The following is a 230,686-nucleotide window of genomic DNA, read 5'->3' as shown; positions in this document are numbered from 1 at the left end:
TTGCAGAGATATATGATATTTATGGGCCAGGACCAACCGTTGTAATGCTGGACGATATTAAAAGGCTGGGTTACAAATACGCTACAATATTTGCACCAACCATCTCGATAGAAGATATTCGAGTGTCTCCTCAAAAGCCGATTCTGGTATCCGAAGCAAATAAAGAAGTGGAAAAGGCGGATATGGAGTACAGAAGAGGGATTATCACAAATGAAGAAAGAAAGAAAAAGGTAATCGAAATCTGGACTAAAGCAAACGATCATATCACAGATAGTATGTTTAAAGAATTAGAAAAAGACAAGGGAGGGTTTAATCCGGTTTATGTTATGGCTGCATCCGGTGCAAGGGGTTCTAAGGCTCAAATTCGTCAGCTTGCCGGGATGAGGGGGCTTATGGCAAAACCATCAGGGGAGATTATAGAGCTTGCAATTCGATCCAATTTCCGTGAAGGTCTTGGTATCTTAGAATTTTTTATTTCTACACACGGTGCAAGAAAAGGTCTTGCAGATACTGCTTTAAAAACTGCCGATGCTGGTTATTTGACAAGAAGACTTGTGGATATTTCTCAAGATGTGATTATCAACGAAATAGATTGCGGTACGTCTGACTTCATTACACTTGGAACTGTAAAAGAAGGTGAAAATGTAATTGTATCTCTTGCTGATAGGGTGTTTGGAAGATACACAGCAGAAGAGATTATCGATCCTGTTACGGAAACAGTTGTATTTCCAAAAAACACTTTGATCTCTCGAACTGTCGGGCAGAAAATAGAAAATTTAGGCTATACAAAAATCAATGTAAGGTCTCCATTAACATGTGAGTCCAGACAAGGAATTTGTACAACTTGCTATGGAATGGATATGGCAAGATTGGTTCCGGCAGAGATAGGGGAAGCCGTAGGGACTATTGCAGCTCAATCAATCGGACAACCCGGAACTCAGTTGACAATGCGTACATTCCATATCGGTGGAGCTGCATCTGCAAAAATTCAGGAAAAAGACCACAAGGTGTCCTTTAGAAGTGTTGTTCGATCTATTAATGGAAGAACAATAAATAACTCGTCCGGTCAAAAAGTATTTAGCAGAAGAGGTTCTATCGTAATTCAACATTTGATTTCTGATTATGCTCTTAGTGAACTTCAAAATCTAAGAGTTCAACCAGACCAAGAAGTTGACAAGGGAGAAGTTTTTGCTACTTCCTTGAAAGGCGACATGGTTACTGCTGAAATGAGTGGTAAAATTGAGATAGATTCTTCCAGATTAAGAATTTTAGGGCAAGAAATTGTAATCCCTATAAAAGTGGGAACAATAGTAAACGTAAACAGTGGAGATATAGTTGAAGCAAATAAGTCGTTAGCGGAATTTGATCCATTCAATGAATTGTGTATTTCTGACATAGACGGAACTGTGTCTTGGGTTGATCTTGAAGTCGGAAAAAATTTGCGTAGAGATGAAGACGCTAAAACTCTAAATATTACTTACAAGGTAATTGAGCAAAAAAGAGAGAAATTAAAACCAAGATTGATAGTTGGAAGCGAAGAATACATTGTTCCTGTAGATGCAATTTTAGTCTTAAAAAATGGAGACAAAGTTAAAAAAGGAGACACTCTTTACAAAATCCCATCTGTTGCGGAAAAGACAAGGGACATTACCGGAGGTCTTCCAAGGGTTGACGAGCTTTTTGAAGCAAGAAGACCAAAAGATGCAACTACACTCGCAGAAGTGGACGGTAAAATTGAAGATAGGGGGGATATAGTAAAAGAGAAACGAGTATTCTACATCATTCCTGACAACCCTGAAATGGAAAAAATCAAAGTACAAATTCCAGTAGGGAAACAGCTTAGAGTTCAAAACGGTGAATATGTCAAGCAAGGGGATCAGTTAGACGACGGGAGCTTGGACCCGCACGATATATTAAAAATCAAGGGACCGGATGCTTTGTATGCGTATTTAGTAAAAGAAGTACAGGAAGTTTATCGTCTTCAGGGAGTTCATATAAACGATAAGCATATAGAAGTAGTTGTTCGTCAAATGCTTAGAAAGGTTATTATTTCCGATAGCGGAGATACTTCATTTGTTACCCAGCAACAGGTTGACAAATTTGCATTCAAAGAAGAAAACCAAAGAGTTGAAAAGGAAGGGGGAAGTTCTGCACAGTCACAACCGGTATTATTGGGGTTGACTAAAGCATCTTTGAATACCGAGTCCTTCTTCTCTGCTGCTTCTTTTCAGGAAACTACAAAGGTTTTAACAGACGCTGCAATTAAAGGAAAAACAGACAAACTCATCGGCTTAAAAGAAAATGTGATCATAGGACACATGATCCCGGCTGGTACTGGTATGAAAAAGTATCAGGAAATAGACGTTTATAAAGATTATTACGGAGACTTGGAGAAAATTCAAAATCCAGTTCCTGATGATTCAGGAGCAGTGAATATTATCCCAGCTTCAACGAAACCTATTATAGACGAGGAAGAAGAAGATGAATAGACTTTACTTTTTTTGTGAGTTTTTCAATTTGACAATTACGAAGAAAATATCCGGAAATTGCCGGAGGAAAAAGGGTTTACATGCCAACAATTAATCAACTTATAAGATTTGGAAGAAAAGGGCAAAAGAAAAAAACAAAATCTCCCGCTTTAAAAGCCTGCCCCCAGAAAAGAGGAGTATGTACAAGAGTAATGACTTTTACTCCTAAAAAACCAAACTCTGCCTTACGAAAAGTAGCAAGGGTTAGGCTATCTACAGGAGTCGAAGTGACTGCTTATATTCCGGGCGAAGGACACAACTTGCAAGAGCATAATGTTGTAATGATTCGTGGTGGAAGGGTAAAGGATTTACCGGGGGTGCGTTATCATATAATTCGAGGAACGTTAGACACCTTAGGTGTTGATAAGAGAAGAAGAGGAAGATCTAAATACGGAGCGAAAAAGCCAAAGGCTTAGGAGTTATACATGTCAAGAAGAAGAGGAAAATCAGAACCAAGGGAAATTAAACCCGATCCAAGGTATAACGATAAAATTGTAGCTAAATTCATCAATTGCCTTATGTATTCTGGGGAAAGAAATGTAGCAGAAAAAATATTTTATGATGCTATGGATACAATCCAGACCAAGACAGGAAGTAACCCTTACGAAGTTTTTAATCAAGCATTAGAAAATGTAAAACCAGAAGTAGAAGTAAAATCGAGAAGAGTCGGTGGTGCAACTTATCAAGTTCCCATTGAAGTTCGTCCTGAAAGAAGACTTTCGCTTGGAATCAAATGGCTAATTCGTTATTCCAGAGAGAGAAATGAAAAATCTATGAGTTCTAAACTTGCAGGTGAGTTTATGGAAGCACAAAAAGGAACGGGAGCTTCTATTAAAAAGAAAGAAGATATTAGGAAAATGGCAGAAGCAAACAAGGCTTTCAGTCACTATCGTTGGTAGTATTTTAAAAACCTTTAAAAATATATTTTCTCGTAAAATTTGATTTTAATTGCCATTTATGGAGTGTCAATAAAAACTCTAAACCGAGTTTTTAGCCGCTTGTAAATGGCGATTCTGTTTATATGTTGAATACCTTTTATCCACAAAAAGTAATGTGGCTCATTATAAAATGAATATTTAAAATAGAATATCAACCTTGGCTTATTCGATACATGTCGAGGTTGTAGTATTTGCAATTATGAAATACAGGCAAATCATAAATTTTGGAATTTTCGCCCATATCGATGCAGGCAAGACTACTCTTACCGAAAGAATCTTATTCCAAGAAAAAGTAATTTCTTCATTAGGGGATGTTGAAAGCGGTACAACGGAAACTGATTTTTTGGAAGAGGAAATCTCCAGAGGAATTTCTATTCAATCTGTTGTAGTTAGATTTGAAAAAAAATTCCAAAACACAAAAATTCTATGCAATTTAATAGATACTCCGGGTCATTTAGATTTTGATGAGCAAGTAGAAGAAGCCTTAGAGGTTATAGACATTGCCATTCTTGTAGTAGATGTAAACAATACGATTCAATCGCAAACAGAAGTTTTATGGGAAAAATTAAATCGAAAAAATATCCCGATTATTATTTTTATCAACAAAATAGATTCTACAGAATTTGATTTATTAAAAAAAATATCGGAAATAAAAAAAGGGCTAAGTAAAAAAATCTATCCTGCGTTCTTTCTGAAACAAAACTCCAACCAAAAAATGGAATCAATACTAAAAGCCAAAAAGGCAGACGAGAATATTCTGATTCCATTTATTGAGTGGAATGAGAAACTATCTGAAAAATATTTACAATCACCGGAGAATATACAGTCAATTGCATTGGAAGGGCTTCAAAAAGGTTTTCATATAAGAGAAGTTTTTCCTTTGTTAATAGGTAGCGCAAAAACCGGAAATGGAGTGGGCGATCTGATTGATTTAGTGTGTTTTCTTGGAGAAGTATTTCACAGAGCCAAAAAAAATGAAGATGAGTCGGCTATAATTTTTAAAAAACAAATTCATCCGGAATTTGGAAAAATCTATTATTTAAAAGCTATTAAGGAAATTCACAGAAACGATGTTCTGTATTCCTCGTATGGAGAAATTGGCTTTAATCAGATTTTTTTTATTCAATCTCTTTCTATTGAAGAGGAAAGTGAAGTGGAGGAGGGAGATATTTTTTTAGCTATCCTTTCTATTGATGTTCCGAAAAATATAATTCTCTACAACAAAGAAAAAAAGAATCTCGAAAACAAACAGAAAGATAGGGAATCTGCGGGGCAATTTGGAATTGTGGTCGAGCCGAAATCTACAAATAACTCTTTCGATCTAAACAATTCATTAAAAGAGCTTACATGGGAAGACGACTCTTTCTCATTGAAATTTCAAAGAATTACAAGTCAAATCGAGTTGTGGGGACAGGGAGAATTGCACCTTGAAATTGGTTTGTCTAGACTCCGTAAAAGAATTGGTGAAATTTTCTCTACAGGTGAATTAAAAGTTGCAAGATATGAGATATGGAAAAATGTGGCAGAAAAGCACGTTTTTTTTCATTCCATAAAAGAAGGGATGGAAAGTAGCGGAGAAATAACAGTTTTTTTAGAAAAGTCAAACGATCTGATTCGTTCTGTTTTTTTTGAAGAAAATGTTCCTGAAGAAATCCGTGAGCCTATTCGGGACGGATTTGAAGAGATTATGTCTCACGGGAATTTTGGAGAAGAGATACTTGGAGTGAAACTTCGAGTTATTTCTTACGACAAGCCGAGTGAATTCAACAATCCTATACTTTCACTTTTGAAAGTAGCCGTTATTAGCGGGTTGAAATCTTGTATCAAAGGAAAAACTGAGCTTATAGGCTCTTTGTCTTCATTTGAGATTGTTGTGCCAGATTTTAGCCTTGGAAAAGTGTTGGCTGAATTGGGCTCAAGGTCGGCTAAGATTCTAAAAATCTGTGAGGAAGATTTTCAGGTGTGTCGTGTGACTGGAGAGGTAAGTACTGAAAACTTACTTGGCTTTACAGCCTCTCTTAGAAATATGACAAAAGGGAAAGGAATTTTTCATTCGAAAGTGAATTTCTCCATTTCTCAATATAGTGTTATTGAAATAAAATAATCGGGTAAAACCCGCAAAAAGTATTAGGAGTTAGGAAATGGCTAAAGAAAAATTTGATCGGAGTAAGCCGCACTTAAACGTTGGAACAATTGGTCACGTTGACCACGGTAAAACAACTCTTACTGCGGCGATTACTACTACACTTGCAAGAAAATTCGGCGGAAAAAATAAGGCCGTGCGTTATGACGAAATCGATAACGCTCCTGAAGAAAAAGCCAGGGGTATTACTATTGCAACTTCTCATCAAGAATATGAAACTGCAAACAGACATTATGCTCACGTCGATTGTCCAGGTCACGCTGACTATGTGAAGAACATGATTACAGGTGCCGCACAGATGGACGCAGCGATTCTAGTGGTGTCTGCTACAGATGGTGCTATGCCTCAAACAAAAGAGCACATCTTGCTTGCAAGACAGGTTGGTGTTCCTTATATTGTAGTCTATTTGAATAAAGCAGATCAGTTAAAGGAAGACGAAAGAGCTGAAATGATCGCAATGGTCGAAGAAGAAATTCGCGATCTTTTGAAAAAATACAATTTCCCCAAAGAAGGACAAGGTGAAATCCCTATCGTTTACGGCTCTGCATTAAAAGCCCTTGAAGGTGACGAGAGTGAACTTGGAATGAAATCCATTGAAAAATTAATGGAAGCGTTAGACACTTACGTTCCGAACCCTAAGCGTATTACTGACAAGCCTTTCCTTATGCCTGTAGAAGACGTATTCTCCATTACTGGGCGAGGAACTGTTGCCACCGGTAGAGTAGAGCAAGGTGTCCTAAAAATTAACGAAGAATTGGAAATCATCGGTATTAGAGATACGCAGAAAACTGTTGTTACTGGTATCGAAATGTTCAGAAAGTTATTGGATCAGGCAGAAGCCGGAGACAATATCGGTGCACTTCTTCGTGGTACTAAAAAAGAAGACATTGAGAGAGGTCAAGTTCTCGCTAAGCCGGGTTCCATTACCCCTCACAAGAAGTTTGCTGCTGAGGTTTATGTACTAACAAAAGATGAGGGAGGCCGTCATAAGCCATTCTTCAATAATTATCGTCCTCAGTTCTATTTCAGAACTACAGATATAACAGGGGTATGTATGCTTCCTGCTGGAATGGAAATGGTGATGCCGGGAGATAACGTTTCTGTTACGATAGAATTGATTCACCCAATTGCTATGGATAAGGGTTTGAACTTCGCGATTCGTGAAGGTGGTAAAACAATCGGGTCTGGTGTAGTTGCAGACATCATTGAGTAGTTTTAGAAAATGACAAACGGGCAAAGAATACGAGTTAAGTTACGTGCATTCGACCATAGGTTGATTGATCAATCAACCTATGAGATTGTTGCAACAGCAAAAAGAACAGGTGCAGTAGTGTCTGGTCCAATTCCTTTACCAACCAGAATTGAGAGATACACTGTGCTGCGTTCTCCTCATGTGAATAAGAAATCGAGAGAGCAATTTGAAATGAGAACTCATAAAAGGCTAATTGATATTCTGAATACGAATGAAGATACAGTAGAAGCTCTCATGAAGCTTCAATTGCCCGCCGGTGTTTCAGTGGATATTAAATCTTAGGGGTTTTTGGCATGGCAAAGGGATTGATAGGAAAAAAAATCGGAATGACACAAATCTTTACTGAGGCAGGTGACATGCTCCCTGTTACAGCTTTAGAATTGGGTCCTTGTAGCGTATCACAAGTGAAAACTCTTGAAAAAGATGGTTATTCTGCGATTCAGTTGAGTTACGGAGAAGTAAAGCCTGAGCAGATTTCTTCACCGGAGTTAAAGCATTTAAGTAAAAATCAGATTGAACCAAAGAGATTTTTAAAAGAATTTCGATTTGGAGAGGAAGGACCTAAAGCTGGAGATACTCTTCAAGTAGCTGATATTTTTGCAATTTCTGATAAGGTAAAAGTTACCGGAGTCAGCAAAGGAAAGGGATTCCAAGGGGTAGTAAAAAGACACGGACACCATGGTGGTCCAATGGCTCACGGTTCTAGAAATCATAGACTTCCAGGTTCGATCGGTGCTTGTGCGACTCCTTCCAGGGTGTTTAAGGGGCTAAAGCTTCCGGGTAGAGCCGGTGGCTTAAAAACTGCTGTATCTAATTTGAAGATAGTGAAGATTATTCCTGAAAGCAATCTTATTTTTGTTTCTGGGTGCATTCCCGGCCCATCAAAGTCTCTTGTTACAGTGGAGAAAATATAGTATGAAAGCACAGAAATTTTCAAATTCAGGAAAATTTTTAAAAGATGTAGAGCTACCTGAATTCTTATTCAAAGAAAAACTCAGTAAAGGTGCTATCTTTGATGCGATTAAAGCTGAAAACGCTAATATGAGATCGGGAAACCATTCTACAAAAGATAGAGGAGAAGTTCGTGGTGGTGGTAAGAAGCCTTGGTCCCAAAAAGGTACTGGTCGCGCAAGACAAGGATCTTCCAGAGCACCTCATTGGGTTGGTGGAGGTGTAATCCATGGACCTAAGAAAAGAGATTACTCTATTCGGCTTTCACGAAATGTTAAGAATCGAGCAGTAGTTTCTATCTTACAGAAAAAAGCCTATGAAGAAAAGTTGAAATTGTTAGAAGACATTAGTTTGAATGAATTTAACACGAAAGCAGTTTTTCAAATATTTAAAAATATGAATATTGAAGACAAGGGTAGATTTAGTCTGATTGTTGCAAACGATAGTCTTCACTTAAAAAATTCTGCCAGAAATATTAAAAATCTACAGTTTATCAATGCAAAAAGAATCGCTTGTCGCGAGTTGTTATACAACAACAATTTGGTGATTACTGATAGTGCAATGAAAGAGTTAGAAGCTAAGTACGGGGCATAAAAGAAGATTATGAATATTGAAAATGTAGTTATTGCTCCTTTGCTTACAGAAAAAGCACAGGATTTAGAAAAAATCGGAACTAAGACCGGTAAAAGAACAATAAAGTATTCTTTTAAAGTTCATCCTCGTGCGAATAAAACTTTGATTAAAGAATTTATTAAAAAAACCTATAATGTTTCTCCTTCTTCAATAAGCATTATGGTATATAAAGGTAAAAATAAAAAATTTAGAAATTCTATTTCTGTTCGCCCTCATTGGAAAAAGGCCATCGTAACTTTTTCCAATGGTTCAGTTTTGGATTTTACTAAGGGTGGTTGATAATGGGGATAAGAAAATACAAACCGGTGACTTCATCTACCCGATACAAATCTGTTCTTGATTTTGCAGAGGTAACTGAATCTAAACCGTATAAATCTCTAACTACTATGCTAAATTATAAGGCAGGACGTGGGGATGGCGGTAAAATTTCTGTCCGAAGAAAGGGTGGAAGAGTAAAGAGAAAATATAGAGAAATTGATTTTAAAAGAAGCAAAAGAAATATTCCAGCAATTGTTAAATCAATCGAATACGATCCAAACAGAACTTGCTTTATTGCATTGATTTGCTATCAGGACGGAGTCTATTCTTATATATTGGCACCTGAAGGTTTACAAGTCGGAGACAAGATTTCCTCTGGAGAAACTGCAGAAATCAAATTAGGGAATTCTCTACCTCTCGATAAAATCCCACCCGGAACAATCGTTCATAATATAGAAATGAGCTATGGAAAGGGTGGACAGATTGCGAGAACCGCAGGTGGATTTGCTACTATTGCTGCAAAAGATGGAGATTTTGTAACTTTGAAACTACCTTCTTCTGAAGTAAGAAAAATTAGAAAAGAATGCTACGCTACAATTGGTGCCATTGGCAATAAGGATCGGATTCTAATCTCTATCGGTAAGGCCGGTAGATCTAGATGGCTTGGTAAAAGACCAAAGGTAAGAGGGGTGGTGATGAATCCGGTCGATCACCCGCATGGTGGTGGAGAAGGAAAAACTTCCGGTGGAAGACACCCTGTTTCACCATGGGGTCAGCCTACTAAGGGTTATAAAACAAGGAAGAAGGCAAAGACCAGTTCCAAGTTTATAGTTCAGGGCAGAAAAAGAAATCGAAATAGAGGTAATTGATTACTATGTCTAGAAGCTTAAAAAAAGGGCCATTTATCGACGATCATCTGATGCAAAAAATCACAAAGATGAACGCAGATAATGTAAAAAAACCATTTAAAACATGGTCAAGAAGAAGTACGATTTTTCCTGACATGGTAGGACATACTGTAATGATTCATAATGGGAATAAATTTATTCCTGTATATATTAATGATAATATGGTTGGTCACAAATTAGGAGAATTTTCACCTACAAGAACCTATAGAGGGCATAGCAATCAAGATAAGAAGGTTAAGAAATAATGGAAGCCAAGGCAGTCGCTCGTTTTGTAAGAATATCAGCAAGAAAAGCAAGGCTTGTAGCCGATGAGGTGAGGGGATTTGATTATCTTGAGGCCGTTGATATATTAAAATTTACAAATAAAAAGGCAGCGGACTTAGTTTTAAATGTAATGAATTCTGCAAAGGCAAATGCTATACACGCAGACAAGAAATTAAACGAAGCAAGCCTGTATGTAAAAAAAATATATGTTGATGAAGGGCCTATTATGAAAAGATTTCGTGCAAGAGCAAGGGGTCGAGCTGCAAGAATCAGAAAGAAATTAAGTCATATAACTGTAGTTTTATCGGATTAGGTTAAAGGAAAAAAGATGGGACAAAAAGTAAATCCAAACGGTTTAAGATTAGGAATAACAAGAACTTGGGATTCTATATGGTTTTCTAAGGAAAGTTATACTAAGAATCTCCACGAAGATATAAAAATCCGAAAATTTTTAATCAATAGAATTAAGCAAGCTGCGCTTGTAAAGATTATCATCGAAAGGTTTCCTGAAAAAATTAATGTAAATATTCATACAGCTAAACCCGGTGTAGTGATTGGACAAAAGGGCGCAAATATTGATAGCATAAAAAATGAGATCAAAAAACTTTCTGATAAGCCAATCCACCTAAATATAGTAGAGGTAAAAAAACCGGAAACTGTAGCTCAAGCAGTAGCAGAAACAATAGCTCAACAAATTGAACAACGTATGCCTTTTAGAAGAGTAATGAAAGCAGAACTTCGTAGAGCCATGCGAGGTGGAGTAGAAGGAATCAAGATTTCAATTTCCGGACGACTTAATGGTGCGGATATGGCTCGAACAGAAAAATATATGGATGGAAGAATTCCACTTCATACATTGAGAGCGAAAATTGATTTAGGGTTTAAAGAAGCTCTAACTACATTTGGTCAAATCGGAGTCAAGGTTTGGACTTATAGTGGTGATTTCATAGGTAACAAAGAAGAAGAAGTTGAAGATAAATATACAGTAAAAAGAAGAACAAATTGATTGTTTTTACAAACGTGAGATAAAGTTATGTTAGCCCCAAAAAGAGTTAAATTTAGAAAACGCCAGAGAGGAAGACTCAAAGGCAATGATGAAAGAGGGAACAAGGTCTCCTTTGGAGATTTTGGTCTTATGGCAGTAGATTCAGGTAGAATAACTGCAAGACAAATCGAAGCAGCCCGTGTATCTATTAACCGTAGAGTAAAACGAGGCGGCAAATTATGGATTAGGGTATTTCCTCAAACTCCGGTTACAAAAAAACCAGCAGAAACTCGTATGGGAAAAGGAAAGGGAAATCCAGAATATTGGATCAGCGAAATTCGCCCTGGAAGAGTATTATTTGAAATGAGTGGGATTGATGAAGAATCAGCTAAAAAGGCTCTAACTATGGCAGCGTATAAATTGCCTATCGCTACCGAATTTGTAAAAAGGACTCTCGTATGAAAACAAAACTAAGAGAAATGAAAGATAATGACATCAAAACTGAAATTCTCAAGGCAAGAAAAGAAGTAAAAAATTTTCGATTTCAATACGTTACCGCAAGGTCTCTGGAAAATCCTAAAATCATCAGAAATTTGAAAAAGAAAATAGCAAGACTTCTTACAATTGCAAGAGAAAGAGAATTGGGCATAAATACAAATTTGGATAAAAAGAAGAAATAATTTAGAGGGATAAATGAAAGATACTAAGCCCAAAAATCAAAAGACAGTGCAAGGAAAGGTTGTTTCTGCAAAAATGGACAAAACGGTTGTAATAGAGATCGAAACCATGCAAACTCACCCTCTCTTTAAAAAAATTACTAGAAAAACACATCGTTTAAAAGTGCACGATGAAAAAAGAGAATGCAGGGAAGGCGATAGGATCATCGCACAAGAAACAATACCGCTCTCTAAAGAGAAAAGACATAAACTCTTAAAAATTGTAGAAAAGGCAAAATAATATGATTCAAGTAGCGACAGAACTGCAAGTTGCAGATAACTCCGGAATTAAATGGGTAGAATGTATCAAAGTTCTTGGCGGTTCCAAGAGAAGATACGCTTCCGTTGGGGATGAAATCATTGTAGCGGTCAAGGACTCTCAACCAGGTTATGGTCTTAGAGATGCAACTGGGAAAAAAGTTCATGCAAAGGCTGTACAAAGAGCAGTTGTAGTCAGAACAAAAAAAGAAATACGCAGAGTTGACGGGACTTACATTCGGTTTGATGATAATGCAGTAGCTATTATTGATGAGAAAGGAAATCCGAGAGGAACAAGGATTTTTGGGCCTGTAGCTCGTGAGCTTAGAGATAAGAAATACATGAAAATAATATCGCTTGCACCGGAGGTACTCTAATGGGAAAAAAATTACCTTATAGAGGATCAGAAAATACAAAGTTCAAAAAAATCAAATTAAGAAAAGATGATGAAGTGATTTGTATTGCAGGGAAAGACAACGGAAAAAAAGGAAAAATTCTATCTGTAGATAAACGTAGAGATCGAGTTTATGTGGAAGGATTGAATAAGAGAGTAAGATTTATGCGACCTACTCAAGAAAATCCTCAGGGTGGGGTTGTAGAAGTTGAAGCATCTATTCATATTTCCAATGTGATGCTATACGATACAAAAAAGAAAAAAGGTGTTCGTATCGGTTTTACTGAAAATAAAGGGAAAAAGATTAGAGTGACACGTCCAGAAGGTAAAGAAATCTAATTATGGCAAAAGCAAGATTAAAAACGAAATACGAAAAAGAAATTAGACAGAATCTCTTGAAAAAATACAATTTCAAGTCTATCATGCAGGTTCCAAGGTTAGAAAAAATTGTTCTAAACGTTGGAATGGGGGATGCCCACCAAAATCCTAAAGCAATGGAATCTGCCTTAGAAACTCTTGGACTGATTACTGGACAAAAAGCAGTAAAAACAAAAGCGAGAATTTCTATTGCTGGGTTTAAACTTAGAGAAGGTATGAATATCGGTTGCATGGTTACTTTACGAGGGACAAGAATGTATGAGTTTTTAGATAGACTTATAAACGTGGCTCTCCCTCGTGTAAGGGACTTTAAGGGTGTTAATCCTAAGGGGTTTGATGGAAGGGGAAATTATAATATCAGCGTAAAAGAACAGATCATTTTTCCTGAAATACAATTCGATAAAATCAATAAAATTCACGGAATTAATATTTCGTTTGTTACAAGTACTACAAACGATGAAGAAGCGTATGAAATGTTTGCGGCTTTTGGAATGCCGTATAGAACTAAATAGAGATCAGGAGCTAAATAGAATAAATGGCTAAAAATTCACTTGTAGCACGGCATGCAAAAGAAAAAAAATTTAAGGTAAGAGAATACAACAGATGTCCTCTATGTGGAAGACCAAGAGCTTATGTTCGTAGATTTGGAATGTGCAGAATGTGTTTCAGGAAATTGGCGAGTGCTGGTCAACTTCCTGGTGTAAGAAAAGCATCTTGGTAGGCGGAAAAATATGAATATATCAGATCCAATAGCAGATATGTTGACTCGAATTAGAAATGCAGGTCGTGCGGGTCACGAAAAGTGTATAGTCACTAGTAGCAAAATTAAAAAATCTATTTTAGAGATCTTGAAAGAAGAGGGTTTTATTTCAAACTTTCAGGTTATTAAAAATGGAGAATTTTCGGACTATGAAATTCAATTGAAGTATAGTGCTTTGAGAGTTCCTGTAATCAATAAGATTGAAAGGGTTTCTAAGCCAGGTCGAAGGATTTATATCGACCATGAAAGCATAAAACCAATCCGAAGCAATCTTGGGATTTCTATTCTTTCTACTTCAAAAGGCATCATGACTGGAAAAAAGGCAAAAAAGCTAAACATTGGCGGAGAATTTCTCTGCTTAATTTACTAAGGAAATATTGGAGACCGGATAATGTCTAGAATAGGTAAAAATCTTGTTACTCTCCCGGATAAGGTAGAAGTAAAACAGATGGGAGAGGAATTGGTAGTGAAGGGGCCTCTTGGTGAATTAAAAACTCCTTTGTATAAAGGGATTAGTTTGTCTGTTGATGGCAAAAACGTATCTTTCCTTAGAAATAGTGAAGATCAAAATATTGTAGCATTGCACGGTTTAGTTCGAGCGCTTTTTAATAATTGTGTGAAAGGTGTCAGTACAGGTTGGGAAAAAAATCTCGAAATTTTTGGAGTGGGTTTTAGAGCACAAAAAAAAGGGAATAGCTTAGTTATGAACTTAGGTTTTTCTCATGAAGTTGTGTTTCCTGAGCCAAAAGGTATTAAAATTGATGTAGTAGATCAGTTAAAAATAAAGGTGAGCGGAATTGATCGTCAGTTGGTAGGGCAAGTTGCTGCCAATATTCGAGCAAAAAGAGAACCTGAACCATACAAAGGAAAGGGCATTAAGTATTCTACCGAATATATAAAACGCAAAGCCGGAAAAACAGGTAAAAAATAAAAATAGCCATGATAAATAAAGAGAAAAAAACCTTAAGAAGTATTAAACGAACAAAAAGAATTCGTTATAAAATTAAAGCAAATTCGGACAGACCGAGGCTTGTTTTTAATAAATCAAATAAATTTTTGATTGCTCAGATAATTGATGATAAAATTGGAAAGACACTTGCGTTTGCAATCTCATCCGAAAAAGATTTTCCTTTGAAGGGTGATGTCAGAAAGAATAAAAAATCAGCATCCGAGCTTGGTAAAATTATTGCTAAGCGTGCAATTTCAAATGGTGTCAAGCAGGTAGTGTTAGATCGATCAGGAATGATTTATCATGGTAAGGTAGCCGCTTTTGCGGATTCCGCAAGAGAAGAAGGATTGGAGTTTTAACTGTTATGAATTTTGAAGAAGAAGCAAAAGAATTTACCGAGAAAGTCGTCAAAATAGATAGAGTTGCTAAAGTAGTTAAGGGTGGAAGAAGATTTTCATTTAACGCCTTGACTGTCGTAGGAGATTCTAAGCGAAGAGTAGGGATTGGGTTTGGAAAAGCCAATGAAGTCCCTGATGCAATAAGAAAATCTATTGATGCTGCAAAAAAACATTTAGTCCAGATTCATATTATTGGTCACACAATTCCACATGAAGTGAAGGGGCAGTTTAAATCTGCAAAAGTTATTTTAAAGCCCGGTGCCCCAGGTACAGGAATTATTGCCGGAGAGGCAGTGCGCTCTGTTGTAGAAAAAATCGGAATTCAAGATTTACTTTCTAAATCTTATGGATCAGGAAATTCACTCAATATCGTAAAAGCTACTTTTGACGCATTAAAAAAATTAGAAACTCCTGTTATGGCTGCAAGCAAAAGGGGAATCAGTTTAAAAAAATTATTCGGAAATGATTGATTATGGAAGAGATTAAAATAACTCAAGTAAAAAGTTCAATAGGCACTATTCCTGAGCACAGAAAAACACTGAAAGCTTTAGGTTTAAAAAAAATAGGTCAAGTAAGGGTTCATAAACAAAATCCTGCTGTCTTAGGAATGATTAAAGCTGTTGAGTATCTCTTAAAAGTGGAGAAAGTGTGATATGCCTGGTATTAAAGATAGAATAAAGCAATCTTTTGCATTTGGAAAAAAAAGAGGAGAAGTAGAAAAAAAGTTAAATACTTCTAATCTAATTCCTGTTCCAAAGGGTGCAAAAAGAGAAAGAAAGAGAATTGGGCAGGGGCCCGGATCCGGGATGGGCAAGACTTCTACCAGAGGGCAGAAAGGGCAAAAAGCTCGTGCTTCAAGTATGAAAAGAGGATTTGAGGGTGGGCAGATGCCAATCCACAAGAGACTACCTAAGCGAGGCTTTACTTCTATATTTCATAATTCTTATCAAGCAATAAATTTGCGTGATATAGCACGATTGAACTTGACCGGTGAGGTTGATCCCAAAATCATGGTAAAACAAGGATTGATAAAAGAAGAAAGCGGTTTAGTCAAGCTATTAGGCACGGGTAGTATTACTTCACCTGTAAAAATAACTGTGGATAAATGCTCTAAGTCAGCTCTTGAAAAAGTTCAAAAATCGGGTGGCTCTGTACAGTTTCGCAAGAAACTTACATTCCCAAAAAAGGCTAAAAAATAAATAGCATACTATGATTTCTACAATTATAAATATTTTTAAGATACCAGAATTAAGGAATAAAATTGCTTATACTTTGGCTATGCTCCTTATATTCAGAATGGGAACTCATGTTACCATTCCCGGTATCAATAGCTTAGTAGTTTCCGGTATTTCTTCTGACCCAACTGAAGGATTTCTAGGTATGGTAGATTTGTTTGCGGGTGGAGCTTTATTAAAATTTTCTATTTTTGCTTTAGGAATTATGCCATATATTTCATCTTCAATCATTATGCAGCTTGTAATGGTGCTAATTCCTCAATTACAAAAACTTCAAAAAGAAGGCGAGGAAGGAAGAAAAAAGATTAACCAATACACTAAATATGGAACTATTGTTTTGTGCTCTGTTCAAAGTCTTGCGGTTATTTATCTTGCAAAAAGCTGGTCAACCGGAACAGGTGTCAGCCCTGCGAGGTATCCTGGTCTTATTAGTCCTGCGGTTGATTCTTTTTTTATCCCACTCGGGATTCTTACAATCACCTCCGGTACGATTTTACTTATGTGGATGGGGGAGCAAATTACTGAAAGAGGAATCGGAAACGGTATATCCTTAATAATTTTTGCGGGTATTATAGGTCGTATGCCGGAAGCGGTCGTGCAATTATTGACTACAGATTCTTCGGATGCACTATCTATTTTAATATTGTTTATAATTTTTATTTTACTTATAGCGTTTACTGTTATATTGACCCAAGGAGTTCGGAAAGTCCCACTTCAATACGGAAAGCAGATGGTGGGAAGAAGAATGGTTCAGGCAAAAAGCCAAAGCATTCCATTTAAGGTGAATGGTGCAAACGTAATGCCTATTATCTTTGCTTCTTCTTTGATTTTATTTCCTCAAACTGTAGTTCAATGGTTGTCTTCCAATAGTGGACAATGGGCTGGCTGGGCGATCATTATGGATTTTTTCAATCCATTTTCTCAAATTTGGTATCGATCTATTGTGTATTATATTTTATACACTGGTTTAATTATATTTTTTGCTTATTTTTATACTGCAATCCAGTTTAACCCAGCAGAATTGGCAGAAAACTTAAAAAAATACGGCGGTTTTGTTCCTGGAATTCGTCCCGGAACTCAAACTAAAGAATATATAGAAAAGGTATTGAATCGGATTACACTACCTGGTGCAATTTTTCTCGCTGGTCTTGCACTTTCCCCTTATATTTTAATTAAGTTTTTAAATTTAGGAAGTAACACCGGAGGTGGTGCCTTAGTTTATACTTTTGGGGGCACTTCTCTACTTATTATGGTGGGTGTAGCTCTTGAGACACTAAAGCAAATAGAATCTCAACTTCTAATGAGAAATTATGAAGGATTTATGAAAAAATCCAAGATCAAGGGTCGAAATTAAACGATGAAGCGTTTAGTATTTATGGGACCGCCCGGTGCCGGAAAAGGAACACAGGCAAAGACTATCTGTGCAAATTTTAAAATTCCTCAGATTTCTACAGGCGATATTTTACGTGAATCTGTTAAAAAAGGGACCGAGATGGGGCTTTTAGCAAAAAAATTTATGGAAGCCGGAGATTTAGTACCGGATGAAGTTGTAGTAGGAATTATTAAAGATAGGCTAAGAGAGGAAGATTGCACTACCGGATTCCTGTTAGATGGTTTTCCCAGAACTATAGAGCAAGCCGATTCTCTTGGAAAAATTTTGGGTGAGCTTGGTTTGAAATTAGACTCAGCTATTAATCTATCCGTGCCAGACTCAGAGCTTATTACTCGCCTTTTAGAACGAGCGAAAAAAGAAGGTCGTTCAGACGATAACGAGGAAACTATCAAAAATCGTCTTGAAAATTATAATTCAAAAACCTTTCCACTTTTGGATTATTATCGCAAAAAAGGTATTTTAAGCGAAGTGAATGGACTTGGAACTGTGGAAGAGATTGCAGATAGGATCAAAAAGGAGTTAGGGTAAAAGATTGGCAAAAGAAGAAGCGATTGTAGTGGACGGTACTGTTACAGAGCCTCTTCCAAATGCTATGTTTCGTGTTGAGTTAGAAAATGGGCATAAGATTTTAGCCCATATCTCTGGAAAAATGCGGATGCATTATATCAGGATTTTACCTGGGGACAAGGTGACGGTTGAGCTTTCACCTTATGATTTAACCAAGGGTAGAATTACTTATCGTAAGAAGTAGGGAAATATGAAAGTTAGAACATCAGTTAAAAAAATATGTAGCAGTTGTAAAGTTATCAGACGAAAAGGTGTGATTCGTGTGATTTGTGCAAATCCTAAACACAAACAGAGGCAGAGATAATGGCGAGGATTGCTGGAATTGATCTTCCTAAAGATAAAAGAATAGTAGTTGGGCTGACCTATATATTTGGAATAGGCAGGTCTTCATCTGAAAAGATTTTGAATAAGGCAGGTGTTGATTTTAGTGTTCGAGTAAAAGACTTGAACGATCAACAAGAAGCTGCAATTAGAAAAGTTATTGAAGAAGAAAAAACTGTTGAAGGTGATCTTCGCTCTGAAACTAACCTAAATATCAAAAGGCTTATGGATATAGGTTGTTATCGTGGGCTTCGTCATAGAAGAGGTTTACCTGTTCGAGGACAAAGAACGAAAACCAACGCCCGAACCAGAAAGGGCGGAAAGAAAACTGTAGCAAATAAAAAGAAAGTGACTAAGTAAAATACGGACTAATCATGGAAAAAAATCAGAAAAATAAAAAAGAAAAAAAAGTTAAGAAAAAAGAAAAGAAAAATATCCCTAAAGGCAAGGTATATATACAAGCTTCTTTTAATAACACAATTGTATCTGTTACTGATATGGCCGGAAATGTAATATCTTGGTCAACATCTGGAGCTATGGCATTTAGAGGGTCTAAGAAATCTACTCCTTATGCAGCTCAAATTGCTGCTGGAAATGCTGCAGATAAGGCAATTGAAGCATCAGGAATTCGTGAAGTTGATGTATTGGTTTCGGGGCCCGGAATTGGACGAGAGTCAGCAATTCGATCTCTTGCAGCAAAAGGATTAGCAATAAAAATTATAAAAGATATTACTCCTCTGCCTCATAACGGATGCAGACCGAGAAAAAGAAGAAGAGTGTGAGTTAGAATATGGCGAGATATACAGGACCAGCTTGTAAACTATGCAGAAGAGAAGGTTTAAAACTTTATTTAAAAGGTAGTCGGTGCTTAAATAAGGATAAATGTAGTTTTGAAGACAGAAAAAATCCACCTGGACTTCCTCCTAAGAAAAAAGGAAAGGTATCGGAATATTCTTTACAATTACGTGAAAAGCAAAAAGTAAAAAGAATATATGGAGTGCTTGAAAAGCAGTTCAGAGAATATTTTGCGAAAGCCCATAAATCTCAAACAGGGATTACAGGTGATATACTTCTGCAATTGTTAGAAAGAAGGCTAGACAACGTAGTTTATAGGTTAGGTCTTGCAACATCAAGAGCACAATCTAGATCTTTTATTTCTCAGGGACATATCAATGTAAATGGAAATAGGGTCGATATTGCAAGCTATCAGATTAAAATAGGCGATAAGATAGAAATTCGAGAAAAATTCAAAAAGTCCAGTTTACTGGATCAAAATATAAAATATGCACAATCTCTGAATCGTCATCCTTCTTGGCTTACACCTGATTATGTGAATTTATCGGGTGAGATTATTGCTCTACCTACAAGAGAGCATATTGATATGCCGATTAAAGAGCAAGTGATCATAGAATTGTATTCTAAATAGATTTTATTTTACGGAAAGGTAAGAATGGCACCAAAGAATTTGTTAAAAGGTTTTAAGAGACCGAAAAAGATTGAATTTGTAACTGAAACAAATACTCCAAATTATGGAAAATTTATCGCAGAGCCTTTTGAAAGAGGATTTGGCACAACAATTGGAAATTCAATTCGTAGGACACTCATGTCTTCAATTGAAGGTGCTGCAATTTCTGCTATTCGTATAGAGGGCATCACTCATGAATTTTCTTATATTGAAGGGATCACAGAGGACGTTAGTCGTATTATTTTGAATCTTAAGCAAGTTCGAATCAAATACGAACCTGAAGATAGAGATATGAGTAAGATAATTCACCTCGAATTGAAAGGGGCAGGGTATTTTAAGGCTGGAGATTTGGCGGTAGATTCTTCAATAGAAATCATGAACCCTGATCTATTAATTGCTACTTTAAACGAAGATGCAAATTTAATACTCGATCTAGAAATTATGCGAGGGAAAGGGTATATTCCGGCAGAAGAAAAAAGAAAAGACATTGAAGTTCTTGGGACTCTTCCTATAGACTCACTTTTTTCTCCTATTCAAAAAGTTTTGTTTGAAATAGGAGAAACTCGTGTTGCTCAAAGATCTGACTATGAAAAATTAACCCTTGATGTTTGGACTGATGGGTCTATTGCACCTGAGGACGCAGTTGCCCAGGCAGCTAAAATTTTAAAAGATCATTTATCAGTATTTATTAATTTTGAGGAAGAAACAGAAGAAGAATCTGATGAAATGGATGAATCAGACCAAAAGTTCAAAGCGTCCTTATCTAAGCACGTAGAAGAGTTAGAACTCTCTGTTAGAGCTTTAAATATTTTAAGAAGTTTGGAGATTGATTTTGTAGGTGATTTAGTAAAACGCAATGAAGAAGAGCTTACCAAGTCTCGTCATTATAGCGATGCCTGCTTGAATGAAATGAAATCTAAACTTGCACAGAGTGGATTATCGTTTGGTATGAGGGATTTCTAATATGATAAAAGCAAATAAAGTAAAACATTTAAATAAAAATTCTAAGCATAGGAAAGCAATGTTAGACAACATGCTAACTAGTTTGTTTTTACATGAAAGAATTGAATCAACTTTAGCAAAGGTAAAAGTTGCCAGAGGCTTCGCTGATAAATTGATTACCAAAGCAAAGAACTCTCTCGGAGATGTTAAGCCAGAAGTAATTTTGCATAATAAGAGAGAGGTAATGAAGTCTATTAAAAATCGTGATGTAGTTGCAAAATTATTTAGCGATATAGCCCCAAGATACCAAACACGTCCCGGTGGTTACACAAGAATTTTAAAGATTGTAAATAGAAAATCTGATAATTCTGAAATGGCTTTATTGGAGTTAGTAGATCGAAAAAATAGAGATCAGTTAATTGAAGAAAAAACTCAGACTAAACCAAAGAAATCAAAAAGTGTTGAGACTAAAGCTGCAGATAAAGAAACTAAGAAAAAAAGGTCTTTTTTCTCTAGAAACAAAGAAAAAAAAGAATAGTAGTTTTCTAATTATTTTTAGTGCAAATGACCTCGACTTTTATCCAAGTGAAGTCGGGGTTTTTTATTTTTGAAATTTCCATCTTATCTTTGTAGAAAAAATTCAAGACCCAATATAAGCCCACCTATACAAAATTTATTTTCAAATAAATGTAGAAAATAATAAAAAAAAATTATATGCCGGAAAAAAAATCGGTACCGAAGATTTTAGTAAGAGACACAAAAATTTAAAAAATTGACAGAAAACCTAACTGTCATTTTCTGTCATCATCACATCTAATTGCCTGGATGGTGGAATTGGTAGACACACAGGACTTAAAATCCTGTGTCCGTAAGGACGTGCGGGTTCGACCCCCGCTCCAGGTAATGAGGTCGAACATTAAATCATATTAAAAATCACTTTCATTTATTTCAATCTATGTCGCAAATAGAATTTTTTTAATTTGAACTCACGTTAAAGATGAAGTTTTTCAATGTCGAAAATTATATTACTATGGAAAACTTACCAAAACCCGTATTAAAAACTGATCAAAAAGTAGTCAATCTTGGAATGTATAAAATAAAGAAATCATTATTGAACGAGGGTTTTGAAGTGGTAGAAAATCCTGATGGCAAAATCACTCTGGTCATCCGTGTTGCAAAGTAGGATCAAAAATTTTGTGATAAATTTTCTTTGCAGTTCAAATTTACAGAATGAAATATATTATCCCTGTCTTTGAATCTTGGAGTCAGTCTGAAAAATATCCTAAAATTTCGGATCGCTTTTTTACAGTTTTTTCTTGCAAGATAATAATTTCCAAGATTGAGCCTCGCATAAGGGTAGGCTGGCTCAATTTCTAAAATTTCTTCTAATGTCTGTATCAACCTATGTTCATTTTTTGAGTAAAAATATTTTTTTGCAAGTGAAGTTTTTTCGATTAAGGTTTGCTTAAAAAAATTATAACTCTCTCTATTCCCAAAACCAAAAACACGAAATTCAATTGTATCAAAAGTCTTGTCCGAACAAATTCCTGTCCAGACATCAATTCTATTATCTACAACTTTTGAGTTAGTGATTTTAACTAAACTACTTCCGTGGATACAACCAGATTGAAAAAAGATTTCTTTCATAGAATAGGGAGAGCCGGACAATACAAATCTCCTATCTTTTTGAATTGCAACGATTGTGCTTTCTGGGAGTGAATCGTTTGGGTTTATTTTTTTTTGTATAGAGATTATTGGAACTGTAATTTCTCGTAAATTTTCTGAATCGGTCATTACCCATGAGGGTAGTTCTAAAGCCAAAGCAGAAGATTTTTTTTTAATTTCCTTATTGCAAAAAGTAAAACTGAAAGCCGATAATAGAATAAGAAGGAATGGGCAAAATACTTTTAAGGTTGTCATTTTAGACACAATGGAAAATCTATCAATGTTGTCAAAAATTTCGTGCCCGCTTAGCTCAGTTGGTAGAGCGTTTCCCTCGTAACGAAAAGGTCGCCAGTTCGATTCTGGCAGTGGGCTAAAAGGAAATATGGGATATATAGAAATTACGGGCAGTTTAAATGCAAATGGGCAAAAACCGGCAATCATCGTATCTAGGTTTAATGAGTTTATTACAGAGAGCCTTCTGAAAGGTGCAGTAGATGCTTTTATTCGGCATGGTGTGTCAGAAAAAGACATTACGGTAATAAAAATTCCCGGCGCCTATGAATTTCCTTTTATCGCATCTCTACTTGCGAAAACAAAAAAATACGATTCTATTGTTTGCCTTGGGGCAGTGATTCGAGGTTCAACAGCGCATTTTGATTATGTAGCGGGAGAGGCAGCCAAGGTCGGTCAAATCGGCAAAGAATTCAACCTCCCGGTTATATTTGGAGTCCTGACAACAAATACAATCGAAGAGGCTATTGAAAGATCCGGAACGAAAGCCGGAAACAAGGGAGCTGAAGCTGCTATTACAGCAATTGAAATGTCTAATATTGTAAAACAAATATAGATGCCAGCTAGACACACAGGCAGAATACTCGCTCTTCAAGCGCTTTATCAATTGGATTTAGTAAAATCTCCTTTGCAGGAAGTTTTGTCATTTCAGTGGTATGACAAAAAAACAGAAGAGTCTGAAAGAAAATTCGCAAAAGAAATCATAAATGGTGTTGTAGAAAATTGGGAAACACTCGACAATATAATAAAAGCGTATTCCAAAAACTGGGAGTTTTCCAGAATTTCTGTCGTGAACCGATGTATTTTGCGATTGTCAATTTATAGTCTTATCAATCAAAAAAATATTTCGGCTAAGGTTGTAATAAACGAGGCAATAGAGCTTACGAGAGAATTTGAAAAAGAAGAATCTGTCCCGTTTATAAACGGAATACTCGACACTATTTATAGAGACGAGATTTCAAAAGAAAATGCCTGAGAATAATCTAAAAGATTCTAATGTAGTTAAAAATCGGTTAAGATTCGATGATCCGTTACCTAATGCAGAAACGAATAGCCCTTCTTTTGAAAGTTGGCAGAATGGGGAGTCTTTTGAAACCCATAGGGTTTACAATAAATTTCCTGTAACTTTTTATCTTTGGATCGGGTTTTTCTTTTTGCTTATCGGTGCGATTTCTTTTGGTGTATGGTACCAATTTTATTACAATAATAAAAATAAGCCTGAATTCAATTATAAAAATGATCTATTGCTTGATAAAAAAAATTTAGATAAGATAATTGAAAACCCCTACCTTCCAGACTCATCTTTAAATCCCGGACTTGCAAAATGTATAAACCTCTACAGAGATACCTATATCAAAAGAGCCTTTGTTCATTGTGAAGAATTTCTAAATACACCGGCAACCGATGAAGAAAAATCTGTTGCTCTCACTGTAATGGGAGTTATGTTTGATGACGCAGGACGTTATCCGCTATCTATAGAGAGATTTAAAAAAGCGATTCAGTATGATCCAAAAAATTTTCACGCATACTATAATCTTACCTTAGCGTATAGGCACTCTGGGATGTTCAATGAAGCAAGACAATCCGTAATGAAGGCAAAAGAGTTGGCTCCAAATGATCCAAGGGTTAGCTTACTTGCCGGAAATATATTGAATGATGCGAATGATCCAAGGCTTGCTATGAAAATGTATGAAGAGGGAATCGCAGCCAATCCAAATGACCCGTATTTAATCTACAATCTTGCAGTGAGTCAATTTCGACAAGGGAGTATTCCTGAGGCAATTGAAAATTTCAGAAAAGCTGTAATAGCCAGTGGAACAGGGCAGGTGGCAGTTCTTTCTCATGGTCATCTTGGTTCAATTTATTTTAATAGAGGGGACTTTGAAGGTGCAGAGCACCATTTTCGTGAGGCGTTGAGGTTGAAACCAAGCGATGCAAAATATCTATATAATTTAGGGACTATACTTTTAAAGCAGAAAAAGAATGAAGAAGCAATTTCTCTATTTCAAAAAGCGTTAGACGCTGGCGCAAATGAACCTGAGGTGTATAGGTATATAGCCGAGGCTTTTTATGACTTGAGACAATCCTCTCTTGCTATTCGAGCTTTGGAAAAAGCATTGCAGATTAAGCCTAATGATTTAGACTCCATGTTTCAATTGGCAGATATTTATTATTCAACCGGAGATATGGGGCAAGCAGAGGAAATGTTTAGGAGAATTATAAAAAATAGTCCTGGAGATTCTAACACTGAAACTGCACTAATTAACCTTGGAATTATTCTTGACGATATGGATAGGCACTCAGAGGCAATTAGTGCATTGGAGCAGGCGATTTCACTGAATCCAAAAAATGAAAACGCTTACTACAATCTCGGTCTTGCATATAAAAATTCTGGTGAGCCAACAAAAGCAATCGAGAATTGGAGAAAAGCCAATTCTTTAAATCCTGAGGTTAGCAGAAACAGAGAAGCGATTGCAGACTATTATCTTGAAAATAGATTTTATCAAGAAGCTGTAAAAGAATATTCTGATATTTTAAGGACTAACAATTCCGAATATAAAATAAAGTTGAAGTTGTCGGATGCGTACATGAATTTAAAAAGTTTTGAATCTGCCGAAAAAGAACTTCTAGATGTTTTGAATAATTCCAAAGACGCAAACGATTTAAAAATTGCGCATAGAAAATTGGCTCTTGTATATGCGTCAGGCGACACCCGATTTAAGGCTAAGGCAAAGGACGAGGCGTATAGAGGAGCACACATTGACCCGGATGATATGGAGAGTAAGCTAATACTCGCAAAAGTACTCATAGATTCCGGCTCTCTCATGGATAGAGAAAAGGCAATTGATGAGCTTTCCATTATTGTTCGATCTGAAGTGAAACCGAAAATTGCAGCCCTTGCTTACAACTACTTAGGTCTATGCTATTATAAAAATGGCGAATACAAAAGAGCTTTGAGAGAGTTTCAGAATTCTATTGACTTGGACCCTTCTCTTACAGAGGCTTATGAAAATAAACGCGCAGCTCGTGCTTCTTATGAGGATAGTATAGATCGTAGCTCAAGCTTTTAGAAAATAATTTTATTTAAGAGAATTTATCTTTTCTATTTTTCTAAAAAAATCTAAGGTCGTATCTTGAAATTGGCTAGTGCCTTCCTTTGAATAGAAAGTCAATTTTGTTAACTTATTTTTTGGAAAAACTAAATTTGTAATTACAACTTCACCATTGAGAAAAAATACTTCAATACTTGACTTGTCAAAAATGATTTTAAAATCAAATTCTTCATTATTTCTTGAGAAATTGAATTTTGAGTGATTTAGTTTTTGATAATTTGAATACATTGGGTTTTGAATTGTGCTTCTATCAAAAGAAATGGAGTGATTTACAAAATCTATGTCTATAACAAAGGATTCATTTTCATTTTCGATTTTTACTCCAGATTTTTTAGATGAATGTTTAGTAAGTGTAAATTTTAGTTCAAAGCTATCGTCTACTAATGGGATGGACTTTGAGTTATTATTTAACTGAATTGGGTTCAATTTTTTTCTACTCGTTTTATAGTTTTCTATTTCCTCTCTTGGAACTTGGGCTAAAATATACTCATTATGTATTTTTCTTAAAATTAATTTTCTGGGTAGCGACATTGCTCCCTTCCAAGGAAAAGTTGGCAAGTGGTTTGCATACTCCCAATTATTCATCCAGCCTATAATTGTTCTTTCATTATTAGGTAGGTTTTCCCAAGAAATTGCTGCGTAAAAATCAAAACCATGATCTAATATTTTTGACTTTGAAAAATTTTTGTCTTTCTCGAATTTTTTACCGTCAAAGTTTCCTAATAAATATTTCATATAGGATCCCCTTTTTGTTTCTGCAACTGAAATTAGTAATACCCACTTTCCTATTTCTGAGTTTTTTTCTTCAGTTAAGAAAAATAAGTCAGGGCATTCCCAAATTCCATCTCTAAAATCGACTTCTGTAATTTCGCTTTCTTTATTCCAAGACTTTAAATTTTTAGAAGTATAAATTTCTAACTTTTGTTTTGAGGGTCTTGATACTACCATAACAAATCGAGACATTGCTTCGTGCCAAAATACTTTTGGGTCACGAAAGGAAAAAGAACGTTCTTGTATGATCGGATTTTTTTCATATTCTTGAAAACTGAGTCCACTGTCATTGCTAATTGATATATTTTGTGTTTGATTGAGTAGTGTCCACTCTGTGAAAATCGCAATCATGCATTCCTTAGAATTATGGCAGAGACCGCTTGAATTATTTTTATCTAAAACAATACTCCCTGAAAATTTCATTTTTGGATAGAAAAAAAATCCATCTTCTTTCATTGCAACAGGTAACTCTTTCCATTGAAACAAATCTTTACTTATTGCATGTCCCCAGCTCATACTACCCCAGTTGTTTCCAAAAGGATTATGCTGAAAGTAAAGGTGAAAAATTCCATCAACAAAAATTAACCCATTTGGGTCGTTAATCCAGTTTTTTAAACTTGTAAAATGAATATTGGGTCGATAGTGCTCAGTTGGAGTTTCTATTCTATAGCATTGAATAGAAAGAATAGCTATGAATAGGATGTGAGTGAATTTTACAAAGTTTCCAAGATACATATAACCTCATCAAAATCAGTTGAAAACTCTTCTATAAAAAAGTTGAAACAAAATAATAAAACTAATTCAAGTTTCAACTTCTTCTTTTAAGGGACGAAATTTTGCCCAATAGAAAGCAAGTGCAATTCCTGCAATATACATCCAAAGACTGAAAAGGGCAGGTGGCATGGCTACAATTTCATCGAAGAAGTTTACTGCAAGAGTTAGAGAAAGTGTAGTGTTTTGTATCCCCATTTCAATAGAAATAGTCCGACTTTGTTTTTTAGGTACCCGCAAACCTCTGGAAGCAAAATACCCGAACATCAAACCAAAAGTATTGTGAAGTACAACTGCTACCCCTACTGTAGCTACTATATTTAAAAAGTTTAATCTGTTTTGGTAGATTACATATACTATAATAAAAATTAATACGAGTAGTCCGAATATTTTAAAAGGCTTTTCCATTTTGTTTGCCAACTTTGGAAATTTCCAACGTAGAAACATTCCCGTAAGGACGGGCAGGGCAATAATCACAATTACAAATTTCAACATATCGAGAAAAGGTATAACGATTTCTTTTTCGTATCCTAAAAACCCGCCGAATACTTTTACTGCGAGTGGGGTCAGAAATGGACAAAGTAGAGTAGAGAGTGCTGTGATTACAATGGCTAAGGCTACGTCAGTTTTGGCAAGTGCGTTGACTAAATTGGAAGTTGCACCGCTTGGAGAGGCTCCTACTAATATGATTCCAATCGCAATTTTAGGGTCTTCTATTTTAAGTAGTTTAATTACAACTATGGCTGCAATAGGCATGATTACAAAATGACCAAAGCTCCCAATCGCAACCTGCCAAGGAGTAACAAGCACTCGTTTAAAGTCACGAACTTGCAGTCCGAGACCCATACCAAACATTACTAAAAATAGCATTACCGGTAGAAGTAATTTCCCAACATCTGTCAATTGCATGGGCATAAGTTTTCACACCCATGAAAAAACTGCAAGTAAAAAAATCAGCTTAAACTTTTTATTCTTTCGATTGCCTCTATTGTAGATTCTCTATTTCCGAAAGCGCTCAGTCTAAAATATCCTTCACCGGATGGACCAAACCCGGATCCCGGCGTTCCGACTACCTGAATTTCGTTTAAAAGTTTATCGAAAAAATCCCAAGAAGTTGTTCCTGGGGTTTTCATCCAAATATAAGGAGCGTTCACTCCTCCAAATACCTCATAACCGAAAGACTTCAATCCTTCTCGGATGAGTTTTGCATTTTCCATATAATAGGTGATATTTTCTCGAACCTCTTTTTTACCGACTTCGCTGTAGCAAGCCGCAGCTGCTTTTTGAATCGGATAGGAAACTCCATTGAATTTTGTAGTGTGTCTTCTATTCCAAAGAGAATTGAAACTTACTTTTTCCCCTGTGCTCGATGTACCTTGTAATTCTTTTGGAATCACTAAGAACGCACACCTTGTTCCGGTAAATCCGGCGGTTTTTGAGAAGGATCGAAATTCCATAGCCACTTCTTTTGCGCCATCAATTTCATAAATAGAATGGGGGATGGATTCTTCTGTAATAAATGCTTCATAAGCTGCATCAAATAAAATCAGTGAGTCGTTCTGTTTCGCATAACGCACAAATTTTTCGAGGTCAGCTTTTTGTGCTACCATTCCGGTAGGGTTATTCGGAAAACAGAGATAGATTACATCTACTTTTTCTTTTGGTAATTCTGGAATAAAATTATTTTCTTTTGTAGCAGGAAGATAAACGAAATTGGAATACCTGCCGTTTTCTAAAATATTTCCAGACCTACCAGCCATTACATTTGTGTCAACATAAACAGGATAAACCGGATCTACGATTGCAATTTTTGAATCTTGTGAAAAAATTTCTTGAATATTTCCGGTGTCGCATTTTGAGCCATCTGAAATGAAAACCTCATCTTCAGAAATATTCACACCCCTAGTAGCATAGTCGTTTTTTATGATTTCCTGAATAAGGAAAGAGTAACCTTGCTCCGGTCCATACCCTCTAAAGCCATCTACAGTTCCCATTTCTATAGATGCGTCTGTCATTGCCTTCACAATACTTTTTGGAAGTGGAAGAGTGACATCTCCTATTCCGAGACGGATAATTTTTTTATTAGGGTTTTTCTCGCTAAATGTTTTTACCCTTCTAGAAATTTCAGGAAAAAGGTAACCAGCTTTTAGTTTTAAATAGTTGTCGTTGATTTTTGCCATTTTTGTAATCCTTATATTGTTTAAATTTCCGGTATCTTAACACCCAAAGAAAGACAAAGTAGTACCATTCTGACAATGACCCCATTTTTTACCTGCCTGAAATAGGCTGCGTTTGGCAGATCATCCACATCGGTCGATAATTCATTTACTCTGGGTAGAGGGTGCAACACTGTAGTATGTTTTTTAGAAGCTAAGATAAGCTCTTTATTTACCTTGTAAGTTTCTTTTAGTCTGTCGTATTCCCTATAGTCTGCGAATCTTTCTTCTTGAATACGAGTTACATAGGCAATGTCACAATTCCAAATTGATTTGATATTATCTGTTTCTTCGTAAGTGATCGGGTAACCAGAAAGGTCTTTTTTATAGCTTTCTGGAAGTTTTAATTCATTTGGAGAAATTAAAAATAAGTGTACCTTGTAGTGTCTGAGTAGATTGATGAGTGAGTGTATCGTTCTACCGTATTTTAAGTCGCCTATAAATGCAATGGTCAGGTTGTCTAAATTCCCTTTCTCACAAATAATTGTGTACATGTCGAGTAGTGCTTGGGTGGGGTGCTGGCCTGCACCGTCTCCTGCATTGATTACAGGAATAGAAACTGCACCTGCGGCAATTCTGGAAGAGCCTTCTACAGGGTGGCGTATAACGGCTATGTCTGCGTAAGCCTCGATCATTTTCATTGTATCGAACAAGGTCTCTCCTTTGGATATAGAAGAGAATTGAAACCCGACTGTAGAAATCACCCTTCCACCGAGCCTTTCCATTGCTGATTCAAAAGAGAGTTTTGTTCTGGTGGAGGCTTCAAAAAATAGAGACGCAAGTAACCTCCCGTGAAGAATTCCGTAAGCCTTTCCTCTTTCTTGGAGTTTCATCATATTGTTGGTTTGGGAGACGATAAAATCTAAGTCTGGTTTGGTAAACTGATCGGTATCCAAGATATGTTTGTGTGGGAATGAATTCATACTGACAGATTTTTTTTTATATATTTAATTACAATTAAATTGCCAGATTGAGAAAGATTATCTTTGTAATTGGGTCACTCTATTTTTGTATCTTTCTGTAAATAAGTTGCCGGGTGTGGGAGGCGAGATTTTTGCGGCTTGGATTCTTTTTTGATTTCTTCTTAATCTGTCTTCAGGGAGAGGGTGGGTGGAGAGTAGCTTTTCCAAAGGTCTTCCCATTCCTAATTTCCCTTTTTTGGAACTTTCGATTTTTTCAAAAAAGAAGGTCATTGCACCTTGGTAGTAGGGAGTTGACCGCATATACAGAAATCCCATTTCGTCTGCCTCCATCTCATCTCCCCGACTATTGGTTAAAATGGCGAGGTCTCCCGCAAGCCTCCCACCAAATTCTGCAAGACTTGAACCACTAAAATAGCTTATAATGAAGATTACGATAAGTTGAATTCCTGTGGAAGAAAGCATTCTCTGTCTTGCGTGTCTTTTTTCAGCGTGGGCTATTTCGTGGGCTAAAATAGATGCTAGGCTTGCCTCGTTTTCTAAAAATTTCAAAAGACCGGTATATACATAAATAAACCCACCGGGTGTACAAAATGCGTTCACTACATTGTCGTCATCAAGAATTGTAACTTTGTATGGGTAAATATTTTTTCGTTTTATGAGTGGGGAGCGTAAGATTTGTTTTACGATATTCTGAACATAGGTTTGTAACTCTTCGTTTCGTAAAATTTTGAATTGCCTTTTATTTGTGTGGATTTCTCTATCCATAGAGAGACCCATAGAAACATCGTCTCTATCCGAAAAAATAGAATCCACCATCCTTTCGCAATTGGAAAATACGATTAGAAATAAAAACAGAATTGATTTCAAAATAAAATCCAACTATTCACGTCAGTGGTTTTTTCATTTTCAAGATCGAATAAAAAATTAATCACTTTTATTTCTTAAAAGTTTGTACACACAGAATAGACTAAGAGAGATCACCAAAAAAAGAGAAAACACCATTATTAAAAAGCCTTCTCCGTTTAAGGACTCTGAGTGATTGAAAGAGTTTCCTAAAATAGAAATCAATTGTCTAAACCTTCTTCTTTTCTGTGTATGTTTCTAAGGCTTCTGTCAACTAAAAAATATGTGAATATAAAAATTCCAAAAATCGAAAGGAATACCCCAAGAGCTACTTTGGCTTTATTCTCTGCATCGACCACTGACTTACCTGTTTGAATTGCCTCTTCTACCATAGAACTCACATTCATTTTTCTAATATAATCGGGGGCGTTTTGAAATAAGAAAAATACAAAAATACAAATCAAAAAAGTCGGTGTTATAAATTTTACTACAAAGTTAAAAATTTTTGGAAGTTTGAGTAAAGAGCCTTCGTGTCCTGATTCATAGCCTTTTTCTACTCCTATTACCCAGCCGTAAATGATTACTTGAAAAGTAGCCAATACATAGATTAAAAATGTACCTACCCAAAAATCGGTTTGATCGAGTGCGGTAAAATCTTTATTAAAGTAAACAATAAGCAGGGTCAAACAAAATGTTACAAAAAAAAGAACAGGTACAGATTTTCTTCTTTTGAATCCAAACCCCTCTTCTAAAAAAGTGATCCCGGGTTGAATCATGGTTACACTCGATGTAACAGCGGCTATAAATAATACAAAAAACCAAGTTGCACCGAATATTTGACCGAGAGGCATTAAAGAAAAGACTACAGGCATCGCCACAAATCCCATACCGAATGTACTAAAGGAAGCGACGCTTGCACCAAGAAAAATAAATGCAATAGGGATGGTAATCATTCCACCAAATCCAATCTCCACAAATTCGTTCAGTGATGCAGCCGATAGTCCAGATAGTGTAACGTCGTCTTTTTTTGATAGGTAGCTCGAAAATATTAGTACAATCCCAAACCCTACAGATAAAGAAAAAAAGATTTGTCCAGCGGCTGCAATCCAAACCTCTGCACGAAGAAGGCTCGACCAGTCAGGATTCCACATTTTTCCTAAACCTTTCTCGATTCCGTCTAACGTAAGAACCCTGCCTAAAATAATTAAAGACAATACGAGTAAAACAGGTACTGCAATTTTTGCGAATGCTTCGAGTCCCTTGGATATTCCTCTATAAACAAGATAAAAATTCAACATAAAACAAATTGTTGTAAATAGTAAAATATTTCCAGAAAAAGAATCTCCGTTCCCTGTAGAGCCTGTAAGAGTGGAAAAATGGATGTTGGCGTTTTTCACTACAGCCTCTGTGTATTCTGGAGTGCCTTTTATCAGTCCTGCCGGATGCAAGTTGATTGCCCCTCTAAGAAAATCTATTGCATAAGCCAGACACCACGCTTCCACAAAAACATAATATACATAAATTAAAATAGGAACAAGAATACCTATTGAGCTTACAAACCGTAGAGGCACTCCTGTTAAAAAATTTCTAAAAATATTTGGAGAGCTGTGTCCATGAACCCCACCCATTCTACCCATGATCCATTCTGAAAGACAAACAGGGATTCCAAGTAGAATGAAGCTTATAATATAGGGAACCATAAATGCTCCACCACCATTTTGAACTGCTTGCCCGGGAAACCTAAGAAAATTTCCAAGACCTATGGCGCTACTCGCTACCGCTAAGATGATCCCTAACTTGGATGTCCATCTTTCTTTCTCTTGATCTTGCATAATGGGTAGGGTTTTTGAATGAAATAGATTGGTCAATTCTGTTTTTTTATATTTTACTTAGTGTGGATTTTGAAACAAATTTTTATTAAAAGAAAATATAGAATACAAACCAAAACGATTTTTGGGATCCTCTTTTTACGAGTTTCCTATTTTGAATGCTATGAAGAAAATAAATATTGTATTGACGATTTAGTTCTTTATAAAAGTGCTTTGAATCATAGAATTTTTAGATGACAAAAGAAAAACAAATAGAAGATAGTTTGATTGCCAAATTGACTGACCTGAAATACACTCACAGGGCAGACATTCTGGACAAGGCTTCACTTGAAAAGAATTTCCGTGAGAAGTTTCAAGCCTTGAATAGAGTGAACCTGACTGATACAGAATTTGATAGACTTTTTAAGGAAATCATCAATCCGGACGTTTTTGCATCGTCAAAACGACTTAGAGAAATAAACACCTTTACACGTGAAGACGGAACGCCGTTGCATTACAGTTTGGTAAATATCAGGTTAGCCTTTGATTACGGGTGGACAATTAAAAAATCTCGAGTTGTTTTTTCCTTCATCCCTTGAAGAACAACAAAAAATCGCCTCCTGTCTTTCTTCTTTAGATGAAATAATACAGGCACAGGCAGAAAAAATAGAATTATTAAAACAACATAAAAAAGGATTGTTGCAAGGTTTGTTTCCAAATATCAATGAAGAAAATGGATAAATTTCAAAATAAATACCGCATACCGTCTGCCCGCCTGCAACATTGGGATTACCGTTGGGCAGGGGCGTATTTTATTACGATATGCACCCAGCACCGTATCCATTATTTTGGGGACATTGAAAACGGGAAAATGATTTTATCGAATGTTGGGGTTTTGGCAGATGTATTTTGGTATGAAATTAAAAACCATGCACAAAATGTGGAATTGGGGGCGTTTGTGGTAATGCCCAATCATGTGCATGGGGTTTTGATTTTGACGGGGAATGATGTGGAGACAGGGCATGCCCTGTCTCCACGGCAACAACGATTTCAAAATATCGGCAAAAATTCTGTTTCGTCTATTATTGGTTCCTACAAATCTGCCGTTACCAAACACGCCCATCGTTTGGGGTTTGAATTTGAATGGCAAACCCGTTTTCGCGACCATATCATTCGCGATGGGGCATCGTTTCAAAAAATATCCAATTATATCATCAACAATCCTGTGAATTGGCAGGAAGTTAAATTTTTTAATGAATAGAACATGACAGAAAATAATCAGTACAGACTAGGCATGCCCGGTCACAACAATTTAGGCAACACCCTTTGGAAAATTGCAGACGAATTGCGAGGTGCAATGAACGCTGACCAGTTCCGTGATTATATGCTTTCGTTTTTGTTCTTGCGTTATCTAAGCGATAACTACGAAACAGCAGCCATAAAGGAATTGGGTAAAGATTACCCTGTTTTAAAAGACAATGACAAAAGAACTCCGCTTTCCGTTTGGTATGAGCAAAACAAAGACGATGTAACGGAATTTGAAAAGCAAATGCGTAGAAAAGTTCACTATGTGATTGAGCCATCGCATTTATGGAACAGCATTGCAGAGTTGGCTAAAACCCAAAGTAAAGAGTTACTGAGAACACTTCAAGATGGTTTTAAATACATAGTAAACGAATCTTTTGAAAGCACCTTTCAGCCTGAGAACATTGACAAGATAGTTAGCACCTACAAAAACCGAACAGAAGAAACTCGTTACGCTCGTAGAGTATCAATGGACGAAATTGAGAAGAACGAATTCAACCTGAATATTTCACGGTATGTGAGTACATCCTTGGACGAAGAGCTAATTGACTTGAAAGAAGTAAACAAAAAACTCGTTGACCTTGACAAAGACATTAACAAAGTCAGGGAGACGCATAATAAATTTTTGAAAGAATTGGGGCTTCCGCCAATATAATAAAACGAAATACCAGAGCTACTTGTAGGCACATTGTTAAATTAGCTATAAACTAGTAACTGTTCAAAGAGTTTAAAAATGCCTCTTTTTACTTAACTGTCAAACCCCCTGTCTTAGAAAATTTTTTTATGATTTTGCACACTGTGTGCAAAATTTGAAATTAATACGTTAGTTGGAACCCTAAAAAAATTTTATTAAAAAATTATTAACTAAAAAGGTGTTAGTTTTAGAGGAGCTTTTTTTGTATATAGAAAAATAAATTTCTTTATTGAAAAAATATTGCCTGAAAGGCTTTGAAGAAATTGGGGATTATAGGGTTGGGGTAATAGATTTTTGTATTTCTATTTTTTTGGAATGAAAAAAAAGTGGTAATGAAATATTGTTAGTATAATAGCAAAATAGGGAATAACTCGTCTAAACTATATTATGAAATTAGATAAATTAACTCAAAAAATGACAGAAGCCTACACGGACGCTTTGGATATGGCTTCTAAGCAAAACTATTCTGAAGCAACTGAAGAGCACTTAATTTTGGCGATTCTTTCTCAGCCGGATGGGCTTGCGCCTATTTTATTTTCAAAGCTAAATTTAAAAATTTCTAATTTTTTACAAAGAGCAGAAGAAGTTTTGTCTAAATTTCCCAGAGTAAGTGGTGGGTCAGATGAAAAATACCCTTCTCGTGCTTTTGTAGAATTGTTAAAAAAATCCGAATCGCTTAGAGTGGAAATGAAAGACGAGTACCTTTCCACAGATCACGTCTTAGTCTCTTTTGTGAAGGACAGTAAAAGCCAATTAAGAGACGAATTTTTAAAATTAGGGTTAACTCATCCGAATTTATTAAAAGCAGTATTAGATTTAAGAAAAGGAAAACCAATTATGGACGATGCACCAGAAGGAAAAGCAGAAGCATTAAAAAAATACGCCAAAGATTTAAACGCATTAGCCAAGCAAGGGAAGTTAGACCCGGTGATTGGAAGAGACGAAGAGATCAGAAGAATCGTACAAGTTCTCACAAGAAGGACTAAAAATAACCCTCTCTTAATAGGTGAGCCTGGTGTTGGAAAAACTGCAATCGTAGAAGGTCTTGCCGGAAAAATTGTTTCGGGGGATGTGCCTGAGGGAATAAAAAATAAATCTATTTTTGCTTTAGACCTTGGCTCAATGATTGCGGGCGCTAAGTACAGGGGTGAATTTGAAGATCGTCTAAAGGCACTTTTAGATGAAGTGAAGAGTAGTGAAGGAAATATAATTTTATTTATTGACGAGATTCATACTTTAGTGGGTGCGGGTGCGACTGAGGGAGCGTTAGATGCATCCAATATGTTGAAGCCTGCGCTTGCTAGAGGGGAACTTCGTTGTATTGGAGCAACTACTCTAAAAGAATACCAAAAATATATCGAAAAAGACGCTGCCCTCGAAAGAAGATTTCAGCCTGTCTATGCAAAAGAGCCGAGTATTGAAGAGACAATTACAATTTTGAGGGGCTTAAAAGACAACTACGAGCTACACCACGGTATTAGGATTCAAGATGCGGCTTTAATTGCGGCTGCCAATTTATCTAATCGGTATATTACTGATCGATTTTTGCCCGACAAGGCAGTTGACTTAATTGATGAAGCATCGAGTAAGCTAAGGATTGAGATGGATAGTATGCCAGAAGAAATGGATAGATTATTTAAAAAAATCCATTCTTTAAAAGTAGAAAGAGAGGCTTTAAAAAAAGAGAAAGACTCGATTTCTGAGTCAAGATTGAAAGAGCTCGAAAAAGAGTTAAAAGGATTTGAAGAAAAGTTTACACTACTTAAAGGAAAGTGGGATAACGAAAAAGAAAAAATTTCTAAGATTAAAGAAATAAAAGAAGAAGTCGAAAAATTCAAAAACTTAGAGAAAGAAGCCGAACGAAACGGGAATTTGAATTTAGTAGCAGAGATACGTTATGGGAAATTGGTTGACTTGGATAAAAAATTGCAATCGGCAAATGAAGAGTTAAAAAAAATCAGTGGAGAGTCAAGACTTTTAAAAGAAGAAGTATCCGAAGAGGACATTGCAAATATCGTATCTCGTTGGACCGGTATCCCTGTATCAAAAATGCTTCAAGGAGAAAAAGCAAAACTTTTAATGATGGAAGATGCGCTAAAGTCCAGAGTCATTGGACAAGACCACGCAATCACTTTACTCGCTGAGTCAGTTAGAAGATCTAGGGCAGGGATGAGCGATCCGAATAGACCTACAGGTGTATTTTTATTTTTAGGTCCGACAGGTGTAGGTAAAACCGAAACTGCAAAAGCGCTTGCAGAGTTTTTATTCGATGACGATTCTGCGATGGAAAGAATAGACATGAGTGAATACATGGAGCCTCATTCTGTGGCAAGACTAATTGGAGCCCCTCCCGGCTATGTTGGTTACGAAGAAGGCGGGCAGTTAACCGAGGCAGTGAGAAGAAGACCTTACAGTATTATCCTGTTTGATGAAATAGAAAAGGCTCACAGAGAAGTATTTAATGTATTTCTACAGTTATTCGATGAAGGAAGGTTAACGGATAGTAAGGGAAGATCTGTGGATTTTAAAAATACTGTAGTGATTCTTACCTCTAATCTTGGAACGTCTATTTTGGGAAATAGCGAAATTTCTCTCGAAGAAAAAGAAAGATTGGTAGAAAGAGAATTAAAAAATCATTTCAAACCAGAGTTTTTAAATAGGTTAGATGAGATTATTTTATTTAACTCTATTACCAAAGAAGCACTTACTAAAATCGTAAATTTGCAGCTCGAGAATGTTGCTAAAAAAGCGAAGGATAGCGGAGTGGTTGCAAGTTTTACGGAAAAGGTAAAGTCTCACTTAGTGGATGTCGGGTTTGACCCTGAGTTTGGTGCAAGACCTCTAAAAAGACAAATCCAAAGAGAGATCGGCAATGCACTGAGTGAGTTTATTTTGAAGGGTGATTTTACACTCGGCACAAAAGTTTTAGTTGGTTACGAAAATGGAAAAACTGTAATTAAAAAAATCGATTGAAATATTTTTTTAGTGAATTACAGTAGAGAAATGCTCTTAGTAATTTTTCTTGCTCAAGAAAGAACAGGACTCCAGTGGCCTGAAGTATCCGGCTCTACCGTATTTACAATAATCGCTTCTGTCTCTATTGTAGCTTTGCTGATTTATTTTATCAACTCGGTAAAGGGAAAATTTCAAAAAGGAGATTCTGATTGGGAGCGTATTCATATACACGCTTTGAACAAAGGATTTTCTCAAAAAGAGATCTCAATCTTGCAAGGATTTTACCAAAGGCTAAACATCGTAGAAAAAGAATCTTTCGATTTAGAAAAAAATAAAAAGGGAAGTTACTATTTACTCTACACATTTTTCTTGAATAAAGATCTGATCCCAATAGAAGAAAGAGTGAAGATATTGGGAAGTTTGTTTTTTGAAAGAAAGACAGACTCATTGCCTCATTCTACGCTCGACTTAAAAATAGGGGAAGTCTGCTCTTTGGAAATCTCATCAAAAAAATATTTAACCTTTGTAATAAAAAAAAGTGAAACTGAAATATTGTTAAAAAATCATAAATGGCTAAGCGATGGAAAAGGTTTATCTTTACCTGCAAGTGTGTTTTGTTTTAGAAGTGGCTTTGGAGGGATTGTATTTACAGGACAAGTAGTTTCAGTTTCACCTGAAGGAATACTTTTTCATTATTCAGGCAATATGAGAAGAAAGGGAGGAGAAAAGTCAGCCTCAACTATTGAGCTTTCGATTGAATTAAAAACAAAGTCTTTTGTAAAAAGAGAAAAAGGAAGAGAGGAGGATTCGATTCTCTTGGACGATATTGTAAATAAAAGTTTAGACGAGATTGATGAGATTCTTGGAAATAAACCTTCAAAGGACAAAAAAGAAAAATCCGAATCTAAAAGGATCGAAACTGTAGTAGAAGAAATTTACAAAAAAGCTGTGACTGAAAAAATTTCAGATAAATTCATTCAATTTAGACTCGAAGGCAATATAACGGATGAAATACTCAGGCGTAACGAGGTCTGGGAAGTGAAAATGATATTTCCTACAGGTGTTCTTTTTCAAGCCAAAGGAAACATTGTTCCTGTCCCTAATTCAGACGATATATTTATTTTTAAATACCTCTCCTTAGACGAAAAATCAAGAAAAGAGCTGATATCAGAGGTTCAAAGACTTGGTGCAAATCAGGATTAGCGCTTGCTATTTAACTCATTTGTTTTTTTTGTTTTCTTCTTCTTTCTACACCTAGTTTATTGGAATATTGATTCTAAAAAGAAAAAATATCTTCTAATCTTTTCTTCTATTTTTTTCTACGGGTTTTGGAGTATAAGTTTTCTATTTCATTTTTTGTTTATCGTATGTGTAAATTATTTTTTTTATAGATTCACATATTTAAAACTTACAAAAACAAAATTATTTTTTGGTATTTTGATTAACCTTTTCAATTTAGTAATCTTTAAATATTGGAATTTCTTACACTCGGTATTATTTGATATATTGGGGTTATTAAACTTTATAGGCATAGTAGGATTAGAAAATAAACCCACGACTGAAATTATTTTGCCTCTTGCAATCAGTTTTTATACATTTCAGATTATCGGTTTCCATATTGATAATTATAGAAAAGAAATTTCTGACAAGATTTCTCTGTTGGAATTTTCTACTTTTATTTTGTTTTTTCCTCAATTGGTTGCGGGTCCGATTATGAGGTTTCAGGAATTTATTTCAAGGTTTAGAAAAAAAAAATATATTTCTGAAAAGTCCAACTATGTAGCTTTGTTTTTTATTTTGTCGGGGCTTGTAAAAAAAGTGATAATCGCAGATAGTATAGCGAGTGCAATCGATCCAATTTTTGCAAATCCGGCAGACTACAATTGGAAGAGTTTGGTACTTGGAGTCTATGGTTTTTCGATTCAAATTTATTGCGACTTTGCGGGGTATTCAGATATCGCAAGAGGACTTAGCTTGTCTTTAGGTATAAAAATTCCTGCTAATTTTAAATCTCCCTATTTCTCTTTTTCGTTTAGTGAATTTTGGACAAGGTGGCATATTACTTTATCCAGGTGGTTAAAGGATTACCTTTATATCCCGCTTGGAGGAAATAAGATTTCAAAATATAGAACTCTTTGGAATTTATTTTTTACGATGGTGATCGGAGGAGTCTGGCACGGAGCAAATTATACTTTTTTGATCTGGGGATTTTTACACTCTTTGTATTTAATTTTTGAAAGAATATTTTTCCGTAAAAGGAATTTTTATCCACTATGGGAAAAAATTATTCGAGGAGTCGTAGTATTTCATTTAGTTGCATTGGCTTGGATCTTTTTTCGTTCAGACTCTGTTTCTAAGGCTTTCACGATAACCAAGGGAATTCTATCAAAGAGTCATGGGCTCAATTCCAATATGCCAAACGCTCCTCTTCTCATTCTGCTATTTTTTCTTTTGCACTATTTTGAGTATTCTCCAAAAAGTTTTGGATTTGTTAGAAGAAACTTTCGAGTCTCACTCCCTGTGTTTGGATTTTTGGTCGCTGTAGTAATCGTAACAATTACTTCTAATTCTATGAGTTTTATATATTTCCAGTTTTAATTATGAAAAAATTTCAAATCCAAATATTTATTATTCTTTTTATCATACTAGAGAAACTGATTTTAATTCCTGTTATAAAATACAATATCACTCTGGCAAATAAAAATAACCCGTACATAGAAACTCTCGAAAATTTAGAGAGTCCCTATTTTGAAATGATGAAAAAAACAAATCGAAAAATACTTTGGTCTTTCGGGACTTCGAGGTCGTTTCCATTTTATTTTTTGCCTGTGGATAAGACGAGTGATGTAGATAAATATTTGCTGCCCAAAGAGAAGTTCGAATTAAAAAAGTGGGAGTTCTTTACTTTTTCGGCTCTCGGCTCTAACCCTGCAATCTACTATACTAGATTTTTGCAATTGTTGGAAAGAGGGCTTTTGCCAGAAAAGATAGTATTGGAAGTTTCCCCTTTTTCCTTTAATAAAAACAACCTATATAATAAAACTACCCAAACTGAAGGGATTCCTTTGGACTTGGCGATGAAAAATTTTTTGGATTTTCCTTTGAGCTATACTTCTGAAATTATATACTCAAGAGTTTTTGCAACGGCTCGGTATAAAATTTCAATAAAAAAGATGAAAAATATTTGGGATAAAAAAAATACAGAAATTGATTTAGACTATTTTTTTAAAATCGCTCTCCAAAAAAAAGAAAAAACAAATAAGTTATACTCTGACTTAGACTATGAAGATATAAATTTAGAAAATAAAAAACCTCCAACAGAAGATATCCGTTTTACCAAAATGGTTGATCTAATAGATGAATATTTTTATAAAAACTGGAAGTTAGACGAATCCCAAATATATTTTTTAGAGAAAATTATCGAGAGATCTAAACAAAGAAATATACCTGTCATTTTGTGGAGACCAAAAGTTTACGAAGAAGGAAAAAATTCGTACAAGAAATTTAAAGTTGAAAACGTATTCCAAGAAGAAATGAAAAGAATTTCAAAAAAGTTTTCAATTCCTTATATGGACTTTAATGAATCTAATTTATCAAAATGCAATTATTTTAGAGACGCAAGCCATCTCTCTCCAAGGTGCTATACTGAGCTTGGGTATCAACTGACAAAACTCAGCCAGTGAAAGATTTATGGAATAGGGGTTGAATTTACAATTATGTCTCATAATTAGCAGACTACCGCTTTGTGTGTTATTGTATTTCAATAATTTAGGTAGAAAACAAAAAAATATCATTTTTTTTTAATTAAAATCATAAATTTTAATTTTTTCTTGACTGAAAATCCAAAAAAAATAAACTTTTTCTATGGATTGTCACTCTAACATCAAGAGTGCTAAAGTGCAATGGATATATCGCCAAGACATAGAATGATATTAAAGGCTTTGATTGAGGATTTTGTGTCCGGGAATAAGCCTGTAGGCTCCAAGACTCTTTCTACTAATTATGATTTTGGATTGTCTCCGGCAACTATCCGAAGTGTTTTTCGAGATCTGGAAGGAATGGGCTATATCCATTCTTTACACCATTCCGGGGGCAGGGTGCCAACAGAGTATGGGTATAGGTTTTATGTAGATAGTTTACTCTCATTGTATGAATTAACTGTAAAAGAAAAGCAAAGAATTCAAGAGGAGTATTTAAAAAACCAATTGAAGTTGGATCAGATATTGATCGCAACTTGCAGGGTGCTATCTACTCTTTCCAATACTGCGGCTGTAGTTTTTGCTCCTGAAAAAGAATACGTTACTTTAAAACACATTGAATTGGTTCATGTTACAGGTGAAGAGATTCTTATGATCTTGGTTATGAGGACTGGAACTGTAGTGAATCGGAATCTTTTTGTGAGGAGAAATTTTTCACAGGAGTCACTGTATCGAGTATCTAAATTTTTGAACGATCATTTGAAAGGCTTTGATTTGAACGAGATTAAGTTGAGGGTTCTTTCTGATTTGCAAAAAACGAGTTATGGCCCAAGCGAATTTTATGAGATTGCCGAAATTTTACAAAGAGCCTTTGAGCCGGATCAATCGGATGAAAATCTTTATATAGATGGGTTGAAAAACCTTTGGAATAACTTCAGAGATGACGAGAAGGATACTTTAGAGAATGTTCTATTGTTATTGGATACAAAGGGGACTTTAAAAGAATACTTTGCCCAGTATATAAACACAGATGGAGTGCACACCTATATCGGAGAGAGAGAGGACGAGCAGATGTGTGGGGTTTCTATAGTTGCCTCAAGTTATAGGATGGGTGAAAAAAAAATTGGTTCAATGGGAATCATCGGACCTCAGAGAATGGATTATACTCGGGCTTTACCTCTTGTAGAATTCACTTCTAAATTAGTTTCGGAAATGTTGACTAAGTTAAGTAAGTAAGGAGAAGAAATGTCGGAAAAAGTGGAAGAAAAAATTTCAGGAGAGTTGAACGAAGAAAACACTCAAAATGAAACAACGGCAGAAAATAAAAATTTAGAAGAAGAGTTAAAAAAAGCGAAAATCGAAATTGAATCTTTAATGGATTCTTGGGCAAGAGAAAGAGCTGAATTTCAGAATTTTAAAAGAAGAGCTTCTATGGATTATATCAATAGCAAGAAGGAAGCCATTAAGAATTTTGTAGTCAAGTTACTCACACCTTTGGATGATCTTGAAAGAGTAGGGATGGGCGAAAGTATCGTAGAGGAAGCAAAACCTTTTGTAGAAGGAGTAAACCTCATCAAAAGAGAATTGTTTTCAGTATTGGAGAGAGAAAATATTCGGAAAGTAGAACCAAAGGGAGAGGTTTTTGACCCTATGTGTATGGAAGCAATTGCTTTAGAAGAGTCCGGAGATTTTACAGAAGAAAGAGTTTTGGAAGTCTATCAAAGCGGATATGAAATGACTTTAGAGAATAATGAGAAAGTAACACTAAGGCCTTCACGAGTAAAAGTCGGAAGACCAATAAATTAAAGAATAGGAGAAAAGAAATGGCAAAAGAAAAAATCATCGGTATTGATCTTGGAACAACAAATTCCTGTGTCTCTGTAATGGAGGGAGGAGATGTTGTTGTAATACAAAATGCGGAAGGCTCAAGAACTACCCCGTCTATAGTAGCGTTTACTCAAAAAGGGGAAACTCTTGTAGGACAATTTGCGAAGAATCAAGCGATTACGAATGGTCAAAATACAATTCGTTCTGCAAAAAGATTTATTGGTCGCAGATTCAACGAAGTTTCAGGAGAAGCAAAAAATATTTCTTACAAAGTTGTTCGTGCCGGTAACGATGGAGTAAAATTTGAAACGAGTCAGGGTGAGTTTACCCCTCAAGAGATTTCAGCAAAAATTCTTCAGAAGATGAAAGCTACCGCAGAGGACTACCTGAACACAAAAATTACCAAAGCAGTAATTACAGTTCCAGCGTATTTTAATGACGAGCAAAGACAGGCGACTAAGGATGCGGGCAGGATTGCCGGATTAGAAGTAGAAAGAATTATCAACGAGCCAACCGCAGCAGCATTGGCTTATGGATTTGATAAGAAAAAACAAAATGCAAAGATCGTAGTGTATGACCTTGGAGGTGGAACATTCGATGTGAGTGTTTTGGAACTTGGCGATGGTGTATTCGAGGTGAAGTCAACCAATGGAGACACAAATCTTGGTGGAGATGATTTTGACCAAGTAGTGATTGATTGGCTTGTAGAAGAATTTAAAAAGCAAACGGGTATTGATATTTCTAAAGATAAAAACACCCAGCAGAGATTGAAAGAAGCTGCAGAAAAAGCAAAAATTGAATTGTCTGGAACTCAATCAACTCAAATCAATCTACCGTTTATCACTGCAGATGCAAGTGGACCAAAACATTTAGACATGACTTTGACAAGGGCAAAATTTGAGCAATTGACTAAGCACTTAGTAGATAAGACCCGAATCCCATGCAATAATGCTCTAAAAGATGCTGGTCTTTCTGCAAATGAGATTGATGAAGTAATCTTGGTTGGAGGCTCTACCAGAATTCCAGCCGTACAGGACTTGGTAAAAGAGATTTTCGGGAAGGAGCCGAATAGATCTGTAAATCCGGATGAGGTTGTGGCTATGGGTGCTGCAATTCAAGGTGGGGTATTAGCCGGTGAAGTAACAGATGTGTTGCTACTCGATGTGACTCCACTCTCTCTTGGAATTGAAACTTTAGGTGGGGTTATGACTAAGCTCATCGAAAGAAATACTACGATTCCTACCAAGAAATCTCAAGTGTTTTCTACTGCTGCGGATAGCCAGACTACTGTAAGCGTACACGTTCTTCAAGGTGAAAGGGAAATGGCAAAGGACAATAGAACACTCGGTAGGTTTGATCTTGTAGGGATTAATCCGGCTCCGAGAGGTGTTCCTCAAATAGAAGTGTCTTTTGATATAGATGCAAATGGGATTGTGCACGTATCTGCGAAAGACCTTGGAACAGGAAAAGAGCAGAAAATTAGAATTGAATCTTCTTCGGGACTATCAGAAGAGGAAATTCAGAAAATGGTGAAAGATGCTGAAGCCCACGCACAAGAAGACAAAGAAGCAAGGGCAGTCGCAGAAGCTAAAAACGAAACTGAAACTCTTACCTATTCTCTTGAAAAAGCAGTTGCAGAGGCAGGGGACAAGATCACTGCATCGGATAAGCAATTAGCCGAAGACGAGATTAAAAGAGCTAGGGAAGCGATTGCAAGCGGGAACTTAGATAGAATCAATTCTGCAAAAGATTCTATTACTAAAATTTCTACTGAGATTAGCGGCAAGATTTACGGCGGTCAAACTCCTGGAGGGGATCCCGGGTTTCAAGGGTCTGCCGGACCAACAGGTGGAAACACTTCCGATTCTGCAAATGCTAATGGGGAAAAGGTAGTGGACGCTGATTACACTGTGGTGGATGAAGATAAAAAATAGAAAAAAACTATGAGTGAAAAAAGCTACTACGAGATTCTGGGGGTATCCCAAACAGCAACTGACGATGAGATAAAAAAGGCTTATCGTCAGTTAGCCATTCAATACCACCCCGATAAAAATAAAGGCAATAAAGAAGCAGAAGAAAAATTTAAAGAAGCCACAGAGGCTTATGAGGTTCTTCGGGATGCTCAGAAAAGAAAGGCTTACGATCAGTTTGGAAAAGCTGGAGTGGGTGCCGGTGGAGCAGGATTTGGCCAGGGGGCATATACCGATTTTTCTGATATTTTTGGCGGCTTTGAAGATATATTCGGTGATTTTTTTGGCGGGGGCGGGCGAGGTAGCAGAAAATCAGGGCCCAGAAGAGGGAGCGATCTTAGGTACAATTTAGAGATTACCTTGGAGGATGCAGCACTCGGGAAGGAATTTAAAATTGAGATTCCGCGTGCTGAAACCTGTACAGATTGCAAGGGCACGGGGGCGGCCAAAGGGTCTAGCCCAATCACTTGCTCTGAATGTGGTGGAGCAGGTCAAGTCAGAAAAACGCAAGGATTTTTCTCTGTAGCTACTACTTGCGGGAAATGTGGTGGGAGCGGAACTACAATTTCTAATCCTTGCAAGACTTGTCGTGGAAATGGTCTTATTGAAAAGAAAAGAACAATCAACATCAAAATTCCACCTGGAGTTGAGTCCGGCAGTAGGTTGAAAGTTTCAGGAGAAGGTGAAGCAGGACCCAAAGGGGGACCGTCCGGAGATCTTTATGTCGTAACTCATATCAAAAAACATTCTGTATTTGAAAGAGAAGGAAACGATATTATCATAGAAAAGAAAATACCGTTGACAATGGCTTGTCTTGGCGGAGAAATTGAAGTACCGACTATAGAAGGTAAGACAGTGATGATGAAAATTCCAGAGGGAACAGAATCGGGTCAGGTGTTTCGATTGAAAGGAAACGGGATTCCTTATCTAGGCGGTTATGGTAAGGGTGATGAGCATGTAGTTGTGAGAATTGAAATTCCAAAAAAGCTAACCAAAAAACAGAGAGAGCTTTTAGAAGAGTTTGCAAGAGAATCCGGAAATAACGGTAGTTCTCTAAAAAGTAAAATATTTAAGTAAAAGAGCGGAATATGTCCAAAAAAGTAAGAGTAGGTGTAATCGGTGTAGGTCACATGGGACAGTACCATGTGAATGTTGCAAAACAATTAGTAGATGCAGAGTTAGTAGGGGTTTACGATAAAGACCCGGAAAGAAGTAAAATGATTTCGGAAAAGTATAGTACTTCTAATTATTCTACACCCGATGAAATTATTGAAAAGTCAGATGCTGTTGTTATTGCAGCACCTACTTTTTTGCACTATGAAATATCCAAAAAAGCCCTAACTGCAAAAAAACATGTTTTGGTTGAGAAGCCTGTCGCTGAAACTGTAGAAGAAGCCAAAGAATTGGTAGATTTGTCCAAGAAAAATAATCTCATATTTCAAGTGGGGCACGTAGAAAGATACAATGGTGCCATATTGGAGCTTGGAAAAATTGTAAACTCACCTATCTTTATAGAGTCTCGGAGACTTGCTCCATACAATTCCAGAATCAAAGATGTGGGTGTAGTTCTCGATATGATGATTCACGATATTGACATTGTACTCAATTTGGTAAAATCAAAAGTGATTCAACTGTACGCATCTGGTTCGAAAATTGTATCCGATCACGAAGATATTGCTTCTGTGATTATAAAGTTTGAAAATGGTTGTGTAGCAAATATCAATGCTTCAAGGTGTACTCAAGCTAAAATTCGTACTTTAAACATTACTCAAAAAGAAAACTATGTTCGTTTGAATTTTACAGATCAAGAGATTGAGCTACACAGGCAGGCGACTTCAAATATTTTACTTGGTGTAGGTGAGATAAAATACAAACAGGAATCTATTGTAGAAAAAATTTTCGTACACAAGGACAACCCATTAAAACAAGAGCATGAGCACTTTATTAACTGCATTAATGGCAAAGCAACTCCAAACGTAGAAGGGGAAACCGATATTAAGACTTTGGAAATTGCACATAGGATCTTATCGGAGATTTCATCTAAGAAATAAAATGAGCATGTATCCTTCGGTAAAAGGTAAGATACTGATTTCTAATTCCAGTGTTGTAACCGACGATTTTCATAAGACAGTTGTTTTTATGGTGGAGCACGATGCGTCAGGCGCGTTTGGACTTGTAGTAAATAAAAGGTCTAATTACCTTTTGAGAGATGTTGTTTTAGGTCTTCCTTCTCATACAAAAACTGAAGCCCCCATGTATTTTGGAGGTCCTGTCGATCCGAGTTTTATTTCTATACTTCATAATAATAATAAGTTGGAAAATAGTGGGCTTGAAGTTATCCCTGGAGTATTTCTATCAAGAAGTTTTGATCTCTTACTCACACTAATCGAAAATGGTTCCAAGTTTCATATCTTCCACGGATATTCCGGTTGGGGAGCTTTGCAGTTAGAAAGTGAGTTTGAAAGAAAATCATGGGCGACTCACGATGCGAATCCTGAAATTATTTTTTCGGAAGAGCCGGAAATAGTTTGGCGTGAAGCGCTTAGGAGTATGGGAGGAATTTACAAATATTTTGCAGAGAATACAAAAGACCCTATGTTGAATTAACCACAAAATAATGAAGCCGGTACAATTTTTAAAGACAGGCTATCGTAAAATTTTGGGTCAACCGCGTCTTGCTCTTGCATTTGCGGGAGGAGGGTGTAAGGCATTGTACGCTCTTGGAGTTGGTTACACACTAAGGCAATGGGGACTGAAGTTCCATGAGATGAGTGGGGTGAGCGCAGGGGCTGCGTTTATACTTACAATACTTTCCGAAGAAGAGGAGGAGGCTTTAGAATATTTTGAAGAGTTAGTAAAGAGAAATCCTAAAAATATGTATTTTTTAAATTTGCTAAAAGGAAAAAGACCCTTCCCGCATGAAAATATGTATAGGCGTGCAATTCGTAATTCTTTGAATTTGGACAAGATAAAAAAAAGTGGTACGAAAATTTTCATCCTCTCGATTCGAGCTTTTCCGCGTATGGAGAAATATCAAAATTATTACAGAAAGGCAAGACTGATTCCACAAACTGCAAGAGCGATTATTCTTGATGAAAAAGATAAAGAAAGAGGAATCCCGTGCAACCGTGTAGAAAGAATTGTTCACAGGTGGAATTTAACTGAAGTGATATTCACCGAAAAAGATTTTATATACCCTGAGATGGTTGAGCAAATTATTATGAATTCATCCTCGGTTCCGCCTGTCGTATCTTTTCAAAGAATTTCGAATGAATACTATATTGATGGTGGGGTTACAAACAATCTACTTCTTGAAAAATTTTCACCGGGAATTAAAAAGATTGCAGTTCATTATGATGACGTTACTATTGTAGATAAGGATAAGAAACTATTAAGTGAAACTTTTTTGATTCAACCTAAAGGCGGGAAGTTACCTATCACTACTTTTGATTATACAAATGCAAAGAAAGCAAGAGCGACTTATGAATTGGGGAAGGAAGATGCAGAGAAACTTAAAACTAAAATTTATGACTATTTGTATTCATGACGCTACTGCAAAAACCCCTTTCAGGGCTTTTTACAACGCTAGAAAATGGCACTTTTATTGGCTTTTTGAACAATTGCTTTTTCAAAAAACGACTTTTTGCAGGTACGCCATTCATAAAGAGATGTATTTATGAAAATACTTTGCGTTGGGTCTCACCCTGACGATGTAGAGCTTTCTATGGGTGGGACGATTCTTAGGATGCTGAAAAATCGTCACGAAGTCACTATTTTGGATTTGTCGAATGGAGAGCCTACTCCATTTGGGAGCATTGAAACGAGAAAGAAAGAAAGCAGGAAAGCGTCAGATTTACTGGGTGTTAAAAGAATAGAGTTGGATTTTCCGAATCGATTTATTTTAGATACTGTGGAAGGACGAAAAAAAATTGCAGAAATTTTTAGGGAAGTTCGACCTGAAATAATTTTTACACACTATGAATTTGACTCTCATCCAGATCACACAGAATGCTGCAAATTGGTTGAAGCTTCAAAATTCTACTCTAAACTTTCGAAGTCAGATATTTCGGGTGAGCCTTTTTTTCCAAAAAAGATTTTATACTATTTTCCCAATCATATAAAATTAAACATACATCCGTCTTTTTTAGTGGATATAGGAGACTTTTTAGATAAGAAAAAAGAAATTATGGAGTGCTACGAGTCTCAGTTTATCAAAAATGGAAATGGACGTGTAATAGATGAGTTTATTTTATTAAACCGTTATTTCGGGCTTAGAATCGGTAAACTGGCAGCAGAGCCTTTTTTTTCCAGAGAGTCCTTAGATATCACCGAATTGTCAATTTTGTTTTCTTGAGCTTGCAACTAACGTATGGATGAGTTAAAAGAAGTAAAGATAGGAAAATCTTTTTCAGAAATTAAAGAGATTTCATTGAAACATTTCAATAGTAGAGAAAATGAAATTCCCGAAGGCTTTTCAAAAGAAGGATATTTTGATTTACGAAAAAGTTTTTTTAAAAGTATATCGGAGTATATAGGCGAGGATGTATCGAATAAACCCTTAATCATGACAGGGCATCAACCTGAATTTCATCACCCGGGTATATTATGGAAAGATTTTTTGACTTGTAAAATTGCATCAGATATCGGTGGGGTAGCTATCCACCTTTCTGTAGATACAGATGAGTTTGAGATTGGATTCAATTATCCCGAATTTGAGTCTTCTGGAGATGCACAGAAGAAGCACTTATTGATTTCTTCTGAAAATTACGGTATATACAAAAATTCCAATCTTGCAATAGAAGACAAAGAAAAATTACGAAAGAGTGTTCAAATTGCCAAAAAGAGTTCCGAAAAATTTTTAACGAAGAATTCCTTATTGCAGACAATTTCCTGTCTCACTGAAATAGAAAAAAAATTAGACTCTTTTGAAGAAATATCAACAGTCCTTGAGAACCAAAGAATTGCATTTTTAAAAAATATGGGAGTAAGAATTCATTCTATTCCAGTGAGTTTTTTAATTACTCTGCCTGCATTTAAAATCTTTTCTAAGAAAATTCAAGAAAATCTTAGTTTTTTTATTAAAATATTCAATCAAAGTTTGCATGAATACCGATTTTTACACAAGATTAAAAATCCAGCTCAACCCCTCCCTGAAATAAAAGAGGGAGATATGCCTTTTTGGGTTTTAGACGAGAAAACCGGGAAAAGAATTCATGTACCAGAAAGTTATAGTGGCGAAGAACTCATACCGAGAGCGATCACTCTTACTATGTTTATCCGAATTTTTTTGGCAGATTTTTTTATTCATGGGACTGGAGGAGGACGTTATGAGGCAATATCGGATAACGTACTTTTACAGTTCTTTCAAAGAGGATTTTGTGATTATACAATTTCAACTGCAACAATGAATTTAACACCTGTAGATAGGTTTTCGCTTAGCTTCCCCGATGAAAAAACAATTGAAAATTCAATTAGAGATTTAAAACATTCCCCTGAAAAATTTCTATCTCATGAAGACCCATTAGTCATGGAGAAAAAATCTTTGTTCGCAAAATTTCAAGACCCTACTTGCAATAAAAAAGAAATTCATACTCGGTTAGTGCAATTGAACGAAAAAATGTCCGCACTTTTGACAGAAGAAAAAAAATATTGGGAAAAAGAAAAACTTTCTATATTTAGAAATGGTCGCATTGCTGAAATTTTTCAGTCCAGAGACTTCCCTTATTTTTATTACAATATTTCTGAGCTTCAAAAGTTCGCAAAAAATTTATCTTGAAAATTTAATTCTGGTTTTAATAATACACTACTCGATTTCTTCCCAATTTTTTTGCACGGTAGAGTTTTTGATCTACCTTGGATAACAAGTCTGCTACACTTTCGTTATGGTATTGTTGTACTCCAATGGAAAGAGTAGTTGGGCTACCATCCGGCAAAAGAAGCTTTTTTTGGACGTTGGCTCTTAATTTTTCAGATACCAGTAAGGCTTCGTTTAATTTTGTCATTGGAAGGATAACTAAAAATTCTTCTCCTCCAAACCTACTGGAAACATCGTTGATTCTAAGAAATTGAATCAGTATCTCAGAAAATTCAACGAGTATTCGATCTCCTTCAGCGTGTCCCCACGAGTCATTAATTTTTTTGAAAAAGTCAATGTCTATCAGTAGAATTGAAAATGAGTGCTTGTATCTGTTAAAATTTTGAATTTCTTCTTTCAATCTCGCCATTTGATATCTTCTATTGTACAGACCCGTTAAGTGGTCTTTTAGAGATAATTCTTGCAAGACTAAATTTTGCTCTTTTAGTTCTTTTCTTTCTTTTTCATAATTTTTCATTACCAAAGATATGATTAAAAAAATGGCTATACCGGAAACTCCTTGCCCGGTCAGTAAATCAAAAAATCTTTCTTTGGAATTATTATACGGAATTACGAGATCCGGTTGGTTGTATTCTATGATTAGAATCGCTAAAAGATTTACTAAACTCAAAACAGAAATATAGAAACGTGTTTTTCCTCTTGAAAGTATAATTATGCAAATTAAGTGTATTATAAGATAGGTAGTGATAGAGCCTTGACTTCCACCATTTGTAAACCAAAGCAAGTCTCCAAAGAAAAGTAAAACAATCAGAAATAAAAATATGAATTGCTTTCCTTTAGAAAAAGAAATATAAGCAAGCACAAATAAAAATATTCCGGTAGCAATATTTATAGCTTGAACAATCCATGAGAATTTCAGAAAATAATTGGATGGACCGATCAAAAATACAAGTACGAATCCACCGTATAAGGTTGTAAGGTTGAAAATTCTTTTTTCAAGTGGAAAATCTCTATTTCTTTTTCCTCCTTGAAACACAAATGTGTTTAGTCGATTGATAAATTGGTTTTGGTTCATTTATCGAGTTTTCATAATTTATTTTTGTCTAAAACTACAGGGTAAGAATCATCCCTTTCTATTTTATGGGAATCTGTATAGTTTGCATAGTCAAGTATTTATTGAGTTTACTATTTGAAAAAAATAACAGTTATCTATATATTTAAAAAACTTCAAGTAGCCAAGATGGTATTTTTTTTAACTCTTGTGCTCAATTGCAATAGTCTAAATTTAAGAGAACTATCGATCCGGTAAATTTTTGGATAAGGTAGTATAGATTTCTTCTGCAAGTCCCAAAGATTCATTTTTTGAAATATTTTTAGCGTATTCATCGTATAGCATGTCTTCAAAAATTTCTTCTGCATACCCTCCGTGGATTAGGTTTGTTTTTTCAACAGATTTTTTCATCTCTTTTAGCATCATTTTTACGAATATGGATTCAAATTCTACACTTGCATCGTAGAGCTTTTTTCTGTAAGGGTCTGAAGAAATTTCGGATTTAATATTATTGGGCAGTTTTACAGAAGAAGAGGGGAGCTTCCCTTCAATTGTCTTATTTATTTCTTCTCGAAGAATTTCCTGAAATTTAGAATTGCTAAGAGTGTCAGAACTAGGTTTTTTAGATTCCAACCTTTTAATATTTTCAACTTCCTTTCTATCCATTAAATTCAGTCTATTTGTATAGTCGCTAATATTCATTGTATAATAACCTCTGCGTGTAACGCCCCTGCTTTTTTTAAACCGTCTAAAATAGAAATTATATCTTTTGTGGATGCACCGATTTTGTTTAGTGCGTCTACTATATCGGACACTCTTGGAGACTCTTCTATTAGTAATACTTTTTGTTCCGTCTCTTTCGACTTGTCTTCTTTTTTCTTTCCAGTTACGAATAGAGATAAGCCTTGCTTGGAAATCGCTACCTCATCAATTGCTACATTTGCCCCCATTACGATTGTGCCTGTTCTTTCGTTGATTACTACTCTTGCTTTTGACTCAGGGTTTAAAGTTAGGTTTTCTAAATTTGCTAAAAATTCTACAGGTTTTACGTTAGGCGGAACACTTACTTCAATCTCTGTAGGAGAGAGGGAAACCGGTTTAGAAGATAATTTTTCTTCTAAAAGTTTTGTCAAAGTATTTAAGGTAGAGAAATCTTGGTCTTCCAATACTATTTTAAATTTACCGGATTCGAGGAAGTTTCCTTGAATTTCTCTTTCTACTATGGCTCCTCTGTGTATTAGACCTGTAGTACGATTTTCTTTTTTACCATAGCCTTGACTTCTATCTTCTTTTCCACCGAAAGATATTACCCCGCTTGCCACTGCGATCACTTCTCCATTTGCAGATTTCAGAGGGGATTGAACAAGGACTCCACCTTCTAAACTTTTTGCATCTCCTATAGAAGAGACCGTTACATCGAGCCTATCCCCATTTTTTGAATAGGATGGAATTTTTGTAGTTATGATTACGGATGCGATATTACGAGTTTGGAATGAGGAAGAAGAGCTTAGTCCTAAGTTCTTTAAAAAGTTTTTCATACTTTCACTTGTTAATGCGCTTTTGGTATCCCCTGTACCAGAAAGACCTACTACAATCCCGTAACCTGTGATTTGGTTTTCTCTTATTCCTTCGATCCTTGCAATATCTTTTAGCCTAATCTCAACAGCGAATAATGTTGAGACTTGAAAAATAAAAGAAAAAATAAAGCTGAGTCGAAAAATCATTCGCTTTCTCCAAGCATTTTTTTCAAATTTTTTAAAATGATTTCTTGTTTTTCGTTTTCCGATAGCTCTGCCTTTACGCTTACACTTCCGTCTGGATTTTTAGTTTCTTTTAGTCTTACGTCTGGGCTAGTAAGAATTTCTTCGGATATACTTCCCTGAAACTCCATTTTCAAGTTGGCTATTAAATCACTCGAAATTATTTTATCTTCTTTTAAATCTTTTGGAGAGGCGATCCCTGTGAGCCTTAGCACATTTTTTTCTTTATCAATATAGGTTTCTTTAGTACCTGCAATAATTAAATTTCCAGTATTTGGATCTATCTCTGTCACAAGAACCGAAAGAGAGCCAAGAATTTTTCCGGAAGATTTTGATTTACCGTTCTTTTTTTTTGCTAGGCTTCTATCTGAATTGAATGGAGTTAGGTCCGATACAATTTTTTTGTCTGGAATAGATTTAATTGTATGAGACTCATCCTTTTTTCCTTCAAACTCATATTCTGATTTTAAACCGTCTTTTAAAACTACTTTAATCACAGATCCGACTTTGATTTTTTGTCCTGATGAATACGGGTCAGTATCTATCCAAAGAGATTGGGAAAATAAACTAAAAGAAAAATAGAGTAAACTAAAAAAAAAGTATTTTAAAAAAAATGAAAGCATTGTTTTCCGCATAAATAAAGATTTATCGATTAGTCTTTCTAATCTTGTTTTGATTTTAGAATTTTTCTTACTCAATTATTACGCTTCCCCTATCTGCAACCCTAGCAGTCAATATTGAATGGTTGGAATGCCCATTCACTTGAACTAAGTCACCTAAGTTTCCTGAAGTTCTTGCCCTTGATTTTCCTTTTACTACAAGGTTGCCTTTAGTGAATACAATAGTTACCTCAGAGCCTTTCTCCACTAAAAAAGAATTTCTGATTTCTTTTTTCCGAATTGGTTTATTTTCTTCGATTTCTCCAAGAACAGTGAATCCGGTTACGTCTTCTGAAAAAAGATCCTTGTTGTCTTCTTCGCTGTAAAAGGAGCGAATTTCAAAGTCATTTTTACTTAGAATTTTTCCTTTGCTGATTTTTCTTTTTGAAACTACTGCGGTTATTTTTTTCTCTAATAAAAAATTTAGTCTTACTGTATGGATTTTTTCGTTTTGAAAATATATGTCTAGTGGAAAAATTCTTCTACCAGAAATTAGGTTTTTAGGAAAATTTGCCCATCGAAATTCAACCCCTGATTCAGGTAGATTAATTTTTTTTCCATTATAGGTGATTTTCAATTCACTTTTTTCTATCCCCGATTTAGAAGAAATTTCGCTCAGTAAAGATTCTTCTAATTCAGATTTTGTAAATTCTTTGGTGAAAGGAATTAGGATGCTATTTTTTCCAAAAACTTTTTCTGATATATTGTTACTAACCAATATTTTTTCAAGTTCATTGATACTTAAAATTTTCGGGCTAATTAAATTACTAAAAATTTTAATATTCCAAGTTTTTTCATGAAAATTAGAAATATCTTTCAACCAAACTTCGTTTGAATTCAGTAAGACCCTCGGCTTTAAAAAAATTCCTTCTTTCGCAAAATCTTCAGAGCTTAAGGGAACAGTAAAAGTTAAAGCGAATAACGTAAGGTAACTTGAATACAAGCGATAGCGATTGGATCGACCGTAAGGGTTGGAGACTTTGCATGGCAAAGCGGACAATCGAAATGATAGCGTAGTCGTGAAAAAAACGGCAAGCACCTCTACCATTTTAGAATATATCTTTCTAATTAAAAATACCATTTTATCTCTTTAGAGATATTGCAGTCGAAAGCATATTGTCCGAGGTCTGGATTGCCTTAGAGTTTGACTCGTAAGCTCTTTGAGCTACAATCATATTCACCATTTCTTCTACGATTTTGACGTTACTCATTTCTAAGAAGCCTTGCAAAATATTTCCCATTCCCTCCATACCGGGGGTACCGGGAATTTCTGGGCCAGAGGCAACAGTTTCTCTAAATAGATTTTTACCGATTGCTTGAAGTCCTGCCGGGTTTACAAATCTATAAAGCTCAATTTGTCCTATCACGGTTGGTCGAATATCACTTCCAATTTTTACGGTTACCTCTCCACCCTCTGCAATCGAAAGAGTATTTAAAATTGCATTTTCCGGTAAAACGATTGGAGGCTCAAATAAATAACCGTTAGACGTAACCACTTGCTGGTTAGAGTCTATTTTGAAAGAGCCGTCTCTTGTGTAAGAAAATGTACCGTCCGGCATTTGTATTTTAAAAAAACCCATTTCTCCTGTAATCGCCATGTCCAATTTATTTCCTGTAGCTTGGAATGAGCCTATTTCAAATAATTTTTGAGAGGCAGCTGCCCTAACCCCATGACCTACGTTTACGCCTGTAGGGATTTCACTTACTGCGGTAGCAGGAGTTCCCGCAAGCACTTGATGTTGATAAACCAAGTCTTCAAAGTCAGCACGATTTTTTTTAAAACCTGTAGTATTTACGTTTGCCAAGTTATTGGAGATTGTGTCGATATGAAATTGTTGGGCTATCATTCCTGTAGCAGCTGTCCAAAGTGAGCGCATCATAGTTATTCCCTCTACTTAGCTCTATCGGTAGTTTTGAAAAAAAGGATTATGTAGTAAACTAGGTTTTTTTAGAAAAACTTCATAGTTTTAAGCCATTTAGCCACATAACGTATTTCACATCCATCAGGGAAAGTTTTTTCTCTATCTAAATTTTTAACTAGTTGAATCTTTTTTGCTTGAGGAAAGTATCTAGAAAAAGCACGAAAATTTGGTGATAGATTCGTTTCTGATAATTTCACTTCTATTAGGGTTGTAATTTTTTTATCAATTTCTATTAGGAAGTCAATTTCTTTTTTTTCTTTGGAGCGAAGGTAGTATAGATTGGTACTTGTCCCTTTTACATCCTCCATATAATGTAATTCTTTTAAAATAGCGCAAGCTACAACGTTTTCTAACTTCACTCCTTCATCTCCGCTTACTTGTCCAGTATCAAAAAAGTAGTATTTTGGCTCTTTTAATAAAGCTCGGGCAATATTCTTGTGGTATGGCTTTATTTTAAAAATAACGTAAAGATTTTCTAAAATTTGAAGCCAGTGTTTTATCGTTTTAGAGCTGTATTGCAAATCTTCGGACAGTGAGGTATAAGAAATAGATGACCCGACTCTTTCCCTCATTAACTCAATCAAGGTTTCTATTGAAGAAATATCTCTGACTTTCTCTAAGTCGAGTAAGTCTTGCCTGATGATTATATCTTGGTGTGTTTTTTTCCATCGCCTGTAATATTCTATTTTTCCGTTCAAATAGGGCTCAGGGAATCCACCGACTGTAAGTAATTTTTCTAAAATCTTATTTTCATCTTTTTCATTAGAAAATTTATAGAGTTCTTTAATATCTAAAGGGTGGAGACGATAGGCGAAATACCTTCCGGCTAAGGAATCTCCTGATTTCCTGTATGTATCCAATCTTGCACTTCCTGTTACAAGTATTCCGGGGTTTATTCCCTCTGTGTCATAAATGCCTTTTAAAAAAGATTTCCAGTTTTTCATTTTATGAATTTCATCGAATATAATTATTTTATTTTTTCTATCCCAAGATTTTTCTAATAGTATCTTACGGTGTTCTTTTAAATCATAATTGATGTATTCAGATGTTAAGGAGAGATTTTTTGAAAGTGTTGTCTTGCCAGATTGACGGGGTCCAGATAAAATTACAAATTTTGAAGATAAATCTTTTTGAATAAACTCACTGATATATCGTTTCATAATTAGACTTCCTACTATTCTGGAGTCTTCTTCAATTTAGTCAAGACTATTCTGGAGTCTTCTTTAATTTAGTCGAGACTATTCTGGAGCCTAATTCAATTCAGTTGTATTTTTTTTTGGATTTCTGAGAATTCCCCACCAATCCCTTTTTCTTTAGCTAAAATATTTCCTTTTTCTGAAATCAGTGTAACTATGGCTGAGTGGGAGATTTCACCGTCGTCCATTTTTTTAAAATCTGTTTCTAATACAATGGATAGCTCTCGAATTGCATCTTTGTTTCCACTTAATAGAATCCACCTTGATTCATTTAGTTGCATTTTTTCGATATAGGCTTTCATCTTTTCGGGAGAATCTTTTTCTTCGTCTAAAGATACCATTACAAATTTACTTTTTTTTAGTGTACTTTTAGAGAGGCTTTTCTCTAATTTTTTAATATCGCTCACGATTCTAGGACACACAGAATTACAAGAACTGTAAAACATGGATATAAAAACTAAATTTCCCATAAGCTCTTTTAGTTTCATTTCTTTTCCATTTTGGTCTTTCCAAACCGATTCTAAAACGTAAGGCGAAATAGCCGGTTCTTTGGAAATTTCAGACTCTTCTTTTTTGCAAAAACTAAAAAGTAAAGTCGTAATTAGAATAGAGATTTGTAATTTTTTAGTCATAGTATTTTTTTTTGAATAGGTACATCTAAGGCACAACGAAACCCAAGATTTGCTATTGTATATCTCCCTTTTAGACCACTTCTAAACGCAAACCGCATGTAAGAAGCGTAATTTTTAAAATCTTTTAAAGCAAGGCTTGCTCCACCACAAAATAAATTCCTGTCTAGATCCGAATCGGAGCGAGAGTCTTCGGTTACAGATGCAGTGTTAAAATCATCAACCCATTCCCAAACAGAGCCAATTAGGTCGTATGCACCTGACTTACTTTTCCACACAGTCCCTACTTTTGGGAAAATTTTTGGGTTGGGTTTAGAATACCACTCTAAGATTTTATCGTTGTCTTTTTGAGTGTGTGTCCCGCTATCCGTAGCTGCAAATTCCCATTCTGTGACTGTTGGAAGCCTTTTTCCTTTCCACTTACAATAAGCCCTTGCACTAAACCAAGACACATAAGTCACGGGAGAATCTTCATTACAAGAAGAAAATATTCCACAGTCTTTTAATTTAGCTAAATAGTTTGAGTCTGCATAGATCGGTAAAATATTTTCTTTTTGCCATGATGGATTTTCCTTTAAGAATTTCTGATAATCTTTATTGGTAACAGGGTAGGTGTCTAAGAAAAAGGATTGTACTTTTGCTTTTATTTTTTGGTTTGCAAAAGGAGGAAAAAAATTCCCTCCTTCTACTAAAACCATATTTTCAAAATTAGGATTTGAAAAAACTGCCTGAACAGTTAAAAAAAAGATAAACAGGTGAGACTGAAAAAAAATTATCTTTTTCAAAAAGTGTGAATTCAAGGCTTATCTCTCTGGTTTTACCTCGTCCGCATGGATTACATGACCTGCGTTTCCCCAACTGTTATAAACATAAGTTAGTACATCTGCTACATCTTCATCTCCAAGAGTTTGAGGAGGCATGACGTTGTCGTATTTTTTTCCGTTTACGGTAATCGGACCACTGATCCCTTTTACAACCGTGTGGATTGCCCTTTTTTTATCTTTGTTTAAAAAGTCGCTTTTTGCGAGGGGTGGAAATGAACCGGGAGAGCCTTGTCCTTCTCCTAAGTGGCAAGCAACACAAATTTCAGAATAAATCTTTTTTCCTGATGCAATTTTTTCTTCTTTGGTTTTTTCGACTCCAGCTTTTGGAGCTTCTGCTGATTTTTCTTGGTTGGAGTTTGTGTCCGACTTTTCTGAGTTTTGTTCTCCGCAATTCCAAGCTAAAAGAAATGATATTCCAAATAATAAAACTAAAATTGTTTTACTAAAATTTTTCAATCTATCGTTCATAATTTTTCCTTTTTATAAGTTTTGTAATGGTTTTTTTTGATAGACCATTCTTAATTCCATGTTTTTGGAATTTATCATTTATAAAAGAAATAATTTTTACTGCTTTGGTTTTTTTATAGGAATGAAAAATTAGAGTATTTCCAAAAAATTTAACTTGGATTTTATGACGCTATTGCAAAAACCCCTTTCAGGGCTTTTTACAACGCTAGAAAATGACACTTTTATTGGCTTTTTGAACAATTGCTTTTTCAAAAAACGACTTTTTGCAGGTACGCCATTTTATAAATACAGCAAAGCCACTTGCTCAATTTTTTAAAAAGTCATTTTCCTGAAACTATATATTTTAATTCATTTTAAAAATTTGTACCGTGCAAATTATTTTAAAATAGAAGTTACCTCTGTATAAATATGTACCTTTAGATAATCCCCTTCAGGAAAAGAATATAGAACAGGGTGGTCTGCTTCATTTCTTAACCGAATCGGTTTTTTATATTTTTTCTTGGATTTAGATAGACTGTCTTTACAAATCCTTTCAAATTCATTTTTATGGATCCTATTGGAGCAAGAGCATAAAATGAGAGTTCCTTTCTCGGATAGAAAGGGCAGGCTGTCTTCGATGAAACGAGAATAAATCAATTTTGCTTTTGTAACATCTTTTGCATTAGAAGTTAGACTTGGTGGGTCTATTAGAATCACGTCAAAAAACTCATTTAGCTCTTCTAAGTATTTTGATAAATTTTTAAATAAATCTAATTTCTTTACTATGTGTTTTTTTCTGGTAGAATCTGTAAGATTTTTTAGATGAGTTTGAATAGAGGTCTCACTATCTTCTAAAGAATAAATAGACTTCGCCCCAGTTCTTTCTATAACTACGGAAGTCAAACCGTTGTTCGAAAATAGGTTCAAAACTTTTTTGCCTTGAAATAGTTTTTGATTTGTTATAATAAAATCTCTCAGGTTACGGAGATCATCGTAAGTACCACCTTTTTGAGATTGCAGGTTTATATTATACTCTAAATTTCTGTAATGGAGAAGTGTATTATTTTGGAGAGTGCCTTTCAGTAATTTAAGATTTTCTTTGGAGTGAGGGAGGTTTTCCTTGCCGATCCTGCGAGGAATTTTAAGTAGAATATTTTTTGCTTTTACAGAAAATTTTTTTTCTAAATAGTAATTTAAAACGCGGCTAACGTATCTTGAATATACCGAAAGTGAGTCAGAATACACCATAACAATTAGGGAATTTCCATGCATATCTATCGTGATTCCTGGAAATCCGTCATTTTCCCCATGAATCCACCTGAGGCTATCCGTGTATTCTAAAAGAGGAAGTCTTTTTTTTATAGCGGTGAATACCATACCGTGCACTTCTTGAAGAGAAAAATTTTCTCCAAAATAGATTATTCGAATTGCAATTAAGCCATTAGAGGAATAAATCCCTATACCGGAAGTTTTTGGCGAGTCGTCGGATACAATTTCAACCAACCTGCCGTTTCGAAATTCTTTTTTGTTTTTGATTTGACGATTGAATATCCAAGGGTGTTTTTTTTGAAAGGAAAGTTTTGTCTTTCCATTTAAAAAATACTTTCCTATGGTCTTCAGAGAAATTTATCCACGGTTTAAAATGCTGATAACTAAATCCGGATCATCAGAAATAATTCCATCCACATTCATATCGATCATGCGTTGTATTTCTTCTTTAGAATTTACAGTCCAAGGGATTACTCTGATCCCCATAGATCGAATTTTTTGGACATGCTCTTTTGTAATCCATTGGTAGTTTGGTGAAATCGTATCTGCCTCTATCCCGATTGCAGTCTGCGCGTAATCAACTAAGTTCCCTTCAAAAAGAGCGACAAGTTTTGCTTTTGGATAGAGTCTTTTGATTATAGTCAGGGTCCTGTAGTCAAAGGACTGAAAATAAACTCGGTCTAAAAAGTTTTCCCCTTTTAGTACGTTTATGAGTAGCTCACTGAATTCTAAAGGGGAAACAGTCCATTTTTCTAAGCCGGGAGAAATCTTGGTTTCAATATTGAGTTTTACTTTGTCTTTCCCTGATTTTTTTACTAAGTGAATAACGTCCGTAAGCAGTGGCCTTGAAGTTTTGGGAATTGATTTTTGATTTGGGAATCTTTTTTGAGTTATACTACCACAGTCGTATTTTTTTATTTCGTCATAATTTAGGGTTATTATGGGAATACCCTCGTTTAGTAATCTTCCTTCAGGAGATAAGCAGTCTTCTTTTTCTAAAAAAAGATCATGGCTCACTACTAACTTTTTATCTTTACTCACAACAACGTCCAATTCCAATACGTCAATATTTTTAGAAAGAGCGTATTCAAAAGAAGGTAGAGTGTTCCCCGGAAACTTGGCTCTGGCTCCCTGATGTCCTTGAATTTCGATGACTGGTTTTTCTAAGAGTCTTGGTCTTATACCGCAATGAATAAATAGAAAAATATTTACGATGTAAAATAATCTTTTCATACTGCCATAAACCACAATTCTTTGAAAATATCTATCAAAAATTAGAAAAAGTATTTTATTCTTTAATACATGGATTTTTCGATCCGATACTCAGGTAATAACGAATTTTTCTTGGAAAATTTTGTAAAAATAGGTTGCACAAATACTTTTCATTTGCAAGAGTGGAGTTAGAAATTTTTCTAAACCTTTTAGAGCCAAAAATATAGATGACCCACCTGCAGAAGAAAATTCTATTAGTTGAAGACAACGAAATGGTGTCTATGGTGCATTTACAGGCTTTAGAAAGTTTTGGTTTTTTAAGCACACACGCCTCCAATGGTGAAGAAGCTATTCAATTTGCAGAGAAATCTGAAATCGATCTAGTGATTATGGACATTGATCTCGGAGAAGGGATGAATGGATTGGAAACAGCAAAAAGAATTCAAAAGTCAAAAGATGTTCCAATTTTATTTTTTTCTTCCCATAACGAAAAAGAAATTGTTGAGAAGGCAAGAGATATTTCCAGATATGGTTATGTTACAAAAGGATCAGGGCTGCCTGTTCTAAAAACCTCGATTGATGTTGCACTCGGGTTTCATGATACAGAAAAGAAATTAAGCCATTTTTTGACTTCAAAGTAAATTCAGAGAGTTCACTACAGCAAAAAGTTATTTGTAAATAGATCGATTAAAAAAAATAGTCAAGCCGCAATTTACACGAACATAAACAAATTCCTCTAATCAAATTTTTTAAAAAAATCTCCTGGTTTTATCTATTCTTATAAAGGAAAAATTTGAGTAACCCCTATACCCATAGGGGTATATTGTTCTGGACAAAATTTTGCAGTGAAAAAAAATTGGATATAGAGAAATATTATGGAAAAAATTATTATTGTAGGCGGGGTTGCCGGTGGGGCTACAGCAGCAGCCAGAATTCGCAGAATTTCCGAGGCTTGTGAGATTACTATTATCGAAAAGGGACCTTATGTGTCTTATGCGAATTGCGGTCTCCCTTATTTTATTTCTGGAGAGATTCAAAAAAGATCTCAGTTGCTACTTCAGACTCCTGATGGGTTTTGGGGACGCTATAAAATCCAAGTTTTCATAGAAACAGAAGCTGTAGAAATCAATCGAGAAAATAAGAAGATTAAGATACAAAATTCTGATGGTGAAAAATGGTTAGAATACGATAAGTGTATTTTAGCGCAAGGGGGAAACCCAGTCATTCCTGAACTACCCGGATCAAATTCGCCTAACGTATTCAAATTGTGGAATGTTCCCGATATGGATCGAATCCATGATTTTATAAACAAAGAAAAGCCAGTGAGCGCTGTAGTTGTAGGAGGAGGGTTTATCGGTATTGAAATGGGTGAAGCATTTCATCTAAGAAAACTCGACACTACAATAGTAGAGCTTTCTAATCAAGTTATGGCAACTATGGATAAGGAGTTTGGGTATTACGCTCAGAAAAAATTAGAATCGTCCGGGGTGAAAGTGATAGCAGGACTTGGAGTCAAATCTATCGAGTCGTCCACTAAAGAAGTAATTCTAAGCGATGGTCGAAAGATTCCTGCCGGGATTGTTTTATTTTCTGTTGGAGTTAGACCTGAATTGAATCTCGCAAAAAGTTGTGGGTTAGAAATCGGAAAATCCGGCGGGCTTTTAGTGAACGAATATTTACAAACCTCTGATCCAAATATTTTTGCAGCGGGGGATATGGTAGAAATACTTCATAAAGTTTCAGGGAAAAAGGTTAGAGTTCCTCTTGCAGGACCTGCCAATAGACAAGGTAGAATCGTTGGAACAAATGTGCTCGGTGGAAAAATTCCTTACCGTGGTTCCATAGGCACAAGTGTGGTGAAGATTTTTGATTCTACTCTTGCATCTACAGGGCTTTCTGAAAAAGCTGCAGTGGATGCAGGATTTGAAGTAGGGGTAGCAATCATTCACAAAAATAACCACGCTTCTTACTACCCAGGGTCTGAAGAGATTACATTGAAATTGGTTTACGATAAGAAAAATTCAAGGGTTCTGGGTGCACAAGGTTTCGGAAAAAGTGGGGTAGAGAAAAGGATTGATGTTATTTCTGTTGCAATCCACGGGAAGATGACCTTGGAAGATTTGTCGGAATTGGACTTAGCGTATTCTCCACCCTATTCTAGTGCAAACGACCCTGTAAATATGATCGCATTCATAGCAGAAAATTCAAGATCAGGGTTTAGTCCAACTGTGACTTCAAGGGAGTTGAAAAATCAATTTTCGGAAAATAATTCTGTGTTACTCGATGTTAGAAACTTAGGTGAATATTCTAAAGGACATATTCTGAATAGCCTGAATATTCCTGTGGATGAGCTAAGATTTCGGATTTCTGAAATCCCGAAAAATAAAAAATTATTCGTGTATTGCAGGGTTGGTTTTAGAGGACATTTGGCTACAAGGATTCTATTGCAAAATGGATTTAAAGATGTCTGGAATGTTAGTGGTGGAATTTTAAGTATTTTAGCAGAAGGAGAATTTGAGGAGGTGAAAGAATGAGTATTAGCACTTTATGGTTTATCATTGCAATTGTAGTGATTTTTGGAATTCAGTTTTTATTAAAAAGGAGAGGAAGAGTGTCACAAAATATTCTAATTGAAAAAATTCAGTCTGGGGCGAAAATCATCGACGTAAGAACTAAAGATGAGTTTCAAGATGGACATTATAATAAAGCGATTAACATCCCTTTAAATACCTTGTCTTCAAGACTTGGTGAATTAGGAGATAAAAGTAAGCCAATAGTTTTGTATTGCGCATCAGGTGTAAGAAGTGCATCGGCAACTCAACTATTAAAATCAAACGGTTTTATAGATGTAGTCAATGCCGGTGGGCTTGGAGATATGCCGTAAATTATTACGGCATATTTTTTTTTTGAAAGTTACTTTTTTCCCATTCCTATATTTTTAGCGCCAACTAAAATAGACATATTTCCTGAAGGGTGCTTATTTTCACGCATCAATTGGTGTGCGGTTGCTGTTTCTTCAAATGTATAAGTCTTGGAAAGTACAGGATCTACTTTTTTTGCAATTACAAGCTCATTCAATTCGCGAGCGTTATCGTCGTTTGCAAAATGAGAGCCTTGTAGTCTTTTTTGACGCATCCACAAATATCTTAAATCGCAAGTAGCATTGAACCCGCTTGTTCCAGCACAAATTACAACCATACCACCTGTCTCACAAACAAACACAGAGGTAGGAAGAGTTGACTCACCCGGGTGCTCAAATACAATTCTTGGATTTTTTCCTTTTCCTGCAATATCCCAAATTGCTTTTCCGAAATCTCTCGCCTTTTTAGTCCACTCTGCAAAAGCCTCAGGCTTGTTTATATCAGAAGTTAAAGCTCCCCAGTGTTTGAAATTGTTTCTGTTTATCACACCGGTTGCGCCTAACTTCTTACAAAATTCGATCTTATCGTCAGAGCTTACTACTGCAATTGGAACTCCACCCGCAGCTTTTACGATTTGAATCGCCATTGCTCCAAGCCCTCCAGCCCCTCCCCAGATTAAAACTACATCGTCCGGCTTTACATTATTTGGTTTCCAGTGGTGGAGCATTCTGTATGCAGTTGCAGCCACAAGCATATAAGCCGCAGACTCCTCCCATGAAAGGTGCTTTGGTTTTGGGAGACATTGGTGGTCTTGCACTTTACAAAATTGAGCAAATGAGCCCCAGTTAGTTTCATAACCCCAGATTAACTGTGATGGTGCAAACATCGGGTCGTTTCCTGCCTTCACCCAAGGGTCTTCCTTTTCCCAAACTCCACAGTGGATTACAACTTCATCTCCTACTTTTACGTTTTTTACGTCTTTCCCTATTTTCCATACGATTCCTGAAGCGTCTGATCCGCCTATGTGAAACTTTTCGGACTCTCCCTTTTTATTTCGTGCACCAATTACATCCACCGGAAATCCAAGAGCTGCCCATACATTGTTGTAGTTTACTCCAGCAGCCATAACCGCAACCAATACTTCGTCACCTTTTATTTCAGGGACTTCAATTTCTTCGTGTTGAAATGCTTTTGTAGGCTCTCCAAATCTTTCGGGTCGAATCACTTGAGCGTGCATTTTTTTGGGAACTACTCCTGAATCCGGTAGCTCACCTATTGGTACAATATCTAATTCTTTCATAAGGTCAGAAAAAATTTATCTAATAGAATTTCGAGTAAAAAACTAGTATATTTTAGTTGAATTGTCTGTAATGTTACACTCTTTGTTGAGATTTGGGACTTTTCGTGCAAAAATGTGGGATCTTCAATTCAGAGGACTGATAACGGAATTCTGAGGTTGGAAATAGTGGAAGTAGAATCTTTTCTAAATAGGTTTTATTTTTTAGGATGAGGTTTTGAGCTTTAGTAGAGTTTTTGAAATTTCGCTTTTAGTGCAGTTTTTGCACTTTTCGTGTGAAAATGTGGGATCTCCACTCTTTTCAGTAAAGTGCATGTTTTATACCAATTGTTCACCTTTCACGCAAAAATGTGGGATCTCCAATTCGGAGGACTGATGCTTGAAGTCTGAGGTCGGAAATAGATGAGGTAGGATTTTTGCAAATAGGTGTATCTTTTAGGATGAGGTTTTGAGCCTTAGTAGAGTTTTTGAAATTTCGCTTTTAGTGCAGATTTTACACTTTTCGTGCAAAAATGTGGGAACTCCATCGTTTTCGAGAAATTACGCTTTTAGTGCAGATTTGGGACTTTTTCTGTAAAAGTTAAAAAAATTTCTAAAAAAACGATAAAATTTTTTTTCTAAAGCAAACTTTTTTTACCTTATAAATGAGAGCAGAAAAATTTACTTTAAGGAGAAATTTATGAACCCACAAAAATATGTAGAAACACAACCGAGCTTGCTTGTTCCGGCAAAATATATGGACGAGTTCAATAGAAGAACGACGGGTTTTTCGAGACAAAAATATTTGCACGCACTGTTGAATAGATACAGAAATGTGATTCTTTGGGGTACTTTTGAGAAAATGGATAGAGTAAAGAAAGCGTATCAAGAAGTCGGACAAAATTTGCAGAAGAAGAATTTTACCCCGAATAACGAGGATTGGATAGACTATACAAATATCCCCCGTTATTCGGCAATAAAACCCGCCGATTATGTCGTTTTAACTATGCCTTTTTTGACATTCACCGGCGATCTTTGAAGTCCAAGAAAATTCTTTAAAGCTAAACGACTTACTTTTGAAGCGTCCATTTCGTTTGTCTTTGCGTATTCTTGAACTGCATTATACAAATCATCTTCAAGTTTAACATGTAAACTTTTGACTTTTGTTATCGCCATGTTTCCGAAACCTCCTTGTGAGAGATTTCGGGTAGTTCTATCGTCAACCACGCTTATCGTTCCAATCCGAGACATGGACATCATTTTGACCATGGCGGAAAATCTGTCAAGCGAAAAGTAGAATAATATTCTACTTTTTTTATAGAGGACGAAAAAAAAATTAGGGGAGTGGGTGTTTAGTGGGTTAGTCTGCTTTTAAAAGGATTAAATCATCATGGTAATAATGTTTTAAAATGCTGTAATTCTCCTTAGAAACGTATAACGGAAAACCATATTCGATGGCAAGGGATAACAAATAATAAAGATTGTCTCTCAATAGAGGATTTCCGGATTTTTCTTTCCTTGAAAAAAAATTACGAATCCCTGAATAAATAACTACTGTTTTTTCTCCAATTTGCATTGGCTCAATACCACTAAGAAAATCCTTTATTTTAAAAACGGAAATGTCTTTTTTTTCCGCTTTATAATAAAGCTCTGCAACTTCAACAATCGGCAAATAAGAAATTGTTTCTTCTGATATATCCAGTTTTCCGCTTTTTAACAATAAAAAAGAATCTTTATCAAGAATGATCTCATTTGCTTCCAAGTAATTTATTTATCTCCTTTCCTGATAAAGGAATTTCTTTTTTAAATTCAGAAGCACTAATTCCACCTTTTGCAGACTTCTTTTTCTTATATTCGGGGATTTGTAAAACTTTTGGTTTTTTCTTGGTTTTCGTTCTCATACCCATATTATCGCCCTTTATTTCATTTTGTCAAGTTGGTTTTTATGTAATCTCTGAGTCCATTATTCTAACTCCTTTAGGCTTTTTTCAATTTCTTGATACTCTAAAGTATCCTTGATTTTCGGACTTACTCCGAAAGTTCCTATCATGGAATCAAAAATTTTTTTCAGATTCTTTAAAACTGTTTTTACGTGCGTTAGTTCCTGAGCCTGTATCATGTTTTTCCTCCATTAGACATTATCAACTACCGTTAAACCTTCCATCCCCATTTCAGGAATATATTTTTTTGCAATTCCTTGTCCGATACCGACAAGCAAATTTACAAAATTATCTATTGTTTCCGGTGAAATATTTTTGATTGCTTCCATTGCTATTTCACCCAACATCGAAGATTTTTCTTTTCTTGGGTTTTTGTATTCCAGGCGAAGTTTTTCTTCATTAAGTGTTAATCGTTCTTGATACATTTCATCTTTAAATGACATTCTTTCTAAAAAGCTATTCTGAACATTTTCAACTTTTGCCTCAAATGCGTTTTTTATCGCTTCAAGTCTTGCCTCTGTGATTTTATTTTGAGCGTCCAAGACTTCTCTGTCCATGATTTTTTTTATGTTTAAAACTTCTGTAAGTTGATCAAAGTTAGAAATTTGTGTTTGTTGTTGACGTTGAACTATCGGGGCAAGATTTTCTTTTTCTTTGATAAATCCATTTTTGATTTTTTTCCATCTATGAAAATTTCATATTGAATAAATGGAGAGTCAAAAAATATTTCTGATTCCAAAATAGAATAATCTGGAATTTGTCGAACATCTGAAACCTCGTGAATGTCCAGCCCGTCCGAAAATGCAATTTTCAAAGTAGAATCCTTTGATTTGTGTTTCGGTCATTTTGTTTTCTCCTGAAAAATGTATTCAAGCTCGTCATCTGTAATTTCTTGTAATGTAGTTAGATAATAAGAATCATCTGGAATTTCATCTACAATGATTTCTTTTTGTCGGAAACTCAACTTTTTTGTGTTCCACGCCTAACGCATGTTTTTCCGAACATACAATATTCCGGCAAATCTTCTATAAGTAAATCACGTTCACATTTTTCTTCGTCAGGTTCTTTTTTGCATTCAGTCTTTACACTATCCGCCCACTCTTTCACTGTGTCTTTGTAATATAAGAATTTACCGCCACGTTTTCCGTCTTTTCGTTTCTCTTTTTCCCAACCTGCATACCACTTTCACGAATAAAATCATTTAGTTTTCTGTGTTTCACTGTTTTTCACCAAACAACCATTTTTTTCAATCTCAGTTAATCTATGAGTTACCAATTTCATTTTTTTTAACAAATCGTCAAATCGTGTTTTTAATACTTTGGTTTCAGAATCATTATTTTTTTAAACATGCCTAAAAAATATTGCAAAACTTATTTTTCAAAAGTCCTAAAAAATCTTTTTACCCACATAAGTAACGCTTTTTGGACACTTACTCCACGTCAGAAATATTTTCTTCGTGAATAAATTGATTTTTTTCCTGAAATTCTTTCAAAAGAATTTGATATTTTTTATTTTTCTCGAACTTCTCACGACCTTTCAAAAGTTTTTCGTGAGAATATTTTTCTCCATAGGTTTCCAAAAGCTCTACTTTCAAAAATCCCCTAAACCTCGTAGAAACTTCCTGATTTTTTAATTTTTGAAAATTGCAAAATTGTTCTGTTTGTTCTTTTTTACCTTATAAAGAAGAGCAGAAAAATTTACTTTAAGAAGAAATTTATGAGACCCATTTAATTTAGAAACTCATCAGAGCTTGCTTGTTCAGCAAAATATATGGACGAGTTCAATAGTTAACGAGGTTTATTGTTTTGCAGGAAATACCTGCTACGCAATTGTTGAACAGATACAGAAATGTGATTAAATTGGGGGACTTTTGAGAAATGTAGAGTTATATAAGCAGTATCAAGAAGTTTCCATTTTTCGCCATTGTTAGAAAACAATTTTTCGTGTTCAAATATGAGGACTGATTTGAGCTTGGGATTCTTGCAGATTGGCTCGGCACCACGAAGACCGCACTTTTTACTCTTTTGTTAGTGCTTGATCTTGCCGAATGGGACATAATTCTTCCAAGCCGGTTCTTCGAGAGTGGAGTTCCCACCCCGGTAACCACGATTGCGGGGGGATCTTACCTCTCCAAGAGAAAAACGACCCGTTACGACAGACTGATACGACACAAACCCGACGAATAAGAAGAAAAAGACAAAAAAATAGGATAGGGGTTACTCTCTAATTATCATTAAATCTTTTGACAAAACATAAACATGATTAGAATTCCCAATTAGAAAAATATTAAAATATTTTTCTCCGGTAATGCTTATTTCTTTTCTTTTAGCGGATAACATTTTCTGTATTTCAGGAAAGGCATTTATTGGAAAAGAAATAATTCGACCATCATCAAGATGTAATGACAAGCGATCTTTTTTAATATTTATTGTAAGAATATTTAGCTCAGCGAAGGTTACTACTTTTTTCTTCTCTTTTCTCATCCGCACGGTTTCCTTAATCAAAAAAAATTGCTTTAAAATTAATGTTTCTTTATAATTAGATCCTTTGACAACAATATATTACAAGAGGTCTGAGGATCGACCTTTTATTTTCAAAGCCTCTTGATCTTTTAATTCTAATTTATTGAATTGTCCTTTTGTAATATATAACCTTACGAAAAAAGGAGTCTTTATTTCATTGGATTTTAACTGAAACCTATTTCCAAAGCCCCACTTTAGAATTTTTTTTGATTTTATATCTAACTCAATAAAATATCTGATATCTTTATCTTGCTTTTTCATCAGAAACTCCTTGTTTTCTACCCGTAGCTCATAGAATGCAAATTCGGAAAGTAATGCGATATCTTTTTAAAAAAAGAAAAGAAAAACAGTAGTGCCACGGGGAATTAGAACTCCTGATTTCACAGGATAAAAACCTGTTGTCCTAATCATTTTGAAAAGAAAAACAGTAGTGCCACGGGGAATTGAACCCCGATTACCAGGATGAAAACCTGGTGTCCTAACCATTAGACGATGGCACCAAAATTAGTAATTATGAGTCGTTCGGGATTCGAACCCGAGACCCTCTCCTTAAAAGGGAGATGCTCTACCGACTGAGCTAACGACTCCTATGTTTTTACTAAAATATTTAAAAAGGCTCTGCCGTCAACAATGTTTGAAAGAAAAGTTGCAAATTTTCATAGAATTAGAGTATCTCCTCTGTCTGGACCTGTAGATAGAATAGAAATTGGAACTCCGACTAATTCTTGAATTTTTTTAAGAAAATTTTTACAATTATCCGGTAGATTGTTAAAATTTTTGACTCCCATGATATTTTCTTTCCAGCCCGGAAATTCTTCGTACAATACTTTTATATTTTCTAAACCATGAGAAGGAAAGTAATCGATTTTTTTTCCTTTGTACTCATATCCTACACCGACTGGTATTTTATCGTACTGGCTTAAAATATCAATTTTTGTCATACATAAAGAATCGAGTCCGTTTACTCTTGCAGAATGTTTCATCACTTCTACGTCAAACCATCCACACCTTCTCGGTCTGCCTGTAGTGGCTCCATATTCTCCACCCAGGTCGCGAAGTTTTTGTCCTTCTTCTCCAAATATTTCTGTAGGGAAGGGCCCTTCACCGACTCTGGTAGTATAAGCCTTAGTGATTCCGTAAACTTTTTTTAAATATTGATACGATATTCCTGTTCCGCATAACGCACCACCGGTTGTAGGGTTAGAGCTTGTAACATAAGGGTATGTCCCAAAATCCACATCGAGTCCTGTGCCTTGTGCTCCTTCCAATAAAACTTTTTTCCCTTTGCTTAGCTCGGTATTTAAAAAATAGGAAGTATTTGTAATAATGTGGGCAACTTTTTCTCGGAAAGGGTTAATTTTTTCCATAATTTCTTCAAAACTAACTTCTGGAAGTCCATAGAATTTTGTTAATTCAGCATTTTTTTGTTTTACGATAGTACGAACTTTTTCTTTTAAAATGTCGAGATCCAATATATCTCCTGCCCGGAGTCCTACTCGCATCATTTTGTCTGCATAGCAAATTCCGATTCCTCTTTTTGTAGTTCCGATTTTTCTGTCAGTGGAAGAAGAGGACTCTTTGAATGCATCAATGGATTTATGGTAGGGGAGAATTATGTGGCAGGAGTCACTAATCAGTAACTTTTCAAAAACTCTAAATCCGTCTGAAACTAATTTTTCACATTCTTGCAAAAATGATTCCGGATCGAGTACAACACCATTACCGATTACGCATAACGTATTGTCATAAATCACACCGGAAGGAACTAAGTGAAAAATATATTTTTTCCCATCTACAACAACTGTATGACCTGCATTAGCTCCACCTTGGTATCTTACAATAATATCAGTATCTTTACTAAGGTAATCAATAACTTTTGCCTTCCCTTCATCACCCCATTGTGCACCAACTACTAAACTTGCAGGCATATCAAACTCCTATTCTTTCGTTTTTTAATAACTCTTCTACAATATCCATGCTCATGGCAAAACCACATGCATTTTTTTGAACACCGGAATACCTCTCGTATAAGTGGTCATAAGCTCCTCCCATAAATACAGGGTCAGAAATATTTCCTGAGTATGCGTGAAAAACAAAGCCGGTATAGTAATTCAAATCTCGAATCAGGGAAAAATCTAAACAAAAATCGAAGGCTCTTTTTTTCTCATTCCAAACAGAGAGTATATTTTCTGTTTCGGAAATTAGATTTTCAAGTTTTAAATCGTACTTTTTTGAAATATGAAGAATATCTGTCTTTAGATTATGGAAATCAAAATTGAATAGAATAGATCGTATTAGATTTTGGAAATCAACTGGAACTTCTTTATCTTGAAAAAAACCGTTCAAACTAGGGGTATTTTTAGAATAGACTATATCGGAAAACAATTCTTTTTCTGTAGAATTTAAATTTAGGAAAGTGCTGATTTTTTCAAATACCAAAGTATTTCCCAAGACCAAGGTGATAGGATAAGGGAAATTTATATTCAAAAATAAATTTTCCAATTCTTCCAATAAACCTATAAAAGTATGGTAATCGGATCTACCTATGATTTCTGCTCCTAACTGAAAAGTCTCTCTTTTGGATCCGTTTTTTCTTTGGCTGTCTTTGATTACCCTACTGGAGTAAAAAACCTTTTGAGTTTCAGTCGGATAAGAAAAACTCGCCATACCTTTTACTACTTGAATCGTCAAATCAAAACTGGGGGAAATTTCGCTCCCCGATAGGTCTTTATATTTTAAGAGGTGGGTTTTTTCCATTTCGCTCAAGTGACCTGAAAAAGAAGAGCTGAAGTCAAAGGAGGGTGGAATTACCTCTAAATATCCATTTTTCATAAAAAATTTATGAATTTTATCTAAAAGTTTTCTTCTATACGTGCTTTTTTCCGGGCTTAGGAAATGAAACCCGTCAGGGATCCATTTTAACTCACCTGATTTCCCTATTGTTTTTTGTAATTTATCCATGAATTTCTTTTAGCCTTCACAAGAATAATTTTCACTAAAAATAACACAATCAAAAGAGAAAATTTTGTTGGACAAGTTCAAATCCAAATAGAAAGATTGAATACTTACATAGACACAGAGAGGGCAAGATGGCAGAAAAAGAAGCAACCGTAGGCAGATGGCACAAAGAATTTTTTGAAAATATTCATATCTTTTTGAAATCTGGGATGAGTGAGCCTGATGCGAAGGCTCTTTTGGAAAAGTTTTTAATGCTTTCGGGCTCGACTCCAATGCCTCCGGTTATGAATATATTCAAAGAGCCGGAATCTATCGAGACTATATCGGTTTACACGGAAAGGCAAGAAAAAGCACGAGATTTTATGAATCAGTTTCTTGCACCGATTATGAAAAATTTTAAGGTAGAAGGATTGGAAAATCTTGAAGAGGTCTCCAAATTAATAGGAAAATACCCGATTACTCTAATTTCTAACCATTTGAGTCACTTGGACGCGCCCGCTATTTTTCAATTGATATATAATTCGAGTGAATACGGTAAAAAATTTGCAGAGAATATGGTATTTATTGCGGGGAGGCTTGCTTTTGAGCCCGATTTTACTCGTCTTGGACTTTATATGTTTGGTACACTTTTGGTTTGCTCTAAAAGAGACATGTCAGACAATCCGAGTTTATCCGATCTTATGACTAAAATCAATATGAGGTCTTTTAGACTATCTCAAAAATTACAGGGTGAGGGTAAAGTTCTTTGTATTTTTCCGGAAGGGACAAGATCCAGAGACGGAAGACTTATGGCTTTCGTGGATACTGTGTACCACTATGTAGCCAATAAAGTAGTTATTCCGATTTCTCTCGAAGGAACAGAAAAAATTCTACCTACAACCGGATTTTTATTTAACGCAGCTCAAGGTAGAATTGTGATAGGTAAACCTGTGCTTGTAGGAGAGCTATCCAAAAAGTTGATGGAAAGTTTTCCTGCCCATATAGAGCAGATTAAATTTCCTGAGATTGGAGACAAGAAGCAGTTTTTGATTGATAACCTTGCACTTCTTGTAGGCTCTAATTTACACAAGCACCACCACGGGACATACAGAAACTTGTATAATGGAGACGCTTACGATCCTAAGCATAATGTACTGATTCAAAAGCCTAAGTCTCCCGAGGAAAATATTGTAGTGATCGGATCGAGCAATATGTCGGTCGCTGTTGGGACTTTACTTGCAAATAAAAATGTGACTGTTACGATATACCAGCCTAATAAAGAGTTGAGTGAGCAGTGTGAATTAGAAAGAAGAGACATTGAACACTACCCTCTGTACAAACTTCCACCGAATATCCGATTTACAAGCGATCCAGAAATTCTATCCAATGCTACTTTATTTGTGCAAGGAGCAAATCCTTGGGAGCTTGATACGATTTACCCTACAATTAAAAATTATATTCAAAAAAATAAGGCTCCCATTGTAAACGTGATTAAGGGATTTACTGGATCCCCTAAGGGTCTTATTTTAGACGACTTAGTGAATATATTCGGAATTGAAGAAGAAAGATTGTCCGTTGTAGCCGGAGCCTGCTACCCGGATCAAATCATGGAAAGAAAAATTTCAGGATTTGAAGTCGCAGCTACAAATAAGGACTTACTCCCCAAAATAAAAAAGCTATTCTCAACCGGATATATTTTTTCGAGAAGAGCGATAAACGAGACAGACGTGAAAGGTGTTCAACTCGGTGGTGCTTTAAAAACAATCTATGCTCTTTCTATGGGAATTGTGGAGGGGTATTTTAAACAAAACTTAGGTGGCAATGTTGACAATACCTTGTTTCATCTATCCAACCGATTTTTTAAAGAAATGACTGAAATTGGAATACACCTTGGAGGACACAAGGAAACATTTCAAGGGTTATCCGGGTTGACTGATTTTATGTTGGCTTGTTTTGGATCTGATACAAGAGACAGAAAACATGGATTTGATTTGGCAATGGGAAACCAATTAGATAAAATGTCCAATGGATTTTATGGATTAAGAGTCCTTCCGAATTTGATAAAAATTACGAAAGAAGAATACCCTGTAGTTGCAAGTGCATATTCAGTTGTAATCCAGAAAAAGAATTTGGACGAAATAATCACGAATATGCAGGGAGAACTTTTAAAACCAAGAAGTTAAATTTTCTTGTTGGATTGCTTTTTTATAGGTAGCGTGTACCTTTAAAAAAGTCTTTCTTGGAAATATATACGAAAAAAAAACTCACGGAAATTGCTATTTCCTAATGATGCAAAAACCGTTTTAAGGTTTTGATAAAAGAGTTTGTATATAAAAAGTAAACCGGTATGGAAAGTAAAAATACTCCAAGTCCCCACAGTGCTTCTACAGGTTTTTCATAGACAATAGCTCCAAGGATTGCAGAGTTTATTGCAATAAAAAATAAGGGAGTAAAAGGATAGAAAGGGATTTTGTATTCAGAATACAATTTTCTTTTTATAAACAGGAAGGTTGAGGCTGCGGTTAGAATAGATAAAAATAAAATCCCTGCCGTGACAAAGTAAACAAGACTTTCTAAGTCTTTGATGATAATAAAAATACTCGCATAAAGCGCCTGAAAAAAAATTGCGATATAGGGTGAATTGTATTTTGGGTGGAGCTTGGCAAGGCTTTGGAAAAATAACCCGTCATTTGCAAGTGCAAAATAGATTCTGGAACCACCAATGATAATTCCAGATAGAGAGCTGAGTATAATCCAGAGAAACAAAAATGATAGAAGGGGCAGAATTTTATCACCGAATAAATATTTTGAAGAGACAATCCCTATCCCTTCATTTGATTTCATTTCATGGACAGGAAGAGAAACTAAAAATAAAAAGTTTATCAAAATATAAAATAGACTAATTAAGCTGCATGCGATTACGATTGCTCTAGGAATGTTTTTCTTTGGGTCTTTGATCTCACCCGCAATATAGGTTACCATATTCCATCCAAAATACGAAAAAGTTATAGGGATGAGTCCGAATAGTAAATTTCCAAAAGAGATTTTTTCTGTATTTAAAAAAGGATCAGAAAAAAAAGAATAATTTTTATTTCCTATAATAAATCCAAAAAAAATAAAAAGTATAAGTCCTCCAAATTTCACAACGGTTAGAAGGTTTTGTATTCTAAAGGATGCTTGGATTCCGAAATAACCAATAGCACTTAGAGTGTAAACAGATAGTAAAGCAAATACTTGGGTTGACCCAAATTGAATATTCAAGCCTATAAAATTTAGTTGAAAAGAAATAGACTCTAAAAAATTTTCAGGAAAAAAATACATTAAATATTTTGAAAAAGCAAGTGATAAGGCAGAAATTGTAGCAGAAAAAGTAATTAGTAAAGAAATCCATCCGCTAAGAAAACCAACAAAAGGGTTATAGGCTTCTTTTAAATATATATAGTCTCCACCTGCTTTTGGGAACAAAATTGCAGGATAGGAATAGGTGAGTGCACCGGCTATCGCAACTAAGCCTCCCAGAATCCAAAGAAATAATACTAAATATGGGTTTTCCACCTTAGAAAGTATAAACCCTGATGTAAAAAAAATTCCGGATCCAATCACTGTTCCGAATATTAAAGAAACAGAATCAAACAGAGATAGAGTTCTTTTGAATTCCAATTTATTTTTTAGGTTGTGTGAATATACGTCTATACAAATCAGATTCTAAGATAGACTTAGGGTCTAACTTCTTTTTTAGGTTTTTAAATTTCTCTAAATTTGTTTTCGGGAAAGCTCTTTGTACAATTTCCGGACGAAGAGTTAAGTCTTTTGCAAGGTAAAATTTCCCTTTCGATGTTAGCACGATTTCGTCTAACTCATAAATCATGCTCCAGAGATTTTCTTTGTTCTTTTTAGTTACAGGAAAATCCATTGCCATAGAATATCCGTCAACAGAGTGGGTGAGTAGAAAAGGATCGGGCCTATGTTTTTTGAATACTGAAAGAAATGAGACGATCTTTCTTTTTTGACAAGTCGTGAAAATTTCTGTAAACCCTTCTAATGCATTTTCCTTCGGTAAAAAACATTGGTATTGAATCATGCTTCCGGGTTTATAAATAAATTTCCAATTTGGTACATAGTCTAATAAAAATGCGTACTCTGCGTGACCTTGTAAGTATTCCTTAGGCTCAAACTTAGAGCTGATAAATTTTACTAAATTTAATATTTTTAAGCCATAGTAATTGGCAAAGGGTAGAAAAAATAGCCACATGATGGACTTGGGGATGATTCCAAAAAACTTTAAAGGCAAGTTTTGTTTTTCTAAAGATAAGTTTTCTGGAAAATCAGGGTCTTCTCCTTCAGATAAATTTATCGCTTTGTGGATCACCCCTCTACCTAAAGACTTTCCTTTTGAATACGAGTCCACCCAGCCTACTAAATAGTCTGAAGATTTTTCCTCTTTTTCAAAGTAGTCTATCATTTCTTTTAGGTTTTCTACTCTTTTAGGGAAGACTTTTAATTTACCGGAGTTTAATTTTTTTAGTTTTAGTGTGACTGTGAGAAATGCACCAAGCATCCCAAACCCACTGATTGCAGAAAAGAAAATTTCTTTATTTTTGTTTCTGTTTGCAGTAAGAATTTTACCGTTTGGAGTCATAAATGTAAATTCTAAAACATGCTCTCCAATTGTGCCTACCTTGAAATTATTTTTACCGTGTACATTCATGGAGAGTAAACCACCAAGAGAAGGGTGCATTGTGCCGCTCACTACTGGTGGCCAAAAACCTTCTTCAATGGAAAATTCCCATAGATGCTTTAGGCTGGCTCCTGACTGAATTTTGATAACCCCTTTTGTTTTATCCCAGTTTAGTATCTGGTTAAAATTGGACATGTCTATGATGAGACCTTTTTCATTTGTGGAGGCATCGCCATAGCTGCAACCTCCACCTCTAAAAGTGAGTTTGGTTTTGTTCTTATTTGCGAATTCGAAGATTTCTCTTATCTCTTCTTCTGTTTCCGGTTTTAAAACAGGACTCATCGAAAAGTGTGTCATGCCCCATCCACTGACTTTTTCTGGTGAAGGAATTTTGATTTCTTTAAGTTTTTTTTTCATTCTATTTATACCGACAGCTTTTTAAAAATAAATGAAGGAATATTTCTAATCACAAGACCTACAAGTGCCCACCTTACAGGAACATAAATTTTTTCTTTTCCTTTATTGACTGCATCTATAATAATCTTGGCTGCAAGGTTTGCAGAAATAACCCAAAATAGATTTTGCATTCCTTTTGTCATTTCCGTGTCAATAAACCCCGGTTTGACTGTAAGGACTTGGATTCCTTTTTTAGAAAGCCTATTTCTAAGAGACTCAAGATAGGTGTTGATCGCAGCCTTGGAAGTATTGTAGGCAGGGTTTCCTACTCGACCTCTGTCCCCGGCAATAGAAGAGATTCCAATGATTTTTCCTTTTCCCTGTTTTTGAAAATATTCTGCTGCCAAGTTTAGCCAAGAAATTGCACCAAGTAAATTTACGTTAAGAGTGCGTATGTCTTTTTCGGTATTGAATTCGTCTATTTCTACTTTTTCCATAATCCCGGAAGCATAATAGATTTCGTCAAGCCCTCCCATATTTTTCACAGCTTTCTCAAATGCACTCCTTGCTTTTTCAATATCAGTGACATCGTGCTTTATTGCATACCCTGAGTTTTTATCTGTAGAGGACTCGTCTATAATTTTTTTGCACTCTTTGTCCCTTCTTGCTACAAGGGACACTATGTTTCCCGATTGCAATAACTCTCTTGCTATTTCAGAGCCGATTCCACTGGAGGCTCCAACTATGATTATCTTTTTACTCATAGCCCTACATTAATTAGGAGTCGATTTTTTTCAATCCAAAGAATTCTAATTTGTGTTGGGCTTTTCTTAATTTTGACCGATTTTAGATATTGATGGAAAAACTTGAAATAGAAAAAATTATTTTTCATTCCATAATGCAGGAGCTTTCTCATACTGCAGGGGAGCTTTCTATTTTGGAAGTGAAAGAAATGATATTTCAATCACTTCAAAGGATGTCAGATTTTACGGTAGAGTGGGCTGAAACAAAAAAATTCGGGAGAAATAAATTGTTTCTCGGGAAAGGAAACACGGCTTTACTACTCGATATGAGTGAAATTATTACAGGAATTCAAACAGCATGGAAAGAATATCAAGATTCATTAAGCACATAATTTGAAATACATAACTAAAACAGTTTGGATATTATCTCTTGTGAGTCTATTTACGGATATGGCTAGCGAAATGCTCTATCCTATAATGCCTCTATATTTAAAAACAATCGGGTTTTCAGTAATATCAATCGGAGTATTGGAAGGAATTGCAGAGGCTACGGCTGGGCTAAGCAAGGGGTATTTTGGTAAATTTTCAGATAATTCAAGAAAAAGACTTCCATTTGTACAAATTGGATATGCCCTAAGTACTATTTCAAAACCAATGATGGCGATTTTTTCTTATCCGCTTTGGATATTTTTTGCAAGAACATTAGATCGCTTTGGAAAAGGAATCCGAACAGGAGCAAGAGACGCAATTCTATCCGATGAAGGAAGGGTTGAAACCAAAGGAAAAATTTTTGGGTTTCATCGGTCTATGGATACACTTGGGGCAGTAATTGGACCACTTTTTGCTCTGGCTTATCTCTACTTTTATCCGGAAGAATATAAATATCTTTTTTACATAGCGTTTGTGCCGGGAGTTTTTTCGATACTTGCTTCGTTTCTTTTAAAAGAAAAAAAACAGCCTTTCACAGCTTCTAACTCAAACTCAAAAACATCCATCTTCTCTTTTTTACAATATTTAAAAGAAAGCCCTAAAGAATATAAAAAGCTCATCTTTGGATTATTGATATTTACTTTATTTAATAGCTCCGATCTATTTTTATTGCTGAAAGTAAAAGAGGCTGGGTTTAGTGATTCGGAAGTAATTGGAGTTTATGTTTTTTATAATTTTATTTATGCGTTATTTGCTTTTCCGATTGGAATACTGGCGGATAAAATCGGCTTAAAAACTATTTTCATATCAGGGCTTTTTTTATTCGCAATTGTGTACTTTGGCATGGCTTCCAATAAAAATCTTATACTTTATATTTTTCTTTTTTTACTGTATGGGGTCTATTCTGCCGCAACTGAAGGTGTTTCAAAAGCATGGATAACAAATATAACAGACAAAAAAGACACAGCTACAGCAATTGGAGTGTTTGCTGGGTTTCAAAGTATTTGCACAATGCTTGCAAGCACTATTACAGGTTTTATTTGGTTTCAATTCGGTGCTAATTTTGCGTTTATATCAACAGCAGTGGTAACGATACTAGTAGCCTTATATTTTCTTTGGGTGGATGTTTCAGAAAAAAATATTCTTCCCTTAGATGAAATATGAAAATATAAAAAATAGTATTATTGAATTTAAAAAATTTCACAGAAATACAATCGAGTTTGTTGTCACGGAAGAAAAATTAAGATAGAGTTACAAGAAGTGAAAAAAATCATATCGGATGAAAAAAAGCTCCAAGAACGAGCCAAAAAAAATCCACTGTTATAAAACAGTGGATTTTTAAAAAACAATGCAGAAGAATTTTATTTCTTTGCGTCTTTTGTTGCAGGTGCTGCAGGAGCAGCTTTTTTATCGTTTTTCTTTTTGTCGCCAGCGATTAAGCTAACACTTACGATAGAAAGCACTGCAATCATGCTTAGTACAAGTTTTTTCATTTTTATCTCCTAATTTTGGATAGTATGTATCCATTTGGAAAATAATTTTTGAATTTAATTTAGTCAATTAAAAATTTACAAAATTTATATAGGAAGTCGAAAAGAAAAATATTAAAAGCTGATCGGATTGAAAGAATAATAGAAATGAAAAATAAAAAACCTGGCAACGTCCTACTCTCCCATACAGCGAACCATACAGTACCATTGGCGATGAGGAGCTTGACTTCCGTGTTCGGGATGGGAACGGGTATTTCCCCCTCTCTATCGTCACCAGGATTTGATACCATTGTTTTTTACCTGAGTTAAATTGCAAGCACAAATAGAAAAAAAGGATAAAAAAAAATTAAATAATTCGATTTTTTTTTAGGTCTATAATTGCGTTTTCTGAGTAACCCAAGACTTTAAATACCTCTAAATTGTGCTCACCGTGCTCAGGTGCGTGCAATCTGTATTCGCAAGGTGTTTCTGAAAATCTAAAAGGTGCTGCAAACTGTGGAATTTTTCCGTAAACAGGGTGTTCAAAATAAAATATGGATTTTCTTTCTTTCAAGTGTGGGTCTTGAAACACTTCAGAAATTTTTTTCACAAGTGTCAGGCAAGTGTCTTTGTTTTCAAATATATTTTTTAATGAGTCTTCATTTTGTTTTAAAAAGTAGTCTCTAATTTTTTCTTTTATATTACCAAAATTTTTTTCTTGATATGGAAATTCTTCTAAGATACTTTCTAAATTTGTATGACGTAAAAAAGTTCGAAAAAATCTTTCTTCTAAAGCACCTAAAAAAACATACCTATTGTTTTGGATTTCATAAACTGAGTAGTTGGGTAATTTTCCTGAAAGAATCTCATCTCCTCTTTTTGGATTTGTATTTTCAGAAATATACCCACCTGCATAAAGAGACAAGAATTGCAAGGAGCCTTCCATCATAGAAACATCAATTCTTTGACCTTTGCCGGTTTTTTCCCTGGAATATAGTGCAGCCAGAATTCCAGAGAGTGCGATTAGAGTTCCCCCCCCAATATCGGCAACTTGAAATCCTGCCAGAGAAGGAGGAGAGTCTTTTGTACCCATTTGATCTAATAGACCGGACAGGGATAGATAGTTTCCGTCGTGTCCTGCTAAATCTTTATAAGGTCCTGAGATTCCATAACCAGAAATACCGCAATAAATAAGTCGGGGAAATTTTTCTTTTAGAGTATCATAGCCAATTCCCATTTCGTCTAACGTAGATGGGCGAAATCCTTCGAGTAGTATATCCGATTTTTCTAATAAACGAAAAAGAATTTCTTTTGATTCCGGTTTTTTTAGATTTAAAGTAATTGCTTTTTTATTTCTATTGAGTAAGTGAAACGAGCCGGCAAAGCCGTTTTCGTTTTTTTGCATGGCTCTTGTCCCGTCGTACGCTCTTGGGTTTTCAACTTTTATTACCTCTGCTCCCATATCTCCAAGATACATAGAGCAAAGCGGCCCGGGCAACAAAAGACTTAGGTCAACAACTCTGATTCCGGCTAACGCACCTTTATTCATTTTACATATCCTTGTTTTTTTAATATATTTAGTGCATCCTTTTCTAATATCCCTGAGTTTTGTGTGTAGGAATTATTTTCTCCATTTTTCCAGACCTGTATTCTGAAATGTCTTGGTAAATCTGGTTTCCTGTTTTTTGAAAGATACAAATCTGAGCATGAAGTATTTGAAATTTTACAAGTTCCAGGAAAGACATCCATTTCTCCGACTCCTATTTCTCCCTTGTGGATTGGATTGTTGTCCAAGCTAATAGAGATTTCAGGAAGAGTGATGTCGGGATAGATTTTAAATCGAAATTGCAATAGTTCTTCGTCACCGAATATCTTATCTATTTGAAATCCATTTCCTGTTGTTATAAATTTTTCCGATTGCATTGAATTTTTTTCAGAAATAAAAATGGCTTTTCCGATTTTGGATGAGACTTTTAAATTCAACCTATGTCCTTTTTTTTTGTTTGGGTTTGCAATTCTAAATACATAGAACGAATCTTCGGTTTGAAAAGTGTTCATAGAATGACTCAAATCATTTTCTATTTCTAAATTTTGGATGGGTGAGTGCTCATTCGGATCATTTTTTAAATCATATAGAAAAGACGGCTCTTCTTGAATTTTCCCATCCCAGGAAAATCCGGTTCTATGGAATTTATAAGTTTTCTGTTTTAGCTTAAATCCATTTTTTCTATACGTCATTACACCTCTACTTTCACCGTAGTATTCCCTGTCTTTGGTTTCAAGTCCTTCGATCACGGGTTTTAAACTTTCTCCATTTGGTAAATGGTTGGGTTTGAATTTTAGATAATCTAAAAGTGTAGGGAAAATATCAATAGAGCGTACTTGGGTAGTGATTATTCTTCCTGTTTCTTGGTTTGGAAGTTTTATGATTAGAGGTGTTTGAATATCTTCTTCGTATAGCCCTTGTCCGTGTCCGAATAAAGTGTAGATTCCCGAAAATTTAGAAATTGAATGCGACCTGTCCATTACTTCTCCGTGGTCAGAGGTAATGAGAATAAATGAGTTGTCGAATAAATTATTTTCTTTTAAATGTTTAAAAAATCTGTTTAGTTCAGAATCAACGAATGCAACTTCTCCAAGGTACGATTTTTTTCTATAGTCTTCACTTTCAGATATTTTCACTTGGTGTAAAAACTTTTCCGGTGGAGTGTAAGGACGATGGGGGTCGTTGTAATTTAAGAATAGAAAAAATGGTCTTTCTTTTAGTGACGCTTTTCTTTTGTTTAAAAAAGAAATGGACTTTTCTGTAATTGGAATTGTATCTTTTTCTATTAAGGAAAAATCAAAAACTTTTTCAAACCCTGTATCAACTCCAAGGTATCTGTGATCTGTAACAAAAGGATTATTTCCGATCATCGCTGACTCGTAACCATTCACAGAAAAAAGTGCGGGTAGTGGAAGTATATCCGAGTTATAAAAGGCTCGTCTTTCTTCCGGGAAAACCGGATAGTCCCAGAAATTTATAAAAGTTTTCGACGGATACATTCCTGTAAAAAAAATCATTGTAGAGGGTCTTGTCCAAGAAGAGTTTACTGAATGGTTTGTAAAATACATGGATCTTTTTGCGAAGGTATCTATTGCAGGGGATGCTTCATATTCTGTTCCTGATACTCCGATTGCGTCTTTACGAAGCGAGTCGATTACGATAAATATTACATTCGGACGATTTTCAGTGCTTTCTTTTTGTAAAATTAATTCTGATATGTATATCAAATTTCCAGTATTTTCAATTGTTAAAATATTTTCACTTGTTTCAGAAACTATTTTTTCATTTTGTGAAATTTCTGTATTGTTCAAATATATTTGTAAATTTTGTGAAGAGGATTTGTTTTTTTCTGAAAATAACTCTTTAAAATTTAGAGAAGACTTTAGTTTTAGTGTATGGTTGATCTTCCCTTCAATTTTAAAACGAATTTTTCCTTGTTTTGGAATTCTTATCGCTTTGAAGGAATTTTTGACTCCGTGATCTGAAAATTCTTGATTAATAAAAAAATTATTTTCGGAATATTTTTGAAAATAGGTATTGTGGGTTTCTGGCTTTGTGAGTGGGGTATTCGGATAAGTTTCTAAGACAGAAATATTCGGATTTTCATAAAATAGGTTTACAATTTCAGGAAGAGGCTTTATTTTTTTTGATGGATTTATTCGTATTGTGAATTTTTCGGAAGTGAAAAATGAAGCGATTACAAAAAGTCCAAGCGGATAGAACAGGTAACTTTGAATTAGTCCTTTACGAAATAAATTCACAACTCCCTCTTATGAAAATCAAACCTCTGTAAACATTTTTGAACCGGTAAGCCATACTCCAGCAATAATAAATACAATCCCAAGCCATTGAGAGGAGCTTAACTTCTCTTTGAATAGAAAAGAAGATGCTATGAGTACGATTATAAAGCCGGTACTCGTAAATACAGGATAGGCTAAAGAAAGTTTTAATCCTTGTCCAAGCACGTATCTGTATGCGATCAAGGCTATCCCAAAAGAAGCCAATCCTGAAATAAATAACGGATTGAATAGAGTAAGTATAAGCCCTTGAATTTTAGAATCGGCTGATTGAAGTGATTCTTTGTCTTGAAAAGAACTGGATTTAATCAGTATATTCGCCATTGCATTGAATACGATTCCAGCCGAAAATACCAAAAGAACTTTGATTTGCAATTTTTTTTCCTATAGGTGAATTGGTTCTTATAGTAAAATTTCCCTATTGCAGGTCAAGAGAAAATTACGTGGAAAAATTTTCATTAGATTCACTACAAGTTAGCTTAGAAAAAATTTTTGGATTGAAAGAATTCCGAGAAGGTCAGTTGGAAGCGATTCGTTGTATTTTATCGGGGAAAGATACGTTAGTGCTTTTCCCGACAGGTGGGGGAAAGTCTATCACGTATCAATTGCCTGCTGCAATATCTGAAGATAAAACTTGTATAGTGATATCTCCTTTAATCTCATTGATGAAAGATCAGGTAGATGCGTTATCTGCTATTGGAATTCCTTCTACTTTTATAAATTCTTCTCAAGATGAGCTTGAACAAATGAGATCTATCAGCAGATTTGTGACAGGAAAGTTGAAGTTAGTGTATGTGTCCCCTGAAAAGGCAACATCAGAATATTTTTTAAAAATTGTATCTCAAATCAGTGTGAGTTTTATAGCAATTGATGAAGCCCATTGTATTTCACAGTGGGGACACGATTTTAGGAAAGAATACAGAGATTTACTAAAACTCAGAAAAGTTTGTGGAGAAAAAATTCCTGTAATTGCAGTTACGGCAACCGCAACCGAAAGGGTAATTTCAGATATTTGTGAAAGTTTGAAAATGCAAGACCCTAAGATTGTAAAAAGGAGTTTTTATAGAAAGAATCTTTCCTTTAAAGTAGAATTTACAGAGAGTGAGAGAGACAAAGAAATCCATCTTGAAGAGATTTTAATAAAGCACAACTTCAATAATAAAAATTCCGGTAAAGCGATCATTTATTGTGCAACACGAGTGCAGGTAGATGGAGTTTATGAAAAACTAAAAAATTCAGGATTTAGAGTAGGTAAATACCATGCGGGTCGGTCAGCCACAGCAAGAGAAAATATGCAGAATTCATACTTTACAGGAAAAGTAAATATACTGATAGCGACTAACGCATTTGGAATGGGGGTTGACTACCCTGATATTCGGCTCGTAGTGCATTACCAAACTCCTTCGTCATTAGAGCATTATTTTCAGGAATCCGGACGAGCCGGAAGAGACGGTAAAAATTCTGAATGTGTTTTATTTTTTCAGAATAAAGATGTATCTACACAGAGATTTATATTGCAAAAAGGCAGTCACAATTCCAGAAATTTAGAGCTACTTACTAAAATGAAAGAATATTCTTTTACTTCAATTTGCAGACAAAAATTTCTATGCAACTATTTTGGGGAGGCTTTGGATAAATGCGATTCTTGCGATAATTGCAAAAACAAAAAATCGAATTATAAAAGAGATTTGCTAATTGAAAAAGAAGAATTTATTCGAAATGAAAAATTAAAAAAATCTTCACATGAATTTACGAATGAAGAAATAGAAATTATTCTAAACTTGTTTGAATTCTATCCGGGGTTTTATGGAAAAAATATTTTATGCCAAATTCTAAGAGGAAAAAAAACAAAAGATATACTAAAAAGAAAACTAGAGAAGTCCGAGCTTTACGGGAAACTAAAAAATATTCCTGATGAATCTATACTTTTGCTTTTTGAGAAGATGCTCGAAAAAAATGAATTAAAAGTTGCAGGAAAAAAATACCCAAAGCTATACCATATAAAATTTCCTCCTATTGACAAATCTAGTTTAATAAAAAAAACTTCAGTCCCAAAAAAATCTGCAACTTTACTCAAAGAGTTGAAAAATTATAGAGACAGGGAAGCGAGAAGACTAAAGTGGAAAAAATACATGGTGTTTCAAAATGCTGTCTTAAAAAGAATTTCAGAGCAAAAACCAGAAAATAAGGTAGAGCTATTAAACATTAAAGGGGTCGGGAATTCTAAGGCTGAAAAGTTTGGAGAGGGAATTTTGAGTATCTTAGAAAAATTTTAAGTGACCTTTTTTTTAGTTCGATAAGTTTATCTATTTGTGGACACTGAAGAGCCTAAAGAATCTGAAGCAAAATCTAAGAGTTGGTGGAAATTCAGAAAAATAAATAAGTTTCCAAGTTTTGTAGAAATCTTAGAAAAAGGTCTAGATAGAGAATTATTCTTTGATCCAGACAAAGAAAAAAAACCAATTCCCGTAGAAGATCTGCCTGTAGATTTTGCTCTAAGACAATCTGGGTTTGTCCGAAAGGCTTATGAAAAAATATTTCCAGTCTCTCACATATTCCGTATAACGCACAAATACAATAGAGAATTTTTGGATAATTTTATGCCTATAACGAATGAAGATTATATTGGACGCGGCTCGTATAAGTTTGTGTATAAACTTCCTTGGAATCAAGTTGTAAAAGTCGGCAAGTCTAAGTTTTTATCTGATCCACTTTTTGGATCCCTGTATAAAGAAGTTTCTAAAAATTTAGAAAAGTATCTGAAACCCGAAGAATTGCAACTAAAAGAGTTTTTAGAAAGAAAAACATTTTTTCAATCTTCCAAAGAAGAAATAGATTTTAAATTCAAAAGGTTGGGTCTCGAAAGATTGCAATATTGGAAGATTAAATCTTTGATTCCTGATCTTGTGATGCCTACTCGATTTTTTATGGGGCTTAGATACCGTGCGAATCCTTTTCAGATTCCTTTGGTTACTCTCACCCCTTGCGACAACCAGAAGTTAATTGCAGGAAAACATTTGAAAGAGTTTGTGAAACTAAATGAAAAAATAAAACAAAACGTGATAGGTGAAATGCTGTTTCCAAAATGGAAGCTAAATTTTGATACTCATAAATTCGGTGTTATCGGAAAAGGGAAGCTGAAAAAAATTGCATTTGATTTTCACAGGGTGATTGAGGTTACACAATATTTGGCGGAAAAAGAAAAAATGATTTTTGACTTGCACTCAGAAAATATTATCATCACGATTCCTGATTTTGAATTGAAGATTTTTGATTACCATGTATTCGATGATTATCTATATGAGCCGAGTAAGGAAAATCCGTCTCCCGAAATAGACCATATCGAGACTATTCGGGAATTTATACGCTCTTTTGAATTATAAAAAATGAAAAAAAATCATTTAACTGAAATAAATTTTTGTTTCATTTGTTTATTTTTTTATAATGAATAAAAATTTAATTGAAACTATAAGGAGATAGAAATAATTTATTTATAATTGTATGATGAAGAAAATTTTTAAAAATTGGGATATGTTTTTTTACTTTTTTCAAAAATCTTATTTTGCAGGAACCGTTATTTGCTTAATTCTCTTTTTCATTTCTTGCCATAAGTCTAAGTTGGACAATCCATTGAGTATCGGCGATTCATCTTTTTTTGCGATGCAGGGGCTTAGGTGTGCAATGGGTCAGGATAGTGTATTTTGTCCTCACGAAAATCCATGGGTAATCAGTGTATCCCCTGCGGATTCTACTACAAGTGTATCCATTCAAAATACGATTTCAGTGACTTTTAACAAGCCGATGAATTCTTCTACACTTACAACCCAAGGTTCGGATGGAACGTGTAGTGGGTCATTTCAGGTGAGCGCAAATGATTTTTCTAGCTGCGTTGGTGGGACGCTTACTTCCTCTAATCCGAGCTTTACTTTTACACCAAATCCGAATTTATGTGTGGGAAATACCTACAAAGTCAAAATTACTACTGCAGCCAAAGACCTTGTGGGTAATTCTTTTTCAAATGATTATGTTACTTCAGGGTTTTCTACAATCAATCCTAAAGTGGGTAGTGGGGCTGGAGCCTGGGTTACTACTTTTGCTATTTCTTGCAACACATTGTACGCAGGGGGGACTTTTACAATATTTGGAGGACAATCAAGAAATTATCTTGCGAGTGTTGACCTTCAAACCGGAAATGTAACTTCATGGGACCCAAACCCAAATGGTCAGCCAAGTGCAATTGCAATTTCTGGATCCACTGTCTATATTGGTGGTGCATTTACGACAATTGCAGGGACTTCACGAAATTATATCGCTTCTTTTAATAAAGACACAGGAATTTTAAATTCTTGGAATCCAAACAGTTCCGGGAGTATATACTCAATTGCGGTCAGTGGCGACACTGTATATATTGGTGGATCATTTACCACAATAGGTGTTAATTCTAGAACAAATATTGCTTCAATAGATGCAACTACTGGCCTTGTAACTCCTTGGAACAGTAGCACTAACAACGCAGTTTATGGTTTAACTTTGAATAATTCGACTTTGTATGTTGCAGGATCATTTAATTTGCTTGGTGGGAGTGGAAGAGTTAGAATTGGAGCTTTAAATACAAATACTGCTTCATTAGATCCATGGAATCCAAATCCGAGTGGAGGCTCTCTTGTAAATTCTACATACATTACGGGGAATAGTGTTTTTGTATGTGGGAATTTTACAAATATAGGGGGTCAATCAAGAACATTTGTTGGGGAGTTGGACATATCCACTGCACTTGCAACGAACTTAAATTTGATAATTACCGGTGCTTCGACTCAATCCGTGGCTAAAAAGAACAATTTAGTATATATTGGGGGCAGCTATAGTATCATCGGTGGGCAATCTAGAAATAATCTATCTTCAATAAATTATTTAACAGGCCTTGTGACTTCATGGAATCCAAATCCTGATAATGCCTTATACGATGTAAAAATTATAGGAAATATTATCTATGTCGTTGGAATGTTTGCAAATATTTCAGGCCAGCCTCGTGGTGGAATTGCTGCATTTGACGAGGCTACGGGTAGTTTACTTCCTTGAAAAAAATATTTTTAATTTGGTCATTACGCTTTTATGAATAAATATTGTGACTTGCATTCCCATTTATACGGGGCAATTGATGCAGAAATACTTTTGCAAATAGGGAAAGAAAATCCTACTCCTCGTTGGGATATATTTATTGAATTACACGAAAAGCTTTTTCATGAAAAAATCGATCCAAATACTTTTTTTTTGAAATACGGAGATATTAATGAATTTAAAAAATTGTCCCATTTTAAGTCGAGAGCACCTTTTTTAGAGTTTCAATCCAAGTTCAATTTGGTAATTGCTTTGACAAAGTTTCAACCGGAAGAAATTAAAAGAGTCTGTATGGACGTTATGCGAAAAGATATGTCTTTTGGGGCGAGTTTTTCAGAGTATAGAATTATGTATTCTCCATTAGAAACAGAAAAAGGCTACCACGAAAAAACAATTACGGCCTGCGAAGGACTAAAAGAAGCAGAAGGGGTTTTGGAAAAAATCCAAGGAAGACTCATTGTTTCACTACATAGAGACGGGGATTTTTATACACAATACAAATGGCTAAAAAACTGCATGAAAAATAGCGAAGTAGTTAGAAAATATTTGGTCGGTATCGATTTTTGCGGAGTAGAAGAAAATTTTCCTCCAAAAGAAAAAAAAGACTTTTTTCAAACTGTAAATTCTGATAACTTAATAGAACCTCAATACGCCCTTTCTATTCTTTACCATGTAGGGGAAAGTTTTGGGGATAAGACCCCGATTTCTACAGTACGGTGGATTTATGAGACTTCAAAAAATGGAGCTCACAGGCTTGGGCATTGCCTTGCTCTCGGATTAGATCCAAAAATATTTACCGGGAAAAATTTTGTAGAAAAAGTTTCTGAAAGAATAGACGAGCTAAAATTTGAAATAGACAACTATAAAGAAATAGGTAAGTTTGGGAGTTTGCAACCAATTGAAAAAAAAATAGTAGAGTTGGGAAATTTACAAAATAGAAACTTAGACGAATTGGTTACTACCTTATTTGATAGTTATTCAGAAATGGAATTGAAAACCTTTCAGGAATTTGCAATGAAAAAACTTGCGGAAAATAAAACGGTTATTGAGTCTTGTCCGACCTCTAATCTTAGGATAGGCAGGATGGAAAAAAAAGAAAACCACCCGTTAAAAAGATTTATCGAAAAAGGATTAAGGGTAACTATCGGAACAGATGATTCTGGGATTTTCGATACAAATATTCAAAAAGAGTATGAACTGGCAGAGTCCATTGGAGTAGCTTTTACAGACTTAGAAAAAATTAGAGAAGACTCATTTTTATACTTATCTGAAAAACTTTCCGGAAAAAATTGAGACACTTCTGCATAAACCCTAAAATAGTTTTTTTCATTTTTAGCCAAAAATGATTTTATGGCAGGTGGAAAATTATTTTTGATCGGGAAAATCTCCAGGCTTAGTTCTCCACCTTCTGTGAACCCAAAAGTACTGTTCGGGGAATAGCTTTATTTCTTCTTCCAATAACTTCACCCATTTTTCTGTGTAAAACCGAAGTGCTTTTTCTTTTGTTTCAAATTTCTCTTTTTCGATAAACCCAATGTCTTTCATCCTCATTAAGACCCTTCCTTTTTCAAGGCTTGTAATTGAGTAAAAAAGTAATCTCGAATTTGCAGCGTAAGCCATCATCACAGGGCCAACATAAGTTGACGCTGGCCGATTGAAAAAATTAATAAAAATTCCGGCTTTTCCTGCGTTTTGATCCGGACCAAAAGCAGTCCAATATCCTTTCTTGATTGCCTTTAGTACAGACACGGATTCTTCCATCGGGTACAGAATAATTTTATTTTTGGAACGCATTTTAAAAATCATAGAGTCAACTAATGGATTTCTGATTTTTTTGTACATTCCCACTCCTTGAAAACGAAGCCCAACAAGTTGAACAAAAATTTCCCAAACTCCAAGGTGACCCATTACAATGACGGCAGATTTATTCTCGGCTCGAATTTTTTTTTCAAGCTCAAGAGATTTCTCTTCATAGATTAAATACTTATTTACCCATTTTTTGTCTATCCTCGGTGCGAACAACGTACTACCGAGAAGAATGCCGATATGACGGAAGTGTTTTTTTACAAGATCAGAGATTTCTTTTTCGGTTTTTGTCGGAAAAGCAAAACATAGATTTTCTTTTGCGATCTTTTTATGCTTTTTTGCAAATGGATAAAAAAAGTTTACGATACAAACTCCAAGAAACAAACAAACCCTGTAGGGAAGAATTCTGAAGGGAAAATAAAATACACTTGCAGTTAAAAATAATATAAGATTAGAAAATTTTTTCATATTGAGTTTTCTTTTATTCTTATAGATGCACGCATTTCGCCTAACGTTTCTGCTTTTATCCATGCGTTATGTGCACTGATCGTATCTTTTAATTCCATGTAACAATTCCCTAAATACAACCATACACATCCATCTTCGGGGACTAATTTTAAATAGTCTAAATAATCCCTAATTGCACTTTCAAAATCTGTCAAAATAGCGTAAGCACAAGCTCTTCCAAACAGCGCATTTGAGACTTTGTTGTTTGAGTTTAAAATTTTATCAAAATAAATTAAGGCAGATTCAGGCTCTCCCAATTCGGTGAGACAAATTCCAAGATTGCAATTTGCATAAATATGCTCCGGAAGATAGGCTATTGCCTCTTCAAAAAATTTACTTGCTCTATTTAAGTCCTGTACATTAAAAAAAACATTGCCTAATTGAAATAGTGACTCTCCGATAATTTGTTCATCTTCGTCATCGCTTAGATTAATTGCATCTTCAAATTCTGAGATCGCTTTTTCAGGAAGATGAAATGTCATGTACGCTAGCCCAAGCGTATAATGAGATATTGGATTCTCAGGGCTTAAATTTACTGCTTGTTGTAAATCTTTTATTGAGTTGTGATCATCTTCCAACTCAATGTATGCCATTCCTCTTTCAATATGCAAAGAGACATTATCCGGGTCGTTCTCCAATAGCCTAGTTAAAACTTTAATAGCTTCTTCAAATTCTTTATTTTCAGAATATGTTATGGCTGAATTAAACTTTGCATTATCAGGTTCCATGTATAAAGGATTTTTAATATTTAAGATGAGTCAAACTATTTTTATCTATATAGGCTACTCAGTGGGGCTATTCAGAAGATTAGTGGAGAGGGCTGAAATCTTTTTTAATAGATTTATCTTTTAGGATAAGGTTTTGAGTTTCCGTTTTTAGTGCAGTTTTTGCACTTTTCGTGCTAAAATGTGGGATCTCCACTCTTTTCAGTAAAGTGCATGTTTTATACCAATTGTTCACCTTTCACGCAAAATGTGGGAACTCCAATTTTTTAGAAAATTTCAGAGTTTACGCCTTTAGTACAGATTTGGGACTTTTTCGTGCTAAAAAAATTTTCCAAAAATTGCAAAATTTTTTATCTAAAGCAAACTTTTTTACCTTATAGTTCAGAGCAAAGAAAAATTTACTTAAGGATGAAATTTATGAACCTACAAAATTTACAAGAAACACAATCAGATCTTGCTTTGTTCCGGCAAAATACATGGACGAGTTTAATAGAAGAACGACAGGTTTTTCGAGACGAAAATATTTGCGCACTGTTGAATAGATACAGAAACGTGATTCTTTGAAAGTGTATTTGAGAAGATGGAGAGGGTGAAAAGGCTTACAGAAAAGTCGGACAAAATTTGCAGAAGAAGTAATTTACCCCAAATAACGATGACTGGATTGAGCTTGGCATTCTTGCAGACTGGCACGGCACCACAAGACCGCTCTTTTACTCTTCTGTTAGTGCTTGACCTTGCCGAATGGGACATAATTCTCCTCACCAGATTCTTCGAGAATGGAGTTCCCACCCCGGTAACCACGATTGCGGGGGGAGCTTACCTCTCCAAGAGAAAAACTACCCGATATAATAGACTAAAACGACATAAACCCGACGAAAAAGAGAAAAAATTCAAAAAAATCTAACTTTAAAAAAAAAGAGCACCTTAAACAGGCGCTCTTTTCATATAACAGACTCGTATTTACTACTGAGCTGGTGGTGTTGAAGATGGAGCGATTGTCTTGATAGTGGTAGATGGAGGTGTTACATCAGAGAAGAATGTAATTTTCTTTACTTCGCTTTCGTTACCTACGTTATCAATAGCTTTTGCTTCGATACTGTGCTCACCTTGAGTAGTGATAGACACTGGCTCTGTGTAGGGTGTAAAATCAGAAGCTGAATCAATCTTGATTAAAACCTTAAAGACTCCACTTTCGTTATCTGTAGCTTTTGCAGAAATTGTTGTGCCTTTTTTAGAGTAATTCTTTCCATCAACTGTAAGAAAAGGAATAGATTCTTTTAATTCAACGGTAGGCTTTGTGTCGTCAACATTGATAATGTAAGTTGACTCATTGCTAGTATTTCCTGCGTTGTCGGTTGCTGAAAACTTTACAACGTGCATTCCTGATTTTTCAATTTTGATTGCTTGGTTAGTGTATTCTTGTTTTGTTTCGTTGTCAATTTGATACTCAATTTTTTTTACACCGGAAACCTTATCGTCTGCCTTGAAAGTATAAGTTGTCTTTGGAGAAGCAAAATTTTTTCCTTCAAGTATAAATGGAGGCTCACTGGGTGCAATCGCAACACTTGGGTTAGTGTTATCTACAATAACGATAAGCGCTTTTAAAGGCTCTTTATTTTCTGCCTTGTCTACAGCACGGTAGTTGATTGTAGTTTGACCTTCCTCTGATAAAGAAATAGGTGTACTATATTTTTGGAATTCTCCTCCATTGATTCTGTATTCGATATACTCGACTTGAGTATTGTCGTCAGTTGCTTTAAGCTCAAATGAGGTTTTTGAATTTACAAAAATTGCAGAAGCTGTAGCTGGTTGGTCTGATGCTGGATCATTCTTTGGCTTATCTTCTGGTTTTGTTTGTGGGCTTGTATTGGCTTCGGGGTTATCTGCGTTTGTATTGCCTGGTGCATCTTGACCGACTATTGAAAATACGAATATCAATGCGGACAAAACAAATATTTTTATAAGTGATGACTGTTTCATCGATTTTTTCTCCTAATATGTGATTTATTTAGTTGATTTTAGTCCATATTACAGTGTGTAATGCTATTGTCAAGATAGAGAAATGTATAAATATTTTCTTTTTATAAATTTTTTTTGTATTTATCATATATTTTTATATAGTAATTTTTCTGTGTTTGCGGATGAAAATCTATCAGAAAGGGTTTGGAGGATAAAAAACATCGAAGATTTTGAAAAAAACTCTCTATCTCATAAAAATTTGAGAATCATCGGGAATGAGGAGAATTCTCCAGAAGTTAGAATGAGCAGGAATGTAACTGCACCGATTCCAAATTCAACTAGGAGCCTACTACTTCGATTTTTTTCTACAGGCAATACTTTTCCGGTGGAGATATTTTTTGATAAACCTTTAGAAATTGGGGAATTTGTAAAAGAGTTTACTTTTCATATATATTCTTCAGGGAATGGTTCCAGGGTTTTCTTTTATTTAATAGATGTAAAAGGTGAAGTGCATAAAATATTTATATCCAATTTAACTTTTCAAGGTTGGAAGGCAATTCGAGTAGGTTTAGATACCAAGTTTGAGCAAAACGATCTTGTATTAAACCACTCATCCAAGGTATATTTTACAGGGTTTTTAATCGAGCCAAGAGAAAAAATTTTAAAAAATAAAGAAGACCTACTCGCAATAGACGATATATTTGTCACTATAAGAGAAAAATATAAGATTATCAAAAAATTGGATCAGTTGATCGAGTAAATTTTTTATATTTATCCAAAGAGTAAGTCCACAGCTTTTGAAAATAGGTTATAAATTCTTTTAGAGTAAGGAAACCACCATAGTTCTTTTTTAAATATCCAAAACCATCTATTCTTCATAATAGATTGGGATTGAGCAAATGCACGAATTCCTTCTTTCCCGTGCACTCTTCCAAGGCCACTTTCTTTAAACCCGCCAAAAGGAAGATCAGAGATCATGTAATTTGTCAGGCAATCATTAATACAAACTGACCCTGATTTTATACTCTCAGCGACTCTTTTCGCTTTTTTTGAATCTTTCGTCCAGACTGATGCGTTGAGTCCATAGTTTGTGTCGTTGGCTAAGTTTATCGCTTCCTCTTCGCTTGAAAATTCCATAATAGCGATTTCTGGTCCGAAAGTTTCTTCTTTCATGATTTTCATTTCATGGCTTACATTTACAACTACAGATGGCTCATGGAAGAGTCCATCGTGTCCGAGTTTTCTTGATCCTCCGAGAATTAGATTGGCACCTTTCTTTTTAGCGTCAGAGTAGTGAGACTCTACAATTTCGACTTGTTTATCAAAAGTCATAGACCCCACGCTTGGGAAATTCTCTGTAAGACCTTGCCTTACGTGATTGTATTCATTTTTTACTATTTCAATAAATTTCTGGAAAACAGATTTTTCTACATAGACTCTTTCTACAGAAATACAAGTTTGTCCCGAATTAAAAAAACCTCCCCAAAGCGCACCTTTGGCAGCTCTTACAAGATCAGCGTCTTCAAATACAATCATTGGGTCTTTTCCACCAAGCTCCAAGATGACAGGCTTTAACATTTTTCCGCAAGCCTCACCTATGATCCTACCTGTTCTTGTGGATCCTGTGAAGCAGATCATGTCTGTATTTTTAGATTCAACGAGTGCTGCGCCTGTTTCACCTTTACCTGTAATCACTTGCAATGCACCATCTGGGAGTCCGGCTCTTTTAAAAAATTCTTGTACTTTTAGAGTAGTGTATGGAGTGATCTCTGAGGGTTTTATCACAACAGTGTTCCCTGCCATTAGTGCATTTAGGATTGGATTTAGACTTAAGATAAGAGGGTAATTCCAAGGGGAAATAATTCCTACAACTCCAAAAGGGTGATAGTTTACATAACAGCTTTTCATTTGCATAAGACCGGAAGATCTTTTTTCATTAGATAAGTATTTGATTCCTTTTTTTGCAACGTAGGTTGTGGCTTCGCACTCTGCAAATACTTCTATAAGTGCGTCCATTCTGGTTTTTCCAGTTTCTTCGCAAATAGTAGAAATCATTTCTTCTCTACTCTGAGCCAAGATTTTACGAAATTTAAGGATAATTTTGGACCTATCTTTTAAAGAAAGTTTGGACCATGTGGAGTATTCTTTCTTGGCGATTAAAATTTTCTCTTCTACCATTTCTCGACTAAATACAGGCAGCTCCCCGATTGGTTTTAGTGTTGCCGGATTTAGTACGGTGAACATTTCTTTGGTTTTCTTTTTAGAAATTTTAGAAGTCTTAGAAATTTTTAAAGAAATCGATTTTTTCTTTAGGTTAGAAGTAGTTATTTTTTTCATAATTTCCATTTTCAGTTTTTCTTTCTAATTGGACAAGAGATTTTTTAATTATTGAAATACATTTTTCAAATCTTTTTTCTTTTGCAAATGCGCTAATGGATGCTGGAAAAAAATTCCCTGAAAAAAATACCGATTCTAAATTGTTTTCAGAGATTCCACCGATTGGAGCCAGTGCAATTTTAGAATGCAATTTAGCCGAATTTAGAAATTCTGCTCCCAGAACAGGATAATCACTTCTTTTCGTGTTTGTGGGGAAAATGGGTCCAATTCCAGAATAGTCCCAATCTTGTGGACTTAGATTTTCTAAGTCTGAAACACTGTGGGAGGATGTGCCTTTTATGATGTTAGAAGAAAATAATTCTTCTTTTTCTGTCCTTGTTAAAGTTTCAAAGTCTTCTTTCCCTAAGTGCAGCCCATAAGCCTTTTCACGGATTGCAAATTTCCAAAAATCATTAATTATGATTGGAAGATTTTTTATTTTTTTTAGAAAATAGAAATACTTATCGGAGTATTCTTTTTCGGAAAAGGATTTGCCTCTAAGTTGAAAAAACGGGATGTATTCGGACTTAGACTCCCATAACTCGATTAAGTTTTCTGGTTCAATAGAATTGAGTGTGCAATAGTCTAAATCTAAAATTGGGTAGAGTCCAATCGGTTTTGAAAAATTTTTCAAAAAAAATTATCCCCCGCCTACAAATCGAATTATTTCAATAGAATCGGATGAGGAAATCTTTTCTATTGGCCAATTTTCTTTATCTACAATAGATCCATTTTTTTCTATGGCTACGCTATTTTTAGATAGATTGAGGTGATCCAATAAATCGTCAATAGTATGTATCTTTTTAGATAAAAAATCGAAAATTTTTCCGTTAACAGTCAAATGAAAGCTCCTCCAAAATCCTAAAAAAAGGCTACAATCGAATTTTACACTTTATTCCTTAGACCAATATTTTGTAATTCTTAAATTTTCATTTTATTCATAGAAATTTTTTTGCATGGACTAAAAAATCAGAAAAGATGAAAAAATTTTATATTTTTAGAGGCACTGTGCTATAATTGGCACAATTATTGCATTCAAGTTTATATAGTAAATTTATTACACAGGATGGATTGTATGAAGTGGAAAAATCGTTTTATTTTGATTTGGGTCGTATTTTTAGGGGTTTTGCCGAACTTAGTGTTTGGGCAAGATACAATTGAACAAGCAGTAGTTCCAGCTATTCCAAGTTTAGATAAGGGAGATACAGCCTGGTTGATTATTTCTTCAGCAATGGTCTTCTTTATGATCCCTGGTTTAGCTTTATTTTATGGAGGAATTGTACGATCTAAGAACGTACTATCTACCATGATGCATAGTTTTATAGCAATTCTTGTAATTTCTATACAATGGGCGATATTTGGTTATAGTTTTGCTTTTTCTGGGTCGTCCCCTTATCACGGCGATTTTCAGATGCTTCTATTGGGGCAAATAAACGAAAACACTCTAGAGGGTACGATTCCAAAATATGTTCACTTTTTGTTTCAGGGAATGTTCGCTATAATCACCCCTGCACTAATTTCCGGTGCAATTGCAGAGAGGGTCAAGCTATCTGGGTACATAGTTTTTATTTTTCTTTGGGCGACTTTTGTTTATGATCCTGTGGCTCACTGGGTTTGGGCATCGGAAGGATTTTTGTTTAAGAAAGGAGCTTTGGATTTTGCCGGTGGAACTGTGGTTCATTTAATATCCGGTGTTGCCGGATTAGCCACAGCCTTAGTAATAGGCAGAAGAAAAGGAGAATTAAAATCTATTGCAAACCCAAACAATATGACTTATACTTTAATAGGAGCAGGGCTTCTTTGGTTTGGGTGGTTTGGTTTTAACGGGGGTTCAGGTCTTGTATTGAATGGAATTGCTGCGAGGGCATTTGTGGTCACTTTGATTGCACCGGCTGCAGCGGGTATATCATGGCTTGCAGTAGAGTATTTTCATACTAAAAAAGCAACAGCCTTAGGAGCAGCTTCTGGAATTGTTGCAGGGCTTGTAGTTATTACACCGGCTTCGGGTTATGTAGGTGTGGGTAGTTCCTTGATTATGGGGTTTATGGTTTCTCCCTTGTGCTACGGAGCTATTTTATTGAAAGGGAAATGGAAGTATGACGATGCGTTAGACGCATTCGGGATCCACGGGGTTGGTGGTGCGTTTGGTGCAATTTTAACCGGAGTATTCGCAATCTCTCTGGCTACAGGAGTGAAATCAGTTTTTGAGCAGGTGTATCTCCAGATTTTTAGCGTAATTGTTACCGGGTTGTATTCTTTTGTATTGTCGTATATCTTAGCGTTTGCAATAGAAAAAACTATAGGGTTTAGAATTGAGGAGACAAAGGAAATTAATGGTCTTGACGAAGAGATTCACGGAGAGAAAGGATATAGTATTTAAAAAGGAGAAATTATGAAATTAATCATAGCGATCATTCAACCAAATAAATTGGAAGAAGTAAAAGCAGAGTTAACGAAGAATGAAATCTTTAGACTGACTGTGAGTGAAGTACGAGGTTATGGTCAGCAAAAAGGAAGAACAGCAGTTTTCAGAGGTCACGAGTACGATATAAATTTGTTGCCAAAAGTCCGTTTAGAAATTGCCGTAAACGATGCATTTGTAAAGCCGACAGTGGATGCAATTTTGAAGTCGGCAAAAACAGGGGAGGGTAAGATCGGAGACGGGAAAATATTTATATTGCCGATAGAAGAAGTGATTCGCATAAGGACTGGAGAAAAAGGCTCTACTGCGATTTAGAGTGGTTTAGCTACGGGGTGGTGCTAGCTACCCCGTTCTAATTTTTCATTTAGTATAGACTTTTGATTTTTTCTTTGAACTTGTCGTTTGGAATAAGACCCTCACTATCTTGGGAATACTCAGGTCGAATTCTGTCTAAATAATACATTTGCACTTTGCCTTTATTTTTTGCTTCTACCTCTCCTCGGAATCTGCACTCAAAATAATGATTCACTAAGTTGTGTGTGGTAGAAGAAATATTGATTTCCCCGGTCGCCCCGCTCGACTCCATTCTACTCGCCATATTGACTGTATCTCCCCAAACATCGTAATTGAATTTTTTTTCTCCAACCACTCCTGCGATCACCGGTCCCGAATGAATTCCTATTCGCAATTCCCAAAACGGAAGCCCTAAGGATTTTTTAATATCTTTCATCTGATTCATAAATGCTCGAATCTCTAAAGAAGCAAGACAAGCATCTATTGCATGAGTCTTATTCGATTTTGGTAAACCACCTGCGCACATGTAGCTGTCACCGATTGTTTTAAGTTTTTCTAAATTGTATCTTTCTGTAATATTGTCAAATTGTGAAAAGCAACCATCCAATTCTTTGATTAACTCTCTCGGAGTTAGAATTTCTGCAATTTGAGTGAATCCTTTGAAGTCTGTAAATAAAATAGTCGCATTTTCAAAATAGTTCGGCTCTACTTGTCCCTTTTGTTTTAATTCCACCGCAACTTCTTCAGGCAAAATATTTAAAAGAAGTTGATCCGATTTTTGCCTTTCTAAATTGACTTCTTGAAATAGTTTAGAGCTGTAAATGATACCCGCGAGATGTTCCCCAAGTATGGAAAGTTTATTTATATCGTCTTTGGATAATTCCATTTTACCGGTATTGTACAAATCTAAAAATCCTATTGGTTCATTTTGGAGTACAAGTGGAATGATTAGTATAGATTCCATTTTTGTCATTTCTTGGTTGAAAAGCTCTTCCGGTGTCATTCCTGATTTTCTGATTTTGGGAGCATAGAAAGGTCTTTTTGCTTTAAAAGCAAGTGCGTGTGCTCCTTTCACATTTTTGATTTTTGTAGTATAGTTCTCGCTTTTTTTTCGGTCAGAATCTGTTACAAAATCCGGCATTTGATTGTCGATTGAAACAAGGCTTTCTTTATCTTTGTCAACAATCGCTAAACCGTAATAATTGATATTGTAGTTTGACTTGATATAAGAGTGAACTTTTTTCATAACTACAGAAAAATCTAAGTCTTCGTTTAAGCTCTTCAGTAATTTATTTAGAGCTTCTGTTTCGTATTTTTGATTTTCAGTTTCATTTTTTGCTTCGTCTGTTTTTTTCAATAATAGTGAGTTGTAAATTGCACCGGTGATATGCCTGCTGAAATTTTCAATTCTACGAATTTCTTCTTTAGCGAATTTTATTTTTCTGGAATAGGATGTCAAAAGCATCAACCCGAAAGGATTGTTTTGAATTACTAAGGGAATCGCATGAAAACAATCGTAATTTAGAGTCCGAATCATTTCTCCCGGTATGTCATTTGGAATATTATTTTTATCTACTTCGGACATATAAAATGCTTTTTTTCGGACAAAGATTTTGTATAGCAACCCACCTTCTTTTTCATTCAAAGGAAGAATCAATTTTCGAGAATATTCAATCATATTTTTATCAACCTTAGGCATGGTTGTATTGAATGTATATAGTACATTTTTTTCTTCGTCTTTTAGCATTACAATAGTTCCATCAATCGAAAACTCATTGTCAAAATATTGAAAAATTAAATCGAATATGTTGTTTAGCTTGGATTCTGAATTAATATTTTTTGTAATTTCGTTGATTTTTTCGATTTCATTTTTTGCTTTTTCTAATTGAAAAGTCCTTTCTTCTACCTTTGATTCTAAGTTTTCATTCAACTCTTTCAGTTCGCTATTAGCTTTAGAAATAGTGGCGGTCATTTCATTGAAGTTTTGAGCAAGCTCACCGATTTCATCCTTAGTTTCAATTTTTACAATCGTATTTAATTTTCCTTGTTTTAGAGAATTTATGGAGCTCATTAAATTTTGAATAGGCTGGGATAGGAATGAGCTTAGCTTAATAGAAACAATTACTAAAATAATCGAGGTCAATAAAAGTGTAGATAAAATAATTGTTTTAATAATAGTCAGGCTTTCATTGATTTCATCCGTGTAAATGGACGTGGCAATAAGCCAATCTATTTCAGGGATGTATTTGAAGTAGGCGATTTTTTCTCTTCTTTCATTTTCGTTTGGATTTTTCCAGTCATAAATAATTTTTCCATTTTTCTTTTTTAGCATTTCTCTGATAAAATAAATTCCTTTGGAGTCTTTGGAGTCGTAAGTTTCTTGACCTTCTATGAATGGGTGAACTATTACTTTTCCGTTCTTGTCTAAAATATACATGTACCCGCTTTTTTGAAATTTGATAGATAAAATTTCTTCTCTAAAATCTGAAGGCTCTATAAAATGGTTGAATTCTGACTTATACGAAGATGCCCATACGATTAAATCCCAAGGCTCGAAATATTCTAAACCTGCGGCTTTTAGCCTCTCGCTTTCTTCACCCGGATTTTTCCAAGGGTATTCTAAGTATCCTGTCTTCATGGCAGTTGCCTTTTTCATAAAATCAGCTTTACTCGCATCTGTTCCTTCTGCCTTCGGGTGGATGGTTAAAATTCCCTTACTTGAAACTCCGGCTACATAACCTGTCTCTCCAATTTTTGCAAAGTTGGACCGCAAGAAAATATCTTTGACCTTATTGTATGCTTCTTTTTCAGATAGGTTCCCTTTTTTATATTCGCTGTAATAATACTCTGCGATATTTTTTCCTCTGGTCGCAACCGTCCTAAGATGATTTCTTACAGAGCTTGTAATCACTGTTCTTACAAGGCTTACAGTGTTGTTTGTAATATTTTCCATTGAGGAATCTATATAGGTTTGAACTATATTTTTTATCGAGAAGTATAGGATACTTCCACTGATTAAAACAAGTATTAAAAAAATTGAATTGCCGATGAGTAGTTTTTCTCTGATTTTCATTTGTGTTTCGTCTAAATTTTCCCTTATACAACTTGAATTTGATTTTTTTTAAATAGCTTTTTAATTTCTATAAATTTTTCTTCAGGGTATGGAGGGAGATTTAATTTTTCTGAAGTTCTGCCGATACCGTCTAATTTATTTTCGTAAAAATTGTGGTATTTCAGAAGTGAAATTTTACTAACATTCAACCCTTTTAAAAAACAAATAAAATCTTGTAAATTGACATCTGTGTCAGTTATATTTTGAATTAGAGGAATTCTAAATAGAATCGGGAATTTTTTTTTAGAAAAATTTCTTGCATTGTTTAGAATTATTTTGTTATCAACCCCTGTAAATTTTTTATGGGATTCTGGATGAAATAATTTTAGATCGAAGTAGATCATATCTAATTTTCTAAAAATATTTTCTAATTTTTCAAAAGAAAATAAACCGTTTGTTTCTATATTGGTATGAATGTCGTGGGCTTTGCATAAATTTAGAACTTCTTCTAAAAATTCAATTTGGGTGCTCGCCTCTCCTCCAGAAAAAGTTACACCTCCATTATTTTTATAGTAGGGAATATCTTTTATGATTTCTTCAAAAATTTCTTTGGAAGAATAATCCTTTCCGATTAAACTAAGTGATCCGGTCGGACATACGTTTATACATACCCCGCAGGAGTTACACTTATCGTAGTCTATTTTATTATTTTTATTTTTAGAAATTGCATGAGTTGGGCATGCAGCAATACAGTCTCCGAATCCTTGGCAAGAATTTGGCTGAAAAAGAATTTGATTTTCTTTTTTTTGGCTTTCCGGATTTTGGCACCAGACACATTTCATATTGCAGCCTTTGAAAAAAATAATCGTTCTAATCCCCGGCCCGTCGTGGACCGAAAATCTCTGAATATCAAATACCCTTCCTTGCAATTCGACTAACGCATCTTTTGAAGAGTTCTGTTTAGTATCTCAAGCTGCATCTTTGGGCTTAGATCGACAAAATAGGAAGAATACCCGGAAATTCTTACAATTAGATTTCTGTGCTTTTCCGGATGCAGAATTGCGTCTTGTAAAACTTCGGGCTTTAATATATTTACTTGGAGTTGCATTCCACCCGATTGAAAATATCCTTCGATAAGTATGCTTAATATGCTTGGGTTGTCGTTAATTATATCGTAGTCAAATTTTACGTTTAGATTTACTCCGTTTGCAAATACAGAGTGGTCAATAGATGTAACAGAATGAAACATAGCAGTGGGTCCGAGTCTGTCAACCCCATCTGTAGGAGAAATTCCATTAGATAAAGACTCCCCTTTGAGCCTTCCAGAGGGTAGTGCGGGCATTCTTTTTCCAAAAGCTCTGTGGCAGGTCATGGAATATAGCCCCGGCATCCAGTTCCCGCCTCTTGTATTTTTATTTTCAGAGATTAGCCTATCGAATATTGTAGCTAGTTTTTTTGCGATTTCGTCACAGGGCTTATGGTCGTTTCCGAATTTGGGTAGTTGAAGGATTCTTGCTCTCATTTTTTCAAACCCTTTAAAATTCTTTTTGCAAGCCTTAGCAAAATCACCCAAGGAATAATCTTTTCTTTGGAAAACAAATTCATAAATGGAATACACTGAATCGGCTAAATCTGCAAGCCCCACTCCTTGGATTCCGGATGCGTTATAATTTGCTCCACCTTCGGTTAGGTCTTTTGCATTTTCGATGCACCCAGTAACTGTAGTAGAAGAAAATGGTACTGGGTGGAATTTTGCGTTTGCTTTTTCGATATAGTCTAAGTCTTCTTTTAGGTTGGAAATTAAAACTTTCACAACAGACTCAAGCTCAATTAGAAAATCTTCAAAACTAAGGATGTTTTTTAGTTTTTTCGTTTTTAAAAATCTTTTTGAAAATAGATTTTTATTTAGCCTTTTTCCCTCTCCGAGTAGAATTTCAAGAGCTAAGGGAAGATTCATTAAGGCAGCATCAGACGAGGTAACCGATTCACCTGTAATCGCAGGCTCTACACAACCTACTGTAGAGTAATTCCAAACTACTTTTTTCGGAAAACCCCTTTTTAATAGAGAAGGTATGATTACGTCGTCGTTATAAATTGCAGGGGAGCCACTACCTTTTTTGAGTACAGAAAATACTTTTTCCTTGTAACTTTCCTTAGAAGATTTACTAAACCTTGCGTGCCAGTTGGGTTGCCTTGTAGGAAAAGCGTCCAATACTTTCAGAAATATTGCAGTTAGCTCGTTGGACAAATCTTTACCCTTAGAATCTACGCCACCGAGTGTAATCGCTTGACCGATTGGAAAGCCCCCAAAGTATTCTGTTATGCGATTAGAGAATAGAGGAAAAATTTCTGATAGTTTTAAAGAGAATGCGCATAACGTATCTTTCACTTTTCCTTCGTCAAAATTTCCAGACTTTTTTTCAGATAGATAAATCGGATACAGATATTGGTCTATCCTTCCAAGGCTGATTCCCTGATCTAAGGATTCAATTTGGATCGCCATCTGAAAAAACCAAATAGTTTGCAAGGCTTCTGTAAGGTTTTTTGCGGGGTATTTTGGTGAGTTCTTTAAAACTATCGCAATATCTGTACGGCCTTTTTCTATTGCTAATTTTCTGTATCGATCCGAGAAATTTTCTAAGGCTTCAAGAACTATAATTTGAGAGTTTAAAAAATCTAGCTCGCTTTCGCCTAACTTCTTTGATTTTTTTACCTTTTCTATATCTTTTTTTAGTCCGGATGTACCTTTTTGTAAAATGTTTTCATAATTCGGTAAAAAATGTGCAATCCCGCCTGCTTCGTTTATAATGTATTTTACTGCACTTAGTTGGTCCGAGATATACCGAACTCTTTTCCAAAATGGAAAAGCCTTAAAGGCTAAATTTCTTGTACTCCAATAAAGCATTACAAAAAATAGTTTCCATTTTTTGTCTTTTGGAATAGAAATTGGGTTTGTTTTTCTTTTTTCAAATCGAAACAAGTCCTCCAGCATAAATCCACCTGTAAGCTCAGGCTGGCAAATTGCACCGAGCCTATTTTCTGTATGAGTGCCGACGAGAATTTCATCGGGATAGATTTCTATACTTCTTTTGTTTAAATGGTATGAGAATGCATTCGCCATTTTCAGATATACTGAAGAATAGTCCTTGGATTTTTTTCTAAAAAACTCAGTATAGTGAATTGCTCTTTCTTCGCCAATTGTGACTTTTTCTTGTTTGTATTGTTGTGAAAGATTTTTAATCTTGTTTGAAGTTGTCCAATTCTGTGTTTTTATTTTCATGTCTTTATTATACTTACAATAAAATTATTTTCAATCCTTTTTATTTTTTTTTTTACCCTCGAAATTGACTTAAAATATGTCTCAATATACGTTTTAATATACAATTTAGAAATTTTTTTCAACCATTGTTTTATTTTTAATAACTCATTCGTCGAAGTTCATAGAGAAAGGGTAAGATGAAAATTCAGAATTCAAGTACTGCAAAAGGAATAGTGGTCTTCTTAGTTCTTCTATTTCCGTATTGTATGGTCGATGCGAGACTGAATAGGATTCAAGAATTCCCTGATGTGAAAACCAGAAAGGCATACCTTTTACTTCAATCCCAAAATCTAAAACAATCTTGTGTTTTACAAGCAATCGAAATTCAATTAATTCAAGATTTTGGAATTACTCAAGGGAAAAAAAATTATTCGATTTCAATCTATCCTGAATATTTTTCTCTCCCCTTTATCCAAAAGTTTTACAGATTCACTACACTCCCACCACCCACTACTTCTCTTAGTTAAATAAATATACAATTTTTATTTTTCTTTAGAAGTTTCAGAAAAATAGAATTTAAGATTTTCAAGGAAAAAAGAAAATCTATGAGTTTGCTATATAGAAAAAAAGATATTTTAAATTATAAGGAGATCAATTAACATGAGAAATTTATATTTTCTCACTATACTTACCCTATTTTCACTAGGTTGCGGAACTACTCAACAATTGGATCTATACAACCCCTATCCGGATAAGCAGCTCATCTTGGACGGAACAAACGTTTCTTGTACCGATTCCTATGAAAGAAAACTCTGGTACATATTGTATGGGAATTACCAACTAAATCATATAAACACAAGAGAGCTTTTTCCTGTATTGGATTACACATACAAGATAGAGCAGGTAGCCACAGTTGGAGATAAAATCTTGTCTATATTTACCGGCTTATTTTTATCTGTGAGCAGAAAGACCTTAGTCGTAAAGACCTGTCAATCTGTTGCGAAACTACAAAAACCAGAAGTCGCTGAGCCTGATGAGGAAGAAGTCTCTACCCCGGAAAAAATAGACCCTAAGGTTGACTCCAAGATAGAAGAATTAGAAAAAGAAGTTTCATTTCTAAAAGGAAAAATTTCAGGCATAGAGACTACAGTGGGTTGGATGAATTCACCTTCTCAACACGAAACAAAAGATTCAGATACAAAACAACAAGCACACCATAGAGGAATGGGAGAGGAGAGTGAAGACACAACTTCTAAGATTTTGTCTATGCAACCAAAAGAAGTTTCTAGACATTCGTTTTTATTCAAAATCGGCTCATCTCAAATAGCCAAAAACGATAAAGCAAAAATCAAAAGTTTAAAAGAAATCTTTCAAAAACCATTTTCTAAGATTTTAGTTATAGGCTCTGCGGACTCTACTGGAAATTTTAAAAACAACTTAAATCTATCTTGGAGAAGGGCTGAAGCAGTTAGGAACGAAATTACAAAACTTGGAATTCCAAAGGATAGAATTATAATTTCAGGTGCAGGTGAAAATAAAGGAAGAGAGTCGTCTGCAGATGAAAGTTTAAGAAGAGTGGACATCTATTTAGTGCAAGGAGGAGAGTAATGAAAAAGTTAATTTTTAGCGTATTTTTTGCAAGTCTCTTTATATTGAATTGTGGAGTTGCAATGGGTGCTCTTGGTCTGGATGACAGTGGCACCAATGATAAAAAAGACCTTCTCATGGGCGTTCTTGGGCTGGCTTTAGCTTCGGGAAGTTCTTCAAGTAATTTGGAAATAGACACAACTGTTCCCGGATCATGGGAAGAGGGAGTGAGTATTCGACCGATTATTTATGTTAAGTTCAAGACTGACTTGGATTCTAGTACGATTACTACAGATAACATTAAGTTAATGGAAGGTGCTACAGAGTTTGGAATTAGTTTAAAAGCTCAATCTACAAATTCTATCTTAATTACTCCAGTCGGAGATTTAAGAATCAACACTTCTTATACAGTGAAATTACTTACAGGGCTTAAAGACAGTAGTGGTTTGGCTTTGGGTGAAGAATACAATTGGAGTTTCACAACCTCCAGCTCAGAAGCTGACTCAGGTAGTGTAATTACTTTTGCCGGAAGTGGAACTGCCGGAAATGCAGATGGAACAGGAACTGCTGCGAGCTTTAATGGACCTCAGTATTTGGTAGGAGAGCTTTATGGTGCTTCTATTTTCATTACAGACACAGGGAACCACAGAATCCGAAAAATTGTTCTATCCAGTCAAGTAGTAACTACAGTTGCAGGCTCTACTTCCGGTTATACTGCAGGCACCGGAGTTGCAGCCAGATTCAACTCTCCAAAAGGAATATTTTTGGCTACGATAAGTGGAGTTACTTATTATTTTGTATCGGATAGCGGAAATAACGGAATCCGAAAAATGACCGCAGCCTATGTGGTTTCTAACACTTATGGAACAAATACAAATGCTGCAGGATTTGTGATAGCAAATAATTCTACTTCCCAAAGGTATAGAAACCCTGAGGGGTTTGCTGTAGATTTAGCGATTGGACACCAGTATATTGCAGATACAGGAAACCATTGTATTCGTAGAGCCAATTATGCAGGCCAAGGTGTAAGCAATTCGGCTTCGAATACTACTTGTTTTGCAGGTGCAAACCCTTCTGGTGGTATTGGAACGGCAGGATTTACAAATGGAGCAAACACCTTAGCCAGATTTAACAACCCGAAAGGATTGGCGGTAGATAATGATGGAAATATATATGTAGCGGATTCAGGAAACCATAGCATTAGAATCATCACTCCATCAGGAGTTGTGGGGACAATTGCAGGGAATGGAACTTCCGGTTATGCGAATGGGCTTGGGAGTGCAGCAAGGTTTAGCTCTCCTGCGGGGATTGTATCGGATGGAGCCAACACACTGTATGTAACAGATACAGGAAATTGTGCTATAAGAAAACTAACCCTATCCAGTGATAAGTCCACAGCTAACGTTTCAACATTTGCAGGTGCTAATACAGATGTAACTTCTGGAAATTGCAGCTTGGTAAATGGTACAAGATTGACCTCCAGATTCAACTCACCAAAAGGTTTGTGGAGAGATTCCAACGGGAATTTATATATCACCGATACCGGAAACAACGTAATACGGAAAATATCTCCTTAATTTAAGATAGCAACTCTTTGGCCTTTAGTTTTGTTTCACTTAAAGGCCGTCTTTTTGAAAAGGAGGTTTTTATGAAGGTTGGGTTAATGGGTTTTGGAAAAACCGGGAAGGCTGTTGCTTCAGTAATTTTAAAAAATGAGAAAATGAAATTAGAATGGGTGATTCGTAAGTCTGAAATTTTAGAACAACGCTCTGTCTCAGAATTTTTAGGAGAAAATATAGAAGACCAAGGAAGAATTTATTCAATTCAAAAAATTAGAATATCAAAATTATTAGACGAGCACCCTGTAGATGTAATCATAGATTTTTCATCTGAAGAAGGAATTCATTATTATGGAGAAGAGGCTGTAAAAAGAAAGATAAAAATCATAAGTGCAGTATCACACTACGACAATAAAATTATTCAAAAGTTAAAAAACTATTCTAAAAAAACGGCAGTATTTTGGTCTCCAAATATTACAATTGGAGTAAACTATTTAATCATAGCTACAAAGTTCTTAAGGAAAATTGCTCCGGATATTGACATGGTTATTTTAGAAGAGCACTTTAAAGAAAAGTTAGAAGTGTCAGGGACTGCAAAAGTGATTGCCGAGAATTTGAATATAGATCATACAGAAATTAAATCCACTAGAGCTGGAGGAATTATTGGAAAGCATGAGATTATATGTGGTTTTCCATTTCAAACGGTCAGACTTACTCATGAATCTATTGCGAGAGAGGCTTTTGGGAACGGGGTAGTTTTTGTTGCTGAAAATTTAGAAGAGAAGACAAAGGGTTTCTTTTCATTTGAAGAGCTTTTGTTGCCATATTTTTCAGATAGATACAATTAGTTAAAAAACTTTTACGATGATTAAAGTAATATCATCTTCTTGAATCGAATCTTCTGTAAACTCTCTGGATGAATTATAAATCAGTTCTACGATTTCTTTTGCGTTTAGGTTTCGATTGTCATGCAAAATTTTAACGGTATTTTCAAATCCAAACCTATCTTTGGATTTTTTCCTTGCTTCAAAAAGTCCATCTGTTGCAAAAAGGCAAATATCCCCATTTTCCAATAGCAACCTTGAAGAATTTTCATATTTCACAGAATCTTGGATCCCAAGGGGCAAGTTCATGCTTTTTAACTCGTGCTTGATTTGCCCGTCTTTATCAATTATATATCCGGAAGTGTGACCTGCGCTTGAAAATAGAATGGATTTTTCTATTGGATCTAAACTGGCTAAAAAAAGAGTCACAAATCTTTTCCTGTCAGAAATATCTTCAAACAAAACATGGTTTAAGTTTTCTAAAATTTTTCCAAGGTCAATAAAATTCAGGCAAAACGCCCTTAAATAAGCTCTGGTAGAAGACATTAAGAGAGATGGACCCAGACCATGACCACTAACGTCCCCAACTACAAGTCCGATAGTATTGTCCAACATCTGTATAAAATCAAAATAGTCTCCACCGGTTTCTTCTGCCGGATAAGAATTCCCTGCAATGTCAAATCCGGCTAATTTAGGAGGGCTTTGAGGAAATAACCCGCTTTGAATGATTTTAGCAATTTTCAATTGCTCATTTTTCTCTTTTAGGATTTCTTGAATTTGCTGACGGTGTAACCGAATTTTGAATTCTCGAATCTCTCTTTCAATTGCAGGAAGAAGTCTTGTCATATTGTGCTTCATAATATAGTCAACAGCACCAAGTCTCATCGCCTCAACCGCTATCTCTTCTCCAACGCTTCCTGAAATCAGAATAAAAGGCAGATCAATCTTTTCTGATTTTATAAACTCTAAAGCCTCCAAACCATTAAAACTTGGAAGTGAATAATCAGCCAAGATGATATCAAAATTATTTTTAGAAATGGAATTTTTAAGCCCTTGGATGCTGTCTACACTTGTGTGGATTGGAGTAAAATTATTTTTCTTCAATAACCTAAGAATCAACTCGATGTCTTCTTCTGAGTCTTCTATAAATAAAATATTAATATTTTTATCGTTTTCCATCGGGGGTGTCGAATTCAGAAAAAAATCTCAGTTTCGATGAAAGTCAATTTCTATCTGAAAAAATTAAATAGTGGAAAATAATTTCTGATTAGTCAAGATATTTTTTGAATCACTAAAAAAAAGGAATTCCTAATCGCACTGTTTTGCTGATTCAGAAATATAGTTCTTTGGCAATCGGACATTACCGAATGGGCATAATCCCCCTACTCGATTTAGGAGGGTGGAGTTCCCACATAGATAGTCGCGTCTATAAAGCCCCTCTAAAAGAAAATCTCCGGCATGATAGGCAAATACGATATAATTTGTGAATTTAAAGTAAAAAGCTCTGAAAAATAGGGGAAAACAAAAGCAAATAGGTTGGAAAAAGTTGAATTACAGGTCGCGTACTTTCAGAAAAAACTTGCCAAAATAAGAGCCGTAGTTTTAGTGTTCAAGTATTGAACATATTTTAAAAAATATGTGACTCACGCGGCAAAGCTATGCTTTCAGACGAAATACGACATAAAATCTTTCGAGCAATCGAAGAAAATCCTGAAATTAGCCAAAGAATACTCGCAGATCAATTGGGTGTTAGCCTTGGAAAAGCAAATTATTGTATTCAAGCACTAATGACAAAGGGTTGGATCAAAGCCCGAAATTTCAAAAACAGCAAAAATAAATTATCTTATTCGTATCTTTTGACTCCAAGCGGAATTGAAGAAAAAGCAAGACTCACTGTTCGCTATTTGAAAAACAAGATGCAAGAATACGAAATATTGAAAAAGGAAATAGAAGAGCTTTCCAAAGAAGTAAAGGAATCTGAATTTCTAACATTTCCTTAACTGTGTAGATAGAAGTGAATAATTTTAAATAAGGTCGGAGTTTTATGGAACAAAATAATATAGAAAATGATGAAGTTTCCTTGGTCGATATCGCTAAAACTTTAGTGATTCGACGGTTTTGGTTTCTTGGCTTTTTTATGTTTGCTTTTCTTTTGACGTTGGTTTTTGCATTTATAAAATATCAAAAAGTGAAAGAGATGCAAAACGCACCGGCAGAGTACGTTAGGTACACTACGTATTTATCGGTTGGATTAGTTAATTCTACAGGAAATTTATTGATTGAACCACTCAAATCGATTGAGATTGAGCTAAATGAGGTATACACCAAGGAATTAAATAACAAATTTTCGATTAATATAGTTCATGATTGGGAAAAAATGGGAAACCTGATGAAAATTGTCACTCAAATTCCTTTATCAGAGGATAATAAGACAATTAGTCTTGAAATAGAAAAATACCATAGAATAGTTTTACAACCAATTATAGATAGGCATAATAGGTTTTACAACGATATTGCTGAAAAGAATGCAAGACAAGGGGTAAATTCAACTCATGTAAGTAGGACAGAAATAGTCTCACTTGCACAAAAGGCAACCCTCCAAAGTGATTCTCTATCTAAACTTACTCCAACAAATATTTTAATATTTGGATTTTGTGTAAGTATATTAATTGGGTTAGTCGGTGTATTTTTTTTAGAATTTACGGTGCAGGTAAAGAAATCATTAAAAGGACATTAAAATATGAAAGAAATAATAAATAATTATACATCAAAGTTGGTTAAAGCTTTTACTGATGAGAATATGAGGCAAATTGAAATACTTGGAAATAGCTTATTCGATGTGTGGAAGACAAAAAGAACAGTGTATATTTGTGGAAATGGAGGCAGTGCAGGGAATGCAATTCATTTAGCAAATGACTTTAATTATGGAATTGATAAAGCAAAAGGTATTGGATTGAGAATTGAAGCTCTTCCTGCAAACTCATCAATTATTACTTGTATTGCCAATGATGAAGGATACGATCAAATTTTTGCACAGCAGTTAAGGGTTAAAGCAGATCGGGATGATGTCTTGATTGTTCTTTCTGGTAGTGGGAATTCACCTAATATTTTGCGTGCACTTGAAACTGGAAATGAAATTGGAATGAAAACATTTGCATTATTAGGTTATAAAGGAGGAAGATGTAAGGAACTCGCACAGCATCCAATTCATTTTTCAATTGATGATATGCAGATATCCGAAGATTTACAACTTATTGTTGGACATATTTTAATGCAGTGGCTTAGTACAAAATCAAAGGAAGTAAACTAATGAAAGCAATTGTAACCGGAGGGGCTGGATTTATAGGAAGTCATATTGTTGATGTTCTTCTTGAAAATAATTATGAAGTAATTGTTTTGGATAATTTTAGTACTGGGCGTAGAATTAATTTAGATTCTGTAAAGGATAAAGTTGAGATTATTGAATGTGATATTTCTGTTCAAGGGAATTGGATAAAAAAATTCAAGGGAATAGATAAAGTTTTTCATATTGCTGCTCTAGCTGATATTGTACCGAGCATTCAAAGTCCTGATGCGTATTTTCAATCAAATGTTGTTGGTACTTTTAATATAATGCAAGCATGCAGATTAAATAATGTAAGACGAGTGGTATATGCAGCTTCTTCCTCATGTTATGGAATTCCTGATGTTTATCCAACTCCTGAAAATGCACCTATTCAGCCTCAATATCCATATGCACTTACTAAGAGAATGGGGGAGGAAATTGTAATTCATTGGGCAAAAGTTTACAAATTGCCTGCACTGTCTTTAAGATTTTTTAATGTTTATGGACCTAGATCCAGAACTTCAGGTACCTATGGAGCAGTATTTGGAGTATTCCTTGCTCAAAAATTAGCAGGAAATCCTTTGACTGTTGTGGGTGATGGCAGTCAGACAAGAGATTTTACTTATGTTCGTGATGTAGCAGAGGCTGTTTTTGTAGCGGCTAATTCAAATAAAGTTGGAGAAATTTATAACGTTGGAAGTGGAGCAACAATTTCAGTAAATCGAATAGTTGAGTTATTGGGGGGTGAAAAAGTATTTATACCAAAGCGTCCAGGTGAGCCAGATTGTACCTTTGCAGATATATCAAAGATCAAAGCTGAATTGAAATGGTGCCCTAAAGTAAGTATCGAAGAGGGGGTCTCTCAATTATTAAAAAATATTGAATATTGGAGGGAAGCGCCAGTCTGGACCCCTGAAAAAATTCAGGAAGCAACAAATGATTGGTTTAAATACTTGGGAAACTAAGATTGAAAGATATTGTATGTGTATTACTTTCAGCTGGAATTGGCTCAAGGCTAAAGCCTTTGACTAATGAGTTGCCAAAATGCCTTATGCCTATTAATGGAAAGCCTCTATTAGAGATATGGTTAGATACACTTCAATTATTGGATATTAAAAAAGTATTAATTAATCTTCATTATAAAAAGGAATTAGTTATCGAGTTTATGAAGCGACCAAAATTTCGTGACTGGGTTGATACAGTTTATGAGGCGGATCTATTGGGTACAGCTGGAACTTTACGACAGAATTACTTCTATTTGAAAGATAAAGTAATTTTAATGGTTCATGCTGATAATTTATGTATATGCAATTTTAGAAAGTTTTTAGAATATCATATCAATTTTCGACCGAAGCCAGCTTTGATGACAATGATGACCTTTCACACTATAACTCCTGAAACATGTGGAATTGTCGAAGTTGATAAGAAGGGAATAGTTTGGAAATTTCATGAAAAGGTAAAAAATCCTCCATCCAACTTAGCCAATGCAGCAATTTATCTACTGGAGCCTGAGATACTTGAGTGGATAATGGAACAAGAAAATATATCAGATTTTAGTACACAAGTAATTCCTTATTTTATGGGCAAAATTGCTACTTGGAAAAATGATGGGATTATGAGAGATATTGGCAATATAGAATCACTTAAGATAGCGCAAAAAGAAGTTCAATTCGATGATTATAAGATTGAAGATGAATGGCAAAAATTATATAAATCTCATCCCATACATAATTTAATTTTACAAAGTTAATGAGTCAAAATTCAAACAAAATATTTATAGTCCGCAATATCACTGATTTGAACAGTATAGGTAAAGGAGATGATATAGTTTTATGTTATGGGCATTTTAACATTATTCACCCTGGGCACATTCGCTTTTTGCAATATGCAAGAACTTTGGGCAAAAAATTAATCGTAGCTGTCTGGGGAGATCGGTTGGTACAGGAAAATCAAAGATCAAAATATTTTTCACAATTGGAAAGAGCGGAAGGGGTTGCCTCTATTCATTTTGTAGATATGGTTTATATTTTAGATAAAATGACCATTGATATTTTTATTTCTAATATAAAACCAGCCAAATTTGTATTAGGAAAAGAGTTTGAGAATACGTCAAGAAAAGATATCAAGGATGCGATTGCTTCATTGGATTCTTATGGTGGAAAGATACAATACCATGCGGGTGAAATTCATTATGCAAGCTCTGAACTATTACATGGTAGTCAACAGGATATAGAATCGGAAAGGAGACATTTATTTCTTCAATCCTGTCATAGACAGGGAATTGAAATGAGTCGATTGATAGACCGAGTAGAGCAATTCCCTAAAGCGAAAATATTAGTTATTGGTGACACAATTGTCGATCAGTATGTTGCATGCGAAGCAGTAGGAATGAGTGCAGAGGCTCCGGTATTGGTAGTCAAAGAAATTGAGTCAAAAGAATTTGTCGGTGGAGCTGGAATTGTTGCTGCACATTTGAAAGCATTAGGAACAAATGCAATATTTTTATCTGTTATTGGAGATGACTCTAATGCAGAAATTGTACAGAGCGAACTTGAAAAGCAAGGTGTGGGTGTATATCTTATCAAAGATGATTCAAGGCCAACAACTTTTAAAATACGTTATATGGTCGAAAATCAAAAACTCTTTAGAGTCAGCCGATTAAAAGATCATCCTATATCTAAGATTATAGAAGATAGAGTAATTGAAAAATTAAGACATTTGTCTGAAAAAATCAGCGGAATATTAATTTCAGATTTTGTATATGGAGTTATAACCGAAAGAGTTCTTGAGGAGATTATAAAGATATCGCAGAAAAAAAACATTTTACTTTTCGGGGATCTTCAATGTAGTAGTCAGGTGGGAAATGTTGCAAAATTTAAAAAATTTGATGTAATATGTCCTACGGAAAAGGAAGCAAGAATCGCATTAAGTAATCAACAGGATGGGATTGAAACTATTGCAAATATGTTATTCAAAGAAACCGAAGCTAAGAATTTAGTTATTAAGCTTGGAGCTGATGGGTTTATTTCTTATAGCAGAGATTCACTTGATAATTTTATTCATAAAGAACATTTTCCTGCTTTAGTTTCCAATCCTGTGGATGTCGCAGGTGCAGGAGATTCTTTACTTGCTGCACTTTCTGCAAGTATGTGTTCGGGTGCAAATTTAATGGAGTCTTCTGCAATTGGTGCATGTATGGCAGCTCTTGCAGTGCAAACTGTCGGAAATATTCCTGTTACATACAATAAATTACAAAGTTTTATTAAAAAATTGGAGAAAGCATGAAGGATATGATAAAAAAAATTTTTATAACCGGTGGAGCGGGTTATGTGGGTGCAATGCTGGTGCCTAAATTATTAGAAAAAGAATATAAAGTTACCGTACTAGATTTAATGATCTATGGTGAAGATGTAATTAAGGACCATCCTAATTTAGTAAAAATTAAGGGTGATATCCGTGACCTCGATTTATTAAAAAAAATAATTCCAGGTCATGATGCAGTAATTCATTTGGCTTGTATTTCTAATGACCCTAGTTTTGAGCTAAATCCAAATCTTGGAAAATCCATCAACCTCGACGCATTTCGTCCCTTGGTTGAAATCAGTAAAGCGTCTAAAGTGAAAAGGTTTATCTACGCTTCCTCTTCTTCTGTTTATGGTGTAAAAGAAGAGCCAAATGTAACGGAAGATTTTTCTTTGGAGCCGCTTACTGATTATTCTAAGTTTAAAGCTGATTGTGAAAAAATATTGGCAGAATACCAGTCTCCCGAATTTACAACTGTTACTATCAGACCGGCAACAGTTTGTGGGTATTCAACGAGACAAAGGTTGGATGTTGTTGTAAATATTTTGACTAATCTTGCATATCACAAAAGAGAGGTAAGTGTTTTTGGAGGAAAGCAGCTCAGACCAAATATTCATATTGATGATATGGTTGATGCGTATATAGCACTTTTGGAGGCTCCGACAGAAAAAATTGCTGGTGAGATTTTTAATGCGGGTTATTTGAATTTTACAGTCGCAGAAATTTCTGATATGGTAAAAGAAGTGATAGGTGAAGATGTGAAGCTGGTAACTACTCCTACAAATGATAACAGATCGTATCACATTTCTTCTGAAAAAATTTATAATAAGTTAGGGTTTAGAGCAAATCGTTCTATTAAACTAGCAGTTGAAGATTTGAAAAAAGCATTTGAAAATGGATTGCTTCCTGATTCATTTACAAATGAAAAGTATTTTAATATAAAAAGGATGCAGTCTGTAGATTTGAGGTGAAAAAATGAAAGTTAGATATAGCTATTTAAAACAGCAGTTTGAAAATTGTGATGATCTTTGGGATGAGCTAAAGAGATTTGTGCCGACAGGCGATTTTACCTTAGGTAAGCCTCTTCAAGAATTTGAAGCTAAGTTTGCAAAACTTATTGGAACAAAACATGCAATAGGGGTGAATTCCGGAACAGATGCAATTAAATTATCTTTAAAGGCCCTCGGTGTTGGTCATGGAGATGAAGTGATTACTACAGCCAATACATTTGTTGCCACTGTGGGAGCGATAGTAGAGCTTGGGGCAAAACCTGTTTTTGTGGACTGTAATGATACTTTTTGTATGGATGTGGATTTACTTGAAAAAGCAATTACTTCAAAAACAAAGGCAATTGTACCAGTTCACTTTACTGGCTACATGACCGATATGAGGAAGCTTCTTCCAATTGCAAAGAAACACAATTTACCGATTGTTGAGGATGCTTGCCAGTCGATTCTAGGTGCAATTGATAGTAAAAAAGCGGGAACATGGGGAAACGCTGGGGCATTTTCTCTGCACCCGTTAAAGAACTTGAACGTTTGGTCTGATGGTGGTGTTATTGTAACTGATGACGATAACTTAGCTGAAACTTTAAAGCTCTTGAGAAATCATGGATTAATTGATAGGGATAATGTAGAAATTCTAGGCTACAATTCCAGATTAGACACTATTCAGGCAGTAGTCGGAAATTGGCTTATTCCCCATGCAGTAGATATTTCTAATAAAAGAATCGAGAATGCAAATTATTATGATAGTCAATTAGGTAAAATCAATGGAATTACTTTACCTCCAAGACCTGCAGATTTCAGGATTGTATATCATTTGTATATAGTATTTGCAGAGAAAAGAGATGCGTTATTGGAATATTGTGTAAAAAAAGGAATCGAAGCCAAAGTTCACTATCCTATTCCAATCTATCGTCAGAGAGCTTTAAAGGCTTATGGTTACAAAGAAGGCGACTTTCCTGTTTCAGATGAGCACACAAAAAAAATAATTACTTTTCCATGCGACCAGCATTTATCGAAAGAGGAAATGGATTATGTTGTTTCAACTGTAAAAGAGTTTTATTCATAGTTTTTAAGTTAATTATTTTTCATGAAATTTTTTAATAAGAATTTAATAAACTCCGAAAAAGGCAACTACCGGTCAGATATTGATGGGCTTCGAGCAATTGCAGTTCTTGCCGTAATCGGTTTTCACATTTTTCCGGAATGGGTGAAAGGGGGGTTTGTAGGCGTAGATATATTTTTTGTTATATCCGGATATTTGATAACAGGAATAATTGTAGATGGTCTTGAAAAAGAAAATTTCAGTTTTTTGAATTTCTATTCTCGGCGCATAAAAAGAATTTTTCCCGCATTGTTTCTGGTGCTTGCATTTTGTCTGACTCTTGGCTGGTTTTTATTCCTGCCAAATGAATACAGACAATTGGGTAAGCATATAGCAGGTGGTGGAGCATTTATATCCAATTTTATTCTTTGGATGGAAGCAGGTTATTTTGATACAGCATCAGAACTAAAACCATTACTTCATTTATGGTCATTGGGTATTGAAGAACAGTTTTATATATTCTGGCCGCTTCTGCTATTTATTGTTTGGAAAATAAGGGTTGGTCTGTTCGCAGTAACATTGTTAGTAACTGTAATTTCTTTTGTATTGAATATTTATGGTGCATATACTCATAAAGTAGCCAATTTTTATCTTCCGATTACCAGAATCTGGGAATTGCTGATTGGAGCTTGCCTTGCTCATTTGAGCAGAATCAAGTCTGAACAAGTCCAGTCAGGTCAGGTCAGGTCAGGTCAGGTCAGGTCAGGTCAGGTCAGGTCAGGTCAGGTATTGGTATAATATTAATAGCCATATCAATTGGGGTATTTAACAAGGATACTCGATTTCCGGGTTTTTCTGCTTTACTGCCTACAGTAGGGGCTTTCCTGATAATTTCAGCTGGAACTGGAACTTGGTTAAATCGCAAAATTTTAGGCAGCCGATTTCTTGTATTTATAGGGCTAATCAGTTATCCTCTATATCTTTGGCATTGGCCATTATTTGTTTTTTGGAATAGTTCTTCAGATGTAGTTTTATCAATTAAGATACGGATTCTAATAATCGGATTAAGTATTCTGTTTGCTTTTATTACTTATCAACTTATAGAAAACAAAATTCGGCATAATCCAAAAAAATCTATTGCTGCGGCAATTTTCGCATTAATGTTGGCCTTATCAGGAGTTGGTTTATTTTTATATAGAAGTCATGGCTTTCCAGAAAGGTTACCTGAGTTTATTAAAAATTTAAAAACACCAAACCTGACTGATGATTCTATACCTGAACTACAGGCATGGAGAATAAACAAATGTTTTCTTCATAAGACAGGTAGCAAGTTTTCAGAAACCGAATGTGTTGACCCGGAATCAATAAAAGGGCCGTTAGTGTTTATATGGGGCGACTCCCATGCCGCATCTTTATATTCCGGACTTAGCAAGCTTCAAGAGAAATATGAATTTAGAGTTGCTCAATTTACACAAAGTAAATGCCCACCGTGGATTTATAGTAACACATCCGAGCTGGATGAGTGTGAAAGTAAAAATCAATTCATTCTTGAAAAGATAAAAAATTTGATACCGGATACAGTACTGCTTTATGCAAATTGGAGTGATAATTGGGAACGCCAGAAAGGAGAGGTAAATTTACCCAAGAGTATTTCAAAATTAAAATCCTATGGAATAAAAAGAATTATTTTACTCGGGCCAACTCCTCAATGGAAAGTTTCAATACAAATGGCGATTGTTCAAAGTTTTAAATTGTCATTAAAATGGAATCAAATCTTCCCCAAACGAATAAAAAATACTTTACATCAAAATTTTCTTTCGGATTGGGGAGAGGCACAAAAAAATATTGCATTGCAGAATAATATAATTTATATATCTTCCCAGGAAGTACTTTGCAATGTTGATGGTTGTTTAACGAGTATTACTGACAATGAAAATGAACTCACTTTTCTTGATAGTGGACATTTATCCCCATTCGGTGCCACATTTCTTGTTGAGAGTTTTATAGACAGGCTATTTCCAGAACCCTTAAATAGAAAAAAATGAAATCTACAGCTTTTAAAGCTATTATTAAAACAATTTACTTTTGATTTTTCGTTATCAGGAAAATTATTGATGGTATTTTCGATTTGCGAAATGTTGTTCTGACTATTTTATTAAAAGATAATAAATATGTCTTACAGCTCAGAAGTAATAAGGTGGGAATTCCTCACCCCGGGATCTGGGGTTTATTCGGAGGACAACTGGAATCGGGAGAAAAACCTATTACAGGAATTGTACGTGAGATCAAAGAAGAACTAAATGTTCAGATTCCGGATGAAAAATTTAAAGTTTTCACTTCATTTTCGGAATACCATGATTTTTATAAAGAAGAGATTCATTATCATATTTTTTCTGCGGATTTTACGGATTTCTGGGGTAAACATGAATTGTTAGAAGGACAGGGAGTTGACTGTTTCACTTTTAGTGAATTGAGTCAAGTGAAAGTTCCGGAAACCATTATCAGAATTTTAAAAGATTTTCATAACAAAAATAAAAAGACTTAACTCTATTTTAAAAAATTAAAAACAATTATGTATAGGATCAGGAAATGAATAAAAAAATACCTTATGTAAATATACAAGAACAATGGGCATCAGACAAGGAAGAATTGTTGCCAATCATAGATTCATTACTTGGGTCAGGACAATATATTGGCGGAAAGGAAATTTCAGATTTTGAAACAAGTGTAGCTGCACTTTGCGATGTGCGTTATGCGGTAGCTCTTAACAGTGGAACCGACGCATTGGTTCTAGGACTGTCTGCACTTGGTGTAAAACCAGGAGATGAAGTGATCACTCCACCGAACTCATTTATTGCATCAACTGCTGCTATTGTACATCTGAATGCAGTTCCTGTGTTTGCAGATGTGTTAGAGGATCAAAACATTGACCCAAAGGAAATCGAGAAACTAATTACCAAAAAAACCAAAGCTATCATGCCAGTTCATTTAACTGGAAGAATGGCAAGGATGAACGAAATTATGGATATTGCTAAAAAATTTTCAATCTCCGTAATAGAAGATGCAGCTCAATCAATTGGTTCAAAATACGAGAATAAAATGAGTGGCTCAATTGGAAATGTGGGTTGCTTTTCTACTCATCCTCTAAAAAATTTAAATGCATGTGGTGATGGTGGATTTCTTACAACTAATGATGAGTTGATCTATAAGAAAGTTAGCTTTGCGAGAAATCATGGTCTGATTGACAGAAATACAGTTGAAAGTTTTGGGTTTGTTTCTAGAATGGATGCTTTACAAGCAGCTATATTAAACTACAGGTTAAAAAAGTTACCGGATTTAATTGAGAAAAGAAGAAATAATGCAGAAAAATATAGGAGACAATTAAACCCAAAGCATATATATATCCCAGAAGACAAACCAAATGAATTTAATACTTATCATACATTTGTGATTCAAGTTGAGAAAAGAGATGAACTTCAAGAATATTTGCTCGCTAATGGTATTGAAACTGCAATTCATTATCCTATTCCTATTCATCTTCAACCCGCAAGTAAAAAACTTGGGTATAAGTTGGGCGATTTTCCAAAAACAGAAAGTCAGGCAAAAAGGATTTTAACCCTCCCGATAAATCAATACATTAAACCGGAAGAATTGGAAAGAGTTGCAGATACTGTGAATCAATTTTATAAATAGGTGAAATTTATTGAAAACTAAATTATTAAACTTATATAAATCGGCTTTGAAAATTAGGTTAACTGAAGAAACTATTGCAAATAGATACCCTGAAAATAAGATGAGGTGTCCTACTCATTTAAGTATTGGCCAAGAAGGGGTAGCTGCTTCAGCAGGTATGGCTTTGAAAAAAAATGACTTTGCTGTAAGTACACATAGAGGTCACGCTCATTATTTAGGGAAGGGTGGTAGTATAAAAGGTTTGATTTCCGAGCTATATGGAAAGAAAACAGGGTGTAGCGGGGGAATAGGTGGGTCGATGCATTTGTGCGATTTGTCTTGTGGTTTTGTAGGTACTACTGCAATTGTCGGAAATAGTATACCATTAGGAGTCGGGCTTGGTCTTTCTATACAATTAAACAAAACAAACCAAGTAAGCTGCATATTTTTTGGAGATGGTTCTACTGAAGAAGGTGTGTTTTATGAATCGGTTAACTTTGCTATAATTAAAAATTTACCCGTAATTTTTATTTGTGAAAATAATCTATATTCAGTCTATTCTCCCTTGTCAGTAAGGCAGCCAAAAGATAGAAAAATCTATGAAATGGTTAGTTCCTTGGGTATGAAATCCTTGAGTGGCGATGGAAACGATCCGTATCAAGTATTTCTAACAATCAATGAATCCTTAGACCGAATCCGAAAAGGAGGCGGGCCTGAATTTTTAGAATTTTCTACATATAGATATAGAGAGCACTGTGGACCTTATTTTGACAATGATATTGGATATAGGACAGAGGCAGAATATCTTGAGTGGAAAATAAAGGATCCAGTATTTCGATTGGAAAATGAAGTTAAAAAATTTGGTTTAACGGATAAAGAAATAGAGAAAATCCAAAATGAAGTATTAAATGAAATTGAGGATGCATTTCAGTTTGCAGAAAATTCTGAATTTCCTAATTATAAAGAATCTTGTTTGGTTGAATATAAGAAATGAAAAAATTGATGACGTTTGCAAATGGGATAAATAATGCTTTGCATTTGGCAATGAGAAAAAGTAATTCTGTTATTTGTTTTGGGTTGGGAATTGATGATCCAAAAAGAATTTTTGGAACAACTGCAGGCTTGGTAGAAGAATTTGGAAAAGAAAGAGTATTTGATATGCCTACAGCAGAAAACGGTATGACAGGAGTAGGGATTGGTGCCTCTTTAAACGGGATTATACCTATCATGGTTCACCAACGATTAGATTTCTTTTTATTGGCCATGGATCAGGTTGTAAACTCAGCGGCAAAATGGTATTATATGTTTGGCCAAAAACAATCTATTCCAATTACAATTCGATTGATTATTGGTCATGGGTGGGGACAGGGACCTACACATTGTCAAAATCTTCAGTCATGGTTCGCTCATATACCTGGATTAAAAGTGGTTATGCCAGCAACTACAAAAGATGCGAAAGGGCTTTTATTATCATCAATCTTTGATGATAATCCTGTAATATTCTTAGAGCATAGATGGTTGCACAATATTTCAGAAGAGATTGAGGAAGGCTATTATGAAATTCCTATAGGAAAAGCAAAAGTCGTTACTGAGGGAAAGGATATTACAATTGTATCTTACTCCTACATGACTGTCGAAGCGATTCATGCGGAAAATGTATTAAAAAAATATGGAATATCTTGTGAGGTTATTGATTTAAGGACAATTCGTCCCTTGGATTGGGATACTGTCTTTGGCTCAGTAGAGAAAACTGGTAAGTTATTAGCGTTAGATTCAGCTTCACCATTTTCCTCAATTTCAAGTGAAATAGTCGCCAGAGTTTCTTTAGAGAAATTTAGCTCACTAAAGTCTCATCCTCTCAGAATTGCCCAACCTGATTTTGCATCACCAGCAAGCTTTGGATTAACTAAAGAATATTATAATGGTGCAAAAGAAATTGTAATTGAGGTTTGTAAGTATTTTGGGATTCAGCCTGAAAAAGATGATCTAGAAAAATTAGTTAAAACCCCCCATGACGTACCCGGTGACTGGTTTAAAGGGCCTTTTTAAAGCAAAGAAAATTTTAAAATTCCAATTAAGAAAAACTTATAGACAGACTTAATCAGTCAAGGGAATAGTTTAGATGAATAATGATTTTATTGAATATAGGAATTTAATTGCAATATATAAATTTTTATATAAATATATTAGAGTTTCTTAAACACTGTTACTGAAGTAATATATTTTAATAAAGGAAAAATTTATGTTTAACAACTATGCAGAAATTGATACACCAAAAACGAGTGAGACATGGAATAAACTTGATGATCAAGCAAGGCTCGATCTAGTTATATCGGCAACAAACCAAAATCCTATTTTTCAATTAATTTCTCCTACACGCACCACAAAATCAGGACAAGTTTTAATTACATTAACTGAAAACATTCCTGCCAGTAAGAGGGGAATGTTAATTTTAGATTATGAAGAATTTTTAAAAAATAAAATTGATCAAGGGATAAATGTTTGGTGTGAGTCGCTTGGAGATAAAAATTCTCTTAGAAATTTACGTGGTATTCAAATAAAATCTTAGAAACAAGGAGCTATATATGGAAGATAAAAAGATTACTGTAGCAACGAAAGAAGGAGACTTGATTTTAGATTCTCATAAGTTGTCTTATCATTATGATAGAGTTAAAGCATGGGAAAATGGTGAGAAAATTGCACCGGTTAGCGTTGACATGGCTCTAACGCGATCCTGTGGAGCCATGTGCAAGTTTTGCTATGCAATGATGCAAGAACCGCAGGAGAGACCTCCGATAAAGGAGAATGAAGCTCTAAATTTGTTAGATGACTTTGCTGAAATTGGTGTAAAAGGGGTCTCCTTGATTTCAGATGGGGAAAGCACTTTGTCAAAAGTTTATGTTCCATTTATCCAACATGCACATAAAATTGGTATAGATGTGGGAAATGCCACAAATGCCTGGGAGTGGGAGCCAGAAAAAATTGAGAAAGTACTTCCTTATTTAACCTGGGTGAGATTTACCGTAGCTGCGGGAAGACCGGAAAGCTATGCAAAAATTATGTATAAAGGACCATCATACACTAAAGTTTTTGATCGTGCTATGTCGCATATTAAGTATGCTATAGATTTAAAGAAAAGAAAAAAATTAAATGTAACATTAGGAATTCAGATGGTTTTGATGCCAGAATTTAAAGATGAAATTATTCCATTTGCTAAATTAGCTGTTGACTTAGGTGCAGATTATGGAGTAATTAAACATTGCTCTGATGACGAGAATCATACTCTTGGGGTTGATTATGATCAATATGAAAGTATGTATAGTTTATTGCAAGAGGCAGAATCATTAAGCAATGAAGAGACAAAGATAATTGTGAAATGGGAAAAAATCAAAGACAAAGGTATCCCGTCCTACAAAAGATTTTATGGACCACAATTTTTATTACAAATCAGTGGAAGTGGATTAATCGCACCTTCTGGTATGTTTTTTAATGCAAGATATTCAAAGTTGCATATGGGTAATTTTACAGATGAAAGGTTTATAGATATTTTTAAGTCTGATAGGTATACCAGAATTATGCAATATTTAGCCTCGCCTGCTTTTGATGCTCAAACAATGATGGGGACTTTACCTATTCAGCACTATGTAAGTATTGCATTAGATAATCATATTAAAGGAATCGAAAGGCTTCGTCCTGCACAAGGTCCGAATCCATTGCACGTTAATTTTCTGTAAATTTAATTTAAAATTTTAATGCCAGACTTTTCTCTATTTGCACGGTTTTTTAAGCATTTACCAAGGGAATTTCAAAGAGAAATAGTTTTATTTCTGTTCCTAAGCATCCTTACTTCTTTTCTTGAGGTATTAAGCATAGGCTCTGTTTTACCTTTGCTTGGTGTTTTAACATCTCCTGAAACAGTTTTTAAAATTGAACTGTTAATTCCTATATATCATTATTTGGGTATTCAAAGTTCAGCAGACTTATTACTGCCAATAACTGTTTTATTTGCGAGTTTTGCCTTGTTTGCCGGTATTGCAAGAATTTCGATTCTATCTTATAGTACAAAATTAAGTTTTAGGGTCTCATCTGTGTTAAGTTTGGATATATATAAAAAAACTTTGTATCAACCATATTATATTCATATTTCAAGAAATAATAGTGAGGTGATTAGCGGGATCATTAATAAAGCAAATGGGGTGATGGGGAGTTTGATGCAACCTACACTTGGATTAATAAATTCTGGGATAATGTTAATTACTATCTTATTTGCAGTTATAGCAATTAATCCAGTTATTGCTATTGGCACATTTTTTAGTTTTGGGGTTTTTTATTTTATAATAGCTTTTTATTCAAAAGAAACACTCACACGTAATGGGAAAGTAATTTCTTTAGAATCTAATAATGTTTTAAAAGTATTGAATGAAGGGCTTGGAGGTATTAGAGATATTTTATTGGATGGGACTCAAAAAGTATATTATGAGATTTATGAAAAATCAGACTATCTGTTAAGAAAGGCCTCCGCGAGCAATTATCTTATAAACAATAGTCCCCGATTAGTAATCGAAGTCTTTGGAATGATATTGATTTCAGCGATTGCATATATTTTAAGCGATAATATAAAGGGTGGCTTAACGTCTTCTGCTATTCCATTATTGGGTTCATTGGCTCTTGCTGCTCAACGACTATTACCAGTGATGCAACAGGCATATTCCTCCTGGAGTATTTTGCGGTCAAGTAGGCATAGCTTACTTAATGTTTTAGAGTTGTTAGAGCAGCCAATGCCTATATATTCAGATACTATTGGTACAGGGGGAATAGTTTTTAGTTCCAAACTTGAGTTAGTTAATATCTGTTTTAAATACTCAAATTCAGAGCCTTATGTTTTAAAAAACATCAGTTTTGACATTTTGAAAGGGAGTAAAATTGGGATTATAGGCAAAACAGGAAGTGGTAAAAGTACTTTAACCGATATAATTATGGGATTATTAACTCCTTTTAAAGGTAAAATTTTCGTAGATAATATTGTACTAACCATGGAAAATATTCAGTCTTGGCAGAAAAACATAGCTCATGTTCCGCAGAATATTTTTTTTTCCGATGCTACAATTATCGAAAATATTGCTTTTGGTGTTAAGACAGAAGATATAGATTTTAATAAAGTAAAAGAATCAGCAAGAAAAGCCCAAATTTCAGAGTTTATTGAATCCTTGAAAGATGGTTATAATACAATGGCAGGGGAAAGGGGAGTTCGATTTTCAGGAGGACAGAAGCAAAGAATAGGAATTGCTAGAGCTTTGTATAAAAACGCATCATTAATTATTTTTGATGAGGCTACAAGTGCGTTAGATAACGAAACCGAAAAATCAGTAATGGAAGCAATAGAAAATTTAGAAAAGGATTTAACAATAATCATAATAGCTCACAGATTAAGTACAATAAAGAATTGTGATTTTATAATTGAGTTAAACAAAGGAGAAGTTCTTCGCAAAGGTAATTATAGGGAACTTTTCATGGAGTAACAAAATAGAAGTTATTTATGTTTAAGATTAATAATTTTTTTAAAAGACAAATTCAGCACATACGACTTGGAGGGAAAAAGGAAGTTATACGAAAATTATATCGTTTTAAAGATTTTTTCTTCCACTACACGATTTTTCTCATTTATCTCCCGTTTATAGCTATCTTTATTTTGATTATTCGAATTATTAGCCCATTTTTTTTGATTAGGCTCGAGCCCCTAATTTATTGGAGGTTAGGTCATTTTGCTGCGAATGTTGAACTATACTTATGTGAAAAAGAAGAAGGAATCAATGTCCCTATTAAGCGATATTTTGATATATGGTACCAAGAACTAAATGATTGCAATTTACAATTAAAAAAAATGTGGATGCGAATAATTAATATAAAAACAGGAAGCTTCTTTGCCTTAGCAGATAGATTAAATAGAAAAATACCGGGATTTAATAAGTTTACAATCGGTACAAATACCTGTTGTGACAGAGATGTGAATAATTTGCTGGATAAATATCCTGCGCACTTAAGTTTTACGCAAGAAGAAGAGATTGAGGGAGAAAGGCAATTAAAATTGTTTGGAGTTCCAAATAATGGGAAGTTTATCTGTATTACTGTTAGAGATTCAGCATATTTGGATAATCAGAGTAATAGTTCAAACTTAAGAGTAGATTGGTCTTACCATAATTATAGAGATGGAGATATTCAAAATTATGTTCCAGCTCTCGTTGCATTAGCAGAAAAGGGTTATGTTATTTTTAGAATGGGTGCAGTTGTGAATAAAAAAATGTCTGTTTCTCATAAGAATATAATCGATTATGCAGTGAGTGATTTACGAAATGATTTTATGGATATTTATTTAGGCGCTAAATGTGAATTTTGTATTTCTACTGGTACTGGATTTGATGCAGTGCCTTTCATATTTAGAAGGCCAATTATATACATGAATCATGTCCCTCTTGGAATCATAGCTACATTTAGTGATAAATTCATAGCAACTACAAAGCTTCATTGGCTTAAAAATGAAAAAAGATACATGAATTTTAAGGAGATTTTTGATTCTGGAGCGGGATATTTTATGAGGTCAAGTGAATTTGAGTCTTCTGGAATTGATTTAATCGAAACTTCTCCAGAAGAAATTATTGAAGGAGTCATGGAAATGGAATCAAGAATTAAAGGAGAATGGGAAGATACAATTCAGGATACCGAACTTCAAAAGAAGTTTTGGGAGGTATTTCAGAAAAAAGAAATGCACGGTGAAATAAAATCTAAAATTAGCACAACATTTCTTCGTAGATATCAGTATTTATTATGAAAATTTTTTTTATGGAATGTTTTGATGAATTTTATTAAAATGAAATTAAAATTTATGCTTTTGAATTTATTTAAGAGTAATTTTCAAGTTAAAAAAATTATTGTAATTAAAATTTTTTGGTATCTTTGTATTTTTATATTTTCTCCAGTGGGATTTATTATCTTTATATTAATACGAATCATTAAGCCTTTAATTTTGATTAGAATTCAATTGCTAATAAGTGAAAGAATTGGTCATTTTTCAGGGAACACAGAATTATATTTATGTGAATTGGATGCTGGAGTGAATAAACCTAAAGGTCGTTTTATAGATATTTGGTATAACAACTATCCAATTTGCAATTATCAATTAAATAGAATGATAAAGAGAAAGCTACACGTTTTTCCAACATTTTTATTTTCATCAGTAAATTATTTTAATACTCTTTTTCCAGGTGGCGATATTCATCGAATTGGTGACAATTCAGCAAATGATAGAGATGTTCATAATCTATTAGATCAATACCCTGCCCATATTCAGTTTACTGAAAGAGAAGAAAAAAAAGGATTGGATGGTTTATTAGCACTTGGAATTGAAAAAGGAAGTAAATTTATTTGTTTGCATATTAGAGATGATAGTTATTTAAAGTCTGCTCTTCCTTGGAGAGATTGGTCTTATCACGATTACCGTAACTGCAATATCCAAAACTATGGTAAGGCAGCATTAGAATTGGCAGAAATGGGTTATTATGTAATACGAATGGGGGTAAAGGTAAAAGAGCCTTTGAATGTATTTCATCCAAAAATTATCGATTATTCATATAATGGCCTTCGTTCAGATTTTATGGATATTTATTTAGGTGCAAAATGTGAATTTTGTATTTCAAATGGCACTGGATTTGATGGAGTTCCATATATTTTTAGAAGACCGATTTTATACGTTGATCATGTTCCTATTGGTATTATCTCAACTTTTAGTGATAAATTTCTTATTACAGTGAAAAAGCATTGGTCAAGAGAAAAAAAACGATTTCTAACTATTCAAGAGATTTTTGAAATGAATGCGGCTTATTATATGTCAAGCAGAGAAGACGGCCTTGGTATCGGTGTTGATTTGTATGAAAGCACCCCGGAAGAAATTAAATCAGTAGTTCTTGAAATGGAATCGAGAGTTCGCGGGTCTTGGAAGATTACAAAAGAAGATGAGGATTTGCAAAAAAAGTTTTGGAAACATTTTCAAAAAGTAGATGATATAGGGAATGTTTGGCATGGAGAAATTCGAGCGAAAATCGGATCTGATTTTTTAAGAAGCAACATAGATTTGCTAAGGTAAAACCTACTCACTAAACACCTCATCATTTAACCAAGATCTTATTAAAATAGCAATTCCTATATAAAAAAAATCTATAACAACAACCTTAGCATGAACACCCTTAATCTTATCGGCCGCACCGACCCGCTCTTTACCCGCGATTTAGCACACCACGAAACTGAACTTTCAAGTATCGTTTCAGCATCGCGGTTTTTAGTTTTGGGTGGGGCAGGCTCAATTGGCCAAGCGGTTGTTAAGGAAATTTTTAAGCGCAAACCGCAAAAGTTGCATGTGGTTGATGTCAGCGAAAATAATTTAGTCGAGCTGGTTCGCGATATTCGCAGTTCGTTTGGTTATATCGACGGTGATTTCAAAACTTTTGCGCTTGATATTGGCTCGGTAGAGTATGATGCTTTTTTTGAGTGGGATGGAGAGTATGATTATGTGTTGAACCTTTCGGCACTCAAGCATGTGCGCAGTGAAAAAGACGCCTTTACTTTGATGCGTATGGTTCAAACCAATATTCTCAATACCGAAAAAACGCTAAAGCAGGCCATCCGCGCGGGTGTAAAAAAATATTTTTGTGTATCGACCGATAAGGCCGCCAACCCCGTGAATATGATGGGAGCGTCAAAACGTATTATGGAAATGTTTTTAATGCGCCGTAGTCTTGAGATCAATATCTCGACGGCACGGTTTGCGAATGTTGCATTTTCAGACGGTTCACTTTTGCATGGCTTTGACCAGCGCATTCAAAAGCGGCAGCCCATTGTGGCACCGAATGACGTGAAGCGTTATTTTGTCACTCCACAAGAATCGGGAGAGCTTTGTTTAATGTCGTGTATTTTAGGCGATAACAGAGACATCTTTTTTCCTAAGCTGAGTGAAGAGTTGCATTTAATTACGTTTGCTGAAATAGCCACCCATTACTTAAAGTTGAGAGGTTATGAACCGGAGTTGTGCAACAGTGAAGACGAAGCGCGCGAGCTCGCAAAAACGTTGCCCGAACAAGGTAAATGGCCATGTCTTTTCACGAAAAGCGACACAACCGGTGAAAAAGATTTCGAGGAGTTTTTTACCGAAAACGAAACTCTTGATATGACTCGCTTTGAGAAATTAGGTATCATTAAAAATGATGCAGTTTTCAATGATGCACTATTGAATACATTCGAGCAGAAAATAACTCAGATGAAGGCAAATTTATCATGGACAAAAGAAGATATTGTTCGATTGTTTTTTGAGCTGCTACCTGATTTTGATTACAAGGATACCGGTAAATATCTTGATAGCAAAATGTAAAATTTTATGGTAGATAAATTAATTTCATTTATACGAGATATTTATCAAACGAATGAATACATCCCACTGCATGCGCCGCAGTTTCGTGGTAATGAAAAAAAGTACATAGCCGAAACGATTGATAGCACGTTTGTTTCAAGCGTGGGTAAGTTTGTAGACGACTTTGAAAATAAAATTGCAACATTTACCGGTTCGCCTCGCGCCGTTGCCACCGTAAACGGCACGGCTGCGCTTTCAACCGCACTCTATATGGCCGGTGTGGGGCAGGATGATTTAGTCATTACGCAGGCTCTCACGTTCGTAGCGACGTGCAATGCTATTTATCACTTGGGTGCGAAGCCGGTTTTGATTGATATTGAATCACAAGCGTTTGGTTTATGCCCCGTTGCGACAGGGAAATGGCTCGATAAAAATGCACGTTTAGATGAGGATGGACATTGTGTTCACAAAGAGACTGCCAAGAAAATAAAAGCAATCGTCCCGATGCACACCTTTGGCCACCCTGTGCAGCTCGACGAATTTTTGCAAATAGCAAAAAACTGGAATTTAGTTTTAATTGAAGACGCTGCCGAGAGTCTGGGCTCTTTTTACAAAGAACGCCACACTGGTACTTGGGGAGATTTCGGGATCTTAAGTTTTAACGGCAATAAAATTATCACCACGGGTGGCGGTGGCATGTTACTCTGTGCCAACCCCGATGACGGCGTAAGAGCGAAGCACTTGACAACGACCGCCAAGAGGCCGCACCCGTATGAATTTTATCATGACGAACCCGGGTTTAATTTTCGAATGCCCAACTTGAATGCAGCATTGGGCTGTGCTCAAATGGAGCAGTTAAATAGCTTTCTTGAAAGCAAACGAAAAATTGCAAAACATTACGAAGAGTTCTTCTCGAACAGCGATTATATTTTTGTAAAAGAACCTGCGTATGCTCGTTCAAACTACTGGCTCAATTCGGTATATTGCCCGAGTATTGAAAAACGCAACGAGCTGCTTGCGAAAACAAACAGTGCTGGTGTTATGACAAGACCGGTGTGGCAGTTGATGCACCGCTTACCCGCTTTCGAAGGTGCACTGCGTGGGGAGCTACCCAATGCCGAAGCGGCAGAGGCGCACCTGGTGAGTTTGCCAAGCTCGGTGGTGTAGAATTATTTATTGATAGGTATGATTGAAAAGGGCGAGTCTCAAAGTGTTGAGTTTAAACAGTCTTGGCGTGATGAGTATTTGAAGACAATTGCTGCCTTCGCTAATACTGATGGCGGTACGTTATTTATAGGTATAGATGATAAAGGTAAAGTTGTAGGTATAGAGAATATAAAAGACCTTTTAAATCTTTTACCGAATAAAATTAATTCGAGGTTAGGAATTGTTGCCGATGTTTTAGGGTTGTCAAAGAATCGAAAAGCATATATAAAGGTAGAGGTCGCAAAAAATTTCGCACCTATTTCTTTTAATGGAAAGTTTTATAAAAGAAGTGGTAGTAGCACTATAGAATTGAATGGTTCAAATCTCACTAACTTTTTGTTAAAAAAGTATGGCAAAACTTGGGATGATGTTATTGAAGATAGGTTTAACTTAAACGAAGTAAATTTAGATACGGTAAAAAAGTTTAAGCAACTCGCTATCGATAGAATACCTAATATTACTAACGAAGACAGTATTGAAGATTTGTTTAGAAAACTTAACTTATACGATGGACAATATTTAAAACGAGCTGCTGTTTTGCTTTTTGCTAAAAACCCACAGCAATATTATATACAATCGCATTCAAAAATTGGTAAATTCTTAAGTGAAACAGAAGTTCAAAGTAGCGACATTATTGAAGGTAATTTAATTGATCAAGTAGATACGATTATGGATATTTTGAGGCTTAAATATCTAAAAGCGTATATCTCTTATGACGGTGTACATCGTCGAGAAAAATTAGAATATCCTTATGAAGCACTCCGCGAAGCTATTATTAACGCTTTAATCCATCGAGATTATTCAAATTCGTCAAACTTGCAGATTAAAGTGTATGAACTGTACCCGAAAAAGTGTAGAAATTTTAGCCTTTAAAAGAGGATAAAAATGACCAAGGGACCAAAAACAAGGGAAACATATACAGAGGAATTCAAAAAGGATGCAGTAAATCATTTTATTTCATCCGGCAAATCAGCAAAAGAAATTGCTTCCAATTTAGGAATACGAAAAGATCTTTTGTATCATTGGAGAAAGAATTTACAATTCAAGAAAGGTGATATAATGGAAAAGAAAATCGATCCCAAAGATATTGAAATCCAACAGCTTCAGTATGAATTGTCCGAAGCAAAGATGGAACGTGATATCTTAAAAAAGGCTATGGCCGTTCTCTCAAAACTACAGAAATAATAGTATCTGTGATAAATGAAAACCGTAAGGAATATACGGTAGAGAGAATGTGCAGGGTTTTAGGAATATCACCCAGTAACTATTACAAGAAGCGGAGAGCCAATTCTTCTGAAAGAAAATTTCAAGATGGAATTCTGAAACGAAAGATATTGAATATTTACGAAGAGAACGAAAAAGTTTATGGAGCGAGGAGAATTGTAAAAGAGCTACATCAACAGGAAAATTTTATAGGGAAAAGAAGAGTAAAAAGACTCATGAAAGAGCTGAAAATACAGGGTATTCAACCTGCAAGATTTCAAGTCACAACAACTGTAACGAATCAAAATCTCCCAGTCTCTCCAAATCTCCTGGATCGAAATTTTTTTGCATATGCACCAAATAAAGTTTGGGTTTCTGATATTACATATATCAAAATAAAAAATGGATTTTATTATTTGTGTGTAATCGTCGATTTATATTCCAGAAAAGTAGTTGGCTGGTCGTTGAAAAACCATATGAAAAAAGAACTTGTGATTGATGCTCTCAGAAGTGCCATCAGAAAAAGGAAGCCTGCTTCGGGATTAATATTTCATTCGGACAGAGGTTCTCAATATCAAAGCAATCTGTTCCGGAAAATTTTATTCTGGAATGGTTTTGAATCCAGTATGAGCCGCAAAGGAGATTGTTGGGATAATGCAGTTGCAGAATCTTTTTTCAAGACAATCAAAACAGAATTGATTTATAGAAATAAATTTGAAAATTATGAAGAATTGAGAAAAGATGTTTTCAAATATATTGAAGTATTTTACAATAGGAAAAGACTTCATTCTTTCATTGGCTATCAAAGCCCTTCAAAGTTTGAAGAAAAATTTGTGGCTTAAAAATCTCTCCACTAAAACGGGTACACCTCAGTATGCTGATAAGCTTATTATATTTAATGGTGCGACCTTGAGTGTCGAAGTCCCAATAGAAAAATTTATTATACCACATCAGTCAAAACCCTATAACCCTGTAATGGCGTCAGTTTTTTATAAATGTGGTTTTATAGAAAATTGGGGTAGAGGGACTATTAGTATTGTCAATGATTGCAAAAAGTATGGTTTACCAAAGCCGACTTTTGAGTATGAGTGGGGTGCTGTAAAAGTTAGCTTTTTTAAGTCGCGAGTAAATGAGGGAGTAAATGAACTTTTTTCACTTATAAGATTAAATCCTAACAAACGATCAAAATTTTTCGCTACTCAAATGAAGACATCTGTTAAGAATATAGAAAGATGGTTAAAGAAACTAAAAGAAGAAGATAAAATAGAATTTCGTGGTGCGCCTAAAACAGGTGGTTATTTTGCAAAGTGAAACTACAAAACCTGAAATCATTCTCGTCGGCGGTGGCGGCCATTGTCGTAGTGTTATTGATGTTATTGAATTGCAAGATACATATAAAATTCTTGGAATTGTAGATTTACCCCAAAATGTTGGTAAAACCGTTTTGGGATATCCGGTGTTGGGTGACGATGCACAATTATCCGTGTTGTATAAAAAAGCACACCAGGCAGTCATAACTATTGGGCACATTAAAGATAATGCTGCGCGAGTGCGAGTGTATGAACAACTCAAAAAAACTGGCTACACGCTGCCTGTGATTATCTCTCCCCTTGCGTATGTTTCAAAGTATGCTAAGATAGGTGAGGGTACTGTGGTGATGCACCATGCCATTGTCAATGCTAATGCCGAAGTTGGTGTAAACTGTATCATCAATACAAAGGCACTCGTAGAGCATGATGCAGTTATTGAAAATCATTGTCACATTGCAACTGCGGCTGTTATTAACGGCGGTGTTCGAGTTTGTGAAAATAGTTTTGTCGGTAGCAATGTTACTTCAAAGCAAGGCGTTGTTGTTTCGGGTTTTATAAAAGCAGGCAGTATAGTAAAATGAAAGCAGTTTTTATCATTGCAGAGGCGGGAGTGAATCATAATGGTTCGCTTGATATAGCTAAAAAGCTTGTGGATGCCGCCAGTGAAGCGGGTGCCAATGCTGTTAAATTTCAGACTTTCAAAGCGAATCATCTTGTTAGTAAAAATGCCGAAAAAGCCGATTATCAAAAACAGACAACTAAAAGCAGTGAATCCCAATACGAGATGATAAAAAAATTAGAACTCACTGAAGATGCTCATAAAGAACTCATCGCCTATTGCAAACAAAAAAATATTGAGTTTCTTTCGACTCCCTTTGATCACGAAAGTATCAATCTGTTACATGAACTTGGCTTAGCCACATTTAAGATACCCAGCGGTGAAATTACCAATTTGCCTTATTTAGAGCACATTGGTCGCTATAACAAAAATATTATTCTTTCAACCGGAATGGCGACTTTGGGTGAAATTGAATCGGCCATCGATGTATTGGCTCACGCCGGTACTGAACGTGAAAAAATTAGTGTGTTGCATGCCAATACTGAATACCCCACGCCGATGCACGATGTAAATTTGCGAGCGATGCAAACTATTGGTGCAGCTTTTGGTTTGCCTTACGGTTATAGCGACCACACTCTGGGTATTGAAGTGCCTATTGCCGCAGTGGCAATGGGAGCGACCATTATCGAAAAACATTTTACACTTGATAAAAATTTGCCCGGCCCTGACCACAAAGCAAGCCTTGAACCGCAAGAATTAGTGGCGATGGTGAAGGCTATCCGTAATATTGAAAAAGCGTTAGGCAGTGCGATTAAACAGCCCAGCCCCAGCGAAGCAAAAAATAAACCGATTGCCCGAAAGTCGTTGGTGGCTAAGACAGCAATCAAGAAAGGTGAAATTTTTAGCGAACAAAATTTGACGGTCAAGCGCCCCGGGCACGGCATTAGCCCCATGCGTTGGCACGAGTATATTGGCAAGCAAGCCGAGCGTGATTATGCTGAAGATGAGTTGATATGAATGCAATCGAATTATTAGATATAATTAGTGCTGGCGAGACGAGTAAAGTACAGTTCAAAGAAAGTTTACCAAACCCAGAAAGTATGAGCCGTGAAATGGTTGCCATGGCTAACTCGCTTGGTGGTATGATATTCATCGGCGTTAAAGATAAAACAGGAGCTATTGTCGGTTTAGCTCAAGATCAAATTGAATATGCTGATCGAAAACTTGCAGAGTTTGCAGACAACCTTAAACCGCCTATATACATTACAACAGAAGTAATTAAAATTAAGGATAATAGCACCAGTAAGAATGTATTGGTCGTCCATATTAATCAGGGCATAAACAAGCCGTATAATACCGCGCAAGGCGAAATATATGTAAAGCAAGGTTCAAATAAACGGCTGTTGACCGATAATTCAGAAATTTTACGATTGTTTCAAACAAGTGCAAACCTGCTTGCAGATGAAATGGAAGTATATAACACTTCTATTGATGACATTGATGAAAAAATATTTTCTGATTATTTTAAAAAAGAATTTGAAAGATCTTACCAAGAAAAGGGGCTTACCTTTGAACAGGCGCTGAAGGCCAAAAAAGCATTGAGAAATAATCGATTGACGCTTGCGGGGTTGCTCTTTTTCGGCAAGGAGCCTCAAAGTATAAAACCCGCGTTTACCATTAAGGCCGTCTCATATTTTGGAAACGATATTTCTGAAAATCAATATAGAAGCAAGCCAAAAGACTTTACTGGCACAATTCCAGTGCTTTTCGAGAAAGGTATGGATTTTTTAAAAAGTAATCTGATGTTCATTCAATCAGGAGAAAGCTTTAATTCACCTGGAAAACTTGAAGTTTCAAGTATTGCGCTCGAAGAATTGTTGCAAAATGCGCTTGTACATCGAGATTATTTCAAGAATTCACCAATAAGATTGCAGATATTTGAGAATCGTATCGAAATAATTAGTCCGGGTAAGTTGCCCAATAGTTTAACTGTTGAAGAAATAAAATTTGGAAACCCTGTAATAAGAAATAACCAAATTGTTTCTTTTAGTATTCATACTTTACCTTTTAGTGGGTTGGGTTCTGGTATTAAAAGAGCACTATCACAGCAGCCCAATATTGAACTGATTAACGATATAGAGGGCGAACAATTTCGTGTGATTATTCCAAGACCTGAAAAACAGTAAATGGCTAAAAGATGGACATAGCTAAACGTAAAATCTGTGTCATTACCGGCACCCGCGCTGAATATGAGTTGATATGAATGCAATCGAATTATTAGATATAATTAGTGCTGGCGAGACAAGTAAGGTACAGTTTAAAAGAGAGATTGATAATGATGATTCTATTGCTGCTGAATTGATTGCTTTGTCTAACTCAAAAGGGGGAATAATTTTATTTGGAGTTGAAGATAAAAAGGGCACGGTATTGGGCTTAAATTATGAGCAGTTGCAATTATACAATAATAGAATTGCAACAATTGCCAACGAAAAAATAAAGCCACAAATATTTCTTTATACTGAAGTTGTTTCAGTGCCTTCGGGAACGGCAGAAAAGAAAATTTTGGTTGTAGAGGTTTCTGAAGGAATTGCGAAACCATATAAAGATAAAAACGGCACAATCTGGATAAAACAAGGTTCAGACAAAAGAAGGTTAATCGACAACAATGAGCAAGTGAGGCTGTTTCAACAAAGTGGAATCTTGTATTTAGATGAAATGGTTATTCCACAAACCTCTATTGATGACATCAACCTTGTAAAGGTAGAGCAATACATCAAAGTAATTCAAAAAAGAGAAGCCGATGAAAAAATTGAAATATCAGAAGCTTTATTAACGAATTTGAATATATTGAAAGACGCTCGTCTCACATTAGGCGGACTTTTATTCTTTGCGAAAAATCCGCAGAAATATAGACCTGCCTTTTGTATAAAAGCAATATCATTTTTTGGAAACAGTATTGGTGGAACGGATTATCGAAGCAGTCAGGATATTGAAGGTACTATTCCTGAGATTTTTGAAGATACAATGCGTTTTTTCAAAACAAATCTATATCATATTCAGGCGGGTCAGAATTTTAATTCTATCGGCAAATTAGAAGTTTCACAAACCGCATTAGAAGAATTATTGCAGAATGCTTTGGTACATAGAGATTATTCAAAAAATTCTCCAGTACGAGTGATGATTTTTGATGACCGAATTGAAATTATAAGCCCAGGAACATTACCCAACAGTCTTACGGTTGAAAATATAAAAATGGGAAATGCAGTCGTTAGAAATAATCTTTTAGTCTCTTATTGCTCAAAACTGATGAATTATCGTGGTTTTGGTTCGGGCGTTGCTCGTGCACTATCGCAGCAGCCCAATATTGACCTGATTAACGATATAGAGGGTGAACAATTTCGGGTGATTATTCCAAGGCCTGAAAAACAGTAAATTATCAAAAGATGAACATGGCTAAACGTAAAATCTGTGTTATCACCGGCACCCGCGCTGAATATGGGTTGTTGTATTGGTTGATGAAAGAAATAGAGGCCGATGTAGACTTGCAGTTACAACTTATTGTAACAGGTATGCATCTTAGCCCCGAGTTTGGTTTAACATATAAAGAAATCGAAAAAGACTTTAAGATTGATAAAAAGATAGAAATACTTTTGTCGTCAGACACATCTATAGGTATTTCAAAATCAATGGGGCTTGCACAAATTAGTTTCGCCGAAGCGTTTGATGAACTAAAGCCCGAAATTGTTGTCGTATTGGGAGATCGATTTGAGATTTTTGCGGCAGCGAGTGCTGCGATGATTGCACGCTTACCGATTGCCCATTTGCACGGTGGTGAAACAACAGAAGGTGCGTTTGACGAAGCAATGCGTCATAGTGTAACCAAGATGAGTCACTTGCACTTTACTGCAACCGAAGAGTATCGAAAGCGAGTGATTCAACTTGGCGAAGAACCTGATAGAGTTTTTAACGTCGGTGGTATGGGTGTTGAAAATATTAAAAGACTTAAACTTTTGACTAAAACTGAATTTGAAGAATCGATACGGTTTAAGCTGGCTAAAAAAAATTTGTTGGTGACTTTTCACCCCGTGACATTAGAGGCGTCAACGTCTGAAAAACAATTTAGTGAATTGTTGCGTGCATTAGATAATCTTACCGAAACACATATTATATTTACCAAAGCAAACAGTGACACCGATGGCCGTATCATCAATCAAATGATTGATGATTATGTAAATCAGAATTCATATAAATCGACTGCATTTACCTCATTGGGTCAACTGAGATATCTTAGCGCATTGCAATTTGTCGATGCGGTGGTGGGCAATAGCTCCAGTGGATTAGCTGAGGCTCCCAGTTTTAAGATCGGGACGATTAATATCGGTGATAGGCAAAAAGGGAGAATAAAGGCCGAGAGTGTAATTGATTGTGAGCCAAATTATGAATCAATTTTACAGGCATTCAAAAAATTATATTCAACAGAATTTCAATATGAATTATCCAAAGTGGTGAATCCTTATGGTGACGGGCAGGCGAGTAAAAAGATTGTTGAAGTATTAAAGAGCTTTCAGCTTAAGAATCTCTTAAAGAAGAAGTTTTATGATATCAACTTTAGTTTTTCATAATATTAAAATAATATAACTACTTAAAGAAATAATCCCATGAAAAACTGGCAATCCACACTTTTAGAAAAACACGCCACCATCCGAGATGCCATGCGTCTTTTAGTTAAGAGTTCGCTGCGCATTTTGTTAGTTTGCGATGAGAATCTAAAACTTTTGGGTACGATAACCGACGGCGACATCCGCCGTGCATTACTTGCCGACGCAAATATGCAAGACATTGCCGGGAAGGTGATGAACAGCCGCCCTTTATCGGTTAAGGCAAGCTCAAGTCGTGAAGAGCGGCTTTCACTCATGCAAAAAGAAGATCTTACTGCGATACCTATTGTTGATGATGAAAACAAAGTGCTCGGTCTTGAAACTCTGCATCAAGCGATGCAGCCCGAGCCGCGCGCAAACTCCGTGTTTATTATGGCGGGCGGTTTTGGTACACGCCTTGCGCCGCTTACCGACCATTGCCCTAAGCCAATGCTGCGTATAGGCGAAAAGCCCATGCTTGAACATCTTATTTTGCAATTTATGAGTTTTGGTTTTTCTCGATTTTATATATCCACCCATTATTTACCAGATATAATAAAAGAATATTTTGGAGATGGCAGTAAGTGGAGTATTGAAATAAAATATGTGCATGAAAATGAACCCCTTGGAACCGGTGGGGCTCTTGGGTTATTGCCAATGAATATTGGAGATTTGCCTCTTATTATGGTGAATGGTGATGTTTTGACTAAATTAAACTATATTAAGTTATTGCAATACCATGAAAAAAATAATTTTGATGCAACAATTTGTGTGCGTGAAGACGAGCATCGTGTTCCTTTTGGCGTAATTGAAACTAAAAATGAGCTAGTATATAGTATGGTTGAAAAACCAACCTATCGCTATAAAATCAACACAGGGATATATATATTAGATACAAAAATCGTAAACAGTGTAAGGGTAGGGCAAAAAATTGATATGCCTACTCTTTTAGATGAGCACCTTAAATCCGGTAAAAAAGTTGGAACATATACCAGTTATGACTACTGGCTTGATATTGGGCAGATGAAAGACTACCAAAAAGCACAGGAAGATATTAAAATTTATTTTAAAAATGAAAGAGTAAGCAAGTTTGAATAGAGTTGCAGTAGTTGGGCTTGGAAACATTTCCAAGCGTCATCGAGCGAATATTAAAAAACTTTATCCAGAATCTGAAGTTGTTGCAATTTCAGCAAGCGGTAAAAATTCTTCTCAAGAAGTTTCCAATTTAGATAAATATTATTCTAACTTAAAAGACTCAGTTGAAAAAAAAATTGATATGGCGATAATTGCATCTCCTGCAACTTTACACGCAGAGCACGCAAATTTTTTTATTCGCTTGGGCATTCCTGTCTTAATAGAGAAGCCATTGACTTCAAGTGAAATAGATTCTCAGTCGATAGTTGAATCATCTGAAAAGTTTCAAATTCCAGTAGCGATTAATTATTGTTTACGTTATCTTTCGAGTAGTCAAAAAATTTTGAGCCTTTTAAAAGAAGAGAGGATAGGAAAAATTTATAATGTATTTGCAGAGGTTGGACAATATTTACCGGATTGGAGAAGTGGTAAAAATTATAGAGAAACTGTTTCTGCAAGCGATACTCTTGGTGGTGGAGTTTTGTTAGAGTTGAGTCATGAGTTTGATTATTTGCAATGGCTATTTGGTGAGCTAAGTCCCTATTCTGCAATTTTACGATCGTCAGATGAACTTTCCTTGAAGGTAGAAGATGTAGCTGATGTAGTGCTTCTTGGAAGTAAAGGCGAAGTAATTTCCGTGCACTTAGACTTTTTGCAAAAAAAAGCATATAGAAAATGTAGAATGGTTGGAAGTTTAGGTGCGATAGAGTGGAATTTAATTCAAAATCAAATTACACTAATTACTGCAAAAGGAGAAGAGTTAATATTTGATGAAAGTAATTTAGATCGAAATGAAATGTATTTGAATGTGCTTCTTGACTTTGAAAGGAAAATCCAAGGCAAAAAACAAGAATGTGTTACTTTGAAAGAAGCAATGAATACGGTCATACTCATTCAAAAAATTAAATCAATTGCTTTGAAAAAATAAAACTTATGAAGATTTTTGCTTTCGTATTTGCTCGTGGAGGCTCAAAGGGTTTACCAGGTAAGAATATTATGGAATTAGATGGTAAGCCGTTACTTAAGTATTCGATTGATATAGCGAGAAGTATAGAAAGTATTGAGAAGATTTTTGTGTCAACAGACGATTCTTCTATTGCAAATATAGCCAGAGAGAACGGGGCAATTGTAATTGAACGCCCGAAAACCTTAGCAGAAGACAATTCGCCTGAATGGTTAGCTTGGCAGCATTCTATTCAATGGGTGACGGAAAACCATGGTAGTTTTGATTATTTTGTAAGTCTTCCTGCTACAAGCCCTCTTCGAAATAAAGAAGATATTGAAAACTCTATTGCAAAGATGCAATTGGAAGATGCTGATATTTGCGTTGCATACACTCCAGCTAATAGAAGTCCCTATTTTAATATGGTGAAAGTAAACGAAGAAGGTTGTTTAGAGCTTGTAAACAAACCTGATTCAGCAATTGTCAGAAGACAAGATGCACCAAAGGTATATGATTTAACAACTGTAGTTTATGTAAGTAAGCCCAAACATATATTGGAAAACTTTGGTTTGTTTTCAGGGAGAGTAGCAGGAATTGAAGTACCAAAAGAAAGAGCAGTCGATATTGATGATATTTATGATTTTAGGCTTGCAGAGATAATTTTAAGAGAAAGTAAAAAGAAGTGATATGTTAAAAGATAAGGTGGTAGTAATTACAGGTGGTGCCGGACGAATCGGTAGTGCTTTTATAGATGCGGTTTCTCGTCAAAACGGCATTGGTGTAATTGCAGATTTAGATGCAACCCAAGCAGAAATTCTAAAAAATAAAATTTTGGAGAAAGATCCTAATCGCAAATTGGAACTATTTGAATTGGACATTACCCTACCTCAGTCTGTTCAATCGATTTTAGAGTATTTGCATAAAAAGTATGGTAAAATTGATGCGCTTGTAAATAATGCATACCCGAGAAATAAAAATTTCGGGAAAAAATTCTTTGATGTAAGCAGTCAAGATTTTTCTGATTTTGTAAGTTTGCACCTTGGAGGGTATTTTAACATGAGTCAAAAATTTATTCAATATTTTCTGACTCAAGGATACGGCAATATAATAAATATCTCTTCGATTCAAGGTGTAGTTGCGCCTGCCTTTGAAACTTATGTTGGCACGGATATGCACTCACCCATTGAATATACGGTTGCAAAACATGGTCTTATCGGGATGACGAAATATATGGCGAAGATGTTTAAAAAAGATAAAATTCGAGTAAATGCTATTAGTCCCGGGGGAATATTGGATAAACAACCTGAAAAGTTTTTAACACAATATAAGAACAGATGTGGTGTTAAGGGAATGCTTGATGCAGAGGATTTGACTGGCATCTTAGTATATTTATTGAGTGATTCAAGTGAATATATGACCGGTCAAAACTTAATCGTAGATGATGGTTTTGTACTTTAGAAAGGAATAGGGTATGACAAAAGTAATTTACTGTAAAAATTGTATGAATATGTCCACCAGACCCAGGATCAAGTTTGATGATCGGGGCTGGTGCAACGCATGTCAGTGGATGGAAGAAAAGAAAAAGCTTGATTGGTCTGTTAGAGAAAAAGAGCTTTTGGAATTACTGGAAAAAAATAGAAATAAGCACGCAACATTTGACTGTATAGTTCCTGTAAGCGGGGGCAAAGATGGCTCGTATGTGTCTTACTCTTTAAAACATAAATACAAAATGCGGCCTCTTACCGTTACGATTCGACCTCCATTAGAACTTGAACTTGGGCATACCAATTTACTGAATTTTACACAAAGCGGTTATGATCATATTCATATAACTCCCGATTCTGAGATTATGCGCAGAATGAATAAAATGGGATTCATTGAAAAAGGTTTTCCTTATTACGGCTGGCTTACAGCAATTATGACTGCTGTGATTCGTGTTGCAATCAATTTCAAAATTCCTTTGCTCTTTTACGGTGAAGATGGGGAGGTAGAATACGGAGGTTCAACCGAATCGAAGTACAATCCGATTTATGATATTCATTATATGAAGAAAATTTATCTGGAAGGCGGTCATGACAGATTTTTAAACCAGTGTGGGACTCCGGAAGAACTTTACTTTTTCAATTTTCCGTCTGATGAAGAAATCAAAAATGCAGATCTTTCATTCACGCATTGGTCTTACTATGAGGCGTGGGATTCATACAGGAATTATCTGGTGGCAAAGGAGCATTGCGGTCTGGTAGAGCAAGAATCTCCGAATTCCGGAACATTTACCAATTTTGCACAAAATGATCAGGCTTTGTATTCCCTACATGCATATCTTATGTATTTGAAATTCGGGTTCGGAAGAGCCACACAAGATGCAGGAATTGAAATTCGTCGCGGTGCAATGACAAGAGATCAGGCAATAGAACTGATCAAACTATATGATAACCAGTATCCTGAAGAATTTATTCAGGATTATCTGAAATACTACCAAATGAGTATGGAAGTGTTTGATGCAGTTCTGGATAAATGGGTGAACAAAAATATATTCAAAAAAGAAAAAGGCCGTTGGATGCCTACTTTTATTCCGGGCGAAGATTTTGAATGTTAGTAGGAGTTGTGAACTATGGCGCCGGTAATCTGTATTCAATCATGGGTGCTTTGGAGTATTTACAAGCACCTTATGAACTGATTAGTGATGGGAAAAGATTATCCGGTTGTTCTCATATTCTTTTGCCAGGTGTAGGTTCTTTTCGTAAAGCAATCTCAAAGCTGAATGAACTGGATTTGAGTAATCCTATTATCGAATGTGCAAAAATTTCAAAAATCCCAACACTGGGAATTTGTCTGGGGATGCAACTATTGTGCGGATCGAGTGATGAGGATGGATTTACAGAAGGGCTGAAACTTGTTGAAGGTCATTTCTCATTGTTTGACAGTTTAAAAAGAAAAGTTCCCCACATAGGATTTGATTCTGTTTATCCCGACAAAAATTCAAGATTGTTCGGAGGAATTATTGAAAAAGCCGACTTTTATTTTGTTCACAGTTACAGACTTATTGATACGGAGGAAGATATAAAGTATTCATATACCGAACACGACGGGGAGCGATTTATATCTGCTTTTGAAAAAGAAAATATTTTCGGAACACAATTTCATCCTGAATTGAGTCAAAAAAATGGGCTTAGGTTAATTAAGAATTTTCTGGAGGTAAATTCTTGGCAAAAAAAAGACTAATCTTCACTCTTCATTATAATTCAGGATTTTTTTGTCTTAGCCGCAATTTCAGACTTCAAAAAGCGGGAGATCTGAACTGGCTGAATAAAAATTATAATTTTCCAAAGATTGCTTTTTCTATTGATGAACTGGTCGTACTGGATGTAAACCGGGAAAACCGGAGTCCAGAATTTTTTCAAGAAGTATTGCGGGAATTGGCAAAAGAAATTTTTGTTCCGATTGCTGCCGGAGGCGGTATCAGGACTTTTCAGGATGCAAAAAATTTATTTGAAAACGGAGCGGATAAAATAGTAGTAAATTCGGTATTGTATAAAAATCCTGATGTTGTTAAATCTATTGCTGAGGTTTATGGGGCACAAAGTATGGTTGCTTCTATTGACTACAATCTAAACCAAATGAATGTTCCAGAAGTGTATATTGAAAATGGAACTGAAAAGATTAATTTGTCATTAAGCGAATATCTTAATCAGGTAAATAAATTACCTGTTGGCGAAATATATCTTCATTCAATGCGTCAAGATGGGACAGGACAGGGATACGATATGAATTTATATTCTATTTTATTTGGATTGTTGCAAAAGCCATTAATTGTTTCCGGGGGAGCAGGCAATCGTTACCACTTTGAGGAAGCATTGTCTATGGAATATATAGACGCTGTTTCCACAGCAAATTTATTTAACTTTATCGGGAACGGTTTGCCAGGAGCAAGGGAATATCTGCTTGAGAAAAATATCAATCTGCCTGTTTTTGAAAGTTAGAAGTTTTCTATAGGTGACGGGTATTTAAAAGGATAAAAGCAAATGATTAGAAAAATTATTTACTTGATTGTTAGAAAGATATTTCATACCTTTTGGTATTTACATAAGCCTTTGGTTAAAAAAAATATTAAATATAAAGATATTCATAAGGGTGAGACATGTTTGATATTTGGAAATGGAGCTTCTTTGAAGTATTATGATTTTAAAGTGCTACCTAAGATTCCAGCGATTGCCTGTAATTTTTCTCCTATTGACAAGAGAATGAAAGATGTGGATTTTAGATATTGGGTATTGGCAGATTCGTATGGATTTTATCCGTATTATTATCATTTGCATAGTCACTCATTTCGAGAGAATTTCTTTATTGTAAAAGGGAAAAGCCTTTTAACAAAAAACCAAGATAAGATTATTTTTACAAGTATAACTAGTCTTTATGCACCAAAAAAAGGATTAGGGGAGTTGGTATATTTTAATCATTATGGAGATAAGAAGAAAGCAAGCTACGACCTTGCAGGAAGTTTTACGATTAGCAAAAGTTCTCTTCATGCAATGATTGGAGTTGCCAAGTATATGGGTTTTAAAAAAGTAATACTACTTGGTTGTGATTATTTAGGATTGCCAAAATTAGAAGGACATTTCTATTCAGACAGAGTTCCAGCGTTCGGCGAGGATAGTCCGGAGTATCAGCTCCCAGTCACGAAATTACTACAATCGCTCGGATTAGAAATTGTATTAATTTTTCCGAAAGGGATAAAAAATCCTGATTTTCCGTCTTATTCTTTTGAAGAATATTTTGGGACTAAGGATAAGTATCAAGAGAATATAGAATTTATTGACCCTGAATTTTTAAGGTTAATGAGAGAAGCGGCAAAAGTTGGACAAGTGTATATGTGATGGTTTTTAGTAAGGCTTAGACACGAGGAAGAATGAAAAAAAAAATAAACAGATATATAGTATCAATTATAGCTTTATTTTTTAGATTTACTGCTTGGTTTGAATTTAAAATACTTAGACAAGCAAAATTTCAATCGTTAGATCAAAGGCAAGAATATGTATTTTCTTCAGTTGAATGGGAAGGGGGACGAGAACATTATGTTTGTTTTCCATATGACCAAGCGATATCTAAGCATGTATATGTTGATGGTCATTTTGGTTGGACGCATGTTCCGCGAGTGTTAAAAATACTGGGTTCTGATTTTAAATTAAAAACACTGATAGACATAGGGGCAAATATTGGAACAATTTCGATCCCTATTGTGAAAAGAGGTTTGGCGGAAAGAGCAATTGCGTTTGAACCTGAACCTAGAAATTTTCGTACACTTATGGCGAATATATATATAAATGGGCTGGCTGATAAAATCGTAGCATATAATCTAGCTTTAGGCTCTGAGGAGAAAGACGTTATATTTGAATTATCAACAGACAATAGCGGTGATCATAGAGTAACGGTAAGTGAACAAGATGGAATGTATTCTGAATCTCGGAGAAAAAAAATAACTGTAAAATCAAAATCTTTGGATGAAATGTTTCCTGTTTCAAAGAATAATGAGTGTCTTATTTGGATGGATACACAAGGATACGAGGGAAAAATTTTAGAAGGAGCGAAAGAAATTTGTAAGGCAAGAATACCAATGGTAAATTGAATTTTGGCCTTATGGACTTATTCGATCTGATTCTTATGAACCTTGAAATGTGGAATGCTTTATTATAAATACTATTATGATTTAGCAGAAGTGAATCCAAATAAAATGGAAGTCACAGAAAATGCTATAGATATCCTATTCGATAAATTTAAACACAATGATGGTTGGATGGATTTGCTTTTATTGTAATTGTAGATATTCAGTAGAATTTCGTCTTTTTGCGGTAGGGTTATAAAATGCAATAAATTAGGAAAAAATGGAAAAAGATTTAGATATAGAATCACGAAGAATTGTCGGGGGTCATGTTACATTTGCCCAAGCTCATCAGGATTTATTTGTAAGGAAAATGCTGAATTTTAAAAGGCAAGGTTTCTATCTGGAGATTGGAGCTGGAGAGCCTAAGCAATCGAATAATACCTATATTTTAGAATCCGAATTAGGCTGGAATGGTTTTTCCCTTGATATTGATTCCAAAATAGTGGAAGATTATAATTTAGCTCGTAAAAACTTGGCTCTAAAACAAGATGCGACTAATTTTGATTATGCTTCAGAATTTCGTAAAAGAAGCTTTCCAAAACAGATCGATTATCTCTCTCTGGACATTGATCCTGCCGAGATCACATACCAAGCCCTCTTAAAGCTACCTCATACTGAATATCGGTTTTCTATTATTACATACGAACACGATAATTATTTGAGTGGTAGTGAATGGATGAATAAGTCTCGTGCTTTTTGGTTAGAACTTGGCTATATAAGAGTTGTTTCTAATGTCAAATGTCGGGAAAGAGACTTTGAAGATTGGTATGTAGATCCTTATGTAATATCTGAAGAAATCTATAAACCGTTTGTGGCAGAAAATATTGAATGTGCAGAGATATTTGTCAGTAAATAAAGCGATTCACGCGAATAGAAAGGAAACATATGAACAAAAAAGTAAAAGAAATAACGGAGTGTAGGATTAGTGGAAGTAAGAATTTGATTTCTGTTTTGAATCTCGGCGAACAGGTATTAACAGGTGTATTTCCAAGTGATAAAAAAGATCAAATAACTTCTGGCCCACTTGAGCTAGTTCTTTGTCCGGATAGTGGGTTGTTGCAGTTAAAACATTCTTATGATCTCGATGAAATGTATGGAATGAATTACGGTTATCGATCTGGACTCAATCAAACAATGGTAAAGCATCTACAGGAAAAGGTAAATTTTTTAGTTAGACTGTGTCCACTTGCGTTAGGCGATGTTGTATTGGATATCGGTAGTAATGATGCAACCACGCTTAAGTCATACAATGTAGATGGATTGAAACGTATCGGAATTGATCCAACAGGTAAAAAGTTTTTTGAATACTATACAGATGGAATAGAGCTTGTTTCTGATTTTTTTACTGCTACGGCTTATCGTCATAAATTTCCAAACCAAGGGGCTAAGATCATTACTTCGATTGCAATGTTTTATGATTTGGAATCACCTAAGAAATTTGTTCTGGATATAGCGGATGTATTAGATTTAGATGGAATCTGGCATTTTGAGCAGAGCTATATGCCTACAATGTTACGCATGAATGCTTTTGATACAGTCTGTCATGAGCATTTGGAATACTATTCACTCGGAGTTGTTAAAAAATTATTAGAAGAATGTGGGCTTCGAGTCATCGATGTCCAAATGAATTCCATCAATGGTGGCAGTTTTGCTGTAACCGCAGCTAGAAAAGGTTCAACGCATAAAGCAAATGATGCAATTATCAACTGGATGCTAGAACAAGAAGATAGAATGGGCTTACAAAGTCCAGCTCCCTATCGTCGCTTCGAGGAAAGAGTTTTTCAACATAAGGAAAATCTTTTGAGCCTTGTCCGAGCATTGACATCCGATGGAAAAAAAGTAATTGGCTATGGAGCGTCCACTAAGGGTAATGTGCTACTACAGTTTTGTGGACTAACAGAAAAGGATATTCTCTATATCGCTGAAGTGAATCCAAATAAATATGGGGCTTACACACCGGGAACACTCATTCCAATTATTTCCGAAGAAGAAGCAAGAAAGATGAAGCCTGACTATATGCTAGTCTTGCCTTGGCATTTTAGAGAGTCGATTATTCAAAGGGAACAAGAATATCTATCAGGTGGTGGTAAATTGATTTTTCCTCTACCCGAAATAGAAATTTTATGATAAAAGCTGAAATGAAAAAAACATTCTTTAAAGATACTGTTCTTCCAAGAATTAGTTTTCCTCTTTATTGGATAACAAGAATTATCCTGATACCACTCGGAGTTTTTTTTTTCTCGAAAGTAAAGAGAGAAACTACTACGGGTAATTCTATTTGTCTAGAAGCAGGAGCAATTGGTTGGCTTTCTATAGAATTTAAAGAATTGTATACGACTGCCTGTGAATATATAGGCAAGGAACGCGTTCAGAAAGTGGTAATCCAAAAAGATAAGGGCTACTTTGAACAAGTAAAAGAAGCAGTTAATCAGCATAAGCCTAACCATTATTTTTATGATCCGAGAACTGGAAATCAAAATTGGTTCAAGGCTATTGTGGAAGCATTTCGTATCGTTTTTTTATTTTCTAGTAGGGGAATTATTCCGATTGTTTTACTTGCAGATTATTCTTATCGAACTTGGAGGGTGCAAGCTGTTATCCTCACTGCTCTTAGAGGGGTTGTAATTAGTTTTTTAGCACCTAGTGAGGGTTATCCGCTATTCCCGCATAACAGGATAGTAGCCCCAAATCTAATGCCTTTATCTATGACAACTCTTTCTATGCTTGATAAGATCAATGATGCTCGTCCTAAAAAATTAGAAAAGAAAGCTCTCTTTGTTGGATCGCTTTATGAACCAAGGACTACATTTTTAAAATCCGTCGCTACAATATTAAAGACAAAAAAACTTACTTTAGAAATCAGAGGACGAATTCCTGGAGAGCATAGAAAGTCCGATGAAGAATATTGGAAAATTTTAAGTCATTCGGCGGTTATCGTTACAACAGCCGAGCAAATTGATTTACCGATTAACGATTGGAAGTGGATAACACAGTTGACTTATAGATATTTAGAAACTCTTGCTGCAGGAACTTTGCTTATTGCACCTGAAGTGCCGGGGATTAAAAGATATTTTATACCAGGCGAACATTTTATTTCGTATAATTCTATCCAAGATGCTGTAGAGAAAATTCAATTTTATCTTACTAATAAAAAGGAAAGAGAAAAAATTGCAGCTTGTGGAAGAGAGCGAGCTCGTCAATTGATAATGAGTAGAATTTATTGGCTGAGTATAGACACAGTTCTCGGCAAAGATTCATTGACTTGATTCCTATGAAAAGAATTTTTTTGTAACCAAGTATCCTTTTCTGGAGAGAGATTATCAAAACTTTGGGATCGAGAAGTATATGGAAAAAAATGAATTCAAAGAGGTAAGTTATTTTTACAATTTTGGAGATAAAGATGGTAATAATTGTGATCTGGCAGATAACTTTTCAGTTTGTTTTAGTTCTCTATCAGCAATGATAGGAATTGCAAAATATATGGGATTTTCAAAAGCGATTTTAATTGGGTGCGATTATTTGGGGTTACCAAGAATGGAAAGCCATTTTTATTCAGATAAACAACCTTTTTTTAGTAAAGATTCAATAAATGAATATACAAACAGTATTCAATTGGCATCAAATGGAATAGATATTTTTGTAATTTTAACAAAGTCAGCAACCTCATCCCTATTTTCTTATGCTACTTATGAAGATTATTTTAGAGTAAAAGAAAAATACCAGGAAAATACGGAATTTATTGATGAGTTTTATATAAGATTATTAAGAGATGCATCATCCAAAAATTTAGTTTATATGTAATAGATAAGAATTTAGTATAAATGAAAAAAAAAGTTGTATATATTTCTCATGTAAAGTTTTCTTCAAAAATAGCAGAACATTGGCTTTATGATGATTTAGAAAAAAATGGGTTTGCTTGTGAGTATCTTAATGTTAGTTTATTATGTAGAAATGGCTATATCTTTGATTTGGAACCTTATAGAAATGAAATAATTATTAGATGTTTTTCAGAGTTTAATAATTATATAAAAGATCTAAAAAATCGCAATGCTATTTATATTTTGTTATTTTTGCCCCATAAGTTTTCTTTTATTAAAATTTATAGATATTTGGCAAAACAAAATTGCCGTAAGATTTATTTTTCATGGGGAACTTTTAAAAAAAATAAAAAGTAATTCATTCCAGCGAAGAGCGTTTTGGTCCCGTATAAAAAATTTTATTTTTAGGATTTATAATAAGTTTTTTATTGGATTTTATAAGCAATTAAATTTAATTTCTCCTTTTGATATAATTTTTACCGCAGGCAATAATATGAAAAGTACGAGGGAATTATTCTATCAAAAAATTTCGATTAATTTATGTGATAATGACGCTTATCTCAGTGTAAGAGAAAAAGAGTGTTGGGTAACAACAGATAAATATGTTGTGTTTTTAGATTCCGGTATGGTCAATCATTTATATGATCCGGATATATACAAAATGGTGCCTCAAGTTTATTATAACAAAATGAATTCGGTGTTTAGAATTATTGAAAAATCTGGTTTGCGAGTAATAATTGCATCTCATCCGACCATTGATTATAATAAAAGTATTTTTGAAGATAGAGAAATTATTAAATTTAATACAGCTCAGTTAGTAAAGTATTGTGAGTTTGTAATAGTTCATCAATCAACATCTCACTCATATGCGATATTATTTAAAAAACCAATAATAATAATAATAATGATAACAACAGATGAAATGAAATACCATGTATTTGATAATCCTGTAGACTCGATGCAGGGAATTGCTTCAGAGTTAAACCTCAAAATCTTTAGAGCAGAGAGCTTTGATAATTTAGAATACATGGACTCTCTGTCTATTAATAACGAACTATATGAATGTTATAAATTTAATTATTTAGTTAGTCGTGGTGTTGAAAATAAGAAAAATAGAGGGTGTAGGAAATTTTGTGTAAAATCCTTTTCCGTTTAAATTTCCATTCTCCCTTCAAAATTTATTGCAAACTGATTAATCGCAGCACCCCAATCCCGGATAGGCATGGTCCATTTTTTTGATGCATTCTGCAGAGCCAGATACAACAGTTTTTTTGCCGCATCATCATTGGGAAATGAAGCCCGGTTTTGATCACTTTTCAGAAGCGTCATATTCAAAGACTCGATTGCATTGGTTGTGTAAATTACTTTTCTGATTTCTGCCGGATAGGCAAGAAAAGGAATTATCTCATTCCATCTGTTTTCCCAGGATTTTGAAATCATCGGATATTTTGAATCCCATTTTTAGAAAATTCCTGAAGTTTTAATTTTGCTTCCTCAACGTTCACTGCACGATAGATTTTTTCAAGTCAGATGAAAGCTCTTTTCGATTTTTAAAGGAAACATACTTCAGAGAATTTCTGACCATATGAACGATACAAAGCTGAACTTCGGCATTTGGATAAATAGTTTTAATCGCTCCCGAAAACCGGTAAGTCCATCAACACAGGCAATCAATATATCCTGCAACCCACGGTTTTTAGTTCAGTCAGGATTTGGAGCCAGAACTTGGATCCTTCATTTTCTTCAATCCAGAAGCCCAAAACCTCTTTTAAACCGTTCATATTGACGCCGATAGCCATATGAACAGCCTTGTTTTTGACCTGACCATCGTCTCTAATTTTGACCCTCAATGCATCAAGATAAATAATCGGATAGATTGAATCAATAGGTCTGGTCTGCCATTTTACTACTTCTTCGATTACACCATCTGTTACTGTGGAGATCAGATCAGAGAAACTTCAACCTGATAGATTTCCTGAAGATGAGCCTGGATGTCGCGTGTCGTCATTCCTCGCCGCATACATAAAATTATTTTATCATCAAATCCATTCAATGGGTCTGGTTTTTCTTGATTATCTTCGGTTCAAATTCAGATTCCGGTCTCTGGAACGTCGATTTCCAGGTTTCAAAATCCCTTGATAGTCTTTTTCAAAAACCATTAGGAATTGCCGGCACCATTTTGCCGAGAATGTTTTCATAACCCAATTCATGGGTCAGTTCCTGCCGCATAGCCTTCTCGACTATAGCTTTGGTTAATTCTTTCAGAAGACCATTTTCACCGATCAATTCTTCAGGATTTTTGTATTCCTTGATCAACTCTTCAAGGAGCTCGTCTTTCTGGATTTTGTTTTGCCATATTCTTTACCCTCTTTTATTTTCGGAGTAAAGATATTTACACAAAATTAATTACACCTTCTTTCAGTCCTTACAAATACCTTTAAAAAATCATCGATTACCGCAACAACCTTTTTAGTAAAGAGGATTCCTCTTTCTCGTAACTGATCAAGACAAGAAAGAACTACTTCTGTATTTTCGGTAGAACCTTGAGAAATCGATAGAAAATGCTTCTCGCCTAACGTATCAACATCGAGAATAACAATGACTACATCACCTCCAATGTGGATGAAATCAACCATTATGACCCAGAAAATTCGGTCTGCTATTTTTCTAGAATTCAGTTCATTCAAATACGATCTGGATTCCTTAATGAAGTGCCGAGAGAAATAGAACTTTTCGATATGCCAAATTCTTCTTCTAATTCTCGAACAACATCATCATAGGAACATGTAATCAATCCTGAGATCATTAACTTAAATACATGGTTGAATAGCGCAGTTTTATCCTTCATTTTTTGATATGATTCCGATTGAATTTCTTTATTATGCTGACGGACTCTTGGTTTTCCAATTGGAACTTTCTTACCGTTTAAAATAATACTGCCCTTGTCACTACCAGCTCGGTGGGCAAGACCTCCTTTTTTATGCTGAAACGATGAACCGCAAAGAAGAGTTACTTCTTCTTCGATGATACCCGTAATCATTTTAACAGCACTTTTACGAACGAAACGTTCTATTTCAGTCACAGCATATTTGCGAAAATCGTTCATACTCATTTTTTTTGATTGATCAGAGGATTGAGATTTGTTTTGTTTGTTCATTGGGAACCTTTTATTATTTATTTTTTTGCCAAAAACCATAGTTAATGTATGAAAAATTTGTCGCATAGCCGTGTCCGATTTTCCGGGGGAAGATCACTATTTGAAAATATACTATTTAAGCAAAGGAAAAAAAATGATAGTTTTAGGTATTAATGAAGACCATAATGCAACTGCTGCCTTAATCAAAGATGGAGAGGTCATTGCTTGCTCGTCCGAAGAAAGATTTTCTCGCGTAAAAAATGATTCAGAATATCCATTTAAGGCTATAAATTCAATTTTAGAGTCAACTGGCATAACTCCAGAACAAATTGATGCTATTGCTTTTGCCACTGAAACTATAGATGCTATCCAACTACGAACAAAAAGAATAACACGATACTCTATAAGCGATTATGTAAAAGAGATGCATGAACACTGGAGAAAGGTTTTATATGAGAATAAGTCTTCTACTTTTTGGGAAGATTTATTGAATGATGGGCGTTTTAATAAACCTAATGAAAATTACTATGATTACAGTTATATGGATAAAATGCCACAGGAACTGTGGCAGCAATTAGCAAGTGAAGAGAGAAAAAATACTGTTCATAGACACTTATCTATTTCAAAAGAAAAAATCAAAGCCATAGACCATCACACATCGCATGCTTACTATGCATATTTTGCATCGCCATATAGCGTTTCTCAAAAAGCAACGATTATTACTGCAGACGGTTGGGGAGATGGTTGTAATGCAACTATTAGTATTGTTGAAAAAGGAAAAATTAAGGAAATTCATCGAACAGGTATGTGTCATCTTGCAAGAATATATCGATGGATTACTCTTCTTTTAGGAATGAAACCTAATGAGCATGAGTACAAAGTAATGGGGCTTGCAGCATATGCTCAAGATTATGTGAGAGATCCGGCGTATGCAATTTTAAAAGAAACTCTTGTGGTTGATGGGATTGACTTTCGATGGAAAAATAAACCGACCGATATGTATTTTTACTTTCAGGAAAAGTTTGAGGGTTTGAGATTTGATGGAATTGCTGCTGGATTACAGTTATGGCTTGAGGATATGCTTTCGGACTGGGTAACTAATGTGATGAAACATACCAAAACAGACATTCTTTATTTTAGCGGCGGATTGGCTATGAATGTGAAAGCAAATAAGGTTATCGCTGAATTGCCGGTTATAAAAAAATTGTATGTCTCCCCTAGCGGAGGCGATGAGTCTTTAGCAATTGGTGCTGCATATGTTGCTGCAAAGAATGCCGGGGATACACCTCGAACCTTACAGAATGCATATTTAGGTTATGCACCAACAGTTGAAGAGGCAAATGTTTCAGCTCGTCCGTTTCGAAGTGATTCTGCATTTAATGTGATCGATAATCCTGACAATGAATTCATAGCAGACTTGCTTGCAAATGGAAAAGTGCTTGGTAGATGTGTTGGAAAAATGGAGTTTGGAGCAAGGGCTCTCGGAAACCGTTCTATTCTCTGTAATCCGTCTAATTTTGATAATTTAAGAATTATCAATGAAAAAATAAAGTTTCGGGATTTTTGGATGCCTTTTACTCCCTCAATCCTCTTTGAACGTGGAAACGATTATTTGGTAAATCCAAAACAATTGGATGCTTACTACATGGCGCTGGCTTTTGACAGTACATCCATGGCAAAAAATCATATTAAAGCAGCTATGCATCCATACGATTTTTCTATCAGGGCGCAACTTGTTAAACAAGAAATGAATCCTGAGTATTATGCATTAATCAAAGCATTTGAACAAAAGACCGGAATCGGGGCACTTCTGAATACTTCTCTGAATCTTCATGGATCGCCTATCGTATGCAATGCGGAAGATGCTATTGAAACTTTAGTAAAATCAGGATTGGATGGCATGCTCCTGCCCGGTATTCTGATAATAAAAAAGGAATCAATTTTAAAATGACAGTGAAATCCTGGATACATGATCAGACTGATCTGAATATTGCACAGTTTGATACTGCAATGGAAATTTATTATCCGGAATCAAAAAGTTATGTCCGCGACCCCGGGGAGCATATCAAAAGAATTTGTGAAGAGTGCAATTATCTGGAAGCTGTAAAATTGATTGAATGGAATAAATATTTGTCGCCCGGCTCTTCTGTGATGGATATGGGATGCGGAGGCGGATGGTTAACTGCATACCTTTCAAAATTTGAATTTGTGAAAACAATATATGCACTTGATTCGAGTAAGCAGTATCTTTCCGGAATGATGCCTCAGGTTGTAAAACTTATGGAAGGAAAAATTAAAAAGGTGCTTGGATTGGTGCGAATAGTATTATACTTCCAGGTGTAACCATTGGAGTGAATTCTGTTGTTGGGGCTGGAAGCATCATTACAAAAAGTGTACCGGATTATACAGTTGCTGCCGGTAATCCTGCAAAACTAATTAAACGGCTATTATAATTTTTTTTAATTAAATAAGATATTAAATGTCACAAATACCAGTTAATCGAAGATATGTATTAATTTATCCATATAAATTCGTGGATACTCTTTATACTATAATGGGATTGGATGGATTCAGTGCCACAACAGAAATTGTAATTTTAGATATATCACATGTTCTTAATAGGGAATTCTCCAATGCGATTAAAGCACTTTCAACATTAGGGAATATTAAGAAGATAGGTTCATTACGTGATTTCATATCAGAAATTAAAAACATCAGGGAACAATCGGAAAATATCAAAACCTGTGTAAATTATATGATCCCCATGAACTCTATTGTAGAATATATCATTAACTTGATAGGATATTTTTATATCAGAAACAGCAGTATAAAAGTTATAAATTTTATCAACACTGGTCTTCCCGTTTTTGATCAAAAGAGTAAGAAATCAAATTGGCTTACAAAAATAAAAGAGCTGTCATCCTTCAGACATTTTTTCAATAAAAAAAAGGCTTTTTTCTGGTATAGAATTCCTTCCCCGATGAACTCACTTATATCGCACAAACTGATAGCAGGAAATTACTATCTTGATAAAGTTTTTAATGAAGCTCAAAAATATAAAATTTTGAAAGGACATAGTTTTGACTTCGACAGATGTTTATCATTAAAAAAAGGCAATATACAAAAACAGGATACAGGTGTAATAGTTTTTTTGGATGAACCGGGACCGATGTTTGCAAGTGACTATAAAATTACCGGTGAAACAGTTTATAAGACAATTGAAGTTTGGTATCCGGCTCTTTGTAGGTTTTTTGATAGGCTTGAATTCTTGTTCAATGCAAGGGTGGTCATTGCTGCGCATTACAAAAGTGCTTTTACCTCACCTTCGGAAGTATTTGGCGGTCGTGAAGTTTATTATGGACGAACCAGGGAACTTATTGAAAATGCAAATCTTGTAATTACAGAGCAAAGCACTGCAGTTTCTTATGCTGTAATATATAAAAAACCGATTTATTACATTTATTCTGATGAGTCAAAACAAGATATTTGGCTTATGAATTTTATGAAAAATATATCTGAACTTCTTGGTCAGCCTTTGTTGAGTATTAATCATTTAGAATGTATTCCAAAAACTTATCCTTTAGTGGATAGAAATAAATATTTTCATTATCTGAATGAGTTTTTGACTTCATTTGGTGAAGGAAGAACAAATTCAGAGATCATTGAACAGGAAGTATTAATATAAAAATATGAATAATAAAATCAAAAAAGAAAATTACAATATGAAAAGAATCCTAAAAAAATTAATTGATCCTAAGTTTCTATTAAGTATTCCTTCTAGAATAAAGTATATTCTAATACGATTTTATCATGAAAAGATTTTGTTTAAATCTGCATCAAAGGAAGTTATTTTTACAAGTATATGGAAAATTAACTATTGGGGGAATCATGAGAGTTTATCCGGTATCGGTTCAACTCTTGAGCAGACTGAAAAATTACGTGAGCAATTACCAAATATGTTTTTTAAATTCGGAATAAATTCAGTTTTTGACGCTCCCTGCGGAGATCTGAACTGGATGCAGCATATTTTAAAAAAAGGTGGCTTCAATTATCTGGGCGGGGATATCGTAAGTGCTATTGTTGAGAAAAATAATAAAAAATTTAGTAATCAAAATGTAAATTTTATAAAATTCGATATTACCAGAGACACATTTCCGATTGCTGATTTATGGATATGTCGCGCAGTATTGTATCATCTTTCTAATTTGGATATTTATCTGGCTCTTGAGAAGTTTACAGAATCAAAAATAAAATATATCCTAACTACAAATTGCGTAACAGATAATAATCATGTAAATAAAGATATACATACAGGGGATTGGAGATCTCTTAACCTTACTCTGCCACCATTCAATTTTCCAAAAGACCCTCTCTGGGAAATAGATGATTATGTTGATCCACATCCACCTATGACTATTTCTTTATGGACTAAAGAGCAGGTCGAAAGTGTATTACCAAACCTTCGAAAAATATACAAACATTGAATATTTGTTTTTTTACAGAAAATTCTTACAAAGGCGGATTAGATACTTTCTTAATAAATCTATTTAACGCTTGGCCGGACAAAGAAGATGAGCTGACTCTTGTCTGTAATGATAATCATCCAGGTCTTGAAACTATTGTAGAAAAAATAGTTCGTCCCATAAAGATCAAAACATATAGTAGGGTGTTTATCAGTAAGATTGTGCAAGGTAATAGTCAGTTAAATATAATTCGTAAACTCTTTATGTTGGCTTTTATTGTATTGCAATATCCGATACTTTTTCCTTGGTATGTAATTACTCTGACTTTATTTTTTCGTAAGAGCTTCTACGATCGTCTGATAGTTGTGAATGGAGGTTACCCTGCAAGTTTGCTTTGTCGGTGTGCGGCGATCGCATGGAGACTATCGAGGAAACAGTCTCTTGTAATATTTAATTTTCACAACTCTGCAGTGAAACCATCCTGGTATTTTTGGGTACCTGAATATTTTATTGATCTTGCTGTTTTATGGTCGTGTTCGAAATTAGTGAGTGTATCGAAGAATTGTCTTGGATCTTTAAATAACCGGAAAGCCTTCCGTGGTTGTAACAAATTGTATTACATTTATAATGGTATTGAGGATCCGGCAGAAAAAATAGAATATATTGATTGCAAAGAAAAGATTCAACAAACAGGACAAAAATATTGTTTAATGCTTGCGACTTATGAACAAAGAAAAGGGCATACTTTTCTTTTACAGGCTTTTCAATTTGTGGTTAAAGATTTTCCGGATGTTGTTTTAAAAATCTACGGCTACGGTAAACCTATTGAAAAACAGATTGTTGCTGATGAAGTTAAACGACTCTCGCTTGAAAACAATGTTATGCTAAATGACTTTACACCGGATACTGCTTTTTTGATTGCCAATGCAAGTGTAATTGTTGTTCCATCACAGGAATATGAATCATTTGGTTTAACAATAATAGAAGCAATGGCTTTCGGTGTTCCGGTTGTCACAACCGATGTTGGTGGAATGCCTGAGGTACTTTCTGGAAGCAATGCAGGTTTTGTTTGTTCAAAGAGTGATCCGGAAACATTTGGTCGCACAATCTGTAAAATTTTCAGAGATTCTTCTTTAGCAACAGAACTGAGCAAAAATGGAAGAATGGTGTTTGAAGAAAGATTTACTGCTAATAAAATGGCAATAAGTTATAGAGATTTAATAAAGTGAAAATATTGAAAACAATTCGGAAGGTTATAAGAAATGCAATTTCTCCTGTATGGTTATTGGACAGAAGAATGGATATTTCTACACGAAAAATTCTTTCCGAATGCGTGAAGAAAAATTCAAAATGGCTCGATGTCGGTTGTGGACTTAAACCATTTGCATCAAGTTTTAACCATGCCAGTTATACAGGAATTGATGTTGAGGTGAGTGGAAGATCTGAAGACTTAAAAAAACCTGATAAGTTTTTTGATGGTGTCAATATTCCATATAAAGATAGACAGTTTGATGGAATCCTTTGCACACAGGTTCTTGAACATGTAGAGAATCTGGATTCACTGTTAGCAGAATGCAATCGCGTATTAAAAACAGGCGGAATCTTCGTAGTATCTGTTCCGTTTGTATATAAAGAACATGAACAACCACATGATTTTAGACGTTTTACCAGTTTTGGATTGAAGCAGACTTTTTCCCGCTTTTTTTTTCATACAACGTCGAGTGAAAAATGTCTTTCTGCGATTGAAACGATTGCAACATTATTTAGTGTCTATGTGAATAATAATATCGGAGTAAGAAATAAATTTGTACTTATTTTAACAGGATGTTTAATCACATTACCGATTCTTGTAACTTCAATTTTTCTATCAAAATTCTTCCTGACAATAGGGAGTTATTCTGTGTGCTGGTAAATCATTCAGTGAAGATTAAAAATCTAAAAAAGATAAGAGAAACAAAATGAATAGACTTGGTTTAATAAAAAAAATAATGCTGAAAATTTTGCGAAAGTTCAGACTCAAATTGTTCAAAATCGGACCTTACTCTATTTTTGATTTTGAGAGTTTTCTATATCGTCACCTTGAAGTTCATAAAACACTGACCTTTATTCAGATAGGTGCTAATGACGGGATTATGAACGATCCTATCTATCAATTTAATATAGAAAATAAAGATGTCGTTTCAGGTTTTGTAATTGAGCCATTGCCTGATATTTTTGAAAAATTAGTTAAGAATTATAAGAGATGCCCTAATATTTTACCTTTTAATCTTGCTATACATCAATCAAAAAAAGAAGCGACTTTGTATAGAGTTAAACCAGAATATGAAAATAAGGTTTCTGATTTTGCCAAAGGGATAGCCTCTTTTAACTCTTCGCATTGGAAAAAAACTACTCTTATTCCAAACGATGACTATATGGAGGAAATTAAGGTTTCGTGTGTATCGTTTTTTGAATTTATAAAAGCCAATTCAATTAAAAATCTTGACCTACTTTTATTGGATACTGAAGGCTACGACTATGAAATATTGATGTCTATAGATTTTAATAAAATAAAACCTAAAATAATAAGATTTGAGCATGGAATTCGCAATCAGGTAATGAGTAAAACTCAGTTTATTCAGTTGTGCAAACATTTGAACAAACATGGGTATCAAATAATAGGCGAAAGTTACGATGCAACTGCATATCTTTTAGATTCAGATAGCTTAATTTTTTGATATAGTATTTTAATAAAAATATTCTTGAATTCTAATTTTTGTAAGCCAATCGCTGGAGTAAAATTCCAAAATTATAATATTTTTAGACGGGTTAAGAAAAATAATTTTAGCAATTACATTCCTAAGGGGTATTGCCTCTTATTACTAGTGAAAAAGCTATTACTCGAATTCATTATAGGTGCTTATGGGTTTTAAAATTCAAGGGAATATTCATTGGAAAAAAAAAGAATCTTAATCACCGGTGGAACCGGGTTACTGGGGAAAGCTTTGATTGCTACAGCTCCGGTGGATGCAATAATTGCAGTTACTTATATGAACGATATGATATCCAATTTGCCGGCTTCGATTGAATCAAAAAAAATCAATCTAGAGTATGCTGATGATCTGGTTCGTTTTGTGAAAGAATTTAAGCCTGATGTTCTTTTTCATACTGCAGGAATCGGGAGTGTGGACGATGCTGAAAAAAATCAGACTCATGCAAAAAAAATTAATTACGATATTCTAGCTCCTTTAGTGGAATGTTTAAATGAAATTCATTCCACTTTAGTATTTATTTCTTCTAATGCGGTATATGACGGCGAATCGCCACCTTATAATGAAGAATCAGAGCAGAGGGCAGTAAATTATTACGGTCAGTTAAAAATTCTATCAGAAAAGTATGTTCGGGAAAATTCCAGTCAATATATTATTATTCGCCCAATTTTGATCTATGGGTGGCCACAGGAAGGAAGAAGGGACAATCCTTTTAGCTGGATCATAAAAAAGCTTTCAAATAATGAACCCATGAAATTGGTAAACGATACAGTTACCATGCCTTTGTTGGATAGAGATTGCGCGAATGTATGCTGGAAGTCTCTTTCTTTTCCCGGTCAGAGTTTTAATGTAGCAGGTTCAGAAAAGACCACTTTTTATGATTTTGGAAAAGTAATTGCTGAGGAATTTGGATTCAACTCGGATTTGTTATCCCCTGTTGGTAGCGATGCATTTCCAACGATTGCAAAAAGACCCAGAGATACATCATACGATATTTCAAAAATTCGAACTTTGCTAGAGTTCCATCCTGTGGGAATTCGGGAAGGAGCAAGGTATTTAAAGGAAACCAGATCCTCTTGAAAATTCTGGTTATTGGAGAAAAAAATTGGCATGGCCGTTGGGTTGAAGGGACTTATGAAGCTTTTCAAAAGGTCGCCGATGCAGATATTTTCTTTTACAAAGAAGAATCGCGGAATGTTTTTTTCAGGGGGTGCAATTTCCTTAGAAGGAAAATTCGGGTATTCGATGCTTTATATTCTCGTATTTTTAATATCAGAAGAAAAATTATTCAATTAGTAAAAAGAAATAATTATGATATGGTTTTTATTTTAAAAGGAGGAGATATCCAGGAAGAAATTCTTGCCGATATAAAAAAACATGTTCCTTTGCTTGCAAACTGGTGGGTAGATGATCCTTTTAACAAAGATGCAAATCAAAATCTTTACAAATATTACGATTTCTTTTTTATTTTTGATAGCTATTATATCCCTAAAATTCAAAAACTTGGGGTTCGACATGTTCACTGGTTGCCTTGCGCATTCAATCCCGCAAGTTATTTTCCGGGAGAAGTAAATCCAAAATATGTTACAGACCTTGCTTTTGTGGCATCGTATTTTCCTCCAAGGGAGGAATTGTTTATTCACCTGAAAAACGAAAAACTCGATATTTCCATCTGGGGTCCAGGTTGGGAGAAATCGCCTCTAGAAAAGTTTTTTCAAATGTATCCAAATTCATTAAAAGGAATCAATCTTCCAAATTCTGAAGCGGCAAGTCTTTACAGATCTGCAAAAATTTGTTTGAATCTGAACCACAATCATAGCAAGATTGACGGCATCAATCAGAGAATGCTGGAAATTATTGCATGTGGGGGCTTTCAAATTTGTGATTTCCGTGATGGCTTTTCATCGATTTTTGAAGACAAAAAAGAAATTGTTTATTTCAGGAAACCGGAAGAAATTCCTGGTCTAATTGATTTCTATCTGAAAAATGAGGACTTGAGAAAGTCCATCGTCCAAAAGGGATTGAAAAAGGTCAATGAGGAGCATAGTTTCGATGCAAGAGTAAAAGAAGTTCTACGGATAGTTAGCGGCTAAGAAATATTCATTTTTTTGAATTTAATCACAAAAACAAAATATAGTCTTTTTGAAGAGAAAAATGAACTGGATACACCAGGATTTTCAATACTAAATTTTATTATGACAAATCATGAATGCTTTATTAAATCATTTAATAAATGAATAATGTTTAATAATTCCCGATTCAGAATTTAATATGGAAGATTAAAAAGGAGTTAGTTTTGTTTGCCAATCCATTTTCAATAACTATTTCGACAAGGAAATTCTTTATGATTATTTCTTTGTTGCTTGTGCTTGCGTTAACTTTAGTGGGCTCCCCGATGTTATTTGAAAGATTAAAATTCGTAAACTCATTTACAAGGTTATATTTAGGAATCTTGGCATTGGTTTTCCTGGCTTTGGGCAATAAAAGATTTCATTATATAGATATTTTGATTTTGTTTTTTGTCTTAGGGAATTTTTGCATAGAGTTTTTATGGAAAAGTAAAGTTCAAAATATTTTATCCTATCTATCAATCATTTTGGTTTATGCTTTGTTTTTTAGGCTGTTGAAACTGGAAAAAGTATACCAGGATTTATTCTTAAAGATGTGGGTGAAATTAGGCTACATCGCTTCATTTGTGTTTTTATCTTTATTTTTCCTGAATCAGTTTACATCGATCAATACCGATATATTCAACTTGGAGTCCTTACTTGATCTCAGTCCAAATAACTTTAAGTTTCATCTGATGGGCATTACTCTAAATAAAATCTATGGATCGTCAATAATAACAAGAGTTTATGGATTTTTTGTTGAGCCACAATATGCAGGATTTTATTTTACAATGAATTTGCTTATAGCTTGTTATATCGGTAAATTTCGGAATAAAAAGCTATGGGTACTGATGAATTTATTGGCTGGTACAGTCACTTTTTCTTCAACTTTCTTTTTATCTTTAATCCCAATAAGTGTTTTAGCTTTTACTGGAAATAATTTTCGTTTTGTGTTTTATTTGATGCTTACCATTTTCTCATTATTTTGTATTTTCGAATATGAGAATATGAAACAAATGGAAATATTGAATCTGACTTCATTTGGAGATAGAGAAGATAGAATACGAGGTGCTTTAGTTGTATTAGAAAAGGCGACTCAACCTGATTTCTATTTTGGCCATGGTGTGGATTTCCAGAATACTTTTGGAGGAAAGCCCTTCTCTGCGGGATTTTTTGTTGCCTTGGTCGAAAGAGGTTTAATTGGATTACTTTTTGTATTTATAATGATTTTTTGTGCAATTGGAAAGAAATATACAGCGGGAATAATTTTGCTTCTCTATCTTTTGGCTGCTCCCCTTTATGTGAATTATCTATTCTGGATAAGTATTTTGGCGATTTGGGCAGGAGCAGAAAGAGGAAAAGAATTGAGGGAAAAAAGAATTTTAGCTAATCCATGATTCTTGGAATTGATGCTTCAAACATTCGTGGCGGTGGAGGAGTAACTCATATTGTTGAGTTATTGAAATCAGCAAATCCTTTTCAATACGGATTTGATAAAGTGTTGGTATGGGGTGGATCCGGAACCCTGGAAAAAATTGAGGATAGGCCTTGGTTGACGAAATGTGATGAGCCTTTGTTGAATAAATCTTTGCCGTTCCGGGTTTACTGGCAGAGATTTATTCTTTCCCGGCGTGCAAGGGCTTTTCATTGCGATATTTTATTTATACCCGGTAGTTCTTATTCTGGGAGTTTTCGACCCTACGTGACTTTGAGTCAAAACCTGCTTCCATTTGAATGGAAAGAAATGAGGCGTTATGGTTTTTCCTGGCAGATGATTCGGCTAATCATACTGCGTATATTGCAGTCTTCAACATTCAAAAATGCGGATGGAATGATTTTTCTCACACAGTATGCCAGAGATTCTGTATTAAAAGTAATCGGGAAAACAAATGGGATTTCCACCATCATTCCTCATGGGATAAATTTTGATTTTCGATGGCCGGTAAAAGTCCAAAAGAAAATTTCAACATATACAAAAAAAAAACCATTTCGAATACTTTATGTATCTACTGTGGATGTTTATAAACATCAGGATAATGTCTGTGAGGCAGTTTGGGCGTTAGTAAAAAAAGGGTATTCTCTCAGGCTGGATTTGGTAGGTCCATCTTTTCATTCTCTGTCATTGAAAAAATTGAAAGCAATATTGGAACTGACTGTGGAAGATTCTTTTCTGTATTATCATGGATCTATTCCTCATGGTGAACTAAAAAGTTGGTACAAACAGGCAGATCTTTTTGTTTTTGCTTCCAGTTGTGAGAATATGCCGATCATTTTAATGGAGTCTATGGTTGCTGGTCTTCCAATTGCATTGTCGAACAGGGGACCTATGCCAGAAGTTCTACAGGAAGATGGAGAATATTTTGATCCTGAAAATTCTTTTAGTATAGAGAAGGCAATTCAGAAATTAATAGAATCTCCTGCACTTCGAAAAAAAATGGCTAATGGGTCTTCTGCAAGGACAAAACTGTATAGCTGGAAAAAAAGTTCTAATGATAATTTTCAATTCTTTCAAAAAATAGCGCAAATACAAATGGAAAAAAAGAAAAATGTTTAATAAAAAAAATCTATTAATCACAGGTGGAACGGGTTCATTTGGAAAGGCAGTATTGAATCGGTTTTTAGCTAGCGATATTGCTGAAATCAGAATTTTTAGCAGGGACGAAAAGAAGCAGGATGATCTTAGGAAAAAATACAATAATCAAAAATTAAAATTTTTTATCGGCGATGTCAGGGACATGGATTCAATTCGGGGTGCTCTTAGGGGAGTGGATTATGTTTTTCATGCCGCGGCTCTTAAGCAAGTTCCATCTTGTGAGTTTCATCCAATGGAAGCAGTGAAAACGAATGTATTGGGAACCGAGAATGTAATTGAAGCCGGAATTCAATGTGGAGTCAGTAGGATTATCTGTTTGAGTACAGACAAGGCAGTCTATCCAATCAACGCTATGGGAATTTCCAAGGCGATGATGGAGAAGGTGATGGTAGCTAAGTCTCGAAGTTTAGAAAATTCCGGGATGGTAGTATGTGGCACTCGTTATGGAAACGTGATGGCATCTCGTGGTTCTGTGATTCCTTTATTTATAGAGCAGTTGCAGAATAATAAATCTTTTACAATTACTGATCCTTCAATGACTAGATTTATGATGACTCTGGAGGATGCGGTCGAACTTGTTTTATACGCATTTCAGAATGGACAAAACGGGGATATATTTGTACAAAAAGCACCTGCAGCAACTATTGAAACTTTAGCAAGAGCTATTTTGGAGCTTTTTCAAAAGCAAAATCACCCAATAGATATAATTGGTACAAGGCACGGTGAAAAATTATATGAAACCCTTCTAAGTAGGGAAGAAATGGCAAATGCAGAAGATCAGGGAAGTTATTACAGAATTCCTCCAGATTTAAGAGATTTGAATTATGGAAAATTCGTAGAAACAGGTGAGAAAAAAATTTCTAATTCGGAGGATTATAATTCTCACAACACCACAAGGCTTGATATTGAAGGAATGAAAAATTTACTTTTGAAATTAGAGTTTATTCGTAATCTTTTAGATGGAAAGCCAGCAGAATTTATAGATTAAAATGCGTGTTTTAGTAACCGGCGATAACGGATTTATATCTAAAAATTTAATTTCTTTCTTAAAGGAAAAATTAGAATTTCAAGTATTTTCTTTTTCTAGAGATGTTACTGATGAAAACTTGGACTCTCTTGTAAAAAAATCAGATTTTATTTTTCATCTTGCAGGTGTCAATAGACCAAAAGAAGTTAGTGAGTTTAAAAACATTAATGTAGGTGTCACAGAAAAAATCTGTAAGTCTCTACGAACTACAAATAGAAAGATTCCTATTGTGTTCTCGTCATCCATTCAAGCAGAGCTAAATAATGATTACGGTCAAAGTAAACTTGAGGCAGAAAAAATTTTATTAAATTTAGAAAATGAAACAGGCTCACCAGTTTTTATTTTTCGTATGCCCAATGTATTTGGTAAATGGTCTAAACCAAATTACAATTCTGTTGTAGCTACGTTTTGCTATAATATTTCCCATGATTTACCTATTCAGATTAATAATCCAGAAACTGAAATTATTCTTGTCTATATAGACGATGTAGTAGAAAAATTTTATTCTATACTGAAAAGCCCTCATGATAAAAAAGAGGATACTGTAATCCACCCTCAATACAAAATTAGTTTGGGAGAATTGGCAAAACTATTGTACAAATTTAGAGACAGTCGAAAAAACCTAGTTACTGAAAAGGTAGGCTGTGGGTTCGTGCGATCGTTGTACTCAACTTACATGAGTTATTTAGAGCCTGAAAATTTTAAATATACTCTTCCTTCTTATACAGATGAAAGAGGTGAGTTTGTTGAAATGTTGAAAACAACCGACTCAGGTCAGTTTTCTTTTTTTACCGCCAAGCCAGGCGTTACGAGGGGAGGCCACTACCACCATACGAAAACAGAAAAGTTTTTAGTGATAAAAGGAAAGGCTAAGTTTGGATTTAGACATCTCATTACAAATGAAAATCATACAATTTACACTTCGGGGGATTTTCCTGAAATCGTAGAGACCATTCCTGGTTGGGTTCACGACATCACAAACGTTGGTGAAGAAGAGATGATCGTAATGCTTTGGGCTAATGAAATTTTTGATCGGTCAAAACCTGACACTTATAGCCAAAAGGTTTTAGTATAAATTTATGAAAAAATTAAAGGTAGCCACAGTTGTAGGTACAAGACCAGAGATTATTCGTTTGTCTCGAGTACTTGCAAAGTTAGACGAGTATTGTGAACATATACTGATTCATACGGGTCAGAATTATGATTATGAATTGAATCAGATATTTTTTGATGAGCTTTGTATTCGTAAACCAGATTATTTTTTAAACTCTGCCGGAAACACAGGTGCTGAAACTATTGGAAAGGTAATCATTTCTGTAGATTCTGTTTTAGCTGAGGTGTCGCCTGACGCACTTTTAGTTCTTGGGGATACAAATAGTTGTCTTTCTGTAATTCCTGCCAAAAGAAGAAAGATTCCAGTATTTCACATGGAAGCAGGAAACAGGTGCTTTGATGAAAGAGTTCCAGAAGAAATCAATAGAAAAATCGTAGATCACACTGCAGATATAAATTTGACGTATAGTTCCATTGCAAGAGAATATTTATTGAGGGAAGGGCTTTCACCTGATAAGGTGATAAAAACAGGTAGTCCGATGTTTGAGGTATTGAATTACTACAAAGTAAAAATAGAATCATCAACGATTTTAAACAAATTTGATTTAAAGGAAAAAGAATATTTTGTAGTAAGCGCCCACAGAGAAGAAAATATAGATTCAGAAAAAAATTTTAAGAATTTAATACTGATTTTAAACACAATTGCAGAAAAATATGGTTACCCGGTTATTGTTTCTACTCATCCAAGAACAAGTAAAAAAATTCAATCTACAGGTGTCAAACTACACGAGAAAATTCAAACTTTAAAACCTCTTGGGTTTTTTGATTACAATTATCTTCAAATTCATTCAAAAGTCGCAATTTCTGATAGCGGTACAATTAATGAAGAGTCATCTATTTTAAATTTTCCTGCTTTGAATATACGTGAAGCCCATGAAAGGCCGGAAGGCATGGAAGAGGCAAGTGTTATGATGGTAGGATTAAATCTGGAAAGAGTATTGCAAGCCATACCAATTTTAGAAAACCAACCCCGTGGAGAACATAGAAGTCTAAGATTAGTTTCTGATTACAGTATGCCTAACGTTTCAGAAAAGGTTGTCCGAATCATTCAAAGTTACACAGACTATATCAATAGAACAGTTTGGAAAAAATACTAATAATGTATAACCAAGAAATTGCAGAAACTATTTTAAAAGGAGAAGATAGCTTCAATCAATTCAAAGAGGTTATTCTTGATTCTAAAAAACTAGCAGAGGAAATGGTTGCTTTTTCTAATGCGGAAGGGGGAAATATATTTATTGGAGTTGCAGATAATGGTGAGGTTAAAGGATTGAGTGATAGCCAAATTCATAGTTTCAATCAATTAATCTCGAATACAGCAAATGAAAATGTCAAACCTCCGATTTATCCAATTACTCAGGTAGTTGAATTTGAAAGTAAAAGGATTATAATTATTACTATAAGAAAAGGAATAAATAAACCCTACCAAACTGGTACTGGTTTATTTTATACAAAATCAGGTAGCGATAAAAAAAAAATATCTCAAGAAGAATTAAGAAGATTATTTGCAGAGTCTAAGAATCTGTATGCAGACGAAGAAATATTATTGAAAACCGATATTTCTGACTTGAATCTTCAACTCTTTTATCAATTCTTGGAAAAGAAAGATAGTCAAGTTTTTACTGAATTAAAATCTGGAAGACTAACAATTGAAACTATATTAAAAAATTTAGACTTGATTGATGATGGTCATTTGACTCTTGCGGGTAATCTACTTTTTGGTTTACAACCTCAAAAATTTTCAAAATCCTTTTATATAGATTGTGTATATTTTGATGGAAATGATGTTAGTGTAAATAGGTTTATCACCAAAGAGCGCATTGAAGGATCATTTTCTGATTTATTTAAACAATCAATACATTTTTTAAAAAGTACTCTAAAGAGATTTCAGGATTCTGAAAATTTTAATACTATAGGCAGATTAGAAATCCCCGAAGAAACACTTTCTGAATTGATTATCAATGCAATGGTTCATCGAGATTATTATATCAACTCTTCGGTAAAGATATTTTTATTTTTGGATCGCTTAGAGATTCGTTCTCCGGGAAAACTCCCAAATTCTCTAACAATTGAAAAAATGAAAAGTGGAATTTCGATTCATCGCAATCCAATACTCAATTCCCTATCACAGTATATTTTACCATATAGTGGTCTCGGTAGTGGAATTAAACGAGCATTGAGCTATTTTCCACACATTGAATTTATCAATGATGTTTCAAAAGAAGAATTTACCTGTATATTAAAACGGAAATAATCGAAACGTATCTAGAACTCTATGAAAATCTGCCTAATCGTTGACGACTATCTACCCAATAGTATAAAAGTCGCGGCAAAGATGATGCACGAACTTGCGGTTGAGTTTGTTAATTTAGGGCACGATGTGATGGTAGTCACACCAGACTCTCGTATTAAAAATAAATACGAAGAAAGTATTTTAGATGGAGTCAAAGTTTACAGTTTTCGATCTGGTGAAATAAAAAATGTATCTAAGTTAAAAAGAGCAATTAATGAATCTTTACTTTCTTACAGGGCTTGGAGTTCTTTAAAAGAAGTATTTCAAAAAAAACCACAGGACTATATAGTGTATTATTCTCCTTCTATATTTTGGGGAAGCTTAGTCTGGAAAATAAAAAATCTATGGAATGTGAAGACCTATCTTGTACTAAGAGATATTTTTCCTCAGTGGGCTTTGGACAACGGATTATTAAAAAAACATTCTATTATTACGAAATACTTTTTATTTTTTGAAAAGAAGTGTTATGACTCTGCAAACACAATTGGAGTCATGTCTAAAAAAAACCTTGATTGGTTTAAGGATTACTATAAAGGAAATGCAAAAGTAGAGCTATTATTCAACTGGGCAGAGAACTCTCCGGTTGTATTAAAATCCAAACCCTATAGAAAAAAATTAGGCTTAGAAAAAAAACTCGTTTTTTTTTATGGGGGAAACATTGGACACGCTCAAGATATGAGCCAAGTTATCAATTTGGCAAAATCTATGCTAAATTTTCCTAAGGTTCATTTTGTATTGGTTGGTGCAGGTGATGAGGTGGGCTTGGTCAAATATTCTATCCAAGAATTTAATTTAAAAAACATGACTTTACTTTCGCCTGTCCCGCAGGGTGAGTTTAAAAAACTAATGGCTGAATTTGATGTTGGACTATTTTGCCTTCATAGAAATCATACTACACACAATTTTCCGGGTAAGATTTTGGGGTACATGGTACAAGGTATGCCTATTCTTGGAAGCGTAAACCTTGGCAATGACCTAAAAGAGATTATTGAAGAAGCAAACGCAGGGTATGTATCTATTTCAGGGGATGAAGATCTACTTTTATCTAATGCAAAGCAATTCTTGAAATCAGGTGTAATAAAAATTACGGGTAAAAATTCTAAAAAACTATTAGAAAAAAAATTTTCGGTATCCTCAGCTGCCAAGTCTATATTAAATAGATTATAATTTTTCATTCATAATAATTTGTTTTGAGTTACAAAAAACCTTCCTAAACAAAGAATAAAGTTAGTCTAAAAGGGACATTGAAATCGCCTTATGAAAAACCTTTATGTAAAATCTATTCTCTTTCATTTTATTTTTGGATTTCTTCCTTCTTTACTTCTTTTTCTCTACGGAGCTTATCTTCTAAAAGATTATATTGCAAGCGGTCTTGTCCCAAGTTTTATTCAGGTAACCACAAATTCGCCTAAATATTTTTTATCTCTTAGCTTTTTAATAATTTGGATTTTTTTTTATATTGTATTATTCTCGTTTAAACTATTGAAAATAAACTATAAAAAAGAAATATTTTCAATTTTCATTCTATTTGTAATTTCTATTCCTGTATTTATAAGTGGGCCGTTTTTTCAACCCCCGTCTGACCCAGTTTTCCATTCAGGGTTAGTTTGGGACTTTCTAAATAAAAATGAATTTAATTATATCAATAGAGCAATAATTATAAAATCTATTTTTGCATCCTTGAATTATTTAACAACTCCAATGGAATTTGTCTCTAAGATTCGGTTGGTTTTAGCTCTTCATATCATTTCATCTGCGATGATGATCCTATCTACCTATATTTCATCCCGACTTTTTGGACTTAATTTAAAGTGGGCAATTTTTTCTACAATTCTGTTTATTGTATTTTTTGGAACGAGCTTTTTTGGTTTTATAGGATACTATTCACTTGCTCCGGCTTCAGTCAATTTTGCGTTTTATTGGCTTATTAGCTCTCTACTATTTCGTTCTATATTGATTTACAAGGTAAATAAGAATTTTTTCTTTTCTAAGTTTTTTTTAGTTTCGGTAATAGGAATTTCTTTAACTCCAATTATGTATTATAGCCATAGACAAGAAGCAGGATTTTTCTTTTTTGTTTATTTTCTCTCAATTGTAGTTTTATTAATAAAAATTTTATATAGAAGCAAATTAAAGCCAATTATTAAAATAATAATTTTAGGTTTTGTTTTCCTGATTTTATTTTTTCCGAATTCTATTTTTTTAAATTCAAAAAACCCAATATTTGTAGTCAAGGAATTTGAAACTTATGGAGAGCATACTTTTGATTTCTATCCTTGGTTGTTTGGAAATATTTTTGAAAAAAGAGCTAAGGAGACTTTCGGAATACTCGGTTTTATTCCTATCATCGTATTTCTTGGAGTTTTTTTCTATAATCGAATTATGAAAAGAATTCTGTCAGAAAAAGAAGGCATGTTCTATTTTGAAATGCTTCCGGGGCTACTTCCTTTTTGGATAATTTTACTTCCTTTGAATTTATATATTTGGATCAAGGGTGCACATTCAGGAGTATTTTGGAGATTTGCCTATACTTCTTTTTTTTGGGTCTCAATTGGTTGTATTTTTCAGAGAATGGAAACTAAGTTAAACTTCTCAATTAGTAAATTTTGGAATAGATGCTTTCATTCATGAAAATTTTTTTTCTTAGACAAAGTTTTTATATTTTCTCTGTAGTATTAATTGTTTCACTTTCTTATATAGGAAGGAAGCCCGTTTATGGGAAATTAAAATTTGTTTTATTAGATACATTTTCTCATTATGAAAATATTTCAGACTCACTCGATTCCAAATTTTTCAGGTTAAACTTACAGAACACAATTTCTTCCGATCCGGTAACTTTATATTCTTTGTATTCGGCTTTTGGAATAAATCTATTTAATCCAGACTATAGATTTAGGAACTATCTTTCGTACAATAATTATAAACTCGATTTAAACACCTTGATTCAAGATAGCCACAAATCCAATTCTGATTGTATCATCAATTTGAAAGGATTCCCTGATACTTGGGTTCCGCACTTGACTCTTCACTGGGACTATAATATTAGCAATACTTCGAGGCTTTACAGTTATAACGGCTATAGCGGAAAAAAATTAGCCATTCCAATCGAAAATAAATTTAAAGAAAAGTGCATAGTGCTAAAAGACAAGGAGCTGGCTTGGGAGAATGGTGAAAATTTCAGGTATAGAAGTCCCAATCTAAACCATACCCCACAACAGGAAGATATTCATATTTTGCAATTTAGAAAGAACTATCTTAAAGGCGCTTACAATATACTAATCGACGTAGGCTTTCTAACTCAAACCAAAGAAAAGTTATTAGATTACTTAGCCGCAAATGAAATCTATAGAATTCATGAAATCTTTATCACCCACCCGCACAAAGACCATTATACCGGCTTGTACGATCTTGTTGAATTTGGAATACCAATCGGAAAAGTGTGGATGAACTCACCTTCAAAAAAAAATTGTGACAAAGAAATCCCTTGGGGTTGTGATTTCAAAGACTTAGAAAAATTAAAAAACTTATTGAAACAAAAAAAAATTCAATACGAAGAAATTTATCATTCCAACCCAAACGAGCCACTGACAATGTACAAGGATGAGTATAACATGCTTTCTATTCTATATGCGAGTGAGTCCACTCATCCGGAACTTGGAGAAATGGATATAAATGATCTTTCTCTGATTATGAAATTAGAAACAAACGGAATTCGTTATTTATTTACAGGAGATTTGAATAAAAATTTAAGTAATTTTTTAAAAGGAAACTCTGCGTTTCAGGCAGATATTTTAAAAGTTCCTCACCACGGTACTGAGTCTGTAGCAAGTAATGAATTTTTTGATACTGTAAGTCCAAAGATAGGGATTGTTCCATCACCACAACATTTATGGTGTAGCGAAAGAAGTTCTAGAATACGAAATTATTTTAAAAGTAAAAGAACTAAGATGTATGTATCAGGTTTTCATGGAGATATTTTGATTCGCCATTTTATAAATAAGGATTTCCAAATTTCTACCGAATTGAATCCAAGATTGGTTTGTAACTAAGCGTATTTTATGGGTGAGAATATTGACTTTGAATTTACGGTAATTGGTGCGGGTGTAGTAGGTCTTTCTATTGCAAAATCGCTGACAGAAAAATCAAAAAGTGTTCTTGTGATTGAAAAAGAAAATAAAATCGGAACAGGGATTAGTTCAAGAAACAGTCAAGTAATTCACGCAGGAATGTACTACCCTACAAATTCTTTAAAAGCGAAACTTTGTGTAGAAGGGAATCGTTTAATGTATGAGTATTGTGATAAAAAAAATATTTCTCATTCTAAAATTGGGAAGTACATAGTAGCCGTAAATAAAGAAGATGAATATAGGTTAGAAGATATATTCCAACAAGGCCAGATAAATGGGGTAGAAGGTTTACTGTGGAAGTCAAAAAAAGAAATGGAGTCTGTAGAGCCAAATGTAAAAGCAACTAAAGCAATATTCTCACCCAACACAGGTATTGTGGATGTACATTCTTTTATGAATTCTATGGAGCTGGACATTTTGCAAAATAGGGGAGAATTTGCTTTTAATCATACAGTGAGTGGAATTGAGAAAAAAGAAAGTGGGTATAGAATTTCTTTAAGGTGTGGAGATGAAGAAAATTCAGTATCTTCCAAATATGTGATAAATTCTGCCGGACTTTATTCTGATACAATTGCTAAGTTGGCTGGATTGGATATACAGGAAGAAAATTATACTTTGCATTTTTGTAAAGGAGATTATTTTCGTTATTCAAAAAGAGGTATGGTAAATAAACTCATTTATCCCGTACCTTCTAAAAATTTATTCGGGCTTGGGGTTCACGCCACTTTGGAATTGGACGGTAGTATTAAGTTTGGTCCTGACGTAGAATATTTAAAAGAAAAAAATGAAGTATATTCGGTAGATTTCAATAAGAGAGAAAGTTTTTTCAAAGCTGTGAGTGAATATTTGAGTGGAATAAAAATTGAAGATCTTCATCCAGATCAGTCCGGTATTCGACCTAAATTGCAAGGGGAAGGAGAGCTATTTAGGGATTTTGTAATTTCTGAAGAGACGGAAAAAGGTTTACCCGGATTTATCAATCTTATTGGTATTGAGTCTCCCGGTTTAACAAGCTCGCTTGCAATCGGAAAATCTATTTTAGAAAAATTATGATTAGTTCAAGTTATACAAGAAGGCATTCCAGATTCTACGAAAAAATTTTACTGAGTTTTCTATTTCAATTTATAATTGGTGGGATTTTGCTGATTTTATTGAGCGTAGTGCCAAAGTGGGGAGCTTATTTTTGGAAGACTATAGATTTGAATAGCACTTATGTAATGTACGGAAATATCATTTCTTTTGGTGTATGTTTATTTATTTTAAGAAAGCTATTTCGTTTTCCGGGTTCTCAGTCTTCAGCGTATATATTTCCCACTGTTTTGGCTATCTATGGAGTGTTGATTTTAGTATTTTTAGTCAATAGATTCAACTACAGCAATGTTTCTCTTTTGATAGGTTTTCTAACTACACTTTTTTGGTGCTATGTAGGGTATTTTATTGGGAATCGGTATAGAATAAATCGTTATGCCATTGTACCTTTTGGGGATATAACTCATTTTCAGAATATACATAACGCATTATTTGTAGTATTGAAAGAGCCAGACTTGAAAGAAGAAAGATTCAACGCTATAATAGCCGACTTGCATTCTAAAAAGCTCACACCTGAATGGGAAAAATTTTTAGCTAAGTGTATTCTTTCAAGGATCCCTGTATTCCACACTAAGCAAATTAAAGAGTCTCTCACAGGAAGAGTCAAAATAGATCACTTATCTGAAAATGAATTTGGGTCGCTTTTGCCTTCTAATTTTTACGAAAATATAAAAAGGGTTATAGATGTATTGGCTGCAATAGTTTTACTCCCAATACTCGTCCCTTTTTTTATTGCAATCGGAATTTTAATTCGTTTAGAAAGCAAGGGCTCTATTTTTTTTTTACAGAAAAGGATGGGGTTTAGAGGAAAGCCTTTCACTATGTTAAAATTTAGAAGTATGTATATCGAAAGAAAAGGGAAGGGGTTTACAGACAAAAATCAAGACCCAAGGATTACTCGAATAGGAAAATTTATTCGTAAATTCAGGATTGATGAGCTTCCTCAAGTGTTCAATATCTTAATCGGTCAGATGAGTTTTATTGGTCCTAGACCTGAATCTTTGGAATTATCTAATTGGTACGAAAAGGACGTTCCTTTTTTTAGTTATAGGCACGTAGTTCGTCCCGGAATTTCCGGTTGGGCTCAAGTCGAGCAAGGATACGCAGCCGAGGTAGAAGGAATGAATATTAAGCTCGAATACGATTTTTATTACATTAAACACTTTTCGTTTTGGTTGGATACTCTTATCACTTTTAAAACAATCAAAACAATTTTTACTGGATTTGGAGCAAGGTAGGGTTTACAATACAAGCTAAATTATGAAATTTTTTCTTGATATTTTTAAAAATAGAAATCTGTTATTTTCTTTGGCGATTCAGGATTTTAAGCAAAGATACCTAGGGAATTATCTTGGGATTGTGTGGGCTTTTACCGGACCACTTATGACCGTGGTAATTTTATTTTTTGTATTTCAGGTTGGGTTTCGTTCAGCCCCAACAGATGGAGTTCCATTTTTCTTATGGCTTGTTTCCGGGATGTTTCCTTGGTTTTTTCTATCTGAATCTATTTCTTCCGGTTCGATGTCTATAATTGATAAACCCTATCTTGTAAAAAAGATTGTATTTAGAGTGAGTACTCTACCTGTGATCAAATTAATTAGCGCACTTTTTATCCATGCCTTTTTTTTACTGCTTTTGACTGTGATACTCTTCTATTACGGATATTTTCCAAAGCTAATCTGGATCCAAGTTTTGTATTACTTATTCGCTACACAGATTTTTGTCTTAGGAATAAGCTGGGCAACTTCTTCTGTAATTGTTTTTGTAAAAGATTTGAGTCAGATGATCGGTATATTTTTGCAATTCGGGTTTTGGCTTACGCCGATTATCTGGTCGCATAAGATGATGCCGGAACAATATTTATTTTATTTAAAATTAAACCCTGCGTATTATTTGGTGCAAGGGTACAGAGACTCGGTTCTATACAATACTTGGTTTTGGGAAAAACCTTACTATACCTTATATTTCTGGGTTGTTACAATTTGTATTTTTTTATTTGGCGCATTTTTATTCAATAGGCTTAGACCACATTTTGCAGATGCGTTGTAAATTTTATATAAGATGAATTTATTATTTTTTTTAGTCGGAGAAGTATCTTGACCGATATTGCAATTCAAGTTAAAAACATAACTAAGATTTATCCTTTGTACAAATCACCGAAAGATAGAATACTCGAAGCCTTAAGTCCATTTAGAAAAAAATACCATGAGGATTTTTATGCTCTTAATGATGTAAGTTTTGAAGTAAAAAAAGGAGAGACTGTAGGGGTTGTAGGCGTAAACGGATCCGGTAAGTCAACACTTCTGAAAATCATCACTGGAGTATTGACACAGAGTAGAGGTGAGGTGATCGTGAATGGCTCTATTTCTTCCTTATTGGAGCTTGGAACGGGATTCAATCCTGAGTTTACAGGAATGGAAAATATTTATTTTTTTGGAATGCTTAACGGCAAGCTGAAAAAAGAAATGAAAAAATCTGTTGATAGCATTATAAATTTTGCAGACATCGGAGACTTTATTTACCAGCCGGTAAAATCTTATTCCAGTGGAATGTTTGTTCGCTTGGCATTTGCGTGTGCAATCAATATTAGCCCTGAAATTTTAATCGTTGACGAGGCATTATCTGTAGGGGATGCAAAATTTCAGGCAAAGTGTTTTAGTAAATTGAAAGAATTGATTCGCTTGGGAACTACAGTTCTTTTTGTATCTCATTCTATAGAGCAAATTACTACTCATTGTGATCACGCAATTTTATTAGATCACGGGAAAATTTTAGAGAAAGGATCGCCTAAAAAAATTGTAAATAGATATTTGGATTTACTGTTTGGAAAAAAATCAGAAGTAGCAGGTGAAAATGAGAGCGCAGAGCCAACACCTTCTAATTTCCAAATACAAGATTCTGAATTAAATTCTAAATTTGAAAATCGTCCTTATTTTAATCCTTCGGAATACAGATGGGGTGATAGGGAAGCAGAAATTGTAGATTTTGTACTGTATCAGGAAGGAGAGAAATTTCCTTCTATTTTGGTTAGAAATAAAAATATACTTTTGGAGTTTCGTGTTGTATTCAAACAAAATATTTTATTTCCTGTATTCGGGTTTGCTTTAAAGACGAAGGAAGGAGTTACGATTTATAACACAAATACAGACTGTCAAAAAAGTATCGGAATATCAAATGTTCATTCTGGAAGTGAATGGTTCGTAAAAATAGACATGAATATGATTTTGTGTAGTGGGGATTTTTTTATTTCTGTCGGGATTGCAAGTAAGTCTTCGAGTGGAGAAGTGATTCCTCATGACAGAAGATACGATTCTATTCACCTTCTTGTCGAGCCGGTTTTAGAGTTTACAGGACTTGTAGATTTGAATGCAAAAATTTCTGTCACAGGAAATAAATCTTGATTGGTGAAATTAAAAGGTTAGGGTTTCAAAAAAATCCTGATACCTCTGTATGGGTTTTACCCGAAAAGAAAAATTTTACTTATAGCGATGGAGAGAAAGTTGAAAATTACATACTACACTCCATACAAAAATCCAAAGATAGAAGTACTTTTTCAAGTGAGTTAAAAGGATATATTAAAGACTGGCCATCTCTGTATCACTTAAGTAATAGGCGAGCGAATATTTTAAAACCGTTTGCAAATATTTTACAAGGTAAAACTGTTTTAGAAATTGGTTGCGGTTGCGGGGCACTATCCAGATTTCTCGGAGAGATTGGTGCTACTCTAATTTCAGTAGAAGGAAGTTACAGAAGATCACAGATCGCAAGAGAAAGATGCAAGGATTTAGAAAATGTAGAGGTAGTTTGCGGTACTAGCGAAGATATTACTAAACTTAAAAATTTTGATTTTGTAATTCTAAACGGAGTATTGGAATATTCAACCATGTTTCTTGGAGAAGACGGGCCGAGTCAATTGTTAAAATCTTGTCACAACCAATTGAAAGAAAATGGTGCTCTAATACTGGCAATTGAAAATAGGCTTGGGTTAAAATATTTATCTGGTCAAAATGAGGATCACGCCGGAAAGCCAATGTATGGAATTAATGATTCTTACGATAGGGGGGAATTTAAAACTTGGGGTAGGCACGAACTACTTAGCTTGATTTCTATCTCTGGTTTTAAAGAAACCCAAGAGTATATCCCGCTTCCTGATTATAAATTGCCTGTTTCTATAGTAACTCCTTATGGTTGGAAAAATTTTCAGGAAGAGCTTATGATGCTCGCAATTGACTCCGTATCGGAAGATCCCCAGAGAAAAAGTGAAGATAGTTTTTCTTTGGAGATGGGGTATAAAAATACTTGGAGTAACGGGCTTGCCTTGGAGCTTTCCAATTCGTTTTTGATGGTTGCACAAAAAGGAGATCCTAAATTGGTTGTTTCATCCAATACGCTTGCGTACAATTACTTAGATTATTATGGAAAAAATTCTATTACTTCTATAGAGTCTAAATCAAGTTCTATTATCGAGAAAAAATATTCATTAGAAGATGTATTTTTGACTAAGCCTCTAGAATCAAAAAATTATTTGACCGGTAGAAATTATTGGTTGGAGTTAGTTCGGATTTTGAATAAGCCGAATTGGGATATTCAAATAATTTCAGAGTGGGCTAAGGTCTGGAAAAATGCAGTGATAGAATGTTGTAAAATTCCAAAAGACTCTAAGCCAGATTTAAGATTGAATTCAAGATTTGTAGATGCAGTGCCTTGTAATCTATATTTTGATACAAATGGAATTTTTCAGTTTAAGTTAATTGACAACGAAAGCAGAGGAAATGAGGTTTTTTTTGGTAGTGTAATATACTTTGGACTACTTATATCTTTTTCAAAAATCTCTACTGTGGAATATTCAAACTCTACATATAATTTGAGTTTTGCAGAAATACTTTTAAAAATCTTTTTGGACTTATTTCAAGATTCGGAAGCAATAAAAACAATTGAGTCTGACTGGAAAGTATTTTTTGAATCAGAAGAAGAATATACTATGTTAAAGAAAAAATATTTTTCACAAAGAAATTCTATACTAAACTACAAAAATAGAATCGATGAATTGGAGAGAAATCTAAACCAAATATACCAATCTTTTGGTTGGCGGATTGCTACTCCTATTCGATTTTTCTTTACCCTATTTAAAAAAACATTTCAATTGATTTACAGGAAAAGGTAGAATATTGGATTCAAAGTTGGAAATAGTAAAAAGAAAGCTCATTCAAAATTCCTTCATTCGAGAAGGGGAATTGATTAGTTTTGTGCCGAGTTATGGATCTTTTCTTAGGTTAGACGATCAAGAAACCCATAAATTTAGAATAGAGGTGGGTGGTATTCCTAAATACTTTTTAAGAATAGGAAAAGGCCTCAAATGGTTAAAGGAAAAATACGAATTGCTTTCCGTATTTCAAGGAATTTATCCATGTATTATTATTTTTTTTACTGAAAGCGGGGAAGATTTTTTATTGGAAGAGTTTATCGAAGGGGATACGATTGAAAAAATATTAGATAAAAACCCTGAAAGAAAAAATGAAATGATAGAAAAGGTAAAATTGTTTCATGATGAGTTGAATAAAAGTTGTAAAGTATCTACTTATGAAAATGCCAAGTTGGAATTAGAAAGTTTAGTCAAGAAGTTTACGAGTTTTCGTTTTGTTACAAACCTCGATACAATTCTTATTCAGTCGATCATCCAACCTGAGATTATAAAGTTACTGTCTAACAGAGATTCTTTTTATAAAAGGCTTACTCAAGGAGACTTCATCGACAGAAATATTATTATTGCAAGCAGCGGGCAATTCAAGATTGGTGATTTAGAATTTACACACGAGACTCATTTCTTTGAAGAAGAGTTGATTCGATTTTTTAGCTTTTCTTCATCGATTAAGGGATTTAAGTTAAATCTTCCTAAATATGACCCTCTTAGTGAAATTTATTTTAATCTAAATCAGATGAAGTTAGTCGGGGAAAATCATAAAGAGTTTATTACTCCACCGAGTTTTAATCATCATTTAAAAGAGATAATGAGAATACTTAAGGATAACTCGGAAAGTTTTGAGTATTCTAGAATGATTGAAGTATTTTGTGATGAGTTGCAGAATTCTTTACAAAGTAACTATAATTCTTTACAAAGTAACTATAATTCTTTACAAAGTAACTATAATAGTGTTGTAAATAGTTGTACTTGGAAAATTGGAAGAATTTTTACAAAACCATTTCAAATTATTTTTTCTTTTTTCAGGAAATGATTTTAGGATTTGATTGGTTTAAAGGTAGTTGAATTTGGTAAGAAAAATGCAAAATAGTAAAAATATATTAGCAATAACAATTGGTAGAGAAGCTGAATCTGTATTTAAGAAAATACTAATACATATTTTAAAAAAGAAATATACAATAAAAGAAGTTTTCGTAGAGAACTTTGTACAAGGATTCTCTATTTTTTTAAAAGAAAGGTATTCTTTTCTTGTGGTTACTCACCCGAATAGATGGATTCAAAAGAATAGAGATTCAAGTAATATTCTTGCAAGGTGTATAGAAGTTTTAGAGGACAACGAGCACTATGCAGTTTGTCAACCGGCTATAATATATGGTAGATTAGAGAAAGAGTATATTCATATTACTAAACAAAAAAAAACTCACACTTATTTAAAATTTATAGATGATTCCTATTTAGTAGTCAAGGGGAATGTAGCGAATAATTTTAGTCCGGGGCATTTTATTCAAGACGGAAAAATGGACTGGAATAGTTACATTAAAGAAATTAATTTCTATGGTTATGAAAGTTTAAGAATTTGTAAAGAATATTTAGAGGTGAAAAAGTTATACGCCTCCCAAAATGAGTCTAAAAATATTTTGGACTCTGTTGATTTGATTAATCAAATTTTTAGTAAAAAACATTTTGATGTAGGTATCGATCTATCCTCCTTGGATCCTATTTTTAATGGGACAAGCGAATACGCTATAGGTTTGTTGGATGGTTTGGTGGATAAGCTAAAAACTCAAAATATTAGTTTCCAGATCATTGCGAATAATTTGACTATTGAAAAATTTAAATTAGAGAAGTATAAGGAATACATAGTCGAGTCAAATTTGAGAGGGAATAGTTTTTACAAAATTTTATTTATCCCTCAACAAATTTTTTCCTTGAATACAATGGAGATAATTAGCCAAAATTGTTTGAAATATATTTTTACGATGCTTGATGCGATTGCCCTTAGGTGTAAATATATCAGTGAGAAAATCTCGATTGATATTTCTAGCTCAATAGCTTTCAGATTTTCAGAAAATATTTTAAGTATATCAAAATCTTCTGCAAGTGATATAGAGTCCTATTTCGCAGAGAGAAGAATAGATGGAAAAGTATTGCCGATACTTCTAACCAAAGAGGCTAAATGTAAAGAAAGTGAAGTCCAAAATGCCCCAGAGTTTAATGAGAGAAACTATGTTTTAATTATTGGAAATGGCTTTAAGCACAAGGCGTTGGAAAGAACACTAAACGAATTGAGTGATACAAAACTGAAAGTAGTTGTAATTGCAGATGAAAGAATTAGAGAAAAGTTTGGAAAAAGTTTTCAGATTTTTACGAGTGGTCGGTTGTCCGAGAAGTTAGTGGATATTTTGTATGCAAATTCAAGACTAATTTTATACCCAAGTCTTTATGAAGGTTTTGGTTTACCTGTACTTGGTGCGATTCAATTAGGAAAACCAATTTTAGTGTACAATTCAGATGTAAACAGAGAGTTAAAAAAGGAATTTGATAGAATTCATTGTATCCACTTTTTTGATACGTTTTCTGAACTCTCTGGAAAATTGCAGGAATTAAATAATGAAAATATCGAAAACTATAAGCCTAATTCTGTAAACAGAAAATGGAAGGATGTGGGTGAAGAGACCGCAGGTGTAATTATAAAAAATCTTAAATCCAATATAGACTTTGATCGAATCAACGAAAGAATCCTATCTATGAAAGAACTAAAAAAAATACAGGATTCCTTACCGCTTCATCACCTGAAAAATTTTAAAACTCTATTGAAATTTGTTATACAAATCATTATCAATAAGCTAAAAAATAGAATCTATTATTGGCTTACAATTTTGAAGTTGAGAAGTTATGATTAAAATTATGTTGGGCAGAATCAAAAGATCTTTAGTGTTTCGGTTTAAAAAATATTTTCTTAAACCTAAAATTCAATTTAGAAAGGTGAGTATGGATGAAGTCCATTCGTTAAAATACAAGCCTCTCATCAGCGTAATCGTACCTGTTTACAATATCGAAAAAAAATATCTAACGAAATGTATCGAGTCAGTTAGAAATCAAATATACCCAAATTGGGAGCTTTGTCTTTTTGATGACTGTTCTGATTTAAAGGAAACTATTTCTACTTTAAAATACTATGAAAGGGTTGATGATAGAATAAAAATTAGATATTCCGATAAAAATCTAAATATATCCAATGCTATGAATCGATGCGTAGAATTGAGTACGGGTGAGTTTTTATCATTCTTAGACAATGACGATATGCTACACCCAAACGCACTTTTTTGTGTAGCTGAAGCCCTGAATAAAGATAAGGATATAGAATATATATATACAGACGAAGACAAAATAGACACAAGAGGAAAACACTCCGAGTTGTATTTTAAGCCAGACTATTCCCCAGAACTACTCCATTGTGTTATGTACTTCTTGCATTTAATTACAATACGAAAATCCCTTTTTCAGAAAGTTGGTGGGTTTAGGCACGAATATTCAGGTGCCCAAGACTACGATCTTGCACTAAGAATCACAAGAGAAACTAAAAAGATTTATCATATTCCAGAAATTTTATATCATTGGAGAAAAATTCCGGGGTCTGCCGCAGATACAGTAGATGCTAAACCGCAAGCCCTGCTCAATGCTAAAAAAGCCTTAGAAGAACATGTGAAAATTTGCTCTAACGGAAAGGCTTTTGTAGAAGACGGGTTACTTCCCGGCACTTTTCGTTTAAGGTATAAATTTGCAACAGAGCCTAAGGTAACAATTTTAATCCCTACCCATAACGGGAAAAGGACGTTAGGCGGTAGAGAAGAGTTTGTATTGGTTGAAAATTTAGTGCAAAGCATTCTTTCAATAACCAAGTACAACAACTATGAGATTAAGGTCATTGACAATAACAATACAACGGAAAATCTAAAAAACTATTATAAAAAGAATAAAATAGATTTAATCAATTATGCTTTGGATGAGAGTAAGAAGTTTAATTTTGCAGAAAAAGCAAATTTTTGTTTTTCAACCGTAAACACCGAATACGTAGTACTATTAAACGATGATATGGAAGTTCGTAATTCTGGTTGGCTTTCAGCTTTATTAGAGCCTATGCAGAGTGAAGGTGTTGGAATTGTAGGTGGAAAACTACTCTATCCAAATGAATCCATTCAGCATGCTGGAATTGTTTTAGAGCCTGAGAGACGTGTAGTGCATATTTTTCATGGGCTTCTAAAAGGTAGTATCGGAGAGTATGGGTTTACCCATTTAATTAGAAATTATTCTGCAGTAACTGGTGCATGTATTATGACGAAAAAGTCAATTATTGATGAGCTAAATGGATTTGACTTGAAATTAGGAATTGATTTTAATGATATTGATTTTTGTCTTAGAGCCGGTGAAAAAGGGTATCGTACAGTTTACACTCCTTATTGTGAATTGTTTCATTTTGAACAAAGTTCTATAAAAAGATCCGATCAAGATTCGGAAGAAAAAAAAATATTTATTGATAGGTGGAAAAATAGTTTAAACAATGATCCATTTTCAAATAAAAATAGACGTTATTAATCCAAGAGAGAATTGAAGGGTTGAAATTATGAAAGCAGTAATATTAGCAGGTGGACTTGGAACTAGAATTAGCGAAGAAACCCATTTAAAGCCAAAGCCTATGATAGAGATTGGAGGTAAACCCATTCTCTGGCATATAATGAAAATTTATTCTTAACACGGAATTGAAGATTTTATTATATGTTGTGGTTATAAGGGGTATGTTATCAAAGAATATTTTGCAAATTATTTTTTGCACATGTCTGATGTTACTTTTGATATGAACAATAATAAAATGGAAGTTCACCAAAAATACGCAGAGTCGTGGAGGGTGACCCTTGTGGATACCGGAGAGAATACAATGACTGGCGGTCGCTTAAAAAGAGTCGGGGAGTATTTAAAAGACGAGGAAGCGTTTTGTTTTACCTATGGAGACGGGTTGGCTGATATAAATATTTCTGATCTAACTTCTTTTCATAAAAATCATAAAAAGCTCGCTACAGTAACCGCAGTTCAACCACCCGGAAGATATGGATCTTTGGAGTTACAAGAAAGCCAAGTGTCAGGATTCGTTGAAAAGCCGAAAGGGGATGGTGCTTGGATCAATGGAGGATTTTTTGTTTTGTCTCCAAAAGTAATTCCTTATATCGGTGGAGATGGGGATAGCTGGGAAGCTGCACCCTTGACAAATCTTGCGAGAGACAAAGAGTTAATGGCATACTCACATACCGGATTTTGGCAACCTATGGATACGTTACGCGACAAGAATCATTTAGAAGATTTATGGCAATCCGGTAAGGCCCCATGGAAAAAATGGAAATAAATTCTTTCTGGAAGGGAAAAAAAGTATTATTAACCGGTCATACCGGATTCAAAGGGTCATGGCTCACTTTATGGCTAAAAAAACTTGGTGCTGAAATTTATGGTGTTTCCTTGGATCCGATCACAGTGCCATCAATTTTTCAGTTGGCAGGGATTTCCAATGAGGTAAAAATTGATTCCAGAATTGATATTAGAAATTTAAACGAGCTTACAAAATTCTTTCAAGAAATCAAACCTGAAGTTGTGTTTCACTTGGCTGCACAAGCTCTCGTACTTGATTCATACACAAATCCTGTAGATACGTATTCTACAAATGTGATGGGAACGGTAAATGTACTTGAAGCAATTCGCCTAACTTCCTCTGTTAAGGGTGCAGTAATCGTAACTACAGACAAATGCTATGAGAATAAAGAATGGTTTTGGGGTTATAGGGAAACAGAGAGTATGGGTGGACACGATCCTTATTCGAGTAGTAAGGGTTGTGCGGAGATCGTAACCTCTGCGTATAGAAGCAGTTTTTTTGGTGAAGGGAAAACTGCAATTGCAACCGCAAGAGCCGGCAATGTGATTGGAGGAGGGGACTGGTCTAAGGATCGACTACTTCCAGATTTTTTTAAATCAATAGAAAAGAAAGAGCCTTTGTTCTTACGTTTTCCGAATGCAATTCGACCTTGGCAACATGTTTTAGAGCCTATAGGTGGGTATGTACTTCTTGCAGAAAAACTTCTTGGTGAAGATAAGCAAAATTTCTCGGAAGCGTGGAATTTTGGTCCATTCGATGAAGATACAAAAACTGTGGAGTGGATAGCAAAAACTGTTTGCAAGCAATTTCCGGAAAGCTCTTATAAAATAGACAATAGTGCAAAAAAGCACGAAGCTAATTATTTGAAATTAGATATTAGTAAGGCAAGAATGAAATTGGGTTGGAGTCCCAAATGGAATACACTTCATGCGTTAGACGCTACTATTGAATGGTATAAGTCTTATCAATCTGGAAAGGATATGAATGAATTTACGAGAAGTCAGATTGATTCGTATATATCTTATACAAGGAAGGACTAACATTGTCTTCTAATTTGAAATTTTTAGATACACCAATTAATGGACTATACATCATTGAAAGAAATATTGTCTCAGACGATAGAGGGTATTTCTTTAGAATTTTTGCAAAGGAAGAATTGTTAAAAATAGGCCACACGAAGCCGATAGTGCACATCAATTTTTCTCATGCAAATAATAGATATACAACCAAGGGGTTGCACTTTCAATACCCGCCATATTCTGAAATAAAAATTGTGACTTGTGTGAAAGGAGAGGTCTTTGATTTTGTTGTGGATTTGAGAAAGAACTCTCCTCATTTTTTGAAATGGTTTGGAATTACACTTTCAGAAAAAAATAAAAAAAGCATTTATATTCCTGAAGGATTTGCTCACGGTTTTCAATCCATTTCAGAAGATTCTGAGCTAATATATTTGCACACCGAAAGCTATAGGAAGGAAAGTGAAGGGGGGATCAACATTTTTGATCCAAAAATTGGAATTCAATTACCTTCGCCTCCGGTAAATTTATCCGATAGGGATAAAAATTTTTCTTTTTTAAATAATGATTTTGAAGGCGTAACAATTGTATGAAATGTAGGCACTGTAATTCTGAGTTAAAATTTGTATTTGCTGATTTAGGGACATCCCCTCCATCGAATTCCTTTTTAAGAGAAGACCAGCTAAAAAAACCTGAGCTATTCTATCCTTTAAGGGTACTTGTTTGTGAAGTTTGCTTTTTAGTTCAAGCGGAAGATTTTACCAATCGAGAAGAATTTTTTTCCAATGACTACGCCTACTTTAGCTCTTTTTCAACTACTTGGCTGACTCATGCCAAAAATTATATCGAAAAGGTTGTGTCTAAATTTCTGCTTGATAAAGATAGTTTTGTAGTTGAGGTTGCTTCCAATGACGGATATTTATTGCAATTTGTAAAAAATTTACTCATACCTTGTCTCGGAATAGAGCCTACAAAAAGTACGGCTGACGCTGCCACTTTAAAAGGAATTCCTACTCTTCAGGAATTTTTTGGAAAAAAATTGGCAGAGTCTCTTGTAAAGGAAAATCGAAAAGCTGACCTCACAGTTGCGAATAACGTCCTTGCCCATGTTCCCGATATAAATGACTTTGTGAGCGGGTTTGCGACTCTATTGAAAGATACAGGTGTTTCAACATTTGAATTTCCTCATTTAATGCAGCTTGTGAATCACACCCAATTTGACACTATTTATCACGAACACTATTCTTATCTTTCACTTTTTTCAGTTCAAAAAATATTTTCTGCAAATGGATTGGAAGTGTTTGATGTAGAAGAGCTTCAAACTCACGGAGGTAGTCTTAGAGTTTATGCTCAAAAGAAAAATATTGGCAAACACAAAATTACAGACAGTGTAGTGAAACTGATAGAAGAAGAAAAACAGCTTGGAATTGATAATTTAAGTTTTTATAAAGGGTTTCAAAAAGAAATCAATGTTGTTAAAAACCGAATGCTGGAGTTTTTGATTCAAGCTACTGAAAAAAATAAACTTGTTGCAGGCTATGGAGCTGCAGCAAAAGGAAATACATTTATAAATTATTCTGGACTACGGTCGGACCTAATATCTTTTGTGGTAGATAAAAATCCTTACAAACAAAATAAGTTTTTGCCTGGAAGTAGAATTCCAATCTACGACGAGACTCGTATTAAAGAAGAAAAGCCAGATTATATAGTGATTTTCCCTTGGAATTTAAAAGCAGAAATTCAAAACCAACTTTCTTATATCAGAGAGTGGGGTGGAAAATTTGTAGTCGCTATACCTGAGTTGGAAGTATTTTAAGTTATTCGATTTATGAAAGTACTCGTAACCGGTGGGACAGGTTTTATAGGGCAATACGTTATTCGGGATCTGTTAAAACGAAAAGATATTGAAATAATTTCTACAACCAGAAACATTCAAAACGCAAGGTTCTTAGATTTTTATTCTAGGGTAGAATTTATAGAATTTGATCTTTCTAGGCCAAACGAAAAATTCTTTTTGGAATATGCGAAAATTGACTCACTCATTCATCTTGCATGGGACGGGCTTCCGAATTATAAAGAAAATTTTCATATAGAAAAAAATTTATTTGAAAGCTACTTTTTTTGTAAAAAATTTATTGAATTGGGTTTGAAAAATCTAACTGTTGTCGGTACTTGTTTTGAATACGGAATTGTGAATGGTGCCTTGCACGAAGAGATGGACTCTAAGCCTGCTAATCCATACTCTATTGCTAAGGATTCTCTCAGGAAGTTTTTGGAAGTTTTGCAAAAGAAAAATAATTTCTCATTTAAGTGGATTCGTCTATTTTATATGTATGGAAAAGGTCAGTCTTCAAACTCCATTATTTCTCAATTGGAGAATTCAATACAGAGTAGAGAGAAGGTATTCAATATGTCGGGAGGAGATCAACTCCGAGATTACCTGCCTGTTGAAAAAATTGCAGAGTATATTTGTGAATGCTCACTACAATATAGGGTTCAAGGAATTATAAATTGTTGTAGTGGTAAACCAATTTCTATAAGAAGTCTTGTAGAAAATTATTTGAAAGAAAAAAATGTTGAGATGAAGCTGAATCTGGGTTTTTACCCTTACCCTGATTATGAGCCGATGGCTTTTTGGGGAGATGATACGAAATTGAAAAGTATTCTAAGAAATATTGATTAAAACAAAAAAAACAAAAGTATTTGCAGTGTTAGTTTGCTATAACCCAAGCTACGAAATTATTTTCAAAACTTTGGAAAGTATCATTGCTCAAGTAGAAAAGATGTATGTTATAGACAACTCGGACGATGAATCTAAAATCTTAAGGAAGGATTTTCCATTATGGGATCATGAAAAAATAGAATTTATTTCACTCGGAAAAAATACAGGAATTGCTTTTGCACAAAATATCGGAATAAAAAAGTCAATTCAAAATAAAGCAGACTATATTTTACTTAGTGACCAAGATACTATTTATCCAAAAAATTATGTAAAAGAAATACTAAAAATTCTAAAAAATCATGAGAATAAAGAAAAAATTGCAGCAATTGCACCCGATTTTTTAGAAATGAATCGGGGCGGCAAGAGGCAAGGGTTTGTGAGGTTTGAAGGTATTTCTTTAAAAAAAATATTTCCAATAACTGGATGTCATACAATCACTCAAGCAATTGCTTCCGGCAAAATAATCTCGGCAAATGCACTCGAAAAAATTGGTTTCATGGAGGAGAAATTATTTATTGATTGGGTAGATTTAGAGTGGTGCTGGCGTGCATTAGCAAAAGGATTTTTTATTATAGGTTGCGCCGATGTTGTGATTCAACACACTTTAGGGGATACAGTCAGCTCTGTATTTAATAAAAACTACCCTATTCGTTCCCCTTTAAGGCATTACTATATCATCCGCAATGCGGTTCATTTGTCTTTAAGAAGTAAGTATATTACACTAAGGATGAGAATTCATTTATTTGTAAAGTCTATCAGAAATACAATTGGCTTTACTGTTTTAGGAAAACCCCATCTCAAACATTTTAGATTCGTTATACTCGGTTTTTATCATGGGTTGAAAGGAAGACTTGGAAAGTATTAGAGAATTTTTTCTAATTTGACTCATTTGAATAAGAACTTATTTTGCCATTAAAGGTTTATAGAAACAATTTTTTAAAATAATTTTACCATCGGCTATAACATGAAAACATATATACTTGGAATTTCTGGATACTACCACGATAGTGCAGCAACATTAATCCTCGATGGAGAGATTATTTCCGCAGCACAGGAAGAAAGATTCAGTCGAAAAAAGCACGATGCAAGATTTCCCGTAAATGCTGTTGAGTATTGTTTGAGGGAAGCGGGTATTCAATTGAGGGACGTGCATAGTATTGTTTTTTATGACAAGCCTTTACTGAAATTTGAAAGACTTTTAGAAACCTATATAGCTTATGCTCCTTTTGGAATCCGATCTTATTTTAATGCGATGACTGTATGGTTAAAAGAGAAGTTACTTTTAAAAGTTCTCTTAAAAAAAGAATTTGCAAGAATTGGAAATTGCAAAACTAAAGAAATTCCAAAGTTGTTATTTTCCGGCCACCACCAATCTCATGCAGCTTCGGCTTTTTTCACTTCTCCTTTTGAGAAGGCGGCAGTTATGTGTTTGGATGGAGTAGGTGAGTGGGCAGCAAGCTCAGTCTGGTTGGGTGAAGGAAACAAATTAACTCCACTTTGGGAAATGGACTTTCCTCATTCTCTTGGGCTACTCTATTCTGCCTTTACTTACTATACCGGGTTTAAAGTAAACTCCGGGGAATACAAGGTAATGGGGCTTGCACCTTATGGTGAGCCTAAGTATGTAGATTTAATTTACAAGCACTTGATAGATTTAAAAGAAGATGGAACATTTCGTCTCAATATGAAATATTTTAATTTTGCGACCGGACTAACCATGACCAATAAAAAGTTCTCTGAGCTTTTTGGCTCTCCCCCAAGAAAATCTGAGTCTGGTCTAACTCAAAGAGAAATGGATTTGGCGAGGTCTGTTCAGGACGTTACCGAAGAAATCATGCTAAGACTTGCAAGAACAGTTCGTAAAGAAACAGGAATGGAAAATCTTTGCCTTGCAGGAGGAGTCGCTTTAAACTGTGTCGCAAACGGAAAAATTGTAAAAGAGAAGATTTTTAAGAATATATTCATTCAGCCTGCTGCAGGAGATGCTGGTGGTGCGTTAGGCGCTGCACTATCCGGCTGGTATGAGTACGAAAATAAACCACGAGTTGTCAAAAAGCAAGACTCTATGAAAGGCTCCTATCTCGGACCAAAAATAGATGTAGCCGAAGCAAAAAAATATTTTGAATCTATTGGTGCTAAGTTTACCCAATATGAAAATGGAAAATTGGAGCAAGACCTTGCAGAAATATTATCTAACGGAAATGTAGTCGGGTATGTGCAAGGGAGAATGGAGTTTGGCCCAAGGGCGCTTGGAGGTCGATCCATAATAGGAGATGCAAGAAATACAAAAATGCAATCGGTTATGAATTTAAAAATCAAATATAGAGAATCTTTTCGTCCCTTTGCACCAGCGGTACTTGCAGAAAAAGTAAGTGAGTATTTTGATTTGGAAACAATAAGCCCTTATATGCTCCTCGTCGCACCAATTCAATCGAGTAAAAGAATTGCAATGACTCAAAATGAAGAGAAATTATTTGGAATTGATAAATTGAATATTCCTCGCTCAGAAATTCCTGCTGTCACGCATGTTGATTATTCGGCAAGAGTTCAAACCGTTCACAAAGAGACAAATCCAAACTTCTATAATCTTCTCATTGAGTTTGAGAAAAAAACGGGTTGTGCAGTTTTAGTGAATACCTCATTCAACGTAAGGGGTGAGCCGATTGTGAATTCTTACCAGGATGCGTACAGGTGTTTTATGAGAACTGAAATGGATTATCTTGTAATAGAAAACTTATTACTAAATAAAAAAGACCAACCAGAATTTTCCAAAGACGATTCTTGGAAAAATGAGTTTGAATTGGATTAGATTTTGAAACGAAGGAATATTTATTTGGAAATATTCTCTACTCATGTGAAGAGAATTGAGAGGTTATTATGATTGAATTGTTGGCTGATTTGTGGGAGTTTTTAAAGGTAAGAAAAAAGTTTTGGCTCTTACCCATTATAGTTGTCTTGCTTTTACTTGGTGCATTAATAGTGTTTTCTCAAGGCTCTGCTGTTGCTCCTTTTATTTACACATTGTTCTAACCAATTTGATTTTGAATAAAAAAACAGAGGTTTAGAAGGAAATATGTCAGATATAGAATTCAATTTAGAATCAATGAAAAGCGAATATAGAAAATTCGGAATACTCGTAGGTTGTATTTTTGGAGGAGTGTTTGGACTTTTAATTCCTTATCTAAAACACGGCGATCTAAATATTTGGTTTATAATGGTAGGAGGAATTTTAATCTTACTGGGATCAATTTTCCCTTTGAGCTTAAAATATTTTTATATAGTTTGGATGAAAATAGGTGAGATTCTCGGTTGGATTAATTCCAGAATTATTTTGGGATTTGTGTTTTATTTTTTAATTACCCCAATTGGTGTATTGAAGAAAATTTTCGGTACAGACTCCATGCAAAGAAGTTTCAGTAAGAAATTGCAAAGCTATAGAATTCAAAGTGAAGCCAGAAGCCCAAAAGAGATGGAAAAGCCATTTTGATTTAGTTTTATAATTGAAACTTTTAGAATTTTTTAAGCAAATTAGTAAAAAAATTGTATCGTAAATATACAAATTTTTTGTCTATAGTTCAACTTTTTGTAAATAAAAATAAAGAAATAGCGTTAAATTTAGTTCTATGAATACTAAACTCGAAGAAAAAAACTTTGGATTTTTTAAAGTTGCCTGTGCAATTCCTGAGTTAAAAATTGCAGACGTATATTTTAACTCAAAAGAAATTGTCAGGCTTTCCAAAGAGATTAGTAAAAAAGGGGCAAGGCTCATAGTCTTCCCCGAGCTATCTCTTACAGGGTATTCATGTGGAGATTTATTTTATCAGTCTCATTTACTATATGCTTGTTGGAATGCGTTAGGCGATATACAAAATCAAACAAAGGAATTAGACTGTGTAGTAGTATTGGGTCTTCCCATTAAGTTTGAATCTAAGTTGTATAACTCTGCCGCAATTTTATTCGCTGGAAAAATCTTGGGCATAGTTCCAAAATCTTTTATCCCAAACACATACGAGTTTTATGAGAAAAGATGGTTTCAATCCGGTAGTAAACTTACAGGTAGAGAAATCAATTTTGGTAAAGAGAAAGTGCCCTTTGGTGTGGACTTGATTTTTTCAGAAAATGGCGAGAATGGTATTTCAATCGGTGTGGAAATTTGTGAAGACTTGTGGATGGTAAGCCCTCCGAGTAATGACTATAGTTTGGCAGGTGCTACAATTATCGCAAATCTTTCTGCGAGTAACGAATTACTCGGAAAGTATGAATACAGGAAAAGTTTAATCGAGAATCAATCTGCAAAATGCAACGCAGCCTACATTTATTCCTCGTCGGGAGTAAATGAATCTTCAAGCGACATGGTATTTTCTGGGCATGGAGTCATTACCGAAAATGGAAAAATTCTAAATGAAACAAATAGGTTTTGTTTTTCTTCCGATTATGCTTTGGCTGACATAGACTTACAAATTTTATCTTCTGAAAGACTGAAAAATGAGTCTTTTTCTGAATTTGAATTTTCAAAGAATTATAGAAAAATCGAATTCAGATTTAAGGAAGCCTCTATGTTAAAAAGTGCAAATTCTGTATCGAGGGTTTTTATAAAAAATCCATTTGTTCCTGAAAAAATAGATAAAAGAAATCAAAATTGCAGAGAAATTATTTCTATTCAGTCTTATGGTTTAGCAAAAAGATTAAAATCTACAGGAATACAAAAAGTTGTTTTAGGGGTTTCGGGTGGTCTGGATTCTACACTTGCACTTTTAGTATCTGTTGAATCATTTAAAATTCTTGGTATTCCTTTAAAAAATATTTATACTTTTAGCCTTCCTGGTTTTGGAACAACTGAAAGGACAAAAAATAATTCAAAGAGGTTGTCTGGGCTTTTACAGATTTCTTATGAAACAATTTCGATACATGAGTCGATGGAGATTCATTTTAAAAATATCGGACAAGACCCAAATCAGTTTGACTCTACGTTCGAAAATTCTCAAGCAAGAGAGAGAACTCAAATTCTGATGGATCTTGCAAATAAATTAGGGGGGATTGTAGTCGGAACGGGAGATTTATCTGAGATTGCACTTGGTTGGTGCACATACAATGCGGATCATATTTCTATGTACAATGTAAACTGTGGCGTTCCTAAAACTCTTGTTCGTTATTTAATAGAGTGGTTTAGTGAAAATATTTTTTCTGAAGAGATTTCTGAAGTCTTGAAAGATATTTGCAACACTCCAATCTCTCCTGAATTACTTCCTTCCGATGGAAAAGAAATTACACAAAAGACTGAAAATATAATTGGACCTTACGAGTTGCACGATTTCTTTTTGTATCATTTTATTCGGTTTCAGTTTTCTCCTTCAAAAATTTTGTTTATGGCTGAAAAAGCGTATCATTCGATTTACTCCAGAAAAGATATTTTGAAATGGATGAAAGTATTTTTTTCTAGATTTTTTCAAAATCAATTTAAGCGTTCTGCAATGCCCGATGGTCCCAAAATTGGCTCGGTAGCTTTATCTCAAAGAGGGGATTGGAGAATGCCGAGTGATATAGACTCGTCTCTATGGCTTAGAGAAATAGAAGAATTGTCTAACTCCTGAAAATTTTCAAACGGATAGGGGAAGGGACCCTCTGATGGAATTTTTTGAATATAGTTATCCCTAAAATTTTTATCTTGCATTCTACAGACTTTGGATCTTTTTTTATAAGGCTCTATTGAAGTCATTTTTTCCCAAAGCACTCTGATGGAACTGTCCGGATACTTTCCGAAAGAAATCGGAGTGAAGTCGCAAGGACACATTTCTCCAAAAGCTGTTAAGTAGAATTGAGTATTGGCAGCAAAACAAAATGCACTACCACACTCGCTTGTCATTGTAGATTGCACAGATAGCCCGGGGTAGGTTTCTAATTTTCGAAAACGTCTAACAAGTTCATTGATCTTTAATCTATCTTCTGTTTGTAAAACACAGCTATCGTCTTGCAACCACTTCCCGCTCGGAATTGCATCAAAAAATGTAACTTCTTTTGCTCCATTATTTTTTGCAAATTCCATCATATTTTCAAAAACTCCCTCCCTCAATCTTTCTCCTGTCAAATATGAAGAAATACCGGGTATAAGACCCGCATCATTCATATTTTGAATTCCTTTCAATAATTTCTGAAAAAGTCCTTTTCGTAATCTAAGCCTATCGTGCTCCTCCGGGTCAGTCGAGTCAACGGAAACAAAGGCACCGAGTAAGCCGGATTCTTTTAATCTTTCACAGGTCTCTTTGGATAAAAATTCTCCGTTGGTAAACATAATCACATTGGCTTTATCTTTTGGGATAGATTCAATTAAATCAAAAATTCCTTTGAATAGAAGAGGCTCTCCTCCAAGTAAAATTATATTTGTAACTCCAAGTTCTACTGTTTCTAAAATTGCAGATTTTAATTCACTTAGAGATAACTCTTTTTTTCCTTTGCTTTTATTGTAATAGACAGCAGAGCAATGTTCGCATTCGCATTGGCAAAGTCTTGTGAGTGAAATTGTAGCACTTGCGGGTAGCCTTTTTCTGTTAAACTTTCTCATAAGTCTTACATCCAATGATCGTGTTCCAGACAGGGTTGCGATTGGTGGTTGATAAAGCGAAAATACAGGTGAGCCGTGTATCACGCTAATTACTTTGTAGGTATTTGCTTTTTGTAAATATTCATTGATATAGATTACTTCTTTTTCTAAAAGAGAAAGATTATTTAGTTGCAATTTTTTATTTTGATAGGTTACTTCAAATCTCAATATTCATTTCCAATCGGGTAATTATTTTTTCTACTCTATCCAAAAATTCTAAATCGCTTTTGGTTTCAATAAGTAAATTCTCCCATTTGGCATGGCATTGGCAAATTTTCTTTGATTCATCTCTTTCAAAAATGTCTATATTTTGGTTCTTGTTGTAATCCTCAATCAAAGAAAAAAATCGTAAATCGCATAACGCACAATTAGAAGCCATTGAAATAGAAGGAACAGTGTATCTTGGAGGACTAATATATATCGGAGTATTCAAATTGAGCTTACCTTTCTTTCTAAGTATCTCAGTAACAGACCAAAGCATTAGAGGTTTATAAAATCCGTTATTGTACAGGATTTCTGTGAGAGTGAATTTTTCCACAGTGGGTAGCTCAAAATCTATTCGATAAATTTTTGCTTTTTCTAAAAAAGTTAGACTATCAATTGCATCTTGAATAGATTCACTTTCTGTTAAAAAAGGAGGACCGAGCATCATAAGGGCCACTATAGATACGTTGTAATTGTTTAGCATCTCAGATGTTTTTAAAAAATGAGAATTGGAAAAATTTTTATTTATACAGATTTTTCTGACCAAGGGGTTTGAAGACTCAAATCCAAGTGCAATTTCTAATTCTTTATCAGTAGAGTTCTTTAAAATTTTGATTTTTTCTTCTGTAATATCGGATAGCTTTGATTCTAAAGTTATTCTTTTAATAAAAGGGTACTTCGAGATTCTTTCTATGATTTTCAGTAGCGCTGAAAAATTAATTTCTTGGTTGGAAAGCATGCTTCCGTCGTTGTATAAACTGATAATAGGAAATTTTTCTATTTCATTTTTATATTTTGTCAATGTATTTTCTAATTGTGTTAAGTAATCTGAATCTTGAATCTTATTCCCTTGATTTGTTGCAGTATAAAACCCGCAAAAAGTACAACCACCTCCTTTTTCGACCCATAAACAACCACTTCCTCTAAAAAAAATAATCAATCTATCTACTAACTTCCCATCCCAAATAGTTTTTCTGGTTTCAGTGAAAACAGGCTCTGTGAGAGAAAAGGAATTCAAATTGGACTTTTTTGATTCGCTTCTAATTTTTCTTAATATGCTTTGAATTCGCTTTGCAAGAGATTGCTTCTGGTGGATTGAGTTTTTTAAAATATTGCTTTGGTTCAAAATCTTAATGTGTATTAAATAAGTTTTTTTAAATAATCTTTATCTTTCAAGTGGGATGGAAAAAGAAGCGGGATTTTTTTATTTTCTTTTTTACTCCACCTTCTGTATGCGGAAGAAGATTTTTTATAAGTATCGTATTCGTCTTTTTTCCTGAGTAGTAGCTTTTCCCAAAATAAAAAATGTCCGTCTATATACTCTTGTCGTATATCACTTAGCCTTGAGGAAAGCGGGCAACTCGTTAAAAATTCTTTCATAAAAATGAGCCCAACAAGCACTCCTCTTTTGTCTAAGTAAGGCTCAAAAGGGAAGGTTCTGCAACTTATGGATCTATTTTCCCTTTCACAAAAAGCGACTCCTTTGCATTCACAAAATAGAGTGTCCTCTCCCTCGTGTGTTGACTTCAATTTTTTTTCTTGAGCTGTTTTCGGCTCCCATACCCTCCAAAGTTCACTTCTCGATTTTAAAAGCTGAAATTCTTTTCTATATAAAAATGGAACTGCGTTTTTAGGAACACAACAAAACGGAACTCCATCATTTTGATCCTTGCATAAACTTCCACAATCAAAATTAGTTAGCTCTTCATTTAGCAGTGTATAATAATAAGAAATTTCTTCAACGGTCAATTCACCGAATATTTCTTTTTCTTTTTTTTTCATTTGAAAAATAGTTTATTCAGGTCTCATTAGTGGAAAAAATATTGTATCTCGTATGGAAGGACTGTTTGTCAGTAGCATTACCAATCTGTCGATTCCGATTCCAAGTCCACCTGTCGGTGGCATCCCATATTCTAAAGCTCTTATAAAATCGTTATCCATCATAAACGCTTCTTCGTCTCCTGCCTCCCTTCTTTTCACTTGTTCCTCAAACCGTGCCTTTTGATCGAATGGATCATTCAATTCAGAAAAAGCGTTGCCCATTTCCCTGCCCACTATGTAAGGCTCAAACCTTTCTACGAGGTTTGGATCACCCTCTTTAGACTTTGCAAGGGGAGAAATTGCTTTTGGAAAATCAGTGATAAATGTCGGCTGGATCAAGTTTGGCTCTACCTTTTCACTGAATACTTCATCTGCAATTTGCCAGATTGAGGTAAGACCTTCTGTTTTGATTCCAATTTTTTTAGCTTGACTTTCAGCGTCGTCTAACGTATGGATTTTAGAAAAATCTATTCCTGAATATTCTAAAATAGAGCCGAGGTAGGTTTTTCTTTTCCATGGTGGAGTAATATCAATTAAATCTTGTCCATATTGAAATTTTAATCCCTTCCCAATTGCGACTGCAACATGGGTGATTAACTTTTCGGTAAGGTGGAGCATTGTCTCCATATCACTGTAAGCCATATAGGCTTCCATCATAGTAAATTCAGGGTTGTGCTTGATTGAAATTCCTTCATTTCTGAAATTTCTATTCAATTCAAATACTCTATCCATTCCGCCAACAATTAATCTTTTTAAATATAGTTCAGGTGCAATCCTGAGATACAACTGCATATCGAGGGTGTTGTGGTGGGTGATAAATGGTTTCGCTGCTGCACCACCTGGAATTGTTTGCATCATCGGAGTTTCCACTTCCAAAAATCCTTCCTTGGTGAGAAAATTTCTGATTTCGGAAATTATCTTACTTCTTAACACAAACACTTCTTTGACATGATCGTTTACAACCAAGTCCACATAACGCATCCTGTACCGCAGTTCTTTGTCTGCAAAGGCATCATACACTACACCATCTTTTTCTTTAACCACGGGAAGTGGACGGATACATTTCGCAAGTAGTGTGGTAGAAGTTAGGTGAATCGACACTTCCCCTTTTTGAGTCTTGAATAGATATCCGGTGATTCCGATTTGATCTCCTATATCAAAGTGTTTGAATATTTCGTAGTTTTCTTCTCCGAGGTCGTCTTTGGTTCCATATAACTGGATGATTCCGTCTTTGTCCTTTAAATGAAAAAAACTTGCTTTCCCCATTACTCGTTTTGAGTGTACTCTTCCGGCTAACGTATAAATTTTTGTTTTATCAGATTTTGACTCATCAAAATTTTGGATGAGTGAGATTGAATACGAATCAGGAAAAAATTTTGCAGGGTAGGGGTTGATTCCCTTTTTCTTCAAGGCTTCAACTTTTTCGATTCTTTGACCTATTAACTCATTTTGCTCTTCATTTTCTAAAGACATGATGATTTCCTCTTATTGTGTAGTAGATGTATTTGACTAACTCTTTTGTAACAAGCTCAATTCCTTCTTCTGAACTAAACCAATTTGTGGAAGTGTATTTCCCTTTTTCAGGGTACACTGAAACCTGAATTCCGAGAGGATGCAACACACTCCTATAAGATAGATAGACTCTGTTGGACTCAAATTCTCCGGCTTGGATGATTACAGATTTTACAGAAGTCTTTAAAAGATATTTTGCAGTTTCTTGAATTGTATTGGTAGTGGGTGGTAACTTAGAAGAGTTGATTTTTAACAGGAAAAATTTATCTTCCAAGATTCCGGCTTTTACAATCGCCGATTGAACATCACTGATATAGTTTGCACTCATTCCAATTGAATGATTGCTTAAAAAACTCTCATCAAAAATGATAAGCATGTTTTCAGCTCTTTTCTTTTTTAGAATATCTGCGGCAATCTGGATTTGTTTTTCGGAAACTGGAGAGCGAATTTCAAGAATAAGAGTTTCAGACTTCTTCCATTCTGTGCCACCGATTAAAAATAAAGGTGATCCAAAGTACAGGATAAATAAAATTATGATAGGAGTTAAAAATCCAAAACTGAATAGTTTTAACTTTTGTAAAAAATCTTTTACCGGAATGTTTAAAGAATCATTTTGCATTTTGTTATTGCTAAAGTCTTATTTGTGAATGTGATGACAAGAATATAATTATTCAACTGTAAATATAGATAATAGTATTGACCGTATAATATGAGTTCAAATTCTGTAAAAGTACCGCTCGGATGGTGGAATTGGTAGACACGCAAGCTTGAGGTGCTTGTGCCGCAAGGTGTGGGGGTTCAAGTCCCCCTTCGAGCATAAGGGAATTGAACGCAAGCAAAGCGACAGAAATGAAGGGTCCATAGAGAGCGAGATTTCTGAAAAATTGACAGGATATCAATTTTAGCGACCGAGCCGGCCTGTAGAAAAAATTCTGGAGGATTTTTTTGGAAGGCAAGTCCCCCTTCGAGTATTTTCCTCCGAGCAGATAAGTTCGATTTGTGCCAAAGAATAGCTAATCGCAGTTTCTGTTCTTAAAACTGAACTTGACAAGGATAACTTCTGAAATCCCATTTCTTGGAATCTATCCAGTTCTGATTCTGAAAATCCACTTTCCGGACCGATCAAATTTGAAATAGACTCGGCTTTTGAGATTTGTGACTTGAATAAATTCATAGATTGCCCGTTAGGGTGAAAAACAAATTTTACATCACTGTTAGAAATTTCAAAAACTTCTTTTACATTTTTTAATATCTTTATCTTAGGAAGATGTATTTTTTTTCCTTGCTCTAACCCAAGAATTAATTCTTTGTTTAAATTTTCTGAATTCCAGATCGGAGAATTTAGGTAAGATTTTTCTGATTTTCTTGCAATAAAAAAAAACACTTCTTCTACTTGCAAAGTGGCTGCCAATTGGAGTATTTTTTTTATGGTCTGAGGTCTCTGAATAGAGGAAAACAGCCTGATGCAGGGAAAAGTTTTACCTTGAACAGTTTCTTCTTCTCGTCGAAACAATCCATACACTATGTTATCTTCTATCTTTTCAATATGAAATAAACCGTAGTCCCGGTTCAGGGTTCCTGCTTGCAAAGTATCTTTTGGTTTTGATTTTAATATTTGAATGATGTGGGAAGATTTTCTTTCAATTAATTTAAAATAATTATCATAAATTTTTTCACTTTCCTCTAAAATCAGCAAATTCATTGTTTAAAAATATGAGTCAATTTATTGAACACAAATACAAAAATCTGAGTGAGGCGTTGAAATTCAAGTCAAAAGTAACGTCATTGGATTTAAGTGATGAAAACTTATTTGAGATGCCTAAAGAGATTATTCATTTCTATAATTTAAGAGAATTATTTTTGAACAGAAACAACTTAAAGGAAATCCCAGAGTGGATAGGGGAGCTGACCAATTTAGAGGTCTTGTATCTAAAAGAAAATTATATCGAAAAAATTTCTCCATCTATTGGAGATTTGTCCTCTCTTGAATTATTGAATCTTGAGAGAAATTACATTCAATATTTACCGGACGAGTTAAGCAATTTAAAAAAATTAGAATACCTTGATTTAGATCACAACTCCATTCAGAATTTGAATTTGAGTCTGTTTTCTTTGATTAGGTTGAGCTATTTAATTTTAGACTCTAATAGAATTGAGGAAATTCCAAAAGAAATATCAAGACTGAGAAATTTGCAAAATCTATATTTAGATAACAATTGTTTGCAAAGAATTAGCCCTGAAATCGGGAATTTAATTCGTTTGGAAGATTTGTATTTACGGAACAATCGTTTGGAAAGTCTTCCTCCTGCAATAGGTAAATTAATGAGTCTTCGATATTTAGATTTAGATAAAAATATATTGACTTATTTACCTGAAGAAATTACAGAAATTACTTTGTTATCAGAATTGTACTTAGCTGAAAATAAAATAGCAAGACTACCGGAGAAGATTAGAAATTGGAAAAACCTTGAGCAATTGATTTTAATCGGAAATCCTATTTCTGAAAAAGAAAGATTGAGACTACAAAATGATCTGCCTGAAACCCTTATTTATTTCTGAAAATTTATTTTAAAAATCTAAGTTTCGTATTCAGGTTTTGTCCTGTCGTCTATTTCCGGGGATTTTTCTTCGGGAGTTTCCTCTTCACCTTGAGGAAAATCATCTGGTTTGGATTTTAATTCGTGAACTTCCTTTTTTGGAGTATTTATTGAGCAAATTTGGTAAATATTTAAAAATACAAATACAAAAAGAAGAGTCGGAATAACTTTTTTAATATTTATTTTTGAAAATTGAAAATTATTTTTTAATAAATAAATTGGCAGGTATAGAATATCTAAAACTTTTTCTTTGAAATCTTTTAAGCTGTTTTTTTTAGAATTTGGAAGAGAGTATTCAAATCTGCCGAGATGGTAGGTTAGTGGGTCATCAGGGTCTATAGTAAACGAATGGTTGCAACGCGGGCATTTAATAGTTAAGGTTCCCTTATCAATAGGGAACCTTAATTCGGAATCACAAGATGGACAGGAGCGAATATAATTCAATTTTCGCTCCTTTAGGATATATTAGTATTTGAGAGAATCTCTAAGTACTCTATTGCTTTCTCTGTATCTGGCATTCCCATCGCGATCGTTATAATCAAAAATTTTGGTAAGCAGTCTGTCAAAATAATCTAAGTGTTTTATATAATAAGTTTGCTTAAAAATATTCCTGATTGGGTTTGTTTTAGTATTCTCAACACCAGCCATGCTGTATTTTCCTAAACCTTTTTCTGATTGTTTTTCAGGTGCATTGTATTCAGGATATCCGTCGTGTTGATAGAATACAGCTATTTTATCGTCGTGGGCCGGAGTGGAATTTGGTGCATTGTCAACTACCTCAGAAATATTGATATCTTCTTCTGCGAAGTTATGTAGATAGATTCTACTTCTAATTTTAGTAAGTTTTCTTGGCGGCTCTCTTCTTGGGTCTTCAGCATTGGAAGAAGTTCCTTCATAAAAAAGTACTAAAAATTTATTTTTTGCACCTAAGTTTTGTTCTGTTTTTCCGTCTTCAGAATTTACAAAATCAAATACTTCCACTCTGATGCAATTGTTGGCTGGGTCTTCCTGATTTGGAGAAAGAACGCAATCGTCACCGTTTGCTTTTCCTTTGAATAAAACAGTTCTGAACGGCAACACAGTAGTTTTCATTTTAATAAGAACTGTGTGCTTGGTTAGTTGTTCGTTTAGATTAAATATTTTAGAATCTAATATCTTTTCTGTTTCTTGAACGGCTTTACTGAACTGTGCGTTCATTTTGTCTTCATTTTCATTTTTTACTTGCGCACCTTGAGCAAAAAGGCTTAGTCCGATAAAAAATGTCAAAATTGTAATAATATTTTTCATAACTTCTGATTCCCTTGTGTTTAGACTAATTTATTTAGACAATTTTAGAGTATATAAAATTATCTTATAGATAATATCGGAATTGAAAACTTAAAAATTAATTTTTAGAAAAAAAAATAGCTTAAAAATTTTTTATTTTGCTAATATCTTAATACTATCCAAATAGACTTGGGTTGGGGGAGGGGCAAAATCTAATTTTTTTTCAATAATTTGGGTAGTCCATTTTCTTTCGACATAATCACAGAAATCTTTTATATTTCTACCGCTAAAACCATCCATTTCTTTGGATAGACTGATTCTGTCGTTTTTAAGCAAGTGGATTGCGTAGGCACCTAAAATTTCAGCCCTTTCTGATAGATTCGGCAAAGGAAAATAGATTACTTTGTCAAATCTTGAAACTAATGCACTGTCCAAGTCCTTCTTTCGATTTGTGGCACCAATTGTGATTGTAGATGGTTTGCCTTCAAAACCGTCTAATTTTCTAAGTAGTACCGAAAGCATTTTTCTGGTAGCTTCAAACATTCCTTCTTCCCTGTTTCCGGCGAGAGAGTCTATTTCATCCAAGAAAATCAGAGCCGATGGAAATAGAGAAGCTGCATCAAATATATATGCGAGGTTTTGAGAGCTTTCTCCGTAGTATTTGCTTAGTATGGATTCTATCGGGACATAAATTAGTGGAATTTCACACTTATAGGACACCAATTTTGCCATTGTAGTTTTTCCTACACCCGGATCACCTTCAAACAAAACTGCTCTGGGTCTGTTTTTTGCAGGAAATTTTCGAGTTAGTTTAGTCATCTCATCAAAAAGACTCGGATTTTGGATCGGAAAGATAATTGACTCTAAGATTTCTCTTTTCACATTTTCATAACCAGCTATATGATCAAAGTCCAAGGTATTATTTTTGGCTTTTTCTTCAGAAGGATCAAATACGGTAGTGCCTAACTTGATGAGCAGCTCCTTTGGGTTTATGGACTTTGCGGTCGATTCTGAATTCAGATACTTGAAAATAGAGATTATCGCATAGATTTCATCCATTTTCAAATTGCCTTTCTTGGATATTTCTACCAAATTTTCCCTAAAAATCGAAAACCGAAATTTGATATTGTCTAAAATAGAATCCTTAGAAAATAGATTTTCGTTTAATGCTTGAAATGAGTAAAAATTTTCTTCAAAAGTATGAATTCTTATATTTTCTATGTGTTTTTTTATTATGGATAGACAATCAAAAATTTTTTCCTTGGAAAGACTCTTAGTCAGGAATTTTACTTTGATTTCATTCTTTTCAGGAAAAATTTCAGGAAGTGAAATTTTTTCATTTTTTATATTGTCTAATCCTGATATTTCTTTTAGAATGAATTCTTTAGAGGACAAAAAGTCTATTTCATTCGTTTGAGATTCGTTTTTTGTTTCCATTTTATTTGCTTGTATAAATTAAGTTTCGGTAAAAATTTTAAAACTACCGAAAGAATAAATAGAATAAAATTTTGAGGTTAGCATGGGTGAAGGTTCACTTTCAGCAGAAGATATAGACGCATTATTAACAGGTGGAACTCCATCGGGATCGGGTAGTAGTTCAGGGGCAGACATGAATGACCTAGATTCACTTCTTGGTGGAGACAGTGGCTCAAAAGGTTCTACCCCATCTTTTGACGCTGTGGCAGCTGCGCTTGGTCCTTCCTCTATGCCTGCTCCACCCCCTCCTAAACAATCTTCTCATTCTAAGTCAGGAAGTTCGAATACCTCCAATTTGAATTTGTTAATGGATGTCGCCATGTCCCTTACTGTGGAGTTTGGCAGGACAAATATGATGATCAAGGATGTTTTGCATTTATCTGAGGGTGCTGTTGTAGAATTGGACAAGACATCGGGGGATGATTTAGACTTGTTGGTAAACGGTAAAATATTCGGCAAGGGAAGACTGATTGTTCTGGATGATTTTTATGGCATTCAAATTACACAAGTGATTGACCCAATGGCAAGGCTTAAGGAAATGAAGTTTTAGTTTAATCAAAGGGAGTAAAATTATGAAGTTACAATTCATTGTATTTGTTTTGGTAGTTGCAGTTTCTTGCAACAAAGACACATCAAGAAAAAATTTAAAGTTCGGGTTACCGGTTGAACAAATGAAGGTTGATACTACCGGCGATGGTGTTATGGATACTTGGGGCTATTATTTGAATGACCCGGGAAATATTAGAATCATCTATGAAGAGATAGATAAAAACTTAGACGGGTTCAGCGATGAATTGATTTGGGCTGGCTCTGCTGTTTTTACTCCTAAGGATCGCGCAGAGAAAGAAGTGGTCAAGGTTCACGAAGAAGTAGATACGGACTACGATGGTAAAGTGGATACGATCAAATGGCTGCTTCCGAATGATTTTTACGCATTGGCGCAGTCTGATACAGACAGAGACGGATATTTTGAGACTACCTCTTACTATAGCTTTAAAAAAAATATAGTTCGTAAAGAAAAAGATACAAATAAAGACGGTAAGCCTGATGTGATTTTATGGGAAACTCGCGGTGAAATTGATACAGATTTTGACTCTACCCCGGACAAATTTGTAATCGCAAAATCCAACTTGGAATTAGAAGAAATTGTAAAAGATAAAACGAAACACCAAAGTCTATCAGAAAAGAATTCTTGGTTTTTAAATCAAAACCTTGTTCCTGAAAATGAGCGATCAATTATTGGTAGCGGGTATTTTGTAAATAAGACTAAGAAGTAAGGTCTGAACTATGATTTATATGATTAAGTGATTTACTTTAAAGTTACCAAAATCGGAAACAAAACAGTTTCAATATGAAATACAAAGCCATCAGGAAGACTGTGTTTCAAACATTGTAAGTCTTTTTGTGTTTTAAGATTCTCTCATCTTCCCCAAATTGAAGAAATAAATCTATTCTACCAGCTTCCGGAACTCCCACCCCCTCCAAAACTACCTCCACCCCCTCCAAAACTTCCTCCTCCCCCTCCACTTGAAATCCCACTAAAACTAGAGCTGCTACCACTACCACCAAAATTTGATTTATATTTTTTGAAAATTTTTTTACCAGAAGGAAAAAATCCAAAATAAATTTTTGTGATAAACATAAACAAAATATAAGCGGGTAGAAGAATAGCACCCCATTTTCCAAAGATGATTAGTGGAAATGTTCCGTAAAATGGCATTAAGAAAATGTAGAGAAACCAACCTATATAAGGAGCCATTGCAGCAAAATAAGTAAAAGGCGTGATAACTACAAAAAATATGACTCCTGTAAATATGCGAACAAATAATGGAATATTTGAATCGTCCATTGTATTTATAAAATCAATATAACTTTCTTGAAAATCTTCATTCGACTTCTCTTCTGGCACAGTGTAAATTCCTTGAATGACTCCAAGTATTGAGTCCACTCCACGCTCTACTCCAGTTGAAAATTCTCCTGATTTGAAAAAAGGAGTAATTTCTTTTCGAATAATTCGATTGCAGATAGCATCTGTGAGGGCATCTTCTAACCCATAACCAACTTCGATTCTAAGTTTGCTATCTTCCTTGGCAATTAATAGCAATACTCCATTGTCTTTCTTTTTTCGTCCAAGTTTCCATGAGCTTGCCACTTTCAACGAATATTCTTCTAAATTTTCTCCTTCAAGGGTAGGGATTACTAATACTACCACTTGGTTTGATGTTTTGGATTCGTGCTCTTTTAATTTGAATTCAATAGAGTTTTTTGTTTCGTTCGATAAAATCCCAGTTTTATCTATGACTCTTCCAGACAACAAAGGAACGTCTAATGAATGGATAGAATGAGCCGATAAAAATACTAAAAAGAAAACAAGATACCTAAAAATCCCTTGAAGATATAAATTTGTTCTTATAAAACTTTCGATTTGCAATTCTAACTTTTCTGAAAAATTCATCTACTATCTCCATTACGCAATTATTGGATAGTTCAATTGTATCTCATATTTGAACCAGAGATTTTTGAATAAATTTTCTATATTCTTAGAGCAGCAAAATTTATTTAATAAAAAAAACTATAAACCTTGGTTATTCAGCTTTTAACTATTGCAACTAACCTTATCCCTTAGGGTCAAATGTTTTAGAAATAGTTTTTAATGCAGACTGAATATTTGTCATATCCATAGGCAGTACAACCTCAGTATCTGATTTTGCTAAGTTTGCAATTTGAGCAATAAAATTTTGTGCAATTTGTAAACGAACTGCTTCCTTTCCACCGGGCCCTTGAATAGAAGATGCAACAGATTCGATACCTTTTGCCATTGCGAGTGATACAGACTCGATCTCGCTGGACTTTCCCTCTGCTTCGTTGATTCTTTTTTGCTTTTCTCCTTCTGATTTGTTGATTGCCTCAGTCTTTAAACCTTCTGACCTATTGATCCTTGAGTCCCTGTCTCCTTCTGACAAAGAGATTTCTGCTTTTTTATTCAACTCGGCTGTTTTTTGTTTTTCCATAGCTTCGGTCACGGATTTGGGTGGGGTGAGGTTACGAATCTCGTATCTGTTTACTTTGATTCCCCAAGGCTCTGCAGCTTGATCGATTACCTCTACAATTCTGTGGTTGATAGAATCTCTCGCCTCAAAGGTTTTGTCTAACTCCAAGTTTCCAATCACGGCTCTCATTGTAGTTTGAGCTAATTGGATTGATGCAAATCTGTAGTCTTCTATACCATAAGATGCTTTTTGTGGATCCATAACTTTTAAGTAAAGAATACCGTCCACCTTAACCTGTACGTTATCCTTGGTGATACAAATCTGAGGATGGACTTCAATTGCCTGTTCTTTGAGTGTTTGCTCATATGTTACTCTGTCAAAAAAAGGAATAAGCAAATGAAGACCGGCGTGCAAGGTTTTATGGTATTTACCGAGTCTTTCTACTATGAGCACATCTTGTGCTGGAACTACACGAATTGATCTTGCGAATTTATAAATTACATAGACAAAAAATATTGCCCAAAATATTAGTGCGATGATATCCATTATTTCTTTTCTCCTTTTACTGTCGGGCTGATAGAAGGCAGAGTATTTGTTACCTTTGATAGCCCCTGAAATATCCCAAGTATGTTTGCAACATTTGTTGGAATTACAGTTGTTTTAGATGTTGTGATCACCTTTCCAAGGCTGGTGAGGTAATTTTGTGCAATTTGTAATTCAACTGCTTCACTTCCACCCTTATTGGATATTGCAGAGGAAATTGCTTTTAAACCGGAAGCAGTGGCGGTTGCAATTAGCTCGATTTCTTTTGCCTTTCCTTCTGCTTCATTGATTAGTTTCATCTTATCTCCCTCAGAGATATTGATCGCTTCTTGTCTTTCTCCCATAGAGCGATTGATTCTGGAAGCTCTTTCTCCTTCAGAAATAGTAATCTCTGCTCTCTTTTCTCTTTCTGCCCTCATCTGTTGCTCCATTGACATGAGAACTTGTTTTGGAGGAGTAATATTTCGTATCTCATATCTGGAGACCTTGATTCCCCAAGGCTCTGTTGCGTGGTCGATTTGGCGAACTACATTGGAATTGATTTCGTCTCTTTCTGCAAATGTATCGTCGAGATGAAGTTTTCCTATTTCAGAACGAAGAGTGGTTTGTGCAAGTTGGGTAGTAGCCAAAAGAAAATTATCTATTCCGTAAGATGCTTTCTGTGGATCCATTACCTTCATATATAAGATTCCGTCCACTTCAACTGGTACGTTGTCTTTTGTGATACACTCTTGAGGTGGGACATCTATCGCAATTTCTTTCAGACTGTGTCTGTAGTGGATCTTATCAACTAATGGAATCAAGAAATGAAAACCAGCATAGAGTGCACCCTTGTAAACTCCGAAACGCTCTTTGATATAGGCGTATTGTTGAGGGACTACTATAAATGTTTTCAGAACAAGTATAGTAAGAAGAATAAATACTATCGTAACGACAAAAAACATGAATTTCTCCTGTTGGTTATTATTTTAGTGAAACTTTTCTACAATAAATGTCAAGTTATTTCTTGAAAGAATTTTTACTTTACTACCTTTTTGAATTACTTCGTTCATACAGATTGCATCCCATTCAGTTCCTTCAAACCGAATACGCCCTCCTTTTTTATCAGGTAGGATTTTTCTAATGACTTTTGCTTCTTTACCGTAGAAGTCTATGTCTGAAGGAGGCTCAAAAGTTTCCGTAGAGGGAAACAGGTTTTTTAAGAATTTTCCACCGATTAAAATAGTAAGTAGAGAGGATATTAGCCAGACAAAAATTTGAATTACGAAACTCAAATCTATGAATAAGGAGATGATTCCGGCAAAGATAGCACCAATTCCAAAAAATATAATAAAAATACCCGGTACAAAAAATTCTGAGATTGCAAGAATTATTCCGGCAAGGATCCAGATCATGGCAGAATTATTGGACAATAAAAAATCACTCATAATTCACTTTATGGGATTAGAAAGTAAAATCCGTCTATCCTTTTTTTATTTAAAAGCCTCTTCTAAAAACTCAATTAATTCTTTTGTGTGAATTTTTACCTGTCCGGCTGCCGGGCTTGGAGATTCTTTTCTGCCGACATATTTAAACCTTTCTTTTTTCGGTATGAATTTGTTGATACGATTTTCTATAAATCCCCAAGCTCCTTGATTTTCCGGCTCTTCTTGTACCCAAAGAAAATCTTTTGCGTTTTTAAATTTTGAAATGACTTCTTGTATTTCTTTTTCGGGAAAAGGATAGAGTTGCTCTATACGAATCAGGGCTGTGTCTTGTTTTTTTCTTTTATTTTTTTCTTCCAATAGATCGTAATAAACTTTTCCGGTAGAGAGGATTAATTTTGTAACAGAGTCTGGATGGGTAACAGTCTTGTCGTTCAACACTTCTCTAAACGCACCTTTGGAAATATCTTCTAAAGAAGAACTTGCTTGCGCAAAGCGTAAAAGACTTTTTGGGGACAAAATGATTAGTGGCTTACGGAAATTCCTAAGCATCTGTCTTCTAAGTAAATGGAAATACTGGGCAGGGGTAGTGCAATTGCAAATCTGAATGTTGTCTAATGCACATAGTTGAAGTAGTCTTTCTAATCTCGCACTGGAGTGCTCAGGTCCTTGACCCTCATAGCCGTGAGGGAGTAGCACTACAAGACCACTCATTTTTTGCCATTTGATTTCTGAGCTTGAAATAAATTGATCAAATATAACCTGTGCCGTATTTGCAAAATCACCAAACTGCGCTTCCCAAATTACCAAGGCATTTGGATCTGAGAGAGAATATCCATACTCATAACCCAAGACTGCGTATTCCGATAAGGAAGAATTGATCACTTCAAAATTTCCTTGCTTTTCTGAAATATGGCAAAGAGGAGAGTATTTTTTTCCGTTGTTTGAATCTACTAAAATTGCGTGTCTGTGTGAGAAAGTTCCTCTTTGCGCATCTTGACCTGATAGGCGAATCCTGAAACCATTTTCTAAAATTGATCCAAAAGAAAGTAATTCTGCAAAGCCCCAGTCAATAGGAATTTCACCTATTGCCATTTTTTTCCTATTTTCGATAAGACGAATAAGTTTTGGGTTTGGGTGAAAGTCTTTTGGTATTTCGGTGAGTGCTCTTACGATTGCCTCCATCTGGTTGGACAGAAGTTTTGTAGCAGGCTCGGAGTCCAAAGGCTCTTTTGAATAATTTGACCATAGCCCTTTCATTGTATCCACTTGCATTCTAATATCTCTTTCTTTTGCTCTTTGGAAAGAATCCTCTAACCCTTTCTTTACTCCATTTTTTATAAAGTCTATATCTTCTTGCACAAATTCAGATTGTTGCGCAGCAAGGCGGGCTTCATAAATTTTAGAGGTGGACTTATGGTTTTTGATTATATCGTACATCAGTGGTTGGGTAAAAGCCGGCTCGTCTGTTTCGTTATGCCCGAGCCTTCTATAGCAGATTAGATCAATGATAACATCTTTATGGAATTTTTGTCTGTATTCAAGGCATAGTTTTACTACTCTTAGTGCAGCTTCTGGGTCGTCTCCGTTTACGTGAAAAATAGGTATTTGAAAACCTTTGGCAAGGTCAGTTGCGTACAAAGTGGATCTAGATTCGTTTGGAAGAGTCGTAAATCCTATTTGATTATTTATCACTATATGAAAAGTTCCACCCGTAGTATATCCTTCTATATTCATGAGGTTGAGAGTTTCTGCAACTACTCCTTGTCCTGCAAATGCAGCGTCTCCATGGATTAAAATAGGCATATACTTAACGCCCAATTTGTCTTTTTCGATAGCTTGCTTGGCTCTAACGTTTCCGGTTATCACAGGGTTTACTGCTTCTAAATGGCTTGGATTAAAACCGAGAGATAGCTTCACTTCTTTTTTTGCCTTGGTCATTTTAGTGTTGTGGTAACCAAGGTGGTATTTTACGTCAGCGTAGTGTTCGTCTTCCCCTGTTTTTTCTTCAAATTCTGCAAATATAAGCCCTGCCGGTTTTTCTATAATATTTACGAGTACATTTAGCCTTCCTCTGTGTGCCATCCCGATTACAAGCTGGTTCATGTCGTGCTTGCCTGCTTCTTCTACAATTGTGTCAAGGATAGGAATCAGTGTTTCTCCACCTTCTAAAGAAAATCTTTTTTTACCTACAAATTTTTTTGCTAAAAATTCTTCAAAATATTCTGCTTGAAATACTTTTTCAAATAGCCTTAGTTTTTCACCCTTTGTTAAATCTTTTACGTATTCGGTGGATTCCATTTTACTTTGGAGCCATTCTCTTTCTTCATCATTCACTAAATAGTAGTGCTCAGAGCCAATCGTTGAACAATAGAATTTTTCAAACCAGTCGATTACTTCTTTTAACTTAGCCTTGCCTACACCTCCTATCCCGGATTCTACAACAGTGTTTAAATCTATTTCGGTTAGGTTATTTAACTTTTGGTCTATAAATTTTCTGTTTGGTTTATTGATTCCGAGTGGGTCTAAAGTGGCTGCAAGGTGGCCTTGTCTTCTATACGCATTTTGGAGGTTTAAAATTCCCATTTCATGAAGAGGGGGGGGGGATTTTTCGATTGAAGGAGAAACAAGTCCGGTTGACTTGCCGTTTGTGTATTTTTGGCTGTCAAGCTCCGAGAAAAACTTTCTCCAGTCTTCCGAAACAGAAGAAGGGTTTTTAGAGTATTCCTCATAAAGCCCTTCGAGAAGAAGTGTATTGTCTCCGTATAATAGCATGGAATTTTCTGAATTCATAAAGTTCTCCTGATTGTGTGATTAATAAGTACGATAGAATCAACCACCGTGGATACTCCATTTGTCCACAGACATTGCAGCTTCTTTTACTACTTCGGAAAGGGTAGGATGGGCGTGAAAAGCTCTGGCAATGTCTTCAGAGGATGCGCCAAACTCTAAAGCAATTGCAGCCTCTGCAATCATATCCGAGGCTCTAGGCCCAACGATGTAAATTCCAAGAATCTTATCCGTTTTTTTATCGGCTAAGATTTTTACTTGTCCGTCATGCTCGTTCATGGCTTTACTTCTTCCATTGGCTTTGAAAAAAGATTTTCCTACCTTGTATTCTATTCTTTTAGACTGCAATTCTTCTTCTCCAAGACCCACCCAGGCTACCTCGGGCCAAACATATACTATGTAAGGGCAGGCGTTGTAGTTTACGTGGGATTTTTGTCCTGCAAGAATTTCTGCCACTGCAATCCCTTCTTCTTCTGCTTTATGAGCAAGCATTGGCCCTTCAACGATGTCGCCTATCGCATATACACCGGGTATATTTGTACGAAAGTTAGAATCTATTTCAATCCTATTTCTGGAGTTGAATCGGACACCTATTTCTTTTGCGCCGAGTCCTTCAAAATAGGGCTTTCTGCCAACTGCCACAAGAACTACATCTCCTGTTATTTCAATTGTGTCTTTCTCAGAATTTTCAGCTTTTACGATAATTTCTGAGCCTTTTTTTTCTTTTCCTGTTACTTTGTGGCCAAAGTAAAATTCAAAGCCTTGGTTAGTGAGTAGTCTTTGTGCATAGTCTGACATTTGTTTGTCTGCGGTTCCAAATAACTTCGTTTGTAGCTCGATTACAGATACCTTCGCGCCAAGTCTTCCCCAAACAGATCCTAATTCAAGCCCGATTACGCCTGCACCTATTACGATTAAATGTTTTGGAACTTTTGGAAGATTGATTGCGTGATCGCTTGTAACTATGGATTTTCCGTCGATTTCAAAACCGGGGATATCTATGGGGGATGAGCCTGTTGCAATAATTATATATTTAGTTTGGAGAGTTACTTTTTTGGAATCTTCCAAAGTGACTTCTACAGAGTTTGAAGAAAGTATTTTTCCTGTTCCGTGGAATCTTTCTATTTTATTTTTCTTCATAAGAAAATTTACGCCTTCGCAGACTTCGGATACTATCTTGTCTTTTCTTTCGAGCAGGGTTTTTAAATCCAATTGGACTTCACCTGTTTTGATACCGTGGTCTTTTAGTTTGTGTTTTGCTTTATGGTATTCTTCTGATGAGTCAAGGAGTGCTTTGGAAGGGATGCATCCCACGTTTAAACAAGTTCCCCCAAGAGTTTTTCTTTTTTCAATAATTGAAACATTTAGTCCTAATTGAGCAGCACGAATTGCAGCCACATAACCACCAGGTCCGGCTCCTATTACAACAACATCAAATTCATTAGCCATTTTCACACCTCCAATAAAAGTCTTGCAGGGTCTTCTATTGCCTCTTTGATCTTCACAAGAAATAGTACTGCTTCTTTTCCGTCTATGATTCTGTGATCATAGGATAGTGCAAGATACATCATAGAGCGAATTTTGATTTCGTCGTTTATCACTACCGCTCTTTTCGTGATATTGTGAAGTCCTAGGATTCCGCTTTGAGGAGGGTTCAAGATTGGGGTGGACATCATAGAGCCGTATATCCCTCCATTGGAAATAGAAAAAGTTCCACCTTGCATTTCTTCGAGAGAGATTTTTCCGGTTTTTACTTTTTCTGCAAGCCTTAGAATTTCTTGTTCGATTCCGGCAAAGCTAAACCTGTCAGCATCTTGAATTACAGGAACTACAAGCCCTTTTGGTCCACCGACCGCAACCCCGATATTGTAGTAGTTTTTATAAACTATATCGTTGCCTCGAATTTCTGCGTTCACTGCGGGAAAGGATTTTAGTGCAGAGATTGCCGCTTTCGTAAAAAAACTCATAAACCCAAGCCCTACTTGGTGGGTTTCTTTGAATTTTTCTTTGTATTTATTTCTAAGCTCCATGACCCCTGTCATATCTACTTCATTGAAAGTAGTAAGAATCGCTGCAGTTGACTGAGCATATACTAATCTATCTGCGATAGTTTTTCTTAGCTTGGTCATAGGGACTACTGTTTCTCTATCTCCCGAAATTTCTTTTTTTGGAGTTTGAGATTGGGAATCTTGGGTCTTTGAAGGTTTTGACTCGATATAATTTAATACATCCCCTTTTGTGATTTGCTCTCTTTTCCCGGTTCCTTGGATTTCTTTTGGGTCCAAGTTGTTATTGGCGACTAATTTATTTACTGCGGGTGAGAGAGTTTCGTTTTTCGTTTCCAGTTTTTTGTCCGGCACTTTTTCGGTCTGAGTGGTGCTTGGAGGAGAAGTAGTATTTACAGGTGCGTCGGCAATTGCTTTTTTTTCTATTGAGCCGATTGTTTCTTTCGGGTGAACTACCTCTCCTGTTTTTTTAATTATACTTTGTATAATACCGGAAGAGGGTGCTCTCACTTCCATTGTAACTTTATCAGTTTCTAACTCTACCAAGACTTCGTCTTCTTGAACAAAATCTCCTTCTTTTTTTGACCAGTTTAAAAGAGTTGCTTCGGTGATTGATTCGCCCATTTCCGGGACTTTAATTTCTACTGACATAGCCGACCTTTTTCTTTATTGCTAAAATAAGTATTCTTTCTATCCATATTAATAATTAGAAAGTAGTGTAAAGTAAAAAAGAATTCTCGCTATTTCTTGAATTTTTGCCTAAGCCCTTCCATCAAATCGTGAACGCATTTTTCGACATAATTATAGAATTTATCGTTCATAGGCTCAAGAGGGAGTTTTTTCTTGATTTGTTTGATTCTTTCAAATGACTCTCTTATAAAATCCAAGAATTTTCTTTGGCTAATTCCGAGCTTGTCTAACTCTTCAGAATATTCAGTGTACATTTTGTTTATCTTGTCTAAGTAATTGTCTTTTAAAAAGTAAAAGCGTATATCGGTTGTAGTCAGTTCGTTTATAATTTTCTGCCATTCTATTTGAAGTTTCGTTTGATTAATATTAATTTTCCCTTCTTTTCGAGGAGGTTCTTCATGAGTGGTGATTTCTTTTGCCATAGATTCATCTCCTGCTTTAGGTAAGTTATCGCCTTTTTTGGATTTCTGAAATATATTAGTGAATTTTGCCATCTGTAAATTTATTATCGGTAAATTTCTTGAATTACATAAGGTGTCATAATGAAATTAGAATAGAATGTTTTTGGTAAAAGAGAGAATTGTTTGATAGATTTCAGGGATCTTATTTTTTAAGTCTTCACTATTTTTGTATGGAGAGTTTAATAACGCCTTTGTTGCCAGTGATTTTCCTAGCCCAGGAATTTCTCTGAAAGCCAAGTCTGTAAATTGGTTTATGGGGATCGGGTAGGGGAGTGCATTTATGGATCTTTCTGAAAATCCTGTTACGATTACATCAATTCGATCGGTAAATAATTCGTAACTTTGTTTGAAAAATGGAATTTTAATCGTGATCGGGTAACTTCCGAGTTGTCTTCCAAGAAAATATCCTTCACTTTTTTTTTCAAGTATGACATTTCTTAACACAGATCCGAGTGGAAAAGTTTTTTTCAACATCTGTTTGTCAATCTCTTCTCTGATTTTATCTCTATAGAATAGAAATCTATTCTCGTTAAACTTTTTATTTTTTATGAAATTTGTGCTTCGAGATAGTTTTGTTTTTTTATAAACAATTACTTGTCGAATATTGATTCTTCTAAGCAGTAAGCCCGAATCTAAAACTTTTTTTAAAAATAGATAATTCTTTTTAAATGTATCTTTGGACTCTCCTGCAAGCCCCCCTATAAAGTTTAGCCCGGGTAAGAGTTTGGGTATTCCATTTATTCTTTTTTGTCCGTATTTATTTACTAGTTCAATTGCAAGTAGCGCTTCTTTTTCGCTGCATTTTAAACTATTTGCCAAAATCACTTCTTCGTCAACGCTTTCTATTCCCATAGCGGCTGTATCGCCTTCTGTATTGTAATCACATAAAATTTTGAGAACTTCTTCAGACTCATTTGGAAAATTGGCGATTACCCCGGGATTGATATTGTCGAGGTGTAGAAGTTTTAAGTCCGGTGCAGATTTTCTGATTCCTAAATATAGATTTTCGATACTTTTCGGGTTTGGTTTTGGAAAACTATTTTGGAAACTATTCATATCTGGAAGATAGGTCAATAGATCAGCTTGTCTTCCTATTCTAAAAAACAGATTCCCATTTTTGTACAATTCTTTTACTTCTTCTGTAATTCCATGCGTTAGGCGAAATTCTGGCTTACCATAAAAGCCTTCCGTACAAAAAGAGCAAAATACGTCTCTTGTGCAGCCGCGATAGGTTTCTAACTCAATGATTAAATTTGGAAAGTTTGGGTGCAGGTTTGTGATAAACCCGCCTCTGACTGAATAATCGTCTATATCTTGGTACGTTCTTTTTAGTCGAAGGTTGTTATTTTCCAATTTTAATTTAGTTCGAGTAATTCCAAGTGAAGAAACTAATTCACAATATTTTTCTATATCTCCTCTTATGAGTATTCCACCTTTGTTGTAAATTTCTTCTTTGATTTCCTTGGAAGCGTATTTAACGGGCCCACCGATGAGTGTAGTTCCACCTTTATTTGAAGTTTTTAGCTTTTCTAAGAGTTTGTAAATTTCGGCTACTGTTCCTATTTGCCCACCGAGGTATTTTCCTGGAACTGTAGAGCCTGCAATAATTATCACAAGATCATAGCCTTCTTCTAACTCAAATTCTTTTTCTCTCAGTTTATCAATTGTGATATAATAAATCTGATTTTCTTTTAAGCCTCCTTTCATAAGCGCACCTGCCGCATAACGTATATAAGGAGAAATATAAGGAGGGACACCAAAACAGGCTGGCTCGTCCACATAGAAATCAATGATTAAGGCTCGCATATTAAAGGTAGGTCAATAACTCTTCCACGTCTTTGAATTGTATTTTACTATTTATACTGATTCTTAGTCTGGATTCTTTTACAGTGGGTGGACGGATTGCACGAATATCAAAATTTTTTTCTTTTAACTCTTTTGATTTATGTAAAGATTTTTCTTCTGAAAATAATACCAAAGGTATGATTTGACTTTTAGAATTTAAAACCTCGTATCCTTTTTCTTTTAGAGAGTTTCTTAAGATTTCTGAGATTTGTAAAATATGTTTTCTCTCTTCATCCATTTTTTTTGCAATAGAAATTGCAGTGGACAGGGAATGAGCAATTGCGGGTAAAATAGACGTAGAAAAAATGAATGGTCTCATTTTGTTAATTAAATATTGTTTTATTATTTCTGAAGAGGCAATAAATCCACCTTCTAATCCGAGTGACTTCCCACCTGTAAAAATTCGTACATCTATATCGGACTCATCTATGGAAGGAAATAGTTTCCTATCAAGAGAAACTCCTCCTCCTTTTTCTCCAAATACTCCGAGTGCGTGAGCCTCATCTAATATCAATAAAGCGCCAAATTCTTTTTTTAACTCAACTAACTCATCTACCAAGGCGATGTCTCCGTCCATACTGAAAACTGTTTCAGACACAATTATTTTTGGAGAGCTTTTGTCTGACTTTTCTAGAAGACTTCTAAGGTGAGAAGTGTTTCTATGGTTGAAATATTTTTTGACTGCACCGGATATTCTTATTCCATCTAATATTGATGCGTGGTTTAACCTATCTGTAAAAATGATTGTCTTTGGGTTTGCAATCGAATCTAGTAAACCCAGATTTGCAGAGTATCCATTTGACACAAGTAGGGAGGTTTCACTCTTTACCCAATTGGCGAGATCAGTTTCTGCTTTTTCAAAAGAATCTCTATGCCCTCGAATAAGTCTTGATGCGGTGGAGCCTAAATAGTAAAAATCGAGACCTTCTTTAAAACTTTTTATAATTTCAGGGTGTTTAGAAAGATTTAGATAGTCGTTTGAGGAAAAATCCCTCGAATGAGGAAAAGATAGTGACCTAAATAAATTTTTTGAATTTAGAGATTGCAACTCTTTTTCAAAAAAAAATCTCCAGTTACTTTCAAGCATTTTGAATTAGACTAATGGCGGGGACAAAAATACAATTGGATTGGTCGAAGAAAAATAAAAAAAAATTAAGAAAAAAGCTGTAGAGTCCTACAGCCTTTGAAATCTCTAAAATCAAATCATGTCAGAGACATCTTTTCTTTCAGAAATCAATTCTTCGTGTGTAATGTTGAATTTTTCTTTTGCAAAGTCGTTTAAAGGTACATCTTTAACGATTTCGTATTTATTTCCGTCTGATCTAACCGGATACCCAAAGATTAGACCTTTTTCTACTCCATAGCTTCCGTCAGAGGTTACAGCTACACTAAACCAATCACCTTTTGGAGTAGGTGTGGTCAATTGACGAACTGTATCTACAACTGCATTGGCAGCGCTTGCAGCACTGGATGCACCGCGGGCTGCAATGATCGCAGCTCCTCTTTTTTGGACAGTGGATATAAAATCACCTTTTAACCAAGCGTCGTCCTTGATTAAGTCTGTGGCCGGTTTTCCATTGATCTTAGCGTTGTAAAAGTCAGGGTATTGGGTTGCAGAATGGTTTCCCCATATCGCAAGATTGGTTACGCTGGAAACCGGAACTTCTGCTTTTTGTGCCAATTGAGTCTTGGCTCTATTTTCGTCTAATTTAGTGAGCGCAAACCACCTGTCGGTAGGAATATTTTTTGCGTTATTCATAGCAATTAAACAATTTGTGTTGCAAGGATTCCCCACTACAAGAACTCTCACATCGCTTGCAGCTTTGGCTTCTATAGACTTCCCTTGTTTTGTGAAAATCCCACCATTGATTTTTAAGAGATCCCCTCTCTCCATACCTGCTTTTCTGGGAACCGAGCCTACAAGGAGAGCCCAATTTACGTTATTGAACGCCACATCCAATTCAGAAGAAATTGTGACTTTTTGAAGAAGTGGAAATGCGCAATCATCCAATTCCATGACTACACCTTTTAGCGCCGGGAGCGCTGCTTCCAATTCTAATAATTGCAATTCTACCGCAGTATCTGGACCAAACATCTGTCCCGATGCTATACGAAATAATAGGGAATAACCGATTTGCCCTGCGGCACCGGTGACTGCTACTTTAACTGTTTTACTCATTTGTTTTTCACCTCAATTTTTTAGTTCTTTGTCTATAATTTTTGTAAAAGCTTGTAAGGGTTGAGCACCGGCAACCATGATTCCATTGATGAAAAATGCCGGAGTTCCATCTACTCCTAGTTTCTGGCCGTCTGCAATGTCTTGTTCGATTTCTTTTTCTAAAGAAGCTGAGTTTTTCAGGCATTCTTCAAATTGTCCAGAGTCTAAACCGGCTTTTTTGGCTAAAAATTTTACATTTTCCTTAGTCAAATTCCCCGTATTTTCAAATAGAATATTAAAATATTCCCAGTATTTTCCTTGAGGAATGGCACAATTCACTGCGAGATGAGCAAATTTTGCATTTTGATGGAAAGGGAGAGGGTAGTCTCTGAAAACCCAGCGAATCTTATCCTTATACATTTCCCTTAGCTGTTTGTTTACAGGTTGACTTCTTTGACAATAAGGGCATTCAAAGTCTGAGAATTCTACTATAGTCACCTTTGCATCTTTAGGTCCTATAGAAGGGTTATTTTTTTCTTCTACAGTGAGTCTTTCTTCTGGTAGTGGCTGAATGTTGATCTTCACCTTATCTTTGTATTTTTCTTTGATCCCTGCGATAACACCATTTTTTGCATCGTTGTCGTGTCTCATTTTAAGAGCGTTTATAATTTCCCCTTTCACTGATTCTAAGGATTTCCCATTCAATTGGCTTTTGTATTGATTATATACTTTTTCGATTTCCAAGTCGGTAGGGGTGTAGGACTTCCCATCGGATAAGACTTCTTCCGATTTCTTATTTTGGGCTTTTGCTTCCATTTCGATCAATTTACGGGTTACAAACTCCTCAAAAGCGTAAGTTAATGTGTTGATTTGGTCTGTTTTTAGCTTTCTAAATACCTCAGGAAGCTCTTTGGCTACGTCTTTTTCGGAGTATCTTGTCCAGCCGATATAAACTGAATTTGCGTGAAAATAGTAATCAATTACTGCGGGAAGGCTAAATCCTAGGTAAATTACAAAAACAGCCAGCCCGATTAAAATTTGATTTTTTTTAAGATTTTCAGTCAATTTGCTAAAAATCTGAGATTTTCCTTGTTCCATTCCTACCCCGGTAATAAGTTAATTTTTAGAAAAAAATGGCAATATCTCTATAAATGGCATACCTGCAAAAAGTCGTTTTTTGAAAAAGCAATTATTCAAAAAGCCAATAAAAGCTCCATTTTTTAGCGTTGAAAAGCCCTGAAAGGGGTTTTTGCAGTAGCGTCATAAATAAAACTTCATATAAGGAAATACCGAAAAATTTAGTATTTTTTTCTAGTTATGACCAGATTTTTATTATTTTTTACGGTGGCAAATGGAAAATATTGAAAAATCGTCTTAATTTTTTAAATTTACATCCGATACAAACAATAAGGATAGCAAGGCAAATTTAGGGAAGTGAACCTGGAAACGGAGGTTTAGGTTTATGACAATTTCAAATATTAATACAAGCCCTGTCGGGACATGGCCTAATCCGAATAAAGCGGATTTGGAAAATATAAAAAATATTGAGTCAACCGATAAGGTAAATTTCGAATCAGATGAAAAAAAACTCACTGATGAAGCAGTAAAAAAATTAGAAGCAGCACTCGATTCTTTGGTGTTAAAACCAAGTCCGGTAAGTATTGAAGAAAGAATGGATCAGGTGATCAGTTTTGAAGAAATGAAAAGTTTGTTGTCTATGGTAACAAAATCGTCCAAGATAACCGAAGATCGAAAAATGCCGCATTTAATTGATGTAAAGAGGTAAAATTGCCTTTTTGTGCTATTGTAATTTTAGATAGTGCGATTAATTTTCTGTGGGTTGTTTTTTTTCTATCCCTTTTAGGGCTTAGTGGAATATTTTTTCATCAATTTTTATACCCAATATTAAAAAAAGATAGGTCTTCTAATGAATACCCTGTTAGGGTCGGAGATGAATACATTATCGTAGTCGATGAATTATCCAGAGTGTTTAACTTTTCTATAGGTAAACTGACCGGCAATCTTCCGACTCGGTGTATCGCCATTTCTGATGACCATTTAAGCTTTCAATTTAAAAAAAATCGAGAATCAGAAGAATACGATATTTTTATAAATCGTAACTCACCTGTACTTTTTAAGGCTCCTCGTACACAAAATTTTATTAAGATGGACTCAACTGAAAAATTAGAAAGCTATGAGTTAATCGGAAAAAACGCTGAATTTCGGATTTCTGATAAAATTGCAAAAGACCGGATGATAAATTATATTGAGTTGACTTTGGGGTCTTCTTTTTTCTTTACAAAACTCGGAAAAGAGAGGATGAGATTTATAATAAATGTCACAAAGATTCATCCTGGGCTGAATACAAGGGTTCAGTCTAAGGACGAAACTTACAATTGGGGGAAAGGGGACGATACGGAAGAAATATCAGAAGATGAGGATTCAGAAGATTAAAGGATTTTTATTGTACTCCCTTTGTAATCAGGTTCAATCTGGAAAAATCGGAAACGGGTGTTTGTTTTTTTTGTAATGGAACAAATTTCTTTTTCTAAATTTTTTACTAAATGTTTTTTTCTTATCTTTTCCATAAAAAAAAGAATTGTAGGTCCGCTACCGGAAAGTGCAAAACCGATTTGGTTTTTTTTAGAGTAGATTTGGATTTCTTGTAAAAGGGCTTCATTTTGAATTCTATAGGGAGTATGAACTTGGTCGTCTAAGGCAAGTAAGAGGTCTTCAAATTTACTGTTATGGATATACTCCATCCATGTACCCACTCTCGCCATATTGAAAATTACGTCTTTTGTAGAATAGTGTAAAGGCAATTTCTTCCTTGAGTGGTTTGTGTCTGTTTCGTAACAGGGAATAAATACAAATAAGTCAATATTCGACGGAATCTTTTTTTTGAAATAGTGCAGCTTTTCGTTTTCTGTGAAATACGCAAAAACAAATCCTCCAAGATATGCCGGAGTAGTGTTATCGGGGTGCCCTTCCAATTTTGCGAGTTGAAAAAGTATTTCGTTTTCCTTTGGTGGAGTAATCTCTTTGTAGAATTTTTTGTGAATCGTATTGGCTGCAATAAAACCAGCCACACATGCACTCGCACTTGAACCTAAACCCCCTTTTAACGGAAGAGAAAGATCCATGACAATGTTGTAAGGGATTCTATTTTTGTCTGGTAGAAAAATTTCAAAATATTTATTGTAGGAAAAATACACTAAATCGTCTTTCCTTGAGAAAGGGGTGGCTTTTCCGTTTTTTAATATAGATTGAAAATTTGCATCACTTGAAAATTCAAAGAAAAATGAGTTGTATGTTTTTAAAGCAAGTCCCATAAGATCAAACCCCGGGCCTAAGTTTGCAGAAGTTCCTGGCACTTTAATCTTTAAGCGAAATGGTTTTTGCATTGAGAAATAACTAAAAATATTGGATTTACCACTAATTTTTTTTTGTTTTGCTTGTTTGCAAGAAATAAATCTTAGCTCGAACAGTTTGCCAAAAGCGCAAGGAGCGCTTTGGAAGAGAGTTGTCTTTTTAATTTTCCCTCAATAAATTTTGATGCTAAAATCAGTTTTTCTAAATTGATATTTGTTTCAAAATTTTCTCTATGGAGTAAATACACCAAGTCTTCTGTAGCCAGATTTCCAGATGCACCCCTAGCATAAGGACACCCTCCAAGTCCACCTGAGGAAGAATCGAAAGAGCGAATCCCGTATTCTAAAGAAGTTTCTACGTTGGCTATTGCCATTCCGTAAGTATCGTGGTAGTGGCCTGCAAAAATTTTTGCTGGAAAGTTTTTTAAAACAATATCAAAAAGTTTTCGGAAATCTGCCGGTACTCCTTTTCCTATAGTCTCTCCAAGTGAAATTTCATAGACTCCGAGGTCGTGTAACTTTTTAGTAATTTCTAAAACTTTTTCGGGTGAGATTTTTCCTTCGTACGGGCATTCAATAATTGTAGAGATATACCCTCTGACTTTGATTTTATCTTGAACTGCTCGCTTTGCGATTTCTGAAAAAACTTCCAGAGATTCTTCGATTGTTTTGTTAATATTTTTTTTAGTAAATGTTTCTGAGGTAGCAGTAAAAACAGCTATTTCTTTAAAGCCGGATCGGATTGCAGATTCATAGCCTTTCAAGTTTGGAGTAAGACAAGAATATTCTATTTCCTGAAAATTCAAATTTTCTGATAATTCAACAGCATCAGAAAGTTGGGGGATAGCGCCTTGTTTTACAAAAGATGTAGCTTCAATATTTTGGATTCCTGAATTTTTTAGAAGTCGAATAAATTCTAACTTGTCTTTGGTCTCAATTGGAATTTTTTCATTTTGAAGACCGTCTCTTGGAGCAACCTCGGTAATTTTAATTTTTTCTTTCACTGTAAATCCTTTTTCTTTATTTCAAATAGCGTGTTTTCATTTTATCAAAATTGAAAAATATATTTTAGAATAGTCCAACCTATTCCAGTTTTCAGGTCGGCTAAAATTTGGACTGTGCCCATAGTATAAAGTTTGTGTATATATACAGTAAATACAACGAGCAAGACAAGAAAATAAAAGAAATTGTTTTTTAGGAAATGAAACTGGAAAAAATCTTTTTTCAATAAAAGCCGGATCATTGTATGAATATAAAAAAAAGCAAACGAAAAGAATACAGGAATTCCGAGTTTGTGGTACGATAGGGATATAGATATATTCCCCTGCAACAGAAAGATAAATGACCTCGATAGACCACAACCCGGACAATCCAGCCCTGTGAGATTTTTGAATAAGCAAACCGTAAAATGATTGTGGTAGTTGGAGCCGGATGTCGTAATAGATTGTATCAATAGATAGATTCCTGCAAGCGTGAAACTGGCTAAGATTAATTTTTCTTTAGTTAGGGAATGTATTGTAGTTTTGAGATTCATTTCAAAAATTTAATTTTATAAAGATGTATTCTGCCGAATAAAAAATAGATTCAATATTTTTCTTTTCTAGTATAATGGTCTTATTCGTTTTTCAATTGTCAAGGAATAAATCGCTTATCTGTCGGAATCAAATGAGCTTGTAAAAATAGAATCCGTCGATTGTGCAATTGATGTAGAAGAAATTTACGAAAAGTCTGGAATTATAAACTCATAGACTTGTTATCAGTTTGGGATTTTTTTCTCAAGAAAATCTTTTACAATTATCACTTTGCATCTTTTAAGATTTTCTATTGTTTTTGGATTTCCAAAAAGTTTTAAAGTGTCTTCCGTGGAAATAGAAAAATTTGTTTTGTATTCACCGGTTGCGCTTAACGCATACACATAGTATGGGTTCTCCCCAACTTTTTTATGTTTCATCGCTCGAATGGGGTCTTGTTGAAATAGTACATAGCCTCGGTCTATTGCATAATTTTTGGATACGAGTTCTGGAGAGTAAATTTCTAACCCTCTGTCTGTTGTAATTCTTGGGAGTAACGATGTTTGACTTTTTAAGTGTCTAACGTCCACGATGAGTCCAGTGTATTCTGTAGGATTTGGAATTTTTGGAAATTCAGGAAAATCTTCTGTTTGGAAACCAATGTCTAAGAAATTCATTAGACCGCCTTTTCCTGTAAAAGGAATTGCAATTTCTGAAATGACTTTGTTCCCACGGATAATTACTTTATAGTCCCCGAGTTCTTTTTGAAATAGCTTATTGAATTTTTCTCTGAATTTTTCGCTATTTTGAATTTTATCGAGAATAGAATTTTCTGTGTCAAATTTCAGATTTTCTATGGACGCTGAAATTTCAGAGATTAGTCTATCTTTGGATTTTTTTCTGGTTTTTGCGATGGATTCTGTTATGTTTAGAGCGGTATCCGGTTTTCCTAAATCCGGATCAGTACTTTCAAATATTACGGGTAGTACTGGTTCTTCTACCCTTGTAATAATTTTCATGTTCGACCAATCAATTTTTGTTCCCCCTGACTTAATTTCGATCAGTTGCTCCGAACTGAACACAGAAAGATCAGAAAGTAAAAAAATAGCGATCAGTGCAAAAAATTTTCTCATTAGTATTTATTTCGGAAAAAAGACAAATTTTTTTTGTAAAAATACCGGATTTGAGCGTAGAAAAAAATAAGAATGAATCAAAATTTTATACCTTTTAGAGAGTATTCTTTGTAGTCTGGAAAAGAGGTACAAATATTTTGGAATGGGAATGTTTGGCTTTCGATTTCAGGGAAAAGAATAGTGTTAGAAAAGTTGGGAATAGGAAAAAACTATAAGCGGACATTTCGTTTTCATTGTATATTTCTACTTTTTTTAGTCCCGGAATTCCTTTTTAGTCAGGATCAGGAATTTATAAGACAGATTTTTCCGGATGAGAGAGAGCTTGTGAAAAATTCCAAAGATGAAGAAAAAAATTACTCTGTGACTCAAATCCAAAAGAAGCTAATTCGTCGAGTTTTTGATACGTTAAGCGACCGAGAGATCGACACATACCTAAGACAGATGGGTCTTCCTGTGTCCGGGTCTATTTATGTTAAAAAAAGAAGATTGAGAGATGCAGTCGGCGGTGACGAAGAAGGTAAATCCAAGGAGCTGCCTGAGCCGGAATTGACGAGTGAGAAAAAAATGCCCATTGTAATAGAGAATGCGAGTGAGGGAGAGCTGATGAGTGTTGACAAGACAAACTCAGGAGTTTTGATCTTACGTGGAAATGTAAAATTAAAAGTAGGGAAGGGAAAACTAATTGCAAATTCGGTTTTTGTAGATTCTAAAAAACAAGAAATTTACGCAGAGGGGGGAATTGAATTTAAAGATGGCGGAATATCAATCAAGGGTGATAAATTTATTTATGATGTGAAATTGCAAAGAGGGGTTGTTTACGACACAAAGGCGAGCTATTACCCTGCTTATTTTGTAGGAAAGAAAATTAAGAAGTTAGACGAGAAGCGTTACCTATTAGAAATGGGATACTTCACGGCTTGTGGAGCTGAAGTTCCACACTACACCTTCAAAGCTGGTAAAATTATCCTGTATCAAGACGAGACTATGGTTGCGACTAATCTTCGTTATCAAGTAGGCGGAACTACACTTTTTTGGTTTCCAATGCTATACACTTCTAATCTTGGAAGTGGTTGGGTGACTCAAATCGGTCATAACATGACCCAAGGTTGGTTTTTTCAAAACTCCTATCAATGGTCTGTGCCATCTGCCACCCAGAGTAGTTGGATTCCTATGGGATACAAAGCCAAGTTAGATTGGTACGAAAAAAGCGGGCAGGTAGCGGCTCTCGACACTTGGAAACTTAGCCCGTCTTTAAATTATATTTTAGACCTTGGATATGCAAACCATAAAAACTATTCCATCACCTCTGCTTTTGATGATAGGTTTAGAAGAGGAGGGCTTGGGAATGTAGCTACCACAAATCAGGTGGACAGAGGTGAATACCACCCTTTCAAAGGAAATTCTCCTTTTGAAAGATTTGGAAACGCATACTATTCTCAAGAGCTTGCGTCGAGAGGAATAGCTAACAGAGATATTGGAGTTCAATACGAGCCTTGGTGGAAGATGAGGTTTATTTTAAATGCAAAAAAAAATAATAACGAAAAAGACGGAACTAGAAATTTTCAGATAAACTACGAAAATTATAACAACTCCAGATATGAGTACGAGTACGGAAATCGGTACGAGCCTACGAATACACTTCGAGCCATATACAATAGAAGAAATCAGAGATTTGGAATGATGAGACAAAATTTAGGCTGGACGATGGACTATTCTGAAAACAGGGGAGACTTGAGTGTAAATGTAAGTGCAAAGAGGAATTTGATATTCAATATACTTACCCCATCGTCAAGATCGAATTATTTTCCGATCATAGACCAAGTTCCGACTACAACAATCAAAAATTCATCTCAAATTGGGAGCCTTCCCTATTTTGATAGTCCTGTGTATTGGGACATTACTTTGAATAATTCTCTTACAAGGTATTATGGTGCGGTAACGAAAACACCTCTCAAGACTCCTACCTTGGAAGGAAGTACGGATGATCCTTTCGGGCAATACAAAGCCTCTCTCATTCGTACTCAAATTCTTACTTTGGGAGAAACCGGGTTCAAGACAACAATGAATTTTGGAAGTTACGCTTCTCTTTCTCCCTCTGTGTATTATGGTGCAAGAAAAGAAAGTGCAGAAAGACCCAATCCTTCCGTAAACGATGTGGCTCTTGACAGGG

General features: G+C 34.8%; 233 protein-coding genes, 5 tRNA genes, 1 rRNA gene and 4 pseudogenes (2 of these 243 cut by a window edge). 166 read left to right on the top strand and 77 right to left on the bottom strand.

Annotated features, from left to right (window positions below):
* The 37 genes from rpoC to HS129_07695 all read left to right on the top strand — a co-directional run.
* A protein-coding gene (rpoC, locus tag HS129_07875) for a DNA-directed RNA polymerase subunit beta' (GenBank protein MBE7411964.1) crosses the window boundary here: on the top strand, nucleotides 1-2,489 show its 3' portion. The gene continues 1,735 nt to the left of window position 1, outside the view; only the last 2,489 of its 4,224 coding nucleotides appear in the window; its start codon lies off the left edge, out of view; the stop codon is at nucleotides 2,487-2,489.
* Between the two features lie 80 nt (nucleotides 2,490-2,569).
* The gene (locus HS129_07870) at nucleotides 2,570-2,944 is read left to right on the top strand and encodes a 30S ribosomal protein S12 (protein MBE7411963.1); all 375 of its coding nucleotides are present in this window, start codon (nucleotides 2,570-2,572) and stop codon (nucleotides 2,942-2,944) included.
* A 9-nt stretch (nucleotides 2,945-2,953) separates the two neighbouring features.
* The gene (rpsG, locus tag HS129_07865; protein ID MBE7411962.1) at nucleotides 2,954-3,427 is read left to right on the top strand and encodes a 30S ribosomal protein S7; all 474 of its coding nucleotides are present in this window, start codon (nucleotides 2,954-2,956) and stop codon (nucleotides 3,425-3,427) included.
* A gap of 196 nt (nucleotides 3,428-3,623) precedes the next feature.
* Nucleotides 3,624-5,570 (top strand): GTP-binding protein, encoded by a 1,947-nt coding sequence (locus HS129_07860; GenBank protein ID MBE7411961.1) that lies wholly within the window; start codon nucleotides 3,624-3,626, stop codon nucleotides 5,568-5,570.
* A 37-nt stretch (nucleotides 5,571-5,607) separates the two neighbouring features.
* Nucleotides 5,608-6,822, top strand: a complete 1,215-nt coding sequence (gene tuf, locus HS129_07855; protein ID MBE7411960.1) for an elongation factor Tu — start codon at nucleotides 5,608-5,610, stop codon at nucleotides 6,820-6,822.
* Nucleotides 6,823-6,831: 9 nt separating this feature from the next.
* Nucleotides 6,832-7,143: a 30S ribosomal protein S10 gene (rpsJ, locus tag HS129_07850; protein MBE7411959.1), complete on the top strand. Its 312-nt coding sequence runs from the start codon at nucleotides 6,832-6,834 to the stop codon at nucleotides 7,141-7,143.
* Nucleotides 7,144-7,154: 11 nt separating this feature from the next.
* Nucleotides 7,155-7,775 carry a 50S ribosomal protein L3 gene (gene rplC / locus HS129_07845; GenBank protein ID MBE7411958.1) on the top strand — a complete coding sequence of 207 codons (621 nt, stop codon included), beginning with the start codon at nucleotides 7,155-7,157 and terminating at the stop codon, nucleotides 7,773-7,775.
* A 1-nt stretch (nucleotide 7,776) separates the two neighbouring features.
* Nucleotides 7,777-8,406 (top strand): 50S ribosomal protein L4, encoded by a 630-nt coding sequence (gene rplD, locus HS129_07840; protein ID MBE7411957.1) that lies wholly within the window; start codon nucleotides 7,777-7,779, stop codon nucleotides 8,404-8,406.
* A gap of 9 nt (nucleotides 8,407-8,415) precedes the next feature.
* On the top strand, nucleotides 8,416-8,724 hold the full coding sequence (locus tag HS129_07835) for a 50S ribosomal protein L23 (protein MBE7411956.1): 309 nt from the start codon (nucleotides 8,416-8,418) through the stop codon (nucleotides 8,722-8,724).
* Nucleotides 8,725-8,726: 2 nt separating this feature from the next.
* The gene (gene rplB, locus HS129_07830) at nucleotides 8,727-9,572 is read left to right on the top strand and encodes a 50S ribosomal protein L2 (GenBank protein MBE7411955.1); all 846 of its coding nucleotides are present in this window, start codon (nucleotides 8,727-8,729) and stop codon (nucleotides 9,570-9,572) included.
* A gap of 5 nt (nucleotides 9,573-9,577) precedes the next feature.
* Nucleotides 9,578-9,856 (top strand): 30S ribosomal protein S19, encoded by a 279-nt coding sequence (gene rpsS, locus HS129_07825; GenBank protein ID MBE7411954.1) that lies wholly within the window; start codon nucleotides 9,578-9,580, stop codon nucleotides 9,854-9,856.
* On the top strand, nucleotides 9,856-10,188 hold the full coding sequence (gene rplV, locus HS129_07820) for a 50S ribosomal protein L22 (GenBank protein MBE7411953.1): 333 nt from the start codon (nucleotides 9,856-9,858) through the stop codon (nucleotides 10,186-10,188). The genes rpsS and rplV overlap by 1 nt, the downstream gene beginning before the upstream one ends.
* 15 nt (nucleotides 10,189-10,203) lie before the next feature.
* Nucleotides 10,204-10,881, top strand: a complete 678-nt coding sequence (gene rpsC / locus HS129_07815) for a 30S ribosomal protein S3 (GenBank protein MBE7411952.1) — start codon at nucleotides 10,204-10,206, stop codon at nucleotides 10,879-10,881.
* A gap of 27 nt (nucleotides 10,882-10,908) precedes the next feature.
* The gene (gene rplP, locus HS129_07810) at nucleotides 10,909-11,322 is read left to right on the top strand and encodes a 50S ribosomal protein L16 (GenBank protein ID MBE7411951.1); all 414 of its coding nucleotides are present in this window, start codon (nucleotides 10,909-10,911) and stop codon (nucleotides 11,320-11,322) included.
* Nucleotides 11,319-11,540 (top strand): 50S ribosomal protein L29, encoded by a 222-nt coding sequence (gene rpmC / locus HS129_07805; GenBank protein MBE7411950.1) that lies wholly within the window; start codon nucleotides 11,319-11,321, stop codon nucleotides 11,538-11,540. Before rplP ends, rpmC begins: the two co-directional genes overlap by 4 nt.
* 13 nt (nucleotides 11,541-11,553) lie before the next feature.
* Entirely contained in the window at nucleotides 11,554-11,817 is a 264-nt protein-coding gene (gene rpsQ / locus HS129_07800; GenBank protein ID MBE7411949.1) for a 30S ribosomal protein S17, read from the top strand.
* A gap of 1 nt (nucleotide 11,818) precedes the next feature.
* On the top strand, nucleotides 11,819-12,211 hold the full coding sequence (gene rplN, locus HS129_07795) for a 50S ribosomal protein L14 (GenBank protein MBE7411948.1): 393 nt from the start codon (nucleotides 11,819-11,821) through the stop codon (nucleotides 12,209-12,211).
* Complete coding sequence (locus HS129_07790; GenBank protein ID MBE7411947.1) at nucleotides 12,211-12,567, top strand: 50S ribosomal protein L24; 357 nt, start codon at nucleotides 12,211-12,213, stop codon at nucleotides 12,565-12,567. The genes rplN and HS129_07790 overlap by 1 nt, the downstream gene beginning before the upstream one ends.
* 2 nt (nucleotides 12,568-12,569) lie before the next feature.
* Nucleotides 12,570-13,118, top strand: coding sequence for a 50S ribosomal protein L5 (gene rplE / locus HS129_07785; GenBank protein ID MBE7411946.1), 549 nt, complete (start codon nucleotides 12,570-12,572; stop codon nucleotides 13,116-13,118).
* Between the two features lie 23 nt (nucleotides 13,119-13,141).
* Entirely contained in the window at nucleotides 13,142-13,327 is a 186-nt protein-coding gene (locus tag HS129_07780; protein ID MBE7411945.1) for a type Z 30S ribosomal protein S14, read from the top strand.
* A 10-nt stretch (nucleotides 13,328-13,337) separates the two neighbouring features.
* A complete protein-coding gene (gene rpsH, locus HS129_07775; protein MBE7411944.1) occupies nucleotides 13,338-13,736 on the top strand; it encodes a 30S ribosomal protein S8 in 399 nt (132 codons plus the stop codon).
* A 21-nt stretch (nucleotides 13,737-13,757) separates the two neighbouring features.
* On the top strand, nucleotides 13,758-14,297 hold the full coding sequence (gene rplF, locus HS129_07770) for a 50S ribosomal protein L6 (protein MBE7411943.1): 540 nt from the start codon (nucleotides 13,758-13,760) through the stop codon (nucleotides 14,295-14,297).
* Nucleotides 14,298-14,305: 8 nt separating this feature from the next.
* Entirely contained in the window at nucleotides 14,306-14,674 is a 369-nt protein-coding gene (locus HS129_07765; protein MBE7411942.1) for a 50S ribosomal protein L18, read from the top strand.
* A 5-nt stretch (nucleotides 14,675-14,679) separates the two neighbouring features.
* Nucleotides 14,680-15,183 carry a 30S ribosomal protein S5 gene (gene rpsE, locus HS129_07760; GenBank protein ID MBE7411941.1) on the top strand — a complete coding sequence of 168 codons (504 nt, stop codon included), beginning with the start codon at nucleotides 14,680-14,682 and terminating at the stop codon, nucleotides 15,181-15,183.
* 2 nt (nucleotides 15,184-15,185) lie between these two features.
* Entirely contained in the window at nucleotides 15,186-15,365 is a 180-nt protein-coding gene (rpmD, locus tag HS129_07755; GenBank protein ID MBE7411940.1) for a 50S ribosomal protein L30, read from the top strand.
* A gap of 1 nt (nucleotide 15,366) precedes the next feature.
* Entirely contained in the window at nucleotides 15,367-15,912 is a 546-nt protein-coding gene (gene rplO / locus HS129_07750; GenBank protein ID MBE7411939.1) for a 50S ribosomal protein L15, read from the top strand.
* 10 nt (nucleotides 15,913-15,922) lie between these two features.
* A complete protein-coding gene (gene secY, locus HS129_07745; protein MBE7411938.1) occupies nucleotides 15,923-17,302 on the top strand; it encodes a preprotein translocase subunit SecY in 1,380 nt (459 codons plus the stop codon).
* A 3-nt stretch (nucleotides 17,303-17,305) separates the two neighbouring features.
* A complete protein-coding gene (locus tag HS129_07740; GenBank protein MBE7411937.1) occupies nucleotides 17,306-17,869 on the top strand; it encodes an adenylate kinase in 564 nt (187 codons plus the stop codon).
* A 4-nt stretch (nucleotides 17,870-17,873) separates the two neighbouring features.
* Entirely contained in the window at nucleotides 17,874-18,092 is a 219-nt protein-coding gene (gene infA, locus HS129_07735) for a translation initiation factor IF-1 (GenBank protein ID MBE7411936.1), read from the top strand.
* Between the two features lie 6 nt (nucleotides 18,093-18,098).
* A complete protein-coding gene (gene rpmJ, locus HS129_07730; GenBank protein MBE7411935.1) occupies nucleotides 18,099-18,212 on the top strand; it encodes a 50S ribosomal protein L36 in 114 nt (37 codons plus the stop codon).
* Nucleotides 18,212-18,589, top strand: a complete 378-nt coding sequence (gene rpsM / locus HS129_07725; protein ID MBE7411934.1) for a 30S ribosomal protein S13 — start codon at nucleotides 18,212-18,214, stop codon at nucleotides 18,587-18,589. Before rpmJ ends, rpsM begins: the two co-directional genes overlap by 1 nt.
* A 14-nt stretch (nucleotides 18,590-18,603) precedes the next feature.
* Nucleotides 18,604-19,011, top strand: coding sequence for a 30S ribosomal protein S11 (gene rpsK / locus HS129_07720; protein MBE7411933.1), 408 nt, complete (start codon nucleotides 18,604-18,606; stop codon nucleotides 19,009-19,011).
* Between the two features lie 8 nt (nucleotides 19,012-19,019).
* Nucleotides 19,020-19,655: a 30S ribosomal protein S4 gene (gene rpsD, locus HS129_07715; GenBank protein ID MBE7411932.1), complete on the top strand. Its 636-nt coding sequence runs from the start codon at nucleotides 19,020-19,022 to the stop codon at nucleotides 19,653-19,655.
* 24 nt (nucleotides 19,656-19,679) lie between these two features.
* Nucleotides 19,680-20,657 carry a DNA-directed RNA polymerase subunit alpha gene (locus tag HS129_07710; protein MBE7411931.1) on the top strand — a complete coding sequence of 326 codons (978 nt, stop codon included), beginning with the start codon at nucleotides 19,680-19,682 and terminating at the stop codon, nucleotides 20,655-20,657.
* Between the two features lies 1 nt (nucleotide 20,658).
* On the top strand, nucleotides 20,659-21,174 hold the full coding sequence (gene rplQ, locus HS129_07705) for a 50S ribosomal protein L17 (protein MBE7411930.1): 516 nt from the start codon (nucleotides 20,659-20,661) through the stop codon (nucleotides 21,172-21,174).
* 281 nt (nucleotides 21,175-21,455) lie between these two features.
* Nucleotides 21,456-21,539 (top strand) — tRNA-Leu (locus HS129_07700).
* Between the two features lie 127 nt (nucleotides 21,540-21,666).
* Nucleotides 21,667-21,819 carry a hypothetical protein gene (locus tag HS129_07695; protein MBE7411929.1) on the top strand — a complete coding sequence of 51 codons (153 nt, stop codon included), beginning with the start codon at nucleotides 21,667-21,669 and terminating at the stop codon, nucleotides 21,817-21,819.
* Between the two features lie 2 nt (nucleotides 21,820-21,821).
* Here HS129_07695 and HS129_07690 read toward each other — a convergent pair whose 3' ends face one another.
* Nucleotides 21,822-22,556, bottom strand: a complete 735-nt coding sequence (locus HS129_07690; protein MBE7411928.1) for a hypothetical protein — start codon at nucleotides 22,554-22,556, stop codon at nucleotides 21,822-21,824.
* Nucleotides 22,557-22,600: 44 nt separating this feature from the next.
* Between HS129_07690 and HS129_07685 the strand changes: the two genes are divergently transcribed.
* The 4 genes from HS129_07685 to HS129_07670 all read left to right on the top strand — a co-directional run bounded on the left by HS129_07685 (nucleotide 22,601) and on the right by HS129_07670 (nucleotide 25,663).
* Nucleotides 22,601-22,673, top strand: a tRNA-Thr gene (locus HS129_07685).
* Between the two features lie 10 nt (nucleotides 22,674-22,683).
* A complete protein-coding gene (gene ribE / locus HS129_07680) occupies nucleotides 22,684-23,148 on the top strand; it encodes a 6,7-dimethyl-8-ribityllumazine synthase (GenBank protein MBE7411927.1) in 465 nt (154 codons plus the stop codon).
* On the top strand, nucleotides 23,149-23,568 hold the full coding sequence (gene nusB / locus HS129_07675) for a transcription antitermination factor NusB (protein MBE7411926.1): 420 nt from the start codon (nucleotides 23,149-23,151) through the stop codon (nucleotides 23,566-23,568).
* Nucleotides 23,569-23,746: 178 nt separating this feature from the next.
* Nucleotides 23,747-25,663, top strand: coding sequence for a tetratricopeptide repeat protein (locus HS129_07670; protein ID MBE7411925.1), 1,917 nt, complete (start codon nucleotides 23,747-23,749; stop codon nucleotides 25,661-25,663).
* A gap of 9 nt (nucleotides 25,664-25,672) precedes the next feature.
* Here HS129_07670 and HS129_07665 read toward each other — a convergent pair whose 3' ends face one another.
* The 6 genes from HS129_07665 to HS129_07640 all read right to left on the bottom strand — a co-directional run bounded on the left by HS129_07665 (nucleotide 25,673) and on the right by HS129_07640 (nucleotide 33,064).
* Entirely contained in the window at nucleotides 25,673-27,211 is a 1,539-nt protein-coding gene (locus tag HS129_07665) for a glycoside hydrolase family 32 protein (GenBank protein ID MBE7411924.1), read from the bottom strand.
* Nucleotides 27,212-27,277: 66 nt separating this feature from the next.
* The gene (locus tag HS129_07660) at nucleotides 27,278-28,156 is read right to left on the bottom strand and encodes a bile acid:sodium symporter family protein (protein ID MBE7411923.1); all 879 of its coding nucleotides are present in this window, start codon (nucleotides 28,154-28,156) and stop codon (nucleotides 27,278-27,280) included.
* A gap of 44 nt (nucleotides 28,157-28,200) precedes the next feature.
* Nucleotides 28,201-29,427, bottom strand: a complete 1,227-nt coding sequence (locus HS129_07655; GenBank protein MBE7411922.1) for an LL-diaminopimelate aminotransferase — start codon at nucleotides 29,425-29,427, stop codon at nucleotides 28,201-28,203.
* A gap of 20 nt (nucleotides 29,428-29,447) precedes the next feature.
* Nucleotides 29,448-30,386, bottom strand: a complete 939-nt coding sequence (gene pyrB, locus HS129_07650; protein MBE7411921.1) for an aspartate carbamoyltransferase — start codon at nucleotides 30,384-30,386, stop codon at nucleotides 29,448-29,450.
* Nucleotides 30,387-30,443: 57 nt separating this feature from the next.
* Entirely contained in the window at nucleotides 30,444-31,253 is an 810-nt protein-coding gene (locus tag HS129_07645; GenBank protein MBE7411920.1) for a M48 family metalloprotease, read from the bottom strand.
* Between the two features lie 197 nt (nucleotides 31,254-31,450).
* Complete coding sequence (locus tag HS129_07640; GenBank protein MBE7411919.1) at nucleotides 31,451-33,064, bottom strand: sodium-dependent transporter; 1,614 nt, start codon at nucleotides 33,062-33,064, stop codon at nucleotides 31,451-31,453.
* 227 nt (nucleotides 33,065-33,291) lie between these two features.
* Between HS129_07640 and HS129_07635 the strand changes: the two are divergent.
* From HS129_07635 to HS129_07555, 17 genes and pseudogenes are all read left to right on the top strand, one after another.
* Nucleotides 33,292-33,573, top strand: a pseudogene (locus tag HS129_07635) (hypothetical protein).
* 7 nt (nucleotides 33,574-33,580) lie between these two features.
* Nucleotides 33,581-33,778 (top strand): restriction endonuclease subunit S, encoded by a 198-nt coding sequence (locus HS129_07630; GenBank protein ID MBE7411918.1) that lies wholly within the window; start codon nucleotides 33,581-33,583, stop codon nucleotides 33,776-33,778.
* Entirely contained in the window at nucleotides 33,771-34,298 is a 528-nt protein-coding gene (locus tag HS129_07625; protein ID MBE7411917.1) for a transposase, read from the top strand. The genes HS129_07630 and HS129_07625 overlap by 8 nt, the downstream gene beginning before the upstream one ends.
* A 3-nt stretch (nucleotides 34,299-34,301) precedes the next feature.
* A complete protein-coding gene (locus HS129_07620) occupies nucleotides 34,302-34,997 on the top strand; it encodes a type I restriction-modification system subunit M N-terminal domain-containing protein (GenBank protein MBE7411916.1) in 696 nt (231 codons plus the stop codon).
* 426 nt (nucleotides 34,998-35,423) lie between these two features.
* Nucleotides 35,424-38,009, top strand: coding sequence for an ATP-dependent chaperone ClpB (clpB, locus tag HS129_07615; protein ID MBE7411915.1), 2,586 nt, complete (start codon nucleotides 35,424-35,426; stop codon nucleotides 38,007-38,009).
* Between the two features lie 30 nt (nucleotides 38,010-38,039).
* Entirely contained in the window at nucleotides 38,040-39,194 is a 1,155-nt protein-coding gene (locus tag HS129_07610) for a hypothetical protein (protein MBE7411914.1), read from the top strand.
* A 3-nt stretch (nucleotides 39,195-39,197) separates the two neighbouring features.
* Nucleotides 39,198-40,589 (top strand): MBOAT family protein, encoded by a 1,392-nt coding sequence (locus tag HS129_07605; GenBank protein ID MBE7411913.1) that lies wholly within the window; start codon nucleotides 39,198-39,200, stop codon nucleotides 40,587-40,589.
* A 2-nt stretch (nucleotides 40,590-40,591) separates the two neighbouring features.
* Complete coding sequence (locus HS129_07600; protein ID MBE7411912.1) at nucleotides 40,592-41,674, top strand: DUF1574 family protein; 1,083 nt, start codon at nucleotides 40,592-40,594, stop codon at nucleotides 41,672-41,674.
* A 219-nt stretch (nucleotides 41,675-41,893) separates the two neighbouring features.
* The gene (hrcA, locus tag HS129_07595; GenBank protein ID MBE7411911.1) at nucleotides 41,894-42,925 is read left to right on the top strand and encodes a heat-inducible transcription repressor HrcA; all 1,032 of its coding nucleotides are present in this window, start codon (nucleotides 41,894-41,896) and stop codon (nucleotides 42,923-42,925) included.
* 9 nt (nucleotides 42,926-42,934) lie between these two features.
* Nucleotides 42,935-43,495: a nucleotide exchange factor GrpE gene (grpE, locus tag HS129_07590; protein MBE7411910.1), complete on the top strand. Its 561-nt coding sequence runs from the start codon at nucleotides 42,935-42,937 to the stop codon at nucleotides 43,493-43,495.
* Nucleotides 43,496-43,512: 17 nt separating this feature from the next.
* A complete protein-coding gene (dnaK, locus tag HS129_07585; GenBank protein ID MBE7411909.1) occupies nucleotides 43,513-45,450 on the top strand; it encodes a molecular chaperone DnaK in 1,938 nt (645 codons plus the stop codon).
* Between the two features lie 9 nt (nucleotides 45,451-45,459).
* Entirely contained in the window at nucleotides 45,460-46,563 is a 1,104-nt protein-coding gene (dnaJ, locus tag HS129_07580) for a molecular chaperone DnaJ (GenBank protein MBE7411908.1), read from the top strand.
* An 11-nt stretch (nucleotides 46,564-46,574) separates the two neighbouring features.
* Nucleotides 46,575-47,537: a Gfo/Idh/MocA family oxidoreductase gene (locus tag HS129_07575; protein MBE7411907.1), complete on the top strand. Its 963-nt coding sequence runs from the start codon at nucleotides 46,575-46,577 to the stop codon at nucleotides 47,535-47,537.
* A gap of 1 nt (nucleotide 47,538) precedes the next feature.
* Nucleotides 47,539-48,093 carry a YqgE/AlgH family protein gene (locus HS129_07570; protein ID MBE7411906.1) on the top strand — a complete coding sequence of 185 codons (555 nt, stop codon included), beginning with the start codon at nucleotides 47,539-47,541 and terminating at the stop codon, nucleotides 48,091-48,093.
* Between the two features lie 10 nt (nucleotides 48,094-48,103).
* Nucleotides 48,104-49,033 (top strand): patatin-like phospholipase family protein, encoded by a 930-nt coding sequence (locus tag HS129_07565; protein MBE7411905.1) that lies wholly within the window; start codon nucleotides 48,104-48,106, stop codon nucleotides 49,031-49,033.
* Between the two features lie 129 nt (nucleotides 49,034-49,162).
* The gene (locus tag HS129_07560; protein MBE7411904.1) at nucleotides 49,163-49,840 is read left to right on the top strand and encodes a PIG-L family deacetylase; all 678 of its coding nucleotides are present in this window, start codon (nucleotides 49,163-49,165) and stop codon (nucleotides 49,838-49,840) included.
* A gap of 15 nt (nucleotides 49,841-49,855) precedes the next feature.
* Nucleotides 49,856-51,262: a hypothetical protein gene (locus tag HS129_07555; GenBank protein ID MBE7411903.1), complete on the top strand. Its 1,407-nt coding sequence runs from the start codon at nucleotides 49,856-49,858 to the stop codon at nucleotides 51,260-51,262.
* A gap of 16 nt (nucleotides 51,263-51,278) precedes the next feature.
* On the opposite strand, the gene HS129_07550 is transcribed toward HS129_07555, so the two are convergent.
* The 12 genes and pseudogenes from HS129_07550 to HS129_07495 form a co-directional block, all read right to left on the bottom strand.
* Nucleotides 51,279-52,376: a GGDEF domain-containing protein gene (locus tag HS129_07550; protein ID MBE7411902.1), complete on the bottom strand. Its 1,098-nt coding sequence runs from the start codon at nucleotides 52,374-52,376 to the stop codon at nucleotides 51,279-51,281.
* A 219-nt stretch (nucleotides 52,377-52,595) separates the two neighbouring features.
* Nucleotides 52,596-53,054 (bottom strand): rod-binding protein, encoded by a 459-nt coding sequence (locus HS129_07545; protein ID MBE7411901.1) that lies wholly within the window; start codon nucleotides 53,052-53,054, stop codon nucleotides 52,596-52,598.
* On the bottom strand, nucleotides 53,051-54,076 hold the full coding sequence (locus tag HS129_07540; GenBank protein MBE7411900.1) for a flagellar basal body P-ring protein FlgI: 1,026 nt from the start codon (nucleotides 54,074-54,076) through the stop codon (nucleotides 53,051-53,053). Before HS129_07540 ends, HS129_07545 begins: the two co-directional genes overlap by 4 nt.
* Nucleotides 54,073-54,747 (bottom strand): flagellar basal body L-ring protein FlgH, encoded by a 675-nt coding sequence (locus tag HS129_07535; protein MBE7411899.1) that lies wholly within the window; start codon nucleotides 54,745-54,747, stop codon nucleotides 54,073-54,075. The genes HS129_07540 and HS129_07535 overlap by 4 nt, the downstream gene beginning before the upstream one ends.
* A 55-nt stretch (nucleotides 54,748-54,802) precedes the next feature.
* On the bottom strand, nucleotides 54,803-55,852 hold the full coding sequence (flgA, locus tag HS129_07530; GenBank protein MBE7411898.1) for a flagellar basal body P-ring formation protein FlgA: 1,050 nt from the start codon (nucleotides 55,850-55,852) through the stop codon (nucleotides 54,803-54,805).
* A 1-nt stretch (nucleotide 55,853) separates the two neighbouring features.
* A complete protein-coding gene (gene flgG, locus HS129_07525; GenBank protein ID MBE7411897.1) occupies nucleotides 55,854-56,651 on the bottom strand; it encodes a flagellar basal-body rod protein FlgG in 798 nt (265 codons plus the stop codon).
* 68 nt (nucleotides 56,652-56,719) lie between these two features.
* Nucleotides 56,720-57,853 carry an ATP-binding protein gene (locus HS129_07520; GenBank protein ID MBE7411896.1) on the bottom strand — a complete coding sequence of 378 codons (1,134 nt, stop codon included), beginning with the start codon at nucleotides 57,851-57,853 and terminating at the stop codon, nucleotides 56,720-56,722.
* Between the two features lie 95 nt (nucleotides 57,854-57,948).
* Nucleotides 57,949-58,521: an SCO family protein gene (locus tag HS129_07515; protein ID MBE7411895.1), complete on the bottom strand. Its 573-nt coding sequence runs from the start codon at nucleotides 58,519-58,521 to the stop codon at nucleotides 57,949-57,951.
* A complete protein-coding gene (locus tag HS129_07510) occupies nucleotides 58,518-59,216 on the bottom strand; it encodes a formylglycine-generating enzyme family protein (GenBank protein MBE7411894.1) in 699 nt (232 codons plus the stop codon). The genes HS129_07515 and HS129_07510 overlap by 4 nt, the downstream gene beginning before the upstream one ends.
* Nucleotides 59,217-59,321: 105 nt before the next feature.
* Entirely contained in the window at nucleotides 59,322-59,810 is a 489-nt protein-coding gene (locus HS129_07505; protein ID MBE7411893.1) for a cytochrome c, read from the bottom strand.
* 1,395 nt (nucleotides 59,811-61,205) lie between these two features.
* A pseudogene (locus HS129_07500) lies at nucleotides 61,206-61,415 on the bottom strand (hypothetical protein).
* Entirely contained in the window at nucleotides 61,416-62,291 is an 876-nt protein-coding gene (locus HS129_07495) for a glycerophosphodiester phosphodiesterase (GenBank protein ID MBE7411892.1), read from the bottom strand.
* A gap of 206 nt (nucleotides 62,292-62,497) precedes the next feature.
* Between HS129_07495 and HS129_07490 the strand changes: the two genes are divergently transcribed.
* The 3 genes from HS129_07490 (at nucleotide 62,498) to HS129_07480 (ending at nucleotide 65,154) form a co-directional block, all read left to right on the top strand.
* Nucleotides 62,498-62,911, top strand: coding sequence for a response regulator (locus tag HS129_07490; GenBank protein MBE7411891.1), 414 nt, complete (start codon nucleotides 62,498-62,500; stop codon nucleotides 62,909-62,911).
* A 234-nt stretch (nucleotides 62,912-63,145) separates the two neighbouring features.
* Entirely contained in the window at nucleotides 63,146-64,804 is a 1,659-nt protein-coding gene (locus tag HS129_07485) for an FAD-dependent oxidoreductase (protein MBE7411890.1), read from the top strand.
* Entirely contained in the window at nucleotides 64,801-65,154 is a 354-nt protein-coding gene (locus tag HS129_07480) for a rhodanese-like domain-containing protein (protein ID MBE7411889.1), read from the top strand. Before HS129_07485 ends, HS129_07480 begins: the two co-directional genes overlap by 4 nt.
* 29 nt (nucleotides 65,155-65,183) lie before the next feature.
* Here the strand turns inward: HS129_07480 and ccrA are convergent, their stop codons facing one another.
* A complete protein-coding gene (ccrA, locus tag HS129_07475; GenBank protein ID MBE7411888.1) occupies nucleotides 65,184-66,431 on the bottom strand; it encodes a crotonyl-CoA carboxylase/reductase in 1,248 nt (415 codons plus the stop codon).
* 676 nt (nucleotides 66,432-67,107) lie between these two features.
* Between ccrA and HS129_07470 the strand changes: the two genes are divergently transcribed.
* Entirely contained in the window at nucleotides 67,108-67,446 is a 339-nt protein-coding gene (locus tag HS129_07470; GenBank protein MBE7411887.1) for a DUF1564 family protein, read from the top strand.
* A 321-nt stretch (nucleotides 67,447-67,767) separates the two neighbouring features.
* Here the strand turns inward: HS129_07470 and HS129_07465 are convergent, their stop codons facing one another.
* From HS129_07465 to HS129_07440, 6 genes are all read right to left on the bottom strand, one after another.
* Nucleotides 67,768-68,169: a hypothetical protein gene (locus HS129_07465; protein ID MBE7411886.1), complete on the bottom strand. Its 402-nt coding sequence runs from the start codon at nucleotides 68,167-68,169 to the stop codon at nucleotides 67,768-67,770.
* Nucleotides 68,156-68,308: a hypothetical protein gene (locus HS129_07460; GenBank protein MBE7411885.1), complete on the bottom strand. Its 153-nt coding sequence runs from the start codon at nucleotides 68,306-68,308 to the stop codon at nucleotides 68,156-68,158. The genes HS129_07465 and HS129_07460 overlap by 14 nt, the downstream gene beginning before the upstream one ends.
* Nucleotides 68,309-68,370: 62 nt before the next feature.
* Nucleotides 68,371-68,526 carry a hypothetical protein gene (locus tag HS129_07455; protein ID MBE7411884.1) on the bottom strand — a complete coding sequence of 52 codons (156 nt, stop codon included), beginning with the start codon at nucleotides 68,524-68,526 and terminating at the stop codon, nucleotides 68,371-68,373.
* Nucleotides 68,527-68,538: 12 nt separating this feature from the next.
* Nucleotides 68,539-68,904 carry a hypothetical protein gene (locus HS129_07450; protein ID MBE7411883.1) on the bottom strand — a complete coding sequence of 122 codons (366 nt, stop codon included), beginning with the start codon at nucleotides 68,902-68,904 and terminating at the stop codon, nucleotides 68,539-68,541.
* A 71-nt stretch (nucleotides 68,905-68,975) separates the two neighbouring features.
* On the bottom strand, nucleotides 68,976-69,161 hold the full coding sequence (locus HS129_07445; protein ID MBE7411882.1) for a hypothetical protein: 186 nt from the start codon (nucleotides 69,159-69,161) through the stop codon (nucleotides 68,976-68,978).
* A gap of 615 nt (nucleotides 69,162-69,776) precedes the next feature.
* Complete coding sequence (locus HS129_07440; GenBank protein MBE7411881.1) at nucleotides 69,777-69,941, bottom strand: hypothetical protein; 165 nt, start codon at nucleotides 69,939-69,941, stop codon at nucleotides 69,777-69,779.
* 430 nt (nucleotides 69,942-70,371) lie between these two features.
* Between HS129_07440 and HS129_07435 the strand changes: the two genes are divergently transcribed.
* Nucleotides 70,372-70,533 carry a hypothetical protein gene (locus HS129_07435; GenBank protein MBE7411880.1) on the top strand — a complete coding sequence of 54 codons (162 nt, stop codon included), beginning with the start codon at nucleotides 70,372-70,374 and terminating at the stop codon, nucleotides 70,531-70,533.
* Between the two features lie 30 nt (nucleotides 70,534-70,563).
* On the opposite strand, the gene HS129_07430 is transcribed toward HS129_07435, so the two are convergent.
* The 6 genes from HS129_07430 to HS129_07405 form a co-directional block, all read right to left on the bottom strand.
* Nucleotides 70,564-70,830, bottom strand: coding sequence for a hypothetical protein (locus tag HS129_07430; GenBank protein MBE7411879.1), 267 nt, complete (start codon nucleotides 70,828-70,830; stop codon nucleotides 70,564-70,566).
* A gap of 78 nt (nucleotides 70,831-70,908) precedes the next feature.
* Nucleotides 70,909-71,130, bottom strand: a complete 222-nt coding sequence (locus HS129_07425; protein MBE7411878.1) for a hypothetical protein — start codon at nucleotides 71,128-71,130, stop codon at nucleotides 70,909-70,911.
* A 167-nt stretch (nucleotides 71,131-71,297) separates the two neighbouring features.
* Nucleotides 71,298-71,369: transfer RNA gene (locus HS129_07420), tRNA-Glu, on the bottom strand.
* A 14-nt stretch (nucleotides 71,370-71,383) separates the two neighbouring features.
* Nucleotides 71,384-71,456, bottom strand: a tRNA-Lys gene (locus HS129_07415).
* A 69-nt stretch (nucleotides 71,457-71,525) separates the two neighbouring features.
* Nucleotides 71,526-72,797: an adenylosuccinate synthase gene (locus HS129_07410; protein MBE7411877.1), complete on the bottom strand. Its 1,272-nt coding sequence runs from the start codon at nucleotides 72,795-72,797 to the stop codon at nucleotides 71,526-71,528.
* A 1-nt stretch (nucleotide 72,798) separates the two neighbouring features.
* Nucleotides 72,799-73,830: an ATP phosphoribosyltransferase regulatory subunit gene (locus HS129_07405; protein ID MBE7411876.1), complete on the bottom strand. Its 1,032-nt coding sequence runs from the start codon at nucleotides 73,828-73,830 to the stop codon at nucleotides 72,799-72,801.
* A 128-nt stretch (nucleotides 73,831-73,958) separates the two neighbouring features.
* Between HS129_07405 and HS129_07400 the strand changes: the two genes are divergently transcribed.
* On the top strand, nucleotides 73,959-75,989 hold the full coding sequence (locus HS129_07400) for a 1-acyl-sn-glycerol-3-phosphate acyltransferase (GenBank protein ID MBE7411875.1): 2,031 nt from the start codon (nucleotides 73,959-73,961) through the stop codon (nucleotides 75,987-75,989).
* A gap of 100 nt (nucleotides 75,990-76,089) precedes the next feature.
* Here the strand turns inward: HS129_07400 and HS129_07395 are convergent, their stop codons facing one another.
* Genes HS129_07395 through HS129_07385 form a run of 3 tightly spaced genes read right to left on the bottom strand, consistent with a single transcriptional unit; the run spans nucleotide 76,090 to nucleotide 79,644 of the window.
* Complete coding sequence (locus HS129_07395) at nucleotides 76,090-77,466, bottom strand: amino acid permease (protein MBE7411874.1); 1,377 nt, start codon at nucleotides 77,464-77,466, stop codon at nucleotides 76,090-76,092.
* A 1-nt stretch (nucleotide 77,467) separates the two neighbouring features.
* Nucleotides 77,468-78,901, bottom strand: a complete 1,434-nt coding sequence (locus HS129_07390; GenBank protein MBE7411873.1) for an FAD-binding oxidoreductase — start codon at nucleotides 78,899-78,901, stop codon at nucleotides 77,468-77,470.
* A gap of 5 nt (nucleotides 78,902-78,906) precedes the next feature.
* Nucleotides 78,907-79,644: an SDR family NAD(P)-dependent oxidoreductase gene (locus HS129_07385; GenBank protein MBE7411872.1), complete on the bottom strand. Its 738-nt coding sequence runs from the start codon at nucleotides 79,642-79,644 to the stop codon at nucleotides 78,907-78,909.
* Nucleotides 79,645-79,736: 92 nt separating this feature from the next.
* Between HS129_07385 and HS129_07380 the strand changes: the two genes are divergently transcribed.
* Entirely contained in the window at nucleotides 79,737-80,015 is a 279-nt protein-coding gene (locus HS129_07380; GenBank protein MBE7411871.1) for a hypothetical protein, read from the top strand.
* A gap of 1 nt (nucleotide 80,016) precedes the next feature.
* The gene (locus HS129_07375) at nucleotides 80,017-81,216 is read left to right on the top strand and encodes an MFS transporter (protein ID MBE7411870.1); all 1,200 of its coding nucleotides are present in this window, start codon (nucleotides 80,017-80,019) and stop codon (nucleotides 81,214-81,216) included.
* A gap of 487 nt (nucleotides 81,217-81,703) precedes the next feature.
* On the opposite strand, the gene rrf is transcribed toward HS129_07375, so the two are convergent.
* The 4 genes from rrf to HS129_07355 all read right to left on the bottom strand — a co-directional run bounded on the left by rrf (nucleotide 81,704) and on the right by HS129_07355 (nucleotide 85,739).
* A 5S ribosomal RNA gene (rrf, locus tag HS129_07370) occupies nucleotides 81,704-81,820 on the bottom strand.
* 68 nt (nucleotides 81,821-81,888) lie between these two features.
* The gene (locus tag HS129_07365) at nucleotides 81,889-83,070 is read right to left on the bottom strand and encodes a CoA transferase (protein MBE7411869.1); all 1,182 of its coding nucleotides are present in this window, start codon (nucleotides 83,068-83,070) and stop codon (nucleotides 81,889-81,891) included.
* The gene (locus tag HS129_07360; protein ID MBE7411868.1) at nucleotides 83,067-85,328 is read right to left on the bottom strand and encodes a sulfatase; all 2,262 of its coding nucleotides are present in this window, start codon (nucleotides 85,326-85,328) and stop codon (nucleotides 83,067-83,069) included. The genes HS129_07365 and HS129_07360 overlap by 4 nt, the downstream gene beginning before the upstream one ends.
* 18 nt (nucleotides 85,329-85,346) lie before the next feature.
* Nucleotides 85,347-85,739, bottom strand: coding sequence for a cation transporter (locus tag HS129_07355; protein ID MBE7411867.1), 393 nt, complete (start codon nucleotides 85,737-85,739; stop codon nucleotides 85,347-85,349).
* Between the two features lie 68 nt (nucleotides 85,740-85,807).
* Between HS129_07355 and HS129_07350 the strand changes: the two genes are divergently transcribed.
* The 4 genes from HS129_07350 (at nucleotide 85,808) to HS129_07335 (ending at nucleotide 91,775) form a co-directional block, all read left to right on the top strand.
* Nucleotides 85,808-87,640 carry an ATP-dependent DNA helicase RecQ gene (locus tag HS129_07350; protein ID MBE7411866.1) on the top strand — a complete coding sequence of 611 codons (1,833 nt, stop codon included), beginning with the start codon at nucleotides 85,808-85,810 and terminating at the stop codon, nucleotides 87,638-87,640.
* A 498-nt stretch (nucleotides 87,641-88,138) separates the two neighbouring features.
* Nucleotides 88,139-88,747: a hypothetical protein gene (locus tag HS129_07345; protein MBE7411865.1), complete on the top strand. Its 609-nt coding sequence runs from the start codon at nucleotides 88,139-88,141 to the stop codon at nucleotides 88,745-88,747.
* Between the two features lie 247 nt (nucleotides 88,748-88,994).
* Nucleotides 88,995-90,443, top strand: coding sequence for an Ig-like domain-containing protein (locus HS129_07340; GenBank protein ID MBE7411864.1), 1,449 nt, complete (start codon nucleotides 88,995-88,997; stop codon nucleotides 90,441-90,443).
* A 33-nt stretch (nucleotides 90,444-90,476) separates the two neighbouring features.
* Nucleotides 90,477-91,775: an adenosine deaminase gene (locus HS129_07335; protein MBE7411863.1), complete on the top strand. Its 1,299-nt coding sequence runs from the start codon at nucleotides 90,477-90,479 to the stop codon at nucleotides 91,773-91,775.
* Nucleotides 91,776-91,847: 72 nt separating this feature from the next.
* Here the strand turns inward: HS129_07335 and HS129_07330 are convergent, their stop codons facing one another.
* Together HS129_07330 and HS129_07325 are read right to left on the bottom strand one after the other, a co-directional pair.
* Nucleotides 91,848-92,756, bottom strand: coding sequence for a lauroyl acyltransferase (locus HS129_07330; GenBank protein MBE7411862.1), 909 nt, complete (start codon nucleotides 92,754-92,756; stop codon nucleotides 91,848-91,850).
* A complete protein-coding gene (locus HS129_07325) occupies nucleotides 92,753-93,523 on the bottom strand; it encodes a tetratricopeptide repeat protein (GenBank protein ID MBE7411861.1) in 771 nt (256 codons plus the stop codon). Before HS129_07325 ends, HS129_07330 begins: the two co-directional genes overlap by 4 nt.
* Nucleotides 93,524-93,937: 414 nt before the next feature.
* Between HS129_07325 and HS129_07320 the strand changes: the two genes are divergently transcribed.
* Both HS129_07320 and HS129_07315 read left to right on the top strand, forming a co-directional pair.
* Entirely contained in the window at nucleotides 93,938-94,084 is a 147-nt protein-coding gene (locus tag HS129_07320; protein MBE7411860.1) for a hypothetical protein, read from the top strand.
* Between the two features lie 25 nt (nucleotides 94,085-94,109).
* Nucleotides 94,110-94,424, top strand: coding sequence for a hypothetical protein (locus HS129_07315; protein ID MBE7411859.1), 315 nt, complete (start codon nucleotides 94,110-94,112; stop codon nucleotides 94,422-94,424).
* A 59-nt stretch (nucleotides 94,425-94,483) separates the two neighbouring features.
* On the opposite strand, the gene HS129_07310 is transcribed toward HS129_07315, so the two are convergent.
* Nucleotides 94,484-95,500 carry a hypothetical protein gene (locus tag HS129_07310; GenBank protein MBE7411858.1) on the bottom strand — a complete coding sequence of 339 codons (1,017 nt, stop codon included), beginning with the start codon at nucleotides 95,498-95,500 and terminating at the stop codon, nucleotides 94,484-94,486.
* Between the two features lie 82 nt (nucleotides 95,501-95,582).
* Between HS129_07310 and HS129_07305 the strand changes: the two genes are divergently transcribed.
* Entirely contained in the window at nucleotides 95,583-96,239 is a 657-nt protein-coding gene (locus HS129_07305) for a hypothetical protein (protein MBE7411857.1), read from the top strand.
* A gap of 11 nt (nucleotides 96,240-96,250) precedes the next feature.
* On the opposite strand, the gene HS129_07300 is transcribed toward HS129_07305, so the two are convergent.
* Genes HS129_07300 through thiS form a run of 3 tightly spaced genes read right to left on the bottom strand, consistent with a single transcriptional unit; the run spans nucleotide 96,251 to nucleotide 98,696 of the window.
* Nucleotides 96,251-97,816 carry an aldehyde dehydrogenase family protein gene (locus HS129_07300; protein MBE7411856.1) on the bottom strand — a complete coding sequence of 522 codons (1,566 nt, stop codon included), beginning with the start codon at nucleotides 97,814-97,816 and terminating at the stop codon, nucleotides 96,251-96,253.
* Nucleotides 97,794-98,489, bottom strand: a complete 696-nt coding sequence (locus HS129_07295) for a thiamine phosphate synthase (GenBank protein MBE7411855.1) — start codon at nucleotides 98,487-98,489, stop codon at nucleotides 97,794-97,796. The genes HS129_07300 and HS129_07295 overlap by 23 nt, the downstream gene beginning before the upstream one ends.
* A 6-nt stretch (nucleotides 98,490-98,495) precedes the next feature.
* Complete coding sequence (gene thiS, locus HS129_07290) at nucleotides 98,496-98,696, bottom strand: sulfur carrier protein ThiS (GenBank protein MBE7411854.1); 201 nt, start codon at nucleotides 98,694-98,696, stop codon at nucleotides 98,496-98,498.
* A 234-nt stretch (nucleotides 98,697-98,930) separates the two neighbouring features.
* On the opposite strand from thiS, the gene HS129_07285 reads away from it, so the two are divergent.
* Nucleotides 98,931-100,235: an ammonium transporter gene (locus HS129_07285; protein ID MBE7411853.1), complete on the top strand. Its 1,305-nt coding sequence runs from the start codon at nucleotides 98,931-98,933 to the stop codon at nucleotides 100,233-100,235.
* A gap of 12 nt (nucleotides 100,236-100,247) precedes the next feature.
* Complete coding sequence (locus tag HS129_07280; GenBank protein MBE7411852.1) at nucleotides 100,248-100,592, top strand: P-II family nitrogen regulator; 345 nt, start codon at nucleotides 100,248-100,250, stop codon at nucleotides 100,590-100,592.
* A gap of 49 nt (nucleotides 100,593-100,641) precedes the next feature.
* Here HS129_07280 and HS129_07275 read toward each other — a convergent pair whose 3' ends face one another.
* Genes HS129_07275 through HS129_07265 form a run of 3 tightly spaced genes read right to left on the bottom strand, consistent with a single transcriptional unit; the run spans nucleotide 100,642 to nucleotide 106,903 of the window.
* Nucleotides 100,642-103,644 carry a cache domain-containing protein gene (locus HS129_07275; protein MBE7411851.1) on the bottom strand — a complete coding sequence of 1,001 codons (3,003 nt, stop codon included), beginning with the start codon at nucleotides 103,642-103,644 and terminating at the stop codon, nucleotides 100,642-100,644.
* A gap of 23 nt (nucleotides 103,645-103,667) precedes the next feature.
* The gene (locus tag HS129_07270) at nucleotides 103,668-104,552 is read right to left on the bottom strand and encodes a glycyl-radical enzyme activating protein (GenBank protein ID MBE7411850.1); all 885 of its coding nucleotides are present in this window, start codon (nucleotides 104,550-104,552) and stop codon (nucleotides 103,668-103,670) included.
* A 5-nt stretch (nucleotides 104,553-104,557) separates the two neighbouring features.
* The gene (locus HS129_07265) at nucleotides 104,558-106,903 is read right to left on the bottom strand and encodes a hypothetical protein (GenBank protein ID MBE7411849.1); all 2,346 of its coding nucleotides are present in this window, start codon (nucleotides 106,901-106,903) and stop codon (nucleotides 104,558-104,560) included.
* A 176-nt stretch (nucleotides 106,904-107,079) separates the two neighbouring features.
* Between HS129_07265 and HS129_07260 the strand changes: the two genes are divergently transcribed.
* The 4 genes from HS129_07260 (at nucleotide 107,080) to HS129_07245 (ending at nucleotide 110,876) form a co-directional block, all read left to right on the top strand.
* On the top strand, nucleotides 107,080-107,409 hold the full coding sequence (locus HS129_07260) for a hypothetical protein (GenBank protein MBE7411848.1): 330 nt from the start codon (nucleotides 107,080-107,082) through the stop codon (nucleotides 107,407-107,409).
* 133 nt (nucleotides 107,410-107,542) lie between these two features.
* Nucleotides 107,543-108,490, top strand: a complete 948-nt coding sequence (locus tag HS129_07255) for an OmpA family protein (GenBank protein ID MBE7411847.1) — start codon at nucleotides 107,543-107,545, stop codon at nucleotides 108,488-108,490.
* A complete protein-coding gene (locus HS129_07250; GenBank protein ID MBE7411846.1) occupies nucleotides 108,490-110,046 on the top strand; it encodes an Ig-like domain-containing protein in 1,557 nt (518 codons plus the stop codon). The genes HS129_07255 and HS129_07250 overlap by 1 nt, the downstream gene beginning before the upstream one ends.
* A 71-nt stretch (nucleotides 110,047-110,117) precedes the next feature.
* Nucleotides 110,118-110,876, top strand: coding sequence for a dihydrodipicolinate reductase (locus tag HS129_07245; protein MBE7411845.1), 759 nt, complete (start codon nucleotides 110,118-110,120; stop codon nucleotides 110,874-110,876).
* On the opposite strand, the gene HS129_07240 is transcribed toward HS129_07245, so the two are convergent.
* Nucleotides 110,877-112,031: a SpoIIE family protein phosphatase gene (locus HS129_07240; protein ID MBE7411844.1), complete on the bottom strand. Its 1,155-nt coding sequence runs from the start codon at nucleotides 112,029-112,031 to the stop codon at nucleotides 110,877-110,879.
* Between the two features lie 479 nt (nucleotides 112,032-112,510).
* Here HS129_07240 and HS129_07235 point away from each other — a divergent pair, with 479 nt between their 5' ends.
* The 44 genes from HS129_07235 (at nucleotide 112,511) to HS129_07020 (ending at nucleotide 154,220) form a co-directional block, all read left to right on the top strand.
* A complete protein-coding gene (locus HS129_07235; protein ID MBE7411843.1) occupies nucleotides 112,511-112,852 on the top strand; it encodes a MarR family EPS-associated transcriptional regulator in 342 nt (113 codons plus the stop codon).
* A 44-nt stretch (nucleotides 112,853-112,896) separates the two neighbouring features.
* Nucleotides 112,897-113,589, top strand: coding sequence for a hypothetical protein (locus tag HS129_07230; GenBank protein ID MBE7411842.1), 693 nt, complete (start codon nucleotides 112,897-112,899; stop codon nucleotides 113,587-113,589).
* Between the two features lie 3 nt (nucleotides 113,590-113,592).
* Nucleotides 113,593-114,162, top strand: a complete 570-nt coding sequence (locus HS129_07225; GenBank protein MBE7411841.1) for an SIS domain-containing protein — start codon at nucleotides 113,593-113,595, stop codon at nucleotides 114,160-114,162.
* Nucleotides 114,162-115,142, top strand: coding sequence for an SDR family oxidoreductase (locus HS129_07220; GenBank protein ID MBE7411840.1), 981 nt, complete (start codon nucleotides 114,162-114,164; stop codon nucleotides 115,140-115,142). The genes HS129_07225 and HS129_07220 overlap by 1 nt, the downstream gene beginning before the upstream one ends.
* A 2-nt stretch (nucleotides 115,143-115,144) precedes the next feature.
* On the top strand, nucleotides 115,145-115,927 hold the full coding sequence (locus HS129_07215; GenBank protein ID MBE7411839.1) for a nucleotidyltransferase family protein: 783 nt from the start codon (nucleotides 115,145-115,147) through the stop codon (nucleotides 115,925-115,927).
* Nucleotides 115,927-117,462 carry an adenylyltransferase/cytidyltransferase family protein gene (locus HS129_07210; GenBank protein ID MBE7411838.1) on the top strand — a complete coding sequence of 512 codons (1,536 nt, stop codon included), beginning with the start codon at nucleotides 115,927-115,929 and terminating at the stop codon, nucleotides 117,460-117,462. Before HS129_07215 ends, HS129_07210 begins: the two co-directional genes overlap by 1 nt.
* The gene (locus HS129_07205) at nucleotides 117,459-118,451 is read left to right on the top strand and encodes an SDR family oxidoreductase (GenBank protein MBE7411837.1); all 993 of its coding nucleotides are present in this window, start codon (nucleotides 117,459-117,461) and stop codon (nucleotides 118,449-118,451) included. The genes HS129_07210 and HS129_07205 overlap by 4 nt, the downstream gene beginning before the upstream one ends.
* A gap of 4 nt (nucleotides 118,452-118,455) precedes the next feature.
* On the top strand, nucleotides 118,456-119,553 hold the full coding sequence (locus tag HS129_07200; protein ID MBE7411836.1) for a DegT/DnrJ/EryC1/StrS family aminotransferase: 1,098 nt from the start codon (nucleotides 118,456-118,458) through the stop codon (nucleotides 119,551-119,553).
* A 21-nt stretch (nucleotides 119,554-119,574) separates the two neighbouring features.
* Entirely contained in the window at nucleotides 119,575-120,327 is a 753-nt protein-coding gene (locus HS129_07195; GenBank protein ID MBE7411835.1) for an acyltransferase, read from the top strand.
* Nucleotides 120,328-120,689: 362 nt separating this feature from the next.
* Nucleotides 120,690-121,574 carry a hypothetical protein gene (locus tag HS129_07190; protein ID MBE7411834.1) on the top strand — a complete coding sequence of 295 codons (885 nt, stop codon included), beginning with the start codon at nucleotides 120,690-120,692 and terminating at the stop codon, nucleotides 121,572-121,574.
* Nucleotides 121,575-121,648: 74 nt separating this feature from the next.
* Nucleotides 121,649-122,074: an NUDIX domain-containing protein gene (locus tag HS129_07185; protein ID MBE7411833.1), complete on the top strand. Its 426-nt coding sequence runs from the start codon at nucleotides 121,649-121,651 to the stop codon at nucleotides 122,072-122,074.
* Between the two features lie 44 nt (nucleotides 122,075-122,118).
* Nucleotides 122,119-123,222: a DegT/DnrJ/EryC1/StrS family aminotransferase gene (locus HS129_07180; GenBank protein MBE7411832.1), complete on the top strand. Its 1,104-nt coding sequence runs from the start codon at nucleotides 122,119-122,121 to the stop codon at nucleotides 123,220-123,222.
* A gap of 10 nt (nucleotides 123,223-123,232) precedes the next feature.
* Nucleotides 123,233-124,195, top strand: coding sequence for a thiamine pyrophosphate-dependent dehydrogenase E1 component subunit alpha (locus tag HS129_07175; GenBank protein MBE7411831.1), 963 nt, complete (start codon nucleotides 123,233-123,235; stop codon nucleotides 124,193-124,195).
* On the top strand, nucleotides 124,192-125,250 hold the full coding sequence (locus HS129_07170; protein ID MBE7411830.1) for an alpha-ketoacid dehydrogenase subunit beta: 1,059 nt from the start codon (nucleotides 124,192-124,194) through the stop codon (nucleotides 125,248-125,250). Before HS129_07175 ends, HS129_07170 begins: the two co-directional genes overlap by 4 nt.
* 193 nt (nucleotides 125,251-125,443) lie before the next feature.
* Nucleotides 125,444-125,770: a hypothetical protein gene (locus HS129_07165; protein MBE7411829.1), complete on the top strand. Its 327-nt coding sequence runs from the start codon at nucleotides 125,444-125,446 to the stop codon at nucleotides 125,768-125,770.
* 16 nt (nucleotides 125,771-125,786) lie between these two features.
* Nucleotides 125,787-126,935, top strand: a complete 1,149-nt coding sequence (locus HS129_07160; GenBank protein ID MBE7411828.1) for a radical SAM protein — start codon at nucleotides 125,787-125,789, stop codon at nucleotides 126,933-126,935.
* An 18-nt stretch (nucleotides 126,936-126,953) separates the two neighbouring features.
* Nucleotides 126,954-128,720 (top strand): ABC transporter ATP-binding protein, encoded by a 1,767-nt coding sequence (locus HS129_07155; protein MBE7411827.1) that lies wholly within the window; start codon nucleotides 126,954-126,956, stop codon nucleotides 128,718-128,720.
* Nucleotides 128,721-129,088: 368 nt separating this feature from the next.
* Nucleotides 129,089-130,027: a TIGR04372 family glycosyltransferase gene (locus HS129_07150; protein ID MBE7411826.1), complete on the top strand. Its 939-nt coding sequence runs from the start codon at nucleotides 129,089-129,091 to the stop codon at nucleotides 130,025-130,027.
* A gap of 24 nt (nucleotides 130,028-130,051) precedes the next feature.
* Complete coding sequence (locus tag HS129_07145; GenBank protein MBE7411825.1) at nucleotides 130,052-131,338, top strand: TIGR04372 family glycosyltransferase; 1,287 nt, start codon at nucleotides 130,052-130,054, stop codon at nucleotides 131,336-131,338.
* A gap of 90 nt (nucleotides 131,339-131,428) precedes the next feature.
* Nucleotides 131,429-132,616: a UDP-N-acetylglucosamine 4,6-dehydratase gene (locus HS129_07140; GenBank protein ID MBE7411824.1), complete on the top strand. Its 1,188-nt coding sequence runs from the start codon at nucleotides 131,429-131,431 to the stop codon at nucleotides 132,614-132,616.
* 6 nt (nucleotides 132,617-132,622) lie between these two features.
* Nucleotides 132,623-133,762, top strand: coding sequence for a LegC family aminotransferase (locus tag HS129_07135; protein MBE7411823.1), 1,140 nt, complete (start codon nucleotides 132,623-132,625; stop codon nucleotides 133,760-133,762).
* A gap of 18 nt (nucleotides 133,763-133,780) precedes the next feature.
* Entirely contained in the window at nucleotides 133,781-134,674 is an 894-nt protein-coding gene (locus HS129_07130; protein MBE7411822.1) for a putative DNA binding domain-containing protein, read from the top strand.
* A 12-nt stretch (nucleotides 134,675-134,686) separates the two neighbouring features.
* A protein-coding gene (locus HS129_07125) for an IS3 family transposase (protein MBE7411821.1) occupies nucleotides 134,687-135,846 on the top strand; the annotation gives its coding sequence in 2 pieces (ribosomal slippage) (nucleotides 134,687-134,963 and nucleotides 134,963-135,846; 1,161 coding nt in all).
* On the top strand, nucleotides 135,836-136,315 hold the full coding sequence (locus HS129_07120; protein MBE7411820.1) for a hypothetical protein: 480 nt from the start codon (nucleotides 135,836-135,838) through the stop codon (nucleotides 136,313-136,315). Before HS129_07125 ends, HS129_07120 begins: the two co-directional genes overlap by 11 nt.
* Entirely contained in the window at nucleotides 136,305-136,895 is a 591-nt protein-coding gene (locus tag HS129_07115; protein MBE7411819.1) for a NeuD/PglB/VioB family sugar acetyltransferase, read from the top strand. The genes HS129_07120 and HS129_07115 overlap by 11 nt, the downstream gene beginning before the upstream one ends.
* Nucleotides 136,892-137,890 carry an N-acetylneuraminate synthase gene (gene neuB, locus HS129_07110; protein MBE7411818.1) on the top strand — a complete coding sequence of 333 codons (999 nt, stop codon included), beginning with the start codon at nucleotides 136,892-136,894 and terminating at the stop codon, nucleotides 137,888-137,890. The genes HS129_07115 and neuB overlap by 4 nt, the downstream gene beginning before the upstream one ends.
* A complete protein-coding gene (locus HS129_07105; protein ID MBE7411817.1) occupies nucleotides 137,887-139,059 on the top strand; it encodes a putative DNA binding domain-containing protein in 1,173 nt (390 codons plus the stop codon). The genes neuB and HS129_07105 overlap by 4 nt, the downstream gene beginning before the upstream one ends.
* 73 nt (nucleotides 139,060-139,132) lie before the next feature.
* Nucleotides 139,133-140,305 (top strand): putative DNA binding domain-containing protein, encoded by a 1,173-nt coding sequence (locus HS129_07100; protein MBE7411816.1) that lies wholly within the window; start codon nucleotides 139,133-139,135, stop codon nucleotides 140,303-140,305.
* Between the two features lie 17 nt (nucleotides 140,306-140,322).
* Nucleotides 140,323-141,495, top strand: coding sequence for a UDP-N-acetylglucosamine 2-epimerase (hydrolyzing) (gene neuC, locus HS129_07095; protein MBE7411815.1), 1,173 nt, complete (start codon nucleotides 140,323-140,325; stop codon nucleotides 141,493-141,495).
* A 36-nt stretch (nucleotides 141,496-141,531) separates the two neighbouring features.
* A complete protein-coding gene (locus tag HS129_07090) occupies nucleotides 141,532-142,608 on the top strand; it encodes a CBS domain-containing protein (protein ID MBE7411814.1) in 1,077 nt (358 codons plus the stop codon).
* A complete protein-coding gene (locus HS129_07085) occupies nucleotides 142,601-143,572 on the top strand; it encodes a Gfo/Idh/MocA family oxidoreductase (GenBank protein ID MBE7411813.1) in 972 nt (323 codons plus the stop codon). Before HS129_07090 ends, HS129_07085 begins: the two co-directional genes overlap by 8 nt.
* Before the next feature lie 5 nt (nucleotides 143,573-143,577).
* Nucleotides 143,578-144,273, top strand: coding sequence for an acylneuraminate cytidylyltransferase family protein (locus HS129_07080; GenBank protein ID MBE7411812.1), 696 nt, complete (start codon nucleotides 143,578-143,580; stop codon nucleotides 144,271-144,273).
* 1 nt (nucleotide 144,274) lies between these two features.
* The gene (locus HS129_07075) at nucleotides 144,275-145,045 is read left to right on the top strand and encodes an SDR family oxidoreductase (GenBank protein ID MBE7411811.1); all 771 of its coding nucleotides are present in this window, start codon (nucleotides 144,275-144,277) and stop codon (nucleotides 145,043-145,045) included.
* Between the two features lie 13 nt (nucleotides 145,046-145,058).
* On the top strand, nucleotides 145,059-146,183 hold the full coding sequence (locus HS129_07070) for an N-acetyl sugar amidotransferase (GenBank protein MBE7411810.1): 1,125 nt from the start codon (nucleotides 145,059-145,061) through the stop codon (nucleotides 146,181-146,183).
* An 8-nt stretch (nucleotides 146,184-146,191) separates the two neighbouring features.
* Entirely contained in the window at nucleotides 146,192-146,809 is a 618-nt protein-coding gene (gene hisH, locus HS129_07065; GenBank protein MBE7411809.1) for an imidazole glycerol phosphate synthase subunit HisH, read from the top strand.
* A complete protein-coding gene (hisF, locus tag HS129_07060) occupies nucleotides 146,791-147,567 on the top strand; it encodes an imidazole glycerol phosphate synthase subunit HisF (GenBank protein MBE7411808.1) in 777 nt (258 codons plus the stop codon). The genes hisH and hisF overlap by 19 nt, the downstream gene beginning before the upstream one ends.
* Nucleotides 147,568-147,609: 42 nt before the next feature.
* On the top strand, nucleotides 147,610-148,461 hold the full coding sequence (locus tag HS129_07055) for a hypothetical protein (GenBank protein MBE7411807.1): 852 nt from the start codon (nucleotides 147,610-147,612) through the stop codon (nucleotides 148,459-148,461).
* A 32-nt stretch (nucleotides 148,462-148,493) separates the two neighbouring features.
* Nucleotides 148,494-149,210, top strand: coding sequence for an FkbM family methyltransferase (locus HS129_07050; protein ID MBE7411806.1), 717 nt, complete (start codon nucleotides 148,494-148,496; stop codon nucleotides 149,208-149,210).
* 256 nt (nucleotides 149,211-149,466) lie between these two features.
* Nucleotides 149,467-150,102 (top strand): hypothetical protein, encoded by a 636-nt coding sequence (locus tag HS129_07045; protein ID MBE7411805.1) that lies wholly within the window; start codon nucleotides 149,467-149,469, stop codon nucleotides 150,100-150,102.
* Between the two features lie 29 nt (nucleotides 150,103-150,131).
* Entirely contained in the window at nucleotides 150,132-151,373 is a 1,242-nt protein-coding gene (locus HS129_07040) for a methyltransferase domain-containing protein (protein MBE7411804.1), read from the top strand.
* A complete protein-coding gene (locus HS129_07035) occupies nucleotides 151,370-152,512 on the top strand; it encodes a glycosyltransferase family 1 protein (protein MBE7411803.1) in 1,143 nt (380 codons plus the stop codon). The genes HS129_07040 and HS129_07035 overlap by 4 nt, the downstream gene beginning before the upstream one ends.
* 79 nt (nucleotides 152,513-152,591) lie before the next feature.
* Complete coding sequence (locus tag HS129_07030) at nucleotides 152,592-153,047, top strand: hypothetical protein (protein ID MBE7411802.1); 456 nt, start codon at nucleotides 152,592-152,594, stop codon at nucleotides 153,045-153,047.
* A 20-nt stretch (nucleotides 153,048-153,067) separates the two neighbouring features.
* On the top strand, nucleotides 153,068-153,421 hold the full coding sequence (locus tag HS129_07025; GenBank protein MBE7411801.1) for a hypothetical protein: 354 nt from the start codon (nucleotides 153,068-153,070) through the stop codon (nucleotides 153,419-153,421).
* A gap of 136 nt (nucleotides 153,422-153,557) precedes the next feature.
* The gene (locus tag HS129_07020; protein MBE7411800.1) at nucleotides 153,558-154,220 is read left to right on the top strand and encodes a hypothetical protein; all 663 of its coding nucleotides are present in this window, start codon (nucleotides 153,558-153,560) and stop codon (nucleotides 154,218-154,220) included.
* On the opposite strand, the pseudogene HS129_07015 reads toward HS129_07020, so the two are convergent.
* From HS129_07015 to HS129_07005, 3 genes and pseudogenes are all read right to left on the bottom strand, one after another.
* Nucleotides 154,217-155,422: pseudogene (locus HS129_07015) on the bottom strand (IS256 family transposase). The gene HS129_07020 and the pseudogene HS129_07015 sit on opposite strands and share 4 nt — an antisense overlap.
* 44 nt (nucleotides 155,423-155,466) lie before the next feature.
* Nucleotides 155,467-155,751, bottom strand: a complete 285-nt coding sequence (locus HS129_07010; protein MBE7411799.1) for a hypothetical protein — start codon at nucleotides 155,749-155,751, stop codon at nucleotides 155,467-155,469.
* The gene (locus HS129_07005) at nucleotides 155,748-156,287 is read right to left on the bottom strand and encodes a transposase (GenBank protein MBE7411798.1); all 540 of its coding nucleotides are present in this window, start codon (nucleotides 156,285-156,287) and stop codon (nucleotides 155,748-155,750) included. The genes HS129_07010 and HS129_07005 overlap by 4 nt, the downstream gene beginning before the upstream one ends.
* Before the next feature lie 34 nt (nucleotides 156,288-156,321).
* Between HS129_07005 and HS129_07000 the strand changes: the two genes are divergently transcribed.
* From HS129_07000 to HS129_06825, 36 genes and pseudogenes are all read left to right on the top strand, one after another.
* Nucleotides 156,322-158,151: a carbamoyltransferase gene (locus tag HS129_07000; protein MBE7411797.1), complete on the top strand. Its 1,830-nt coding sequence runs from the start codon at nucleotides 156,322-156,324 to the stop codon at nucleotides 158,149-158,151.
* On the top strand, nucleotides 158,148-158,543 hold the full coding sequence (locus HS129_06995) for a hypothetical protein (protein ID MBE7411796.1): 396 nt from the start codon (nucleotides 158,148-158,150) through the stop codon (nucleotides 158,541-158,543). Before HS129_07000 ends, HS129_06995 begins: the two co-directional genes overlap by 4 nt.
* Nucleotides 158,510-158,653 carry a hypothetical protein gene (locus tag HS129_06990; GenBank protein ID MBE7411795.1) on the top strand — a complete coding sequence of 48 codons (144 nt, stop codon included), beginning with the start codon at nucleotides 158,510-158,512 and terminating at the stop codon, nucleotides 158,651-158,653. Before HS129_06995 ends, HS129_06990 begins: the two co-directional genes overlap by 34 nt.
* Before the next feature lie 26 nt (nucleotides 158,654-158,679).
* Nucleotides 158,680-159,885, top strand: coding sequence for a hypothetical protein (locus HS129_06985; GenBank protein MBE7411794.1), 1,206 nt, complete (start codon nucleotides 158,680-158,682; stop codon nucleotides 159,883-159,885).
* 136 nt (nucleotides 159,886-160,021) lie between these two features.
* Nucleotides 160,022-160,684, top strand: coding sequence for a class I SAM-dependent methyltransferase (locus tag HS129_06980; protein ID MBE7411793.1), 663 nt, complete (start codon nucleotides 160,022-160,024; stop codon nucleotides 160,682-160,684).
* Complete coding sequence (locus HS129_06975) at nucleotides 160,681-161,892, top strand: glycosyltransferase family 4 protein (protein ID MBE7411792.1); 1,212 nt, start codon at nucleotides 160,681-160,683, stop codon at nucleotides 161,890-161,892. Before HS129_06980 ends, HS129_06975 begins: the two co-directional genes overlap by 4 nt.
* Before the next feature lie 68 nt (nucleotides 161,893-161,960).
* Nucleotides 161,961-162,575 (top strand): class I SAM-dependent methyltransferase, encoded by a 615-nt coding sequence (locus tag HS129_06970; GenBank protein ID MBE7411791.1) that lies wholly within the window; start codon nucleotides 161,961-161,963, stop codon nucleotides 162,573-162,575.
* 46 nt (nucleotides 162,576-162,621) lie between these two features.
* Nucleotides 162,622-163,380 (top strand): FkbM family methyltransferase, encoded by a 759-nt coding sequence (locus HS129_06965; protein MBE7411790.1) that lies wholly within the window; start codon nucleotides 162,622-162,624, stop codon nucleotides 163,378-163,380.
* Between the two features lie 213 nt (nucleotides 163,381-163,593).
* Nucleotides 163,594-164,493, top strand: a complete 900-nt coding sequence (locus HS129_06960) for an SDR family oxidoreductase (GenBank protein MBE7411789.1) — start codon at nucleotides 163,594-163,596, stop codon at nucleotides 164,491-164,493.
* Nucleotides 164,490-165,506 (top strand): glycosyltransferase, encoded by a 1,017-nt coding sequence (locus HS129_06955; GenBank protein ID MBE7411788.1) that lies wholly within the window; start codon nucleotides 164,490-164,492, stop codon nucleotides 165,504-165,506. Before HS129_06960 ends, HS129_06955 begins: the two co-directional genes overlap by 4 nt.
* 251 nt (nucleotides 165,507-165,757) lie before the next feature.
* Nucleotides 165,758-166,918 (top strand): hypothetical protein, encoded by a 1,161-nt coding sequence (locus HS129_06950; protein ID MBE7411787.1) that lies wholly within the window; start codon nucleotides 165,758-165,760, stop codon nucleotides 166,916-166,918.
* Nucleotides 166,915-168,075, top strand: coding sequence for a glycosyltransferase family 4 protein (locus HS129_06945; GenBank protein ID MBE7411786.1), 1,161 nt, complete (start codon nucleotides 166,915-166,917; stop codon nucleotides 168,073-168,075). The genes HS129_06950 and HS129_06945 overlap by 4 nt, the downstream gene beginning before the upstream one ends.
* Complete coding sequence (locus tag HS129_06940; protein MBE7411785.1) at nucleotides 168,068-169,102, top strand: polysaccharide biosynthesis protein; 1,035 nt, start codon at nucleotides 168,068-168,070, stop codon at nucleotides 169,100-169,102. The genes HS129_06945 and HS129_06940 overlap by 8 nt, the downstream gene beginning before the upstream one ends.
* A 1-nt stretch (nucleotide 169,103) precedes the next feature.
* Nucleotides 169,104-170,216: an SDR family oxidoreductase gene (locus HS129_06935; protein MBE7411784.1), complete on the top strand. Its 1,113-nt coding sequence runs from the start codon at nucleotides 169,104-169,106 to the stop codon at nucleotides 170,214-170,216.
* A gap of 4 nt (nucleotides 170,217-170,220) precedes the next feature.
* On the top strand, nucleotides 170,221-171,351 hold the full coding sequence (gene wecB / locus HS129_06930) for a UDP-N-acetylglucosamine 2-epimerase (non-hydrolyzing) (GenBank protein MBE7411783.1): 1,131 nt from the start codon (nucleotides 170,221-170,223) through the stop codon (nucleotides 171,349-171,351).
* 2 nt (nucleotides 171,352-171,353) lie between these two features.
* A complete protein-coding gene (locus HS129_06925) occupies nucleotides 171,354-172,508 on the top strand; it encodes a putative DNA binding domain-containing protein (GenBank protein MBE7411782.1) in 1,155 nt (384 codons plus the stop codon).
* Nucleotides 172,509-172,529: 21 nt separating this feature from the next.
* Nucleotides 172,530-173,714, top strand: coding sequence for a glycosyltransferase family 4 protein (locus HS129_06920; GenBank protein ID MBE7411781.1), 1,185 nt, complete (start codon nucleotides 172,530-172,532; stop codon nucleotides 173,712-173,714).
* 90 nt (nucleotides 173,715-173,804) lie between these two features.
* Entirely contained in the window at nucleotides 173,805-175,178 is a 1,374-nt protein-coding gene (locus tag HS129_06915; GenBank protein ID MBE7411780.1) for a hypothetical protein, read from the top strand.
* Nucleotides 175,175-176,596: an MBL fold metallo-hydrolase gene (locus HS129_06910; protein MBE7411779.1), complete on the top strand. Its 1,422-nt coding sequence runs from the start codon at nucleotides 175,175-175,177 to the stop codon at nucleotides 176,594-176,596. The genes HS129_06915 and HS129_06910 overlap by 4 nt, the downstream gene beginning before the upstream one ends.
* 9 nt (nucleotides 176,597-176,605) lie before the next feature.
* A complete protein-coding gene (locus HS129_06905; GenBank protein MBE7411778.1) occupies nucleotides 176,606-177,727 on the top strand; it encodes an NAD(P)/FAD-dependent oxidoreductase in 1,122 nt (373 codons plus the stop codon).
* The gene (locus tag HS129_06900) at nucleotides 177,724-179,001 is read left to right on the top strand and encodes a sugar transferase (protein MBE7411777.1); all 1,278 of its coding nucleotides are present in this window, start codon (nucleotides 177,724-177,726) and stop codon (nucleotides 178,999-179,001) included. Before HS129_06905 ends, HS129_06900 begins: the two co-directional genes overlap by 4 nt.
* A gap of 22 nt (nucleotides 179,002-179,023) precedes the next feature.
* A complete protein-coding gene (locus tag HS129_06895) occupies nucleotides 179,024-179,812 on the top strand; it encodes an ABC transporter permease (GenBank protein MBE7411776.1) in 789 nt (262 codons plus the stop codon).
* Between the two features lie 44 nt (nucleotides 179,813-179,856).
* On the top strand, nucleotides 179,857-181,164 hold the full coding sequence (locus HS129_06890) for an ABC transporter ATP-binding protein (GenBank protein MBE7411775.1): 1,308 nt from the start codon (nucleotides 179,857-179,859) through the stop codon (nucleotides 181,162-181,164).
* Nucleotides 181,161-182,927, top strand: a complete 1,767-nt coding sequence (locus HS129_06885; protein ID MBE7411774.1) for a methyltransferase domain-containing protein — start codon at nucleotides 181,161-181,163, stop codon at nucleotides 182,925-182,927. Before HS129_06890 ends, HS129_06885 begins: the two co-directional genes overlap by 4 nt.
* A gap of 4 nt (nucleotides 182,928-182,931) precedes the next feature.
* Nucleotides 182,932-183,996 (top strand): hypothetical protein, encoded by a 1,065-nt coding sequence (locus HS129_06880; protein MBE7411773.1) that lies wholly within the window; start codon nucleotides 182,932-182,934, stop codon nucleotides 183,994-183,996.
* Between the two features lie 46 nt (nucleotides 183,997-184,042).
* Nucleotides 184,043-185,866: a glycosyltransferase gene (locus tag HS129_06875; GenBank protein MBE7411772.1), complete on the top strand. Its 1,824-nt coding sequence runs from the start codon at nucleotides 184,043-184,045 to the stop codon at nucleotides 185,864-185,866.
* Entirely contained in the window at nucleotides 185,859-187,559 is a 1,701-nt protein-coding gene (locus HS129_06870) for a glycosyltransferase (GenBank protein ID MBE7411771.1), read from the top strand. The genes HS129_06875 and HS129_06870 overlap by 8 nt, the downstream gene beginning before the upstream one ends.
* 28 nt (nucleotides 187,560-187,587) lie before the next feature.
* Nucleotides 187,588-188,361: pseudogene (gene rfbF, locus HS129_06865) on the top strand (glucose-1-phosphate cytidylyltransferase).
* Nucleotides 188,352-189,422 (top strand): CDP-glucose 4,6-dehydratase, encoded by a 1,071-nt coding sequence (gene rfbG / locus HS129_06860; protein ID MBE7411770.1) that lies wholly within the window; start codon nucleotides 188,352-188,354, stop codon nucleotides 189,420-189,422. Before rfbF ends, rfbG begins: the two are co-directional and overlap by 10 nt.
* A 14-nt stretch (nucleotides 189,423-189,436) precedes the next feature.
* Nucleotides 189,437-189,991 (top strand): dTDP-4-dehydrorhamnose 3,5-epimerase, encoded by a 555-nt coding sequence (rfbC, locus tag HS129_06855; GenBank protein MBE7411769.1) that lies wholly within the window; start codon nucleotides 189,437-189,439, stop codon nucleotides 189,989-189,991.
* A complete protein-coding gene (locus HS129_06850) occupies nucleotides 189,988-191,214 on the top strand; it encodes a methyltransferase domain-containing protein (GenBank protein MBE7411768.1) in 1,227 nt (408 codons plus the stop codon). Before rfbC ends, HS129_06850 begins: the two co-directional genes overlap by 4 nt.
* A gap of 12 nt (nucleotides 191,215-191,226) precedes the next feature.
* Nucleotides 191,227-192,081, top strand: a complete 855-nt coding sequence (locus tag HS129_06845) for an NAD-dependent epimerase/dehydratase family protein (protein ID MBE7411767.1) — start codon at nucleotides 191,227-191,229, stop codon at nucleotides 192,079-192,081.
* 25 nt (nucleotides 192,082-192,106) lie between these two features.
* A complete protein-coding gene (locus HS129_06840; protein MBE7411766.1) occupies nucleotides 192,107-192,985 on the top strand; it encodes a glycosyltransferase family 2 protein in 879 nt (292 codons plus the stop codon).
* A 99-nt stretch (nucleotides 192,986-193,084) separates the two neighbouring features.
* Nucleotides 193,085-194,929, top strand: coding sequence for a carbamoyltransferase (locus tag HS129_06835; GenBank protein MBE7411765.1), 1,845 nt, complete (start codon nucleotides 193,085-193,087; stop codon nucleotides 194,927-194,929).
* A 264-nt stretch (nucleotides 194,930-195,193) separates the two neighbouring features.
* Nucleotides 195,194-195,607 (top strand): hypothetical protein, encoded by a 414-nt coding sequence (locus tag HS129_06830; GenBank protein ID MBE7411764.1) that lies wholly within the window; start codon nucleotides 195,194-195,196, stop codon nucleotides 195,605-195,607.
* Nucleotides 195,608-195,743: 136 nt separating this feature from the next.
* Nucleotides 195,744-197,711: an NAD(+) synthase gene (locus HS129_06825; protein MBE7411763.1), complete on the top strand. Its 1,968-nt coding sequence runs from the start codon at nucleotides 195,744-195,746 to the stop codon at nucleotides 197,709-197,711.
* Here the strand turns inward: HS129_06825 and HS129_06820 are convergent.
* The 5 genes from HS129_06820 to HS129_06800 are packed head-to-tail and all read right to left on the bottom strand — an operon-like array spanning nucleotide 197,630 to nucleotide 202,874.
* Nucleotides 197,630-198,886 carry a radical SAM protein gene (locus HS129_06820; GenBank protein MBE7411762.1) on the bottom strand — a complete coding sequence of 419 codons (1,257 nt, stop codon included), beginning with the start codon at nucleotides 198,884-198,886 and terminating at the stop codon, nucleotides 197,630-197,632. The two genes, HS129_06825 and HS129_06820, sit on opposite strands and share 82 nt — an antisense overlap.
* Nucleotides 198,876-200,048, bottom strand: a complete 1,173-nt coding sequence (locus tag HS129_06815; GenBank protein ID MBE7411761.1) for a radical SAM protein — start codon at nucleotides 200,046-200,048, stop codon at nucleotides 198,876-198,878. The genes HS129_06820 and HS129_06815 overlap by 11 nt, the downstream gene beginning before the upstream one ends.
* 14 nt (nucleotides 200,049-200,062) lie before the next feature.
* Nucleotides 200,063-200,704 (bottom strand): hypothetical protein, encoded by a 642-nt coding sequence (locus tag HS129_06810; protein MBE7411760.1) that lies wholly within the window; start codon nucleotides 200,702-200,704, stop codon nucleotides 200,063-200,065.
* A gap of 12 nt (nucleotides 200,705-200,716) precedes the next feature.
* Entirely contained in the window at nucleotides 200,717-202,216 is a 1,500-nt protein-coding gene (lysS, locus tag HS129_06805) for a lysine--tRNA ligase (GenBank protein ID MBE7411759.1), read from the bottom strand.
* Nucleotides 202,200-202,874, bottom strand: a complete 675-nt coding sequence (locus tag HS129_06800; GenBank protein ID MBE7411758.1) for a hypothetical protein — start codon at nucleotides 202,872-202,874, stop codon at nucleotides 202,200-202,202. Before HS129_06800 ends, lysS begins: the two co-directional genes overlap by 17 nt.
* A 116-nt stretch (nucleotides 202,875-202,990) precedes the next feature.
* On the opposite strand from HS129_06800, the gene HS129_06795 reads away from it, so the two are divergent.
* A tRNA-Leu gene (locus HS129_06795) sits at nucleotides 202,991-203,072 on the top strand.
* Between the two features lie 84 nt (nucleotides 203,073-203,156).
* On the opposite strand, the gene HS129_06790 is transcribed toward HS129_06795, so the two are convergent.
* Nucleotides 203,157-203,951: an RNA methyltransferase gene (locus HS129_06790; protein MBE7411757.1), complete on the bottom strand. Its 795-nt coding sequence runs from the start codon at nucleotides 203,949-203,951 to the stop codon at nucleotides 203,157-203,159.
* Between the two features lie 17 nt (nucleotides 203,952-203,968).
* Here HS129_06790 and HS129_06785 point away from each other — a divergent pair, with 17 nt between their 5' ends.
* Complete coding sequence (locus tag HS129_06785; GenBank protein MBE7411756.1) at nucleotides 203,969-204,814, top strand: leucine-rich repeat domain-containing protein; 846 nt, start codon at nucleotides 203,969-203,971, stop codon at nucleotides 204,812-204,814.
* Between the two features lie 17 nt (nucleotides 204,815-204,831).
* Here HS129_06785 and HS129_06780 read toward each other — a convergent pair whose 3' ends face one another.
* The 3 genes from HS129_06780 to HS129_06770 form a co-directional block, all read right to left on the bottom strand.
* Nucleotides 204,832-205,296, bottom strand: coding sequence for a hypothetical protein (locus HS129_06780; GenBank protein ID MBE7411755.1), 465 nt, complete (start codon nucleotides 205,294-205,296; stop codon nucleotides 204,832-204,834).
* Nucleotides 205,297-205,317: 21 nt separating this feature from the next.
* Nucleotides 205,318-206,139 (bottom strand): hypothetical protein, encoded by an 822-nt coding sequence (locus tag HS129_06775; protein ID MBE7411754.1) that lies wholly within the window; start codon nucleotides 206,137-206,139, stop codon nucleotides 205,318-205,320.
* A gap of 132 nt (nucleotides 206,140-206,271) precedes the next feature.
* Complete coding sequence (locus HS129_06770) at nucleotides 206,272-207,555, bottom strand: ATP-binding protein (protein ID MBE7411753.1); 1,284 nt, start codon at nucleotides 207,553-207,555, stop codon at nucleotides 206,272-206,274.
* An 82-nt stretch (nucleotides 207,556-207,637) separates the two neighbouring features.
* Here HS129_06770 and fliN point away from each other — a divergent pair, with 82 nt between their 5' ends.
* Nucleotides 207,638-208,144: a flagellar motor switch protein FliN gene (gene fliN / locus HS129_06765; protein MBE7411752.1), complete on the top strand. Its 507-nt coding sequence runs from the start codon at nucleotides 207,638-207,640 to the stop codon at nucleotides 208,142-208,144.
* A gap of 22 nt (nucleotides 208,145-208,166) precedes the next feature.
* A complete protein-coding gene (locus HS129_06760) occupies nucleotides 208,167-208,871 on the top strand; it encodes a hypothetical protein (protein ID MBE7411751.1) in 705 nt (234 codons plus the stop codon).
* Nucleotides 208,872-209,047: 176 nt separating this feature from the next.
* On the opposite strand, the gene HS129_06755 is transcribed toward HS129_06760, so the two are convergent.
* The 12 genes from HS129_06755 to HS129_06700 all read right to left on the bottom strand — a co-directional run bounded on the left by HS129_06755 (nucleotide 209,048) and on the right by HS129_06700 (nucleotide 223,599).
* A complete protein-coding gene (locus HS129_06755) occupies nucleotides 209,048-210,049 on the bottom strand; it encodes a TPM domain-containing protein (protein ID MBE7411750.1) in 1,002 nt (333 codons plus the stop codon).
* Nucleotides 210,050-210,209: 160 nt separating this feature from the next.
* Nucleotides 210,210-211,130: a paraslipin gene (locus HS129_06750; protein ID MBE7411749.1), complete on the bottom strand. Its 921-nt coding sequence runs from the start codon at nucleotides 211,128-211,130 to the stop codon at nucleotides 210,210-210,212.
* Complete coding sequence (locus tag HS129_06745) at nucleotides 211,130-212,071, bottom strand: paraslipin (GenBank protein ID MBE7411748.1); 942 nt, start codon at nucleotides 212,069-212,071, stop codon at nucleotides 211,130-211,132. The genes HS129_06750 and HS129_06745 overlap by 1 nt, the downstream gene beginning before the upstream one ends.
* 24 nt (nucleotides 212,072-212,095) lie before the next feature.
* The gene (locus HS129_06740) at nucleotides 212,096-212,554 is read right to left on the bottom strand and encodes an NfeD family protein (GenBank protein MBE7411747.1); all 459 of its coding nucleotides are present in this window, start codon (nucleotides 212,552-212,554) and stop codon (nucleotides 212,096-212,098) included.
* 45 nt (nucleotides 212,555-212,599) lie between these two features.
* Complete coding sequence (locus tag HS129_06735; GenBank protein ID MBE7411746.1) at nucleotides 212,600-215,344, bottom strand: 2-oxoglutarate dehydrogenase E1 component; 2,745 nt, start codon at nucleotides 215,342-215,344, stop codon at nucleotides 212,600-212,602.
* A gap of 39 nt (nucleotides 215,345-215,383) precedes the next feature.
* Complete coding sequence (gene lpdA / locus HS129_06730) at nucleotides 215,384-216,790, bottom strand: dihydrolipoyl dehydrogenase (GenBank protein MBE7411745.1); 1,407 nt, start codon at nucleotides 216,788-216,790, stop codon at nucleotides 215,384-215,386.
* A gap of 2 nt (nucleotides 216,791-216,792) precedes the next feature.
* Nucleotides 216,793-217,998: a 2-oxoglutarate dehydrogenase complex dihydrolipoyllysine-residue succinyltransferase gene (gene odhB / locus HS129_06725; protein MBE7411744.1), complete on the bottom strand. Its 1,206-nt coding sequence runs from the start codon at nucleotides 217,996-217,998 to the stop codon at nucleotides 216,793-216,795.
* A gap of 89 nt (nucleotides 217,999-218,087) precedes the next feature.
* Nucleotides 218,088-218,531: a hypothetical protein gene (locus HS129_06720; GenBank protein MBE7411743.1), complete on the bottom strand. Its 444-nt coding sequence runs from the start codon at nucleotides 218,529-218,531 to the stop codon at nucleotides 218,088-218,090.
* Between the two features lie 54 nt (nucleotides 218,532-218,585).
* The gene (locus tag HS129_06715; GenBank protein ID MBE7411742.1) at nucleotides 218,586-220,304 is read right to left on the bottom strand and encodes a radical SAM protein; all 1,719 of its coding nucleotides are present in this window, start codon (nucleotides 220,302-220,304) and stop codon (nucleotides 218,586-218,588) included.
* Nucleotide 220,305: 1 nt separating this feature from the next.
* Nucleotides 220,306-221,430 (bottom strand): 8-amino-7-oxononanoate synthase, encoded by a 1,125-nt coding sequence (locus HS129_06710; GenBank protein ID MBE7411741.1) that lies wholly within the window; start codon nucleotides 221,428-221,430, stop codon nucleotides 220,306-220,308.
* A gap of 111 nt (nucleotides 221,431-221,541) precedes the next feature.
* Nucleotides 221,542-222,522 (bottom strand): malate dehydrogenase, encoded by a 981-nt coding sequence (locus HS129_06705; protein MBE7411740.1) that lies wholly within the window; start codon nucleotides 222,520-222,522, stop codon nucleotides 221,542-221,544.
* A gap of 12 nt (nucleotides 222,523-222,534) precedes the next feature.
* A complete protein-coding gene (locus tag HS129_06700; protein MBE7411739.1) occupies nucleotides 222,535-223,599 on the bottom strand; it encodes a DsbA family protein in 1,065 nt (354 codons plus the stop codon).
* Nucleotides 223,600-223,963: 364 nt separating this feature from the next.
* Between HS129_06700 and HS129_06695 the strand changes: the two genes are divergently transcribed.
* Both HS129_06695 and HS129_06690 read left to right on the top strand, forming a co-directional pair.
* Complete coding sequence (locus tag HS129_06695; protein ID MBE7411738.1) at nucleotides 223,964-224,287, top strand: hypothetical protein; 324 nt, start codon at nucleotides 223,964-223,966, stop codon at nucleotides 224,285-224,287.
* 2 nt (nucleotides 224,288-224,289) lie between these two features.
* Nucleotides 224,290-224,955: a hypothetical protein gene (locus tag HS129_06690; protein ID MBE7411737.1), complete on the top strand. Its 666-nt coding sequence runs from the start codon at nucleotides 224,290-224,292 to the stop codon at nucleotides 224,953-224,955.
* On the opposite strand, the gene thrB is transcribed toward HS129_06690, so the two are convergent.
* From thrB to HS129_06670, 4 genes are all read right to left on the bottom strand, one after another.
* Nucleotides 224,952-225,875, bottom strand: coding sequence for a homoserine kinase (thrB, locus tag HS129_06685; GenBank protein ID MBE7411736.1), 924 nt, complete (start codon nucleotides 225,873-225,875; stop codon nucleotides 224,952-224,954). The genes HS129_06690 and thrB overlap by 4 nt on opposite strands.
* Nucleotides 225,876-225,976: 101 nt before the next feature.
* Nucleotides 225,977-226,864 carry a hydroxymethylglutaryl-CoA lyase gene (locus HS129_06680; GenBank protein MBE7411735.1) on the bottom strand — a complete coding sequence of 296 codons (888 nt, stop codon included), beginning with the start codon at nucleotides 226,862-226,864 and terminating at the stop codon, nucleotides 225,977-225,979.
* A 56-nt stretch (nucleotides 226,865-226,920) separates the two neighbouring features.
* Entirely contained in the window at nucleotides 226,921-227,406 is a 486-nt protein-coding gene (locus HS129_06675) for a DUF2752 domain-containing protein (GenBank protein ID MBE7411734.1), read from the bottom strand.
* Between the two features lie 222 nt (nucleotides 227,407-227,628).
* Complete coding sequence (locus HS129_06670; protein ID MBE7411733.1) at nucleotides 227,629-228,516, bottom strand: hypothetical protein; 888 nt, start codon at nucleotides 228,514-228,516, stop codon at nucleotides 227,629-227,631.
* A 237-nt stretch (nucleotides 228,517-228,753) separates the two neighbouring features.
* Between HS129_06670 and HS129_06665 the strand changes: the two genes are divergently transcribed.
* A protein-coding gene (locus tag HS129_06665; protein ID MBE7411732.1) for an LPS-assembly protein LptD crosses the window boundary here: on the top strand, nucleotides 228,754-230,686 show its 5' portion. 1,064 nt of this gene lie beyond the right edge of the window; the window shows 1,933 of its 2,997 coding nt (coding positions 1-1,933); it begins with the start codon at nucleotides 228,754-228,756; its stop codon lies beyond the right edge, outside the window.

Source organism: Leptospiraceae bacterium (genome assembly GCA_015075105.1).
Classification (GTDB): Bacteria; Spirochaetota; Leptospiria; order Leptospirales; family Leptospiraceae; genus JABWCC01.
Note: the sequence above shows the minus strand (reverse complement) of the source record. Positions and strands in the feature narration are given on the sequence as shown.

Excerpts from the sequence above, each read along its gene's own strand:
- odhB (MBE7411744.1), bottom strand. The coding sequence starts at position 217,998 with ATGTCAGTAGAAATTAAAGTCCCGGAAATGGGCGAATCAATCACCGAA.
- HS129_06845 (MBE7411767.1), top strand. The coding sequence starts at position 191,227 with ATGAAAGTACTCGTAACCGGTGGGACAGGTTTTATAGGGCAATACGTT.
- HS129_06760 (MBE7411751.1), top strand. The coding sequence starts at position 208,167 with ATGAAGTTACAATTCATTGTATTTGTTTTGGTAGTTGCAGTTTCTTGC.
- secY (MBE7411938.1), top strand. The coding sequence starts at position 15,923 with ATGATTTCTACAATTATAAATATTTTTAAGATACCAGAATTAAGGAAT.
- HS129_07200 (MBE7411836.1), top strand. The coding sequence starts at position 118,456 with ATGAAAGTTAGATATAGCTATTTAAAACAGCAGTTTGAAAATTGTGAT.
- HS129_07480 (MBE7411889.1), top strand. The coding sequence starts at position 64,801 with ATGAGTATTAGCACTTTATGGTTTATCATTGCAATTGTAGTGATTTTT.
- HS129_07160 (MBE7411828.1), top strand. The coding sequence starts at position 125,787 with ATGGAAGATAAAAAGATTACTGTAGCAACGAAAGAAGGAGACTTGATT.
- wecB (MBE7411783.1), top strand. The coding sequence starts at position 170,221 with ATGAAAAAATTAAAGGTAGCCACAGTTGTAGGTACAAGACCAGAGATT.
- HS129_07385 (MBE7411872.1), bottom strand. The coding sequence starts at position 79,644 with ATGAGTAAAAAGATAATCATAGTTGGAGCCTCCAGTGGAATCGGCTCT.
- rfbG (MBE7411770.1), top strand. The coding sequence starts at position 188,352 with ATGGAAATAAATTCTTTCTGGAAGGGAAAAAAAGTATTATTAACCGGT.
- HS129_07150 (MBE7411826.1), top strand. The coding sequence starts at position 129,089 with ATGCGAATAATTAATATAAAAACAGGAAGCTTCTTTGCCTTAGCAGAT.
- HS129_06915 (MBE7411780.1), top strand. The coding sequence starts at position 173,805 with ATGAAAAACCTTTATGTAAAATCTATTCTCTTTCATTTTATTTTTGGA.
- HS129_07260 (MBE7411848.1), top strand. The coding sequence starts at position 107,080 with ATGAAAATTCAGAATTCAAGTACTGCAAAAGGAATAGTGGTCTTCTTA.
- HS129_07425 (MBE7411878.1), bottom strand. The coding sequence starts at position 71,130 with ATGAAAAAGCAAGATAAAGATATCAGATATTTTATTGAGTTAGATATA.
- HS129_06895 (MBE7411776.1), top strand. The coding sequence starts at position 179,024 with ATGAAATTTTTTCTTGATATTTTTAAAAATAGAAATCTGTTATTTTCT.
- HS129_06835 (MBE7411765.1), top strand. The coding sequence starts at position 193,085 with ATGAAAACATATATACTTGGAATTTCTGGATACTACCACGATAGTGCA.
- HS129_06675 (MBE7411734.1), bottom strand. The coding sequence starts at position 227,406 with ATGAATCTCAAAACTACAATACATTCCCTAACTAAAGAAAAATTAATC.
- HS129_07560 (MBE7411904.1), top strand. The coding sequence starts at position 49,163 with ATGAAAATACTTTGCGTTGGGTCTCACCCTGACGATGTAGAGCTTTCT.
- rpsG (MBE7411962.1), top strand. The coding sequence starts at position 2,954 with ATGTCAAGAAGAAGAGGAAAATCAGAACCAAGGGAAATTAAACCCGAT.
- rpsD (MBE7411932.1), top strand. The coding sequence starts at position 19,020 with ATGGCGAGATATACAGGACCAGCTTGTAAACTATGCAGAAGAGAAGGT.
- HS129_07450 (MBE7411883.1), bottom strand. The coding sequence starts at position 68,904 with ATGGACAGAGAAGTCTTGGACGCTCAAAATAAAATCACAGAGGCAAGA.
- grpE (MBE7411910.1), top strand. The coding sequence starts at position 42,935 with ATGTCGGAAAAAGTGGAAGAAAAAATTTCAGGAGAGTTGAACGAAGAA.
- HS129_07835 (MBE7411956.1), top strand. The coding sequence starts at position 8,416 with ATGAATATTGAAAATGTAGTTATTGCTCCTTTGCTTACAGAAAAAGCA.
- HS129_06715 (MBE7411742.1), bottom strand. The coding sequence starts at position 220,304 with ATGCGAGCCTTAATCATTGATTTCTATGTGGACGAGCCAGCCTGTTTT.
- HS129_07255 (MBE7411847.1), top strand. The coding sequence starts at position 107,543 with ATGAGAAATTTATATTTTCTCACTATACTTACCCTATTTTCACTAGGT.
- HS129_07195 (MBE7411835.1), top strand. The coding sequence starts at position 119,575 with ATGAAATTTTTTAATAAGAATTTAATAAACTCCGAAAAAGGCAACTAC.
- HS129_06720 (MBE7411743.1), bottom strand. The coding sequence starts at position 218,531 with ATGGCAAAATTCACTAATATATTTCAGAAATCCAAAAAAGGCGATAAC.
- HS129_06995 (MBE7411796.1), top strand. The coding sequence starts at position 158,148 with ATGACAGTGAAATCCTGGATACATGATCAGACTGATCTGAATATTGCA.
- HS129_07455 (MBE7411884.1), bottom strand. The coding sequence starts at position 68,526 with ATGATACAGGCTCAGGAACTAACGCACGTAAAAACAGTTTTAAAGAAT.
- rpsE (MBE7411941.1), top strand. The coding sequence starts at position 14,680 with ATGAATTTTGAAGAAGAAGCAAAAGAATTTACCGAGAAAGTCGTCAAA.
- HS129_07365 (MBE7411869.1), bottom strand. The coding sequence starts at position 83,070 with ATGAATAAAGGTGCGTTAGCCGGAATCAGAGTTGTTGACCTAAGTCTT.
- HS129_06940 (MBE7411785.1), top strand. The coding sequence starts at position 168,068 with ATGTTTAATAAAAAAAATCTATTAATCACAGGTGGAACGGGTTCATTT.
- HS129_07570 (MBE7411906.1), top strand. The coding sequence starts at position 47,539 with ATGAGCATGTATCCTTCGGTAAAAGGTAAGATACTGATTTCTAATTCC.
- HS129_06735 (MBE7411746.1), bottom strand. The coding sequence starts at position 215,344 with ATGAATTCAGAAAATTCCATGCTATTATACGGAGACAATACACTTCTT.
- rplB (MBE7411955.1), top strand. The coding sequence starts at position 8,727 with ATGGGGATAAGAAAATACAAACCGGTGACTTCATCTACCCGATACAAA.
- HS129_06945 (MBE7411786.1), top strand. The coding sequence starts at position 166,915 with ATGATTCTTGGAATTGATGCTTCAAACATTCGTGGCGGTGGAGGAGTA.
- HS129_07025 (MBE7411801.1), top strand. The coding sequence starts at position 153,068 with ATGAAAAAAAAAGTTGTATATATTTCTCATGTAAAGTTTTCTTCAAAA.
- HS129_06850 (MBE7411768.1), top strand. The coding sequence starts at position 189,988 with ATGAAATGTAGGCACTGTAATTCTGAGTTAAAATTTGTATTTGCTGAT.
- HS129_07655 (MBE7411922.1), bottom strand. The coding sequence starts at position 29,427 with ATGGCAAAAATCAACGACAACTATTTAAAACTAAAAGCTGGTTACCTT.
- HS129_07520 (MBE7411896.1), bottom strand. The coding sequence starts at position 57,853 with ATGAAACGATATATCAGTGAGTTTATTCAAAAAGATTTATCTTCAAAA.
- dnaK (MBE7411909.1), top strand. The coding sequence starts at position 43,513 with ATGGCAAAAGAAAAAATCATCGGTATTGATCTTGGAACAACAAATTCC.
- pyrB (MBE7411921.1), bottom strand. The coding sequence starts at position 30,386 with ATGAATTCATTCCCACACAAACATATCTTGGATACCGATCAGTTTACC.
- HS129_07710 (MBE7411931.1), top strand. The coding sequence starts at position 19,680 with ATGGCACCAAAGAATTTGTTAAAAGGTTTTAAGAGACCGAAAAAGATT.
- HS129_06810 (MBE7411760.1), bottom strand. The coding sequence starts at position 200,704 with ATGAAAAAAAAAGAAAAAGAAATATTCGGTGAATTGACCGTTGAAGAA.
- rplN (MBE7411948.1), top strand. The coding sequence starts at position 11,819 with ATGATTCAAGTAGCGACAGAACTGCAAGTTGCAGATAACTCCGGAATT.
- flgA (MBE7411898.1), bottom strand. The coding sequence starts at position 55,852 with ATGGTATTTTTAATTAGAAAGATATATTCTAAAATGGTAGAGGTGCTT.
- HS129_07180 (MBE7411832.1), top strand. The coding sequence starts at position 122,119 with ATGAATAAAAAAATACCTTATGTAAATATACAAGAACAATGGGCATCA.
- HS129_07210 (MBE7411838.1), top strand. The coding sequence starts at position 115,927 with ATGAGTCAAAATTCAAACAAAATATTTATAGTCCGCAATATCACTGAT.
- HS129_07515 (MBE7411895.1), bottom strand. The coding sequence starts at position 58,521 with ATGACTAAAAAATTACAAATCTCTATTCTAATTACGACTTTACTTTTT.
- HS129_07130 (MBE7411822.1), top strand. The coding sequence starts at position 133,781 with ATGATTGAAAAGGGCGAGTCTCAAAGTGTTGAGTTTAAACAGTCTTGG.
- HS129_06750 (MBE7411749.1), bottom strand. The coding sequence starts at position 211,130 with ATGGATATCATCGCACTAATATTTTGGGCAATATTTTTTGTCTATGTA.
- HS129_06710 (MBE7411741.1), bottom strand. The coding sequence starts at position 221,430 with ATGCTTGAAAGTAACTGGAGATTTTTTTTTGAAAAAGAGTTGCAATCT.
- HS129_07485 (MBE7411890.1), top strand. The coding sequence starts at position 63,146 with ATGGAAAAAATTATTATTGTAGGCGGGGTTGCCGGTGGGGCTACAGCA.
- HS129_06785 (MBE7411756.1), top strand. The coding sequence starts at position 203,969 with ATGAGTCAATTTATTGAACACAAATACAAAAATCTGAGTGAGGCGTTG.
- HS129_07030 (MBE7411802.1), top strand. The coding sequence starts at position 152,592 with ATGGAAAAAAATGAATTCAAAGAGGTAAGTTATTTTTACAATTTTGGA.
- HS129_07535 (MBE7411899.1), bottom strand. The coding sequence starts at position 54,747 with ATGCGGAAAACAATGCTTTCATTTTTTTTAAAATACTTTTTTTTTAGT.
- HS129_06830 (MBE7411764.1), top strand. The coding sequence starts at position 195,194 with ATGTCAGATATAGAATTCAATTTAGAATCAATGAAAAGCGAATATAGA.
- HS129_06970 (MBE7411791.1), top strand. The coding sequence starts at position 161,961 with ATGGATATTTCTACACGAAAAATTCTTTCCGAATGCGTGAAGAAAAAT.
- HS129_06900 (MBE7411777.1), top strand. The coding sequence starts at position 177,724 with ATGATTAGTTCAAGTTATACAAGAAGGCATTCCAGATTCTACGAAAAA.
- HS129_06985 (MBE7411794.1), top strand. The coding sequence starts at position 158,680 with ATGTCACAAATACCAGTTAATCGAAGATATGTATTAATTTATCCATAT.
- HS129_07555 (MBE7411903.1), top strand. The coding sequence starts at position 49,856 with ATGGATGAGTTAAAAGAAGTAAAGATAGGAAAATCTTTTTCAGAAATT.
- HS129_07165 (MBE7411829.1), top strand. The coding sequence starts at position 125,444 with ATGTTTAACAACTATGCAGAAATTGATACACCAAAAACGAGTGAGACA.
- HS129_06925 (MBE7411782.1), top strand. The coding sequence starts at position 171,354 with ATGTATAACCAAGAAATTGCAGAAACTATTTTAAAAGGAGAAGATAGC.
- HS129_07320 (MBE7411860.1), top strand. The coding sequence starts at position 93,938 with ATGAACCTACAAAATTTACAAGAAACACAATCAGATCTTGCTTTGTTC.
- HS129_07145 (MBE7411825.1), top strand. The coding sequence starts at position 130,052 with ATGAATTTTATTAAAATGAAATTAAAATTTATGCTTTTGAATTTATTT.
- HS129_07090 (MBE7411814.1), top strand. The coding sequence starts at position 141,532 with ATGAAAAACTGGCAATCCACACTTTTAGAAAAACACGCCACCATCCGA.
- HS129_07080 (MBE7411812.1), top strand. The coding sequence starts at position 143,578 with ATGAAGATTTTTGCTTTCGTATTTGCTCGTGGAGGCTCAAAGGGTTTA.
- HS129_07055 (MBE7411807.1), top strand. The coding sequence starts at position 147,610 with ATGATTAGAAAAATTATTTACTTGATTGTTAGAAAGATATTTCATACC.
- lpdA (MBE7411745.1), bottom strand. The coding sequence starts at position 216,790 with ATGGCTAATGAATTTGATGTTGTTGTAATAGGAGCCGGACCTGGTGGT.
- HS129_07005 (MBE7411798.1), bottom strand. The coding sequence starts at position 156,287 with ATGCGACAAATTTTTCATACATTAACTATGGTTTTTGGCAAAAAAATA.
- HS129_07575 (MBE7411907.1), top strand. The coding sequence starts at position 46,575 with ATGTCCAAAAAAGTAAGAGTAGGTGTAATCGGTGTAGGTCACATGGGA.
- rpsJ (MBE7411959.1), top strand. The coding sequence starts at position 6,832 with ATGACAAACGGGCAAAGAATACGAGTTAAGTTACGTGCATTCGACCAT.
- HS129_07695 (MBE7411929.1), top strand. The coding sequence starts at position 21,667 with ATGGAAAACTTACCAAAACCCGTATTAAAAACTGATCAAAAAGTAGTC.
- HS129_07250 (MBE7411846.1), top strand. The coding sequence starts at position 108,490 with ATGAAAAAGTTAATTTTTAGCGTATTTTTTGCAAGTCTCTTTATATTG.
- rpsK (MBE7411933.1), top strand. The coding sequence starts at position 18,604 with ATGGAAAAAAATCAGAAAAATAAAAAAGAAAAAAAAGTTAAGAAAAAA.
- HS129_07265 (MBE7411849.1), bottom strand. The coding sequence starts at position 106,903 with ATGAAAATAAAAACACAGAATTGGACAACTTCAAACAAGATTAAAAAT.
- HS129_07190 (MBE7411834.1), top strand. The coding sequence starts at position 120,690 with ATGTTGGCCTTATCAGGAGTTGGTTTATTTTTATATAGAAGTCATGGC.
- rpsH (MBE7411944.1), top strand. The coding sequence starts at position 13,338 with ATGAATATATCAGATCCAATAGCAGATATGTTGACTCGAATTAGAAAT.
- HS129_07380 (MBE7411871.1), top strand. The coding sequence starts at position 79,737 with ATGGAAAAACTTGAAATAGAAAAAATTATTTTTCATTCCATAATGCAG.
- HS129_06875 (MBE7411772.1), top strand. The coding sequence starts at position 184,043 with ATGCAAAATAGTAAAAATATATTAGCAATAACAATTGGTAGAGAAGCT.
- HS129_07045 (MBE7411805.1), top strand. The coding sequence starts at position 149,467 with ATGGAAAAAGATTTAGATATAGAATCACGAAGAATTGTCGGGGGTCAT.
- rpmC (MBE7411950.1), top strand. The coding sequence starts at position 11,319 with ATGAAAACAAAACTAAGAGAAATGAAAGATAATGACATCAAAACTGAA.
- ccrA (MBE7411888.1), bottom strand. The coding sequence starts at position 66,431 with ATGAAAGAATTAGATATTGTACCAATAGGTGAGCTACCGGATTCAGGA.
- HS129_07405 (MBE7411876.1), bottom strand. The coding sequence starts at position 73,830 with ATGGATAAATTACAAAAAACAATAGGGAAATCAGGTGAGTTAAAATGG.
- HS129_07225 (MBE7411841.1), top strand. The coding sequence starts at position 113,593 with ATGAAAGAAATAATAAATAATTATACATCAAAGTTGGTTAAAGCTTTT.
- HS129_07330 (MBE7411862.1), bottom strand. The coding sequence starts at position 92,756 with ATGAAAAAATTTTCTAATCTTATATTATTTTTAACTGCAAGTGTATTT.
- nusB (MBE7411926.1), top strand. The coding sequence starts at position 23,149 with ATGCCAGCTAGACACACAGGCAGAATACTCGCTCTTCAAGCGCTTTAT.
- neuB (MBE7411818.1), top strand. The coding sequence starts at position 136,892 with ATGAAAGCAGTTTTTATCATTGCAGAGGCGGGAGTGAATCATAATGGT.
- HS129_07170 (MBE7411830.1), top strand. The coding sequence starts at position 124,192 with ATGAAAAAATTGATGACGTTTGCAAATGGGATAAATAATGCTTTGCAT.
- HS129_07245 (MBE7411845.1), top strand. The coding sequence starts at position 110,118 with ATGAAGGTTGGGTTAATGGGTTTTGGAAAAACCGGGAAGGCTGTTGCT.
- HS129_06740 (MBE7411747.1), bottom strand. The coding sequence starts at position 212,554 with ATGAGTGATTTTTTATTGTCCAATAATTCTGCCATGATCTGGATCCTT.
- flgG (MBE7411897.1), bottom strand. The coding sequence starts at position 56,651 with ATGATGCGCTCACTTTGGACAGCTGCTACAGGAATGATAGCCCAACAA.
- HS129_07240 (MBE7411844.1), bottom strand. The coding sequence starts at position 112,031 with ATGGAAAACGATAAAAATATTAATATTTTATTTATAGAAGACTCAGAA.
- HS129_07050 (MBE7411806.1), top strand. The coding sequence starts at position 148,494 with ATGAAAAAAAAAATAAACAGATATATAGTATCAATTATAGCTTTATTT.
- HS129_07470 (MBE7411887.1), top strand. The coding sequence starts at position 67,108 with ATGAACCCACAAAAATATGTAGAAACACAACCGAGCTTGCTTGTTCCG.
- HS129_06695 (MBE7411738.1), top strand. The coding sequence starts at position 223,964 with ATGACAATTTCAAATATTAATACAAGCCCTGTCGGGACATGGCCTAAT.
- rplO (MBE7411939.1), top strand. The coding sequence starts at position 15,367 with ATGCCTGGTATTAAAGATAGAATAAAGCAATCTTTTGCATTTGGAAAA.
- HS129_07390 (MBE7411873.1), bottom strand. The coding sequence starts at position 78,901 with ATGAAAAAAAAACTTAAAGAAATCAAAATTCCTTCACCAGAAAAAGTC.
- HS129_07230 (MBE7411842.1), top strand. The coding sequence starts at position 112,897 with ATGGAACAAAATAATATAGAAAATGATGAAGTTTCCTTGGTCGATATC.
- HS129_07765 (MBE7411942.1), top strand. The coding sequence starts at position 14,306 with ATGATAAATAAAGAGAAAAAAACCTTAAGAAGTATTAAACGAACAAAA.
- HS129_06800 (MBE7411758.1), bottom strand. The coding sequence starts at position 202,874 with ATGCAAAATGATTCTTTAAACATTCCGGTAAAAGATTTTTTACAAAAG.
- HS129_06775 (MBE7411754.1), bottom strand. The coding sequence starts at position 206,139 with ATGAAAAATATTATTACAATTTTGACATTTTTTATCGGACTAAGCCTT.
- HS129_06825 (MBE7411763.1), top strand. The coding sequence starts at position 195,744 with ATGAATACTAAACTCGAAGAAAAAAACTTTGGATTTTTTAAAGTTGCC.
- HS129_06950 (MBE7411787.1), top strand. The coding sequence starts at position 165,758 with ATGATTATTTCTTTGTTGCTTGTGCTTGCGTTAACTTTAGTGGGCTCC.
- ribE (MBE7411927.1), top strand. The coding sequence starts at position 22,684 with ATGGGATATATAGAAATTACGGGCAGTTTAAATGCAAATGGGCAAAAA.
- rpsM (MBE7411934.1), top strand. The coding sequence starts at position 18,212 with ATGGCGAGGATTGCTGGAATTGATCTTCCTAAAGATAAAAGAATAGTA.
- HS129_06905 (MBE7411778.1), top strand. The coding sequence starts at position 176,606 with ATGGGTGAGAATATTGACTTTGAATTTACGGTAATTGGTGCGGGTGTA.
- fliN (MBE7411752.1), top strand. The coding sequence starts at position 207,638 with ATGGGTGAAGGTTCACTTTCAGCAGAAGATATAGACGCATTATTAACA.
- HS129_07870 (MBE7411963.1), top strand. The coding sequence starts at position 2,570 with ATGCCAACAATTAATCAACTTATAAGATTTGGAAGAAAAGGGCAAAAG.
- neuC (MBE7411815.1), top strand. The coding sequence starts at position 140,323 with ATGGCTAAACGTAAAATCTGTGTTATCACCGGCACCCGCGCTGAATAT.
- HS129_07100 (MBE7411816.1), top strand. The coding sequence starts at position 139,133 with ATGAATGCAATCGAATTATTAGATATAATTAGTGCTGGCGAGACAAGT.
- HS129_07105 (MBE7411817.1), top strand. The coding sequence starts at position 137,887 with ATGAATGCAATCGAATTATTAGATATAATTAGTGCTGGCGAGACGAGT.
- clpB (MBE7411915.1), top strand. The coding sequence starts at position 35,424 with ATGAAATTAGATAAATTAACTCAAAAAATGACAGAAGCCTACACGGAC.
- HS129_07140 (MBE7411824.1), top strand. The coding sequence starts at position 131,429 with ATGAACACCCTTAATCTTATCGGCCGCACCGACCCGCTCTTTACCCGC.
- HS129_06700 (MBE7411739.1), bottom strand. The coding sequence starts at position 223,599 with ATGGAACAAGGAAAATCTCAGATTTTTAGCAAATTGACTGAAAATCTT.
- HS129_06920 (MBE7411781.1), top strand. The coding sequence starts at position 172,530 with ATGAAAATCTGCCTAATCGTTGACGACTATCTACCCAATAGTATAAAA.
- HS129_07305 (MBE7411857.1), top strand. The coding sequence starts at position 95,583 with ATGTATAAATATTTTCTTTTTATAAATTTTTTTTGTATTTATCATATA.
- rplP (MBE7411951.1), top strand. The coding sequence starts at position 10,909 with ATGTTAGCCCCAAAAAGAGTTAAATTTAGAAAACGCCAGAGAGGAAGA.
- HS129_07610 (MBE7411914.1), top strand. The coding sequence starts at position 38,040 with ATGCTCTTAGTAATTTTTCTTGCTCAAGAAAGAACAGGACTCCAGTGG.
- rplF (MBE7411943.1), top strand. The coding sequence starts at position 13,758 with ATGTCTAGAATAGGTAAAAATCTTGTTACTCTCCCGGATAAGGTAGAA.
- HS129_07020 (MBE7411800.1), top strand. The coding sequence starts at position 153,558 with ATGAAAAGTACGAGGGAATTATTCTATCAAAAAATTTCGATTAATTTA.
- HS129_06935 (MBE7411784.1), top strand. The coding sequence starts at position 169,104 with ATGCGTGTTTTAGTAACCGGCGATAACGGATTTATATCTAAAAATTTA.
- HS129_07545 (MBE7411901.1), bottom strand. The coding sequence starts at position 53,054 with ATGAATATTAGCGACTATACAAATAGACTGAATTTAATGGATAGAAAG.
- HS129_07790 (MBE7411947.1), top strand. The coding sequence starts at position 12,211 with ATGGGAAAAAAATTACCTTATAGAGGATCAGAAAATACAAAGTTCAAA.
- HS129_07430 (MBE7411879.1), bottom strand. The coding sequence starts at position 70,830 with ATGAGAAAAGAGAAGAAAAAAGTAGTAACCTTCGCTGAGCTAAATATT.
- tuf (MBE7411960.1), top strand. The coding sequence starts at position 5,608 with ATGGCTAAAGAAAAATTTGATCGGAGTAAGCCGCACTTAAACGTTGGA.
- HS129_07540 (MBE7411900.1), bottom strand. The coding sequence starts at position 54,076 with ATGATTTTTCGACTCAGCTTTATTTTTTCTTTTATTTTTCAAGTCTCA.
- HS129_07565 (MBE7411905.1), top strand. The coding sequence starts at position 48,104 with ATGAAGCCGGTACAATTTTTAAAGACAGGCTATCGTAAAATTTTGGGT.
- HS129_07275 (MBE7411851.1), bottom strand. The coding sequence starts at position 103,644 with ATGAAAATCAGAGAAAAACTACTCATCGGCAATTCAATTTTTTTAATA.
- HS129_06705 (MBE7411740.1), bottom strand. The coding sequence starts at position 222,522 with ATGAGTAAAACAGTTAAAGTAGCAGTCACCGGTGCCGCAGGGCAAATC.
- rpmD (MBE7411940.1), top strand. The coding sequence starts at position 15,186 with ATGGAAGAGATTAAAATAACTCAAGTAAAAAGTTCAATAGGCACTATT.
- HS129_07075 (MBE7411811.1), top strand. The coding sequence starts at position 144,275 with ATGTTAAAAGATAAGGTGGTAGTAATTACAGGTGGTGCCGGACGAATC.
- HS129_07780 (MBE7411945.1), top strand. The coding sequence starts at position 13,142 with ATGGCTAAAAATTCACTTGTAGCACGGCATGCAAAAGAAAAAAAATTT.
- HS129_07460 (MBE7411885.1), bottom strand. The coding sequence starts at position 68,308 with ATGAGAACGAAAACCAAGAAAAAACCAAAAGTTTTACAAATCCCCGAA.
- HS129_06670 (MBE7411733.1), bottom strand. The coding sequence starts at position 228,516 with ATGAGAAAATTTTTTGCACTGATCGCTATTTTTTTACTTTCTGATCTT.
- HS129_06910 (MBE7411779.1), top strand. The coding sequence starts at position 175,175 with ATGAAAATTTTTTTTCTTAGACAAAGTTTTTATATTTTCTCTGTAGTA.
- HS129_07410 (MBE7411877.1), bottom strand. The coding sequence starts at position 72,797 with ATGCCTGCAAGTTTAGTAGTTGGTGCACAATGGGGTGATGAAGGGAAG.
- HS129_07070 (MBE7411810.1), top strand. The coding sequence starts at position 145,059 with ATGACAAAAGTAATTTACTGTAAAAATTGTATGAATATGTCCACCAGA.
- rpsC (MBE7411952.1), top strand. The coding sequence starts at position 10,204 with ATGGGACAAAAAGTAAATCCAAACGGTTTAAGATTAGGAATAACAAGA.
- HS129_07600 (MBE7411912.1), top strand. The coding sequence starts at position 40,592 with ATGAAAAAATTTCAAATCCAAATATTTATTATTCTTTTTATCATACTA.
- HS129_06965 (MBE7411790.1), top strand. The coding sequence starts at position 162,622 with ATGAATAGACTTGGTTTAATAAAAAAAATAATGCTGAAAATTTTGCGA.
- HS129_07690 (MBE7411928.1), bottom strand. The coding sequence starts at position 22,556 with ATGACAACCTTAAAAGTATTTTGCCCATTCCTTCTTATTCTATTATCG.
- HS129_07660 (MBE7411923.1), bottom strand. The coding sequence starts at position 28,156 with ATGCAATTGACAGATGTTGGGAAATTACTTCTACCGGTAATGCTATTT.
- HS129_07550 (MBE7411902.1), bottom strand. The coding sequence starts at position 52,376 with ATGAACCAAAACCAATTTATCAATCGACTAAACACATTTGTGTTTCAA.
- HS129_07300 (MBE7411856.1), bottom strand. The coding sequence starts at position 97,816 with ATGAAAAAAATAACTACTTCTAACCTAAAGAAAAAATCGATTTCTTTA.
- HS129_06770 (MBE7411753.1), bottom strand. The coding sequence starts at position 207,555 with ATGGAAACAAAAAACGAATCTCAAACGAATGAAATAGACTTTTTGTCC.
- HS129_07310 (MBE7411858.1), bottom strand. The coding sequence starts at position 95,500 with ATGAAACAGTCATCACTTATAAAAATATTTGTTTTGTCCGCATTGATA.
- HS129_06755 (MBE7411750.1), bottom strand. The coding sequence starts at position 210,049 with ATGAATTTTTCAGAAAAGTTAGAATTGCAAATCGAAAGTTTTATAAGA.
- rplC (MBE7411958.1), top strand. The coding sequence starts at position 7,155 with ATGGCAAAGGGATTGATAGGAAAAAAAATCGGAATGACACAAATCTTT.
- HS129_07325 (MBE7411861.1), bottom strand. The coding sequence starts at position 93,523 with ATGGAACCTGATAATGCAAAGTTTAATTCAGCCATAACATATTCTGAA.
- HS129_07490 (MBE7411891.1), top strand. The coding sequence starts at position 62,498 with ATGACCCACCTGCAGAAGAAAATTCTATTAGTTGAAGACAACGAAATG.
- HS129_07625 (MBE7411917.1), top strand. The coding sequence starts at position 33,771 with ATGGATAAATTTCAAAATAAATACCGCATACCGTCTGCCCGCCTGCAA.
- HS129_07495 (MBE7411892.1), bottom strand. The coding sequence starts at position 62,291 with ATGAAAAGATTATTTTACATCGTAAATATTTTTCTATTTATTCATTGC.
- lysS (MBE7411759.1), bottom strand. The coding sequence starts at position 202,216 with ATGTCTTTAGAAAATGAAGAGCAAAATGAGTTAATAGGTCAAAGAATC.
- HS129_07235 (MBE7411843.1), top strand. The coding sequence starts at position 112,511 with ATGCTTTCAGACGAAATACGACATAAAATCTTTCGAGCAATCGAAGAA.
- HS129_07665 (MBE7411924.1), bottom strand. The coding sequence starts at position 27,211 with ATGTATCTTGGAAACTTTGTAAAATTCACTCACATCCTATTCATAGCT.
- HS129_07335 (MBE7411863.1), top strand. The coding sequence starts at position 90,477 with ATGAATAAATATTGTGACTTGCATTCCCATTTATACGGGGCAATTGAT.
- rplV (MBE7411953.1), top strand. The coding sequence starts at position 9,856 with ATGGAAGCCAAGGCAGTCGCTCGTTTTGTAAGAATATCAGCAAGAAAA.
- dnaJ (MBE7411908.1), top strand. The coding sequence starts at position 45,460 with ATGAGTGAAAAAAGCTACTACGAGATTCTGGGGGTATCCCAAACAGCA.
- HS129_07510 (MBE7411894.1), bottom strand. The coding sequence starts at position 59,216 with ATGGTTTTAGTAGAAGGAGGGAATTTTTTTCCTCCTTTTGCAAACCAA.
- HS129_07285 (MBE7411853.1), top strand. The coding sequence starts at position 98,931 with ATGAAGTGGAAAAATCGTTTTATTTTGATTTGGGTCGTATTTTTAGGG.
- HS129_07205 (MBE7411837.1), top strand. The coding sequence starts at position 117,459 with ATGAAGGATATGATAAAAAAAATTTTTATAACCGGTGGAGCGGGTTAT.
- HS129_07035 (MBE7411803.1), top strand. The coding sequence starts at position 151,370 with ATGATAAAAGCTGAAATGAAAAAAACATTCTTTAAAGATACTGTTCTT.
- rpmJ (MBE7411935.1), top strand. The coding sequence starts at position 18,099 with ATGAAAGTTAGAACATCAGTTAAAAAAATATGTAGCAGTTGTAAAGTT.
- HS129_06745 (MBE7411748.1), bottom strand. The coding sequence starts at position 212,071 with ATGTTTTTTGTCGTTACGATAGTATTTATTCTTCTTACTATACTTGTT.
- HS129_07135 (MBE7411823.1), top strand. The coding sequence starts at position 132,623 with ATGGTAGATAAATTAATTTCATTTATACGAGATATTTATCAAACGAAT.
- hrcA (MBE7411911.1), top strand. The coding sequence starts at position 41,894 with ATGGATATATCGCCAAGACATAGAATGATATTAAAGGCTTTGATTGAG.
- HS129_07740 (MBE7411937.1), top strand. The coding sequence starts at position 17,306 with ATGAAGCGTTTAGTATTTATGGGACCGCCCGGTGCCGGAAAAGGAACA.
- HS129_07280 (MBE7411852.1), top strand. The coding sequence starts at position 100,248 with ATGAAATTAATCATAGCGATCATTCAACCAAATAAATTGGAAGAAGTA.
- rplD (MBE7411957.1), top strand. The coding sequence starts at position 7,777 with ATGAAAGCACAGAAATTTTCAAATTCAGGAAAATTTTTAAAAGATGTA.
- HS129_07620 (MBE7411916.1), top strand. The coding sequence starts at position 34,302 with ATGACAGAAAATAATCAGTACAGACTAGGCATGCCCGGTCACAACAAT.
- HS129_07400 (MBE7411875.1), top strand. The coding sequence starts at position 73,959 with ATGGCAGAAAAAGAAGCAACCGTAGGCAGATGGCACAAAGAATTTTTT.
- rplE (MBE7411946.1), top strand. The coding sequence starts at position 12,570 with ATGGCAAAAGCAAGATTAAAAACGAAATACGAAAAAGAAATTAGACAG.
- rpsS (MBE7411954.1), top strand. The coding sequence starts at position 9,578 with ATGTCTAGAAGCTTAAAAAAAGGGCCATTTATCGACGATCATCTGATG.
- HS129_06870 (MBE7411771.1), top strand. The coding sequence starts at position 185,859 with ATGATTAAAATTATGTTGGGCAGAATCAAAAGATCTTTAGTGTTTCGG.
- HS129_07155 (MBE7411827.1), top strand. The coding sequence starts at position 126,954 with ATGCCAGACTTTTCTCTATTTGCACGGTTTTTTAAGCATTTACCAAGG.
- HS129_07040 (MBE7411804.1), top strand. The coding sequence starts at position 150,132 with ATGAACAAAAAAGTAAAAGAAATAACGGAGTGTAGGATTAGTGGAAGT.
- rplQ (MBE7411930.1), top strand. The coding sequence starts at position 20,659 with ATGATAAAAGCAAATAAAGTAAAACATTTAAATAAAAATTCTAAGCAT.
- HS129_07505 (MBE7411893.1), bottom strand. The coding sequence starts at position 59,810 with ATGAACGATAGATTGAAAAATTTTAGTAAAACAATTTTAGTTTTATTA.
- HS129_07220 (MBE7411840.1), top strand. The coding sequence starts at position 114,162 with ATGAAAGCAATTGTAACCGGAGGGGCTGGATTTATAGGAAGTCATATT.
- rpsQ (MBE7411949.1), top strand. The coding sequence starts at position 11,554 with ATGAAAGATACTAAGCCCAAAAATCAAAAGACAGTGCAAGGAAAGGTT.